This is a genomic window from Winogradskyella thalassocola (assembly GCF_900099995.1).
Taxonomy (GTDB): Bacteria; Bacteroidota; Bacteroidia; order Flavobacteriales; family Flavobacteriaceae; genus Winogradskyella; species Winogradskyella thalassocola.
Genome location: NZ_FNCZ01000007.1, coordinates 1 through 221,042, shown reverse-complemented (window position 1 = coordinate 221,042; position 221,042 = coordinate 1). Strand labels below are relative to the sequence as shown.

Here is a 221,042-nt window from a genome sequence, read left to right as displayed (position 1 = left end):
GTGTAAGCTAGTGGATTAGCTATAGGGTTGTTGTCTGCTTCTGCATTCGCTTCACTCTCGTAGTAGCTAACGATGTACTGTAACGGATCTTGACCGTTTAGTAATTCTGCGGCTTTGGTTGTTAAATCAAAAGTAGCAAATCCATCTGCTGAGATATCATCACATTCCTCTAGTGCTGTTGGTTCTAGTAACTGTGGTGTTGGCTCTACGATTAACTTTAACACGACAATAGTCGCACAGTCTGTCGCTATCGTTGGACTTTCTATTCGGGCATATAAGATTTGTTCACCTTGTACTATGTTGTTATAGTTCACTGTGGTGTCTATAGCATTAACTCCATTTTCTGCATTAGTTTCTGTCTCATGATAGGTCACTTCTAGTCCTGATGCTCCTCCCGTGATCTCATTATCGACATCGGTAAGCGTGAAGACTCCAAAACCATCATTGTCTGGATCACAATATCTCAGTGGTTGTGGTGTAAAGGCTATTGGTGCTTGTTGTACTATTAATTCTAAATTAGTAGTATCATAACAGCCTGTGTTGATATTTTCTACACGTACAAAAATGATTTGTCCATTACTGGTATTGGTATATAAGGTTGGTAATGGATTCATTTCTGTTTCTGCGTCTGCCAAAGTCTCATAGTAACTTACAGAATAGGCTGGATTGTTTCCTGTGATTTCTGTGTTCTTTAGACTTAAATCCATTTCTGTTAGACCATCTGGTGTACCATCATCACAAACCTCTAAAGCTGTTGGTACAACCAAAGCTGGTAATGGGTTTACAACTAAATCAAATGTAAGGTCTGAAGTACATCCTGTTAGTGTATTAGTCAGTACGGCTATTATTGATTGCGGGTTGCTCGTATTGGTATAACCTCCTATTATTGGGTTGGTTCCGGTACTTGCATCTGCTGCATTAGCATAATAACTTACCGTGATATTTACCTGACCATTTAAAATCTCTGCAGTCTTTGTTGTTAAATCAAAGGCTTCTTCGTCGTCTCCTGGTGTCGTCTCATCACACAATTCATAGTTCGTTACTGCTATAATTGTTGGCTTTGGATTTACAATCAGTAGAAGTGGCGTGGTATCATAACAGCCTGTTGTTCCATTTTCGATACGTGCTATAATCTCTTGGGATCCTGCTTGGGTGTTTGTGTACGTGGTTGGTAATGGACTCCCTCCTGCTTCTGCATCGGCTTGATTGGCATAATAGCGAACTGTCATGCCTGCTTGTGCTCCTACAATTTCTGTATCTTTTATACTCAAATCAAATACAGCTATGCCATCGGCATTATCATCACAAACTTCTAATGGTGTGGTTGTGTTCGCTATTGGGTTTTCTAAAACCTCGAGCGCAAGGCTCATAATATTGTAACAGTTTGTTGTTGTATTTTCTAAGCGTACAAATATAATTTGGTTGGTCATCGTGGTATTGATATAACCATCAAATACTTCTGCACTATCCGTTTCTGCTCCGACTAGGTTTTCATGAAAAGAAACCTCTACTCCGGTTTGTCCATTTAATAAATCAGCCACTTTTGTGCTTAATGGAAAGCCTACAAATCCATCTTCATCGTCATCACAAACTTGTAAGGGCGTTACCGCTGTGACCGCTGGCAATGCATTTACAATTAAATCAAAACTTGTGGTGCTATAACAATCTGGATATAAAGGGTCTTCTACTCTAACATAGATTGTCTCTAAATTTGCGGTGTTATTAGTGTAACTGGTTGGTAAAGCTCCAGTATTAGTGTTTGCATTATCTTGGCTCGTATGAAACGATACATCATAAACCGTAGCGTCTTGTCCTCCTAGAATAATAGCGTCTTGACTGCTTAAATCGAAGGTCGCAAAGCCGTCGTTAGTCACATCATCACAGACTTCCATATCCTCTGGTGCTGTTGCTAAAGCTCTGGTATTAACCACCAAATTGAAAAGTGGCGTCGCTGAGGCATTATAACAACTAGAATCTCCTGAACTCGCTACTCTTACGAAGATTGGCTGTGTATTTTCTGTGTTGGTAAAATCTGAAGGTAAGGCATTTTCTCCTAAATCGGCATCTTCGAAACTTAAATGGTAAGTGACCGTGAAATCTGTGGCCGATTGTGTTCCTAAAATCGCTAAGGTTTGTGAGCTTAAATCGAAAGTCGCAAAACCATCATTGCTCTCATCATCACATAACTCTAAATCTGAAACTGGGTTGATAGTGGGTTGACCTGATACATTTAAAGTAAAAGGAAATACTTCATAACATCCAGAATCTAAATATTCTATTCTAACAAATATCGTTTCACCATCGGTACCAGTATAATTTCCTGAGTCTGCTATCGCTGACAAATCTCCTTCTGCATCAATAAGTGAGTTATGATATGTAACTACTATATCGGAAGCATTTGTAGCACTCGCAAGAACTACAGCTGTATTAGATTCTAAATTAAAAATATAAGGAGGAATACCAGTATCACAAACATATAAATTATTTGGATTCTCAGTAATAAACTCAGGCAATACATCGATACAAACTTCTTCTGTATATTCACATCCAAAATCATCTGTAACTTTATATGTATAACAAAATATCCCTGCAGTCGGAGGCTGAACTGTAATAACGTTTCCTGCTGTATTTGTGATCGTAGGATCTGCATCCCAATCCGCAGAAGTAATTATAGGTGTAAATGAAAGCTCTGGCGGTTGAAGGTTAGGATCAAACTCAATACCCCAAGAAAAAACGTGACCATTATCTAGACCAAGGTTATCAACAACTCTAATCGTCCAATCTCCATTTAAAGGAGAGCCAATAAGTCCATTTAAAGATTCCTGAGAACTATAACTCCCAGCAGGCACAAATGAATCGGTATAAGTTGCAGGGCCATCTCCATTTAAAAATACACCACCTGTCTGTATACCGCCAACTAAAGTTGGAAAACCACCATCAGGCACAAAGCAATATTGACTTCCTCTTCCTGGTATTGTATTTGAACTACCTCCACCTCCATCAACGGAACCTGTAGCCCAAGGCACACCTAAATTAGCAGCCCCTCCTCCTGGATAATCTTTAAGAGTTACAACTTGTCCATTAGGCGAAATAATCTGTATTTCTAAATCCCCTAAATAAGAATGCTCCATGGTTAAACAAATACTAACTAATTGACTAACATCAGTTATAGTTTGATCTGAATCATAACAATCTACAGTGATAGATGTCTCATAGGTAACTCCATTTCCATCTGGTAAAAACGTTACACCACTCACAGGAGGAGTACAATCATTAATATATTCCACTGCTTGTACGACACCAGTTATATCTGTACTTTCTCCAAAACAAAGTATTGTATCAGCTGCTTCTGTACCCGTAAAATCTGGTTCGGTAGCAACTTGTATTACTTGGTTAATTAAATTATTGTTCTTACATCCTAAAGGATCAATTGACATGTTAGCATCACGGATATTTAAATTCACGATATAAACACCAGGATCTGGATATGAAAATGTTGCAGTTTGACCAGCAACCGTATTACCATCACCTAAATCCCATTCATAGGTCGCTCCAGTTCCATCTATAGAAAAATCACCACTACCAGTCAGTGTAATCTCTTCATTTGGACAAACCCTAATATAGTTATCTGCATTTGGTGTTGGACTCGCTGAATCCAATTGAGAATTAATGGTTTGACAAGGTGTTAAACACGATATATTTGCGACCCAACCATCAGTATTTCCTGCATCATTAGAAACAAACTGAATTGTAATACAGCCTGAAGCATTATCTTCAGTAGCTTGAACTAAACCAGGACCTGCAGTTCCAGAAAAAGAACCAAAAGGAGGTGCAGCAACACTATCACCATTAAAAATATCCATTGTATCTGGAGTTGCTCCTAATTGCGTTGCAAATGCTATAAAATCTATTTGTATTTTTTGACCTGCAGTTTCAGGACAAATCGTTAATACAAAATCTTCGTCATTGTCATAGTTACCAAATTCTCCACCAGAATCATAAAATATACCACCACATTGATTTACTGTTGCGGTTTGCATATTAACATCTTGAGCTAATAAAAACGATGAAAATAATAGAGGGATTATAGTAATTAAATATTTCATGGGATTAATTTTATTGTTTTTAAGGGACGTATGCTATTCTCATTTCATAATTCATCCCAATAATATAGTTGTAATACGATTGTTTTAAGCGTATACTTTTATTGATATTGAGACTTAATGATTATATAGTAATTAGTATTATCTACTTGATACATACCTGCAGATCTTGAATAAAAATCAAAATTATATTTCAACGGATTAAAATTATCAGGATTAAATGTTTCAATTACTTTAGAGTCTAAATCATCAGAATTAGTAACATCAGATAATAGAGGACATGGTTTCTTTTGACCTTCGTCAGTAATCAACTTAATCACTACCCTATTTCTAAGAATATGTTTAATACTTTTAAGTCGATGCGGATTGCTAAAAACAAGTTTATCTGCAGATTCTCCATAAACCTCAATAATCTGAGCACGCTCTATAGCCGTTAATGGTAACTTAACGTTATCGTTATATTTTGCCAATGGCAAAGGATTTTTATGGTTCGATTCTTGACTAAATACACATAAAGGCATAAGTATCAATGACAAAATAAATAGTAGTTTTTTCATAGGTAATTCAGAATATTAGAATTTCGAAAATTAAGAAAATTTTAGCAAACCAATTGTTAATTCATCAAGGATAATGGTGTTTTAACGGTTTTACTTATATAACAGCCATAATTATAAAACCCCTACCTTATTGAAACTATTTTTATTGTTTATCTTTGCATCTTGTTTTTAAAAACTGATAACAAATTATTTTATAATGAAAATTGAAAGTGATTTTAATGATATTGATGCTCTTGGTGAAGACCACATAAGCTCATCTAGTGAAACTCCTTTGAGAGCTGATGCTTTCAAATTATCTAGCAACGAAAAAATAAATATCATTAAAGATGATGTAAAACACATTCTGGAAACCTTAGGTTTAGACCTAAATGACGACAGCCTAAAAGGCACTCCTAACCGCGTTGCAAAAATGTTTGTTAATGAGATTTTTGGAGGTTTAGACCCTGATAAAAAACCAAGCGCTTCTACTTTTGACAACAAATACAAGTATGGAGAAATGCTAGTGGAAAAGAACATTACGGTTTATTCTACATGCGAGCACCACTTATTACCTATTGTAGGAAGAGCACATATTGCTTATATTTCTAACGGAACGGTAGTTGGTCTCTCTAAAATGAATAGAATCGTCGATTATTATGCGAAACGACCACAAGTACAAGAACGTTTAACAATTCAAATTGTAAAAGAACTTCAAGCAGTTTTAAATACTGAAGATGTTGCTTGTGTCATAGACGCAAAACATTTGTGTGTAAACTCTCGTGGAATTAGAGATATCGAAAGCAGTACAGTTACTTCTGAATTCGGTGGAAAATTCAAAGAAAACGAAACACGAAGAGAACTTTTGGACTACATAAAACTAGATACACAATTTTAAGTCGTATTCACTAAATTATACGACACCTTATATTGATTCATTTTTCAAAAATCGCATCATGTCATTATACAATACACAGCACATAAAATTATACAATACACTTACTGGTGAAAAGGAAATTTTTCAACCCATAACTGATGGCTATGTTGGAATGTATGTTTGTGGACCTACAGTTTACAGCAATGTACATTTAGGTAATGTGAGAACGTTTATGTCTTTTGATATGATTTTTCGTTACCTGAAACACTTAGGTTATAAAGTGCGGTATGTGAGAAACATTACAGATGCTGGACATTTAGAAAATGATGCTGATGTTGGAGAAGATAAAATCACAAAAAAAGCACGACTAGAAGCTATTGAACCTATGGAAATTGTTCAGCGTTATACCGTTGATTTCCATAATGTACTCAACACTTTTAATTTTTTACCACCAAGTATCGAGCCTACCGCAACAGGTCATATTATAGAACAAATTGAATTAATTCAATCTATAATAGATAATGGCTTTGCATATACTGTAAATGGCTCTGTTTATTTTGATGTTCATAAATACAATGAATCTAACGAATACGGTATTTTAAGCAAACGTAAGCTTGAAGATTTAATTCATAACACACGTGCACTAGACGGACAAAGCGATAAGAAAAATCCTCAGGATTTTGCCCTTTGGAAGAAAGCTGAACCCACTCATATTATGCGTTGGCCTTCTCCTTGGAGTGATGGTTTCCCCGGATGGCATTTAGAATGTACTGCAATGAGTACTAAATATCTGGGTGATTATTTTGATATTCATGGCGGTGGAATGGATTTAAAATTCCCACATCACGAATGTGAAATTGCACAAAACCAAGCTTCAAAAGGTCAGGCTCCTGTAAAGTATTGGATGCATGCCAATATGTTAGAGCTTAATGGTGCTCGTATGAGTAAATCCACAGGGAATTATATCAACCCGGCAGAATTACTTTCTGGCGACAACGATATTATGTCTAAAGCCTATAACCCAAGTGTCATTCGCTTTTTTATGATGCAAGCCTCTTATCGAAGTGTTTTAGATTTAACTGATGACGGCTTATCAGCTGCCGAAAAGGGATTCCATAGACTTATGGATGCTATTGGTATAATTGATAATTTAAAGACAAGTTCTTCATCGTCATTCATCATTACAGATTGGAAGCAGAAATGCTACGATGCGATGAATGATGATTTTAATACTCCAATTTTAATTGCGTCGCTTTTTGAAGCTGTAAAATTCATCAACCAAATAAAGGATGGAAGTGCTACTGTTACACCTGAAGATTTAGCACTTTTAAAAGAAACGATTGAAACTTTTGTCTTTGATGTTCTTGGTTTGGTAAATATTTCAAAAGAAAGTACTGGAGGTAATAAACTAACTGGCGCTGTTGAAATCTTAATCAATCTTAGAAAGGAAGCCCGATTAAATAAAGATTTTGCATTGTCTGATAAAATTAGGGATGAATTGGCTGAAGCTGGAATTCAACTAAATGACAGTAGAGAAGGTACTACGTTTACGACAAACTAATCGTGAAGAAACTCTTAACATATCCGTTTTTATTACTGATTAAAATCTATCAAACGTTTATTTCTCCAATGACACCTGCAACTTGCAGGTACCAACCCACCTGTTCACATTATGCTAAAGAAGCTTTAGAAGTTCATGGTTTTTTTAAAGGAGGCTGGTTAGCTGTGAAGCGGATTTTTAGCTGTCATCCCTGGGGAGGTAGTGGTTTCGACCCTGTTCCTAAAAAGGATGACAACTAAAAATTTTGCCAACGAACCAGCTCGCCCATTCTCCAAAAATGTACTCCGTACATTTTCTTTACGTTCCGTCGCCCTAGGGAGGTAGTGGTTTTGACCCGGTTCCTCCTAAAGAGAATTAATATTACGTTAATCTCATTTTCAATCGCTATCAAAATATTATATTTACAGCATAAAGAGAATAACTATGTTTTTATTACAGATTGATTGGGATCCTATTAAGTTTATCGATTTAGGATTATTTAAACTTCATTTTTACAGCTTAATGTGGATTGTTGCCTTTATTTTAGGCTTTTACATCACCAAGCGTATTTACAAAAATGAGGGATTATCTGATGAATCATTAGATTCTTTATTTATTTATTCTGTTTTAGGTATTATGCTTGGCGCAAGATTGGGCCATGTTATTTTTTATCAACCAGAATTGATTTCGGAAGATTTTTTCAGCATCTTTTTGCCTTTTAAATTTAAAGGAGGTTTTGAATTTACAGGCTTTCAAGGCTTAGCAAGTCATGGTGCTGCTATTGCCATGATCATTTCAATGTATATCTACAATAAAAAAGTACTACACAAAACGGTCCTTTGGATTTTAGATCGTGTGGTGATTCCTGTAGCTTTAGGTGCTGTATTTGTTAGGATCGGAAACTTTATCAATTCAGAAATCATTGGAAAATATACAGGTAGTGATTTTGGTGTTGTGTTTAAACAATTGGGCGAAACCGCTCCAAGACATCCTGCACAATTATACGAAGCGTTTTCTTATGTCTTTGTCTTTTTAATTCTCTTTTACTTCTATTGGAAAACAAATAAATCTGAACAACAAGGTTTCTTATTCGGTCTATTTTTAGTATTACTTTGGTCTGTAAGATTCTTTGTAGAGTTTGTTAAAGAAGCTCAAAATATTGAACGCGCTGATTGGGTTTTAAATACGGGACAGTGGTTAAGTATTCCTTTTATTATTATAGGTCTTTACTTTATGTTTATCTATAAACCCAAAACAAAACTGAGCTAAATGCGTATTCAACTGTTTTTAAAATCTATAGTTATTGTTTCAGGACTTGCACTTCTTTCATCTTGCAAAGAAGAAAAGAAAACAATAACAGAAGATAAAGTTGTCGTTAACTTTAAAAAAGAAGGTACGCTTACGCTGAAAAAAGCAGATTCTGATTCTATAATAAAGACTATAGATATAGAAATTGCTGATGACGAATACACTACTCAAACGGGTTTAATGTATAGAACAAAACTTGAAGCCAATCAAGGGATGTTATTTATATTTCCTAATATAGAAATGCGAAGTTTCTATATGAAAAACACCAAGATTCCTTTAGACATTATTTATATTGATGAAGACAAAACCATAGTCAGCTTTAAAAAGAATGCTAAGCCTATGGATGAAACTTCTCTTCCGTCTGAAGCACCCGCTAAATATGTTTTAGAGATTTACGGCGGACTTTCTGATGCTTGGCAACTTGCTGTTGGAGATAAGATTAGTTTCAAACAAACCACCGATGACTAAACCGATAGGTTTAGATATCACTACTCCTTTAGGACATCGCGTAGGTGTTTCGGTTTTTAAACCAAATACCACAAATAACAAAAGTATTGTCATCTCTTCAGCGACAGGTGTTTTACAGCATTTCTATTATAAATTCGCTACTTATTTTTCAGAATTAGGTTATACCGTTTACACCTTCGATTATTCTGGTATAGGAAAATCTAATTTGAATATTTCAGATTTAAAACAAAATACAATTGATTTAAAATCTTGGGGAGACAATGACCAAGCTTCTATTATTAGTTATGCCAAATCTCAAAACCCAACTCACAAAATTATTGTTATAACTCATAGTATTGGTGGCCAAATTTTAGCTTTTAACAAAAGGATCGCTCAAGTTGATGCTATAATTACTATCGCTTCACAAAGTGGCTATTGGAAACATTGGAATGGTTTTGAACGTTTTAGAATGTTCACATTTTGGTATGTACTGATTCCGACATTAACTCCTTTCTTCGGATACTTTCCTGCTAAAAAAATAAAACTCTTCGAAAATTTACCCAAGCACATGGCTTACCAATGGCGACATTGGGGAACTCATAAAGATTATATGCTGAGTGAGTTTAATTTTGAGGACCTTCAATTTAAAAACTTCAATAAGAACTTATTAGCTTTAAGCTTTACAAAAGATAAGTTTGCATCAAAGGCTTCTGTAGATTGGTTAGCTAAGCAATTCACCAAAGCAAAAATAGACAGACAACATATCATCCCTGAAGATTTTGGGATTGCAAATATTGGTCATTTTGGATTCTTCAGAAGTACATTTAAAGATTCACTTTGGAAAATGACCCATGATTGGATAGACAAACATGCATAAGAATTAAATTTCTAGGTATAATCTCTATTGTTCTTTCATATTGAAAATCTTCAAATAAAAAAATGCCTTCCAATTAAGAAAGGCATTTTAAGGCTTAAACAACCTAAATCTATAATTTAATTAATTTTTTTACAACTTTAAAACCGACTTCTTTATTAGACACTTCCAAGAAATAAGTTGCTCTACCTAATACATCAAGATTATTAATAACAATCTCATTACTTAAACTTGTCTGTGAGTTTTTAAATACCAAACGTCCTTTTAAGTCATAAATATTAATATTTAACTGACTTCCTACTAAAATGGTTGGCACATTAATTACAACACTACTCTTAAATGGATTTGGAAATATTTTTATATCGTTAGCAGCAATTTCAGCTATTCCAAGCAAATAACCATCAACACCATCACAGTTTTCATCTGTACCATTACCTTCTTCATCAGTAGCATCTGGATTAATATTATCATCTGCATCATTACAATCTAAATTATTTAATACATAACCTGCTGGGCGACCAACATTATCGTTACAGTTAACCGTTATACTGCTATTTGCATCACCATAACCATCACCATCTGTATCTTCATAATAAGTTATAGCTGTAGTACCTTCATCTGCTACATTAATACAAACTGTTTTGGAATATTCACATCCAAATTCATCTACTGTTCTAAAAGTATAACAAAAATCACCAGCTGCATCTGGAGCTACTGTAATTGTATTTCCATTTATTTCAGTAATATTAGCATCAGAATCCCACGACTGAGATACTATTGATGGTATATAATCAAAATCTTGTAGTTGTAAATTGGGATCAAAATTAAGTTCCCAAGAAAACATATATCCATTATCCAAAGCAAGATTATCTACAACGCGAATCGTCCAATTCCCATTTAAAGGAGACCCTATTAAACCATCCAATGCTTCTACTGCACTATAATTTCCTGCGGGAACAAAACTATCTGTATAAGTCCCTGTGCCATCTTCTACAGGAAAAGCTCCTCCTGTTTGAATACCTGAAGCTAATGTCGGAAATCCATTATTTGGAACAAAACAATAATCTAACCCCTCTCCTGGTGTTATAATATTACTGTTTCCATCGACAGCATTTGTAGCCCATGGTATTCCTAAATTAGCAGATCCACCACCCTGATTATGAAGCCTTACCACTTGTCCGTTTGGAGAAATAATATCAATATCTAAATCCCCTAAATATGAATGTTCTATATTTAAACATATACTTTCAATCTGACTAATGTCTGTTAAGGTTTGCGCATCGTCAAAACATGTAACGTTTATAGACGTACTATAAGCCGAACCATTACCATCTGGTAAAAAAGTGACTTCACTTTCCGGAGGAGGACAATTGTAAACAATAGCTAAAGGACTCACTACACCTGCAATCGTTGTCGTTCCACCAAAACATAAAACGTCTGTTGCAGCTTGGGTCCCTGTAAAATCTGGCTCGCTTGAAACACGAATTACTAAATTTATTGAATTCGTATTTGTACAGCCTTGTATTATATCGTCTGTGTTTGTATCTCTAATATCTAAGTTCACTAAATATACGCCTGGTGTATTATATGATACATTAACTGTTTGACCCGAAGCAATGTTTCCATCACCTAAATCCCATGTATAATTTGCACCTGCCCCATCAGTTTCAAAAATCCCACTACCACTCAAATTTATGTTATCTCCAACACAGACCTCAATAATACCTTCTGCATTAGCTACAGGTAACGTTGATTCTAATTGTGCCGTAATATCTTGGCATGGAGTTGTACATGATATTGCTGCCGCCCAACCTGTAGTATGTCCAATATTATCAGATATAAACTGAACCGTTAAGCAACCCGTTGGATTATCGAAAGTAGCAATTACGGAACCTGGTGAATCAACTCCTGAATATACTCCAAGAAATGGCGCAGATACATCATTGCCATCGTAGATTGTAAGACTATCTGCATTGAGTTGTACAGAAAACTCTTGAAAATTCAATCGCGTACGTTGCCCTATTTCCTCCGGACATATCGTTACAGTGAAACTCTCATTGTTAGCGTAATTAGAAAACTCACCTCCAGAATCATAAAGTATTCCAGAACATGTTGTAAACGTTCCATTTTGCATTAGTATATCTTGCCCATAACTTAGATAAGAGATAATAAAAAAGAATAAAATTAGATTTTTTTTCATGAAGACTGATTTTATTAGTGATAGTTAGATATACATATTTCCTTAAATATACATAAACCATAAAAAGATTGGTTAAAAAGTTTTAGAAAACAAAAAATGCCCTTCAATTAAGAAGGGCATCTTTAACTCTGAATTAATTCAGAATAGAATTTATTAAAAAGACTTAAGCTTCTTCAGCTTCTTCTTTTACTTTATTCTTAAGTGCTTCTGCGACATTACTCTTTTTAGCAGTATCGTACATTATTGGTGTTGCAATAAATACTGAAGAGTATGTACCAACTATTACACCGACAATTAAAGCGAATAATAAATCTTTAAGTGAATCTGCACCAAATAAGAACATTGCCAATAACACCACTAAAGTTGTTAACGACGTATTTAATGTTCTACTAATCGTACTGTTTATAGATTTGTTAATTGTAGTATTTAATTTCCAACCTAAGTTTTCATTGAAGTACTCTCTAATTCTATCGAATACAACAACCGTATCATTCAGTGAGTAACCAATAACGGTTAAGATTGCCGCAATAAATGTTTGATCAATTTCCATACTAAATGGCATAAATCTCCATGTTAATGAATAGATACCTAATACGATTAAAACATCATGGAAAACAGCAGCTACAGCTCCAAGAGAGAATTGCCATTTCTTAAATCTAAATAAGATATATAAGAAAACCACTACTAGCGATCCTAAGATTGCCCAAATAGATGATTTTTTAATATCATCTGCAATGGTTGGACTTACCTTACTAGATAGCATTTTACCAATTGCCTTATCACCAGAACCATCTAAAAACTCGGCATAAGTCATCCCTTCTGGAAGATACTTTCTAAGTGTTTCAAATAATAAAGATTCTACCTTTTCATCTGCTTCAGTAGAACTGTCCTCTACTAAATACTTCGTAGAAATTTTTAATTGATTTGGACCACCAATCGTTTTTACCTCAGCACTTTCAAACACAGCATGAAGATCATTTTTTACTTCTTCAACACTCATGTCTTGATCAAAACGTACTTGGTACGTTCTACCTCCAACGAAGTCAATACCTTCATCTAAACCTGTGGTAAAAAGCGATCCTAAACTTGCTAAAATTAATGCTCCTGAAAAAGCATAAGCAATCTTACGTTTCTTTAAGAAATCGATATTTACATTGGTAAATAAGTTTTTAGTTAAACTTGTAGAGAAATCTAATTTACCTCCTCTGTTTACATACCAATCTACTAATAAACGCGTAATGAAAATCGCAGTAAATAAAGATGTTAAAATACCAATGATTAATGTTGTTGCAAAACCTTTAATTGGTCCTGTTCCAAATACAAATAAGATTAAAGCTGTTAAACCTGTTGTAATGTTTGCATCTAAGATTGAAGATAATGCGTTAGAGAAACCATCTTTTACAGATTCCTTCTGTGATTTTCCTTTAGCTAGCTCCTCCTTAATCCTCTCAAAGATCAGTACGTTCGCATCGACCGAAATACCAATCGTTAACACAATACCAGCAATACCAGGCAAGGTTAATACCGCTCCTAAACTTGCTAAAACACCAAAGATTAATAAGATGTTTAACATTAATGCGATATCTGCAAATCCACCAGCTTTTCCGTAATAAAAAATCATCCAAAGTAATACAAACGCTAAAGCGATCATAAATGATTTCATTCCACTATCAATAGCTTCTTGTCCTAATGACGGTCCAACTATATCTGATTGAACAATCTCCGCAGAAGCAGGTAATTTACCAGCTCTTAAAACGTTTGCTAAATCGACAGCTTCAGTTAATGAAAATGATCCAGAAATTTGAGATCTACCACCAGCAATAGGACCAGATGATACACTTGGTGCAGAATACACTGTATTATCTAACACAATAGCAATATTACCTTGAGTTTCGTACGCCTTCTTGGTCATTTCTTCCCAAATCTTAGCTCCTTTAGAGTTCATTTGCATACTTACTGCAGGTCTACTTAGTGGATCGTAATCTTGATCTGCACCAGTAATTACATCTCCACTTAATAATGGCTCACCATCTCTGTTACCTTTAATAGCATAAAGCTCTGAAAACTCAGATTCTTCATTTTGTAATCCCCAAACAAACTTTACATAGCGCATTTCTGCTGGTAAAGAAGCTCTGTTTTTTGATGAATTTAAATGCTCCATCACTTTTTCTTTATCCTTAGATAAGAACATACCTACTACAGAACCACCATTTCCGTAACCTTGAATCCCTAACGGATTTACCTCTGCTACATTTGTAGAATCTGTTTCTATCTGACCTGTAAGTTCATCAATAGCATCAGAAGCAGCTTCTTCTTGATCATCCGCTACGTCAGCAACTTCTTCTTTTTCTTTTTTACTTTTATTAGCTTCAACCAAATTTTGATTAACCTCTAATAAATAAGGTACAACTTCTTGAGTCTTGTATGTTTCCCAAAATTGTAATTGCGCTGTTTTAGTTACTAAATCCGTAACACGCTCAATATCTTTTGCACCAGGTAATTCTAAAAGAATACGACCAGAGTTTCCTAAACGTTGAATGTTAGGTGATGTTACACCAAACTTATCAATACGTTTACGCAATACTTCGAAAGCTGAAACAATTGACTCATCAATTTTTGTTTCAATGATACTTTTAACTTCGTTATCTGACATGTCGAATTTAATCTCGTCACTTAGCGTACGATTTGCAAAAATATCTGGAGATGCTAATTTTGTATCTCCTTTAATAGCATCAAACGCCGTAAAGAAAGATTGTAAATAAGAATCTTGTGAATCTTTTTGTAATTCATCTGCATCATCTAAAGCTTTATTAAAAACTGGGTCTTTACTTTTGTTTGCTAAACCTTTTAAGATGTCTTTTACTGAAATTTGAAGAATTACATTAATACCACCTCTAAGGTCTAAACCTAAATTCATGGCATTATTTTCAACGTCAGCATAAGTATATTGTGCAACACCTAAATTGTAAACTTCGATAGGCTCAAAGTTGTCACCTACTTTAATTTTTGAGGTTTTTAACGAATCTAAATAGCGAGCTTCTTCAATATTTCTTTTCGTTTGGTAATCCTCTTCCGTATCAGCATATTTTACAATTGCTGCTTGTTCTGCATTAGCTTCTATTTGATTCGCTTTGAAAGTAAATGATAATTGGTAGATACTTACCAAACCAAATAAAAGCGCAAAAAGCTTAATTATTCCTTTGTTTTGCATTGTGATTTTTGTTTAATGTCGATTTTTTTGAACGCGCAAATATAGAGCTTACACTATAATTCGACAATATTTTTTTATAAATTGATTTTTAGCCTTTTGATTGATAAAAGCTATATTACGTGAAGTGGAATTTATTTCAGATTATATAATTCCATTTATGCAATCGGACCTGCTCTAACTTCAGGAATGATATAAGAAATATTATCTATTGCTGTCGTAGCATTGTTACTAATAAAAACAGCAACTTTAATGTTGAAATGATTTTCAATATTATAATAGTGATTACCAAAACTATTGGTCTTTGAATATAAAAAACGATCTGTTTTCTGGTTAACCTCTACAACTTGAGTCCGTTCAAAATCCCAATTAACATCATTACTCGCCTTAATTTCAGAAATATTAAGTTCGTAATCTTTAAGGTTTTTATGGTCCGGAAAATTATCAGATTCGTTTTGGTTTGAATCGTAGGCTATATTTATATCTTCAAGATTAAAAAGCGCATTCTGAATATATTCTACATCGGTATTACTATGATAAATTATTCTAAGTTGACCTTCGTTCTTTTGACCGATTTGAATATGTGTAACACCAATGCTTTGCAGTTTATTTTGAATAGCTTCAATAGCATTCTCTGAGTCTTCCGTAGAAATATCAGTATCTGAAAACTGAATCACAATCTGTTGATTGGGTAGCGCATTTTGCTCCAAATACGTTCCTAAAAACGCTAAGAGTATAATTAACAGCCCAAAATGCAGTTTGGTTTTCATGCGCCAAATATAGACAAAAAATAAAGACTGTATTTCTACAGTCTTATCTTAAATAATATCCGAATATGGTATTTTATTACATCCCCTCCATTTTGGTATAACCTTCTGGTGGAGTTAAGCTTAATTTATCTGCTGAAACAGACTCTTGCTTAATCTCTGTTACTTCTGATGTCACTTCAATATTTGCTCCCATTTGCTTCAAGGTCATTATAAAATACAGTGGATAACCTTCAATTTTATCTCCCATTGCTGTCGTATTATGACTGAATGCAGAAATCTTATTAGTTGTAAACATTTGCATTTCTACATCTTGTCCGTTTTGTTTCATTTTAACAAAATATTGCTGACATTCATATCCCATTACAGTTTTTGTTTCATCACCTTTTTCTACACTTACACTTTTTAAGTCCTCTTCACTAGGCACAATAGATTGTAACATAAATTTCTTTCCCATTCCTGGCTGATCTACTAGCATTAACATTTGCTTTTCTGCACCATCAACAATAATGACCATATCGCCAGTCATTGGGCTACTTGTTTCGCTACGCGATTTCGCTCCTTTAAAATAGGTTATAGCTTGCGAGTCTCCCATAGCTTTGAGCTGTGCATTCATCTGCTCATTATCGCTAGCCAAGGTTTGTTTAGCAATTAGAACTCCTTCGGTAATTGCATCTTGTGCAGTCGCAACCACACTTAACATTAACCCAAAACTAAATAATAGTATTTTTTTCATAATTTTATTTTTAATTAATTGGTATTATACAAAAACCTTACCAACAAAATATGTCAGTAAGGTTTTTAAAAATTACATGTGTTATTATAGTTTATAATTCTAATAAACCATTCGTTTTCTTAACACCTTCAGCACTTGCCTTCATGTGTTCTTTTTCAGCATCACTTAAAGATACATCAACGATTTTCTCTATTCCGTTTCTACCCAAAATAACTGGCACACCGATACAAAGATCAGATAAACCATATTCTCCTTCTAGTAATGTAGAACAAGGATAAATTTTCTTTTGGTCGCAAGCAATTGCTTGAACTAAACCACTTACTGCAGCACCTGGTGCATACCAAGCCGAAGTTCCTAATAATTTAGTTAACGTCGCTCCACCTACTTTAGTATCTTCTGCAACTTGATTTAAGCGCTCTTCTGATAAAAACTCAGATACCTTAATACTGTTTCTTGTCGCATGAGATATTAATGGCACCATACCTGTATCGCTATGACCACCAATTACCATTCCGTCTACATCACTAATTGGCGCTTCTAAAGCCTCTGCCAATCTGTATTTAAAACGTGCAGAATCTAATGCTCCACCCATACCAATTATTCTATGCTTTGGTAAACCTGTAGTTTTATGTACTAAATAGGTCATTGTATCCATTGGATTACTCACAACGATAATAATTGTGTTTGGAGAATGTTCTACTAAGCTAGATGATACTGTTTTTACAATACCTGCATTAATTCCAATTAACTCTTCACGAGTCATTCCTGGCTTACGAGGAATACCTGAAGTAATTACACAAATATCACTATTTGCTGTTTTAGAATAATCGTTTGTACTTCCTGTAATTTTGGTGTCAAAACCATTTAAAGATGCACACTGCATTAAGTCCATTGCTTTACCTTCCGCATAACCTTCTTTAATATCTAAGATCACAACTTCAGAAGCAAAATTTTTAATCGCAATATACTCTGCACAACTTGCGCCTACTGCACCAGCGCCAACTACGGTAATTTTCATTTGTTTTTTATTTAAATTAATGTCGAATGGAATGCGCTTAAAACTATTATTTAAATATAAATAGTATGTAAGTTCATTTCATAATTATGTGTTTTATCAATATCAACTAAGCGTTAAAACGCTCGTAAATTTACGAAGAAATACTGTAAACCAAGAAAGCACAAGAGTAAATCTTATGCTTTAAATGATATTAGAATTAATTTTATGGTATTAATTTATAATCACATTTTTTGGGCCAACCCATTCTGTTTTAGAACCATCTAGACAAACTGCTCTTATATAAAAGTCATAAGGCGTATTTTGTGTTAAACCTTGACTATATAATGGCCAACCACTACCGTCTGATGTATTTACACTAGTAGAATTATCTGGATTGTAACCATCAGAAATTAAAACATGCTCAAATGAAGATTCTCCATTAGAGTCCCACTGAAATACCACTCCAACAGGTTCTCCAAAGAAATTATATTCAATTTGATGCAATACATTTGAAGGTGCATTACATACGTTATAATCCTGATCTGCATAAGCTGATATTGGACCTGACCAACTGCTATACCCTAAATTATCTTCGCAATACGCTCTAACATAAAAGTCATATGTATTCCCTTCGGCCATAACAGTGTCAGAGGTATATGTATTATTAGTTACAATCTGAGTACCGGACCCTAAATTAAAACCTTGCACTCCGTATTCCACTTGATAATAAGATGCTGTTGTTTGGTTATTATCATAACTCCAGTACACAGTTGAGCCTGACACCCCAATATTAGAAGGTTGTTCACAGTAATCTTCTACCTGCAACACAATCGGGCCTTGCCAAGAGGTAAGTTCTCCATTACTACATTGTGCTCTTATATAAAAACTAAGTGTAGTATTGTACTCAGAAAACCCATATAAATCATCGTCAATAATACTCGTAGATCCTACATCTGTAGTTGTAAATCCATAATTAAAATAAAGATCACTATTACTTCCTCCGCTTACGCTCGTACTTTGATCATAGCCTATCTCATAATAATTAAACGTGTCTTGAGATTGATAATCAAACATTAAAGTATTTCCATTTTGAGATACATTAATTAAACTAACAACTCCGCATTCTCCCGCTTCTTCAGAATCTTTTGAACAGCCGAGAAACAAAATAAATACACAAATACATAGTAATCCTTTTTTCATAGTAAATTGGGTTTAGAAATGAGAAGACAAAACTAACATTTTTAACAAACTATACTAGAACAAAAAAAGCACTCATTTCTGAGTGCTTTTTATCTAAAATTTATAAACTAATTATTACGCATCAATATTAGCGTAAATAGCATTCTTCTCTATAAACTCTCTACGTGGTGGAACTTCATCCCCCATAAGCATTGAGAATACACGATCTGCTTCTACTCCATTATCAATCTGAATTTGACGTAATGTTCTAAACTCAGGATTCATTGTCGTATCCCAAAGTTGTTCTGCATTCATCTCCCCAAGACCTTTATAACGTTGAATTTTTGCACCATCACCATATCGCTCCATTAAAGCTAAACGCTCTTCATCATTCCATGCGTATTCCTTTTTAGCTCCTTTCTTCACTAAGAATAAAGGTGGAGTTGCAATATAAATATGTCCATTTTCAATTAGCTCCTTCATGTAACGGAAGAAGAAGGTTAAAATCAAAGTTTCAATATGCGAACCATCGATATCGGCATCACACATAATAACTATCTTATGGTATCTTAATTTTGAAAGGTTAAGTGCTTTACTATCTTCTTCTGTTCCGATAGTAACCCCTAAAGCGGTAAAGATATTTTTGATTTCTTCGTTTTCAAAAACCTTGTGTGTCATGGCTTTTTCCACATTAAGAATCTTACCCCTTAATGGCAGAATAGCTTGAAACATTCTATCTCTACCTTGTTTTGCTGTTCCACCTGCCGAATCTCCCTCGACTAGATAAACTTCACATTTTGCAGGATCTTGTTCCGAACAATCTGATAATTTACCAGGTAAACCACCAATACTCATCACGGTTTTACGTTGCACCATTTCACGCGCTTTTTGAGCAGCATGACGTGCTTGTGCAGCCAAAATTACTTTCTGAACAATAGTCTTTGCATCATCTGGATTTTCTTCCAAATAATCCGTTAGCATTTCAGAAACAGACTGACTTACAGCAGCTGAAACTTCACGGTTTCCTAACTTCGTTTTTGTTTGCCCTTCAAATTGTGGCTCTTGTACTTTTACCGAAATAATAGCGGTTAAACCTTCACGGAAATCATCACCAGCAATATCAAACTTCAACTTGTCTAACATTCCAGATTCGTCTGCATACTTTTTAAGGGTATGTGTTAAACCTCTACGGAATCCTGATAAGTGTGTTCCTCCTTCATGTGTATTAATGTTATTTACATAAGAATGTAAGTTTTCTGCGTATGAGGTATTATAGATCATAGCAACCTCAACTGGTACGCCATTCTTTTCACCTTCAAAAGCAATAACTTCTTTTATTAAAGGCTCACGATTACCATCTAAAAACTTGATAAATTCCTTAAGACCTTCTTTAGAATGAAATGTTTCGCCCTCAAACTCACCATCATCTTTTTTATGACGTCTATCAATCAAATGAATCGTAATTCCTTTATTAAGGTAAGCTAATTCACGTAAACGACTTGCTAAGGTATCATAGTTATATTCTAAAGTTTGAGTAAAGATTGTTGCATCTGGCTTAAAAGTAACAATAGTTCCTCTTTTCTCAGTTATACCAACCTTTTTAACAGGATACATGGCTTTACCTTTCTCGTATTCTTGTTCCCAGATTTCACCTTTTCTATAAACTGTTGCCTTTAAGTTATCTGATAATGCGTTAACACAACTTACACCAACACCATGCAATCCACCAGAAACTTTATACGAGTCTTTATCGAATTTACCACCTGCACCAATTTTAGTCATTACAACCTCTAATGCAGAAACACCTTCTTTTTTATGTAAATCTACAGGAATACCACGACCATCATCTTCAGTGGTTATAGAATTATCTTCATTAATAATTACCGTAATATTATCGCAATGACCAGCTAAAGCTTCATCAATTGAGTTATCTACTACCTCATATACTAAATGGTGCAAACCTCTTACTCCTGTATCACCAATATACATGGAAGGACGCATACGTACATGCTCCATCCCTTCTAAGGCCTGAATACTATCTGCAGAATAATTATCCTTGTTAAACTCTTCTCTTTTTTCGCTCATAAATTTTAATTTATTAACTCTGTTTTTTTTAATTAATATTTAAAAATCCCGTTTTTCTACGAAATCTATTCAGCCTACTAAATTCTCGGGGACTTTGTCTTTAAAATTTAGAGCTTTATTGACATAAAAAAAGTGACACTATTGTATCACTTTTGAATACTAACAAATATAAGAAATTAAAGAGCTTTTTAAAAGCTTTTTATCAATTCAATTCAATAATTATCAACATTTGTTAATTACTCAATAATGCCTTAAAACGACTAAAAAGCATCTTAAATTTGATTTAACTAATTTGAAAGTCAACTCACAATCGCCAAAATCCAAAAACGCTTTACAAGTCGAATTTTGAAGTTTGAATGCGCGTCAAAATTAATAGATTTCGTCGTTTTTAAGTGCACCATTTTGACAAATTTGTCGTGTAAAAGCATAAAAAGTCAATTTTAAAACTTACTTTCTATAAATCAATTTATTTAAAATGAATTAGGCTTCTACCTCATCTATTAAGGTTTCCATGTTTTTGTCTGGCACTAACCAAATTAAAGCTACAATCGCATAACAAACAATAGCAAGCCATGTGTTTACAAAGGCCAAAGGAATAGCCCCAATATAAAACGTCGAAGAGACATAATCTTTTACTTTATTCGCAGTTAAAAGAGCCAATAAATAATTTTCATCGTGATTTTTAATTAATGTACGTTCTAAAATAAAGTAAGCAATAGCACTCATCAATAACACAAAACCGTAAGTCGCTACCGGCAACGCTTCATCATAATGTTCATTTTCTCCCAACCAACTTGTAGTAAACGGAATTAAGGACAACCAAAATAACAAATGTAAGTTTGCCCAAAGGACGGTTCCACTCACCTTATGAGAAATCTGAAATAAATGATGATGGTTATTCCAATAAATTCCGATATAAATAAAGCTTAACACATAACTTATAAATACTGGTGCCACAGATAATAAACTTTGAAAAGTGGTGTCTTCTGGGGCTTTCAGTTCTAAAACCATAATAGTAATTACAATAGCCAAAACACCATCGCTAAACGCTTCTAATCTTCCTGTTCTCATAACTTAATTTTAATCAATTTGATTCTACTAAATTCTAAATTAACCACCAAAGCGTTTTGGTGCTGGTAATGGAATACGTACAGTCTCATTAACCACTTTTGGGAACTTATCCGCTTTCCAATCTTCTTTTGCTTTTTCGATAAGAGCTTTATCAGTTGCCACAAAATTCCATTCTATAAACCGCTCTTCCTCAAAAGATTCACCTCCAAAAATGTAAAGTGTAGAATTCGCTTCGATTTCAAAAGCACATAAACTACTATCCTTAGCGACTAATATTTGCTTAGGACCATAAGTGTGTCCATCACTCGTAATACTACCTTCAAGAATATACAAAGCACTTTCACCAAACAAATGGTCACCAATAGAAATCGTTTTAGTGTCCGAAGATGTAATTTGAATAAAATACAACGCACTATATACTGGTACGGGTGATTGCTTCCCAAAGGCTTTTCCTGCAATTAATTTAAATTGTACATTGTTCTCCTTCCATGTAGGGATTTCCGCAGCTGCAACATGTGTAAACGACGGTTCGCATTGCTCATCTTCTTTTGGTAATGCCACCCAAATTTGTAACCCATGAAGCATTTTTTTAGAATGACGTAAATACTCTGGTGTACGTTCTGTATGTACAACACCTTTACCTGCTGTCATCCAATTGACTGCTCCTGGTTTTATTTCTACTTCTGTTCCTAAACTATCGCGATGCATAATGGCTCCTTCGAACAAATAGGTGAGTGTAGATAAACCAATATGTGGATGCATGGCAATATCTAAATTCTCCTTACTGCTTAAACTAGCAGGTCCCATGTGATCGATAAATATAAATGGCCCAACCATTCGTTTTTGTCGAAACGGCAATAAACGTCCTACCATAAAATTGCCAATATTGGCAGCGCGTTCCTCTATTATTAATTTTGTATTTGACATATTTATAATTTATCGTAACCGTTAAAACTTGGATCAACTAAAGATTTATACTCAGGGTGCTTCTTTAAATATGCGAAAACATAAGGACAAAATGGTAATAGTTTTTTGCCTTGATTTTCAATATAATTTAACGTTTTCTCAACTACAGCACCTGCAGCTCCTTTACCATTTAAAGCAGAATGAACTTCCGTATGAATTAATGCTATTTGATCGGCCATCTCCTTATATCGGATAAAAGCAAAACTACCGTCGATTTCTATTTCGAAACACTTTTTATCTTCGTTTTTACGAAGTGGAATATTTTTAAACTCGTCCCTCATGTCTTAAAGATATAAAAAAAATAGTTCAAAAAAATGAACTACTTTTTATAATCACTAATCCTCTAAATAACCGAATTTTCCGGTATTAAAATCCTGAAATGCTTCAATGAGCTCCTCTTGTGTATTCATTACAAAAGGTCCATGTGCAGCAATCGGCTCGTTAATCGGCTCACCACTCAACACTAAAACTACAGCATCGTTTAATGCTTCAACTATAAACGACTCTCCATCGTTGCTAAACATCACAAAGTGATCTTGCGGTGCATTTGTACTGCCGTTTACTTTAGCATCACCCTCAACCATTAAAAGCGCAGTTGTATAGTTTGCCGGAAATGACAATTGCGTTTTCGCTCCTTTTTTTATTTTCAAATTAAACATATTCACTGGTGAAAATGTAGATGCAGCACCTTTATAACCTTGATAATCTCCTGCGATTACTTCTACTTCTCCGGCATTATCAGCTAAAGTGATTTTTGTGATTTCAGAATTTACAATCGCTTGATATTTTGGTGGACTCATTTTATCCTTTGCAGGTAAATTTACCCAAAGTTGTACCATTTGAAACTCACCTCCTGTTTTACTCCATTCTGTTTCGTGGAACTCTTTGTGTAAAACACCTGAAGCAGCTGTCATCCATTGCACATCTCCTTCACCGATTATACCTCCACCACCAGAACTATCATCGTGTTCTACACGACCTTTATAAGCAATGGTCACGGTTTCAAAACCTCTATGAGGATGCACACCAACACCTTTAGGTTTATCGGTTGCGGGGAAATTATATTTAGAATTGTAATCTAACATTATAAACGGATCCATACGTTGCATGGTTGATGTTCCCGGAATAAAATTGTGTACTCTAAATCCATCACCTACAAAATGAGGTGTTCCAGGTTGGGTTACTTTTTCTATGCTTCTTTCGTTATTAGTTTTCATGTTTTTTATATTTATTGTTTTTTATCGGTCGCATGGTAAATCTATATAACCATGCCTTTGGGTATCAAAACTTAGTTATGAATGTTTCATAGTTTTAGTCTTTTAAATTGATACTATTTGCCAATTTTATTTCGAACGAATTGTCTAAGTAATTGTTTTGATTTTTTGGCTTGTTTGCCCTCCAATAGGCGGCTTTAACTGTTTCGGCTAAAGTTTTATCGTCATCATACTCGACTAAAATGGCTTCGTCGTATAAAATCGATATGATCTGACTTAACCTAGCTTTATCTTCAATATTAAATTTGTTTGAAATAGCAACGACATTATAAGGTCGCTGTTGCATTTTTTCGATAGCAATTTCTATAGTATATACTGTAGAAATTTTCCAATTTAAAATTCTTGAAACTGTAGTGTCTTTACTGACGACTAATACTTCTAAATGTCTCATAATCCATATCCTTTCTTTTATTTACTGTAAAATTACAGGAACAAAAAGAAGTGTGCATTGACATTTGATAAGAAGTGAAAATCTAGAAATTAATAGGATTAAAAAATCACTGAGGCTTAAAGTTTTCTTTTGCTAATGCTTTTCGCACTCTACTCAAACTTTCTGGAGTAATCCCTAAGTAGGAAGCAATCATCCATTGCGGAACGCGCAGCATAATATCTGGATACATACTAACAAATTCTAAGTATCTAACCTTTGCCGAAGCTCCAATTAATAAGCTGATGCGTTTGTATAAATGGCGAATATGATTTTGTAATAATTTTTCGTTTTGTGTTCTAAATCTTGAATTAATGTTAACGACGTTAGTCACAAATTCTTCATCTAACAATACTGTTAATGTATCTTCAATGGCGTCTATATAATAGGTTGAAGGTTCTTGAAAAAAGACACTTCCGCGATCGCTAACAATCCAATTTTCGGTAGCAAACTGAAGGATGTTTTCTTTTCCTTCTTCATTTAATGCATAAAATCGAAGCACACCTTGTTCAACAAAAAAAGAATGCGAACAGACCTCCCCTGATTTTAATAAAAACTCATTATTAGGAATTTTTTTTGTTCTTATGAAAGGAGTTATTTGAACAAATTCCTTTTCAGATAATCCGCCTTTTTCAATAAGAAATTTTTTAAAATTAGGTAATTGCATAACTCTATTTAAGATAATAAAGTTACGATAATACTAGATATAAAAAAACGACTATAAAAGCGCTTTTGAATTCTATTCTTTGATTCCTTTAGTCTTAAAAAAATAATCCCATTTCCAAATTATAGAAGTGACCAACAGAAACACTCCATTAAAAATAAGAATAAAACCCATAAACGCAGACCAAGTATCAAATGATGCATTATTGGTTATATAAAGAAAACTATTTCCTGTATTACTATCTGTTATTAAATGCTGTGTCGCCCAATTATTCCCTAAATGAAGTCCTATTGGAAAAAACAGCGTTTTCGATTTTAATAAGGCTGTTGCAAATAATAAATGTCCAACAGGAATACTTATGATTAAGAAAATCATCATTCCTTTATTATTCATCGTATTTTCATCTAAAACATGAATTAACATAAAGAGAATAGAAAAAATAATATTAGCGATGATTACATTACTTTTTTCAATAGTTTTCTTAAATAAATAACCCCTAAATAAGAATTCTTCGACCGCAACTGTCGGTAGAATAACATACAGTCCATACAAAATAGCTGAGTAATTTATAGTTTCTGTTATATTGAACGATTCACCTGTATATAAAGCTCTTGCATATTTAGCAGCTAAAAAAGTTATAGCTCCTATTAATACTCCAAGTGGTAAAAAAGAGCTATTTCTTAAACTAAAATTTAAGCCAATTTCACGCAATGATTTTTTTTCAGTCTTATACAATAACCAAGTTGCAATGCCTAATAAAATAGCTGATGCATATGGGAAATACGCTTTTAAATCACCTTTATTAATTAAGCCACTTAAAAATAATGCTAATGCGAAAAGAACGGTTGCTAAAACAAATCGGAATAGTGTTGGATATTTAGATATTATTTTTTTCATAATACAAGACATTAAATTGTTTAGCCAAGTATATAATTGGAAATTAAACAGGTTCTAAATTGAAATTAATTAAATCTTAGGTTTTAAGAATGGGATAGAAAGTGGATAATAACATGTCCCTGAATCTAACGCAGACATCGTGTTTTTTATACTAAAAATTATACCAAAAAGAAACACAGCTCCTGTTCCAAAAAAATTAAAACCCGGAAAAGGAAAAAATAACAGCAAGGATATTATTAACATTAAGTTTATAGTGCAATGAAAGTTAACAACCTTACGACCGTGTTCATCATAAATCATATTATCTTCTGCCTTACTCATCCATGTGAACAATGGAAATAGTACATTGGCAAATGGAATGATTAAACCAAAAAAGGGTGATGCGTGCAACAAAAGCATCCATTTACGCTTTATGGTCTCCTCTTTAGGGTTTTCAAGCACAATTAAATCATTAACCTCAACACCCAAACCCACAGCTAATAATTTTACGGTTTGTAAATGAGGTTGTACTTCACCTTTTTCAATACGTTGAATTGTGCGTACACCAACAGTAGTTTTATCAGCCAATTCTTCTTGTGTAAAACCTTTTAACTTACGTTGATATAATAAATTATCTTTTAATGTTTGCTGTTTCATTTTATATCCTTTTTACTGGTACAAATCTATGACGTTATGTTGGTTTTTAAAACGCCATTTAAATGTCACCTAACTGACTCCTTCAGTCTTTATAAGGATTTTAAGGCCTAAGTTACATCAGCGTACAAGTTAATAAAAAAAAGGAAAGACCAATCTAGCGATTGGTCTTTCCTAAAAATATAAATTTATATTCAAAAATTAATAAGCTTTATCATGCACATTAGCAATCGCTCTACCAGAAGGATCGTTCATGTTTTTAAATGCTTCGTCCCACTCTAAAGCCGTTGCAGTACTACAAGCCACACTAGCTTCTTGAGGCACACTTAATGCTGCGGCATCACTCGGGAAATGACCTTCAAAAATACTTCTGTAATAATATTCTTCTTTGTTTAGAGGTGTGTTAATTGGAAAACGGAATGCTGCATTTTGTATTTGCTCATCTGTTACTTCACTTGCTACAAGCTCTTTTAAGGTATCAATCCAACTATAACCTACTCCATCCGAAAATTGTTCTTTTTGTCTCCATGCTACGCTTTCTGGTATTATGTCTTCAAATGCTTTACGAACCACCCATTTTTCCATGCGCTCTCCGTTAATCATTTTATCTTTTGGGTTGATGCGCATGGCGACATCCATAAATTCTTTATCTAAGAATGGCACACGACCTTCAATCCCCCAAGCCGCTAAACTTTTGTTGGCTCTTAAGCAATCGTACATGTGTAACTTATCTAATTTACGAACCGTTTCTTCATGAAATTCTTGTGCGCTTGGCGCTTTATGAAAGTATAAATACCCACCAAATAACTCATCGGCTCCTTCTCCAGATAATACCATTTTAATTCCCATGGATTTAATTACTCTTGCCATTAAATACATTGGAGTCGATGAACGAATCGTTGTAATATCATAAGTTTCGATGTTGTAAATAACATCTTTAATAGCGTCTAAACCTTCTTGAATAGTGAATTTAATTTCATGATGCACCGTACCGATATGATCAGCAACCTTTTTTGCTGCTGCCAAATCCGGAGAACCTTCTAGTCCAACTGAAAACGAGTGTAACTGCGGATACCATGCTTTTTCCTTGTCATCTGCCTCAATACGTCTTTCAGAGTATTTTTTAGCAATGGCAGAGGTTACTGAAGAATCTAAACCTCCTGATAATAATACACCATAAGGCACATCACTCATTAACTGTCTATGCACGGCATCTTCTAAGGCTTGCTTTACTTCTGCGATACTTGTTTCGTTATCTTTTACAGCATCATACTCTGACCAATCGCGTTTGTACCATTTTACAAATTCACCATCTTTGCTAGACATGTAATGTCCTGGAGGAAATAATTCAATTTTAGTACAAATACCTTCTAGTGCTTTTAATTCTGAAGCAACATAGAATGTTCCATTTTTATCCCACCCTATATATAAAGGAATAATTCCCATATGATCTCTAGCAATAAAATATTCATCTTTTTCAGCATCGTAAATAGCGAATCCGAAAATACCGTTCATATCATCTACAAAATCCACACCTTTTTCTTGGTATAATGCTAGAATGACTTCACAATCACTTTGTGTTTGAAAATCGTACTTACCCTCAAATTGTTTTCTTAAATCTCTATGGTTATAAATTTCACCGTTGGCAGCTAAGATTAATTTTTTATCTGGACTCAACAAAGGTTGTTTTCCTGAAGCTGGATCTACAATCGCTAAACGCTCATGCGCCATAATTACTTTATCATCACTATAAATTCCGCTCCAGTCTGGTCCACGATGACGAATGGTTTTTGCCATGTCTAAAACCTGAGGTCTTAAATCTTCAACTTTTTGCTTTATATCGAACGCACATACAATTCCGCACATAACTTTTATCTTTTTTGAATTTGGCTTTAACTATTTTCAGCCGTATATTATTAATTACAGAACAAATATGAACTTAAACTTTCATATTAAAAACACAAATAGCAATAACAGTTTCAATATGAAACTTAAAAACATAAATATATAATAAAACAAAACTAAGATGACATTAAATAAACGGTTTACCTATTAATCTGTAAATTTTAATTATTATTTACGACTTAGCCCCTATATTACATTCTAATCTAATCAAACAAAAACTTAATTCAATTTATGAAAACCTCAAAATTACTTACCTCTATTAGCTTAACGTTTATAATGCTCATATCATTAAATGTTAATGCTCAGGAATTTGAAAAAATGGACAAGAGTATAATGGATCGTGCTTATTATCCTGCAAACGCACCAAAACGAACATTTGAAAAAACTGACGAAGCCAAGAAACTAGCAGAACCACAAATTAGAGTGACTTACTCTAGACCAGCTAAAAAGGGCAGAGAAGTTTTTGGCAAGCTTTTAAAATTTGGAAAAGCATGGCGCGTTGGCGCTAATGAGTCTACAGAAATATTATTTGTAAATGATGTTACTTTTGGTGGTAAAGACATTAAAGCAGGTCGTTATAGTATTATCATTATTCCTACGGAAAACGAATGGACTTTAAAATTAAACACTGAGCTTGACGGTTGGGGAAATTACGGCTATGATGAAACTAAAGACATTGCAAGCGTATCGGTACCTGTAACAAAAAGTAAAAAAGAGATTGAAAACTTATCTATAGCACTATATAAAACTTCTGATAACACTGTGAATTTAAAGATAGGATGGGATACGACCATTGCTGAATTTCCAATTACTCTTAAATAAGATAAAAACTTTAACATCTAGTTTAAATATTTAATATAAAATTAAGACAGACGAGTTTTATCTTTATCGCATTCACAAAAAATTAAAAAACAAATTATGAAAACATCAAGACTATTAACAACCATTTCTTTTGCATTTATGATGCTTATTTCATTTAATGCCGAAGCACAAAAATTCTCTGGTTTAGACAAAAGTCCTTTAGACGCAGCTTCATTTGGAAGAGGTAGCGATCAATTGATAAAAGTGTATTATGGAAGACCACAACTTAAAGGTAGAACAGTAAAAGAATTAACTCAAAAAGATAAAGTATGGAGAACAGGTGCAAATGAAGCAACTGAACTGATACTTTTTAAAGATATGAAACTTGGAGGAACAATGGTTAAAGCTGGCACATATTCATTATTTACAGTTCCTGGAGATAAAGAATGGACTGTTATTCTAAGTTCTGATGTAAATAATTGGGGATCTTCTGGATACAAAGATGATAACACTGTAGCAAGTATTACTGTTCCTGTAACAGAAGGAAAAGAATCTTTAGAAGCTTTTTCTATTGCTTTTGATAAAGCAGATAAAAGTGTCGTAATGCATATCGGCTGGGGAACAACTAGAGTTGCTGTACCTTTTACTATATAGCTGTTAGCTGTTAGCTGTTAGCTGTTAGCTGTTAGCCGAAAAACAAAAAAGTTCCGAGAAGTGTAAATCTTCTCGGAACTTTTTATTTTATATGATTTCTTAATTTTAAAAGCAGTAAACCCAAAATTAAAAGGCTAAAGGCTCGACTAAGGAATATTCAAATATTTATGTGTTTGTAATGACACTTTCCATCTCGGATTAGCCATTACATAATCAACGATTTTTGGAATTACTTTATCGCGCTTACTCCATTCGGGCTGTAAGTACAAAATACAATTGTCATTAACTTTCTCAGCTTGTTCTTCGGCAAACTTAAAATCGTCATTATTATAAATTATACATTTAAGTTCATGGGCTTTTTCGTAAACTTCTTCTGTAGGTAATTTCATTTTCTTTGGAGATAGACAAATCCAATCCCATTGTCCTGTCAATTTATAAGCACCAGACGTTTCAATATGTGTTTGTACACCTTTCGCTTTTAATTGTGCCGTTAAAGGCCCCATATCCCAAGTTAGAGGCTCTCCTCCTGTAACAATGATCGTGTCGCTATATTTTATAGCATTTTCAACAATTTTTTCTGTTTCTGTCGGAGGATGTAATTCTGCTAACCAGCTTTCTTTAACATCACACCAGTGGCAGCCTACATCGCAACCACCGATTCGCACAAAATATGCAGCTGTTCCTTTATGAAAACCTTCACCTTGAATGGTGTAAAATTCTTCCATTAAAGGTAACAATAATCCTTTATCTATTAACTCTTGTCGTTCTCTTCTTGTCATAAGGGTGCAAAGATAGTTATTTAGTTTTCAGTCTCAGTCTCAGTTTACAGTAATTTTAGTGATTAGAAGTTCGCCTATTAAAATCTTTTTTAACTCACCAAGACCCAAAGTTGAAAACTTAAAATATAAACCTGAATACTGAAACAGCAACTACAAACTATGACTGAAGATTACGACTGAATACTATCACTGCTAACTGATACTAAAAACTATTTCATACTTGATTAAAATTACATTATTTTTATAGAAATTTTCTGATCAATGAATAAGACTGAAGCTTTCGTAAAAGAGATTAACGAAGGAAACACTTGTAAAGGCGACTATATTACTCTAGGTTCTGCCATGTTAGACGGCAAAACTATTACCAATACGTTTGTAAATGTTCCATTAAAAACCATGAATAGACATGGTCTTATTGCTGGCGCAACAGGTACTGGAAAAACAAAAACATTGCAAGTTTTAGCTGAAAATTTATCTGAAAAAGGCGTTCCGGTTTTACTGATGGACATCAAAGGGGATTTAAGTGGATTAGCAAAACCAAGTCCTGGACATGCAAAAATTGATGAACGTCATGCGCAAATTGGACTACCGTTTGAACCTAAAGCATTTCCTGTAGAAATAATGACCTTATCTGAACAAGATGGAGTGCGTCTAAGAGCTACAATAAGTGAATTCGGTCCTGTTTTAATTTCGAGAATATTAGATGTTACAGAAACCCAAGCTGGAATAATTTCTGTGATTTTTAAATACTGTGATGATAACCATTTACCATTATTAGATCTTAAAGATTTTAAGAAAATTCTACAATACGCGACTAATGAAGGGAAGGAAGAATTTGAAGAAGCTTATGGCCGAATTTCAACCGCTTCAACAGGGGCAATTCTAAGAAAACTCGTAGAAATTGAACAACAAGGTGGTGATGTTTTCTTTGGTGAAACCTCATTTGACACGCAGGATTTATTACGTATTGACGAAAATGGTCGTGGTTATATTAATATCATTAGACTGACAGATATTCAAGATAAGCCTAAATTATTTTCAACGTTTATGTTGAGTTTATTGGCGGAGATCTACTCTACATTTCCTGAACAAGGAGATAGTGGCCGACCAGAACTGATTATGTTTATTGATGAGGCACATTTAATTTTTAATGAAGCTTCTAGTGCTTTATTAAATCAGATTGAAAGTATTGTAAAACTCATTCGTAGTAAAGGAGTTGGACTTTATTTTGTAACTCAAAACCCAACGGATGTCCCAGAAGCCGTTTTGGGACAGTTAGGTTTAAAAGTACAACATGCATTAAGAGCCTTTACTGCAAAAGACAGAAAAGCTATAAAATTAACGGCTCAGAATTATCCTGATACCGATTATTACGACACAGCCGAAGTATTAACGTCCTTAGGAATTGGAGAAGCCTTAGTTTCGGCATTAGATGAAAAAGGGAAACCGACACCATTGGCTGCCACAATGTTGCGTGCTCCAATGAGCAGAATGGATATTTTAACCGAATCTGAATTAGGAGGTTTATTAGCGGAATCAAAATTGGCTAAAAAGTACAATCAAGAAATTGACAGAGAAAGTGCTTACGAAATGCTGAATAAAAAGATTGAGGAAGCTGAAGCAGAAGAAGCTATACAAAAAGCGAAAGAAGAAAAAGAGGCCTTAAAACGCGCAGAAAGTAAAAGAAAAACAAGCTCAACGAGAAGACAAAGCACACGAATGAATCCTATTCTTAAGGTTTTAACGAGCGCAACCGTGATACGAGGAGTCTTAGGCATATTAAGTAAAATGATTAAATAAATAATACCTAAATCTAAAATGAAAAACACCTTATTTGCACTAATCTGTGCTTTTATAATAACCAGTTGTGGTAAAGACAAATCACAAAACCCGTTTGAAGTTGCTAAAACTCATATTGGTTCATTAACAGATTCTACTCAGGTAAAACAATTAGACTCTATTTTTAGCAATGACTCTATTGTAAGATACATTTCTGGAGATGAATTTATAGGTTCAGTAAACACTATTGAAATTTTTGAAAAAGGCGGTAAAAAACTGTTAGATTTATCTCCTAGAGAAGCTTTAGATTCGACTTCAGTAATCTCTGGTATTAACATCATTGATTCACGTTACAACACCAATAAGAACATATCTAATTTAAGCACTTATAAAGATATAAGTGAAGCTTATAAAATTTCAAAAGTTGATAATCTTATTAATGTTATTGTGGTTTCTGTAAATGAAATTAATGCCTCTTTTACTATTGATAAGAAAGAATTACCTGCTAGTATGCGTTTTGATATGGATATGACCATTGATCCGATTCAAATCCCAGGAAAAGCAAAGATTAAATATTTTATGGTTCATTGGTAGATTAGTAAATAGATATGCAGAAAAAACAAAAATACACAATCCAAAATAGCCCATTTGTAGTTCCTACAGAAGATGGTAAGATTATAAAAGAGCATTTTGGAAATGCTACAGATGGCAACTCAGAAATAAGCATGGCCCATATGGTTGCCCCGGCTTTTTGGTCAGAACCTTTTCAGACTCCAAAATTTGATGAATATACGTTTATCATTAAAGGAAAAAAACAATTTATTATAGACGATGAAATTATCGTACTAGAAGCAGGACAATCTATTAAAGTGGAGAAAAATACGCGTTTACAATATTCTAATCCGTTCACAGAACCTTGTGAGTATTTAGCTATTTGTTTACCTGCATTTTCAATTGATGCCGTTAATAGAGAAGAGCAATAAGGTATGAGTAGTTTTGTTATTAAATCTATTGGTAGCGCACTTAATGCGACGAGCTTAATTTCATCTAAATATGCCGCTAAAAAAGCTATAAACCTATTTGCTTCACCTAGAAAGGGACGTTATAACGACGAGCAAAAACGTATTATTGATTCGGCTTTTTACGAAGAAATAAGTTACGACAATTTGGATATCGCAACCTATCGTTGGGTAGGAAAAGGTAAAACGGTTTTACTTGCTCATGGTTGGGAGAGTAATGCATCGCGCTGGGAGTACATATTAAAAGACTTAAGATCTCAAGATTACAACATTATTGCGCTGGATGCTCCTGCTCATGGACGATCTGATGGCAAACAGTTCAATGCGATTTTATATTCTGAATTTATAAATATAGTCGCTAAAAAATTTCAACCAGACGTTTTAATTGGTCACTCCGTTGGTGGTATGTCTTGTGTTTTTTATATGCATAAATACCAATTACCATCTATAAAAAAGATGGTTCTATTAGGAGCACCTGCACATTTTACTGGTGTATTTGACCGATACAAATCTATGATGGGCTTTAATAATAAAGTTTCAAATGGATTAGATAATATAATTATTGAACGTTTTGGGCAGCCAGTCGCTTACTTTTCTGCTGCAAACTTCACAGAATCCATTACCGCAAAAGGTTTAATTATTCACGATAAAAAAGACCGTATAATTCCTTATGAGGATGCTCAATTAATTGCAAATCGCTATAAAAATGCTGAATTAATTTCGACTACAGGATTTGGGCATGGCTTAAAGGATGTTTCTTTAACTCCTCAGATTATTGAATTCATTAATGATTAATCTTTATTGTATTTTTGCACCATGTCAGAAGATTTAAAACGCCTAAACAAATACCTCAGCGAAGCTGGATATTGCTCTCGTAGAGCAGCAGATCGATTAATTGAAGCAGGACGAGTAACCATTAACGATGTTGTACCAGAAATGGGAACTAAAGTTTCATCTGAAGATGTGGTTAAAGTAGATGGTGAAATAATTGGAGAACGCAAACAAGACTTTGTATATTTAGCTTTTAACAAACCTGTCGGTATTGTTTGTACTACAGACACACGCGTTGAAAAAGACAATATCATTGATTACATTAACTACCCTAAACGTATTTTTCCTGTTGGAAGATTAGACAAACCAAGTGAAGGTTTAATTCTACTCACTGACGATGGAGATATTGTAAACAAGATTTTAAGAGCGAGTAATAATCACGAAAAAGAATACATCGTCACCGTAGACCAACCAATTTCTCAGACCTTTATTGAGCGTATGGCAGGCGGCATTTATTTAGAAGATTTAGATAAACACACTAATAAGTGTGAAGTTAAAAAGATTGATAAATTCACATTCAGTATTATATTAACTCAAGGCTTAAATAGACAAATCCGAAGAATGTGTGAGTATTGTAATTATGAAGTACAAGCTTTAAAGCGAGTTCGAATAATGAATATAAAGCTCGATGTGTCTTCTGGTCAATATAGAGAATTAACAAAAGAAGAATTTAAAAACTTGAATGCATTAATAGCTGATTCCACCAAGACTTACGAAGCAAACAAGGCGAATACCGCAAGACATACCAGACGTTAATTATGGCTTTAGCACCTTTTCATCTCGCGATTCCTGTTCATAATTTAGAATTATGTAGAAATTTCTATACTAATTTATTAAACCTTGAAGAAGGAAGAAGTAGTGACCACTGGGTTGATTATAACTTTTTTGGACACCAATTGGTTATTCATTTTAAAGCAAAACAAACAGAAGAAGACACCACTAATGAAGTAGATGGTAAAGCTGTACCTGTTCCGCATTTTGGTGTGGTTTTAGAATGGGAAGCATTTCAAGAGTTTGCAGAATTATTAAAGTCGAAAGACTTAAAATTTATCATTGAACCTTATATTAGATTTGAAGGATTAGTAGGAGAACAAGCCACGATGTTTTTTAAAGACCCGTCAGGAAATGCTTTAGAGTTTAAAGCGTTTAAAGATATGAGTCAGTTATTTGCTAAGTAATTTTTGTCGTTGACTTGAAAAATAAAAAGGCAAATAAATCAGTACAAACAAAGGAATTATTATCAACTGACCAACTAAGATATAATAAGGCCATTCCCCAAAGTAATCTAATACAGAAGCCGATTTAGGTTTTTCGTTTAAGTAAAAATAATTCGCATCTAATAGATAATTCAGAATCATCATAAGTGCAACATATCCTTGAAGTGCCAAAATGGATTTGAAAACACTTTTAAATGTTGGTTTCATTTTTAATTCAAATATGAAATAGAAAATGATGGATAGCAATCCTAAATGCACTACCCAATACCTAAAATAATCAAAACTCGGGAATCCTTGGGTTATATCTGGTGTAATGACCGCTTGTAAAGTACCACCAATAATCCAAAATACTAAAATCTCGAACATCCAATATTTACGATAATATGTAAAAACCGGGATCAATAAAGCCATTAAACTACAGAGATAAAGCGGTAAATCCGTCTTAAAATTGTAGTTATCGTAAAGCATTCGATATACATGAAACCCTATAAGTGTAAGAGACACAAACCATCCTAAGTAGTGTACGGCTTTCTGCTTCTGAAATTCATTGAAATTCTTACTAGAATAGTTTACCAGAAAAACAGTCCATATAGTTGCAAATAGAATCGGAATTATATGTTGAAAACTACCTATCGTGACGTTTAAAAGAACGATAAATAGCGTCAATAAACCCATCTAAAAATTATCTATGATTTTTTCTGTGTTGTTCTCTTGCCAATAACGTATTTTTCAATAACATCGCAATAGTCATTGGTCCTACTCCACCTGGAACCGGTGTAATAAAGCTCGCTTTTTTACTGACGTGTTCAAAATCTACATCACCTGTAATGTGATATCCTTTTTCAGATTCGTCTTCAACACGTGTAATGCCGACATCAATAATAACCACATCATCTTTTACCATTTCAGCTTTTAAGAAATTAGGAATTCCTAATGCTGAAATTATAATATCCGCTTGCGAAGTAATCTGTGTAATATTTTTGGTATGACTATGAGTTAAAGTAACCGTAGAATTCCCAGGAAAACCTTTTCGGCCCATTAAAATACTCATCGGGCGACCTACAATATGAGAACGACCAATAATTACTGTGTGCTTACCATCTGTATCTACTTCGTAACGCTCTAACAATTCTAAAATTCCAAAAGGTGTCGCAGGAATAAATGTTGACATATCTAATGCCATTTTTCCAAAATTCATAGGGTGAAAACCATCTACATCTTTATTAGGATCAACAGCCATTAATACTTTTTGAGTATTAATTTGAGGAGGCAATGGCAACTGAATAATAAAACCGTCTATATCGTCATTATTATTTAATTCTTCAATTTTGTCTAACAACTCAATTTCACTTGTTGTATTAGACAAACGCACCATTGTAGATTCAAAACCAACACGCTCACAAGCTCTAACTTTACTACCAACATACGTTAAACTCGCACCATCGTTACCGACAATTACAGCTGCCAAATGCGGAACTTTTTCATCATTAGCTTTCATCTTATCGACTTCGGCTTTGATTTCATTTTTAATGTCGTTACTTACTTTTTTTCCGTCTAAAATTGTCATGCTTTTGGTTATTGTTTTCTTGCAAAGACGCTATGGCGCGAAGCTTTAATTAATTTATTATTTTTTAAAAGCCAACTGAAGACTGCGTACTAAAACTGCCTACCGAAGACTGAACACTGCAAACTTATTTAGGCATATTCTGCATCATCTGCATCATACGCTTTCCGCCTCCACCTTGCATCATTTTCATCATCTTACTCATTTGCGTAAATTGCTTTAAGAGTTGATTTACTTCTTGTACAGATGTACCAGAACCTTTACCAATTCGTTTTTTACGACTTGCATTTATAACAGATGGATTAGAACGCTCTTCAGGAGTCATTGAATGAATAATCGCTTCAATACCTTTAAAAGCATCATCGTCAATATCAATATCTTTCATCATTTTTCCTGCACCAGGAATCATGCCTACTAAATCCTTCATGTTACCCATTTTCTTGATTTGCTGAATCTGTTTTAAGAAATCATCAAACCCAAACTGGTTTTTAGCAATCTTCTTCTGTAATTTTCTTGCTTCTTCTTCATCAAACTGCTCTTGAGCACGTTCCACTAAAGAAACGACATCTCCCATTCCTAAAATACGATCTGCCATACGTGATGGATAGAAAACATCAATCGCTTCCATCTTCTCACCCGTACCAATAAATTTAATTGGTTTGTTAACTACAGATTTAATCGAAATTGCTGCTCCACCTCGTGTATCACCATCTAATTTGGTAAGGATAACACCATCAAAATTTAAAATATCATTGAAGGCTTTTGCTGTATTTACCGCATCTTGACCTGTCATAGAATCAACTACAAACAAGGTTTCTTGTGGCTGAATGGCTTTATGAATGTTAGAGATTTCATCCATCATCGCTTTATCCACAGCTAAACGACCAGCGGTATCAATAATCACCACATTATGACCATTTGCTTTGGCATGAGCGATACCTGCTTTAGAAATCGCAACAGGATCTGTATTTCCTCTATCACTAAAAACCTCAACACCTATCTGATCTCCTACAACATGTAACTGATCGATTGCAGCCGGACGATAGACATCACAGGCTACTAATAATGGTTTCTTAGTTTTTTTGTTTTTTAAATAATTGGCTAGTTTACCAGAAAAGGTTGTTTTACCTGACCCTTGTAAACCAGACATTAAAATCACACTAGGATTACCTGAAAGATTAATACCTTCTACGTCGCCACCCATCAGTTCAGTTAATTCGTCTTTAACGATTTTAACCATTAACTGACCTGGTTGTAATGTTGTTAATACATCTTGACCAAGTGCTTTTTCTTTTACACGAACGGTAAATTCTTTTGCAATTTTAAAGTTAACATCGGCATCTAAAAGCGCTCGTCTTACTTCTTTAAGTGTCTCAGCAACATTTACTTCTGTAATGCTACCATGACCTTTTAATACGTGTAACGCTTTATCTAACTTATCACTTAAATTATTGAACATGTTTTTTAGTCTTCAGTTTGCAGACTACAATTGTAATCTACAATATTTTAATAAGCTGCAAATTTAAGAATTTATGAGAGAATTATGAATGGGTTTAGAAATTACTTTTTAGTTAATAAAATATGAAATAAAATCGTACAATGCTCAATGAAAAAATACACAGAGGTTCACAAAAAACACAATCTCACTTCTTTAGTCTCATCTTTCAAGTCTAACGACTATAAGCATCCAACTTTCAAGTGATATCAAACAAAAAGAGCCACTCATGGCGAATGACTCTTTTTAACAACTTAACTAACTTACTAAAATTACTAACCTCTAGCTTCTTTATTCACAAGTTCTATCTAGAACAATTTCTATACTGCTATCATTAACATTATGCAACACCAATTGGTTTTCTGTGCATTCTACAACCAACCAACTACCATTTATCGCTTGAATATTCGGGCCTGTTACATTTGAAAAATCAATTACAACACCATCACTTGCTTGCGATGTTGACCACGTCGCATCAATTGTGATGGTATCAGTATATATCACGACAATACCTGAGTTTTGTTCGAAATGAAAATTATAATTACTTAAATTATCGCTTCCATTATAGCTGGCCACGTTCCAAAGACACTCAGTTAAAATACCATTAATATCTCCTTCTGTGCAATTACCTACATTACAGGTTACAACGGTTAATTGAATTGGAAATATCTCAAACTGATTTTGAATTTCAACTCTGACATAAACTATAGAGGAAACATCAGAAGCACTGTAAGCTGATGGATTCGCAATTAGATTTTGATCCGAATTCGCATCCGCGAGAGTTTCATAATAAGTGATGTCATCTGCACTTGGAGTACAATTTGCAAATGCTATTGGAAGGTTAAATTCATATGGACCATCAGAACCGTCATCACAAACTTCTATTACAGCATCAAAACTTTCGAAGCATTCAAAATAATTACAATCCTCCACAATTAAATCGATAGTAAAAATATGCTCTATAATATTGCTATAAACATTTAGTACGGCAGCGTATATTACAGTTGGGTTATACAAATTAGTATAACTTTCCGGAGGGTTAATAGGATTCACATTGTTTTGTAAATCACTTTCAGATCCGTAATAATAAATTCCATAAATCGCTAAATCGGGTCCACATTCTTGATTGGCTTCAGTTAAATTAAATGTGGCAAAACCATCGATACCGCATGCCGTAATTTGGGTGTTTATAAAACAATCAAAATTAGCACAACTTTCTGAATTGAGATATACATTAAAGACTTCATAATCCCCATTACTAGCTTCAATTCTCAAATAAACCTGTGCCACTAATGAACCGTAAGTTTCAGTAATTTCAATTGGATTTGTGTTGTTCTCTGCGTCATTTAAAGTTTCATGAAACGATGGAACGAAAGATTCTGTACAAATTACAAGTCCAATGGTATTGGCGCTTAAATTAAAAACAGGAACATTGTTGGTTTGTGTACATTCTACAATTTCGAAATCTCCAAAACAGCTAAAAAGATCACCATTACAGTTTTGTTCTAAGACTAAAGTTTGATCACCTTTATGTAATACAATCCGATCTGTATCGCATTCAACAATTAACCAATCTCCTTCTAAACTTTCTTGAAAAGCCGTTAAATCTGAAAAGGTTAATAGGATTCCTTCGTCTGAAACAGATAAATTCCAACCTCCACCAATTGCTGAAGTTGCCATCCCTTCCGAAATTTGCACGTCGCCATTAGCATTAAAAATCATTTTATCATTCTCAAAATTGCCTGTTCCATCACTAAAATCCCAAGGACATTGTTGTAAAATACTACTAATATCAGTGAGCGAACAATTTAAATCATCTTCGCAGACCTGATTAATAACCATAGTTTGTTCACCTTTTGTAAATTGTATGGTATTATCATCACATTCTACAATTTTCCAGTCTCCTCCTAAATCTTCAAACTCTGTTTCTAAGTAAAGATATGTTTCACCATCTGTTGAAATTACAGACCAATTACTCACAACATTAAAAGAACTACCATCTTGAAAAATAGCAAATGTATCATTTGAATAAAAAACCAAATCAATTCCCACAAACTCAGGAAAACTTGAATAGGTCATTATTTTCCACTGACATTCTTTTAAATTTAATTTTACAGATTCTGCAGTACAATCATCTTCATCACAATCATCGCTGGCCAATTCAATGGCTTCAGCTAAATCTTGATTCGTATTAACCTCAACAGTATCACCATTAGCATATTCTAGAGTCACCGGAAAGTTTAAACTAACAACCACTGCATTCTCATCCTCCTCTAAGCCATTTAAAAACCCATATAAAGCTTCGTCACTTTCAATTATGACGGTATCAATAAGATTAAATCCAGCATTAAATACAGAAAAAGAAATAGGATAAACGAAATCTACACATTCAATAGCATCGTTTTCTTCACTTCCACATTCGCTCACAAACCCTTGAAGTTCGTCTTCATTTTCAATCACAATTTGACTGTAATCATTAAAAATAATAGAAATTGGAAATACAAAATCTAAAAAATCATCATTAATAGATGACTCATTGTATAGACTCTCTAATTGTTGTAAATCGGATTGTGTTTCAATAACTATAGTAATATCACTAATCACAATTGTAACAGGCAATTCAACAGAAAAACAACTTGCACTGTCTAAAATATCGTCAGCAGCACCAAAGTTTGCTGTTGTTCTGCTCATTAGGTTTGCCAAAGTAGAATTTGAAACTATGGTTTCTTGATCGTTTGGATTTTCAATTTGAGTAATCTCGTCCTGACAAGATGTAAAGCAAAAAAGGACAAAAAGGAAATTAATAAATAGATATTTAGATTTGATTTTCATGGCATTAATGCTTTTCTATTTATTATAAAACAGTTAGCCTTCTATATTTCCTACCCAATAATCTAAAATATTATTTATAATTTGTGGGCCTATTCAAAACCATGAACAAACCCTTACAAGATAATATCTGCGAATCGCTCTTATTTGAGCGCCTTTATAAAAAGCATGCTAAAAACCTGCATGATTTTTTATACTACAAGTTTGGAGATCAATTGAATCCGGAAGATAAAGTTCAGGAAGCTTTTATAAAACTTTGGCAAAATTGTAGCAAAGTTGCACCAAACAAAGCGAAGAGTTATTTGTTTACAACCGCTAATAATTTAATGCTCAATGCCTATGCACATCAAAAAGTAGTACTAAAATATGGTCAGAAACCTCAAAAAAGTTCCACTAACGAAACCCCACAATTTGTACTCGAAGAAAAGGAGTACCATCAAAAAATCCAAACAGCACTAAGTAAACTAACAGAAGCCCAGCGTGTTGCGTTTTTAATGAATAGAGTTGAAGGCAAACGGTTTAAAGAAATTGCAGAGCTATTAGATATTTCTGTAAAAGGAGTTGAAAAACGCATTTATGGAGCGTTGAAAAAATTAAGAGAGGACATTGATGAACTTTGAAACTTTGAAACTTTGAAACTAAAAATAAGTAGGAGTTTTTAAACCTAAGCTGTTATATACTTGAAATCATATTATGAAGCGAGAAGAACTTATAAAAAAATGGTTAGATCATAATCTAAATACTCAAGAGCAGAATGCTTTTGAGCAGTTAGAGGATTATAATGAATTGATTAAGCTGGATGCCGCTTTAAAAGATTTTAAAGCCCCAGAATTTTCTAGCGACCAAACCTACAAAACTCTTAAACCTGAGAAAACAAATTCAAAACAATGGTTAAAACCTTTGCTTAGAATTGCGGCTATTTTAGCCATCGGATTTAGCATTTATTATTATACTACAACTTTAGATACTACAGTTGTCACAGATATAGCTCAACAAACGTCAATAGAATTACCAGACCACTCTACAGTTGATCTTAATGCTAATTCCACAGTATCATTTAATGAAAGTCATTGGGGTGAAACTAGAGAAGTAAAACTACAAGGAGAAGCATTTTTTAAAGTTGCTAAAGGTCAAAAATTCGATGTCATTACTGCGGATGGTATTGTTAGCGTTTTAGGGACACAATTTAATGTAAAACAACGCGACTCGTATTTTGAAGTGACGTGTTACGAAGGTCTAGTTGCTGTAACTCACAATAATAAAACAACAAAATTAAAACCAGGACATACTTTCGTAATTATAGATGGGAAACTACTTGCAAATGAAAAAGAAAACGCTGTGCAACCACAATGGTTGCATGGTGAAAGTAGCTTTACAAGTGTGCCACTTAAACATGTTATTGCGGAGTTTGAAAGTCAATACAACCAAACGATAATTACTGAGAACATTGATCTTTCTCGTTTATTCACAGGAAGTTTTACACACAATAATTTAGATTTAGCATTGAAGTCTGTTACAATACCATTAAATTTAAGCTACAGCAAATCAGAAAAATCTATTTTACTAAAGCGTGAATAAAAAATTACTTTGCTTAATTTTCTACTTTATATCGATCACCTTTTGTAACCTCACATATAGTCAGGAACAAGAGGTCGAAAAACCGCTTGTTCAAATTCTTCAAGAATTAGAAAAAAAATACGACGTTATATTTTCATTTGAAACCAAAACAATTGAAGGTATTTCAATGCGCTCATTATCTCATGAGCTTTCCATAAAACAAGCATTAAACCAATTACATCGTATTACGGATCTTAATTTTGAAATGTTGAGTCATCGGTTTATTGTCATTACACCAAAAGATACGGAAGAACTGCAAAGTCAAACTCAGCATTTAGAAGAGGTTATAATTATAAATTATCTTACCAAAGGTATTTCTAAAACAAATAATGGAACTATTAAAGCCAACACAAAAGCATTTGATATTTTACCTGGATTAATTGAGCCAGATGTGCTACAAATAGTACAAAATCTGCCAGGCATAATGAGTGTTGATGAACGCATTTCAAACATCAACGTTAGAGGAGGTACTAATGACCAAAACCTCATTTTATATGAAGGGATAAGAATGTACCAGTCGGGACATTTTTTTGGTTTAATATCTGCTTTTAATCCATATTTATCCGAAAACATTACGATTTCTAAAAATGGAACTAGTTCCAAATTTGGCAATGCTGTTTCTAGCACTATTGCTATAAAAAATGCAGATGAATTAGATGAAAAAATCAATGTCGGCATTGGTGGAAATATGCTAAGTGTAGATGGTTTTGCAAAAATACCATTATCGAAAAAAACAGAATTACAACTATCAGCAAGACGTTCATATACTGACATTCTGGTTTCTAAAACTTACGATGCTTATTTTGATCGTATTTTCAACGATTCTGAACTCAATGCTTCCACTAATATGAATACGCTTTTAGCACAAGACGAACGTTTTCTGTTTTACGACTTTAATGCTAAATTTTTATATGATATAAACAACACTTCTAAGTTGCGAATTAATGTGATGAATATGTCTAATAATTTGAATTTTAATCAGGTTTTCACCACAATAGATAATAATTTTCAAGAGACTAAAAGTGAATTGAATCAGACGAGTTATGGAGCTAGCGCAACCTATTCTAAAGTGATTAACAACGGCACCAATTTGTCTGCTCAGCTCTATTATTCTAATTACGATTTAGATGCAAAGAACAACAATGTCACTAATAATCAATTATTAACTCAAGAAAATAAAGTTGAAGATTTCGGTCTTCGATTAGACGTTTCAAAAACAGTTAGCAAAGACATTAAATTTAATGGTGGCTATCAATTTAATGAGGTTGGAGTCACCAACTTTGAAGATGTCATCAATCCAAATTACACCAGTTTAGTCAAAGAAATTATAAGAACACATGCCCTATTTGGAGAAGTTGAATGGTACTCAACATCTCGCGATACTTATATACGATTGGGCTCTAGAATCAGTTATTTTGGCAAATTATCAGAATTTTTAATAGAACCTCGATTTACGGTAAATTATAAATTTCTAGATTATTTTAGACTAGAAGCTTTAGGCGAATTAAAAAGCCAATCCATTACCCAGATTATTGATTTACAACAAGATTTTTTTGGGATCGAAAAACGAAGATGGCAACTCGCCAATGGTAATGACGTTCCATTAATTACAAGTGAGCAAGCCTCCATTGGTCTCAGTTATAACCAAAATAATTTACTGGTCTCTATTGAAGGCTATTACAAAGGAGTCCATAATATTACGGCACGTAGCCAAGGATTTCAAAATCAGTTTCAATTTACCAACGATATTGGGCACTATACGGTTAAAGGTATTGACTTCCTTATTAATAAGCGCTTTAGTGATTTTAGCACGTGGCTGAGCTATACCTACAGTAAAAATGATTACAATTTTAATGAGATTAATAACAGTAACTCATTTTCTAACACGATTGATTTAAGACATGTCGTTAATACATCTTTTACTTATAATCGTGCTAATTTTAAAATCGCCATTGGCTTTAATTGGCATTCGGGCAGACCTTTTACGTCTCCCTTAGATCTTCAAGACAATAGTAATTCTACAATAGAATATAACACTCCAAACAGTTCTCGTTTGGGTGATTACTTTAGAACAGATATTTCCGCGATATATAAATTTAAACCTTCAAAAGGCATCAATGCCGAAGTTGGTGCTTCTGTTTGGAATATTTTCAATCAAACGAATATCATTAACCGCTACTACACCTTTAATACTGACAATGCTATAGTAGAGATTAATAACAAGTCCTTAAAATTTACACCAAATTTAAGTTTTAGAGTCAATTTTTAAACTGACTCATAAAAAAACCCTAAACTAAATTCAGGGTTTTACTATTTTATAAAAACTTACAATTAACCATTAGCAGTTTTTTCTCTTTCTTTCTGCTTTTCTATGTTTTTCTTTATTTTATCTATGGCAGACTCAATAGATTTATCTGGTTCTATTAAATTATACTCACCCCAAAAGTTAGGATCTGAAAATCCGGAAATAGCATCTGTAATAATCACCGAAGGTCTAAGTTTATCTTTGTTCTTAATTTTCTTATCCGCACTGTTGACCTCCCAATCTGTTACTGCCATTTCACTAGACAATGTATAGACTTTATTAAAGAGTTGACGTTTTTTATTCACCTTAAACGTTAAGCTTAAGTTAGAATAACTGTAATACCATTTATTGCCTTTTTCTTTATAATCTACTTTATAAATAGCTTCTAAAGGATAAACTTCAATATCGCTAGGCTTTCTTTTAACTAAGAGATTTTTAGTCTTGTCCATATTACTCACATCTAAAAAATAATTAGCACTTACTAAGGCGAGCGATTGCACATCGATAAAAAGTTTTCCACTATAGTTGACTTGAAGTTGATTATTCTTCGGATTAAAATCAACAACAAAAACAGTTCTATTATTTATAGTTGAAGGATTATTAAACGTAAAATTATACCCACTAATACTTTCGTCTGTAAAAATATACTCAGGATACTTCATAATATCCAAATACATAGTTGAAAATGGCCCACCTTGCAACTTTACAGAAACGGTATCTAGTCGTTTGTAATCTGTGCTCTTTCTTGCTTTTCCAAGTTGAATAGCATCGCGTTGTTTAGATGAATTTGGCTGCTTCAAAATATTAACCACAGCTTCTGTTAAGGATACATTTCTATTTCTACGTTTAATGGTTTCCCTGTAAAAGGCTGTCATATAAACAGATTCACCACCGACGTTCTTACTTTTATCATCAAATACTTTTCTTACTAAGCTTTCGGCATCTTTAAAAGCCGCGATGTTAACCGTAGATAACTCGGTTACAGCCTCATATAATTCTATAACATATTTGTTATTGAGTAGTTCGGACAATGGAACAACGTAAGTATTATAGCCTAAAAGAGAAACCACCACTTTTGAATCTAAATAGTTGTTTGGTACTTTGAGCGTGAATTGACCTTCAGAATTCGTAATCGTACTAATATTGGTATTATTAATACTGAGACTAGCAGCTTCTAATGTTTTATTAGTTCTACCATCGATAACTTTACCTTGATACTCCTTAAAATCTGTCTGAGCATTCAAAGAAAATAGTACAAATACCATACATAGTAATGTACTCGTGTAGCGTTTTAAAGTGTGAGATTTTTCCATAACAATAAGATTTAATGAACATTATAACCTTACCTAAGATACAAAAAAGGGTAGAATACTCTTCTATTCAATATGTTAAATTCTAAATATCAGCTATTAGGTCGCGTTTTCAATTCTTAAAATTGATAGCAAAACCGGCTAAAAAAAGTAACACTGTTAATAGCAAAAACTACATACGCTCAGGAACTTCAATCCCTAAAACCTGAAATGCATTTTTTATCGTCTGACTAACCAATTTAGACAAGGCCACTCTAAAACTCTTTTCTTCATCTGAATCCGCACCAAGAATAGACACATTTTGGTAGAACGAATTAAAATCTTTTACCAAATCATAAGTGTAATTTGCAATTAATGCAGGACTATGTTGTTCTGCTGCATTTTGAATAACTTCTGGAAACAACTCTAATTGTTTGATAAGTTGTTTTTCTTTATCGTGAAGTGACACGTCAGCTGCACTCAGGGTGACATTCCCATCCACATTAGCCTTTCTTAAAATAGACTGAATTCTGGCATAGGTATATTGAATAAAAGGTCCAGTATTTCCTTGAAAATCGATAGATTCCTTTGGATCGAATAAAATTCGTTTTTTAGGGTCTACTTTTAAGATGTAATATTTTAGAGCCCCCAAACCAATAGTTTTGTAAAGGGCTTGTTTTTCGTCTTCCGAATAGTCTTCAAGCTTTCCTAATTCTTTAGAAATCTCTTCAGCAGTATCCGCCATTTCTTGAATTAAATCGTCGGCATCGACAACGGTTCCTTCTCTACTCTTCATTTTTCCGCTTGGTAAATCTACCATACCATAACTTAAATGAAATAAATTTTTAGCCCAGTCGAAACCTAGTTTCTTCAAGATTAAAAATAAAACTTTAAAATGATAATCTTGCTCGTTACCAACGGTATAAACCATACCGCCAACATCTGGATAATCTTTTATACGTTGGATCGCTGTTCCGATATCTTGTGTCATATACACAGCAGTACCATCTGCTCTAAGCACAATTTTTCTATCCAAACCATCTTCGGTTAAATCGCACCAAACAGAACCATCTGCATCTTGCTCAAAAACACCTGTTTTTAAACCTTCGGCAACGAATTCTTTTCCTAATAAATAGGTATTGCTTTCGTAATAATACGTATCAAAATCGACTCCTATGTTTTTATAAGTGACTTCGAAACCATCATAAACCCATTGGTTCATTTTTTTCCAAAGTGCTACGACGTCGTTATCTCCTGCTTCCCATTTAATAAGCATCTCTTGTGCTTCTAATAATAAAGGAGCATTCTTCTTTGCTTCTTCTTCAGATTGTCCTTGAGCAATTAATTCTGAAATTTCTGATTTGTATTCTTGGTCGAATTTCACATAATAATTTCCGACTAACTTATCTCCTTTTAAATCTTCAGTTGGAGTCTCACCTTCACCAAATTTTTGATAAGCTAACATACTCTTACAAATATGAATACCTCTATCGTTAATAATTTGAGTTTTGTAAACATTCTTTCCTGAGGCTTTTAAAATTTCAGCAACACTATAGCCTAAGAGCACATTCCGAACATGTCCTAAATGTAATGGCTTGTTGGTATTTGGCGAAGAATACTCTACCATAACAGCTTTGTCATCCTTTTGTTCCACAAAACCGTAATTCATTTGATCTTTTACAGATTGAAAGAAATTGAAATAATAAGAATCATTAATTTCAATATTTAAAAAGCCTTTAACCACGTTAAATCCTTTTACCAAATCAACATTATCTAGTAAATACTGACCAACTTGCTCACCAATTACGACTGGATTTCCTTTAACAACACGTAACATTGGAAACACAACAACCGTAACATCTCCTGCAAACTCTTTACGAGTCGCTTGAAATTCTACTGATTCTAATTCCGATTGAAACAACGCTTTAATTGCTGCTTTTACATGTAATTCTAAAGTCTCTTGAAGGGTCATAATTCTGCTTTATTTTGGTGTTTTAAAACGTTGGCAAAGATAGAAGTTTTATTGTTTTATTAGGATTCTAAGGAGACATAATTGTTTAACTTTATGGGCTGTTGGAAAAAATGTAAAGTGTGTCGCATGAAATAAACCCTAATCTTAAAATGAAATTAATTAAATACTTCTTTTCGATTTTTATCATAATTACAACATCGTGTTCTAAAAACGAAAACTCAGATGATGACGTTGATGGTCCTGATGAAGAAATTTTCTATAGAGGCATGGATTTGTCGTTTCAAAGTGAATTAGAAAACTATAATGTAGATTACAAAGACGCTGATGGCAATTCCGTAGAACTTCTAGACTTTGTAAAATCTAAAGGCACAAATCTGGTGCGTTTAAAACTTTGGCACACGCCTCAAGATGGACAAAACGGAATAGACGACGTTAAGGCTTATGCGCAACGGATCAAAGCTAAGGACATGGAGTTCCTTCTTAATTTTCACTATAGTGATTTTTGGGCCGACCCAGGAAAACAAACACCACCTGTAGCTTGGCAAAACCTTTCTTTATTAGATTTAAAAGCTGCGGTTTACAATTACACAAAAAGTGTTGTTCAACAATTAAAAGCACAAAACACCCTACCTAATATAATTCAAATTGGTAATGAAACCGATAGTGGCTTTCTATGGGATTACGGAAAGGTTTGGAATGAGTTTAATGATAACTGGGTAAATTACGCTGGTTTAGTTTCGGAGGCTGTAAGAGCGATACGAGAATTGGATACCGAAAATAAGATTAAAATAATGCTACATCACTCTAACGTAGAGCATTCTATTTACTTCTTTAATGAACTTGAAGCTTATAATCTCGATTTTGATATCATAGGACTTTCTTATTATCCCCAATTTCAAACTAAAGATTTAGATTTAATTACCTCAAAATTAAACACTTTAGCAGAAACCTTCGATAAAGAAATTTTAATGGTAGAGGTTGCTTATCCTTTTACGTTGCAATGGAATGACAACTTGTCGAACTATGTTGGAAGCTTGAATCAAATCATTCCAGAATTTGCGCCGACACCTCAAGGGCAAAAATCATATATGGAATGGTTGATTACTACAATTAAAAACATCCCAAATAAAAAAGGTATCGGATTTTGTTATTGGGCTCCAGACTGGGTGGCTTTTAATGGCAATGAAAATACCTCCACAAATGGGACGTCTTGGGAGAACCAATGTGTCTTCGATTTTAACTTAAAAGCATTACCTGTTTTAGATTCGTTTAATTATAACTAACTAACAATCAGTAATTTAAATCAAGTGTGCATTTCATCGATAAAAGCGTATTACTACCGTTAAATTTACCTTTAATCGATAAGTGGTTTTTAAAAAATATTATATTTGTCAGTTCAACTAATATATTGGTATTAAATCCTAAATATTAGCATATTTGTTTACATAATAGCACTTTTGAAAGGCTATTAATCAATGTCCCAAACATTAATGAGGCTTAATAATCAAACATTAACCCCTTTGTTTTTGTTTTGTGTTAACTTACTTTTTTCGTCCCTCCCTAAAAGTTTTTCAATCCAAAACAGCGCAATTCGTTTTAACGCTATTTTAAGATGAAACAGTTACTTATACTAGCTGTCTGTCTTATATCGTTTTCCATTTTTTCGCAAAATGAAAAAATAGATAAACTTACGGTACAAATAGCCTATCTAAACGCAGACTCTACAAAAGTGGATATGTCTCTTATGCTTATAAATGAACTTTATGAAAATAAAGATTTTAGCAAGGCCCTACTTTATATCAATGAAACCTCTAAACTTTCTGAAGATCTTAATTACATAAAAGGACAAGCAGAGAGCAGTTACTACAGAGCATTAATTTTCACCGAACGCAACGATTATTTTAATGCCATTGATAACTACAATAAATCTAGAAATTTATATTTAAAAATAAGTGATACTCTTGGCGTGGCCAAAGTGAGCAATAGTATTGGTCTAATTGAAATTAAAAGAGGTAATTACAAGGTTGGTTTACAAAACTCATTATCTGCAATAGATATTTTTGAAAAACAATACCTAAGAGATGAGCTAAGCTCGGCATACAACAACCTTGCTGAGGCTTATCATAAAACCAATCAAACTGATAAAGCCATAGAATATAATTTTAAAGCTTTAGAAGTCCGCAAACAGATTAATGATAAAGAGGGCGTAAAAATATCTACTAAAAACATAGCAAGTCTTTACTCAGAATTAAAAGAGCATCGTAAGGCTATTGAGTATTATGAAAAAGCTCTGGATATTTTAAATCCAAAAACAGATCAAGATTTACGAGGTGAAATACTTCCTAAATTAGGTAGCGAATATTTACGTTTTAATGAATACGATAAGGCTTCAGAATACCTAGTAGAAGGTTTAAAGTACAATAGAGAACAAAACAATAAAGAAGGTCTTTTAAGAGCTTTAAATGCTATTGGACACTTAAATCTTCAAAAGAAAAAGGTTAAACTCGCAGAAAAGCAATTGAACGAAGCTTATAAGATTGCACAGAAAATAGATAACAAAACTGAACTTTTAGAAAACTACAAACTTCACATTGCTTTAGATTCTACTCGCGGGTATTATCAAAATGCGTTTTTCTGGCAAAATAAATTCTATAATTTAAAAGACTCGCTGTCTAAAATTGACCAGCCTGTTTTTCCAACAGATTTAGAACCTATAGATTTTATTGAGAATAACTCTATAAATAAAGATAGTTCAGTAAACGGAGAACAGAAGTTTAATGTGACATCAACTACGGTTACCAACCCTTATGTTTTATATGGCGCGATAGCTGCATTTGCACTGTTATTTGGACTTCTTATTTATAGCCTTTTAAAAACTAAAGCTCATAAAGAAGCCTTAGAAAAACAAAAAAATATATTAGCAGAAGAACACATAAGAACAGAAGCTATTTTAGAGCAAACACATCACTTAGAAGAGGTTAACCAAGTTAAGGATAAACTTTTTTCTATTGTTTCTCACGACTTAAAAGATTCAATTTCTTCAATAAAAGCATTTTTAGATTTATTGAAAGAAGACAGTATTTCTAAAGATGAATTTTATGAGTTAATTCCAGAATTAAGTGAAAATGCCAATAATGCATCTTCACTATTATTTAATTTATTGAATTGGTCTAAGTCGCAAATGCAAAATTTAGAACCAAAACCAGAACGTTTTAATATTCAAGATGTCTTCCATTCTAAAATAGCCTTAGTAGAACAAAAGGTTGAAGACAAACGAATTGTTTTAATTGACGAATCTCAGAATGATTTCATATATGCAGATCGTAGCATGGTAGAAATTGTAATTCAGAATTTAATTACAAATGCTGTTAAGTTTAGCAGAACTGGAGATGTCATTACCATTTCAAATCAAGATGTCAATGGAAAATCCTTAATCTGTATAGAAGATACAGGTGTTGGTATTTCTAAAGGCAACATTGACAAGTTATTTGCTGCACACAAAAACTTTACAACGGCTGGTACTAAGAATGAAAAAGGAACTGGTTTAGGATTGTCAATTGCTAAAGATTTAGTAGAATTGAATAACGGTAGAATCTGGGTAGAAAGCACAGAGAATGTCGGCAGTAAATTCTTTGTTGAGCTACCTAAAAGAGCTCCGATGCCATAATTTAATTTATATTTGATTTCAAATATAAATTTATGAAACGTCTACTTCCATTTGTAATCCTTTTAATTTCAGTTTTCAGTTGTAAAAACGAAACAAAACCAGAAATCCAAGAAGACACAGAACTTAAAGAACTATTTAGCCTTATGCAAGGATCTTTTAATTCCGAGATACAAGCACAAATAGATTCGTCTTACTATAATATTTCTCTACATATGTATCCGATTTGGGAAGATAAAGGAAACTTTCTCTATGTAGAACAAGCTTTAACTAGCACGCCTGAAAAGCCCTATCGTCAACGTATTTATGAAGTTAACAGAGAATCTGACAGTACTTTTAGTTCTGCCATCTACAAATTAGATGTAGATTCTATTTGGGTAGGCAAATGGAAAACCCCAAAAGCATTCGACTCTATCGCTTTAAAAAATATTTCGTTAAAAGAAGGTTGCGACGTTATTCTTAAACGTATCAGACCCAATCATTTTATGGGAAAAACAGGTGATAATACGTGCTCTAGTACTATGAGAGGAGCTTCGTTTGCACGCAGCGAAGTAGAAATCTTAGAAGATAAAGTTATTTCTTGGGATCGCGGTTTTGATGCCGATGGAAACTATGTTTGGGGAGCTGAGAAAAGTGGTTATATCTTTAATAAAATAGATTAAAATTTAGAAACGATTGACCTTAACGCACCCATTAAATAATTCGCTATTTAAACTCTTGGAAGAAATACCTCAGCCATCATACAACGTGCACTTCCACCACCACAAGTTTCAATAGTCTCTAAAGAACTCGAAATAATAGGACAATACTTTTCTATAGTTGCAACTTGGTTTGGAGTTAAAATCTTATGCGCAGCCTCACTCATTATTAAATAAAGCTGTTCATTGTCTCCTCGCAATTGCAACATGTTTCCCGCAAAATGATGCATCTGTTTTTCGGTAATTGAAATAATTTCTTTACCATCACTTTTGAGATGCTTTACGACACTTTTACGCTCTTTCTTATCATCAATACTATCTAAACAAATCACTGCAAAATTCTCAGCAATACACATCATAACATTGGTATGATATATTGGCAAGCGTTTACCCTCTACAGTTTGAAACGCTGTAAAAATCACAGGGCTATATTCAAAATCTTCGCAAAATTCTATAAATAAATCCTCGTCTGCTCTTGGAGATAAAGCGCAATACGCCTTTCTATTAACACGATCTAATATGATGCTTCCTGTACCTTCCAAAAAGACACCTTCATGTTCGGCTGACGTATAATCAACGATATTTTCAATCTTAAAACCTTCGTCTTCGAGTCTAATAAAAATTTCATCTCTACGCTCACGTCTTCTATTTTCTGCAAACATTGGATATTTTGCGATGTCTCCATTAGCATGAAAACTCACCCAATTATTTGGAAAAATAGAATCTGGAGTGTCATTTATTCTATCGTCTTCTTCAACAATAACATTAATACCAACGGCTTTCAATTTTTGCACAAAAGCATCAAATTCCTCTTGTGCTTTTGCATTGATTTCTGCATTTTTTAAATCTAAATCTTCCTGAAAATAATTATTGACAGCTGTTTGCTCGTTCATCCTAAAGTTTATAGGGCGAATCATTAAAATGGTATCGGTAGTTTGTTGCATTTAATTACGAATAGAATGGTAAAATGAAATGCAAAGTTATTATTTTTTTATGGCAAAACAGCTATAAAATCAGTCCTGATTTTCTAACCACTCTAAGGCTTCTTCGCGACTCTTAAACATCTCTATATTCCAACCATTATCACGATTCATATTTATTAAAACATCGGTAGCCAATTTAGAAACATAAGCATGCGTTACAACAGCCATATTTTTCACGATATCTTTATTTACAATAGATTTTTGTGCCTCAAAGGTGTAAGTGTAAGAATACTTTTTATTAATTAATAAGGACATCGGAATTTCTAATTTTTCAATAAGAAAAGTATGGTATTGCTCTACCATTTTCATATCCATAACTACACCTTCATCTATAATAACCTCAGCAAGATTAGCTTTCAGTAGGGTTATAACACCAAAGCTAAGTTTATATGTTTTCATGTTAATAAATATAAGTAAATTTAGCTAAATTTCTAAACTATGAAAAAACTATTAGTACTAGCCTTATTATTAGTGGCTTGTGGTAACAATACCGAAAAACAAAATTCTAAAATCAAGAATGTCGAAATAGATTTCACTACTGTTTTCGAAAAAAGTGAAGGTTTTGAAACTGCTACTTACCATGAAACCATAAAATACTATAAAGACCTAGCTGATAGTTATCCTGAGATTTCAATTCAAGAAATTGGCTCTACAGATTCTGGAAAACCACTTCATATAGTCACTTTAAACATGAAAGGTTCTGGTGATAATTTTGAGACCCTTCGACAAACCAACAGAATAATATTAATAAATAATGGTATTCATCCTGGGGAATCTGATGGTATTGATGCGACCATGATGCTTTATAGAGATTTGGCTCAAAGAAAAATGAACGCACCAGAAAACACCGTTTTAGTGACCGTACCTATTTATAATGTAGGTGGCAGTCTGAATAGAAACACAACAACTAGAACTAATCAAAATGGTCCAAAAGAATATGGCTTTAGGGGCAATGCAAGAAATTATGACTTGAATAGGGATTTCATAAAAGCCGACACCAAAAATGCGAAAGCTTTTACTCAAATATTTCATTTAGTGCAGCCTGATGTCTTTATTGATAACCATGTGAGTAATGGAGCGGATTATCAATACACCTTGACACATTTATTTACACAGCACAATAAATTAGGAGGTCGTCTTGGTGAATTTATACATACCGAAATGATGCCCACTTTAGAACAAAAACTAGAGGCAAAATCTTGGGACATTACTCCTTATGTTAATGTATTTAATCGCACACCAGATTCTGGATTTACACAATTTTTAGACACACCAAGATATTCCACAGGGTATACAACCTTGTTTAACACCTTGGGTATGATGATTGAAACACACATGCTAAAGCCATACAAACAGCGCGTAGAAGGCACCTACGAATTAATGAAAAGCATAATAGAAATCACCGAAGAACAAGGTAAAAAAATTACTCAACTTAGAAATGCACAAGCCAAATTATGGACAGCAGGCGACACCTATCCATTAACTTGGGCTGTAGATACAAGCCTAACCTCTACCCTAAAATTTAAAGGTTATGAAGGTGAAATGATTCCGAGTGAATTTACAGGTGCCAAACGTTTAAAATACGATCGTTCAAAACCATTTACTAAAGACATTATATATCAAAATTATTTTAAAGCAACGGATTCAATCACCATTCCGAAAGCTTACATTATCCCACAAGGTTGGTACACTGTTATTAATTTATTAAAGTTGAATAATGTAGAATTTACACAATTTAAAAACGATACCACACTTACCGTTGAATCTTATAAAATTGGAAGCTACGAAACTCGAAAATCACCTTACGAAGGTCATTATGCACATTACAAAACAAGCGTCAACAGATCAATAGACAAAGTCTCTTTTAGAAAAGGAGATTATCTAATTTCTACGAATCAAAAATCAATTCGTTATCTATTAGAGACCTTAGAACCTTCAGCTCCTGATTCATTTTTTAATTGGAATTTCTTTGACACGATCCTACAACAAAAAGAAGGATTCTCACCTTATGTATGGGAAGATAAAGCTGAACAGCTTTTAAAGAACAACCCAAAACTTCAAATAGAATATAATATAAAAATTAGCTACGATGAAGATTTTGCTAATAATTGGTATAAACAATTAGACTGGTTACATAAGCAGAGTAAAAATTACGAAAAGGCGCATATGCAGTATCCTGTTTATAGAGCAAAATAGACTTGAATTTATAAACATTTTAAATTAACTTCGTTCAAAATCTGTAATAAGTCATATCAATTAGAACCTTAAACTTTTAAGCAATTACACCTCTTATTAAAACATTAGGTGCCCTAGAATTATTACAGTTAAAAAACAATTATTTATTATGAGAACATTAATTTTAATATTAACCTTTTTAATGGTATTTCCTTTTGTGTCTTGTACATCAAATGATAGCACGAATTTTTCAACTAGAATTAAAGAAGCCGAAACTGCCGCCATTCTACCTGCATTTCGAGGTCTTTATGCTACATCTAACAAGTCCTTAGATGAGTTCAATAATAAAATTAATGAAGCGAAACGATCAATACTTATTCCTATAGTCTATGGACATTATGCCGCTTCAAACAAGTCTTTAGAAGAATTTTCTAGTAGAATTAACGAAGCAAAAGATGCATCGATTGAACCAATGTATAGAGGTATTTACGCTATTTCTGACAAATCAATACAAGACTTTAATACAAGACTCAAAGAAGCAGAAGTAGCTCTCATTTTACCACTATTTAGAGGCCATTACGCTGCTTCTGACAAATCTATTCAAGAATTTATTCTAAAAATCAAAGAAGCTAAAGCCGCTGGAATTTCGACTGCGTATTGTGGTGAGTATGCAGCCTCAGATTATACGCTTAATTAGCACACTAATTTTAAGCAATTCGTCCAAATATGAGACTGCTAGATACAACAAAATCAGTATGAGATATTTTATTTAACTAGTCACATCCTTAAATGTCTATGTAAAGCACGATTCTTGCTGACCTATCTCATTTAAAAATGAAGCCAAATCAATAAATAAAAATATAAAAAACATTTTTTCAACAGCTGTAAAACCAATCAAAAAATAATATACATTTGTTTAAAATTATAATAGCGTAACGCGCTCTAAATGAACAAATATATTGTTGTAAATCAGCCTGAAAAATGGAACTTTTCAATTGATAATATAACCGTAATTTCCTCTCAAGATTACCTTACAAATCCTAAGTATTCCTTATTAAAAAATGCACGAATTTTTAATTTATGCAAGGATTACTCGTACCAATCCAAAGGCTATTACGTATCACTTTTGGCAGAAGCCAGAGGTCACTTACCGATTCCAACTACAAAAAACATTGTAGATCTTAAAGCTTTAAAATTAGTTAGAATCGTTTCTGACGAGTTTGATGATGTTATTCAGCAAAGCCTAAAAAATATAAAGTCGCAAGATTTTACGTTGAGTATCTATTTTGGGCAAAACGTAGCACAGAAGTACAAAAACTTAAGTGCCCTTTTTTACAAGCATTTTCAAGTCCCATTTCTACGTGTGAATTTTAATCATACCACAAAATGGAATATACAAAGTATAAAGGCGATTTCTGAAGCCGAAATTCCAGTAGAACACATATCTAGCGTCCGCGAATTTGCGAATCAATATTTCGCAAAAAAGCGTTACGATACCGCAAAAGTTACTAATTACGACTTCGACTTAGCCATATTAGTTAACCCAAGCGACCCTGCACCTCCAAGTAACTCTAAAGCCTTAAAAAAGTTTATAGAAATTGCGGAAAAGATGAATATCTACGCCGAAATTATTGAGCCTAAAGACTTGTCTCGCTTATCGTCTTTTGATGCGTTGTTTTTAAGACAAAGCACAGAAGTTAATAATGAAGCTTACACCTTTGCTCGAAAAGCACAGCAAGAAGGTATTGCAATAATTGATTATCCGGATGCTATATTAAAATGCTGTAATAAAGTGTATATGGCAGAAGCCATGAACAATGCTAATATCAGCACACCAAAAACAGTTATTGTACATAGCAATAACCGAAATGCGGTCTTAGAACAAACAGGATTACCTTGTGTTTTAAAAGCACCTGACTCTACGTTTTCATTTGGAGTAAAAAAAGCAAAAACGAAAGACGAATACAATGCTTTAGTTACCGAAATGCTAAAGGAGTCTGATTTGATTATTGCGCAAGAATTTTGTCCATCAGATTATGATTGGCGCATAGGCATTATTGACAATAAACCCTTTTATGCCTGTAAATATTATATGGCAAAAGGCCATTGGCAGATTTATAACTGGAAAGCAACGGACAAAAATGAACAAGACGGAGATGCCGATTGTTTACCTATCGAAGATGTACCGAAAAACGTGATTGATATCGCTTTAAAATCTGCAAAACTGATGGGATTAGGACTTTACGGCATTGACATTAAAGTTGTAGACGGCAAACTGATGGTTATAGAAATTAATGATAACCCAAATATAGATTTTGGAGTAGAAGATGCACATTATGGAGATTTGGTTTACACTGAAATCCTTTCAGCATTAAAAAAACGATTAGAATAACACACAGAAGCATCATGTTATGAGTTTCGATTGATCCGAAAAACGATTAATAACCAATAGCATGTGACTATTAAAACACAATATTAAATACATGAAAAAAAAATATCATTTATTCGAAGTTTACGGTATTGAACTCGAATATATGCTTGTTAAAAATGATAGTTTTAAAGTGGCACCACAAGTAGATGAACTTTTAACCCTAAAAGCAGGAGAATTAAAAGCGGACATTGAAAATGGAGACATTGCATGGAGTAACGAATTGGTCGCTCATGTCATTGAACTAAAAACAAACGGACCTACAAAAAACACGGATGATTTAGCAGAGAAATTCCACAAGAATATTCTAGAAATCGATGCACTTTTAAATCCGCTGAACTTACAACTTTTAGGTTCTGCTTCACACCCATTAATGAATCCAAACACCGACACACAACTTTGGAAACATAGCTATAGTGAAGTCTATGCACTTTACAATACTATTTTTAATTGTAAAGGTCATGGTTGGAGCAATGTACAAAGTACACATATTAATTTACCGTTTTATGACGATAAAGAATTTGAAAAACTACACGCAGCCATAAGAATAATTTTACCATTATTACCGGGGCTTTGTGCGAGCTCGCCAATATTAGAAGGCAACATTACAGGTTTTAAGGACACGCGATTAGAATTTTACAAAACCAATCAGAAGGAAATTCCGGAGTTGACAGGTTTGGTTATTCCAGAACGTGTATTTTCAAAATTAGATTATCATGCTACCATTTTTGAACCGATAAAACGTGCGATACGCCCTTATGATAAAAACAAGATTCTAGACCAACACTTTTTAAACTCTCGTGGAGCTATTGCGCGTTTTGACCGCAACGCTATTGAAATTCGTTTAATGGATATTCAAGAATGTCCTAAGGCAGATATTGCTATTTGTGCTTTGGTTATTGAAGTTTTAAAAGCTTTAATCAATAAAAAATTCGGTTCATTAAAAGATCAAAAAGTTTGGACTAAGGATCAGTTGTTTCCTTTTTTAAACGATGCGATAAAACAAGGCGAAGAATCTTTAATTGAAGATGAAGATTATTTAAAATTATTCAATTTGAAGTCATCTACATCCGTAAAAGACGTCTGGAATCATTTGTACCAAACCGTAAAACCGAAAGTACATACATCACATCACCAAGCCATTGAATTGATTTTGGAACAAGGCACATTAGCAACACGATTATTAAAAGCCGTTGGGAATGATACGTCTGAAGCCCATATTATTTCGGTTTATCGTGATATGCAAATGTGTTTAAAAACAAATGAATTATTTCAATCGTGAAACTTCCACAACTAGATTTTTTTTTCGAGAGTATGATTATAAGGACGAACCATGTGACCTAAAAAAACGACACGATTAAACACATGAAACTGATTTTAACATGCGAACATGCAGGAAATGAAATTCCTGAGACTTACGCAAAACACTTCAATAATAAAGCAATTTTAGAATCCCATCGTGGTTATGATTTGGGAGCATTAGATCTGTTTCAATATTTAAAACCGCTGTCGGACGCATCTTATTTTAGTACTACGAGTCGTTTGTTGGTAGAGTTGAATCGGTCATTATTTAGCAAACAGCTTTTTTCAGAATTTAGTAACGGCTTATCTAAAAGTGAGAAATCAGAAATTCTTGAAACATATTATTTTCCTCATAGAACGGAAATTGAATATAAAATAGCAGAATACGTTAAAAACAAACAGCAAGTTCTACATCTCTCTATCCATAGCTTCACCCCAAATCTAAATGGAGAGGAACGTAAAGGCGACATCGGATTACTTTATGATTCACGTCAAAAAAACGAACAAGAGTTTTCCAAACAACTTAAAGCAAAACTTTTACAAGAAAACCCAAATTTAAACGTGCGATTTAATTATCCATATCTTGGAAAAGCGGATGGCTTCACTACTTTTTTAAGAAAGCAATTTCCAAGGAATTATTTAGGGATTGAGATTGAGGTTAATCAGAAGTTAGTCTTTAAAAACAGATTGAATTCAGAATTGAAACAAACCATATTCAAATCACTGAATTGCAGCATCTAAAATCTTTAGTTTTTAAAAATTTCTAACTACCTTACTTTAATTTCAGATTTAAAATATTAAAACGCCAGTATATCTGTTAGCCATAATACATAAAAAAAACAGATCCTGATTTCAATAAATTAATATATAATCAATTATGAAATATTTAATAATTATAATATTCTTAATTTCATTAATCAAGGTTGATGCTCAAAATGAAATTGTAGATGCTAATATTTTCATTCGAGTTTACAATTTAAAAGGTAAAAAAAATTAATAAAGGGAAGATAACGTCTATATCTGAGTCATCAATAGAATTGTACTTAAAAGGAAAAATAATTTCAGTTCCTTTAAGTAACATAGGAAAAATAAAAACCAAACACTCCGCAGGTAATAATATTGTAATAGGGGCGTTAATTGGTGGTGGGTCACTTGCTGTGATAGGATTATTAAGTGGTGATGACAATTCTGGGATCCTTTCTCTTTCAGCAAATGAAAAAGTGTCATTAGGTTTAGTTGGTGGTGGTTTTTTCGGTGCTATTATCGGAGCCATTACGGCTATTTTCAAAAAATCAAAACTTTATATCATATATGGAAGTAAAATGAAATTGAAAGATTTTAAAGAAAAAATAAGCGGTTTTAAACTAAAACACAACATTTCTAAAGCTGCTGAAATAGAATAGTAATTTCCAACAAACCATTTAGGAATTGAGATTGAGGTTAATCAGAAGTTTACTATAAAAAACACGAAGAGTTTAAATTTTCTTAATTTCATAAAGACTTTAAAATCATTATAACATGGCTTTTAGACACTTGAGTTTTTAAAATTTAAAGTTTAAATTCGTTTTAAACTTGATTATAATAAACAATGTCTATAGCCGAACTCTTAAGCAATATATTCTTACCATTATCTTTAGCTATTATTATGTTAGGAATGGGAATGACCTTAACTCCTATAGACTTTACTAGGCTCGTAAAATACCCTAAAGCCGTTTTAATTGGCCTTATTAATCAACTAGTATTACTGCCTCTTATTGGTTTTTCATTAGCGATTGCGTTTAATTTAAGTCCAATAATGGCTGTGGGATTAATAATATTGGCAACCTGTCCTGGTGGCCCAACAAGTAATTTAATCACACAGGTTTGTAAAGGGAATATTGCGTTATCCGTTACCTTAACCGCTATTACTAGTTTTGTAAGTATTGTAACCATACCCTTTATTTTAGCATTTGCATTAAACTATTTTGGCACAGACGAAGCGACTACAATAAAATTACCCATTTTTGATACCATAATTCAAATAATGGGCATAACTGTTATTCCTATTTCTATAGGCATGCTTATTCGTAAATACAAAATAGAATTTGCTTTACGAATGAAAAAACCTATGCGCATTGCATCTACTGTAATTTTCATTTTAGTGTTTATAGCTGTAATTCTTGCAAATTTCGATATCCTAACTACAGCAATGAGAGAAGTGGGTTTAGTGACATTACTATTAAATATAATAACCATGGGACTAGGTTACCTAACTGCTAGATTGTTTAAGTTGAAATTAAAAAACATTATTTCAATTACAGTTGAGAGCGGCATACAAAATGGAACATTAGCTTTTGTAATTGCGACATCATTATTACATAATGTAGAAATGGGCATTCCGACAGGTGCCTATGCCATATGGATGTTTATAACTGGTGGAATATTAATGTGGCAACTTGGAAAAAGACCAGAAGTCGATTCTGAATAAAAAAGGTTTAACAAAAAACACTTACAAAACTATAAAAGACACTTAAACCAAAATTCGAATGTTAGCATAACTATTCTCCAAAGCCTTTTGAGATGCTTTAGCATCTAACCATTCTACTTTAGTAATGCCTTCATTTTCTTGAGGAAATAATTCACCTTCAAAATCAGTAATCATCTCAAACCAATACGTAACCTTTATTCGATGCTTTCCGTTACGTTTAAAAATGTGATACGTTGTTGGTAATGGTTTGGTAATTTTCAACCCTTCAACACCCGTCTCCTCTTCGACTTCTCTTATAGCAGTTTCTTCAATCGTTTCTTTACGTTCGGCCTTTCCTTTGGGTAAGTCCCACTTATCATTTCTATAAATAAAAAGAATCTCGTTTTTAGAATTATAGGCTTTTCCGCCACCTGCAACCACATTGGGTAAAAGCTTCAAAAACTTGCTTAGCAGCTTATCTTCATTCTTATGAATTAAGTGTACAGCTTTTAAATCTGTGTTGTTTAAGGTCTTTATAACCTTACCAATATTTACCGACTTCAAAAGAAAGGATTTAAAATCAGTTTCTTTCTCAGTTTCAGTAGTTAAAATAATAGGTTTATCACCTACATATATTGTGTACATCGTTTAGGTATGTTTCAACTTTCCTTTTGTAAAAATATTATTTTTTATGAGAAACTATTTGAAATGAAATTTATTTTCGATTAAAATTTTCTAACCTTGAAAAATCATTATTTTTGTATCATGATTTTTAACAAAGATACCGCCAAAAAAACAGCCGAAGTTTTATTGCAAATTAATGCTATAAAATTACAACCTAACGATCCTTTTACGTGGGCATCTGGCTGGAAATCTCCAATATATTGCGATAACAGAATTGTACTATCATTTCCGCCTATTAGAAATTATATTAGAGCCACAATTGCCAAAAACATTGAAGACCTATATGGAAAACCAGATGTTATTGCTGGTGTTGCAACCGGAGCTATAGGTATTGGGGCTTTAGTAGCAGAATATTTGAATTTACCTTTTGTTTATGTAAGACCAGAAGCGAAAAAGCATGGTCGCCAAAACCAAATTGAAGGCTATATTGAAAAAGGACAAACTGTTGTTGTGGTCGAAGATTTAATTAGTACAGGGATGAGTAGCCTTAATGCTGTGAAAGCTCTAAAAGAAGCAGAAGCGAATGTAAAAGGTATGGTCGCCATTTTCTCTTATGGATTTGATGTTGCTTCAAAGAATTTTAAAGATGCCAATGTAGAATTACATACACTTGGCAATTACGAAAACCTGTTAGAACAAGCTCTTGAAACCTTCTATATCACCAAAGAGCAACAAGACATTTTAGCACAATGGAACGCCAATCCTAGTGAATGGAACGCTAATTGATATATTTATAGTAGAGTTGTAAAGCTGATACCGTCGTTTTTAGGATTAAATCTTAACGAAACGGAATAACTTAACGACTATACAACAAACATCTTAACACAATACACATGAAATTAGAATCACCTAAAGTAACCTTAGATAAATCCGCAGAAGAAACTTTCAACTTTTTATCTGATGTTAAAAATTTTGAAAGTTTAATGCCTGAAAACATTAGTAAATTTGAAGTTTTAGAAAACGACAAATTTCTATTCGCATTAAAAGGCATGCCAGAGATTATATTAAAGAAAAAGGAAGCCGTTCCTAATACCAAGATTGTTTTAGGTGCTGCAGGCGGAAAGTTAGACTTTGCTTTAGTTGCAGATATCACAGAAACGGAACCGAACAAAACTGAGGTTAAATTAAATTTTGAAGGCGAATTTAACGCTATGATGGCTATGATGATAAAAGGCCCAATCAGTAAATTTATTGAGACTTTAGTTACCAATATGAAAACTGAAGTTTAGTCACAACAAGAAGAAATCAAGATTAACTTAATACAGTAACTTAATCTCTTTAAGGTCGAAGGTTTTAATAATACCATCTTCTGTCCAAACTTGTAATTGACCGTTTTCGGTAACACCTTGGATAATTCCAGAAAAGCTATCATTTTTAGAAGTTCTAAAAGTTGATGGCTTATTTTTTCTAAAAAGGAGGTCTTCGTATTCCGATTTAATTTCAAGAAATTGCTTAGATTCTAATAGATCGAAATGAACCTTAAGTTGTTTTAAAACTTCTGAAAGTACTTCATCCTTATTAAAAATTACCCCCGTTACTAAACTCATAGAAGAGGCTTGAGGCAAATTGTCGAAGAATTTTTGGTTCACATTGAGTCCAAATCCTATTATAGAGCCTTGCAGATTATTGTTTTTTATGACATTTTCAATTAAAATACCACATAATTTGGTGTCTGCTGACAAAATGTCGTTAGGCCATTTTATACGTAATTGAGGTATTTTAAAGCTCCTTAATGCTTTTATAATTGCCAAAGAAACAGCCATACTTATATAAAACTGATCCGTAACATTAAAAAAAGAGAGCCTTTTAAACACACTCGCTGTAAGGTTCTTACCACTTTCTGCTCTCCATTTCGCTCCCATTTGTCCTCGCCCTTTAGTCTGTAATTCGGCGATTACAACAGTATAATCCATAGGTAATGTCGCGGTTGACATATCCTTTAGATACGTATTTGTAGAGTCAATGGCATTAAGTTTGATTATGTACATTTAATAGGCAATTTTATTTTATAGTTTTCTTATGACATTAAGCGCATACAAGAACTAAAAAAATAATAACTTTGCACAAAATTAATACAATTTAATGACGAAAGATAAAATCCCTACAGACCAACTCATTACATCAATTATTGGAGGTATTGAAGATGTTAAAGGAAAAGAGATAACAATATTAGATTTACGAGAAATTGAAAATACTGTTTGTGACTATTTTATAATCTGCGAAGGTTCTTCAAACACGCAAGTAAACGCAATCGTCGGTTCCATACAAAAACAAGTTAGTAAAACACTTAAAGACAAACCTTGGCACGTTGAGGGTACTGAAAATGCCGAATGGGTCTTAATGGATTATGTTAATGTTGTTGTACATGTGTTTCAAAAACACATAAGAGAATACTACGATATTGAAGAACTTTGGGGAGATGCAAAAATAACCAAAATAGAAACAAGTTACTAAAACGAGAAACGCTACGAATGGCTAAAGACAATAAAAATTTAAACAAAAAACCGAAATTAAATCCCTATTGGATCTACGGAATTATCATTGCTATATTCTTATCTATCCAGATTTTTTCTGGTGGATTTGGTGATTCTACAGGCACTCAAACAACTCCTGCTCAATTCTTAGATTATCTAAGTCAAGGAGAAGTTTCAAAAATTGAAATTGTAAATAAAAGAGAAGCTAGGGTTTACTTAACAAAAGAAGCCAAAGAACAATCTAAACATAAAAAAACAGAAACTAATTCTATATTTCCATCTGTTACACCTGTCCCAAACTATAAGTTTGAATTTGGTGATCTTCAGAATTTTGAAAAAGAGGTAAACGAAGTTATTAAAACTAATAGTCTCGAAACAGAACTAGTATATGAAACTGAACATAATGTTTGGGGAGATTTTCTATTAACATTATTACCATTTGTCCTAATTATTGGAGTATGGATTTTTATAATGCGTCGTATGTCGGGTGGCGGTGGCGGCGGAGCTGGTGGTCAGATTTTCAATATCGGAAAATCTAAAGCGAAACTCTTTGATGAAAAAATAGATACGAAGACATCTTTTAAAGATGTTGCAGGTTTAGAAGGCGCCAAAGAAGAAGTACAAGAAATTGTAGACTTCTTAAAGTTCCCTGAAAAATATACAGCTTTAGGTGGTAAAATACCTAAAGGAGCTTTACTTGTAGGACCTCCTGGAACGGGTAAAACATTACTAGCAAAGGCTGTAGCTGGTGAAGCACAAGTGCCTTTCTTTTCACTCTCTGGATCAGACTTTGTGGAAATGTTCGTTGGTGTTGGTGCCTCTAGAGTTAGAGATTTATTTAAGCAAGCGAAGGAAAAATCTCCTTCAATTATTTTTATTGATGAGATCGATGCGATTGGTAGAGCAAGAGGAAAAAATAACATGTCTGGTTCTAACGATGAACGCGAAAATACCCTAAACCAACTTTTAACGGAAATGGATGGTTTTGGTACTAATACTAACGTTATTGTATTAGCAGCAACAAACCGTGCAGACGTTTTGGATAGCGCATTAATGAGAGCAGGTCGTTTTGACCGTCAGATTTATGTAGACCTTCCAGATGTTAGAGAGCGTAAAGAAATTTTTGAAGTGCATTTACGTCCACTTAAAAAAGAAGAGACCTTAGATATTGATTTCTTAGCAAAACAAACTCCTGGTTTCTCTGGGGCAGATATCGCAAATGTTTGTAATGAAGCTGCATTAATTGCCGCTAGAAAAGGAAAGAAATCAGTAAACAAACAAGATTTCTTAGATGCGGTTGATAGAATTATCGGTGGTTTAGAGAAGAAAAATAAAATCATCACTCCAGCAGAAAAGAGAGCGGTTGCTTTCCACGAAGCTGGTCATGCAACGGTGAGTTGGATGCTAGAGCATGCTGCTCCATTAGTAAAAGTAACTATTGTTCCTAGAGGACGATCTTTAGGTGCTGCTTGGTATTTACCCGAAGAGCGCTTAATTGTACACCCAGAACAAATGCTAGACGAAATGTGTGCTGCCTTAGGTGGTAGAGCTGCAGAAAAAGTAATTTTCGATAAAATATCTACTGGTGCTTTAAGTGACTTAGAAAAAGTAACGAAACAAGCTAGAGCTATGGTAACCGTTTACGGACTTAGTGATAAAGTAGGTAACTTAACTTATTATGATTCTTCTGGACAATCAGAGTACGGTTTTACAAAGCCTTATAGTGAAAAAACGGCAGAACTTATAGATCAAGAAATTTCTGATATTATTGAAGAACAATATCGACGTGCTATAGAATTATTAGAGAACAATAAGGATAAGCTAACAGAGTTGGCAGAAGTCTTATTAGACAAAGAAGTTATTTTTAAAGATAATCTTGAAAAAATCTTTGGAAAGCGTGCCTTTGAAAATCCTGCTATTATAAAGGAGGAGATTAAGGAAGCGATTGACGATGTCAAAGAAGAAATTAAGAAGGAGGAGGAGTAAAAACGTCCTCATCATACAATCACATAAAAAACTTAAATTAACCCCATGTTAATTTAAGTTTTTTTATATTTGGGAATCACACCAATTATAAGGATTAATAGCAATTATTGAATGAGCTTATTTCGTAAATTCTTCGGAAAAAAGTCTGAACAGACTGAAGAACACATACCAAATCATGAGCGTGGCAAGTATATGCCTGAAGTAAAGCTACCTGTAGATGAACGATTTACAATCAACTTCAAAGGGAATGGTGGTAAATTTTTGTACTGTGAAAATTTTGAAGAAATTAAAGAAAGTTTTAATGCTATCCTTGATGAAAACAATTGGCACGATGATAAAGTTTTTCTAATTGACCAACGTTTAACTGAATTATTCAAAGATTTCAACCTTAACAGTACAACAAAACTCTCAGAAAGTGCCTATTTTTTATCTACCTGTGAGTATTTAATCTCAGATGATGGTTCATTATTAATTTCTTCTAATCAAATTGCAGAAAAAAAGTTAATAGAATTACCAGATAATTTTATAATCTATGCCACAACGAGTCAGTTTGTAGAAACCATTGGAGAAGGTCTAAAAGGTATAAAAGCAAAGAGCAAAAAGAAAATACCAACCAACATTACTACTATAAAACATTTTAAAACAGCTGACGATAAAGACTTTCTAACTTACGGCAGTAGCTCCAAAAATCTATACCTACTTTTACTAGAAGATTTATAATGAAAGAATTAGCAACAAGAGCCATTTCTGGTGCTATCTATGTATTACTTCTAATAGGTTCTCTTTACTCAGAAGTTACATCCGTTATTTTAATTGGAGTATTTGGGTTTATTTGCCTAACAGAGTTTAGTCGTCTTATAAAACTAAAATCTTATATACAATATATTATTTTTCTTATTTTATATGGAGGGTTTTGGTATTTGAGCGTACAGAGTTCTACAAACTTAATAGGTGACGAAGTCACTCAAATCCTATTAGTAATTACCATATTTGTCAATCTTATTTTAATTAAAGACTTATTTGCTTCTAAACGGATTCCTCTTTTTGAATCCAAACGTTTTATCGTAGCAGCTTTTTATTTAGCTAGTGGTTTTGTGTTCATGCTACTCATCTCTAATTATCTTAATGAATTTACTCCACTGTTGTTACTAGGCTCATTTATTCTTATTTGGGTTAACGATAGTGCAGCTTATATGGTTGGAAAGAATTTTGGGAAACAAAAATTATTCCCAAGTATATCACCAAAGAAAACGGTTGAAGGTTTCCTTGGCGGTTTATTTTTTGCCTGTATATCGAGTTATTTTATAGCATTATATACCGAAACACTTAACTTTACACCCTGGTTAATCTTAGCTATTATCGTTAGCGTGTTTGGTACATTTGGAGATTTAATAGAATCAAAGTTTAAGCGCCAAGCCGGAGTTAAAGATAGTGGTGCTATTATGCCAGGACATGGAGGCCTTTTAGATCGACTAGATAGTATTATCTTTGCCGCTCCATTTATATATTTATTTTTAAGAATTATTCACTTTTAAGAGATTTAAACTATGTTTCATAAAGAAGGTCACAAAATTATTTTCATAACACTCGTTATTGTTGTGGGTTCATTTTTTTTAATTGATGAATTTGTTGTTAATGAATGGTTAAGAAAAGGACTAATGTTAGCCATTTTAGCATTCTTCATTCTCATTTTACAGTTTTTTAGAAACCCTAAAAGAAATACGCATTCTAACGAAAAACAAGCTTTATCTCCTGTAGATGGCAAAGTTGTAGTTATAGAGGAAGTTGAAGAAAATGAGGTTTTTAAAGACAAACGTATTCAAGTTTCAGTATTTATGTCTCCTATCAATGTACATGTTACACGTTACCCAATTTCTGGAAATGTGACATTTAGCAAGTACCATCCTGGAAAATTCTTAGTCGCTTGGCATCCAAAAGCAAGTGAAGAGAATGAGCGTACTACCGTAGTGGTTGAAAACGAACATTTTGGTAAAGTGTTATACCGACAAATCGCTGGTGCATTAGCGAAACGTATCGTTAACTACGCTAAGGTCGATACTAGAATCGAACAAGGCACTGATTCTGGATTTATAAAATTTGGCTCGCGTGTTGATTTATTCTTACCTTTAGATGCAGATATCAAAGTAGAACTGAATCAAAAAGTTCGTGGTGGTGAAAGTATCATCGCAGAAATGAAATAAATGACTTCCGAAGAATTAGACATAGAATTTAAAGATGCTGTAGATCGTGTAAACGACCATACGGAACCTTTTCCTGCTGATTTTTTACTTCGTCTCTATGCCTACTTTAAAAAAGCAACGAATAATTATGATCGACCAAGCAGTCGTAAACCCATAATTAATGCATTTAAGGCCAATGCTTTATTTCAAATAAAAGACATTACTAAAGATGAAGCCAAACAAGAGTATATTAATCTTGTAAATAATTACTTTTTGTACCGAACGTAATACAATTATACCTAGCATAATTCTAAAATAATGTGTACGTGCCAAAAAATGATATTGTATTTTTTGCATTAATATTAACGTGTGATCCAAGACGCATATTTTTTTCAAAATAATAATTTACTCCAAGTGCAAACTTATCATAGTTTAAACCAACACCTATATAAGCATTAAAATTCTTTGTATTGCTTGCTAATTTTCCTTCAAAATTATTACTTGCACCTTCTAACTCTTGAGAATAATCTGAAGAAACAATAACATTATTTGAATATGCTAGGTGTGTAAAAATCTTTGTTTTTTCATTAATGTTCATATAATATCGTACTCCTAAGGGTAACTCAATAAATGAAACTGAAGATACATCTACCACATAATTAAAACTATAATAATCAATTCTTTTACTTCCAGATAAATTAGACATACTTTGGTAATTAGGCGAGGTAAATACACTCCATTTATTCCTATTTAAACCTAAAAACACCTCTATCTCAGCGCCAATAGAATAATTGGTCTGTTGACCGAATTCAATGGTCGTACCGCTATTTGTAACATCCACAGTTCCACTTCCACCACTTGGCGGTAAATTGTATCCAAAATCATAAGCATATGTGTTAGATACTGATGAGTGTAAGTTTATTCCTCCAAAAACTTTAAACTTTAAATAAGCTTTATATCTATTGTCATAAATATTATCGGAATTACTTCCTTTACAACTATTATAGTCCAAGAAAAGCTTCGTCAAATCACTTCTACTATACTTTAAATTATTATATGTGCTTACAGTAAAAGTTTCACAGTCTAAATTTTTATAAAGCTCTTTTCTAAATAGATTCGATGCTTTGACATTCTTAGATTTATCCTTTTTTGTAGGTACTGATAAATACATTAAACGATTATCATTAAGCTGATAAAAGAAATAACTAGATTTATTAACGTATTCTAATAGTGAACCATCTCCCTTTATTAATACTTTTAAAAACACTAGTTTATCAACTATAGGTGTATTTAAATCCTCTGATAACTGATGCCTCACATAGTATATATCCGTATTTAAAATAGCAAATTCTATGACATCACTAATGGTTGACGTTTTTACTTCATCGGATTGAGTTAATTTATACCGAAAGTTTACCGGAGATTTTATCCAATCCTCATTTTTTATCAAACAGCTAATTTTTTTATTATCTTCTGTGATAAAATAGCCTTCTTGGTAATTAATTTGAGCAATAACCGACGTTGTAATAAATAAAAAAACGAATAGTATAGGTTTCATAAAAAGTAAGATTGGAGTTATATAATAAAAATAATTTGCTACTAATATAGCTTTTTAACGTTAGTAAATAAAAACACACACATATTTATTATTAGAAGCTCATTAATCCCTTATTAAAGGCATCGTAGAGCATCGTAATAAGCCTTCTTGTTTTGCGATTTCAGCATAAGGAACTTCTTCTACTGTAAAGCCATTCTCTCGCAACCAAGTGTTCAAGCGTGTGAAGTTCTGTTCAGAAATAATAACATCTTCCGAAATCGAAAACACATTACTATTCATACTATACATTTCCTCTTTTGTAATTTCGAATACATTTTCTTTCCCGAAGAAATTCAGCAACCATTCATATTCCCTTTCAATTAAGAATCCATTTTTATGAAGTATCGCTTTATCTTTTCCTATAGGTTGAAAACAACAATCTAAGTGAAGTGCATTTTCTTTAGGATCCGTATTTGACTTGCGAAGTTCAAATGCTTTCACAGTTTTATGTGGAAATAATTCTTGAATAGCAATTACAGCATCCATATTAGTCCTCGCTGTAATATAATCTGAATAGTCTTCACCTGAATAGGTGCCTATAAACACAAAATCATTCCAAGGCATCACATCACCTCCTTCAACATGGCATTCCTCTGGTAGAATAATAATGTTCTCTTCCCCTATTTCCTCAATCACATGATGAATCGCTTCGTACTCTCTCTCTCTATCTGGTAATATATTAGCTTTTATCAATTTATCTTCGATAACAAAAGCTATATCTCTAGAAAATATTTGGTTATAATCTTTAATCACTTCTGGTCTATACACTTTAATATAATATTTTTCAAACACCTTAGCCACAGCATCCATTTCCTTTTGCATATCGCTTTCTTTCGGATACGTGCCTGACTTTATGTGTTGTATAGATTTAGGATCGTAAGCCTCATCAATTGATGGAATAGCACCAATACTTTCGGCTGTACCTAGAATAACAGCTCTTAGACGTGAAGTTTCGTTTTGTATATTAAGTTTCATATGTTACTTTTTATGCTTTTCATCAATCATTTGTTATTGCCTAAACATAATTTAGTCAGTGTACTCAATTAGTTTTCATCGCTATTTTCAAATGACTAAAAACAGAAAAAGCTCCATAAATATCTATGAAGCTTTTATTTATTAATTCAAAGAATTATCTCTTCTCAATAGACTTAAAGTCTCTATGAGTTTCTCCTATGTATAATTGTCTTGGACGACCAATAGGCTCGTTACGCGTGCGCATTTCTTTCCATTGTGCAATCCAACCTGGTAAACGCCCCATAGCAAACATTACAGTAAACATTTCTACCGGAATTCCCATAGCTCTATAAATAATACCAGAATAGAAATCTACATTTGGATATAGTTTTCTTTCTACGAAGTATGGATCTTCTAAAGCTTCTTTAGCTAAACCTTTTGCGATATCTAAGATAGGATCTTCAATACCTAAATCTGCTAATACTTCATCAGCTGCCTTCTTAATAATAAGAGCTCTAGGATCAAAGTTTTTATACACTCTGTGACCAAAACCCATTAAACGGAAAGGATCATTCTTATCCTTAGCTTTCGCCATATACTTCTTTGTATCTCCTCCATCAGCTCTTATAGCTTCAAGCATTTCTAAAACAGCTTGGTTAGCACCACCATGAAGCGGACCCCAAAGCGCAGAAATACCAGAGGCAAGCGATACAAACAAACCTGCATGAGAAGAACCAGCGATTCTTACTGTTGACGTAGAACAATTCTGTTCGTGATCTGCATGTAAAATTAAGAGTTTATCTAAAGCATTTACTAAAATTGGATTTTGTTCGTAATCACCACTTGGGCTCTTAAACATCATCTTTAATAAATTCTCAACATACCCTAATTTATTGTCTCCGTAATCTAAAGGAAGACCATTCTTCTTACGCAATGTCCAAGCTACTAAAACAGGGAATTTAGCTAATATTCTAACAATAGCTTTATACATTTCCTCTTCAGAACTAACATCTACCGTAGATGGGTAAAATGCAGTAAGCGCACTAGTTAAAGAAGATAGCACTCCCATTGGATGTGCAGATTTTGGAAATGCATCTAAAATCTTTTTAATATCATCATCAACAACCGAATGTGCTTTAATATCAGAATCAAATTTTGACAATTGTTCTTGCGTTGGTAATTCACCGAAAATTAGAAGGAAAACAACTTCTAAAAAACTAGCTTTCTCAGCTAATTCTTCGATAGAATACCCTCTATATCTTAAAATGCCTTTTTCACCATCTAGAAACGTAATAGCACTTTCACAACTTCCTGTATTTTTATAGCCTGGATCTAAGGTAATAACACCACCAGTTGAACCTCTTAAACTTTTAATATCAATAGCAACTTCGTTTTCTGTTCCATTTATAATAGGGAATTCATACTTTTCGCCATTAATTTCTAATGTAGCTTTATCTGACATATTTTCTTTTCGGATTTTAATAAATTATAAGGATTGTAAATTTACGAAATATCAAACGATTTCGAAAGGAGATTTATAACGGTTTTAACAATTTCAGAGAGTTGAATTAAATTGCTATTATTTTAGAAATTTGAAAGACAAAAAATGGTGTTATTTTTACTCATAATTTGAAATATGAAACAGTTTATCTTACCTCTTTTTTTCTTAATATTTAGCTTTAATTATGTGTCTGCGCAAATTGTAAATGTAGAATCCTTAAGACGTGTTTCTGATACATCGAAATGGTCAGGGTCTGCAAGTTTGGATATTGGACTCATAAAAAACACACAGTCCATTTTTAAAATCACCAACAATTTGAGGCTTCAATATAATTTTGAAAAGAATCTTTATCTTTTTATAAATGATTTAAAGCTTGAGCAAATAGAAAACAATTCTTTTGTAAACAAAGGCATTCAGCATTTTAGATATAACAGAAAAATCACAGAACGTTTAAAGCTTGAAGTTTTTGCTCAAAGTCAATACGATGCCATTTCTGATATAAAATTTAGAGGATTATTAGGTGTGGGTCCAAGATTTAAACTCTCTAAAAATGACAATTACAGGTTTTATTTAGGTACACTTTTAATGTTTGAACACGAAGAATCATCAGACCAAAGTATAGAAATCCTAAAAGATTTTAGAAGTAGCGTCTATTTTTCTTGTAGTTTATATCCTTTAGAAAATATATCTATAGTGAGCACTACATATTACCAACCGCTATTGAAACAATTCTCTGATTTTAGAATTTCTAATCAAACGTCTCTCGGTATTAAAGTCTTAAAGAATCTACTCTTTAAAACCTCATTCACCTATAATTTTGATGCAAGCCCTATTCTTGGCATACCTAAAACACAATATGAGTTGACTAATGGTATTGTTTATTCGTTTGATTAGAACGCATAAAAAAACCATCTAAAATTTAATCTTTTAGATGGTTTCGTATTTATAATAAGTTTGAAAATTTATGCTTTCACCTTAAAAGCATTCGCTCCAGGAAAATAAGCAACACTTCCTAATTCTTCTTCAATACGTAATAACTGATTGTACTTAGCCATACGATCACTACGAGACGCGGAACCTGTTTTAATTTGTCCACAGTTTAATGCTACGGCTAAATCGGCTATAGTATTATCTTCTGTTTCACCAGATCTATGAGACATTACTGATGTATAACCAGCGTTATGTGCCATGTTTACTGCTGCAATCGTTTCAGTTAATGTACCAATTTGATTCACTTTAATTAAAATAGAGTTAGCAATACCTTCTTTAATACCTCTTTCTAAACGCTCTACATTAGTTACAAACAAATCATCACCAACTAATTGTACTTTATCTCCAATTAATTCAGTTAAATATTTAAATCCTTCCCAATCGTTTTCATCCATACCATCTTCAATAGAAATAATAGGATATTTACCAGCTAATTCAGCTAAATATTCAGCCTGTTCTTTACTTGTTCTGATCACACCAGAATCACCTTCAAATTTCTTATAATCGTACTTGCCATCAACAAAGAATTCTGCTGCTGCACAATCTAAAGCGATTTTTACTTCGTCACCAAATTTATATCCAGCATTTTCTACTGCTTTTGCTATAGTATCTAATGCATCTTCAGTTCCACCTGGTAAGTTAGGTGCAAAACCACCTTCATCACCAACTGCTGTACTTAAATCTCTATCGTGTAATACTTTTTTAAGATTATGGAAAATCTCAGTTCCCATTTGCATCGCATGTGTAAAGTTCTTCGCTTTTACAGGCATAATCATAAATTCTTGAAAAGCAATAGGAGCATCACTATGAGAACCACCATTAATAATGTTCATCATTGGTAATGGTAGCGTATTTGCTGAAACTCCACCAACATATCTGTATAATGGCATACCTAATTCATTTGCTGCAGCTTTAGCAACCGCTAAAGACACACCTAAAATAGCATTAGCACCTAATTTTGATTTGTTTGGAGTACCATCTAATTCAATCATCATTTGATCGATAGTATTTTGTTCGAAAACAGAAACTCCTAATAATTCTTGAGCTATTGTAGAATTTACATTTTCAACTGCTTTTAAAACTCCCTTACCCATGTAAGTATCTCCACCATCTCTTAACTCAACAGCTTCATGCTCTCCTGTAGATGCACCAGATGGCACAGCTGCTCTTCCCATAATACCATTTTCTGTGGTCACATCAACTTCTACTGTTGGATTTCCTCTGGAATCAAAAATTTGTCTTGCGTGTACATTGATAATAATGCTCATTATTTCTTAATTTAAGTTATCTATAATTTTAAAGCTTACAAGGTTATTACACCTCATAAGGTACCCAAATTTACGAAAATCTATGGCGCAAAACTTGACAAAAATCATATTTATGATTAATGATTACGATAATGATTTCGTAACTAAAAAAACGCAATAAAATGGGTGTTTTATTGCGTTTTTGGTATTATTTGTTTTTTATATTCTCTATAAACTGGTCAAATAGATATAGCGAATCATTTGGTCCGGGACTTGCTTCTGGATGATACTGTACTGAAAAACAGTTTTTGTCTTTTATCTTTATTCCTGCAACCGTATGGTCATTTAAATGCACATGCGTAATTTCTACATTATCATTGGCTTCGGTTTCTTCTCTATTAATAGCGAAACCATGATTTTGCGATGTGATTTCACCTTTACCTGTTAGTAAATTTTTCACCGGATGATTGATCCCTCTGTGACCATTATGCATTTTGTAAGTTGAAATTCCATTTGCCAAAGCAATCACTTGATGTCCTAAACAAATTCCGAATAAGGGTTTGTTATTCGCTATGATTTCTTTAGCTAAATTGATCGCATCAGTTAACGGTTCTGGATCACCAGGACCATTAGACAAGAAATAGCCATCTGGATTAAAACCTTCTAAGTCTTCAAATTTTGCATTATATGGAAATACTTTAATGTAAGCATTTCGCTTAGCCAGGTTTCTAAGAATATTCTTTTTAATACCGATATCTAAAGCTGCAATCTTATATGTTGCGTTTTCATCACCAACGAAATAAGGTTCTTTAGTTGACACCTTTGATGCCAATTCTAAACCTTTCATTGAAGGGAATTCTGCTAGTTGCTTTTTAAGCGTCTCAATATTATCAACCTCAGTTGTAATCACAGCATTCATAGCGCCATTATCTCTAATGTAGCTTACCAATGCTCTGGTATCGACGTCTGCAATGGCTAAGGTATTATGCTTTTCAAAGAATTCTTCTAAAGAGGCATCTGCTGCAGGTCTGGAATAATTAAAACTAAAGTTTTTACATATTAATCCCGCAATTTTAACATCATCAGATTCTGATTCATCTTCCTTGGTTCCGTAATTACCAATATGCGCATTAGTAGTGACCATTAATTGACCATAATACGAAGGGTCTGTAAAGATTTCTTGATAACCAGTTGTACCTGTATTAAAACAGACTTCACCAAAAGCAGAACCTTCTTTTCCTATAGACTTGCCATGAAAAATTGTTCCATCTGCTAATAAGATTAGCGCCTTTTTTCTTTGTATGTACTTCATTGGTGCGTTAGTTGTTTGTTGTTATGTTGTTTATTATTGAGCTATTTTGAACCTTAAAGGTTTTTCGATACCTATAAAATCTTTTCTGCGTTAAGGATTGAAGCATTGTTGAAACTCCTAAAAGAGAGCGACTACCGAAAGCCTGACTCTACGTAGCTTTTTCACGAAGTAGAGTAACGCCCATATGACCAATCAATAATTTTACAAAAGTCCAAAAAAAAGGATAAACTGAAACAGTCTATCCTTTTTATTTATTAATGCTTATTAACACTCGATAATCGAGATTTGTATAATACGAAAGCCAGTGTAAATTTTTTATTCACATTGAATTGAAAATCTTCTCGAACTCTCGTTAGCATATTTACTATTCTTCTTCTTCGTTTGAAGCTTTAGTTTCAGTAGCTGGTGCCGCAGCAGCTTTACTACCACCTCTTCTACTTCTACGAGTCGTTTTCTTAGGTGCTTTATCAGCGTTGTAGATTTCGTTGTAATCAACTAATTCTATCATTGCCATATCAGCGTTATCACCAAGTCTGTTTCCTAATTTGATGATTCTTGTATATCCACCTGGACGATCACCTATTTTTGGTGCTACATCTCTAAACAATTCTGCAACTGCATCCGTTTGTCTTAGCTTAGCCATAACAATACGTCTGTTATGCGTCGTATCTGTCTTAGATTTTGTAATCATAGGCTCTACAAACTGCTTTAAAGCTTTCGCTTTAGCAACAGTAGTGTTAATACGCTTGTGCTCTATTAAAGAACAAGCCATATTCGCTAACATTGACTTTCTGTGTGCTGTTTGTCTACCTAAGTGGTTGAATTTTTTACCGTGTCTCATGACTTTTGTTTTCTCATCTTGCTACTAAACTCTTTATTGAGGAGCAAAATATGATTATTAATAATTGTTTAAAATATGAATGCCATTCCCATAAAAATAGAAATGGCAAACTATATTTAGTCTTTATCTAATTTATATTTGCTTAAGTCCATTCCGAAGTTTAAACCTTTTACATTCACTAGTTCTTCTAGCTCAGTTAAAGACTTCTTACCGAAGTTTCTGAATTTCATTAAATCGTTTTTATTGAATGATACTAAGTCTCCTAAAGTATCTACTTCTGCTGCTTTTAAACAATTAAGAGCACGTACAGAAAGATCCATATCAACTAATTTAGTTTTCAATAGTTGTCTCATGTGAAGTGACTCTTCATCATAAGTTTCAGTCTGTGCAATTTCATCAGCTTCTAAAGTGATACGCTCATCAGAGAATAACATGAAGTGGTGAATTAATATTTTAGCAGCCTCTGTTAAAGCATCTTTAGGATTGATAGAGCCATCAGTTCTGATTTCAAAAACTAATTTTTCGTAATCCGTTTTTTGCTCAACACGGAAGTTTTCGATAGCATATTTTACATTCTGAATTGGTGTAAAAATTGAATCTGTAAAGATAGTACCAATTGCTGCTGAAGCTTTCTTATTTTCTTCTGCAGGAACATAACCTCTTCCTTTTTCAATAGTCAATTCCATATTGATGTTTACTTTAGGATCTAAGTTACAGATAACTAAATCTGTATTTAATACTTGGAAACCAGAGATAAACTTCTGAAAATCACCAGCCGTAATTTGATTTTGTCCTGAGATAGAAATTGTAACAGTTTCGTTATCAACTTCATCAATTTGACGCTTAAAGTTAACTTGCTTTAAGTTCAAAATCATTTCAGTCACATCTTCTACTACACCTGCAATTGTAGAAAACTCATGATCTACACCTTCTATTCTCACAGAAGTAATTGCAAAACCTTCTAAAGAAGATAATAATACTCTTCTTAAAGCATTACCAACAGTTAATCCGTATCCTGGTTCTAAAGGTCTAAATTCAAATTTACCTTCGAAATCAGTAGAATCAATCATGATTACTTTATCTGGTTTCTGAAAATTTAATATTGCCATACTATTCTTCGTTTTAATTGTTATTTAGTTGCGCGATTTATAAGTATGAAGAAGACTATAAATCCTTTGGCCAAATACCAATATGATTAATTTATTATTTAGAGTAAAGTTCAACGATCAATTGCTCGTTGATTTGTTCTGGAATTTGAATTCTAGCAGGAACAGCAACATAAGTACCTTCCATTGTGCTTGTATTCCAAGTAATCCATTCAAAAACATTACTAGAACTAGATAATGAATTTTGAATGGCCTCTAATGATTTAGACTTTTCTCTAACACCTACAACATCACCAGCTTTTAATTGGTAAGAAGGAATGTTTACCTTTTCACCGTTAACTGTAATATGTCTGTGAGAGACTAATTGTCTTGCACCACTTCTAGAAGGAGAGATTCCCATTCTATAAACAACATTGTCTAAACGAGACTCACATGATTGAAGTAAAACTTCACCAGTAATTCCTTTAGCAGATGTTGCTCTTTTGAACATATTTCTGAATTGCTTTTCTAATATACCGTAAGTATATTTAGCTTTTTGCTTTTCCATTAACTGAATAGAGTATTCAGATTTTTTCCCACGACGTCTAGCGTTTCCGTGTTGTCCTGGAGGATAATTTCTTTTTTCGAAGGCTTTGTCGTCTCCGAAGATAGCTTGTCCAAATTTACGAGCTATTTTAGTTTTAGGACCAGTATATCTTGCCATTTTAAATTGTTTTTTAAGAGTGATAAATGAATTAAGGTCTTAATCTTATCCTTCAAAAATCGTTGATCTCTTGTTGATACTTGTTAGTATTTTTCAGTTTGCAAATTTATACAAAATAAACTAATATCAGCACATAAATGTGAGATATTAGTTTATTCATAAATTTGAGTAAGTATTTCTAACTGTTATAATTAGAAAACTAAATAGAATTCAAATTAAACTCTACGTCTTTTTGGTGGACGACAACCATTATGTGGTAATGGAGTTACATCAATAATTTCTGAAACTTCAATACCTGCATTGTGTATAGATCTTATTGCAGATTCTCTACCGTTACCAGGTCCTTTAACGTATACTTTTACTTTCTTTAAACCAGCTTCTTTAGCTACTGCCGAAGCATCTTCTGCAGCTAACTGAGCAGCGTATGGAGTATTCTTTTTAGAACCTCTAAAGCCCATTTTACCAGCTGATGACCAAGAAATAACGTCACCTTTTTTGTTTGTTAAAGAAATAATGATGTTGTTAAAAGATGCAGTGATATGTGCTTCTCCTATTGCATCAACTATAACTTTACGTTTTTTAGTACTTGCTTTTGCCATTTTATTTTAGCTTTTAGTATTAGTTTATAGTCGCTAGAATCCTAAACCGTTAAATTTCAAACAGATTCTTTCCAACGTCTAATAGACTAAAGACTATTATTACTTAGTTACTTTCTTCTTGTTAGCAACTGTTTTACGTCTTCCTTTTCTTGTACGTGAGTTATTCTTAGTACGTTGACCTCTTAATGGAAGACCAACTCTATGACGAATACCTCTGTAACATCCAATATCCATTAATCGCTTAATGTTCATTTGTGTTTCAGAACGTAATTCACCTTCGATTTTAAAAGTTCCAACAGCTTCACGGATTGCTCCAATTTCGTCGTCAGTCCAATCTTGTACTTTTGTGTTCTCGTCAACTTTAGCAGCTGCTAAAATTTCTTGAGATCTACTTCTACCTACTCCGTAGATATAAGTTAAAGAGATAACTCCTCTTTTCTGTTTTGGTATGTCTACACCTGCAATTCTTGCCATAATTACCCTTGTCTTTGTTTGAATCTAGGATTCTTTTTGTTAATGACGTAAAGTCTACCTTTTCTGCGCACCAACTTACAGTCTGCGCTTCTTTTCTTTACTGATGCTCTAACTTTCATCGTATTAGTATCTATATGTTATGCGAGCCTTCGTTAAATCGTAAGGACTCATTTCTAATTTCACTTTATCTCCCGGTAATAACTTAATATAATGCATACGCATCTTACCAGAGATATGTGCAGTCACTATATGACCATTTTCTAATTCAACACGAAACATAGCATTAGATAATGCTTCTATAATTGTTCCGTCTTGTTCTATTGCTGCTTGTTTTGCCATAATTATATCTTATTGCGCCACCGCTTTTCTATTCTTTCCTGTTTTCATCAAGCCATCATAATGCTTATTCAATAAATAAGAATTAATCTGTTGCATAGTATCAATAGCCACACCAACCATAATTAATAGTGATGTACCACCAAAGAATAATGCCCAACCTGCTTGCACGCTCATTAATTTCATAACGAATGCTGGAAAAACAGCAACTAAAGCTAGAAATATAGAACCTGGTAAGGTTATCTGTGACATAATTTTGTCTAAATACTCAGAGGTTTCTGATCCTGGACGTATACCTGGAATAAATCCACCACTACGTTTTAGATCATCTGCCATCTTGTTTGTTGGTACCGTAATTGCCGTATAAAAATAGGTAAATACTATAATTAATAAAGCAAATATTAGATTGTACCAAAAACCAAACATGTCTTGAAAATTAGTCTGCATCCAAACTCCCGTGCTAGTGTCTTTTAACCAAGCAGAACCACCTATTAAACTAGGAACAAACATAATTGCTTGTGCAAAGATAATTGGCATTACACCCGAAGCATTAAGCTTTAAAGGTAAAAACTGACGTGAACCAAATACATTCTTTTCATAACCACCAGAAGCAGTTCTTCTTGCATACTGTACAGCTATCTTTCTAACTGCCATTACTAAGAATATAGATGCTAATATAATTAAGAACCATATTACCATTTCTATTAATATCATCATAAATCCACCATTACCTTCTAATCTAGAAGCGGCATTTTGAATAAATGATTGCGGCATAGTAGCGATAATACCAACCATAATTAATAATGAAATACCATTACCAATTCCTTTATCTGTAATTTTTTCACCTAACCACATTGCGAATACACAACCTGTTACTAAAATAACTACTGAAGAAAAATAGAATATATTTTCACTAAAACCAGGAACCAACATAGCTCCCATTGAAGAGGAACCAGATAATCCTGGAATACTAGCTAAATAACCAGGTGCTTGTACCAAACAAATACCGATGGTTAACCAACGTGTAATTTGAGTGATTTTCTTCTGACCACTAGCTCCTTCTTTCTGAAGTTTCTGTAAATAAGGAATCGCAATACCCATTAATTGAACAACAATGGAAGCAGAAATGTAAGGCATAATACCCAAAGCAAATACTGAGGCATTAGCAAAAGCTCCACCTGTAAATGCATTTAACAATCCTAATATACCACCATCCATACCTGCTTGTAAACCACCCAAGGCATCAATATTAATACCAGGTAATACTACCTGAGCACCAAAACGATACACTAATAACAAACCTAAGGTTAAGATAATTCTATCCTTAAGCTCTGTGATCTTCCAAACGTTTTTTAATGTTTCTATTATTTTCATCCTATAATCCTATAAAGTTACAGCTTCACCACCAGCAGCTTCAATAGCAGCTTTTGCCGTAGCAGTAAATTTATGAGCAGTTACTGTTAATTTTGTTTTTAACTCACCTCTACCTAAGATTTTTACACGCTCGTTTTTACCAGCTAATCCTAGAGTTAATAAAGTTTCAAAATCAACACTATCCTTAATTACTTTTTCATCTACTAACTTCTGTAATGTATCTAAGTTAACTCCTTGATACTCTATTCTGTTAATATTTGTAAATCCAAATTTAGGAACACGTCTTTGTAATGGCATTTGACCACCTTCGAATCCTAATTTCTTAGAATAACCTGAACGAGACTTTGCTCCTTTGTGACCACGAGTTGCAGTACCACCTTTACCAGAACCTTGTCCACGTCCAATACGCTTTCCTTGATTTTTTACTGAACCTTCTGCAGGTTTTAAATTACTTAAATCCATTTTTAAGTTATATTATTAAGCTTCTTCAACAGAAACTAAGTGTTCAACTTTTCTAACCATACCAAGAATACTTGATGTAGCTTCGTGCTCTTTTACTTGTCCAATCTTATTTAAACCTAAAGCTTCTAATGTTAGCTTTTGTCTTTTAGTACGATTGATTGCACTTTTTACTTTAGTTACTTTAATCTTTGCCATCTTGTCCTGATTATCCGTTAAATACTTTTTCAAGTGAAATTCCACGTTCCTTAGCTACAGATTTAGCATCTCTCAATTGTAATAAAGCATCAAAAGTTGCTTTTACTACGTTATGAGGGTTAGAAGATCCTTGAGACTTAGATAATACATCGTGTATACCTACTGCTTCAAGAACAACTCTTACCGCACCACCTGCAATAACTCCTGTACCAGGTGCAGCTGGGATGATGTTAACTCTAGCACCACCATACTTACCTTTTTGTTCATGTGGAATTGTACCCTTAAGAATAGGAATTCTTACTAAGTTTTTCTTAGCATCTTCTATAGCTTTTGCAATTGCAGTAGCTACATCTTTAGATTTACCTAAACCTTGTCCTACAACATTTGTTTCGTCACCTACAACAACAATTGCAGAAAAACCAAATGCTCTACCACCTTTTGTTACTTTAGTTACACGCTGAACGCCAACTAAGCGATCTTTTAATTCTAATCCGCTTGGTTTAACAAGCTCTGCGTTTTTATATTTTTGATACATAATGTCTTAAAATTTAAGTCCTGCTTCTCTAGCACCTTCTGCTAATGATTTTACTCTTCCATGATATAAGTAACCACCTCTATCAAAAGAAATAGTTTCAACACCAGCCTTCTTAGCTTTTTCGCCAACAGACTTACCGACTAATGCAGCAACTTCTGTTTTGTTTCCTTTAGACTTTACAATGTCCTTATCTCTTGAAGATGCAGCAGCTAAAGTTTTACCAGTTACATCATCTACGATCTGAGCATAAATTTCTTTATTACTTCTAAAAACAGCTAATCTTGGTCTTGTTCCAGTACCAGATACTACCTTACGGATTCTGCTTTTTATTCTTATTCTTCTTTCGTTCTTTGTCAATGCCATAACTTAATTATTAAGCTGATTTACCTGCTTTTCTTCTAATTTCTTCACCAACAAACTTGATACCTTTTCCTTTGTAAGGTTCTGGTCTTCTAAAACCACGGATCTTTGCAGCAACTTGGCCAACTAATTGTTTGTCAAAAGACGTTAATTTTACTCTTGGATTTTTACCTTTTTCTGAGATTGTCTCTACTGCTACTTCTGGAGCGACGTCCAAAACAATATTATGAGAAAATCCTACGGCTAAATCTAATTTTTGTCCTTGATTTGATGCTCTGTAACCTACTCCAACTAATTCTAGTTCTTTGGTCCAGCCTTTTGATACACCTTCTATCATATTAGCAATTAATGCTCTATAAAGACCATGTTTTGCTCTTAAATCTTTCTTATCAGAAGCACGCTCTAAAGTAATAGTTCCGTCTTCTAATGTAATTTCAATCTCTGAATACTCTTGAGTTAATTCTCCAAGTTTACCTTTAGCGGTAATCATGTTGTCTTTAATCTCAACTGTTACACCTTCAGGAACTGTTATTGGGTTTTTACCTATTCTTGACATAATTTCCTGTTTTTAGTATACGTAACATAAAACTTCACCACCAACATTTTCTCTTTGCGCTTGTTTTCCTGTCATCACTCCGTGAGACGTAGAAACAATTGCAATACCTAATCCGTTAAGGATTCTTGGCATTTCGTTAGAAGAAGCATATTTACGTAAACCTGGTTTACTGATTCTTTGAATTTTTTTGATAACTGACTCTTTAGTGTCTTTGCTGTACTTCAAAGCAATTTTGATAGTACCTTGTACTGAAGAATCATCAAATTTATAACTTAAGATAAATCCTTGATCGAATAAAATCTTAGTTATTTCTTTTTTTAAGTTAGATGCAGGAATCTCAACCACTCTGTGATTTGCCTTTACTGCGTTTCTAACTCGCGTTAAATAATCCGCTATTGGATCTGTGTTCATATGTATTAATTTGCGGTAGCGGTTTTCGACACTTTTGTCAAACCTGAAACCAATTTATAATTTTACCAACTTGCTTTTCTAACTCCAGGGATTAAACCTTGGTTAGCCATTTCTCTAAACATTACACGAGAGATACCAAATTGTCTCATATAACCTTTAGGTCTTCCTGTAAGTTTGCAACGGTTGTGCTGACGTATAGGTGAAGCATTTTTAGGTAACTTTTGTAATGCTTCGTAATCGCCAGCTTCTTTTAAAGCTTTACGTTTCTCTGCATATTTAGCTACCGTTTTAGAACGCTTAACCTCACGGGCTTTCATTGATTCTTTAGCCATAATTTAATTCTTTTTAAAAGGTAATCCTAGTTCTGTTAATAAAGACTTCGCTTCCTTATCTGTTTCAGCAGAAGTCACAAATGTGATATCCATTCCTGAAATTTTATTGACTTTATCAATATCTATTTCTGGGAATATAATTTGTTCTGTAACACCTAAGTTATAATTTCCACGTCCATCAAAACCTGTAGCTTTAATACCGTTAAAATCTCTAACACGTGGTAAAGCTGAAGTTACCAAACGATCTAAGAATTCATACATTTGTTCTCCTCTTAAAGTTACCTTGGCACCAATTGGCATCCCTTTACGTAACTTAAAAGAAGCAACATCCTTCTTAGACATTGTGTGTATAGCTTTCTGTCCAGATATTTTTGTAAGTTCTTCTACTGCGTGATCGATTAATTTCTTATCCGCAACAGCAGCACCAACACCTTTAGATATTACTATCTTAGTAAGTTTAGGTACTTGCATTACATTTTTATATCCAAATTCTTCCGTAAGAGCAGAAACAATTTTGTCCTTATACTCTTGTTTTAATCTTGCAACGTAAGCCATAATTAAATTACTTCATTAGATTTTTTAGAAAATCTCACTTTATTATCTCCATCCATTTTATAACCAACTCTAGTTGTTTCTCCTTTTGAAGTTAACAACGATAAGTTTGAAATATGAATAGATGCTTCTTTCTCTACAATTCCACCTTGAGGGCTTTGTGCACTTGGTTTAGTATGTTTCTTAACCATGTTCACACCTTCTACGATGGCTTTGTTCTTATCTATTAATACTTTAAGCACTTTACCTTCTGATCCTTTGTGATCACCAGCAATAACTTTTACTGTATCTCCTGATTTTATTTTAAGCTTTGTCATTTTATTTATCAATTAAAGCACTTCTGGTGCTAATGATACTATTTTCATGAATTGTTTATCACGAAGTTCTCTTGCTACAGGACCAAAAACACGAGTTCCTCTCATCTCCCCTTGAGGATTTAAAAGTACACAAGCGTTATCGTCAAATCTAATGTAAGAACCGTCTGGACGTCTTACTTCTTTAGCTGTACGTACAACAACTGCTGTAGAAACAGCACCCTTCTTAATGCTACCGTTAGGTGTTGCATCTTTAACAGATACCACAATTTTATCCCCTACAGAAGCATATCTTCTTTTAGTTCCACCTAATACACGGATAGTTAAAACCTCCTTTGCACCAGTGTTATCAGCTACTTTTAATCTTGATTCTTGTTGTAACATAATTACTTCGCTCTTTCAATTATTTCTACTAATCTCCAACATTTAGATTTACTTAAAGGTCGTGTTTCCATGATCTTTACTGTATCTCCTTCGTTGCAGTCGTTTGTCTCATCGTGTGCGACATATTTCTTAGTCTTTAACACGAATTTTCCATACATAGGGTGTTTTACCTTCTTAACTTCAGCAACTACAATAGATTTCTCCATTTTGTTACTCGTTACGATCCCTATACGTTCTTTTCTTAAGTTTCTTTTTTCCATCTTTCAGCAGAATACGATTATTGTACGTCTCTTTTAGTTAATTCTGTTGCCACTCTAGCTACTGTGCGACGCGCAACTCGTAACTGAATTGGGTTATCTAAAGGAGAAATAGTATGAGCCATTTTTAGGTCCGTATAACTCTTTTTAGATTCACTAAGTTTCTCTTGTAACTCAGCTATTGAAAGCTGTTTAATTTCTGATTGCTTCATAATATCTTTCTATTAAGCTTCGTAATCTCTAGCTATGATAAACTTAGTTTTTACAGGAAGTTTTTGAGCTGCTAATCGAAGCGCTTCTTGAGCTGTTTCTAATGGCACTCCACTTATTTCAAATAACATACGTCCTGGTTTTACAACTGCTGCCCAATATTCAACGGCACCTTTACCTTTACCCATACGTACTTCAAGAGGTTTCTTTGTAATAGGCTTGTCTGGAAAAATTTTAATCCATAACGATCCTTCTCTTTTCATAAATCGAGTAGCGGCAATACGCGCTGCTTCTATTTGGCGTGCAGTAATAAACGACGAGTCTAATGATTTAATACCGAAAGTCCCATTTGATAACAAATGACCTCTTCCCGCATTTCCTTTCATACGTCCTTTTTGCTGCTTACGAAATTTTGTTCTTTTAGGCTGTAACATTTTGTCTTTTCTTTAAAAAATTACTTTCTACGACGAGATTGGTTCTTGTTTCCACCACGTCCACCTTTACCTTTTTGTTGTTTAGATAAACCGACTAATGGAGAAAGCTCTCTTTTCCCATATACTTCGCCTTTCATTATCCAAACTTTGATGCCCAATCTACCATAAGTAGTATGTGCTTCTACTAAAGCATAATCAATATCTGCTCTAAAAGTAGACAAAGGAATACGTCCTTCTTTATAGTGTTCTGATCGTGCCATTTCAGCACCATTTAAACGACCACTAATCTGAATTTTAATTCCTTCAGCATTCATACGGATGGCAGCGGCAATAGCCATTTTTATTGCACGTCTGTATGAAATTCGGCTTTCAATTTGACGAGCAACACTTGCTGCTACTAAAAATGCATCTAGTTCAGGTCTCTTAATTTCAAAGATGTTCAATTGAACTTCTTTGCCAGTAATTTTCTTAAGCTCTTCTTTTAACTTATCTACTTCTTGGCCACCTTTTCCGATAATAATACCAGGTCTAGCAGTAGTTATAGTAACGGTTACAAGTTTAAGCGTACGCTCAATAATTACTCTACTTACACTAGCTTTAGATAGACGAGCATGAATATACTTTCTAATCTTATCGTCTTCGGCAAGTTTATCACCATAATCGTTTCCTCCGTACCAGTTAGATTCCCATCCTCTGATAATTCCTAAGCGATTTCCGATTGGATTTGTCTTTTGTCCCATATCTCTATCTTAGCTTTGTGTTTTATTGATTGCATCTACAACCACAGTTACGTGATTAGATCTTTTTCTAATTCTGTGTGCTCTACCTTGAGGTGCTGGACGCAATCTCTTTAACATAGAACCACCATCTACTCTAATTTCCTTGATAAACAATTTAGCCTCTTCTACATCAGCATCTTCGTTCTTAGCTTGCCAGTTTGCAATTGCAGACATTACAAGTTTTTCTAAACGACGAGACGCTTCCTTTTGACTAAATCTAAGAATCTGAAGAGCTTTCTCTGCCTTCTCACCTCTAACCAAATCCGCTACTAAACGCATTTTTCTTGGAGATGTAGGACAGTTATTTAGCTTTGCAAAAGCAACCTGCTTTTTCTCGGCTTTAATAGCTTCCGCCATTTGTTTTTTACGACTTCCCATGATTCTTATTTTTTACCTTTATTCTTAGCACCTGCATGACCTCTAAAAGATCTTGTTGGTGAAAATTCTCCTAATTTATGACCTACCATATTTTCAGTAACAAATACTGGAACAAATTGACGACCATTGTGAACTGCTATAGTTTGTCCAACGAAATCCGGAGAAATCATTGAAGCCCTAGACCAAGTTTTGATCACCGTCTTTTTGTTTGAAGCTACATTTTCTGCAACTTTCTTATCTAATTTATAGTGGATATAAGGTCCTTTTTTTAATGAACGTGCCATACTATCTTAATTATTTCTTTCTACGTTCTACAATATACTTATTACTCGCCTTTGTCTTAGAACGTGTTCTAAATCCTTTAGCAGGAACACCGTTTCTATTTCTTGGATGACCACCTGAAGATTTACCTTCACCACCACCCATTGGGTGATCGACTGGGTTCATCACTACTGGTCTTACTCTTGGACGTCTTCCTAACCATCTACTTCTACCTGCTTTACCAGATACTAATAATTGATGATCTGAATTTGAAATCGCTCCAATTGTAGCCATACATGTTACTAGAATCATTCTAGTTTCACCAGACGGTAATTTTACTGTAGCAAATTTATCACCTCTTGCCATTAACTGAGCAAAAGCACCAGCACTACGCGCCATTACAGCACCTTGACCAGGACGTAACTCAATACAAGAAATAATTGTTCCTAATGGTATTTCACTTAAAGGCATTGCGTTTCCAATTTCTGGAGCGATACCTGTTTCACCAGACACTATATTTTGCCCTACTTGCAAACCATTCTGAGCGATAACATAACGTTTCTCACCATCTTGGTAGTTTAATAGCGCAATAAATGCTGTTCTGTTTGGATCATATTCGATTGACTTAACTTCACCAGGAACACCAGCTTTGTTACGTTTGAAATCGATAATACGATACCTTTTCTTATGACCTCCACCTACTTGGCGTATCGTCATTTTTCCTCGATTGTTTCTACCACCAGATCTCTTTTTCGGAGCAAGCAAGCTTTTCTCCGGCTTATCAGTAGTAATGGCATCGAATCCATTTACTACTCTAAATCGCTGACCTGATGTGATCGGTTTTAATTTTCTTACTGACATTAATGTCTAAAATTACATGTTAGTGTATAAATCTATTGTTTCACCTTCCGCCAGTTGTACAATTGCTTTTTTAATAGCATTTGTTTTACCATGTTGAACACCAGTTTTTGTAAACTTGGTCTTACGATCTGGACGGACATTTATTGTACGAACTTTTTCAACAGAAACTCCATAAGCAGCTTCCACCGCTTTTTTGATTTCTACCTTGTTCGCCTTTGGATTCACTTCAAATGCAAAAGCATTTAACGACTCACTTTGCATGGTCGCCTTTTCTGTGATTATAGGTTTTCTTAAGATACTCATCTGTTCTATTTACTTAAATTCGATTCAATTCCTTCTAATGCACTTTCAATTAGAATTACTTTATTAGCATTCATAATTTTATAAGTACTTAACTCTGAGGCAGTTATTACTTCAGAACCTTTAAAATTGCGTGAGGACAAATATACATTATTATTTGTACCACCCAACACAATAAGAGATTTTTTGTTTTCAACCTCTAAAGCCTTTAAAACATTAAGGAAATTTTTAGTCTTTGGAGCTTCAAAATTGAAATCTTCCAATACTAAAATTGACTTATCAGTTGCTTTAATACTTAATGCCGATTTACGTGCTAATCGTTTTACGTTTTTATTTAATTTAAAACCGTAATTTCTTGGTCTAGGACCAAACATACGACCACCACCTCTAAATACACCAGACTTAATACTACCTGCTCTCGCAGTACCAGTACCTTTCTGTTTCTTAATCTTACGTGTACTACCAGAGATATCTGCTCTTTCTTTTGCCTTATGCGTTCCCTGTCTTTGATTTGCTAAGTATTGCTTAACATCTAAATAGACAGCGTGATTATTAGGCTCTATAGCGAATACGTCTTTAGAAAGCTCTGCTTTTCTACCCGTATCTTTTCCGTTTATATCTAAAACTGCTATCTTCATTATTTCTCAATGATTACATAAGAATTCTTGTGACCAGGAACACATCCTTTTACCACTAGCAAGTTCTTTTCTGGAACTACTTTGTAAACTCTTAAATTTTGAACTTTAACTGTGTCACCACCCATTCTTCCTGCCATCTTCATTCCTTTGAATACTCTCGCAGGATAAGAAGCCGCACCAATAGAACCTGGAGCTCTTAAACGGTTATGTTGACCATGCGTTGCTTGACCTACACCACCAAATCCGTGACGTTTAACTACACCTTGAAAACCTTTACCTTTAGAAGTACCTGCGATATCCACAAATTCCCCTTCAATAAATTGATCAACAGTGATTGCATCACCTAATTTGTACTCCGAATCAAAACCTTTGAATTCAACAACTTTGCGTTTTACAGAAGTACCCGCTTTTTTAGCATGACCTAAGTCAGCTTTAGTAGCGCTTTTTTCTGTCGCGTCATCGAAACCTAATTGAAGGGCTGAATAACCATCCACTTCTTCAGTTCTGACTTGGGTAACGATACATGGTCCAGCTTCGATTACTGTACAAGGAATGTTCTTCCCATTTTCATCGAAAATGCTGGTCATACCGATTTTTTTTCCAATTAACCCAGACATAATTTTTAGTTTTTATTATGACAATTCGCGACTTGCCATTTTTTGTTTGTTTTTTTGGGACAACTCGCAAATTGTCCATACGTATATAAAATACAAGGCCGAAAATACGTTTCAGCCTTGAATTGTATTTTTACCGTTTTTCCTTCGCTCGCAGCTTAGGACATGTTATTGTGTAATTACACTTTGATCTCAACTTCTACTCCACTTGGTAATTCAAGTTTCATTAAAGCGTCAATTGTTTTAGAAGATGAAGAGTAAATATCTAATAAACGCTTGTAAGAGCTTAATTGAAATTGTTCTCTAGACTTCTTATTTACGTGTGGTGAACGTAATACAGTGAAAATCTTTTTGTGTGTTGGTAATGGAATTGGTCCTGTTACTACTGCACCTGTACTTTTTACTGTTTTTACAATCTTATCAGCAGACTTGTCCACTAAATTGTGATCGTAAGATTTTAATTTTATTCTGATTTTTTGACTCATTTTATTAAGATTTACGATTCAAGTCCTTTAGCTGCTTTAATTACTTCTTCTGATACATTAGAAGGAGTTTCAGCATAATGTGAAAATTCCATTGTTGATGTAGCTCTACCCGAAGACAATGTTCTTAATGTAGTTACATAACCAAACATTTCTGATAATGGTACAGTAGCTTTTACAGTTTTTGCACCTGCTCTATCTCCCATACTACTCATTTGTCCTCTTCTTCTATTTAAGTCACCTACAATATCACCCATGTTTTCTTCTGGTGTAATCACCTCAAGTTTCATGATTGGTTCCATTATAACCGCTTTAGCTGCTCTTGCAGAATTTTTAAATCCTAATTTTGCTGCTAATTCGAATGATAACTGATCAGAATCGACATCATGATAAGATCCATCTCTCAATGTCACTTTCATAGCGTCTACTTCAAAACCAGCTAATGGTCCATTTTGCATTGCCATTTTAAATCCTTTTTCAATTGAAGGTATAAATTCCTTAGGAACGTTACCACCTTTAATTACAGATTCAAATTGAAGACCTACAACACCTTCATCTGCTGGTTCAATCGTAAATACGATATCAGCAAATTTACCACGACCACCAGATTGTTTCTTATAAACCTCTCTATGATCAGCAGATTGTGTAATAGCTTCTTTATATTCAACTTGTGGTTGACCTTGGTTAACCTCAACTTTAAATTCTCTCTTTAAACGATCTACAATAATATCTAAGTGTAGCTCACCCATTCCAGAAATAATTGTCTGTCCTGAAGCTTCGTCAGTTCTAACTGTAAATGTAGGATCTTCTTCAGCTAATTTAGCTAATCCCATACCTAATTTATCAACATCTGCTTTAGTCTTAGGCTCTACTGCGATACCGATTACCGGATCTGGAAAGTCCATTGATTCTAAAACAATAGGATGTTTTTCATCAGAAAGTGTATCTCCTGTCTTAATAGATTTAAATCCAACAGCAGCGCCAATATCTCCAGCTTCTATATAATCAATTGCATTTTGCTTATTAGCGTGCATTTGATAGATACGAGAAATACGTTCTTTTTTACCTGAACGGTTATTTAAAACATAAGAACCTGCATCTAAACGACCAGAATATGCTCTAAAAAATGCTAAACGACCAACAAAAGGATCTGTAGCAATTTTAAATGCTAAAGCTGCAAATGGTTCATTTACACTAGGCTTACGTCTTTCTTCCTTATCAGTATCAGGGTTAACACCTATAACACCTTCCTTATCCATTGGAGAAGGTAAGTAACGACAAACAGCATCTAATAAGAACTGAACACCCTTATTTTTAAATGAAGAACCACAAACCATAGGAATAATAGCCATATCCATTACAGCAGCTCTAAGCGCAGTGTGCACCTCGTCTTCTGTTATAGAATCTTCATCTTCCATGAATTTCTCTAATAAGTTCTCATCATAACCTGCAACTTCTTCAATTAATAAAGCACGATACTTACGTACTTCATCTTTCATTGAATCAGGAATTGGCACTACATCAAATGTAGATCCGAAGTTATCATCATGCCATACAATAGCTCTGTTTTTAACTAAGTCAACAATACCTTTAAAATCATCTTCATCACCAATGTTTAAAACAATTGGCACTGCGTTAGACTTCAACATGTCTTTTACCTGCTGACAAACTCCTAAAAAGTCTGAGCCTTGACGGTCCATTTTATTAACGAAACCGATTCTTGGCACTTTATAGTTATCGGCTAGTCTCCAGTTAGTTTCAGATTGTGGCTCAACACCATCAACTGCACTAAATAAGAATACTAAACCATCTAATACACGTAACGAACGGTTAACTTCTACCGTAAAATCTACGTGACCAGGTGTATCAATAATATTAAAATGGTAATCTTGAGCTTCTGCTGTTGGTTCACCATTTTCTTTTGGGAATGTCCAATCACAAGTTGTTGCAGCAGACGTAATTGTAATACCTCTTTCTGCTTCTTGCTCCATCCAGTCCATTGTAGAAGCACCATCATGTACTTCACCAATTTTGTGTGAAACTCCCGTATAAAAAAGGATACGCTCTGTTGTTGTTGTTTTACCAGCATCAATGTGAGCAGCAATCCCTATATTTCTTGTAAGTTTTAAATCTCTTGCCATTTCTTAAAATCTAAAGTGTGAGAATGCTTTATTTGCTTCTGCCATCTTATGCGTATCAGTTCTTTTCTTAACTGCCGCCCCTTCTTCTTTAGCTGCTGCTAAAACTTCTGCCGCTAAACGTTGCGCCATAGATTTTTCGTTTCTTTTACGTGAAAAGCTAATTAACCATTTCATCGCAGTCGAAACCTTACGATCTGGACGAATCTGCATTGGAATCTGGAATGTAGCACCACCAACACGACGACTACGTACTTCTACGTGAGGCATTACGTTAGATAAAGCTTCTTTCCAAACTTCTAAAGCTGTTTTTTCGTCATCATTTTTTTTCTCTTCAACAATATCAATTGCATCATAGAATACTTTAAAAGCGATAGACTTCTTACCATCCCACATCATCATGTTAACAAAACGTGTCACTAACTGATCGTTAAATCTTGGATCTGGTAAAAGCGGTCTCTTTTTTGCTGCTCTTTTTCTCATGTCTTCTTTTTGAGTTTTTTAGTCTATAGTTGCTTACTATTAATTGCTTGTATATTACACACTCACAACTCCTAATTCACAACTCTCAACTTGTTTTTACTTCTTAGGGCGTTTTGCACCATACTTAGATCTACGTTGTGTTCTTCCTGATACACCTGCTGTATCTAAAGCACCACGAACGATGTGATATCTAACTCCTGGCAAATCTTTTACCCTTCCACCTCTAACCAATACTATCGAGTGCTCTTGTAAATTGTGACCTTCTCCACCAATGTATGCATTTACTTCGTTTCCGTTTGTTAAACGAACCCTTGCTACCTTACGCATTGCTGAGTTAGGTTTTTTAGGTGTCGTTGTATAAACACGAGTACATACACCACGTCTTTGAGGACACGAATCTAAAGCAGCCGATTTACTCTTCTTGGTTATTTTGGCTCTTCCTTTTCGTACTAATTGTGAAATTGTTGGCATATATTTCTATATAAAAATTTATTAATCCTCACTTTTGAGGGGTGCAAATGTACTAATTTATATCTATAATTCAAATACTTGAGAATTAATTTTTAAAAGAATTATAAAGTTTAATTTCATCACTATATAATATCACTTATTTTTACGTTACTATAAGACATCTTTTATATCGCTTACATGCCGTTTTACAGCCGAATTATTTTCATTATTCTCCTTATGATTTTTTCAAATCAAGGCATTTCACAATCTATTAATTTAAAAATTATTGGAGAAAATGAAACTTCAACCAAAACTATTGATTCTATAGGTTACACAAAAACGTTTACTAATTACATTGGCTTACAAACAGAAACTAATCTATTAAAAGAAAAATTAACCAAGCAAGGTTTTATTGATACCAATATTGAAAAGCTTACCAAACAAAATGACACGCTTTTTGAAGCACAACTTATATTAGGGAAAAGAATAGATAAAATAAAAATCTATTATGATTCAGCTTTTAATATTGAATTACTGAAATCTATAAATTATAATTCGGATGACAGTTTCTTCGAACTATATATAACAGAATTAGAAACCTACCTAAAAAGCTTAAACTCTAGAATAGCTGAGCAAGGTGATCCGTTTTCGACATTACAACTTATTAATATCTCTAAATTGAATTCTGAATTAATGTCGGCAGATTTAAAAGTTGTTTCTAATCAAAAACGGCGCATCGATAAGATCATTATTAAAGGTTACGAGAAGTTTCCGAAGTCTTACGTAAAACATTTTATGAAGTTAAAAACCGGAAAATCTTTCAACCTAAATGCCATAAAAGAAAAAATAGAATTATTAAACGAATTACGTTTTGCATCTAAGATAAAAGACCCCGAAGTATTATTTACGCAAGACTCAACTTCACTATATCTATATGTAGAAAAAACTAGAACTAATAATTTTGATGGTTTTTTAGGTTTTGGCACTAACGAAAACACTAATAAAATTGAATTTGATGGCTATTTAGATTTACGCTTAATAAACAATCTTAATTATGGTGAAACCTTAAATCTGTTTTATAAAAGTGACGAAATAGATCAACAAACGTTTAAAGTCGACGCTGATTTACCGTATCTATTTAGCTCCCCTATTGGATTACAATTTGGTTTAAATCTTTTTAAAAAAGATTCTACATTTTTGAATGCGAAGCAATATGCTAAGATTAATTATCAAGTTAATGCACAACATAAAGTTGGTGTTGGGATTACCTCAACCACATCCACCAACTTATTAGAAAATGATACTGACATATTAAACGATTACAAATCGAGCTACTATACACTTCATTATAATTATACTAAACCACAGTTTTACGACCCATTATTCCCAGTGAATTTTTGGTTTGATTTTTCTTCTGGTTTTGGCAGCAGAACCAATAACATTGGTAAACAAAAGCAAAATGTATTTACTTTAGATACCTATAAAATTTTCAACCTTAATAATATGAACAGCATTTACACACGATTAAATGGTGCTACACTCACTTCTGATAATTATTTAGATAATGAGTTGTTTCGTTTTGGAGGTATCAATTCTATCCGCGGATTTGAAGAAAACAGTTTAGTTGCTAATTTATACGGAGTGCTGAGCACAGAATATCGCTACCGCTTAAGCTCTACTATATATATCCATTCCGTTTTAGATGCGGCTTATTTTGAAAATAAACTTACAGATAATAAAGAAAAACTCTTCGGTTTTGGTTTTGGACTCGGCCTACTTACCAATGCCGGCCTTTTCCGTTTAAATTACTCTAGCGGAAAAACAGAAAATCGACAATTTAAATTATCAGATTCAAAAGTTCATCTTAGTTTAACAGCTACTTTTTAAGTATTACAGTTTTATACAGTAGGCTTGTTAGGCCCATAAAAAATTAATTATTACGGTTAATAAATTGCTACATGCATTATAAACTTTAATCAGAAACTAAACACTGTCCGCACAAAGACAATACCAAGACATAGTTTATGACAGCTTTACATTATTTAAAGTAGCTACAGAAACTTATCGTTCTAATACTTGTTATGAATTAATTAGTGATTTTCATCTAAGGAATACAGTGTATTTACGTTTTCAAAGAAACTATACAGACACATTTAGGATTTTACTTATATGCACCAATCCCAAATCCAAAAACTCCTCTATTTTTAAATAAAAAATACCCATTTAAAATCAGAAGTTATATTTCTATAATCAATGACTAATACAAATAGCATATTATAGTTAACAATATAGCAGTATTCCCATTTGCATAACTTTCTAGAAAACAGTATTGCCGTATTAGCGATAAAAGCTTTCTACAATAAAAATCGTAAAACTTATCCTCATCAACATAATTCATTATTTATTAACAAAATATAGGATATTTAACAAATAATTAGCATTTTTGATAATAACAACAACTAATCCATAAAAATATGAAATCAAACTACAAAGGAATTTTAACACTTTTATTAGTGTTTCTTGTTCAACTTACGTTTGCGCAAGAAAAAACAATCTCGGGAGTGGTGTCCGATGAATCTGGGCTTCCCTTGCCTGGAGTTAATGTAATTATCAAAGGAACCACGACTGGTACACAGACAGATTTTGACGGTAAATTTAAGCTAACAGCTAGTGTAGGTAACATTATAGTAATTAGCTATATAGGCCTTAAAACTGAAGAAGTTAAAGTAGGTAGTTCAAATACTATTAATGTAACATTACAAGAAGATTCATCTTCTTTAGACGAGGTGGTGGTTATTGCTTACGGTACCACAAGTCTAGAGGCTTTTACAGGTTCAGCTAGTGTAATTAGTGAAAAAGATTTAGCGCTTAGATCTGTAACATCGCCTATTGCGGCCATTGAAGGTAGAGCAACTGGTGTACAATTTACATCACCATCTGGCCAACCAGGATCTTCACCAAATATAGTTATACGTGGTGTAGGAACACTTAATGGATCTGCAGACCCTCTTTTTATAGTAGATGGTATTCAGTATGAAGGGGCATTAAGTACTATCAACCAAGAAGATATTGCTTCTTTCACTATACTTAAAGATGCAGCTTCCACATCGTTATACGGTTCTAGAGCTGCGAATGGTGTTGTAATAATTACAACAAAAAGTGGGACTAAAGGGGGGCTTAAAACAAACCTTTCTATTCAAACGGGATTTGTATCAAATGCAATTCCTGAATATGACTATTTAGGCCCAGGAAAATATTATGAATCTATGTGGGAGGCGCTTAAAAATTCAAGTGCTGGTGGTGGAGACGCAGCTTTTGCTTCTGCAAATATTTACAATCAATTAGGTTATAATCCTTTTAATGTCCCTAATGATCAAATTGTAGGAGTCGATGGAAAACTTAATCCTGATGCTAAAGTAATTTATCAGTCTTTAGATTGGTACGATGTATTACGTAGAACAGGTATAAGAACAAACTATAATGTTAATGTAGCTGGCGGTGGGGAAAATCATAAAGTATTCTTTTCTGCTTCTTATTTAGATGAAGAAGGCTACGTCATCACATCAGATTACGATCGTTTAACAACACGTTTAAATGGAGACTTCAATGTTAGCGAATGGTTAACAATGGGTGGTAGTGCTAATATATCTATATCAGAGTCTAATGGTCCGGATTCTGGTGGAGAATCTAGCATTGTTAACCCGTTTAGTTTTGCTAAAAATATTGGATCCATCTACCCTGTATATGTAAATGATTTAAATGGAAACATTGTTAGAGATGCTGCTGGAAGACGCGTATTCGATAATGGATCTGGATACCCAGAATACAACATTGGTTCGAGACCAACCAATCAAAATCGACATGCCTTACAAGAACTTCTGTTAAATGACGAAACGAATAGAAATAACACTTATGGCTTTAGATATTATGCAGAAGCTAAAATATTTGATGGATTAAGTTTTAGAGTAAATTACGGTAGAGATATTAACGAAGGCATCAATAAAAGCTATGAAAATAACATCATTGGTGACGCAGAACCAACAGGTAGATATGGAGAAACTAGATATAGAAGAGAGTTTGAGACTTTTAATCAACTTTTTACTTATACCAAAACTTTAGGCGATGTCCATAATTTAGATTTTACTGCGGGTCATGAGAGTAGTGCTAGAAAATACTCGAGTAACAATGGTACTGCAATCACTCAAGTTGTAGAAGGAATTTATGAATTTGATAATTTCTCTGAGCCTGTAACCTTAGGAGGGTCTACAACTAATAAAAGACTCGAAGGTTATTTATTTCGTGCCAATTATAATTACGACAATAAGTATTATATAAGTGGTTCAATTAGACGAGATGCTACTTCGGTATTTGATTCACAATCTAGATGGGGAACTTTTTACTCTGTAGGTGCATCTTGGCGTATTGACCAAGAAGATTTCATGGAAAATGTTTCTTTTATTGATCGTTTAAAACTTAGAGGATCTTATGGAGAAGTTGGAAATGATAATTTATTAGACTTTTTCTTATCACAGCCTAGATATGGTTTAACTTCAAATGCAGCTGATCCGGCACTTGTATGGCAGGAAATTGGTAATGCAGATTTACAATGGGAAACTTCTGTAAGTTTCGATATTGCTTTAGAATTTGCTTTATTCAATAATTTCTTAGAAGGTTCTTTTGAGTATTATAAGAAAAACTCTACTGACCTTCTTTACAACCTACCAATTGCATTGAGTAATGGTTTAAATGAGTTTCCTACCAATATAGGTGACATGTATAACTCTGGTTTTGAAATTGGATTAACTGCACACCTCGTAAATAATCAAAATTTAAAATGGGATATGACTTTACAAGGGTCAACATTCAAAAACGAGATTACAGATCTTCCAGATCCTTTTGTAAACGGATCTAAGAGATGGGAAACAGGGCGTTCTAGATATGATTTCTACTTACTTCCAACTGCAGGTGTAGATCCAGATAATGGAGATCAATTATTCTACCTTTATGAATTAGATGACAATGGTAATAGTGTTGCCGTACGAGATGGTGATGGAAATATAGAAACTACTAATGACTGGGAAGAAACAGAAAGAGTTTATTCAGGAGATAGTTCAATTCCAGATTTCTTGGGTTCTATATCAAACAGCTTAAGCTATAAAGGATTTTCATTAGATTTTTTAATTACTTATGGTATCGGAGGAAAAGTCTTAGACAACGGGTATTCGTCTATGATGCTAACTAGCAGTTACGGACGTTCTCTTCACCCAGACATTTTAAATGCATGGCGTGAACCAGGTGACATCACTGATGTGCCTAGATTAGAAAACGGAAACACTGATTTGGTATTAACACAGTCAACACGATTTTTAACAGATGCTTCGTTTTGGTCTCTGAAAAATGTAAACCTCGGTTACACATTTGACAGTAGTATTACTGATGCACTTAATATGGATAGCTTAAGAATTTATGTGTCGGGAGAAAATCTTTATCTTAAAAGTAAGAGAACTGGTTTAGATCCTCAATATAATTTAGGCGGAACAGGTTCTGGTATTGACTATAGCCCAGCACGAATATTCTCTGTTGGCTTAAATGTATCATTTTAATTAAAACAATTTAAAAACATATAATTATGTTACGAAAAATAAAAATAACGCTATTGGTAGGTCTAGCACTTACAATAGCCTCGTGTGAAGACGAATATTTAGAAACCAAACCAACGGATGCTATTTCTTCTGCAGATGCTTTAGCTACTGCTGAAAACATGGCGTTAATACTTAATGGCCTACATCGTTTACAATACGCACAACCACAAACATTAATTTCTGGTGGTGATAGTAATAGATCTGGTAACCAATATTGGGTACCGTTAGGTGATAATATACCTGGAGGATTAATTCATTCAGCTTCAGCTAATAATTTAGGATGGCAAGATGAGGCTAGATGGACTTCTCACAATTTAGAAACATCACTCACAACTGAACAATTATGGTATCAGCGTTACCATGTTATTGCTAGCGTCAATGCCATTATAAAGAAAGGTACTGATGGTAGTATTCCTGATAGTGAAAGATTAAATGAAATCATTGGACAAGCTTACGCTTATAGAGCATTCGCTTACCATGATTTAGTTACTCATTATGCTAAAGGTTATTTAATTGGTAACCCTTCAACCGATCCTGGTGTGCCATTATTATTTGCTTCTGAAGCTCCTTATGAAAGTGAAGGAAGATCTACAGTACAAGAGATTTACGACCAATGCCAGATGGATATTAACACTGCTATTGAATACTTTGAAAATGCTACTTCGAGACCAACAGGCGACCCAAAGCATAAGTCACAAATAAATATAGATGTTGCATATGGTCTTAAAGCACGTATAGCTTTAAACAAAGGAGATTGGGCAATTGCAGCAGCATCAGCTGCACAAGCACGTCAAAATTATCCACTAATGAACGAAGAAGATTATAAATCTGGATTTAACACCAATAGTTTATCTGAAGTAATTTGGGGTAGTAACGTAATTGGTACGGAAACCACATTCTTCCGTTCATATTTCTATTTAGCTAGTAATACGTTTAACGGAAGTCAGGTTAGAAACAATCCTAAACTGATAGATAAAAGATTATACAACCAAGTTCCTGATACGGATTACAGAAAAGATTTATTCTTAGCTGACGCACCTAATACCAATACATCTGCTGCAAATGGCGAAGGTGGATTTGGAAATGACCCTAATTACACAGATGAAGATGCTTTTGAAGATAGAAGAGATGAAATTCGCTCTCTATATGGCTTATCTTCTAGTTTTAACCTACACCCTTATATGCATGTTAAACTTAGAAATGCTAATCCAGGCAGTACAGATCCAGATGATATCATTTATATGCGTACATCAGAAATGTATTTAATTGAAGCAGAAGCAAAAGCCATGTTAACAGACATTCCTGGTGCTCAAGCAGCACTAACTCCACTAGGAAGCGCTAGAGATAGTGCTTACGATGCGACTATCTACAATACACAAGCAACCTTAATGGAGCATATTAGATTTCAACGTGGTATCGAATTATGGGGAGAAGGTTTTCTATATTCAGATATGATCCGTTGGGACTTAGGTGTTGATCATGGTGCTAACGGTGGATCAGGAGCATCTGCTACATTATACCAAGACGGATTTACACAAGCAAAACCATCTGTTAATAGCGATTGGCTTTTCAAAATCCCTCAAGCAGAAATTGATGCTAATCCTAATTTAACGTCGTCAGATCAGAATTAAATTATAACATATATAGTTCAAAACTATTAAATCTAAAATCTCCAACGGTACAATTTATCGTTGGGGATTTTTATTTTAAAAAGAGTAATCTTAAATTATATATATTTTATTTATTAAAGAATACTTTACATAACTTTGCAGCATGAAAAACGAAACTACCATTTTTGGAACCAGAGCAATTATTGAAGCTATAAAATCGGGAGAGACTATAGATAAAGTTTTTATGCAAAAAGGGCTACATGGCGAATTGTTTCAAGAATTGGAGCAAGCCATACGTTCTGCAGGCATTAATTCATCATACGTTCCTGTTGAAAAATTGAATCGTTTAACACGTGGAAATCATCAAGGAGCTGTGGCTCAAATATCACCAATTGAATTTCATGATATTGACGAGTTAGTAATGAGCGTTCTTGAATCTGGAAAAACTCCGTTATTCCTTTTATTAGATCAATTAAGCGATGTAAGAAATTTTGGCGCTATTGTTAGAACAGCAGAATGCACCGGCGTTAATGGTATAATTATTCAGAAAAAAGGTGGTGCTCCAATTAATGGCGACACTATAAAAACGAGTGCTGGCGCTATCTTTAAAATGCCTATTTGCAAAGTAGATCATATCAAAGATGCTGTATTTCATATGCAATCTTCAGGTATAAAAGTTATTGCCGCAACAGAAAAAGCAGAGCACTTTTTATATGACGTATCGTTTAAAGAACCCTGTGCCATCATTATGGGTTCTGAAGGCAGAGGAATTAATCCTTCAGTTTTAAAAGTGGTCGACGACCAAGCCAAACTTCCAATATTAGGAGAGATTGAATCTCTAAATGTTTCTGTTGCTTGTGGTGCGTTTTTATATGAAGCCGTTAGACAACGTTCTTAAGTTTTCTGTCGCAGTCACAGTAGGTCAGTTTATAAGTTCTAAAAGTTAATCTTCGTTTTTCTTAAAGATGTAATTGATGGTTTGAGCTTGATTTATTTCAGGTTCAATTTCGAGTTCTGATTCATTTTCGATTTCGACTTCAGGTTCCAACTCAATAAAGTTTCCGTTTTCATCAAAGTGTTTCATAAACGGATCATCATCTTCGTTATAATCGGGTTGTTCCCATTTGTAACGGTCTGGTTTTGCTACTTGTTTTCTAAATATCAAAGCGAATACCAACCCGGTAATTAAGCCGCTCAAATGACCTTCCCAAGACATTCCACTTTTTATCGGAAATACATACCAAATCATACTTCCATAAAGGAAAATAACAACTAACGATAATGCTATAAGTCGATAATGTTTGGCGAATATGCCCTTAAAGAATATAAAACTAACTAAGACATAAACCAATCCACTTGCTCCTATGTGATTCCCTGAACTCGCGATAAGCCAAGTCATAAATCCAGAAAGCACAACACCAAAGCCAATGACTTTCCATGCTATTTTGCTATAGAAGTAAAATAAAGCAACTGTGAGTACAAAAAGTGGAATTGAATTATTGTAAATATGATTAATATCTCCATGTAAAAACGGACTTGTAACAATTCCTATGAGACCTTCTAATTTTTGCGGCCTAATACCAAAAGCTTTTATACCACTATCAATCCTTATTTGATACCAAAACACTAACCAATTAACAAACAGAATCATCAATGGATAGATGACAATGTTGTTAGAGTATTTAAAGTGTTGTGGTTTGCTCATATTCAAATTTAAATAAAGTCTTTCAAATTTGTAGCCAAAATTGAATTGTCTGAAATAATGGCAGAACTATAAAGTTTTTATCTGTTGATTTTTTTAACATGAATTTCATAGATTTCGTTAATCCATCACAAAAGCATTTTGTAATTTTGAATTATGAATATTCCATTAGCAGAACGACTACGACCAAGCACCCTAAACGACTACTTAAGTCAGCAACATTTAGTGGGCAAAGATGGTGTGCTCTATCAGCAAATTAAAAACGGTGTGATTCCTTCTCTTATACTTTGGGGACCTCCTGGGATAGGAAAAACAACACTTGCCAATATCATTGCTAACGAATCTGACCGTCCTTTCTTTAAGTTAAGTGCTATAAATTCTGGAGTTAAGGATATTAGAGAAGTTATAGATAAAGCCAAGAAAAGTGGTGGTATGTTCACTACAAAAAATCCGATATTGTTTATTGACGAGATTCATCGTTTTAGCAAATCGCAGCAAGATTCACTCTTAGAAGCCGTAGAAAAAGGATGGGTAACGCTAATTGGTGCAACCACAGAAAACCCTAGCTTTGAAGTTATTTCTGCATTATTATCGCGTTGCCAAGTTTATACTTTAAATGCTTTTAACAAAGCTGATTTAGAAGCCTTACTACAACGTGCACTTAAGGAAGACACAACGCTTTCTAAATTAAATATTGAATTAAAAGAAACCGAAGCTTTACTCCGATTATCTGGAGGTGATGCTCGGAAACTGCTTAATATTTTTGAATTATTAGTGACTTCCTTTGAAGGTGATCAAATTATAATCACTAATGATTTAGTAACTAAACAGGTTCAGAACCAAGCGGCTCGTTACGACAAAGCTGGCGAGCAACATTATGATATTATTTCGGCATTTATAAAAGCGATTCGTGGTAGCGACCCAAATGCAGCAGTGTATTATTTAGCACGAATGATTGAAGGTGGTGAAGACGTTAAGTTTATTGCTAGACGATTATTAATATTATCTAGTGAAGATATTGGTAATGCTAATCCTACTGCTTTAGTCATTGCTAATAACACGTTTCAAGCTGTATCCGTTATTGGCAACCCTGAATCTAGAATTATACTAAGTCAGTGTGCCACCTATTTAGCAAGTTCCCCAAAAAGTAATGCGGCTTATGAAGCTATTGGTAGAGCACAACAATTGGTAAGGGATACTGGTGATTTATCGGTTCCGATTGCAATGCGAAATGCTCCAACGAAGCTTATGAAAGAACTCGGTTATGGTGACACCTACAAATATTCGCACAGTTACGAAAACAATTTTGCAGCACAAGAATTTCTACCTAAAGAAATAGCTAATACTAAACTATACAATCCAGGAAATAACGCTCGTGAGCAAGCCCAACGTAATCACTTAAAGATGCTGTGGAAAGATAAGTATGGGTATTAGTTGTTGATTGTTGGTTCTTGGTTCTTGGTTCTTGGTTCTTGAAAGTATTAAAATTTAATATTCAAAACTTTCTCTGAGGTTGACGTTCCATTATTTTCAGAATACATCCACTGCCCTTCTTTCTTATAGACGATGGCATTTTTATCTTTAACGATAAAAACGTCTTTAGCTGACGAATTCAACAAAATCATAACAACTCTTGGCTCTGAATTTACCAACTGAAATCCATTTGTTATGGACTGCGCATAATACAATTCTGATTTTAACTCTGTAGATGTTGGCTTTTTAGTGTCTGCAACCGCTTCGTTTAGCTTAGCTTCAGGCTGTGCTTTAGTCTCTGTTATTTTACTTTTCTCTTTAACTTCAATATGTTCAACTACAGGCTGTTTTTCTGCTTTAGGTTTGGCTTCAACATGTTCTTTAGGGGCATACTTATAATCCAAATTTTTAAACGTTTCAAACGCTTCTCTGATGGCTTCATTATAAGCCTTATCAAATTCTTTTAATCGCGACTCGCCTATTTTAGATTTTATAATCTCTACGTTATAACAATCTGTCAATATAAACTCTACCTTAGTTTTAAATAAACCGCTTTCTTCATTAGACGCATTAGCTGTTAATGCCAAACAACGATCTTTGGTTGGATCATCTGAAAACTCATCAATAAAATAAGCTTCATAACCGTATTTATTAAATAAGAACTTAGTAAGTGAATTTAATTGGTACTGATCATCACCTTTAGAAAATTCAAATGCCTTTGGGATAATTATATATTTATAATCATTCAGGCTTTTTTGTGCATTTCCATAAAAACTTATGATGACAAATAAAACGGTAAAACATATTTTCTTAAACATTATATTATTTTTTAAAGGTGATTTACAAGCATTTTTAAATTCGTAATTCGCTTAAAATCATGGTTATTATCAGAATCTTTATAATCAAAATGAATGGTATCCATCCCTATATTATGAGCTCCTTCAATATCGGCCTCAATATTATCTCCAATCATTAAACTCTCATCTGCTTTTGTTTTAGCTAACTCTAACGCAAAGTTAAATATTTTAGGATTTGGTTTTTTAACGCCAACCATTTCCGAATTGGTAACGGTTTGAAAATACGATCGGATATTAGAGGTTGTCATCTTTTTCTCTTGTGCTTCTTCAAAACCATTGGTTATAATATGTAATTCATATTTACCTTTTAAGTAATCTAGAATTTCAAATGTCCCCTCAAACAAATGGTTGAATGTTGTTAACTCATCGATATAAGCATCAGATAGAAGTTGAATCATATCATCCTCGACATGAACTCCGACTCCATCAAAAGCCTCCTTTAATCTTCCATACCGCAATGCCGATTTTGTAACTTTTTCTTCTCTGTAAAGTTTCCAATATTGAAAATTTATAGGTTCGTAAACCCGTAAAAAATCATTGAGATCAATGTCTATCTTGTTGCCATTAAAAATCTTCTCAAACGTTAATCCTGAGTTTTTATCAAAATCCCAAAGCGTATGATCCAAATCGAAAAAAACATGCTTTATTTGGTTTTTCATTCTGTAGATTCTAATATTAAATTAAATAGAGATCTAAACCCTTTCCAACGGTCTAAATCACTAAAGGTATAGTTATGAAATACAGGAGTAAAAGTACCATTTACAGCTTTTACTTCCTTAATTATTTTTTGTAAATGTTCTGTTTTATCTAATTGCGAGTTATATTTTAACAAGCCAAAATCCAAACAATGGTATGGGTTAATTTGCAATGGAGTTTGTACTTCGTAATCTAAGTCGTAAAACTGAAAAGGAGTACAAGTCCCTGCTCTAAAACCCAACGTATTAATATACCCCATGGTAAAATCTTGATGAATTTCTAATTCAACCAAATTACGATAGGATGTTGGTAAATTCAACTTCGAAAATGAATGCCGTACCGCTTTTAAATCGGTGTGTGTAATGGATTCCATTTTGAGCTTTTCCTTTTTAAGAATAGAAATATCATTCAAAGAAAAATAGGATGCTTTTAAGCCAACATCACAATAATCGGCAACGGATTTAATAAGCGAAACAAAGTCTTTTTTATTCGTGTTTATATTTTTATCATAGGTTGAATAATCCCCGATTAAAAACAGTACCATAAATTTAAAATTATGCTGTTTCTGTTTTCTAATAATCCACTTAAATGTATCATAAGGATCGCGTTTAAAACCAAAAAGTACTAAATAACGAGAATACAACTGTTTTATACGCAAACGTCTCAAATCATTTAATGTACCTCCTATGGTTCTTAAAAAACCTTTGTACTTAAAGTAATATGCCATTGGCACATCAATTACAGGTTGCACTCTATATGTCCGTATAGGAAACTCATAATCTGGAAAGCGCACTTTTAAAACCTCCTTAAGTTTATACGCCCAAATATCAACAACGGGCTGATGTAAAAACCGGTTTTCAAACGCTAAACTTTCAGAAGCCAAAAACCGACCATAATCATCATTTACATGCGGCAGATACTCTTCATACCGACTTAATAAATAAAAGGATGCTGCAAAAATGTCGAAAGGCAAATCACTTCGTTCTCCAGTCGGAAAAAATCCTTTTGTATTGTCCCATTGCTGTACATTAATATCGATGTCTGATAGTCCAGTTTCAAATAACAAATCGTTACTTCTTATAAATAACTCATTACTCAATGGCTGTTTTGTATAAGACATCTTAAGACTATCGTGAGCAATAAAATCTTCAACTTTAGACGTAAAAAGAACATCTATACCCAAAATACGTTTACATATATGCTTAAACGTATACGTAACGCGTGGTGTTATTTTATGAGTATAGACTAATAGCATAGGTGTCGTAAATTGCAAAGGTTAAAAGTAACAAATTCTATGTGTTGCGCAGTCAATATAAGTTTTGTTATTTATTATTTAACCCATTTGATTTTCATCAGCAAAACTATAATAGGCATTTTCTGTAATAATGAGATGATCTAAAACCGAAATATCTAAACTCTGAGCTGCAAGCTTCAACTTTTTAGTAATGTTTATATCGGCTTGACTGGGTTTTAACGTACCCGAAGGATGGTTATGACACAATATTAAAGCTATAGCTCCAACTTCCAAAGCATTTTTTAGCACCAAGCGAACATCAACCAATGTGCCAGTGATACCGCCTTTACTTAATTGATTTTTATGAAGGACTTTATTAGAATTATTAAGATATAGTATCCAAAATTCTTCATGTGGTAAATCACCAATTATGGGTTGCATCACATCAAAAACAGAACGGCTCGATGTAATTTTATCTAACCGCATGGCATCTTCTAGCCGACGACGACGTCCTAACTCTAAGGCCGCCACTATAGCTATCGCTTTTGCTTCACCAATCCCCTTAAATTCCATTAATTGTGAAATAGACAGTTTTCCTAATGCATTTAAGTTGTTATCAACACTCGCAAAAATACGCTTACATAGTGCAACAGCACTCTCGTCTCTATTTCCTGATCCAATTAAAATAGCAATCAATTCCGCATCACTAAGTACCGTTTTACCTTTGTCTCTTAGTTTTTCTCGCGGCTGATCGTCTTGCGACCAATTTTTAATTGAAAATGAAGTTGGTTTCCCTGACATGCACTAAAGATAAAAAATTGTAAATTTCGAATGTCATTAAATTAGTATAAATTTTAAAACAGGGATTTAAAACCTATTTAGGCAGATAAAATATGAATTATCCTCCGCAGCACCATCAAGACAACGACAACAATCATATGGTTGAAGTCATAAAAACGTATCCTTTAGCGACTGTAATTTCTGTACATAACAATCAGCCTTTAATTACACATTTGCCATTAATGTATGACGATGGAAAATTAATTGGTCATATAGACATTAATAATCCGCAAGCTCAATTATTAAAAGAAGGCAATGATGTTACGCTTATTTTTAGCGGTCCAGAATGCTATATTTCTCCAAGTATTTATTCTACAACACAACTCCCAACTTGGAATTATATTAAAGTTCACCTTAAAGGAAAAGTTGATACGAATCCGGATAAAATGGCATTAAAACAATCTTTAATTACTATGACTGAATTTTTAGAAGCGCCAGAACACAGGTATATATTAAATCCCAAAAATCCGCGTTTAGATAAAAATCTTGATTATATTGTAATGTTCGAAATTGCCATTACCCATTGGGAAGGTAAATTTAAACTGTCGCAAGACAAGAAGCCGACTGATATTGCCGCTGCTCGTGAAGAGTTAGTGCGATCAAATCAAGAAAGTATTAAACAATTTTTAAACAATATATTTTAAACCCAAAGACCATGAAGTATCTATTTACATTTTTTATTATTCCGGTATTACTACTGAGCACTACAACCCAAAAAGAAGTTTTTGTTGGCAAATGGATTGGTGAAGACCAAAACGAAATTGGTTATTTAGTTTTTGATAATGAAGGCTACGCTGCTTTTGAAATCAACGGACAAGTCATGGGAGGCAAAGAATTTTACATGAAAGGTAAAAAGGGAAAAATGACTTATTCTATTAATTACGATACGACTCCTATTGAAGTCGATTTTACGTTGACTAAGATTGAAAGTGGAGAATCTAAAAAAATTCTTGGTATCGCAGAATTCACGGATAAGAATACCTTAAATTTTAATATGAGTTTTGACACCGATAGACCTACTGAATTTGGCGAAGACACTATGGTGTTAAAACGCGTGCAATAACGTAAGTAATCTAACGTCTATATTATAAAATACCATCACTATTTTAATTAAAAGGCAACATCATGAGCGACTTAAAAAAAGAAGATATCAAACAAGAAGTTTTCGATTTATACGATGACTATGCCCACAACAAACTTAACAGAAGACAGTTCGTAGAAAAACTTGGAGTCTATGCTGTTGGTGGTATCACATTGTCGTCTTTAATGAGTTTTATGTCGCCAGATTATATCACCAATTTAATGGTAAAACCAGATGACCCAACACTAGATTCTGATTTTATCACTTATGAATCTCCAAAAGGAGGTGGCACCATAAAAGGTTTACTGTCCCAACCAAAGAATAACAAAACCAAACTACCGGGTGTTATTGTAGTACATGAAAATAGAGGCCTAAATCCATATATTGAAGATGTTGGTAGACGCACCGCAAAAGAAGGTTTTATTTCTTTAGCGCCAGATGCTTTAAGTCCACTTGGTGGTTATCCAGGAAATGATGATGACGGTAGAACAATGCAAAAAGAGCGTAACCAACAGGAAATGCTCGAAGATTTTATTGCAGCTTATCATTATCTTAAAAATCATGATAATTGTGATGGCAACGTCGGAGTTGTAGGGTTTTGTTTTGGCGGTTGGATTGCTAATATGATGGCAGTTCGCTTACCAGACTTAGGAGCAGCAGTACCTTATTATGGCAGACAACCAGAAGCTGAAGATGCTGTAAAAATTAAAGCTCCGCTTCTACTCCAATACGGAGAATTAGACACCAGAGTCAATGCGGGTTGGCCAGCGTTTGAAAAAATATTAAAAGCCAAAAACATAGAATATACAGCATATATCTATCCTGAAGTGAATCATGGCTTTCATAATAACACCACACCAAGATATGATAAACCAGCGGCAACTTTATCTTGGGAACGCACTATTATTTTTTTTAAGAAACGTCTTAAGTGATAATTTTAATTTAAGTTGCCGATGGAAATGTTAATTCTTTATATCGGATTTTTACTTGCAGCCTATGCAGTAATTGGTAATGATGTAATACAGACCTTAGGCACATTTCTCACGTCTAATGACAAAACGCATTGGCTTATACTATGGGCTTTTGCATCCACAATTTTAACTGTAACTTTATTCTATGGTTGGTATTTCTACAATGGAGATGTCTCATACAATAGACTAGATAAAATTCCGCTTCCTGAAACATTGAGATGGTGGCATTTATTAGCACCACTTACACTATTAATAATAACGCGATTGGGAATCCCCGTCAGTACGACATTTATGATTCTAAGTGTTTTTTCGAGCCAGCAGATCATCGAAAAAATGATAATAAAATCTGTTTATGGATATGGTCTTTCTGTTATCTCTGCCTTTCTGCTTTATATTATAATTGCGAAAAGATTCGAATCTAAAAAATCTATTGCTAAAGTAAATGAAGCCAAACAAAAAAAGTACTGGATCTTTGCACAATGGGTTTCTACTGCTTTTTTATGGTCGCAATGGTTAATACAAGATTTTGCTAATATCTTTGTCTTTTTGCCGCGAAGACTGTCCATCTATGAGTTCATTGGATCGCTCTTAACGATATTAGCCATAATGGCATATTTGTTTAAAAACCGTGGAGGAAAAATTCAAGAAATTGTTAACCAAAAGGTAAATACTAGAAATATTCGTTCTGCCACAATTATTGATTTTTGTTATGGCATGATTCTCTTTTTATACGGAAACTATAATGCCATCCCGATGAGCACTACTTGGACATTTATTGGTATCCTTGCTGGACGTGAAATTGCAATAAACTACATGCTCAATAAGAAACAACTAAAAAATTCCTATAAACTTATAGCTAAAGATTTTGCAAAAGTAAATATTGGTTTGGCTGTTAGTATTTTTGTCGTCTATATTATTCAAATTATTAAAGAGTTTTAGTACGTAAATTCACTCTTTTTTTTAAGATGCTATAATTTGAATATTATTTTTTTTTATAGCATATCCTCATTTTATTTGACAGTCCCAAAAAAATAAACCACCTTCGTTTTATAAGACTAATAAAACACAATTCTAAATGCCATTAACGTTATTATCTTCACCTTTACAAGGGTTTACAGACTTCCGATTTCGGAATGCCTTTAACCACTATTTTGGTGGCATCGATACGTTTTATGCTCCTTACATTCGTTTTAATAATAAGTTAATTATTAAAAACTCTTATAAACTCGATTTACAACTCGAAAACAATACAGAACTCGAAGTCATTCCACAAATCATGACCAATAGTGCTGATGAGTTTCTATTCGTGGTCGATTATATTCAGGAATTAGGGTATAAAGAGTTGAACTGGAATTTAGGTTGCCCCTATCCAATGGTAACAAATCGCGGTATGGGTTCTGGACTCATTTGCGACCCTGAAAAAATCAATCATATTTTAGAGCGTGTACATAAAGAAACAGACATTGTGGTCTCTATGAAAATGCGAATGGGTTACGAAAACCCTGAAGAAATTTTAGACACTTTCCCTATTCTAGACGCTTACCCTCTTAAGAATATTGCCATTCATGCACGTATTGGCAAACAACTTTATAAAGGAGGAGTGAATCTTGAAGCGTTTGAAAAGTGTATAGAAAGCACCAAACACAAATTGTATTACAATGGTGACATTACCTCTGTTACTAAGCTAAAAGACATGCAAGCCCGTTTTCCAAGTATCGATCATTTTATGATTGGCAGAGGATTAATCGCTGATCCGTTTTTACCAAGCATGATTAAAAACGACACGACTGAATATCCAGAAAACCGATGGGATATTTTTAGAAAATTTCATGATACCATATATCAGCAATACGATGCTGCATTGTCCGGACCAACTCCAATTAAAATGAAAATGCAAGGGTTTTGGGAATACTTCGCCCAGTCGTTTTCTAATCCACAGAAAGCATTTAAGAAAATTAAAAAAGCGAATAATCCGAGAGCATACCAACAAGCTGTTAGTGAGATTTTGAAGAATGGGTAACTATTTTGTCATTCTGAGCAAAGCGAAGAATCTCTAAAAAAATAATTATTAATTAAAAGATTCTTCACTTCGTACCTTGTTCAGAATGACAAACCGAACTGTCATTCTGAGGGAAGCATGACCGAAGAATCTCAAAAAACCAATCATTTTACAACTATATTTGCAATCATCAATTTCAAATTCATTTTCAGTTTCAACTTCAATTTCAACAAGTGAAAGACCTCTTACTCATATCACCTCCATTTACCCAATTAAACACTCCGTATCCTGGCACAGCCTACCTCAAAGGGTTTCTGAACACCAAAGGGATTGGCGCGTTTCAAATGGATTTGGGTATTGAAGTGATTTTAGAGTTGTTCAAAAAAGAAACTTTTGAAGAGATTTTTAAGCTTGCTTTTGAAAATGATCGTATTCAATCCGAAAATTGCGAACGCATTTATGCTTTAAAAGACCATTATTTAAAGTCTTTAGATGATATTATCTTATTTCTACAAGGCAAAAATCAAACGTTTGCCAGACAGATTTGCACCACCAATTTTCTTCCACAAGCCTCGCGTTTTGCACAGCTAGACGATATGGATTATGCGTTTGGTGCGATGGGCATGCAAGACAAAGCCAAACATTTGGCAACCCTATATATTGAAGATTTATCCGATTTTATTGTAGAATGTATTGATCCCGATTTTGGATTCAGTCGTTACGCAGAACGTTTAGGACAAAGTGCCAATGCCTTTGATGAGCTTTATGCGCAGCTGCAAGATGATGAAACGTACATCGATCAAATTACATTAGAATTATTAGAGACTCGGATTAAAGACACACAACCCAAACTCATTTGCTTTTCGGTACCGTTTCCGGGGAATTTATACAGTGCCTTTCGCTGTGCACAATTTATAAAAGCGAATTATCCTGAGATAAAAATTGCGATGGGAGGCGGATTTCCAAATACCGAATTACGGTCTGTAACAGACATTCGCGTATTTGAATTTTTCGATTTTATAACCTTAGATGATGGCGAATTGCCAATTGAGTTACTCTATGAAAACGTTTGTCATTCTGAGCCAAAGCGAAGAATCTCAGAAATGGAATACAAACGCACCTTTATCCTCGAAAACGGAACCATCGTTTATAAAAACAACAGCACCTCACCAGATTACAAACAGGCAGATGTTGGTACACCTGATTATTCCGATTTACCGTTAGATCGTTATATCTCTGTTATAGAAATTGCCAACCCCATGCACAGTTTATGGAGCGATGGCAGATGGAACAAACTCACCATGGCACACGGTTGTTATTGGGGAAAATGTACCTTTTGCGATATCTCTTTAGACTATATAAAAATTTACGAACCTGTTGCTGCCTCGCTTTTAGTAGACCGAATGGAAACGCTGATTGCCCAAACTGGCGAAACCGGATTTCACTATGTAGATGAAGCGGCTCCTCCATCGTTGATGAAAGCTTTAGCGCTCGAAATCCTAAAACGCAACCTCAGCGTCACCTGGTGGACCAACATTAGATTCGAAAAAAACTTTACACAAGATCTTTGTATTTTATTGAAAGCCTCTGGTTGTATTGCCGTTTCTGGTGGACTGGAAGTCGCCTCAGATCGTTTGTTAAAACTCATTGACAAAGGTGTAACCGTTGAGCAAGTCGCGCAAGTAACTCGCAATTTTACTGAAGCGAATATTATGGTGCATTCGTACTTAATGTACGGCTACCCAACGCAAACGGTTCAAGAAACGGTAGATAGTTTAGAAATGGTGCGTCAGTTGTTTGAAGTTGGTGTATTACAATCTGGTTTTTGGCATCAATTTGCTTTAACAGCGCATAGTCCTGTGGGTTTACATCCCGAAGAGTATGGCATTACTCCAAATTATAAAAACATCAGTTTTGCGAATAATGATGTCGGTTTCACCGATTCTACAGGTATCGATCATACGCAGTTTAGTTTCGGGTTGAAGAAATCACTCTTTAATTTTATGCATGGTATTGGATTTGACATTCCTTTGCAAGATTGGTTCGACTTCGACATTCCAGAAACCGATATCGATCCCGATTTTATTTATAATTCCTTAGCACAAGAACCGGTTTTCAACATTAAACCAACCGCAAAAATTGTGTGGTTAGGCAGCATGCCTTTAGTGTCTGAATTTTCAAAAACGAAAAAAGGAACCACTAAAGACTTCTTAGAATTCACGTTTCATGATACGGCAGACAGCTTTCAAATTACACTAGAAAAAGAGAAAGGCCTTTGGCTTTTAGATATTTTAGAAGCCATCACACCTCAACATAAGCCACAATCGTTTAAGCAGTTAAAAACCAGTTTTGAAACCCAATTTGAAGATTTCGAATTGTTTTGGTATGCTAAACCTATAAATGTTCTGCGTGATTCTGGCTTATTGGTGTTATAACGGTTAAACTCTAAATTTCCACCCTACAATTTGCCTCTTAAAAATTTTCTTAGACCTTTGCATCTTCTAATACAGTATTGGCCTAATTAGCCCTAAAACAAAACATCTAAAATTTCTTAATGAGGAAACATAAAGCCATTCGATTTTTAATGGTCGCTACTGTTTTATTTACACAGGTTACATTTTTAACCATGATTGTAAACGCGCATTATGAAACCAACGCAGCTATAATTATAGCAGCACTTGTTATTATACTCACCATCGTGTTTGGATACCGCTACTTAGATTTACACCACGAAGATTACGCTTACGAAAAAATATCAGTCGTTATTTGGGTGCCCATTGGTGCGGTATTGTGTTACCTCTTAAATATCCATGGTGGCTTAGGAAGTATTTTAGCTATGGGTATTGTGGGTACTTTGGCATCATTTATACCATCGCTTAATAAAAAATCGAACTACTTACAACAACTACCAGCAAGTATCTATTGTGGTGCTTTTGTTGGGATGTCTAGTGTAGCAACCACTCCATCCATTGGTTTTGTTCTTGCTGCAGGCACTTTGGCAGGTTTGTTTTTTATGATTTCTAAAAACTTATTTCTCGGTGTTGGCGGAAAATTAGGCACCATGGCATTTGCTGGTGTCATCACAGCAACTCTAATTTATTCGTTAATGGTATGAATACATTTATCCTCATCATCACCGGAATTTTAGGCGCCACACTCACCTACTTTGTTAGCGAACACTTACGCCTTGGCGCTGTAAAAGCTTCTGCTTTACTCTCGCTCATTGTAGGTTTGTTTTTTTATGCCTTCCCTAACCTACTCAATGGCTATTTAACAGAACATCTACCTATTGTATTTGTTGGCACCTCGTTTATAGGCATGGTATCTTCTAAAACCTTGAAACGTTATACTTTGCTTGCCATAGCAGGAGCAATATTCACTGCTATTTACATTACGAAAAACCATGTCTTTGATGGTTATGGCGGTGCACTTGGAGCACTTGCTTTTATTGCTCTACTTACCACTATGGGTTTTGCCTTTGTAGTCTCAAACTCTACTAAAATTAAGCGTAAGGTTGTTGTGGTGTGGCAGAGGGTTTTTGATTCTGGGGAATAGGTTTTGAATCTCTGTTTATTAAAATTTTACATTAGTTGTTGTAAGATTTGACATTCTGAAAAATTTAAGCGCACTTCGTTTTACCATAGATATAAATCACTTATATTTAGATAATTAAATTATTTTTAATTAATATAAATGAGAAATCTAAAAGAAACATCCATTGAATGGGCATTAAAACATGTGAGGAAGTTTTACGACTCTGATTTCTATCCGAAACTATTTGAATTTGAAGCTATTGAACACAATTGGATAAAAGTTAAGGAAGAGTTATTGAACATTGATTTGGATGAATATGCCCCTCAAACTCCATTTATATGTTTAGCACCAAAAAAGAATTTCACATATCGTGTTGTTCATCAACTTGACCCAATTGATACTTTACTCTACACTGCTATTCTTTATGAATTTTCTGAGAAAATCGAGAATTACCGTATTCCTAATGAAAAAAGTATAGCTTGTTCATATAGAATTGAGCCTGATATTCATGGCTCATTTTTTGGGACTGACTTAGATGGTTATGCAAGATTTAAATCAAAATCATTAGAACTAGCAAGGGAAAACAAAAATGGCTTTGTACTTGTATGCGACATTACTGATTTTTATAATCAAATTTATCTTCACAGAGTGACAAATGTATTGGAAGAAGCCGGAGTCGAATCACCTAAAATTTTAGAAAATTTTCTATCTGCTCTTAATTCAAATATTTCAAGAGGAGTTCCTGTAGGTCCTGCTGCTAGCATATTAGTTTCAGAAGCTATTATGGCTGATATTGATAAGAAAATTATATCTAATACAACGTCATTCACTCGATATGTTGATGATATGCATGTGTATTTTGACACTTTTGAAGAAGCTAGTTTTTTCCTTCATGAATTGACTAAATATTTATATTCTAACCATAGACTTGTTCTTTCAACCGAAAAAACTTTCATTGATAATAATAAAAATTTTATAGAAAATTATTTCGAAGATGAAGAAAGTATTGAACAAGAGGCTATTCATCAAAATCTAGCGGATACAACAGAATCTAGATATTATGACCCATATGGTTTTTACATACCTGAAATACCTGAATTTGAAGATTTAGAATCTAGTGCACAGTTTTCTGTACGTTCTGAAACTTATAGAGAAATTTTTGAAAGAGCTCTCCAATTTGAACAAATTGATTTAGGTATAATGCGGCATTTATTAAGAAAAGCAGGAAAATATAAAGTTCGTAGCATATTGCCATTAGTGTTTTCAAATTTTAGAACTTTACTACCAATAATCAGAGAAATAGTTGTGTACTTAGAAAGAGTGCTAAATGAAAAATCAGTCAAAACGTATAAAGAGAGTTTCCAAGCAATGTTGGATGATCAGCTAGTACAATTACCTTTTGTTAATATTTGGATTTATACTTTACTACAAAATCCGGTTTTCAATTTTATTGAATTACAATTAGACTATTCAAAAATTTTAAGGGTTAGAGAAAAAGCTCTTATTGCAAAGAGATTAAATGATACAACATGGATTAAAGATCATAAAGATGGGTTAGATGTTTTAGGTCCATGGGATAAAAGAGCAATACTACACTCTGCTATAATTTTGTCAAGTGATGAAATAAGACATTGGGCAGGATTAGTATCATCAAGAGGAAACATTTTAGATAAATCTATAGCTTCTTTTGTTATTGCGAAGAAAAAAAGAAAATAACGGCACACAATACAACCTATAATTAATAATTCTGTTCTAAACCTCATATCAAAACGTCATGTTAAACCTTCTTCATCCATTTAATTAATCCATATTTTTGCATATTGAAAATTGAGAATTATGCAAGACAATAACACCCTAAATTACATAAAAGACGTTCTAAGCAACATGCCAACTGACTGGTTAGGTCTAACTACACATCGTTTAGATATTTACAACGAGAAATTAGCTAAAACACAGTTTTTAGATGAGTTTGAGTTGTTATTTAATGCCAATAGCACTGAGCCATCGGCATTAAGCGAATTACCAACCGCTTACGATTATATTCGGTTAGGACATCCTTTATCTTGTATTTTAGAATGGGCCATTGCCAACTTACATGGACTACAACCAGAGCAAGTGATTAGTTTTTCGTCACAAACGGTTCCTGTGTTGTCTATTTTGAGAACTAACTTATTAGAAAACAAAAAGACCCAAATTGTATATACAGGCGAACTTCCAGAATTTTTTGATGCTGATATCATCAAGCAAGTTTATGGTTATAATTTTGATGTCATAAAAGTGGATAGTGCAGACGCTATTCTAGAGTTTAAAGGCAGTACGGTTTTCATTTCAGAACAACATGAATTCTCTACAACTGAGCTCAACCCAAATATTGACTTTTATATTAATAATCATGCCCATTTAGGAAGTGTATTAATAGTTAATGGCGAGCAAAACCATGGTTATATTTCAGACATTCAGCATGTGAGACGTCGCGAAACGATTGCTATTACTCCTGCGAATTGTTTAGTGGCTTTAAAAGCGTTAACCGAACACACTCCGATTACCAATGAAGACAGTGACTTTGAAGCAAATAAAGCAAGTGTTTTAAACTCTATAAAGGAGATTAATGGGACAACGTCTCAGCCTTTAGTTGGCTCTAGCGGATTGTCGGTGCAATATGCCATTATGATGGGCTTGGTGGACTATTCCTTAGAACACCATAAAGGCAAAGCGATTAAATTTGTAGTACCACCAAATTGTTATGGAGGCACCAATGACCAAGCCAGACGTGTTGCGGCCTGTTTAGATAATGTGGAAGTGGTTGATTTACCTGTAGATGGTGATAATGATATGGTGCAAAGTATCCATACCGTTTTAGATAAAATTGCCCACGACGATGCCATTCCTTATATCATTACTGAAATCCCAACCAACCCGCGTGTTGAAGTTCCGGATTTACAAAAATTAAAAGAAGCCTTAAGCAAAGAACGTAAAACGGCTTCTGGAGACATCGCGATAGATCCTGTATTTATATTAGATCAAACCTTTTGTCCTAATGTGCACTTTTTAGGTGAAGGTGAAATATTATCTACAGTGCGTACGATTTCTTATGCGAGTGGTTCTAAATTTCCAAGTGGTGGGAAATGTACAGCGGGTTATATTGTAGGAAATGCAAAAGCAGATGCTTTAATGGATAAAATTGCATTGCATTTGACGCTTTGCGATAATGAGGCGACTGCGCTTCAATATGAGATTTTGGCTAAGCAATTACCATCCATGAATCAGCGTATTGCAGATGCCTATAAAAATACACGTGAGTTTGTGAATTTTATTCATGACACTTTACCAGAAGCGAAAATCAATTTTGTGTCGGAAGAATTGGCAGCACAAGGATTTACTCCTTCAGTGTTTTCATTAGACCTTCCTACAAAAGGAAATACTCCTGAAGAAAAAGAAACCTACAAACGTGCTTTAAATCATAGATTAATCAATTTAATGATAACCGAAATCCCTAACGAAAGCAAATATTGCGTGAGTTACGGACAGTTAAAAGGCTGTTATTGGACGATTCCTGCAACCTCAACACAAGGTACCACAAAAGAAGGTGACAAAGATTATATTGCACGTGTGTCCTTATCTCCAGATTTAGATTTGGAAAAGCACAAAGCGGTGTTTTTGGAATTTGTTTCTAAGATTTAAAATTTTAATAATTTACCAGTTGTCATTCTGAGGGAAGCATGACCGAAGAATCTATATGTATTCTAAATACTTTAGATAACTGAGATTCTTCTCATTGAGATTCTTCGCTGCACTCAGAATGACATCATATAATACGATAACACAAATGGAAATTTTAGACTGGATACAAAATTGGCTTAAAGAGAATGCTGATGGCGAATGGGAAAAAGGCGATGCCGTTCAAATTACCACTATAGACAGTCCGTTAGGTTGGGATGTTGAAATTGATATTTCAAAAACATCTATTGCAAATCTTGAGATCAAATGGATTCTTAACGAAAACGGAAAACAAGATTGGTATGGAGTTAAAATTCAAAACCAACGATTTAGGGCAGCTGGTGACGCTAGCAAACTGACTTTTCTATTGAATCTTTTTAGAGAGATGATTGAAAAAATTGAAAACGAAGATTAGCACTTTCTTGACTAAACCTAACGTTTTTAGGAAAATAGATGACTCTCAAAACCGGAAAAATCGCTTCAAAACTATAAATAAACGTTAAATACTATTTTATATCTAACCGATTGTTTAGTTTTGTACCGTAGTTAGAAATAATGGCAAGAAAAAAACAATATAACGAAGACGACGTCGTAGAAAAAGCCATGAACCTTTTTTGGAAAAATGGTTATGAAGCGACATCAATGCAAATGCTCGAAAAAGAAATGGGCATTAATAAGTTTTCGATATATTCTAGTTTTGGTAACAAACACGGTTTGTTTCTTGAAAGTTTAAAACACTATAAAACGAAAGTGAGTGCGACGTTATTAAAATTTAAAAATGGCACGAATGGAGTTGAAGACATTAAACAGTTTTTTTACGACTCTATAAGTTCTAATTTTAAAGTTGGCAATCAAAAAGGTTGTTTGGTGACTAATACGTACAACGAATTTTCTGAGAACGAAGACCAACTTATAAAAGACGAAATGACATCTTTTATGGGGAATTTAAAAGCTCTTATTATAGAAAAACTACAGATGGATGCTTCAAAAGATGAAGACACCGTTATAAAACAAGCAAATTACTTACTCTTAGCAAAACACGGCTTAGCAGCTGCAGCAAGAGTGAACACAGCACAAGAAATTGAAGATTATATTGAAATGACATTCAAAAATTTATAATCCTTTTTTTTGACAAATAACTAAACGAACGTTTAGATAAATTTAACATTTACAACTAATAAAAAAGAAAAATTATGACAACTTTAAAAATTCACAATATCGAAAGTGCACCAGAAGAAAGTAAAGCATTATTAGAGAACTCTCAAAAAGCTTACGGAATGATTCCTGGTTTACATGGCGTTTTAGCTGGAGCACCAAAAATATTAGAGGCTTATCAAGCTTTACACCAATTATTTGTTGACTCTTCATTTAACGAAGAAGAATTAACAGTGGTGTGGCAAACCATCAACGTAGAACACGCTTGTCATTATTGTGTTCCTGCACATACAGGTATCGCAAAAATGATGAAAGTAGATGATGCTATCACAGAAGCCTTACGTAACGAAACACCACTTGAAAGTTCAAAATTAGAAGCTTTACGTACCTTAACATTAACTATTGTTAGAAATCGTGGTTATGTTACCCAAGACGATTTAGATGCATTTTATGCTGCTGGTTATGGTGAAGCACAAGTCTTAGAGATCATCTTAGGATTATCTCAAAAAACAATAAGTAACTATGTAAATCATATTGCAAATACACCAGTAGATGCCGGATTTAAAGCATTTACATGGTCTAAAGAGAATGTGGCTAAATAATCCCTATAAACTAAGCCACAGGTTGATTAATAGCAATAAGCCTTCCGTTAATTCGGAAGGTTTATAATCTTTAAAAATTACAATTATGATAAAAGTTTCTGTAATGTACCCTAACCGTAAAGACGTACAATTTGATACGGACTACTACCAAAATAAGCATTTACCAATGATTGCAGAACGTGTTGGTAACGCCTTAAAAGGATTAGAGTTAGATTTGGGTATCGCAAGTAGAGTTCCAGGAGAACTAGCTCCTTATGTTGCTATTGCACATTTAGTATTTGATGATGTAGCGTCTTTTCAAGAGGCTTTTGGCCCTCATGCAGCGACCTTTGCTGCTGATGTGAAAAATTATAGTAATGTACAGGCAGAACTTCAAATTAGTGACTTAATACAATTTTAATATGAAAGAGAAATTAAAAATAGATATCGTTTCAGATGTGGTGTGTCCTTGGTGTACCATTGGTTACAAACGTCTCGAAAAAGCGATTTCAGAATTAGGAATAGAAGACCAAATAGACATAGAATGGCAACCGTTTGAGTTGAATCCGAATATGCCGGCCGAAGGTCAGAATGTAATAGAACACATTACTGAAAAATACGGTTCGACTTTAGATCAACAAAGAGCATCTCAACAACATATGGCAGATGCTGGTGAAGAATTAGGTTTTAAATTCGATTATTTTGATGAGATGCGTATGGTTAACACCTTTGATGCTCATATTTTATTAGAATATGCTAAAGACTTCGGAAAACAAACCGAATTAAAAATGGCATTCACTAAAGCGTTTTTTAGCGACAGAAAAGATGTGTCTAAAAAAGATGTCTTAAAAGAGACACTTTTAAGTGTTGGTTTAAACGCAGAGGACGCCTTAGCAAAATTGGATAGCGAAGACGCTCGTTTGGAAATAAGAACCAAACAGAATTATTGGAAAGAATTAGGAGTCAACTCTGTGCCAACAATTGTGTTTAACAGAAAAAGTGCTGTTACCGGTGCGCAACCTGTAGATACCTTTAAACAAGTGTTATTTGAATTAATTGCTGAACAGAAATCCATCTAACGCAGCAGTTGGGTATATTCAAATTATTTATATAAAAACCGAAAGCATAATAATGAAAAACAACAGGAGAAATTTTATTAAAAACTTAGGTGTTATGGGCACAACCGGACTATTGATGCCAAACATAGTTTTAGGAAACACACAAGAAAATAAAAACATTATGACAAACACAACACGACCTAAAGTATTATTTTTTGATGTTAACGAAACGCTTTTAGATCTCACCCAAATGAAAAAGCAAGTTGGTGAAGCGCTTAATGGTAGAGAGGATTTATTATCACTTTGGTTTACGACGATGTTACAGTATTCATTAGTAACAACCGCAAGTGGTCAATACGAACACTTTGGTAATATTGGCGCTGCAGCCTTACAAATGGTTGCAGCAAATAATGGTATTACAATTTCTGAAAAAGAAGCCAGAACCGTCATTGTAAATTCTTTGAGAGGCTTACCTGCGCATCCTGATGTAAAAGCCGCATTGGCTCAACTAAAAAAAGACGGTTATAAATTGGTATCGTTTACCAACTCATCTAATGAAGGTGTAAAAAAACAATTTGAAAGTGCTGGATTAACCGATTATTTTGATGAACGACTAAGTGTAGAAGATATTGGAAAATTTAAACCATCTTCAGATACTTATGCTTGGGCAGCGCGTAAAATGGGTGTAAAACCTGAAGAATGTATGCTTATTGCAGCGCATGGTTGGGATGTTGCCGGAGCCGTTTGGGCTGGTTGGCGAGCTGCATTTATCAGCAGACCTGGTCAACAATTATTTCCATTAGCACCAAAAACTGAAATAGTAGAATCAGATTTACAAAAGGTAGCTGATGTTTTGGTGACTTATAAATAAAGCGTTTATTGAAAAAGAGAAATATATACTAAATAACAAAGGAGCTTTAATTAAAGCTCCTTTGTTGCTTTAAAATTTTAACCTTTCTAATTACACGAAATTATTCGAAGCGCTCGGTAATACGAAAAGGATACTTGCTTATAATTCGATTTTTTTCTGCAGAAAGTTTCTTATCACGACTGAATATATTTCTACGAATTACTGAATCTATCTTATCAAAATTTTCAGTTGCTCTCAATTCCCAAGCTGCTATTTTATGAGCAGACAACACATCAATATAATCTTGATAGGTTACATTATCTCCATAAATATATTCAATTATAGATGATTCATTAATATGACTTTTGAGCTTTTCAGGAAGCATATTTAGTGGAATCTCTCGATTATCAATTTTAATCCCTTCTGAAATATAAACGCTTAATGTATCTTGAAACTTCTGATCTTTATAAAAATCCCAACCTGGAACTCTAGGTGGTTTTCCGATTCTTGTAAAAGCTTCTTGTAAGGAAGGTGAAATACGTTTGTCCAATTCATTATTATAATAGCTTGCCGTCAATTCATCATTATTAGCTACTTCATAGACCAATCTCCATTGATTCATTTCCAAAAGTTGAACTTCAAATTCTTTAATATACTTAATAGGTATATTTCTATTTGCCCGTAATCGTACTAGCGTTCGACTAGAATAATACTGGTCCTCATTAAAATCTAATATTAATCTATATAAATCAGACCATTCTATTTGTTCATTTGCTTCATTAAATAAGCAAACGCGATGCTTCGAATCAAAATCCATTTTAATGACTAAATTATCATAATAATATCTACGATAGTTATCATTTAGGTATACACTAGACGGCACATCCACTGTTGGGCTTGAAGCTATCATAGACGCGTCCAATGATTTATAATCTATAAAATTAACACGACTAAGCATAAAAGTAAGCACTACAAAAACTATCAAATGAATACTTTGAATTTTCCAACGGTTCTTTTTAATAATGGTTATGAGCGTTTTCCATGAATCTAAATAAAGTACAATAACCAATAATATTGAAGGCCATAAAAAGTTATCGATAAATTTCGAGCCCATAAACTGAGAAGCAAAAACGCAAAATAAAAACCAAATTTTTGTAAACCAATGAAGAAAAGTTGGTCCTAAAAAAGCTTGGTCATTAAGAACTCTATTGCGCTTATTGTTTCTTCTTGAAAATGATTTTTGAGGCCTAGAAAACAAATAGCTAATACCAATAGAATTACCTATAACCATAGAAATTGCAGCGAAGAATAAATTGTATAATTGTCTTTCAGATTCAGGAATTATAATGGGTCTATTCTCAAAATTAAGAAATAGCATCCTATCCGTTTCTCGCAAAACATCATAAAAACTGTAGAGTATAATCGCAGATAATAATCCAATAATAAATGACAAAACAATTCTCTTCTTAGAAATTGATTTGAAGGTTACATGTGAATCATAGAAAATACGATTAAATTTCATAAGTGATAAGTTCTAACATATCAGTCTTACAAAAAGAATAATTGTTACGTCCTACGATTTAAAAATCAAATGATTATGAAATTCTGAAAAAGGATAAGAATGACAAATCTATTTAATCAAATTCTTCACCTCATCAAAATCCAAACCACCATAATTACCAGAACTCATTAACAACAAACTCTTGTTATCAAACTTCTGAGAGAACAAGAAGTTTTTAAAATCTTCTGGATTGGTGTAAATGATTAAATCATCGCGCCCAAAAGCATTCGCGATTTGCGTTTCTGTAACTTCTTCTAGTTTTTTTATTTCAACAGCATGTGGCGAATAGAATACGACCGCTACATCTGCGGCATCTAAAGCACCTTTATACTCTTTAAGGAATTCGGCATTTAAGCTACTGTAGGTATGTAATTCTAAACAGGCCACTAAAGTTCGGTTGCTGTATTGTTCTTTTACAGCTTTTGTCGTCGCCTCTACTTTACTTGGTGAGTGTGCAAAATCTTTATAAGCTACGCTTGTCTTAGATTCTGCAATTTTCTCTAAACGCTTGCTTGCACCTTTAAACGTAGAAATGGCTTCGTAGAAATCATCTTCATCAATGCCCATATGTTGGCAAATCCATTTGGCACCTGCTAAGTTATTTAAGTTGTGTGCACCAAAAACTTCAATTGGCATTGGACCTTCTGGAGTTTCTAATAATGTTTCGCCATCTTCAACGGTGTATTCTGGAGTTTTATATGCTATTTTTCGAATCTGATTTTCTGAAGCTTCCACGACACGCTTTACTTCAGAATCTTCTTCGTTATAATTAATACTTCCACCTGTCACAATAGAATCAACAAAAATACTGAACTGATCTACGTAATTCTCATACGTTGGAAACACATTAATATGATCCCAAGCAATACCACTCAACAAGGCAATATTAGGCTTATACAAATGGAATTTTGGTCGTAAGTCAATTGGTGAGCTTAAATATTCATCACCTTCTAAAACGATAAAATCATTGTCTTCTGTAAGTTTTACCATCACATCAAAACCGTCCAATTGTGCACCAACCATATAATCCACATCACGATCGTGATAATGCATGACGTGTAAAATCATAGAGGTAATAGTTGTTTTTCCATGACTTCCTCCGATAACAACTCGTGTTTTATTTTTGGCTTGTTCGTATAAAAATTCAGGATAACTGTAGATTTTTAAACCAAGTTCTTGGGCTTTTAACAATTCCGGATTATCCGCTTTAGCATGCATTCCTAAAACGATAGCCTCTAAATCTGAAGTAATCTTTTCAGGATACCAACCAAAAGCCCCAGGCAATAAACCTTTAGCTTCTAATCTCGATTTTGAAGGCTCGAAAATGGTATCGTCGCTTCCTGTAACTTTATAACCTTTATTGTGAAGTGCTAAGGCCAAATTGTGCATTGCTGCACCACCAATAGCGATAAAATGTACGTTCATAGTATCCTTAAATGTATACCGTAAAAATACTATTTATAATTCAGGATTTACAGCCAAACTATTAAAAAGCTTCGCTTTAGTACTAAAAAACTTATTCTGAATTTCTATAGCTTTTAGCTGCCCATCAATCAATTTAGACTCACGAGAATTCACCAAAAACAATGAACTTTCACCTAGTTGAAATTTACGTTCTTCCGCTAGTAGCATACGCTGATAATCCGAAACCATCTCTGTGGTGATTTCATTTTGAATGACGTAAGATTCTAATTCTTGCTGTAATGCAGTAATCTTATTTTCTAGGTTAACACGTGTGGCATTTATTTCGAATTCCGCATCTTGCATTTTAAGTTTTGCCAGTTTTAAATCACCACGTTCTTTCCGAAGAAATAATGGAAAACTCACATTTAATCCACCTTTATATTCGGCAGTATTAAAGCCTCTGGCAACTTCAGGCGCTTCAGACAAGAAATTATATTCTGCATTTATCTTTGGCAATAGCTTGTTCGTTTTTAGTCGTTTATCGACTTCCAAACCTTCTAATTTGTAACCTAAAGACATCATTTTAGGGTGCTCATCTAACAGCATATCCTTATCTTGAAGTTGGTTCATATTAAACGTCGCATCCACAATCGATTCGGTATTAACATCTGGAATAATATTAGGTTGTAACTCTACAGGAATATTATTCTCTAACCATAAAAAATTTGACAATTCTAAAGACGCTTTGATTAGTTTCACCTTAGATTGTTCTAAACCCAACTTTCTATTATTAACCGCGATACGCGCTTCTGTAGCATCAATTTCGGCATTTTCACCTAATTCAACTCCTTTCGCAACACCTCTGTAACGTAACTCTGCATTAACTAAAATAGTTTCGAATAATGCTAACTCGTTGTATGCTTTCAACCATTCAAAATACACCAAAGATGCCTCAAATAAGATGTTATTGACATAGATATCGCGATCTGCTTTGGCTTGTTCTCTAAATAGCTTTGCTTGTTTTAAAGCTGCCATTCTGTTATTAATCAATAAATCTTGAGCTAAGGAAACCGAAACTCCTGCACTGTATAAGCCATCATCGGGAACGAAAGCTTCAGGGTTTAAATACTGACCAGTGTTGTCATCGAAAGTGGCTTTCAACTCCACTCCATACCAAGTTGGTATTTTGAACGTACCATTTAGCCTTTTATAATACTCCGTGTTTTTAAACTCCTTGCGATTATAATCCACTTCAATTTTGGGATCGAAAGCTCCTCGGGATTTTAAAAGTTTTGCTTGACTTTCGTCTATGACCAGTTCGGCCTGCTTTACAATGGGATGAAATTTCTTTACAAATCCTAAATACTCATCAAATTGAAGAACATTAGATAAATCTCCTGTCTGTGAAAAACCAATAACACTGAAACCAATAAGAACAACTGTTAATATGTATCTCATCTGTTATTTATTTTTTGTATTTGCTTCACTTTCTGGCTTATAATAATTAGGAGGAAAACCGTTGAGCTGTCTCCATAGCTCATACCAAATAGGCACATCTTCTAATAATGCCATGGTGAATGCTCCAGAACCTGCTCTAATTTCTTTTGGCCATGCTTCTTCATTTTCATCTGGTGCTAATAGCACTCTAAATTTACCATTAGTGCTAATAAAATTCTCAATAGCTACGACTTTTGCACCATAGGTACCATAAGACACATTGGGCCACCCACTAAATATAATGGCAGGCCAACCATCGAACTGAACACGGACTTTAGCACCGACATAAAGAAGTGGCAAATCAATTGGTTTTACATAAGTCTCAACGGCTAAATCTATCATTGCTGGCATAATACCCACCAAAGCTTCACCTTCTTTGAAAGTCTGACCAACACCTCCTCGTATAGCTCTATTGATGTAGCCATCGTAAGGGGCTGTAACAAATTGTAAACTGTTTCGCATTTGATAATTTGAATATTGATTATCTAATTTACTCACTTGCGCTTCCGTATCGAACTGGCTGGACTGTGCCGTAAACTTGTCGCTTTGCGCTTTGGAAATCTTATCTGTATAGGTTGCATTAACTCTTGAAATTTCGAATTGTGCATTAAGAATTTCATTCTTGCTTGCCAATAATTTATTTTCTTGAGAGATAAGCTTGGCTTCTGTTTCTTGAAGTTTTAAACGTTTGTCTTCAACATCTTTAGTGGCTTTAAACCCTTCTTCTTGCAAGGTTACTGTTCTATCAAACTGACGTTGGGCAATTTCCTTGTTCGTTTTAGCGGCTTCAAAGTCTATACTATCACTTTGCACTTTTAACTTAGATTGCAATAATTTATTCTTCGCTTGCTCTAGTTTTAATCCACGATCACTTCCAAGCGCACCAATTTGCCGATTTAAAGCTTTTACTTTTTCTTCATAAGAACCTACAGATTGTGCTTTTGCATCACGCTGTTGACCTGTACGTGCTACCAAATTAGGATCGAAATACTCACTTTTAATTTCAGAGATTTTCATAATAGTATCTCCCTTCGCTACAAAGTCACCTTCGCGTACAAACCATTGCTCAATTCTACCTGGAATGGGAGATTGAATTGTTTGTGGTCTTTGATCTGGTGTTAATGTGGTGACATTACCCTTGCCTGTAATATTTTGCGTCCACGGCAGAAGTAAAATGATGAAGCCAACTATAGCAAATGCCGCTAAAAACCGATTAAAATATTTGTAATACCTACCGTGAAATACACGCTTACCTGATTTAGAATCAGTAATGTCCACAGATTTATGTAATTGATTATGAGATATATTTAACATGCTCTGTTTCTTTAGATTATTTCACCTTTTTTCAGCGTAATTACTTGCGTACAGCTTGCTGACCAATCATTGTTTCTACTTACAACGACTAATGCCCATGGATTAGCTTCGTCTGTTAAAAATTCAGTAATACGTTTAACTTCAGTCGGTTCAAATTGATCTAATGGATCTTCTAAAACAAGAACCTTTGGCTTATCAACTATAGCTCTTGCGAGTACTATTTTCTTCGCTATAGTGTATGAAATCTGTCTACCTTCGGGATAAATAATCGTATTTAAACCTTTAGGGCTTTCTTTTATGAATTGGTACAATCCTACATTCTCAATTGCCCACATTAATTGTTCATCTGAAATTTCGGGATTTCCAAAAGTGATGTTTTCTCTTATAGTGCCTTCAAATGGTGTTTCGTCTGCTAATGATAAACCTAGATGCGATCTATAATGGTTGAGATTGATATTACTTAGCATGTATTTATCTAAATAAATTTTACCACTAGTTGGTTCTAGAACACCAACAATTAATCGTAATAAACTTGATTTACCTGCACCACTTTCCCCTTTAATGAGTAATCTGCTTTTTGGTTTAATTCTTAAGGACACATTTTTAAGAATATGATCCTCTTTATTTGGCACTTTAAAAGAGACATTGTCGAGTTCTATATCAAAATCGTCTTTAAATTCTGGCCTATCCCCATCTTGAATTTCTAACTCTTTATCTACAATCTGTCCTACCTTTTCCAATGACGTAAGCACATCATAAAACGATTCTAAGCGAAGAATAAGTTTTTCTACAGAGGCAATAACTAAAAGAATTATGATCTCGGCGGCTACAAATTGACCAATATTCATTTCTTGATTAAGAACTAATAAGCCTCCGATTAGTAATAGACCCGCTGTAACGACAACTTTAAAACCTATCATTTGAATAAATTGAATGACCAAAATCCTAAAGTGGCTTTCTCTGGCAATTAAATAATCATTAACTAAATCATCATTTTTATTTAGGGCTAAACTCGTTTTTCCTGATAATTTAAAACTTACGACAGCTCTTGCGACTTCTTGAATCCAATGCGCCACTTTATATTTAGATTTTGATTCCATAAGGCTTGTTTCCATTCCTTTTTTAGCTGTAAACTTAAATACGATATAGATTAAAATGAGTAACAAAAACCCGAAAGCAATAAAAAATGGGTGATAAAATGACAATAGAATTAATGCAAAAACAATTTGTAAAATTGCAGATGGAATATCTACTAAAATCTTAGCTAATCCTTTTTGAATATTCAAAGTATCAAAAAAACGATTTGCTAGTTCTGGCGGATAATTATCACGTAATTCATTCATTTTAAATTTAGGGAAACGGTAGGTAAACTCAAATGATGCTCTAGTAAAAATACGTTGTTGAATCGTTTCAATAATACGCATTTGCATCAATTGTAAGATTCCTACAAATGCAACACCTACAGTTACAAGAATAACTAAAACAATCCAAGATGTACTCACTTGAGCTCCTTGTATTAAATTGATAATGGCTTGAATACCCAAGGGCAATGTTAATGCCAAAACCCCAGAGAAAATGGCATAATAAATCACTTGCCTAACGTCTCTTTTTTCAAGTTTCAAAAGACCAATTAGTCTTTCCCACGGAGACATCACTTCTTTAACATTCTTCATAACTTACTTCCTTATGGCGTTAATTGTGAGTTCTTTAAAAAAGTCTGCTGGAGTCACATCGTTATTGCAATCTGTAATTGATGTAAAATGCGTTTTTAAAAAATGTTGATGTAGTGCGCCTTCAACAATAGTACTTGCTAAGCTAGAGGCGAATTTATATTCGGGATTGATATTGAGAATCATATCTCGTAAGCGTTTAATCATTCGCTTATAAATAACAAAATAGCCTTCCTTGTTTTCGCTGTCAACCTCTTTCGTTAAGTACGATTTTGAATACTCATTAATAATAATTCTATTTAAAACAATCTCGTTTATATGTGAAAACATCACATCTTCTTCAATGGTTTTTGTGACAACATCAATGGCCTTGAAAAGTTGTTGCTTAGCATCTGGCATATTAAACGTTTCAAATACCATTTGGTATTCTATCCAAGCCCAATACCAAGAGGTTAAATAAAGAAGTAGCTTATGCTTACTTTCAAAATACCGATAGATTGAACTTTCATTAGATCCAATTACCACACCCAATTTCTTAAAGGTAAAGCTGTCAAAACCAATTTCATCTATTAAAAGAATACAATGTTCTATGATTTTCTTACCTAATTTTGAAGATTCCGGATCTTTAATATAGATTTTATCTGGAACTGAAATTTTTAAATTTGAAAGTAAACTCTTCATAATTACATTATTTAATTGCAAATATAATAGTATTACTATTAATTTTAAATAATTAACAAGAATTTATTAGTTCAAAAATTTTAGTATAATAAGATTAAGCAAAATTAGAACAGATTGTTAGAGGCTATTTATCAAGGCTTTCTCCTCTATAAACACATCAATATCTGGCAAACCAGAAATTGCTTTATTGATCCAAATCAAGGCTTCTACCTTATTGTTTTTATGCTTATAAATTTGCGCCAAACGATAATAAGCCCATTCTTTTGGAACTCCATCTTGAGCAGAATGATTCGCGAGATAAACTTTCAACATGTCTTCGCCTTTATCTAACTGAATATTATAATCGGCACAAACTTTTCCGATCTGATAATGCATTGCATTACGTTGGTGTTTATCCTTAGCTTCTTCTAGATTCCCGATGGCTTTTTCTGGTTGCTTTTGACCTTCGTAGAAATTGGTCAATTTTTCATAACAGGTTACAGAGCCACCAATTTTTATAGCTAGTCTGTAATATTTTTCGGCCAGTTCTGGTTCGTCATCGTACTCGTAAACATAGCCTTTTGCTAAATAACCATCGACTTTAGATAATTGCTCTAGCTGCTCGGCATATCTTAAGGCTTTAGAGAAACTACCCCCTACAATGCCTGGCAAGGATACGTACAACTCTACCAAAGCCCAACGTGTTTCAATATGATTCGGATCGAGTTCCGCAGCCTTTAAAAATGCCTCTTTAACATCACCAATAATACCTAATGCTTTTAGCTTACTTATACTTAGCGCTTTCATGCCTAACGCACCACCAAATTTATAGTGGTAATTTGCATTGTTCGGTTGTCTTTGGGTTAAGGTTTTATATTGCTCAATAGCGTCATCCCATTTTTTTTGATACCCATAAGCATCACCCAAAAGCTCAATAGCATCGTTATCACCAGAATTCGTTTTTAAAAACAAAAGCATCTCGCTTTGCGCTTTTTTATACGCTTTATTTGCAATAAAAGCTTCAGCCTTTTCCTTTGAAGTCTGAGAAAAACACATTGAAGTCAGTAATAAAATCCAGAAGAAACGATACATAGAAATACGGTTATTAAGCAAAAGTACAATTTAAGACTTAGTCGTAAAATCTTAATTTAATAACGTTTCCTTTCACTTACAAATTGTTTAACTTCACTCATTGAAATAAGACGTTCACTACTTAGTCCTTTTTTTGGAATACATTTTGAATGTATTTTGTAGAAACTAACAGAATCTGTTTGTATCCAAGTTAACATAAACAGATTCGATAAAAGATTACCGCTTTTGCGGCAAGTACTATGAAAAACTATATACCTATGCTCCTGATAATTTGCTTTGCTTCCTTTTCTAATGCTCAAAATGATTTTGAAAATCAATGGAAAGAGGTGGACAAACTCCAATATGATGGCCTTACCAAAAGTGCTGCCGATTTGGTTGAAACTATTTATAAAAATGCCGTTAAAGCTGACAATACCCAACAGCGCATCAAAGCATTATTACATATCAGTAAGTATATGCTAATATTAGAAGAGGATGCACAGCTCTCTATTGTAAATAGGTATAAAGCCGAAATCGATACAACTAACAGCAGCGTTACCAAAAGCATTTTAGAGAATTTGTTAGCGACGATGTATTGGCAATATTATGAACAGAATCGTTTTCAATTCTACTACAGAACTACAACATCTGAAAAAGTAAGTGAAGATCTAAAAACTTGGGATTTAAAAACGTTATTTAGTGAAATTCAAACCTACTATCAGCGTTCACTTGAAAATGCGGATTTACTTCAACACCAATCATTAAACGACTATGCTGTACTTTTAAATGAATCCAAAAATTCTAAAGACTATCGCCCAACACTATTTGATTTATTAAGCCATAATGCACTCAAATTCTATAAAACTGATGAAAACAGTATTACACAACCCGCTTACAAATTTAGTATTGATAACAATCACTTTATTGCTGATAGTGAAATTTTCACAAGTATAGATTTAACCTCTAAAGACACTTTATCGCTTCAACGCAATGCGTTAAAAATTTATCAAGATTTATTGAAATTTCATCGTAAAGACAAAACTTCAAAAGCCTTTGTAGATGTAGATATTGAACGCTTAAATTTTGTAGCGCAGCATGGCACGTTTTCAAATTTAGAAGATCAGCTTCTGAATACATTACAATCGAAATCAAAGAAATTAAAAGCTTCAGAATTATCGACGTTATATGATTATGAAATTGCTAAGCTGTATGAAAAACAAGGTAATTTATTCAATCATACACTAGGAGAAAATGAAATCAACAGCAAAAACCAATGGAAATTAAAAGAAGCGATCGCAGTTTGTAATGCGGCAATTTCTAAATTCCCAACTAGCATTGGAGCTCAAAAATGTGAGTTTTTAATAGCGCAAATTGGTAAGCCCAGCTTAGAGCTTCAAGCCGAAGAATTTATTGGCATTAATTCTCCTTCTAAATTATTAGTGACATATAAGAATTTAGAAGACTTAGACTTTAAAGTTTATAAAGTTTCACAAAACCAATTAAAGCTTTATAGCCGCACGTATAGTGATGATAAAAAGATGGCGTTCTTCAAAAAGCTAGATCCAGTTAAAACGTTTTCGAGCACATTAAAATCCGAAGGCGATTACCAAAATCATAGTACTGAAATTGTATTACCAAATCTAAATAATGGTTTATACATCATTAAAGCAGACACCAATACAGACACTTATACAAATGTTTTTGCTACAGCGCATATTCAAATCACAAATTTAGCGTTGGTAGAAAGTTCTCAAAATGACGTTCAGTTTTACCAAGTTATTAATAGACATAATGGTAAACCCCAAGCTAACATCAAAGCGAAACTATCCGATCCAAATAACAAGAAATTTACGAAATCACTCACTTCTGATCGTTTTGGGAAATTTCATTTCACAAAAGACAATACGTATTACAATAGCATTCAAATAGAAGTTAACTCTAAAGACGATACGGCTTATTTTGGCAACTATTACATCAACCGAACCTACAACCAAGATGAAAGCAGCGATACACGATACCGTAACTTCTTATTCACAGATCGAAGCATTTATAGACCAGGACAAACTGTTTATTTTAAAGGCATTGCTATAAAGTCTAAAGACGGAAAAACAACGGTTTCAGCTGGTGCTACCGCAAGAGTCAAATTAATGAATGTTAATGGCGAGGTCGTCAGTGAAATAAATTTATTAACTAATGAATTCGGTTCGCTACATGGAGAATTTATAATACCAAATGATGGATTAACGGGTAATTATACTATTAATATGTATAGCAATAGTAATGGTTATACCAATATTTCTGTGGAAGAATACAAGCGACCAAAGTTTAAACCAGAATTTCAACCTATAACAGAATCTTACAAAGTAAACGATAGCATTACGGTAAACGGAACGGCAATCGCTTTTGCGGGGAGTACTATTACAGATGCTAAAGTGGTGTATCGTGTAAAACGAAATGTAAAATTTCCGAGCTGGTATTATTGGAGACGTCCATATTTTAATGTGGAAGCCCAAGAAATCACTTTTGGTGAGACTAAAACAAATGCTAAAGGAGAGTTTGAAATTATGTTTAAAGCGCTTCCGGATGCAAGTGTTTCTAAAGATAATCTTCCTGTTTTTAATTATGAAATCACAGCAGATGTTACGGATATTAATGGGGAAACACGTTCAACGACTACCATTGTTAATGTTGGTTATCATGCTATGACACTCAATATTATTGCTCCTCAGAAAATTGATAAAACGCAAAAAGAAATAGAACTCACTTTAGCGTCGCAAAATCTTAATGGTGAATTCGCACCAGCAAAAGGACAATTAATAATTTATAAATTAAAGGCGCCAGATCGTGTTTTAAGAACACGGTCTTGGCAAGCACCAGATTACCAAACGCTTTCTGAAACTGAATTTAAAACACTATTTCCTCATGACCCTTATAACAATGAAGGTCAATTAACCAATTGGACAAAAGGCAAAGCGGTTTTTAATACTGAATTTGATACCGAAAAAGATAAAACGATCATTCTAAAACGTCTTCACAAATGGGATTCTGGTCAGTATATTATTGTTGTAGAAAGCAAAGATAAATTTGGACAACCGGTAAAAGACCAAGTGTTTACATCTCTTTTTAGTGATAAGGACAAAACGGTTGCAGACCACCAATTGTACGAAGCGCAATTAGACAAAAAAACTTACGAGATCAATTCTATGGCAAAATTAACTTTAGGTTCTGCCGCAGAACATATAACCATTACTCTCGAAATTGAAAAAGACGATAAAATTATAATGACACAATTAGTGGAACTTCATAATTCAAAAGAAACACTTAGTATTCCTATTTTAGAAAGTGATTTAGGTGGTTTTACTGTTCATACCTCATTTGCAGCATTCAATGAATTTCAATATCAAAGCTTTGACATTAACGTCCCTTATCCCACAACGGATTTAGAAATTGAGACGACTACATTCAGAGACAAACTACAACCAGGACAAGATGAAACCTGGAGTTTCAAAATTAAAGGACCAAAAGGTGACAAAATATCTGCTGAATTATTAGCAAGCATGTATGATGCCTCTTTAGATGAATTTAGATATCATGACTGGAGTTTTAAACCTATTTATAATCGGGATTATGTTAACTCCATTTACAAAAATTCTAATCAAAGTTTTAGGAACACTAGTTTTGGAATATTCAATAATTTTTATACCAATGTCAAAGCCCCATATCAAGGTTATGATGAATTGAATTGGTTTGGATTTTACTTTGGGAATGATTATAGGTACTTAAGAAAAAACAAACGAGTTTCTTCTCCAGAAGCGGTGGCAATGGTTTCTGATTCTGCAGAACTTGAAGAAGTTGTAGTTGTTGGCTACGGAACAAAAACCAAAGAAGCTTATACTGGGTCTGCAACAAAAATTGAAAGTGACGAGAAATGGAATACAAGAAATTCAGATTCAGCATACAGCATTCTTAAAGGTAATTTCACAAAAGATGTAGAATTAAATACTGACAACATCCAAATAAGAAAAAACTTAAACGAAACCGCCTTCTTCTTTCCGCAATTACAAACCGACAAGGAAGGTAATGTGAGTTTCAATTTTACGGCACCAGAAGCCTTAACCAAATGGAAGTTACAATTATTGGCACACACCAAAACTTTAGAAAGTGCTGTAACCCAATTAGAAACAGTGACGCAAAAAGAATTGATGGTGATACCAAATGCTCCCCGTTTTTTAAGAGAAGGAGATCAAATTACAATTAGCACTAAAATTGCAAATCTTACAGACAATGAATTATCTGGAGTGGCTCAATTGATGTTGACTGATGCTGTGACAGGAAAGTCTATTGATACAGAACTTTCAAATTCTAGTAACACCTCTCCTTTTATGGTTGATGCGAAAGGCAATACGCAAGTGTCTTGGAGTTTGAATATTCCAAAAAACATTGAAGCGGTACAATATAAAGTGATTGCAAAAGCAGGAGACTTTAGCGATGGCGAGCAAAACGCTTTGCCTGTTTTATCTAACAGAATGCTAGTTACAGAAACGCTACCAATGTGGGTTCGTTCTAACCAAACCAAAACGTTTACTTTAGATAAGTTGAAGAATGATACCTCCACGACGCTCAGTCACCATAAGTTGACCTTAGAAATGACATCGAATCCGGCGTGGTATGCTGTGCAAGCCTTACCTTATTTAATGGAATATCCTTATGAGTGTAACGAGCAAACATTTTCAAGATATTATGCGAATGCCTTAGCACAACATATTGTAAAATCGAATCCAAGAATTGAAGCTGTTTTTAACCAATGGAAATCCACTGACGCTTTATTGTCTAACTTAGAAAAGAACCAAGAATTAAAATCATTATTGATTGAAGAAACACCTTGGTTACGCGATGCAGAATCGGAAACAGAACAGAAAAAACGTATTGCCTTATTATTCGACCTTAATAAAATGAACAACGAATTACAATCTGCTGTTCGTAAATTAAAGAACAATCAACATGGTTCTGGAGCTTGGCCTTGGTTTAACGGCGGGCGTGATAATCGATTTATCACCCAACATATTATTGCTGGTTTTGGACATTTAAAACAACTAAATGTCAGCCTGAGCGCAGTCGAAGGTTCTATGATCGAAAACGGCATAGACTATTTAGATGCCGAATTTGTTAAAGAATATAAAGACATTAGAAAGTACAACAAAGATACTGATTTGAGCAAAGATCATTTGTCACATACCCAATTGCATTATTTATATACACGAAGTTTTCACCCTGAAATGACACCTTCGAAAGAAGTTCAAAACATTATGGATTATTACCAAGGTCAGATTCAGAAATATTGGTTAAGTCGTTCATTATACGCGAAAGGTTTAATGGCGTTAACCATGCATAGAACAGACGACTCAAAAACGGCTGGTAAAATTGTAAAATCATTAAAAGAAAACAGTATTACTTCAAAGGAATTAGGCATGTACTGGAAAACCAATACCAACTCATGGCACTGGTACCAAGCACCAGTTGAAACACAAGCCTTAATGGTGGAGGTGTTTTCTGAAATTGGTACAAGTATACAAAGTGAAGCAAAGAATCTCGAAGTTGTAGACAATCTAAAAATATGGTTACTTAAAAACAAGCAAACCAACAGTTGGAAAACGACTAAAGCCACCACAGAAGCTGTATATGCGCTATTGTTACAAGGCAGCGATTGGCTAAGTGTTACAGAACAAGTAGACGTTAAAGTAGGTAGTGAAACGATTTCACCTTCAACATTACAAAATGTAAAAGTAGAAGCTGGCACAGGGTATTATAAAACCTCTTGGAATGGTTCTGAAATTAAACCAGAACAAGCCGATGTTACCATTACTAAAAAAGGTGAAGGTATTGCTTGGGGAGCTTTATACTGGCAATATTTTGAAGATTTAGACAAAATAACTTCAGCTGAGACACCATTAAAATTGAGTAAGAAATTGTTCTTAAAATCAAATACTGACAAAGGTGAAGAAATTACCGAAATCACCTCAACAAGCAAATTAAAAGTAGGAGATTTAATTAGAGTTAGGATTGAATTGAGAACCGACCGCACTATGGAATTTGTACATCTTAAAGATATGCGTGCTGCTGGTTTAGAACCTGTAAACGTATTATCACATTACAAATGGCAAGATGGTTTAGGTTATTATGAAAGCACAAAAGATGCAGCCACCAATTTCTTTATGGACTATTTACCAAAAGGTGTTTATGTATTTGAATACGATTTAAGAGTGAATAACGCTGGCGATATGAGTAATGGCATTAGCACCATTCAGAGTATGTATGCACCAGAATTTTCTAGTCACAGCGAAGGTGTTAGGATTACGGTGGACTAAAAACTTAATTGATCTTTAAATATATAGGATTGTCTTCTGGAGATTTCAATTTCTTCTCCAGAATTCATTTCTATTTTTAGTTTCCCGTTAAACCATGAGACGACTTTCTTAACATGGTTGATATTAATGATCTGCTGACGGTTGGCTCTAAAAAACACATCTGAAGGCAATTTTTCTTCAATTTGAGCGAGTGATTTATAAATTAGGGGAGTATTCGAATCAAAAAAGACACGTGTATAATTACCTACAATTTCAAACAACGAAATATCCTGAATTTTAACCAGCCAACACTGTTCACCGTCTTTAATAAATATCTGCTTATCTAAACGCAGACCTTCTTCTTTTTCAGCTGTGGTAGTTGATGTCGCATTAATTTTTTCAAGAACTTTAGTGATAGAACTCGAAAAACGTTTTTGACTAATAGGCTTCAATAAATAATCGAATGCGTTGTACTCAAAAGATTTAATAGCATAATCATCAAAAGCCGTTGTAAAAATTGTTACAGGGACGTCATCTAACATCTCGAGAAGTTCAAAACCATCTTTTTCTGGCATATTAATATCCAAGAAAAGTAAATCGGGATTTGTATTAGTAATCAGCTCAAAACCTTCATCTACATTTTCGGCTTCACCAATAAGTTCTATGTCTTGGTGAGCTTTTAATAGTTCTTTTAACTCATTACGAGCCAAACGCGAATCTTCTACAATAACAGCTTTTAAAATTTTCATACGATTGGCATTTTTATAGTGGCAACCACTTTATTTTCAATTTCTTTTAAGGTAAAGGTCGCATTTTGACCATAAAGTAATTCTAAACGTTTCTTTATATTCTTTAAACCTAACTGCGTAGAATTTTCGCTTTTTTGTAGTTTCCCAGAATTGGTAACTTCAATTTGTAATTGATGATCCGTTACAAGCGTTGATAAGGTCACTTCACCTCCACTTTTTATATTTGAAATGCCGTGTTTAAGCGAATTTTCAACCAACATTTGAATAATCATTGGTGGAATTTGTTTGTTTAAAGACGCTTCATCAATATGGGTTTCAAATTGTAAACGGTCTTCAAACTGAATTTTAGAAATTTCAACATAGTTTTCTACCATTTCTAATTCATCTTCTAAAGAAATAGAATTCAATTCACTTTTTGTAAGCGAATACCGCAGTGTTTCAGATAAATTAGTCAACATGTTTCTAGCCACATCGGCATCTTCAAGCATGAGCCCACGAATGTTATTCAAACTATTAAACATAAAATGTGGATTAATCTGCCCTTTTAAAGTATTGAGTTGCGCTTCTTTTAAATTCGCCTCTAACGCCAGTTGTTTTACTTTAATGGTGTTAATGTAATACACTAACTTCAATGTTAAAACAACAAACAACCAAACCACAAAATAGGCTAAAAAATGAGGCACGTTTGTTAACTTTTGAAGTAAAGTTAATTCGATATCTACATTTAAAAAATAATTGGCAGGAATATTTAACATAGGCCAAAGTACACTATGATAAATAATTTGAGTTCCTATGACTAAGGCTATAAGTTTGTAAACATCACTTTTAGAATAATCACCGATATTAAAGTAATTTTCGATAAAGTATAGAATAATAAACGATAATATAAAACCTAATAAGCCACACAAGACACCTTCGGTTAATAAGTAATAAACTCTATTAACTGATTCTTCACCTCCACCTCCATAGGATATCTTGTCTATAGTGAGCATAAAAAGCGCGAATAAAATCCACCCAAAAAAATTAATAATCCAGTATTTATAGTTTGTTAAAAGCTTCATTTATTCTTCTATAATTAAATGCAAGATATGAGATAATAGGTGTTTATTGCAACTGTAGTTCATATTCCATTGTGCTTTCTAATAATGCAATTTCTTTGTCTGTCTTTTTGTAAGCTAAATATCCAAAAACACTTACAAAAGTGATATAAGCTAACATACCCAAAATGCCTAAAATATTAGAGTCAAAATATAATGATGCTGAGGGAATTAAGGTTAACATCCAAAATCCCATAAAATACATTTCGTATTTTTTACGATTAACCATGTAGGTTTTAAATTTAGAGATACTTGAAACTAAAGAGGTTTGTGTATATGATTTTTGCTTAATATCTTTTAGGGATAAAAATTTATCTATAAAAAATACTATGGCTAAAATACCCATAAGTAATAGCATAACATAAAGGTTATTATCTCTAAAGCGAATGGCAAGTCCTATTGATACTCCAATTAGGATGAACGATGAAAGCTTAGCCATCTTTGCTCCTATTAATAATTTCTCAAATGTTTTCAATTGCTTTTGAAAAGTGTCTTGTTTTGTTTGGTTTGAATTTTTCATAATTTGATTGTTTGATTGTTTGATTGTTTGATTGATTGTTTGATTGTTTGATTGATTGATTGATTAACTAAATACGATTACAATAATAAATTCGGTAACTACTTTAACTAAATGGATCATAATACTGTTGTTTTTTGATTGATGATTACTATTCGATTTTTAATTGATAGTCTAAATATATAACCACATTAGTCGTTTAAAATTGAAAATATGATGAGTGGTCATTAGAATATGCTAAACGGAAATTTGAATTACCAATCGCAATTATAGAAGTAAAAGACCTGAAAAAAATTCTTTAAAAACCTAGATTAGATACAAACACCTATAAATCTCGTCTTCCCTATATCGTCGGAAAAATCATAAACAAAAAAAAAGGTTTCATAAATGAAACCTTTCTTTAACTAAGTACTTGTTTTATTTACTCGGAGGAGTTGTGGGCCTCACTTCTATTTTACTTGGTAAAGTTCTAGGATTCATCTTTAATAAATCGATCACCAACTCTCCTATATCTTCACTCTGAATTTTCCAAGCTTGTTCGTCGCTCGGTTCATTTCCATTAAAATGTGTGGATACAGAGCCTGGCATGATCGTACTTACTTTAATTCCATGTTGTCTTAAATCTAGCATTACCGCTTGTGTAAACCCTGTGACTCCAAATTTACTGGCATTATACGCAGATCCTCCTGCAAAAAAATTAGCACCAGCCAAACTCGAAATCGTGATATAATAGCCTTTCGATTTTTTTAATTCTGCGACACTCGCCTTTATAGAATTAAAGGCACCTGTAAGATTTGTATCTATGGTATCTTTCCATTGTTGCTCTGTTAAATCTTCAATACTCGCAAAATGTCCTAATCCTGCATTTGCAATTACAATATCTAACGCACCAAATGTAGCTATCGCTTTTTGTACGGCTGCTTCCTGACTCTTTAAATCTCTTACATCTGCTTCGACGCCGATTATAGCATCTAAGGCATTTGTTTTTGATGCTAATTCTTTAGCTGAATTTTCTGCTGCACTTTTAGCTCTGCTCGTTATCACAACTTTCACTCCTTTATTAAGTAATGCTTCTGCAATACCATAACCTATTCCTTTTGTTCCACCTGTAATTAAGGCGACTTTTCCTTTTAAATTTTCCATATGTGTTGTTTTTACCAAATTTACAAAACAAGACTAAAAACTCAACTTTTAGAATGTTAGGATTATGATAAAACCACGAACAAATATTAACAGATAGAATTTTACTCACCTATAATATTTATTTTACCACGACCTTTTTTATAACTAACTTTAACATTCTAAAAAACATTTAATTTCGCGAATGAAAATTTCAAAAACCATAAGAATTACTTACCTATTAACACTTTTAATAGCTTTACTTTCTTGCGCTAGTAAACAACACATCGTAACTGAAGAAGAACCTATAATAACACAACCTAAACTACTTTTCTTAAATTTTGAAATTACAAAATTAAACGACATAAAAAGTGTTTCGTTAATCAATCAAATTAAAACCGATGGTAAATTAAAAGGACATACGAGCGAAGAATCTAAAGGAGACATTGGAGACTTAGAATATTTGATTTTGGATAAAGACCTCAACCAATTAGAAAAACATTATATAAAAAATCCTTTAAAAAAAGTTATAGAATTTATAAACGACTCAGGAAATTTTGAAAAAAAATTGTTAGATTTAGACCGTTCCGAATTTTCATTAAGATTACAACTAAAGTCTAAAGCTGAATACATTGTAATCAACGAAATCACTTCAGAAGGTATTACAAAACTGAACACCACAAAAATAGAATAAACATGAAAAAACTATTACTCTTAGCACTTATTTCCCTTACTGTTCAACTTGTTTTTTCTCAAACTTTTGATGTTCAGGCTATCAAAAATTCTGGTGATGATGTAAAACGAATTAACCTCGTCATTTTAAGTGAAGGGTATCAAGCTAGTGAAATGTCTCAATTTGAAACAGATGCTACTAATTTTATGAATGATATGTTTTCTCAAGTACCTTTCGTTAATTATGAAAATTACTTCAATGTTCACATTATAAAAGTACCATCTAATGAAAGTGGCGCTACACATCCTGGAACAGCATCAGATGAACCTAATCCTATAGTTCCTACATTGACTGTTGACAATTATTTTGGAACTGCATACGACAGTTATGATATTCACAGATTATTATACACGGAAAATGCGGCTTTGATTAGCACCGTTTTGGCGAATAACTTTCCACTATACGACCAAGCGCTTATTTTAGTAAACTCACCATATTATGGCGGCAGCGGAGGCCAATTTCCTATTACTTCCACAGGTGAAGATGCAAGCGAAATTGCTATTCATGAGTTAGGGCATTCCTTTGTCGATTTAAAAGATGAATACTATCCCGGAGATATTCTTGCTGAAGAAGGTATTAATATGACCCAAGAAACAGATCCAACTTTAGTTAAATGGAAAAACTGGATTGGCAGTAATAGTGTTAGTATTTTCCCTTACGCAACGTCGGGTACCGCTTCAACCTGGAACAGACCGCATCAAAGTTGTAAAATGCGCTATTTGGGTTATGATTTTTGCGCGGTTTGTAAGGAAGGAATTATTGAAAGAATTCACGATTTAATTTCCCCAATAGATTCCTATATGCCAACGGAGGCTACAATTACGGAACCTAACTTTCCACTAAACTTTCAATTAAACACCATACAAACACTTCCTACGAACACCTTAGAAAGCACATGGACACTTAATGGTAACGACATTGCAACCAACGAGGAAACTGTTGCAATTGAAGAAAGTGATTTAACTACTGACACAAATAATTTAACCGTTGTGGTGAGAGACGCAACGTCTTTAATTGATATTGATAACCATGAAACGATTCATGTTGCAACCGTTACTTGGACTATAGATAATACTTTAGGAGTGCAACAGGTTAGTGCCAATGATTTTAGTCTAACTATGTTTCCAAATCCGGCAAATTCAATAGTAAATATTAAACTTGAAAACGTATTAAATGAAAATGTCGTAGTTGAGATTATTAGTTTAGATGGAAAAAAAATAAAATCAGCTCAGATATATAATGATCAAAATACATCAATTGACATTAGCACATTAAGTAATGGATTATACATTACTAACTTTTATGCAAAGGGTATTTTAATTGCTAGTAAAAAGCTTATTAAGAATTAGGTTAAAAGACCACTATTCGGATTTTGGTGGATATGTTGAGAACACTTTTTCTATTACTGTTTTAAACCTGTCTTCGCGTTTTTCGGGAGTATCATTTGGGTTATAACTGCTTTCGCTAATCGCTTGCCAAAACATACCGGTTTTAGTATCGTCAACGAACTCAATTACCAATTCTCTTGTGTTTTTATTTGCTCCAATTGGTAAGCCTAAAGAAATGCCTCCACCAATATTGCCACCACCTCCACCAACTCCAATACCTACATTCTTATTGTTGCGGTTTTGAACATCTTGACTTTGAATATCAATATAAAAATCAGGATTATCGGATCGTATTAAACCCATGGTTTTGAGCTTCGCATCCATTGTTGAAATTAAACGTTTGGTATCTAATTCAGACAAGCCTGTTTTCATTCCGTCAAAATAATTGTAGCTTTTGTATTCGTTAAAATTGGTAGTCTTTTCGTAATCGTAGTTGACTTTGGTGCCGCACGAGGTTATGATAAGTGTTATTAATAAGAATTTTAAATTTTTCATCTTTTTTTATTTAAAGATATTAAAAATTTAAGATGCCATCCCTATTTTAACTTGTCTTCTTTTTCCTCGTCATGAGGTTCAACGGCCTTGGTTAAAGAAGATGATATAATACCTGTTGGTATTGCTACAATTCCCAATCCGATTAAGAGCATAAAAAAAGTAAAAACGCGACCACCGACCGTAATTGGGTAGACATCGCCATATCCCACAGTTGTTAAGGTAACTATGGACCACCAAAGGCTTGAAAACACAGAAGAAAAATGTTCTGGTTGCGCTTCGTTTTCAAAATAATAGATTCCTACTGCTGTAAAATAAATGAGCATTAAAGTTATGATCATAAAAAGAACAATTTGCTCTTTAGCCGATTTCATAGCATTTGCAAAATGACGCATCGCTTTATTATAACGAACGAGTTTAAACAATCTAAATAATCGGAACATACGCAATAGACGTAACGAGCGTAAATCGATTCCGAATGAGAGATAAAAAGGTAGAATGGCTAAAAAATCTACAATTCCGAAAAAACTAAAAATGAATTTAGGTTTACTATCTGCAACATAAATACGTGCTACATATTCAAAAGTAAAAACAACAACACAGAATGCCTCAATAGCATTTAAAACGACTCTTGTTTGAGGTTTTAAATCTGGTAAGGTTTCTATTGAAAATGTAATTACCGAAAAAATAATTAAAAACTGAATGAAATATGCAAATCGTCTACTCTGTTTTGATTCGTTTATTTCGACTAAGTTTTTAAGATAGGTTTTCATGAGAATGTTTAAACATTAATCATTCAACAACTTCCAAAGTTTATCTTTTAACTCTGTTAGCCCTTGATGCGCAACCGAAGAGATAAACATATATTCTGCCTTTAAGTCTTTATCTAAAATCATAGATATTTCAGATTTTAATTCGTCATCTAGCATATCTGATTTTGAAACTACAACTAGGCGCTCCTTATCTAACATTTCAGGATTGTAACGTCTTAATTCATCTTCTAGAATTTCGTACTGCTCTACAATATCTTTAGCATCTGCAGGGATTAAAAACAATAGAATAGAGTTACGTTCAATATGTCTTAAAAAGTAATACCCTAAACCTTTTCCTTCTGCTGCACCTTCTATAATACCAGGAATATCTGCCATTACAAACGACTGAAAATCGCGATATTCTACAATACCTAAATTTGGTTTTAAAGTTGTAAACTCATAATCTGCAATTTTAGGTTTTGCAGAGGTTAATACAGAAAGTAAGGTTGATTTTCCTGCATTAGGAAACCCAACTAATCCAACATCTGCTAAAACTTTAAGTTCTAAAGTGATGTCTAATTCTTCAAGTGGAATTCCAGGTTGTGCATAACGCGGTGTTTGATTCACTGAATTTTTAAAATGCCAGTTACCACGACCTCCCATTCCACCTTCAACTACTATTCTTTCCTCACCTTCTTCGGTAATTTCAAACATAATAGTATCGGTTTCAGAATCACGAACTACAGTACCTAATGGCACATCAATGTAAATATCTTCACCATCGGCTCCTGTACTTCTTCCTGAGCTACCATGAGATCCATGACCAGCTTTAAAATGTCTTTTAAACTTTAAGTGAATAAGTGTCCAAAGATTAGAGTTTCCACGCAAAATAACATGACCTCCACGACCACCATCTCCTCCATCTGGGCCACCTTTTTGTATATATTTTTCGCGATGTAAATGCGCAGAACCTTTTCCTCCGTTACCAGAAGAGACGTGCATTTTTACGTAGTCAACAAAATTTCCTTCAGTCATTAGATAGATTTAAAAGTTTAATTGTTTATGTGTTTAATTGATATTTCTTAAGAGCATTAATCTGATTAGAAATTTTTAAAACTTTCTCTCTCAATATTGAATACTCGTTATTATTTATAAAACCTAATCTTTGGCATAAAATTATTTGACAAAGCAACTCCATTGTTGAACTAAATGCTATCGTCGAAAAACGAGCTTTATCCTTATTACTTGTCCTAGAAGTTCCTTCTGCTAAATTTGAAGAAATTGAAACTGAACACCTTTTCATCTGACTCGAAATACCAAATTTCTCATCATCCGGAAATGTTTTCACTGTATTATAAATTAACTCAACTAAATCAATTGAATCTTGCCAAACGTTTAATTTCTCAAATGAATGTTGATACATAATAATTTAGTTTCAATTAAACGAATAAACAATTAAACAGTTTAACCTATCTACAGCTTATCAATCACAGTACTTAAACGCACTGTAATATCTTCAACACTACCAACACCATCAACACCAAAATATTTATTTTGATCGGTATAGTAATCTTTTAAAATAGCAGTTTTCGTATAGTATTGTTTTATTCGGTTTCTTATGATACTCTCATCAGCATCATCAGTTCTTCCACTAGTTTCTCCACGTTTAAGTAAACGCTGTACCAAAACCTCATCGTCAACCTCTAAGGCAACCATAGCATCGATTTGCGAATCCTTCCCTTCCATTAATTTATCTAATGCTTTAGCTTGTTCGTTGGTTCTTGGAAAACCATCAAAAATAAAACCGTTAGCACCAGCATTTTTTTCAACCTCTTTATTCAACATATCAATAGTTACCTGATCTGGCACCAACTCCCCTTTGTCCATAAATGACTTAGCTAACATTCCTAAAGCCGTTTCGTTTTTAATATTAAATCTAAAAACGTCACCTGTAGAGATGTGTATTAAATCGTATTTCTCTTTTAGAAAATTAGCTTGTGTTCCTTTACCTGCACCTGGAGGGCCAAATAGCACTATGTTTGTCATGTGTTGTGTGGTTTTTAATTGATATACATCTGGTAAATCTCTTCCTAATCCGTTATAATCAAGTCCATAACCAACGATGAACTTATTAGGAATTTCCATACCTACGTAATGAAGTTTAAAATCTTTGTTATAAGCTTCAGGCTTGTAAAACAAGGTTGCAATAATCAATTGTTTTACATTTTCGTTTTCAAAAATGCGATGCACTTCTTCCAAAGTGTTTCCTGAATCTATAATGTCTTCTAAAATAACAACCGTTCTTCCTGTTAAATCTTGGGTTAAACCAATTAAGCGCTGAATATCTTCGGTAGACTTCACCCCTTCGTAAGAGGCTAATTTTATAAAAGTGACTTCACAAGGTTTCGGATACTTTTTTACAAAGTCGCTTACTAACATAAACGAACCATTTAAAATTCCAATAAACACAGGTACTTCGTCGCCTAAATCGTCTGCAATACCATCTACCATCTTTTGGACAGCAGCATCTATTTCTTGTTCAGAGATAAAAGGTTTAAAGTATAAATCGTGAAGCTTAATCACTTTCTTTTTATTTTAGAATTGCAAAGATACATATTTGATTGCTGTTTGAGGGATTTTTGATTTACGAATTTACAAGTATGTCTCATTTTTAGCGTATTTTTGCTATTGAAAAGCAGATATTTAATCCTAAAAAGTTTCCCATGAACTTGGGAACAATGTAAAAGTTGATGAACTATTTTTCTTCCAATTTTAAACTCGGTATTCTTGGTGGTGGCCAACTTGGCAAAATGATGTTGTACGATACACGTAAATTTGATATTTATACTTGTGTCTTAGATCCTAGTGCTGATGCACCATCACGATTGGCATGCGATGAATTTACCATAGGCGATTTATTAGATTACGACACCGTAATTAACTTCGGAAAACAGGTTGATGTATTAACTTTTGAAATAGAAAATGTTAATGTAGATGCTTTAGAAACACTTGAAAAACAAGGTGTAAAAGTGTTTCCTTCGTCTAAAACATTACGAACCATTCAGAATAAAGCGACACAGAAATTATTTTATCGCGATCATAATATTCCGACAGCAGATTTCTCAAGATTTGCATATACTTCTGAAATTGATGAAGCTATAGATCATGGAGGCTTAAGCTATCCTTTTGTATGGAAAAGCGCTCGATTTGGTTACGATGGTACAGGTGTTAAAGTGGTTAGAAATCTTTCTGACTTAACGGATTTACCAAATGTGGAATGTATTACTGAAAAATTGATTCCATTTAAAAATGAATTAGCGGTTATTGTTGCAAGAAACGCCCAAGGAGATGTTAAGACCTACCCTGTTGTTGAAATGGAATTTCATCCTGAAGCTAACCAAGTTGAATATGTAATTTGCCCGGCTAGAATTCCTGATGCTATTGCAAAAAAAGCAGAATCAGTTGCGTTAAAAGTAGCAGCAGAATTTAAACATGTTGGTTTATTAGCCGTTGAAATGTTTCAGACTGAAACTGATGACATCTTAGTTAATGAAGTCGCACCAAGACCACACAATTCTGGTCATTATAGTATTGAAGCCAGCTACACCTCACAATTTGAACAGCAGATTAGATGTATTTTAGGTTTACCATTAGGCAATACCGAAAGTAAAGTTGCAGGAGTGATGGTGAATCTTGTTGGTGCAGAAAATCATACTGGTAATGTGGTTTATAAAAATATTGAAAACATCCTTGCAATGGATGGAGTGACACCACACATTTACGGCAAAAAACAAACCAGACCTTTCCGAAAAATGGGTCATGTGACCATAGTTAATAAGGATATCGCTGTAGCTCGTGAAATTGCAGAACAAGTAAAACGTACAATCGAAGTAATTAGTGAATAAAAAATGAGTAAAGTAGCCATAATAATGGGAAGCAAAAGCGACATGCCAGTAATGCAAGACGCTATAGATATATTAAACAGTTTTGATATTGAAATTGAAGTTGATATCGTTTCGGCACATAGAACACCTGAAAAGTTATATGAATTTAGTAAAAACGCTCACAACAGAGGCATCAAAGTAATTATTGCTGGTGCTGGTGGAGCTGCACATTTACCAGGAATGGTGGCGTCAATGTCTCCATTACCGGTTATTGGAGTGCCTGTAAAAAGTAGTAATTCTATAGATGGTTGGGATTCTGTATTATCCATTTTGCAAATGCCTGGTGGTGTCCCTGTAGCTACAGTTGCGCTTAATGGAGCAAAAAACGCTGGTATTTTAGCAGCTCAGATTTTAGGTTGCTCAGACCAATGTGTTTTAGATAAGATTATGGTCTATAAGGAAGGCTTGAAAGCAAAGGTTATTGACTCTGCAAAAGACCTATAAAAAAGCCTCAACTCTCGTTAAGGCTTTTCAGCTATTAATCAATTCTACTTTAACATTATTTATAATGTAAAATAATACTGCAAAGGTACAAAACATCGCATTACAGATTATCATAACTAAAAGTTAAAATTCAGATAATCAAACATTTAATACAAATTCACTACATATGACAATTCTTAATAAATCGTTCAACACCTTATATAATACAGCTCCTTTTTCACAACTTAGATCAGAGGACTTTTTACCTGCGATTAAAGAAGGTATTGAAAAAGCAAAAGCTGAGATTGATGCCATTACAGCAAATACAGAAACTCCTAGTTTTGCAAACACCATTGAGGCCTTAGATTTTTCTGGAGAAGAGCTCGATCGTATTTCTAGTATTTTCTTCAATTTGAATTCTGCTGAAACTAATGACAAAATTCAGAAAATTGCACAAGAGGTTTCACCTTTACTTTCAGATTTCAGCAATGATATCACATTGAATGAAGCCTTATTTAAACGCGTAAAAGCAGTTTACGATGCTAAATCTAGTTTAGATTTAACTACAGAGCAAGACACGCTTCTCGATAAAAAATATAAAGGATTTTCTCGTAATGGAGCTAATTTACCTGAAGATAAAAAAGAAAAACTTCGTGCCATTGACAAAGAATTAAGTCAATTAAAATTAAAATTCGGAGAACATATTTTAGCGGAAACAAATAAATTTGAAATGCACCTTACGGACGAGTCTGATCTTTCAGGCTTACCACAAGGAGCCAAAGAAGCCGCTAAACAATTAGCAGAAAGCAAAGACAAAGACGGTTGGTTAATCACCTTAGATTATCCAAGTTATATTCCGTTTATGACCTATGCAGACAACAGAGCATTAAGAGAAGAATTATCTAAAGCTTTTGGCAGAAAAGGATTTCAAAACGATGAACTAGACAATCAAAACATTGTTCTCAAAATAGCACAATTGCGTTTTAAGCGTTCTCAACTTTTAGGTTACAAAACACATGCACACTTTGTGTTGGAGGAGCGCATGGCAGAAACACCAGAAAAAGTAACGTCATTTTTAAATGAACTATTAGAAAAAGCGAAACCAGCCGCTAAGGATGAATTTGAAGAATTAGAAAGTTTTGCAAAAGAATTAGATAGTATTGACCAATTACAAAAATGGGATTCTGGTTATTATGCTGAAAAGTTGAAGCAAAAATTATTCGACTTAAATGATGAACAATTGAAACCTTATTTCAAATTAGAAAATGTTATCAATGGTGCTTTTACGGTTGCTGAAAAATTATTCGGACTACAATTTGAAGAAATTAATACCATCGATAAATATCACGACGACGTTTTAACCTACAAAGTTACAGATAGCGAGGGAGAATTAGTTTCCATCTTCTATGCTGACTTTTTCCCAAGAGCCGGAAAACGAAATGGTGCTTGGATGACGTCTTTTAAACCACAGATGATAAAAGATGGTAAAAATGAAAGACCACATGTATCTATCGTATGTAACTTTACAAAACCAACAAAAAGTAAACCTTCATTATTAACCTTTAATGAAGTCACAACGTTGTTTCATGAATTTGGTCACGCCTTACACGGTATGTTAGCCAATACAACCTATCCAAGTATCTCTGGTACAAGTGTGTATTGGGATTTTGTTGAATTACCAAGTCAGGTATTAGAAAACTGGTGTTACGAAAAAGAAGCTTTAGAGTTATTTGCAACACATTACGAAACAGGCGAAGTCATCCCAATGGAGCTGGTTGAAAAAATAAAAGCTTCAGCAACGTTTCACGAAGGCATGCAAACCTTACGTCAATTGAGTTTTGGGTTGTTAGATATGTCGTGGCATGGTATTGATCCTTCAAATATTACAAATGTAAAGTCTCATGAAGTTGAAGCCTTTGGAGATACAAGTCTGTATCCTGATGTAGCAGAAAATTGTATGAGCACGTCGTTTTCGCATATTTTTCAAGGAGGCTATTCTTCTGGCTATTACAGTTACAAATGGGCAGAAGTTTTAGATGCAGATGCCTTTGAATATTTTAAAGAAGAAGGCATTTTTAATAAAACCGTGGCAGATAAGTTTAAAACCTTTGTGTTATCGCAAGGAGGTACCGACAACCCAATGACTTTGTATAAAAAGTTTAGAGGACAAGAACCAAAACCTGAAGCCTTATTAAAACGTGCAGGCTTGTTGAAATAAAACTTAAAGTTTATGCGTTCACTGTTTATGAGGTTATTAAAACTTATTGGACATATCGCAATCATTTTAATTTTAACAATAATCACGCAAATTGGAGGTATTATTTGGCTTCTTACTATTATTATTTCTTATAAAATCAAAAAGGGAAAACGTATTGTTTTCCCTTTACTTTACTTGCTATTTAACCTTGTTATCATTCCGCCAATTGCTACTCATTTTGGAAGAGAAAAATTACCATGGTTTGATAAGCATTTAAAACCTCGAAATTGGTTTTACCCCTTAGCTTTTAGGAATTATGTGAATTCCAATTTGAAAAGCGAATTAGAAAACTCAGCTCACGTTTTATCTTCTTCAGGTATTGCAATTACCTATTTAGATGCTAATTTCCCTTTTATTGATGGCTTTCCCTTATTGCCGCATTTAAGTCATAATGACGGTAAAAAGATAGATTTATCTTTTATGTATTTAGATCACAATGGCATTTCAACATCTAACAAACCTTCAATCTCTGGTTATGGTGTTTATGCTAATACCGATAAAAATTACACCTCTAAATCTTGTATAGATAAAGGCAATTGGCAATATGATTTTACAAAGTATCTCACACTTGGAACGATTCATAAACTAAAACTAGATAAACCTAAAACAGCGCTTATAATTAAACAATTGCTTTCTGCGCCTTCAACTCAAAAGCTATTTATTGAGCCACACTTGAAACAATCACTCGGTTTAGGTCATGAATCTAAAATTCGATTTCACGGTTGTAAAGCGGTACGACACGATGACCATATCCATTATCAAATCAAATAAACTTTCAAAGATTATTGAAAGTTTAAAAATTATTATATATTTGTATTATGGAATATCAAGAAGCAAAAGAAAAATTTATTAGCACTTGGGGAAGTTTAGGCTCACTTTGGGGCATCAATAAAGCGATGGCGCAGATACAAGCCTTACTTTTTATTTCCACGCAGCCTTTGTCTATGGAAGACATTATGGAAGATCTTAAAATTTCACGTGGTAATACCAGTATGAATTTAAGACAATTGATGGATTGGGGCATTGTAACCAAAGTATTAGTTTCTGGTGAACGTAAAGAGTTTTTTACCACGGAAAAAGACGTACAAGAATTAGCCCGCATCGTCGCCAAAGAACGCAGCCGAAGAGAAATTAGACCTGTGATTAAAGTTCTTGAAGAGGTCTCTACAATAAAAGATGATGGCACTGAAAAAACAAAAGAGCTTATTAAACAAACCAAAGCTTTAAATCAATTAACGCAAGATTTAGATACTTTAATGAATAAGATGGTGAATCAAAAGCAAAATTGGTTAACAAAGTCGGTTTTAAAACTGATGAAGTAGCCGTATATTTTTTTAATATAAACTTTCAATTTTTTCTGAAAGTTTAAAAACAAAAGAAACATGAAATATTTTAACGCTATTAACAAATCGCTAATCATTACAATGCCATTTCCCCTATTACATTTTTGTATCACTTATAAAATTAAATTATCATGAATAATAAACTCAAAACAAACGTCGGCAAGATTACTTTTTCATGGAAAAAATGCATTTGGTTATATTTAATGATACTACCAACATTTTTTATAGAATTCTCTAAAATAACTATCGAAGATATTGGACTTAACATTATATTATTATTTCTAACGGTTGGAATAGGTCATTCTGTTGGCTTGCATAGAGGTATTATTCATAAATCTTATAAGACTTCTAAATTTTTCAAAAACCTAAGTCTTTACCTATTTGTTTTAACTGGACTCGGCAGTCCCATAAGTTGGCTAAAACAACACTATTACAGGGACTACTGGCAAAACAGAAAAGATTGTCCAAAATACTTTCAGTACAACCATTCATTATCTACAGATTACTGGTGGAATCTTCATTTATCATTTGAACCAAACAACATCAACAGATATCATATTCCTAAAGTAGATTTAAATGATCCGATGATGAGGTGGTTAAATAAAACATGGTATTTGCACTACATAATCTTCATGCTAATACTTTCCATTTTTATTGGAATAAATAGTATGCTAATAGCAACATGTTTAAGAACATCAATAATTATTTTAGGGCATTGGTATATTGGTTATGCTTCGCACAAATACGGCTATTCAAGATATACAATTCAAAATGCCGACGAAAGCGGATTTAATGATGTGATCTTAGGATTAATTTCTTTTGGAGAAGGGTTTCACAATAATCATCACTCTCACCCCACTTCTGCGAAATTTTCAATGAAATGGTATGAAATAGATTTTGGCTGGTCGATTATATGGCTATTATCTAAAGCCAAAATAATAACAGAGGTAAAAAGTCAAAGAGGGAACCTGAAGTCAACTGCCATACTTCACAAAACCTTAAACTGGAAACTACCTAGAATTTAATTTCATAATCTCAACTATCATGAACACACAAGCACTACCTATAAACAGCTATTCTGAAAAAAACAAAATAGAAATGATAGATTTCTATAACGAAGCCTCAGAAGATTACGAATTTTGGAGTCAAGATTTTAACATGCATTTCGGTTATTATGCACCGTTTAAAACTAATCCTTTTAAACGCGACAGCATGCTTAACCAAATGAACGCTCAGGTTATAAAAAGACTTCAAATAAAAGATGAAAAACATAGACTCATTGATTTAGGTTGTGGTATGGGCGGCACAATGCGCTATGCCTTAAAGCAACATCAAAATTTAATCACTTATGGAGTCACACTTTCTGATTTTCAAGTGAAACATGGCAATGATTTATTACAAGGAAAAAATGGTATTATTCTAAAAGAAAACTATAACCACACCTCTTTTCAATCTCATTCCTTTGATTCGGCTGTAGCCATAGAAAGCTTTTGCCATTCCGGACATGGTGTAAAATCATTAAAAGAAGCTTATCGAATTTTAAAACCCGGTGGCACATTAGTCATCGCTGATGCCTTCTTAAAAAAAGAACAATCAGAACTTTGCAAAGGAGCCCATTACGCATATAATCGTTTATGCAACCATTGGAGCCTCGAAAAACTAGAAACTCATACTTTTATAAAACAAAAGTTACACGACTTAGGGTTCATAAATATTAAAATTGAAGACACCTCACATAGCGTCGCCCCTTCTGTATTACATGTTCCATTTGCGATTACAGGATTTATTCTAAAAAAATTACTAAGTTTTAAATCTATAAAAAGAGAAAGCCTGCATAATTTGAAGGGTTCATTCTTCGCATTATTAACAGGATTGCACATTAAAAGTTTTGGGTATTATATAATTAGTGCAACAAAAAATGAAGGCTAATATAAATCTCACGCTAATAAGGTTTAACGTTTATAACTAAATTATATCTCGAATTTTTAACCTATTTTTGAACCAGCAATGAAATTGAACGATGCCTAAGCATACAATAGACCCAAATAATTGGGTGAAATTATATTCAGATTACCTCTTCAATTATACGATTACTCGTGTTAATGATAGAGAAATCGCACAAGATTTAATATCTGAAACTTTTTTAGCCGGTCTTAAATCCATGAAAAACTTTAAGGGTGAAGCTAGCGAACGAACTTGGCTAATTTCAATATTAAAGCGAAAAATCATAGATCATTACCGTAAAATAAATTCTAATAAAGGTAAAGCCGAAGTTAGAATGACTTACAACAATGATACAGATACTGAAGGAGATTGGCTAGAAGAACGCGTGGCAGACTCTACTGTTAAAACTGCTGAAGACGCTTTGGTAAATTCAGAATTAGGCGATGCTATCTACGATTGTTTAGGAAAATTACCAGAAAAACAAGCTGACGTTTTTAAAATGAAAACCATTTTAGGTTATGATACAGAAACCATTTGTAATGATTTGGATATTACTGCGTCTAACCTATGGGTTATTATACACAGAGCACGAACTGCATTAGCAGAATGTATGCAAGATAATTGGTATAAATAATATTCCGTTTACAAGGACATTTAAGATGAAAAAAAGTTTTTTATTTATAAGCTGTGATGAAGCAAAACATATTTGTGATAAAGTACAATATGATGAGGCTTCTGCTTGGGAACAATTCAAATTAAGATTACGTCTTGTGTATTGCCACATTACAAAGAAGTATTCTAAAAATAACACCAAACTATCTCAAACGATTGAAGAATCAAAAGTTCAGTGTCTTAAAACTGAAGAACTCAGTAAGCTTCAATCAGAATTTGATAAAGAATTAGCCAAGCAACAACAAGATTAATAGCCAAACAATAGGCAAACTTTCTACCCAAAACGCACTATAATATTTTGATTGATTTTTGTTTGAAAAGAGCAGAAATAACAGCGTGATAAACGTAATTGTTAGTGTTGCAATTATAGATTCTTCTATTAATTCATCTTTAAAAAATTCTAATATCAAAAAAACAACTAGAAGTATAACACCAATAATTTTAGTTTTTACAACACCTATTTTCTGAGGAATCGTAGCCAATTTTAGACTATCAAAATTTAGATCCCTAATTTCAAATGGTAGCATTAATACAAGTACATAACTAAATCGTTGAATACTTGTAATCATCATATCTGAATTAATTAAAACATTGTGATTCACTATTGGTAAAATCACAGTTGTAAACATCCAAATCAGAGCAATAAGATATATTTTCAACCCACTGACTTGGCGTAAATTCTTATGGTCATCAAATAAATAACGTTTTGGAACCATAATAGGAATGGCATAAAAAAATGTAATAATACCAAGAATTAGAATGAGTATTAACGTTTCTGTTTCAAGCTTCAACACATAATAGCACATAGCTAAAAAAGCTATAAAAGAAAATACTTGTATGGCCTTTAACCAACTTGCCAAACTGCGATGATGAAACTTAACGACTCCAAAATATTTCACAAAATTATACCCCGTTATTGATGCAAAAAACACAAAACATAGTAGGTATTTATCATAATCTAAATTGAGCTCAATTAATGTTACCCATACCAAGGAATAAGCGGCAATGGCGACATGAATACTACTATTCAAATAAAAGTTAAAGATGCGTTTTAAAACTTCCATAACGCAAAAGTAAGGATTGTGTTAATAACCTCTGATATCGGTTAAAAACTTTAGTTTTCATTAACTAAAAAATTAGGCTAAATCCGTACTTTTGCAGAACTAAATAAATTATTTTTCTTAATGGATACAACTTCTTTTGCACTCAGACATATTGGCCCAAATTCAGACGAACAACAAGCCATGTTAGACACTATAGGTGTTAAAAATATTGAACAATTAATAACGGAAACCATTCCAGATAACATTCGCCTAGAAAAAGATTTAAATCTTGATGCTGCGCTGAGTGAGCAAGAATACCTTACTCATATCAACCAACTATCGCAACATAACAAAATATACAAAACCTATATCGGCTTAGGCTATTACCCAACTAATTTACCAGCTGTTATTCAACGTAATGTATTAGAAAATCCAGGTTGGTACACAGCCTACACACCTTATCAAGCTGAAATTGCACAAGGTCGATTAGAAGCTTTGTTAAATTTCCAAACCATGATTATTGATTTAACGGGTATGGAAATCGCTAATGCCTCTCTTTTAGACGAAAGTACGGCTGCTGCTGAAGCTATGGGATTATTGTTTGCCATTAGAGATCGTGGGCAAAAGAAAGCAAATGTCAATAAATTCTTTGTTTCAGATTTAGTATTACCACAAACTATAGACTTACTTGAAACTAGAGCAAACCCTATCGGAATTGAATTAATCATAGGAAACGAAGCAGACTATAACCTGTCTAATGAATACTTTGGTGCCTTACTTCAATACCCTGGTAAAAATGGACAGATTACAGATATTAAATCATTTATTGAAAAAGCAAATGCTGAAAATATCAAAGTCGCTGTTGCTGCAGATATTTTAAGTTTAGTGAAACTTGAAGCTCCTGGTGAATTTGGAGCTGATGTTGTTGTTGGTACTACACAACGTTTCGGAATTCCGATGGGTTATGGTGGTCCTCATGCGGCTTATTTCGCAACAAAAGACGCTTATAAACGTGATATCCCTGGTCGTATAATAGGGGTTACAAAAGACTCTAATGGTAATAGAGCTTTGCGAATGGCATTGCAAACCAGAGAACAACATATTAAACGCGATAAAGCAACCTCAAATATTTGTACAGCGCAAGTTCTATTAGCTGTTATGGCAGGTATGTACGCGGTATATCACGGTCCAAAAGGCCTAACTTTTATCGCAGACAAAGTTAAAAACTCTACCTCTACCCTAGCTCTTGCTTTAGAGAAGTTAGGATTAGAACAAGTAAACTCACATTACTTTGACACTATTCAAATAAAAGCGGATGCTGTTAAAGTAAAATATGAAGCTGAGAAAAATGAAGTTAATTTTCATTATCCAGATACCAATACGGTAACTATTTCTATAAATGAAACTACTAACGTTTCAGACATTAATGAAATTATTTCAATTTTTGAAACTGTTACAGGAAAGACTACAGATAAAATTGAGGCTGTTTCACATTTAAAAACCATTCCAGATCACTTAAAACGTCAATCAGAGTTCTTAACATTTGATGTTTTTAATACCTATCATTCTGAAACGGAATTAATGCGTTATATAAAACGTTTAGAACGAAAAGATTTAGCATTAAACCATTCTATGATTTCGTTAGGATCTTGTACCATGAAATTAAATGCAGCAGCAGAAATGTTACCATTAAGTTGGCCAAATTGGGGAAGCATGCATCCGTTTGTACCAACTGAGCAAGCTACGGGTTACAAATTAATGCTTAAAGAATTAGAAAATCAGTTATCAGAAATTACTGGTTTCGCAGCGACATCGCTTCAGCCAAATTCTGGTGCTCAAGGAGAATTTGCCGGATTGATGGTTATTAAAGCGTATCACGAATCTCGTGGAGATCATCATAGAAATATTTGTTTAATACCTTCGTCGGCACACGGTACAAATCCTGCGAGTGCTGTTATGGCTGGCATGAAAGTGGTTGTCACTAAAGCATCAGAAAACGGAAACATCGATGTCGAGGATTTAAGAGAAAAAGCAGAATTACATAAAGATAATCTTTCTGCTATAATGGTTACTTACCCATCAACCCATGGTGTTTATGAAGCTTCTATAAAAGAAATCACAAAGATCATTCACGATAACGGTGGCCAAGTTTATATGGATGGCGCCAACATGAATGCGCAAGTTGGATTAACCAATCCAGGAAATATCGGAGCCGATGTTTGCCACTTAAATTTACACAAAACCTTTGCGATTCCTCATGGAGGTGGTGGACCAGGAGTTGGGCCAATTTGTGTTGCCAAACAATTAGTACCATTTTTACCAGGAAACCCAATTATAAAAACTGGAGGTCATCAAGCTATTACGGCTATTTCAGGAGCACCTTTTGGATCTGCATTAGTATGTCTTATTTCTTATGGTTATATAAAAATGTTAGGCTATAGAGGTTTGAAAAAAGCAACCGAAATTGCCATTCTAAATGCCAACTATATTAAGGAGCGTTTAAGCGGATCTTACCCAACCTTATACTCTGGTGAAATGGGAAGAGCTGCACATGAAATGATTATTGATTGTCGTGATTTTAAAGCCAATGGTATAGAAGTAACCGACATTGCAAAGCGTTTAATGGATTATGGTTTTCATGCACCTACTGTGTCATTCCCTGTTGCAGGAACCATGATGATTGAACCTACTGAAAGCGAAAGTAAAGCGGAAATGGATCGTTTTTGTGATGCTATGATTTCAATTCGAAAAGAAATTGATGCCTCTTCAAAAGACGAATCTAATAACATGTTGAAAAATGCACCTCATACCTTAGGTATGCTTACCGCTGATGAATGGTCATTACCATATAGCAGAGAGGCTGCAGCATTTCCATTAGATTTTGTGAGAGACAATAAATTTTGGCCAAGTGTGAGGCGTGTCGATGATGCCTATGGAGACCGTAATTTAATATGTAGTTGCGCTCCAATTGAAGCTTATATGGATGCTTAGTTTTAATCGATAACTATTTAAAAAAAAGTATTCAATTTGAATACTTTTTTTTGGTTTTTATAAATTATAGATGACTATAATTATGAATTCTTTAAAAATTATTGCTTTAGAACTGTAAATTATAAAAATGTATATATTATTAGTTAGTTTCGTAACTATGAAAACAATTAGCGATGGCAATTAAAATAACAGGTACAGGGAGTTATATCCCTAATACTATCGAAAAAAATGAAGATTTTTATAATCATCAGTTTTTAAATGCTGATGGTTCTTCTATCAATAGCCCAAATGAAATTATTGTAGAAAAATTTAAAGCTATTACAGGTATACAAGAACGACGTTATATTGAAGATAATCTCTTAAATTCTGATATTGCATTTTTTGCTGCTCAAAAAGCTATAGAAAGTGCAAAAATAGACAAAGAGAGTATCGACTATATCATTGTAGCTCATAATTACGGTGATGTTAAGTACAATGCCGAACAAAGCGATACTGTACCGAGTATTGCGTCTCGTGTAAAGCATTTATTGCAAATTAAAAATCCAAAATGTGTCGGGTACGATTTATTATTCGGATGTCCAGGTTGGATAGAAGGTGTTATACAAGCCAATGCATTTATAGCTTCTGGCATTGCTAAGCGCTGTTTGGTTATTGGCTCAGAAACCTTATCTAGAGTTATAGATAAGTACGATAGGGATTCTATGATTTATAGTGATGGAGCTGGCGCCGTAATCGTTGAGGAAACACATGAAGAAGGCGGTATTTTAGCACATGAATCTGCAACCTACGCTTTGGACGAAGCGCATTTTATTTACTTCGGAGAAACCAATAACCCTGAAATTACAGATAAGCGTCGGTACATTAAAATGTATGGCCGTAAGATTTATGAATTTGCATTGTCTAACGTTCCAAAAGCATTAAAAGCTTGTCTTGATAAAAGCGGAGTTTCGATTACAGATGTCAAAAAAATATTGATTCATCAGGCCAATGAAAAAATGGATGAGGCTATTATAAAACGGTTTTACAAACTTCATCAAATGGAAATGCCTGAAGGTATTATGCCGATGACGATTAATAGGCTTGGTAATTCTAGTGTAGCAACGGTACCGACTTTATTCGATATGATTTTAAAAGGTCAAGTAAAAGACCAAGAAATAAACAAAGGGGATATTATTATGTTTGCCAGTGTTGGCGCTGGTATGAATATAAATGCTATTGTATATAAATATTGATTTGAAACCCATTTATGTACGAAAAAACATATCCAAATAAACGGTTTAAACTCACGCTTCAGTTTTTACAAAAACACATCAACACATCAGAATCCATTTTGGATTTAGGGGTTAAAAATCCCTTTTCTGAAATTATGATTTCTGAAGGATTTTCTGTTGAAAATACAACTGGAGAAGATTTGGATGAAAATCAATCGGCAATTGAAACGTCTTCTGCAGAAGTTGTAACGGCTTTTGAAATTTTCGAACATTTATTTTCACCTTATGAAATTTTAAAATCTATTAAAGCCAATAAACTAGTAATAAGTGTGCCTTTAAAATTATGGTTTGCTCCTGCATATCGGAGTAAAACTGATATGCGCGATAGACATTATCATGAGTTTGAAGATTGGCAACTCGATTGGCTATTAGAAAAAACAGGTTGGACCATTAAAGACAGACAACAATGGACTAATCCTGTGAATAAATTAGGCATTAGACCTATTTTAAGACGGTTTACGCCGCGTTACTACATTGTATATGCAGAAAGAGTTTAACTTTGAAAAAACAGCTTTCAATTTTGAACTTTTATATTATCATTCCGGCTCACAACGAAGAAGATTACATTGGTAAAACTTTAGGCTCTTTAGTACAACAAAAAGTGCTGCCTAAAGCTTTAGTTGTTGTAAATGATAATTCAACCGACGCTACTCAAAACATTGTTGAAGATTACGTTTCAAAACATCCTTGGATCTCCTTATTAAATTCAAAATCATCAGATAAACATTTACCTGGTTCTAAAATTATTAATGCTTTTAATAAGGGCTTAGCCTCACTTGACGATGATTACGACATTATCTGTAAGTTTGATGCTGATTTAATTTTTCCTAAAAATTATTTAGAACAGTTAGCCTATCATTTCAATTCGAATAAAAACTTAGGTATGGCTTCTGGTTTCTGTTATATTGAAAAGCAAAACGAATGGATTCTCGAAAACCTAACGAATAAAGATCATATTAGAGGCGCTTTAAAAGCGTATAAAAAAGATTGCTTTAAACAAATAGGACAACTCAAACCTTCTATGGGATGGGATACGGTAGATGAATTATTAGCGAAATATAATGGTTGGCAAATTCTTACTGATGAAACACTTCATGTAAAACACTTAAAACCCACAGGACTATCTTACAATAAAGCCTCTAAGTATTTACAAGGTGAAGCTATGTATAAAATGCGCTATGGCTTTTGGATCACCTTAATCTCTGCTTTAAAATTAGCATCGAAAAAAGGAAGTTTTAAATTATTTAAAGATTATATGTCTGGCTATTTTAAAGCTAAATCTAATAAATTAGAATTTTTAGTTTCTAATGAAGAAGGTCAATTCATTAGAGACTTACGCTGGGATGGAATAAAGCGGAAATTTCTAAAATAAAAATCCCAATTTTACCAATAAGTTATTGCTTTTTGAATTAGAGATTCCTGCCTTCGCAGGAATTGGTTAAAAACTCCAGCTTTTATAACTGCTTGATGCTTCTAATTTATTTTCGATACTATCTTCTAATTCAGGAAAAAAGTCAATTCCTGTTAAAGCTTCAACCTCATCAACTGAAACCACAAACTTATACAATGGTAAATCGGAATCTTCGTGATTCACTATAAACGCAAGTACTTTTATTTTTCCGTTTGTGTTGTCTAAAATAATTTTGTAAAATTGATTTGGAACGGAGACATCTTCATCACCAATAGTTTTTAATCCATTTTTAAGAACACCACCAGTCACCACAAAAATACCATCGTTCTTTTTAGCCCAATAGCGCACTTTCTGTTCTAAACGATTCCAAACACCTGCATTAAATTTATGCTCTTGTGGACTAATATTACTTGTTAAGAAGGTTTCATCATGTGCCTCTTGCGTAAATCGTCTATCACCAGCAGGACACAAATGCCCTTTGTCGTAACCCGACTTTTTATAATTACGCCAATGTGCTGCACCTGTTTTTACGGCATTATCAATTTCAAAATAAGGTCGTTTATGGTTTATAGAACTTATATGTGATGCCTTCAATTCATATGCCACCCACTCTGCTTGTTCATGAGGCTCACTATACGATAAAGAATAGTTTTTATGATGTATGATTTGATTAGTAGTGCTAGTCGGTAAAAAATACTCGTTAGTATTTTCTTTTAAAGTCGCACCTTCATTTACAATCTCGGTTTTCGCGTTAGACTCTAAAAAATAATCATAGCTGTATATACCAATCACTATAATTACTGCAATGATTGTAAAAATTGGTTTTCTTTTCAAAATATTAAATTAATCAATCACAAATCCTAAAGGTTGACCTGTTGCTCCATTAGGAAAACTAATACCTAATAAAGCTGAAATTGTAGGTGCAATATCTGGAATCACCGTTTTGTTAAACGTTTGACCATGCTTAATACCTTTTCCAAAAAATAATAATGGCACATGTGTGTCATAGTTTAAACCACTACCGTGTGTTGATCCTGTTTTACCATAAGAAATAAAAGAGGTATCATTTACCAATATCACATCACCTGAACGTTTTTGATTAAAGCCGTTTTGCAACAAATCTTCTATTCCTCCGAAAAAACCTGTTGAACCCATTGTTGTTGCCGTATACACTTTAGAAACATTAAGGTAGCTTAATTGCTCCATAGCAATAGCATCTTGCACATCGCTAAGCTTTAACCCTAATTCCTTAACCTTATTTCTGTCTAAAAATATTTGATTGTTACTAATATTCTCTACAATAGATTCAGAACCATAAGTCGCTTTTAAAAAGGTATTAAATTTCTCTTTTCTATCCTTATTATTTACATATCCTGCAGGCACTTTTAACGACCCTAAATATGACGGCACGTCTATTGCGCCATGATCTGCTGTTAAAAAGACTGTGTATTCTCCTTTTCCCACTGTTGTATCTAAATAATCAAATAAACGTTCCAAATCTTTATCTAAACGCAAATAGGTGTCTTGAACTTCCTTTGAGTTGACTCCGAAGTTATGCCCCACATAATCCGTCGCTGAAAAGCTTACCGCTAAAACATCCGTAATTTGATCTTGTCCTAAACCTTCCGCTTCAATTGCAGCCATTGCAAAATCTGCTGTTAAGCTATTCCCATAAGGCGTTGCTTTTAAAATATCGTAACCTCTGTTATCTTTACTTAATGCTTTTAAATCATAAGGAAATGTCGCTTTTTCTTTTCCTTTAAAACCACCTTCAAAGGTGTTTTCATCAACTCCACTTTCTGTGTATGTCGAAATATCATATAATGTATTCCATTCTTTCAAATAAGATTCCGCATGTGTTGATGCATTAAAATTCAATACCCATTGTGGTAACTCAGTCATGTAATGAGAACTTGAAATCCAACGCCCTTCATCTCTTCCATGAAACCAATACGCTGCGTTTGCCGTATGACCTGCTGGCAGAATTGCTCCTCTATCTTTTAACGAAATACCAATTGTTTTCCCTTGGCCTTGCGTAAATAACCTATTCTCATCAGCAAAAGTTGTGGTCTGCATTCTATGCGGTGACATTTTGCCTGCATCATCTTCAGTTCCTACAGATTGTGCATCGTCATCTCCAGCGCAGTACACCATTTCCTTTGTTTCTTTATCGTACCAATTATTTCCAATTATACCATGAATTTTCGGTGTGGTTCCTGTATAAACAGAAGCATGACCAGGACCTGTATAAGTTGGCACATAATTAAAATGATTATTTTTACAATTGAAGCCTTCGTTTATCATACGGTTGAATCCACCATCTCCAAATTTAGATTCAAATCGGGTTAAGTAATCGTAACGCATTTGATCTACGACGATTCCAACAACAAGCTTTGGTCTTTCAGTAGTTTCTAAAACCGAAATTTCCTTTTTTATATCAGTAGTTGTATTTTGTGCACCACAAGAGGAGAACATAAATAAAACAACAATTAAAGAGAAGATATTTTTCATTTGAATTTGATGTTATTATGAGTCTCAAAAATACAATTTTTAAATTATCTTAGTTTAAATTAACATTAATAACTAATCATTTTTTATACTTTAGCATTAATGAAAACACCCATAACTTATCTACATAATATAGGCACCTATTTTATAATGATTAAGGATATTTTTCGCAGGCCAACGAAATGGTCCGTGATGAGACCTTTAATTTTAAAAGATATTGATGATCTTATTATTGGTTCACTCGGCATTGTTGCCTTTATTTCGTTTTTTGTCGGAGGAGTTGTAGCTATACAAACCTCATTGAATATGACGAGCCCTTTAATGCCAAAATACTTGGTAGGCTTTGCAACGCGTCAATCTATAATTTTAGAATTCGCGCCGACTTTTATTTCCATAATTATGGCTGGTAAAGTGGGGTCATTCATTACATCGAGTATTGGAACTATGCGTGTTACTGAGCAAATTGATGCTTTGGAAGTAATGGGAATCAATGCCATTAACTATTTAGTATTTCCTAAATTTATTGCTTTAACCCTATACCCATTTGTAATCTCTATTGCTATGTTTTTAGGCATATTAGGTGGACTTATGGCTTGTGTTTATGGTGGTTATGGTACTATGGAAGATTATGTAGAAGGAGTCCAATTAGATTTTATTCCTTTTCATTTTATATACGCTTTTATAAAAACCTTTGTGTTTGCTTTTTTATTAGCAACTATACCATCATATTATGGCTACTTTATGAAAGGTGGTGCATTAGAAGTTGGAAAAGCAAGTACAACCTCTTTTGTTTGGACTAGTGTATTGATAATACTTGTCAACTTTTTACTAACCAGTATATTACTCGGCTAATTATGATAGAAGTTAAAGACTTAAAGAAATCATTTGGTGATACCCAAATTTTAAAAGGTATAACGACATCTTTTGAAAAAGGAAAAACGAATTTAGTTATTGGTCAAAGTGGTTCGGGTAAAACGGTATTCTTAAAATGTCTGCTAGGATTGTTTGAATATGAAAGTGGCTCTATTTCTTATGAAGGCAAAAATTTCAGCAAATTATCACGAGATGAAAAAACCAATTTACGTTCAGAAATGGGAATGGTTTTTCAAGGTAGTGCCTTGTTTGACTCTATGACTATCGCAGAAAATGTAATGTTTCCGTTACGTATGTTTACAAAACAAAGTAAAAGTGAAATGGAAGATCGGGTTGATGAAGTTTTAAAACGTGTCAATCTAGATGATGCTCACAAAAAAATGCCAAGCGAAGCTTCTGGTGGTATGCAAAAACGTGTGGCTATCGCTAGAGCCATCGTTAACAGACCAAAATATCTATTTTGTGATGAACCAAATTCTGGTCTAGACCCTAGAACAGCAATAATTATTGATAATCTAATTCAAGAAATTACCGAAGAGTTCAATATCACAACAGTGGTCAACACACATGATATGAACTCTGTTATGGAAATAGGCGAAAAAATCGTTTTTCTAAAAAACGGTTTATTAGAATGGGAAGGTTCTAGTGAAACAATATTTAGAACCGACAACGAAGCTGTAACCAACTTTGTCTATTCTTCTGAGTTATTTAGAAAAGTACGTAAAATGTATCTTGAAGAAAGTGACTAATTCTTAGTTACGCTTAATAAATACGGTATCTACTTTCAATTCATTTTTCAACCACTTTTGCAAATTACGTTCTTTTACGTAAACCATGCTATCTGGTAATTGAACTTTCCATCTTACATTTGCTACCGTTATAGTATCGATATTTATAAAATCCTTTGATTCTAACATTTTAGCATATCCGAAATACTCTAAATCACTAAATTTAATCTTAGCGTTACGAGAGAGCGAACTAAACGATATAGCATTCTGATCGGTGCTTTTAGACTCTATAACTTTATTTAAATTAGAGATATTAGCTTGTAGTTCCTCTATTTGTTTTTGCAAGCCATCAATAACATTATCTTTTCTATCTAGATCGGCATAAGCCCTATCTAATGATTCCATTAAACGGTCTGCGCTTCTGGTTTTATTGGCATTTATTATTAATTCAAAATCTTTAATGCTTTCGTATTTAAGTATATCGTTTTGTAAAGCGGAAACCATTTCATCACTTACATCTCCATTAAAATGCAAACGAATTATTTTATTATCTGAATCTAAATCATCATCCTTTCGCTGTAGCCAAAGGTTGTCATTATTTTCAATATCACTTTTAACAAAACTCTCAAAATCTCTTTTATACTTACTTTCTTGCAGCACTGTTAAAAACGTCCAAATTGCAGGAAGCATAACTACCACAGCAACTAGCATTGCAAACCTAGAAGTTCGTTTTCGCTTAGCCGAATTGGCATATTTAAGCATTGGAAAACGCAACAACTTTAATACTAAAAATGTCGCTAAGGCAATAAAAATGGTATTTATCGTAAATAAATACATGGCTCCTCCAAAATACTCCCAATTCCCTATAGCAAGTCCATAACCAGCAGTACACAACGGAGGCATTAAGGCTGTTGCAATAGCAACACCAAATATAACTGAGGCAATAGTTCCTTTTTTAGTTCGCGCAATGATTAAAGCCAAACCTCCAAAAAACGCAATAAGCACATCACGAATATCAGGACGTGTTCTACCCAATAGTTCCGATGTATCCGCACTTAATGGAAACAACCAGAAGAATAAAAATGCGGTTAATAAACTTAGCACAATCATAATGGCTAAATTAATAAGCGATTTTCTTAAGGTATCAATATCATTAATCGCGATTGAAAGACCAACACCTAAAATCGGTCCCATTAATGGCGAAATTAACATGGCACCAATCACAACAGCTGTAGAGTTAGCATTAAGACCAATAGAAGCCACAAAAATAGAACAGACCAAAATCCAAGCCGTTGCTCCTTTAAAGGGAATATCGGCTTTTATGGCTGTAATCGTAGCATCTCTATCCGTATCATCTCTAAAATCGAGCAGCTCGCTTAAAAATGTCTTTATACTAGCAAATAAACCTTGAGCATCTTTTTTTACAGCTGCTTTTTTTTCTTCAACTGCAGCTTCCTTATTCATCTCATTGGTAATTTGCTGCTGCTCTTCCTCAGAAAAGTTAAATTTATTTTCGTCACTCATAGTTTACCCGTATTCTTCCCCAAAAGTGGCTTTCACATTTTGAAGTACTTTTTTAATATCTTGTTCTTTTGCCTTAGGAAAGATAAGTAAAACTTCGTCTTTATCAACAATTATGTAATCTTTTAGTCCATCGACAACAACAATTTTATTCGCCTTAGAACGAATCATATTCCCATGAGCATCTTCTAATAACGTTTTGGCATTAACTACCGCATTATCATTGTCATCTTTATCTAACTTATCATATAAACTTCCCCATGTCCCTAGGTCATTCCAATCGAAGGTTGCAGGAATCACATAGACATTATCACTCTTTTCCATAAGGGCATAATCTACAGATATGTTTTCTGCCTTCTCGTAATTATCACGAATGAAATCGTCTTCAAATTCTGTATTGTAAACGCTGTAACCACTTTCAAATAATTGATACAATTTAGGTTGGTTATTTTTGAATGCCGAAATAACGGATTTAGCACTCCACATAAAAATTCCAGCATTCCATAAGAAGTTTCCTTGACTTATAAAAGACTTTGCTGTTTCATAATTTGGCTTCTCTCTAAATTGGTTGACTTGCTTAATTTCAGTCGTTGCCGATTTATCATATTCAATATACCCATAACCTGTATTAGGAAATGTTGGCGTAATTCCCAAAGTCATTAAAGCATCGTTAGATTCGCAATAATCAAAAGCCGTTTTTACATTATTAGAAAAAGCCTCTTCATCTTCAATCCAATGATCACTTGGTGCTACAATCATTACTGCATCTTCATTTTCTTTCTGAATTTTTAAGGCTGCATATAAGATACAAGGAGCTGTATTACGCATGGCTGGTTCTAAAACCACTTGACGTTTGGTAACGTTTGGTAATTGTTCAAAAACAAGATCATTATAACTCTCGTTAGTTAATATAAAAATATTCTCTTCTGGAATTAACTGCGCTAAGCGATGAAATGTTTTTTGTATTAAAGTATCACCAGTACCAAGCATATCGTGAAACTGCTTTGGAAAATCTTGTGTACTTACAGGCCAAAATCTTGATCCAACTCCTCCTGCCATTAAAATGGCGTAATAATTTTTATTCTTCATTCTTCTAATAATTCAACTTCTGCATTGGGATTAAACAAATATAATTTACCCGAATTAATTTCTACACATTCGTAGCGCTTTCTTCTTTTATTTCCTTTTTTAAACACTCTACCGTTATAAAGCTTAAAGGTTGTATTCAAAGGTACTTCAAAAACATAGGTCTTATCGTTACTTTCGTCAAATTGCTTTAAGGCATAGGCGAGCTGCGTATCTGTATCGCTAGACGCTTTTGGATTTTTAAAATGATTAGCTAATAATGGCAATAATTCTAAGGGAAAAATTTCCGGCCTTAAAAACGGCAACATTAAATGCTGAAAGGTATGCTTCCACTCTTTTCCATGCGGCTTAATAAATCTTCCGTATGTTTTATAGGCTTCAAAATGTGCTATTTCGTGAATTAATGTTATTAAAAACCGATATACATTTAAATTAGAATTTATCGTAATCTGATGTTTCCCATTTGGTAATTCTCTATAATCTCCGTGTCGCGTTTTACGCTCATTTTTCACTTTTACGACCAAATGATCAATAGCTAAAAGCTCTGTAATCATTGGTTGCGCCGCAGTAGGAATAAAATTTAAAAGCTTTATTTGCATTACTGCAAAAATAAGCGTTAAATTATTACTTTTTAAGTCTTTTTCTAATCAAAATGAACGCTACAATTCCTATTATTATAAATGGCCAAACATACACTATACCAATAAAAAACAATTTCAAAATATCCCAACCTGAAGTAAACCCGTCTTTAATTTCTGATAAAAACGTTTTTTTATAATGCTCTGGTTCTTCTTTATATTCTACCGTTTCATATAAATCAATCTGAATTGTACTGAAGGCCACTTTATTGGTTAAATATTTTAATTGCCCTTGACGCGATTCAATTTCCTCTTGAATACGTTGTAATTTTTCTTCAACACCTAATAAGTCTTCAACACTTTTTGCTTTTGTTCTAAGAATAGATTCGTAGCGCTCCTTAACCTCTAATTTTGTTTTCAATCTAGCTTCCACATCTATAAATTCGGAAGTCACATCTTTAGTGGTTATATTTTCATATTCAATAAATTCGGCAACACTGCTTATAGAATCCATAATAACGTCAAAATCTTTAGAAGGTACTTTTAAAGTGAATCGGTTTTCTTTCTTATAAAGATTATTCTCGAAGCGTAAATCTGAGATATAAGAATTGTATGCTTCAGTAATACGTTTGACGCGTTCTGTGGCTATTTTTACATCTTTAACTTTGTACCTAACATTTGCAGATTTAATGATTTTTAAATGTTTTAATTCTAATTTAGGGGTCTCAGTAGTTATGTCATCGGTTTCAACGGCTTCGAATTCGGTGACAACATCAACACTTTTTAAAGCAAAATTATCAGACGATTCTGAATGATTACATGCCACTAATAATACCGCTAGCACACATAAGTTTAATACTCTTTTTAATGATTTACGTTTCATAATTCTTTATTTTTAAGATTTAAAACCAAATCTATATTGAAACACTGATCAGCAATTGTAAAGCCGTTGTAAAACACTTGTAAAGGGTGTACAATATTGAAAAAGAAGCACTAAAGCAAATTAACTATTGATTTCTAACGACTTAGAATTATTTATTTATCTTAAAGAATTGGTTATAAAAACCTTTCTGAAACGACATAATGCTTCTAAGTCTGTAAAAGATTGGAGTGGAAATGACATTGTAGTGTTTCAAGAAGATTTATTTGAACGTGTAAAAACACGTGTCAGCGAAAAATGGTTTTATACCTATTTTAAAAACGATGCTGATAAACTACCTAGGGTAGATATGCTTAATTTACTGAGCACTTATGTTGGATTTAAAAACTGGTCTGATTTTAAAACTGCAAACAGCAAAGTCACCAAACAAAAATCTAAAGCCTTACAATTTTATCTATTACCGATTGTACTATTTACAATTTTAGTAGCTTTTTGGTTCACCAATAGAAGTCATACCTATACCATCTGTTTTATCGATGACATTAAAGGGCAACCGATAAATTCAATTCGTTTGGATATTAAAATTCTGAATATTGAAGAAACTCCAATCTATATAAAATCTGATGACAACGGTTGTTTTACGTATACGACAGATGCTGACTATATAACGTTTGTTGTACAATCTCCTTATCATAAAACGGATACCATTGTTAAATCGATAAAAAATATAGACAATGGCAAAGTCAAACTAAATACAGATGATTATGCTTTAATGCTTGATTATTACTCTAGCAAAAACCTTGTTGACTGGAAAGCACATAAAGCAAATCTCGAAAAGATCTTTTCTAATGATGCTTTAATTTATCAAATTTTCCCAAATAATATAGGTATCGAATTATACACAAAACATGAATTCATTTCTAAACTCACAACACCAACGCAAAGTTTAAAACAAATGAAGATTCTTAGCAAAACCTACACTGATGGTAAAATTGTGAAACTTAAATTTATTGTAGAATGAAACGCTATTTAACCATTTTGGTTTTAATCTTATGTAGTTGCAATAATAGCAATGAAAAATCTATTGAGCATTCTGAAATGGAACGTCTAGAACTCGATGACGCCATGACATTAGCTATAGAAAAACCTTACTTCACTGAACTGTCGATTATTGAAGAAAAACTACAAGACAGTTATGACTTGGTTTACTTATCCGAAAAAAATAAAGATTTTCAAACAGCTCTACAATCAAGCTCTTTAATTATTCAGAATTTAATTCTAGATAGCTTAAACAGTCAAAATTCTCCAACTATAACTGATGTAAATCGAATAGGACACATAGAAACTATAAATGATTCTACAGAACATATTAATTTTAGTTATACTTTAAAACAGCATAATTCTGTAAAAATAGATTCGTTAAAAGCCATCATAAAAAAACATAATCTTACAATTGAAGGGCAAACCAAGACCGCAATAAAAATTGAATTTACAAGCTACAAGGATTAATTATTAACTACAATCATTTTAGAATTTGCATTTACCTTCAATAAATACAAACCTGTCTCTGCAGAAGTTAACTTTATAGTTGTTGTATTTGTAAGCGCATCATATCGCCTGTTTTGTATTTCAATTTTTCGACCTCTCATATCATATACAGCAATAACATCATTAGTATTTGTATTTGAGATATTTAGCTCTCTATTTGTTGTTGGATTAGGGTACACGCCTATTTTTGCAGCCACCTCATCGACATGTAATATCTCTCCTTCAAAATAAGGCACTGCAAAACTAAATGTGTCTTCAGCTACAACTTGACCAATAAATCGTCCAGGAATATCATCTGCCGGAGGATGGATTCCACCCCAAATACGACTTAAACTCGTTTGATCTGAAGCATCTCTATAGGTTGCCCATTGTAAAACAACATCTTGTGATGGTCCTTCTTCAAATACTAAAAACTCATTCTTTTTTGCTACAAATTCACCTATACCTCCAGGGAAGTATTCATCACCAGTAATCATGGTTATTAGTTCTGCTGCCGCTCTAGAATACGTAGAATGACCAGATACAAAGCCTGCAAATGGGGGTGTTACAAATGTTGGTCTTTGATAGGGATACCAATTTTCGGCTAATATCCACCCAACTCCTGCTTGGTCAGTTTCTGTATTACTAATATAGTCATGACCTTTCCATGTATACACCTTTATTTTCCCAACATCTAGGTTTAAAAAACCAGCTAAGGGATCCTCTTCATCAACGACTTCAATATAACCGTCAATTAACTCTATTCCAGAAACACTATAATTAATTAAGGATGGATCTGTGCTTTGTCCCTGTTCTGCCATATATCGAAGTGCAGATATAGGTCTAATATAATCATACCATCCTTTGATGCTCCATGCAGAAATCGCTGCATCGTGCATACCTCCGCCTAGTATGAAATAAGATTTAACATCCCATTCTAATGGGTCTAGAATTTCGCCCTCACCTTTAAAACGCTTTTCAAATGCTTGATGGTCACTAACATAATTTAAGAGTGAAAACCAATGACCTGGTGGAGTTTCCGAATCTGGACCATCTGCCCAAAACTCTGCTAAAACCCTAGTATAATCACCACGAGGCACAATATTTGCCTCGTAAGGATTACCTGTATACGGATTTATAGCATGGCCATTACTATTTGACCCTCCCTCTGTAAAATTGTAAAAATCTGGATAGTCATCATAACTTGTTGGAAATGTGCTAATATCTACATTACCTATTGAACTTGGTGAAATATCCCACATAACATTATCGCTAGGATCTAAATGCGATTGCCAAACAGATACCATTGAAAAACCCCATTTATAGGCTTCACTTTCTGAAGTGTTTTCTGTCGTACTAATATAAGGCGGATTTGAAGGATCATGATACACATTAAATAGATTCCCATCTCTTTCATAAGTCGTCCTATCTTCATCTGTTAATGCAAAAGAAGATACATTTCCCCATTCTGGGCTTAAAAACGGAGGCACACTACCATCTATAAGATTTCCACTCTGGTCAATATAGGTTTCTAAACTTAGTGGCTCCCACCTATTAGGATCGTTAATTGGAGGGTGATAAAATAAATCTAAAGCATAAGGTGCATTTACAGGCTCATAATAACCATTGTTATACCCTGTAGCCTCTCTTGACCCATCTTGTAGTCCATAATCTATTAACGTTTGTCCAACAAAATTACCTAAAGCTGCTGCTCTTCCATTCTCATATAACAAGGATGTATAGGTTGTATTATAGCCCAATTTGTCCATTATTAAATCGAATCTAGCTTGAGTAACTTCAATATTTGGAGAGTTTTGAAAACGATGCGTTAGCAAACGATACATAGCAAAACTAATCGCTTCTTTCTCGGAATCCTCTATACTCGCAGATGGACTAAAATCTTCCAACGTACTACTAAACCCATGCACGGTATTACCAATTAAATAAGGAGCAGCGACGTCATCATAAATTGCCCAAATATCATACATAGCCACACTTGAATGAAACAAATTTCTTGCATGAATAGTTGGCCTTGCATAATCGCGCCTAATAGCTTCTAGCAATGCCTCATTCCATAAACGCGCTATGGAGATGTCTTCGGGAAGGTTATCAATTCCTAAACTAACTTGAACCGATGTTGGTAAACTATTACATTGCTCACTAATTTCTATAACTGATATTGAACCAGATTCTTCTAAATGCCATTTTACCGTAATTGTATTTGTACCTTGACCACTTAATATTTCACCTCCAACAACCTGCCAATTTGCTATGGATTCGTTTCCAATATTACAAGTATAGACTTCAGTCTGTAAAAAAGATGACGATAAATTACCAATAATAGCATTGGATTCTAAATATGTACAAGAGTTATCTGGTAATGTAGCATCTGGATTATAACTACACGACAACGGATCTATACACCCATAAATCTTCTGACTTGGGATAATATTCAACACTTCATAGCCTTGCCCTTCAGTAGCTTTGATTGTCGTATCGGCATTTAAATCATTAAAGGTTTCAATTAAACCTGACGGCCATTTTATTTCTAAAGAGATAATATCAGTAACGTCACCTAAACCAAAATGAACAGCTTGCGAACTCTGGCTTAATACACCAACACCCGAATTATATCGTTTTAAACTTCCATTTTCAGTTGTTAGTGTGAGTGTTGTACCAATGGCATCTCGATTAGAAATTGTTCCTTCCAATTTAATTTTAAAGAAATGTACTTCAGTGTTTGTAATATCAAAACTTAATGTTTTGTTTTCGTATAAGTATGATGGTCTATCACTATTAGTCACAAATAAATCAATATCACCATCATTGTCATAATCCCAATCAATAACCTCAACGCTGGTAGCTACTTCATTTAATCCTAATTGAGATGACACATCCTCAAATTTGTCCTCACCTTGGACAAAACTACTTCTATAGTAGAAATTCGGTTCTGCATCTCTATTACCAAAATCAAAGCCATTAACTATAAATAAATCTTCATCACCATCTAAATCAAAATCCGAAAATTTAGCTCCCCAAGACCATCCCGTATTAAAAAAGTCAAAATCACTTACCCTTTCGGTAAACGTATTATCACCATTATTATGAAGAAAGAAATTTTGATCAATTGTTGTTATAAATATATCAAAATTACCATCGCTATTATAATCACTTATGGTAATTCCCATATCATCACCCATAGTATTAGCACCATAAGCTAAAGCACTATCTGTAAAGGTAGTACCATTATTATTTATATAAAGGTAATTAGCCTTACTTAAGTCATTTGTAACCAATAGATCCATAAATCCATCGTCATTAAAATCGAATGGTAATGCCGTGTAACTCGGTCTTCCAATACTAGTAAACAATCCCGTTAATACAGTAACATCTGTAAATGTATCATCACCATTATTTTTATAGAGTTGATTACTACCACACCCATTCCAATCATTAATATAAATATCTAAAAAACCATCGTTATTATAATCAAACCAAGTTGCACCCGTATATCGACATAGGTTTGTAGGCTGAAATCCTGCACTTGTGGTTATATTGGAAAACGTGCCGTTACCCATATTTTTCCACAATTGCACTTTTAGTGAATTGGTTAAAAATAAATCAGGATAGCCATCATTATTGAAATCTCCCCAAAATGCGCCACTTTTATTACCATCTAATCCAAAATACCCACTACCTCCTTCATCTTGAGACAATAAATTAATAAAACCAGCTACTTCTGTAACATCGGTAAAGGAGCCATCATTATTATTTTGGAATAAGCGACTTAAAGTTTTAGGACGACTTGGATCGTCCTTTGCCTTTGCTACAACAAAAATATCTAAATCATTATCACCGTCATAATCTGCTACTGCTACTCCATTATTCTCTTGAAGCACGCTTAATCCTACGGTGTTTTCTACATGATTAAAGACTTGAGCATAACCATTTTGAATTATAAAAATCACTATAAAACCAAGAATAACGGAAAGTTGTTTATTGTGTAGTTTTTTAATCATGTTAAAAATTTTTTATAAATATAAAAATAAGCATTAACATTCTATTAACTTTTACAACAATAACATATTACAGCATACTTTAAAACCTTAAAGTCGTTGATTAAAACGCTTATTAGGACTTATTTCTTAACAATACAAATCTTGAAATAACTAAAAAAACAAGCATAACGAAAAGACCATTAAACGTTGGCGCGAAAGTATTATCCAGATTTAAACTTCAACGATAAAGACGCTGAAATACCATTTAAAAAAGTTAATAAAGCTAACAAAATATCGAGAAACTAATAAAATCCAAAAAATACGATAAACATAAATAAAATTGACAACATGCAGAAACTTACCACCAAGCCCACAAATAACAGTAGTGTCTGTATCAACAATACCTCCTACGTTCTTCCGACTCACAATACTGTGAAGATGGTAAATATTCGTTTTTTTTTGACTCTATGTTTGTAAATGCATTAGATAATAAGGGTAGTAATGCCCAATTTAGAGGTCAAGATTTTGAGACAAATATTCGTTTCTTATGATAAGATATATTTCCTAAAATAGAAATAATTAAATGATCAAATAATGTTATATGTATTCATTGACAAGAGACTCAAGCTAAAAATTTAATTTTAAGGAGTAGAATTAGAAACCTGCAATACTTTTCCGTTATAATATTTATTCCCAGTTAAAGCAAAATCTTGGATATATCGTGCCATTTCTATAGCTGTAGTCGGTGCTTTGTACCCTGGAAAGGCTTCTTCCAACATTTCGGTTTGTACAGCTCCCAATGCCAACACGTTAAATTGTGGGCCTGATTCTTTATATTCTTCCGCTAATAATTCAGTCATAGTAATAACAGCCGCTTTACTAGAACTGTAAGCAGATAAGCCCGGAAATTTCATACTCCCTTGAATACCTCCCATAGAACTGATTGTTACCACATGGCCGTCACTTTTCATAAAAGGAAGCACCGTTCTAGTTAATTCTGAGACGCCAAATACGTTGGTTCGGTAAACTTTTTCAAAGTCCTTAAATGTTGTTTCTGCAAAAGGTTTATTTAATATCGCTCCCGCATTATTGATTAGAACATCCACGTGGTTCCATTCGCTTTTAACGAAATCTACAACTTTTTGGTAATCGTCTTCATTACATAAATCAAATGAAAATGACGAAATATTATCAAAATGAAGATTAGAAATTGGTTTTGCATTTCGAGATAGGGCTAACACGTTGTGACCTTGATCCGCTAATAAATGAACCAATTCAAAACCTATTCCTCTACTTGTTCCTGTAATAATTATGTTCTTACTCATCGTTTAAAATCACTTCTTTTGTTGGTGCATTCATCATGCCTTCTAAAGCAGGAATCATTTTATTCATGAAATTCGCCATGTGTAAATAATCCATTTTATCGGCTTCGTCATCGACATGGTGATAGTAATCAAAATTTGTAAAGTCGAAGGTTGAAATGGCATGCGCAGGCATATTTAACTCTTTAAAGAAAGGAAAGTTATCTGATCTCATAAATAAACTCATCTTTTTTGCGCCTTCAAAAAAACCAACAACTTCCTCCCCTGCATATCTATTTAAAGTTTCTGCAAAATTAGAGCGCTCGTAACCACTCATATAAGCCAACGCTTCGGTTGAAGCTCTAGGTACACCAATCATTTCAAAATTAATCATTGTGTAAGCATTTATGCCTTCATTTTTTAAACGTGCTGCTAAATGCGCAGATCCTTTTAATCCCCTTTCTTCAGCATCATATAAGGTAATTAAAATACTACGCTTATTGGATTTTGTTTTAGCAAAATAAGCTCCAAACTCCATAGCGGCAATAGTACCTGAAGCATCGTCATTAGCACCATTTGCAATTGAATCTCCTTCTACAACTTTCCCTTGTCCTATGTGATCGTAATGCCCACCAAGAATAACATATTCATTTTTAAGTTTAGGATCATTCCCTTCCACGACACCCACAATATTATAGGCGTCTATATCTTTTAACTTAAAGGAATCGCGATAAGTTTTAAAGTACGGTTTAATTCCATTAGACGTTAAATACTCTTCAATAAACACGGCTGCTTTTTCAAGCCCTTCACTTCCTGTTTCTCTTCCGCCTAATTCGTCTGAAGCTAAGTAGTTCATACTTGCTTTAATGGATTCTTGTGTAATTATAGGCTTAGCATTTTCACCCTCTTTTCCAGGGGTTCCATCTGGCGCATTTACATTAAAAGCGCAAGAACAAAACAAGGCGATTGAGACTATTGAAAGTATTTTTTTCATCATTAAGATATATTTGTGTTTAAAGATAAAAAAAATCCTGTATCAATCCAGATAACAATCGGGAGATACAGGATTCATTGTATAAAGTTCAATCTATTAAAGACTGTTTAACTCGGCCAATTTATCTAGTATAAGACTTCTGTATGTTTGAACATAATCTGGAGATTGTCCGTTTCTAATCTTCCATATTTTGGTTTCACCGTTTACATCATATTCTACATATAAACCACCTACATCTTCTGTACAGTTAACACAACCTAAATAGCCATTGGGTTCACTAAAAATATCACTAGGCAATTGATTTATTAAAGCAACATAATCTTGGAAATTTGCATTTTCCATTTCCTGAAAGTTACCCTGAAAAGGCATATCAGATATATCCGCATAATCTATATCTCTATAGACTTTATTATCCTCTAGCTTGTATATTGAAGTACAGTCACCACTACATAAACCATCTCCAAACCAGCCAAATATTATAGTTTGATTTTGCCTTAAGTTATTCTCAGAATCATCATCACTACACGAGTAACAGATACATATTAGTAATAATATAGAGGTTATTTTTAGTCTAAACGCCATTATTTATATCACCAAATTACACTACCATCGTCACAGGATTTTCAATATAACCTTTCAAAGTTTGAAGAAATTGAGCACCTGTAGCTCCATCAACCGTTCTATGGTCGCAAGCTAAACAAAGTTGCATGGTGTTACCAACTACAATTTGTCCGTCTTTAACTACTGGTTTTTCAACAATATTTCCAACAGATAAGATTGCCGAATTAGGCTGATTGATAATTGATGTAAAACTATCAATACCGAACATTCCTAAGTTAGAAATTGTAAAAGTACTACCTTCCATTTCGTCTAGTCCTAACTTTTTATTTCTAGCTTTACCTGCTAATTCTTTAACAGCTCCACCAATTTGAGTTAAACTTTGCTCATTCGCAAATTTAACAACTGGTACTAATAAACCGTCTGGCACTGCAACTGCGACACCAATGTGAACGTGGTTATTTAATTGCATTCTATCATCAAACCACTGTGAATTTACTTGAGGATGCTGCTTTAATGCTAAAGCACATGCCTTTACAATCATATCGTTGTATGAAATCTTAGTATCTGGGATAGAATTATATTGCTTTCTAAATGCAATGGCGTTTTCCATATCAAACTCCACATTTAAATAATAATGCGGTGCCGTAAATTTAGATTTTGCTAAGTTTTTAGCAATCGCTTTACGCATGTTTGAATTTGGTATTTCATCAAAATCTTCTTGACCAGTGGCAACAAATTTACCGACAGATGCTCCCTGTGCAGCAGGTGTAAAGTTTTCAATATCTTTCTTTACAATTCTACCGTTTTCACCAGACCCTTTAACTTGATTTAAATCAACACCTTTTTCCTCAGCCATTTTTTTAGCTAATGGAGACACAAAAATACGGCCAGAAGTTGACGCTGACGCTTTTGGCGCTTCTTTCTTTTCTTCAGCTTTTGGCGCTTCTACTTTTTTAGTTTCAGCTTTTGGCGCTTCCTTTTTAACTTCAGCCTTAGGGGCTTCTTTCTTTGCTTCTGAGCCTTCAGTTTTAAAATTTTTAGCAATCCCAGAAACATCAGTTCCTTTAGGACCTATTATCGCTAATAATGAATCTACTTTAGCAGACTCACCTTCTTCTAAACCAATATGTAATAAATTTCCAGATTGGAACGATTCAAATTCCATTGTTGCCTTATCTGTTTCAATTTCCGCAAGAATGTCACCTTCTTCAACGTCATCACCAACTTTCTTTAACCAAGTCGCCACAGTTCCTTCTTCCATGGTATCACTTAAACGTGGCATGGTAACAACGATAACTCCTTCTGGTAATTCTTGCGCCTCACTAGAATCAGAACTTTCAGTTTCGGTTTCAGTTTCTTTTTCTTCAGAGTCAGAATTTACGTCTTCTTCAGAGTCATCTGATGTTGAATCTCCACTTAAATAACTAGAAATATCTTCACCTTCTTCACCTATAATAGCTAAAAGGGTATCAACTTTAGCAGTTTCACCTTCTTGAATACCAATATGCAATAGCGTTCCTTCGTTAAAAGATTCGAACTCCATCGTTGCTTTATCTGTTTCGATTTCAGCTAAAATATCGCCTTCTTCAACTTTGTCACCAACTTTTTTTAACCAAGAGGCAACAGTTCCTTCTTCCATGGTGTCGCTCAAACGCGGCATATTTATTACTTCTGCCATAGTTTACTTAATTTTGTGGTCTATAAATGGGTAATCTTCTTGTTCATATACAACATCGTACATCACATTCTTTTCTGGATATGGAGATTCATCTGCGAATTTCTCACACTCTGCAACGCGTTTCTTAACATCTTTGTCAATCGCTTTTAAATCTGCTTCGGTCGCATATTTATTTTCAAGAATGATATCTTTTACTTGTGTAATTGGGTCAATTTTCTTGTACTCAGCCACCTCATCTTTTGTTCTATAATGCTGTGCATCAGACATTGAATGCCCTCTATAACGGTATGTTTTCACTTCTAAAAATGAAGGTCCACCACCTTTTCTAGCACGTTGAATTGCTTCATCAAAAGCTTCAGCAACTTTAATAGGATTCATCCCATCTACTGGTCCAGAAGGCATATCATAACCAAGACCTAGTTTCCAAATATCTGTATGGTTTGCAGTACGTGCTACTGAAGTTCCCATCGCATAACCGTTGTTTTCACAAACGAATACAACTGGTAAATTCCAAAGCATTGCTAAATTAAACGTTTCGTGTAACGATCCTTGTCTCGCAGCACCATCACCAAAACAGCAAATAGTAACAGCATCTTTATCGTGATATTTATCACCAAATGCAATACCAGCTCCTAAAGGAATCTGACCACCTACAATACCGTGACCTCCATAAAAACGAAATTCTTTAGAGAAAATATGCATAGATCCACCAAGCCCCATTGATGTACCTGTTGCTTTTCCAAACAACTCTGCCATAACACGTTTCGGATCTACACCCATGCCTATTGGCTGAACGTGATTACGGTATGCTGTAATCATTTTGTCTTTGGTTAAATCCATAGCATGTAAAGCTCCTGCTAATACAGCCTCTTGACCATTATACAAGTGAAGGAATCCTCTAACTTTTTGTTGAATGTAAACTGCGGCAAGTTTGTCTTCAAACTTACGCCAGAATAACATGTCCTCGTACCACTTTAGGTAAACTTCTTTAGTTATTTTTTGCATTTCTTGATGAGTTCTTTAAATAGAATAACAAAAATAACACTTTAGACAATAATGAAGAAGTAGTATATCGTAAAAAAAAGGAAGATTACTGATTTTTTTGCAACGAAAACCTTATAATACTGAACTTTCAAAAAGAAGTGGCAATAAATTAGCCAATGAATTTGATTTTACCACCTTGCCTTGCGCTCCCATGAAGTAAATTTCGATGGGTTGATCTTGTTTTATTTCGTATTCTGCTATAGATTGCCTACACGCTCCACATGGTGGAATAGGTTTATCCGTGACTTGATTTTGAGATGAAGCCGTTATTGCCATTTTTAAAATCTTGGCTTTTGGATACTTTGCTCCAGCATAATATATTGCTGTGCGTTCTGCGCATAGACCCGAAGGAAAACATGCATTTTCTTGATTACTTCCAATGACCACAATACTATTATCGAGTAAAATAGCAGCTCCTACATTAAATTTTGAATAAGGTGCGTACGCATTCTCTCTCGCTTCTATGGCTGTATTCATTAAGTTTTGAATAGCCTTAGGAAGCTCATTAATATCATCATAGACTTGTAATGTGGTTTCTATTTTGACTTCCTTCATAGTTTGCTATTTATTTTAGACAAAAAAACTATTGCTTTAATAAACAATAGTTTTTAATATCTCAATTTAGTTATAAATTTTAATATTCATCGTATTCACCATCACCAAAATTAAAGGTTAGTGAAAAACGCAAGGTATTTTCTAAAGGACTTTGGATCTTAGACGCTGAGAATAAGTATGATAAATCTACATTTATAGTGGTATATTTAAATCCTGCTCCAAGCGCAAAAAACTTACGCGCCCCTTTATCATCGGCTTCATTAAAATAACCAGTTCTAAAAGAAAAATTCTCTTGATATGTATATTCTGCACTTAATGCCCAAGTAAACTCTCTTAGCTCTTCACTAAAACCTCCTGGCGCATCACCAAACGATTGAAACACTCCATTTAAAAAACTAACATCAGGATCTTGACCATCTATGATAATATCTCTAGTAATTGGATTACCATACTCTTCTCCTTCATCATACTGGCCATTTCCATTATCGTCTTCATAGTTATATTCATTACCATAAATAGGAGGTGTCGGCACTAAATATTTAGAAACCTCTCCGGTAACAGCTAGTTTACTATATTGATCGAAGATAAAATCGAAACCAGCTCCTAATCTTAAATTTGTAGGTTGAAAAACATCATTACCAGCATCATCATACTTAAATTTTGGTCCTAAGTTTTGAATTGCAAAACCTGCTCTCCATCGTCCATTAAAATCATTATAAGCTTCTTCTTCACTTTGATAATAACCAGTAATATCAGCACCAAAAGTACTGCCAGGTTGTGCATTAGAATCTACTTGCCCTATTCTTAATGCCGATCTCATATAACGTAAAGCTACAGCCATAGAAAACTGATTACTTAATCGTAAGGTGTATGCTCCATCGATAGCATATTCGTTAGGCTTAACGGCAGTACCAGGATCATTAGCATCTTGAGTTAAAACAATTTCACCAAGTGAAAAATACTTAAGACCTACAGAAAATGCACTGACATCATTTATTCTATTAAAATACGTTACATAACTCAAGGAAATGTCATTTACCAATCGCGTTAAATAAGGAGTATAACTTATACTAACCCCTTGCTTGGTTTCTGAAAACACATATTTTGCAGGATTGTATTGTTGTGAAAACCCATCTACTGAGGTTGCGACACCCATATCTCCTAAAGAAGCAGATCTAGCATCTGGTGCAATTAACATAAAAGGTAAGCCTGTAGTGATAACTCTACTATCAAAACTATCTGGTAAAACTACTGTTGTCTGAGCATTTGTAGTTCCAATTGTTAAAAGTGCGATAAGGGTTATAAAATGTTTCTTCATGTTCAATTTTTGAAATATTAATACCTCTTCAATAGTATTAATTCGTTAGCAAATATAAATTATTATTATAGTATGACAAGTTTTTGAATTTTTTCAACCTGTTTATTTAAACGGTTAGATTTCACTTTTAGTTTATAGACATACACTCCTTTTCCTATTTTATCACCAAAATCGTCTCGTCCATCCCAAATAATATCTTTAGACAAAGAACTCACAGCTTTGCTTCCACCTGTGGTTTGACCGTTTAAAGTTCGTACCAATTTACCTGAAACTGTAAATATTTGTACAGATATATCTAAAGGCTCTACGCTATTGTGATTAAACCAAAACTCGGTATAACTTACAAATGGATTAGGATAGTTTAGAACATTATTTATGACTAATTCTTCATCTTTATCAAAAACTATAAATTGAATTTCTGCCGTAGAAGAATTATTATAAACATCCCAAGCTTTTAATGTTAGTGTATGCAAACCAGGTTCTAAATCTCTAAATGGATAGGATACTGTACCATTTGTATAATCATCTACATCGGCTTGATAATAATTATTTAATACTATTGGATTGGTTTCATCACCATCAATAATAGCTGTGATATCATGCCCTATACCACTTGCTGTATTAATTCCGTTTTCATCTTGAAGCTTTGCTAATAAAATTGGAGACTCGTTTGTAATACCTCCTGAGACAAAGTTTTCGTCATTCATATATAAATTAATGACAGGTCCGATATTATCTTCTGGCGCATCTTCATTGATACCTCCAATTTGAATATCAAAATTGGCTCCTGCTTGATCTGAAAGTGAATTGGTTGTTTGTGCATAAAAACTCACTTTTCCATTACCAACAGGAATTCCAATATCTTTTGGCACAATAAAATCGAACTCGAACAATCCATTAACAACACTTGCTTGACCTTTAAAAATGACTTCACCTAAAGTTGTAAAATCCATTATAATAAGTTCTCCACTCGTATCTGTAACACCATCGTTGGCCAATGTTTGACGCGCGATTTCTTTATCGAAAACTGTAGCTGTTAATGTACCATTATAATTAGAAAGTAAATTACCGTTTGTATCAACTACCTCACCAGCTAGCTTTGTATAACTTAAAGCTTTTAAAACATCGATTGGTTGAGTGATCTCAACATCATTTACTTTTGTTAATCTAATATCTGGTTGCGCGAAGGCTAATTTCATAGCAGGATCTCCAATAAAAAATACTAATCGTTTTTGACTAGAACCTGAAATATTATTATTTGTTTTAGTTAACCGCAATGCTTCTGCCATAGACACATAATCGCTAGAGCCAAATGCAAATAGGTAATCATCCAAAACGTTATTAAGCGATTCACCAACTGAAACGATTATTTGTCGTGTGGTCGTAATTAAAGCAACGGCACCACCATTTGTGTTCCAAAATGTATATTCACCAGCAGTTTCTCTGTTTGGGTCATCAAATTTAGTGTACTCACAAGTAACGGTAATGAACAAATTATACTTACATATATTATTAATGTCTTGCGAATCTATTTTATCAAAAATCCTTTCTTTGGCAATTCCATCTTCACCTCCATGACCAAAATAATTAACCACTAAGGCCCCAACTTCAATAGCATCTTTAATAGCATCATTAACTTTAGGATATCTATTTCCTGCCGCTGAAGACTCTTGTTCAAACGCATCTGAATGTATTTTTATAACATTTAAAAATGGTTTTTCTTCATCTAAGGTTGTTCCTAAATCATCTGTTGTCTCTTGTAATCTTTTTTCCCAAGCTTCATCAACATCATCAGAAATCAGCAGTATATTATTTCTCCAACTACCATATGCTTCTGGTTGATAATAGGCATATATTTTATCTACCATTTCTTTAGCACGCTGCACATCTTCTGCTAAAATTCTACCCACGGCTATGTCCATTCGGTCAATAGCATTTATCATGCCTCCCTCATTGTCGTCTAACATGGCATAAAAATCATCTGAAACAAATGAACTTGTTAAACTAAAACTCGTATTTGTGTACCATGAAGGCACTAAATTAGTGTTATTACGTATTCTATTTTTATAATCATACGACCCATCCCCAAACAAACAAAGGTATTTTAAACGTTTACTTGGAGTACTTGCATTATCATAAACATACTTAATAAAATTACGTAATGCCGCGATATCTTGGCTACCAGTGCTGAACTCATTGTAAACACTCTGAAGGTCAACCACCTTTACATTCAGATTATATTGATTCCTATTAATTTGTGCCAAACGTTCGGCTTGCGCTAAAAATTCAGAAGGAGATAAAATGATATAATCAATATCTTCAAATTGTCCTTGAGCATTGTTAAAAATTGTCCCTTTTAAATTTTGATTCGCAACTGTAGTCCTAGAATCTGTTTTAGGAATAAAAACGTTAGCGTTAGAAAATGCGAGATACGTTCTTTCCTCACCAGACTGTGCTTTAAAGGACAACGTACTTGCATTGCCCGAATTGACAATCGTACTCACATTAAAACGATTGGTTATATCCCAAATCTCCTTAACATTGGTGGTGTTAGTAATATTATACTTAGCAATTCCTGGTGTGGTAATTACATCCTTATTTTTAAAAACTAACTGATCACCTTCATATCTTAAACTCCGAGTGGCTTCAATATTAATATAATCTAGAAATGCATTAGCAGATGGATTTCCACTATTGTTATAATCAAAAGCTACTGTAATAGCATCAGAAGTTATATTCTGTTGTTGATTGTAAGCTGCAGCGGTTGCCAAAACTGAACCTGGGCTTATGGCTCCCAATCCTAAAGTCGTCACCTGATTACCATTAATTGTAACCTTCATAGTTGTTGCTACTTCTGAAACAGAACCAACTGCTATTCTAAAATCTACAGGAATGCTAGTGACTAAGTTCGGAAATTCAAATTCATAAGACCTTTGGTTTTCAATATCAAAATCATCACCAAACCAACGACGACCTAGCTTTGCAAGGTTATACTCATCAACTTCATAAAACTGATAATCTTGAAACGTATTAATTTCAATATTTGCAGAAGCATCAATCGTAGGCATTTCTTGAATACGCTTTCCGTTCCCTGAACTAATATTTACGTAATAATAGGTCTTATCTGTATATAAATTTAAGTTGGTTTCACTTTCTTCACTATACGTTTTAGGTCCCTCACCATAAAAAAGAATGTAATCCGCATTATCAAAACTACCATCTTCTTCACCTACAAATCTCACTGCATTTTCTACAACATCAAATGGATAGTTCTCAGAATTTAGCAATGGCAACATACGCCCACCATTGCCATAAATCTTTATCGTTCTCGGATCAACAGAATTTGTATTCACTCCTAAACCACTCAAAAAACTCTTAGATAATTTGAATACTCCTGAGTCTTCAATATAAAATCGAAACCATTGTCCTGAACTTAATACTGAGTTGGTAACTTCAGTGACACCCATAACACTATTTGTAAAGCGACTAGAACGTGCGTTATAGTTTACAGTAAAAGCTGTAATTCTCTTAAAAATGCCTCGATCTTTAATAATAGGACTTAATTCAAAATAAACACTATACTGTCCTCTAGCATTCGTATTATATAACTTATACTTTGGAGCGGTTGGCACAAGCTCTGGGTTTACCCCTTTTAATTCATTTGAAGAAATGGTCTCATAAGCAATATTGGTAACTACAACTGAATTCTCATCAATTTGTCCTCCATTACTTTCCCATTGTGCAAAAAAGGTTAGACCCTTACTATCGTCATAATCAAAATTATTTTCATCAAAAGCAGGAACTTCAATTTTACTATAACCTGTTTCTAAAACTTTAGAACCATTCCAGGTAATGTTGAATTGTTTTTGCTGCCCAAAACAATGCATTGTAAATAAGAGAAGAGAGATTAAATAGCAATTTTTCATTGATTCATTTTCGTTTTTAGTCTCAATTAGAATTACAAGACATACCTATATAGTAATAAAGTCTTATATTTCCCTATAGAATAACGATGATTAAAGACCGTTATTATGACTACACAATTTTTATTTCAAAAATACAACAATAAATCATTTCTAGGCTCGTTATTAAAGGGCAAAATACATCGGCAAATTGAAAAATATCCGTTGTTATGCTCAAAAAAAAGGATGAAATGCACATTTTTTTACATTTAGACGTAAAAAAAAGTTGTCAGTTTACCTTTAATTGTTATATTGCGACTCTAAAATTAAACGAGCTTACTTAAACGTATGGATATGAAACATGTCTCAAACCTAAAATTTTTAATAGCAGTAACGCTTTGCGCTTCAATTGTAAGTTGCAACCGTTCTTCTAATTCTGGCAACGTAGATAGTGCCACAGGCTGGAAAATCAACGATAAAAAAGGTGGTTTTCAGTACAACACACAATTTAAAGAACAGGAAACTCCTCCTGGAACTGCTTTCGTTGAAGGTGGAACCTTTACAATGGGTAAAGTACAAGATGACCCAATGCACGATTGGAATAATACTCCAACACAACAGCACATACAGTCATTCTATATGGATGAAACAGAAGTTACCAATGTTAACTACTTGTTTTATTTAGATTATTTAAAAAATGTATATCCACCAGACGATCCTAATTATACTTTAATATACAAAGGAGCACTTCCAGACACATTAGTATGGAGAAATCGTTTAGGTTATAACGAAATGATGACTGAAAACTATTTACGTCATCCTGGATATGCAGATTATCCTGTTGTTGGTGTTAGTTGGATCCAAGCAGTTGAATATGCTAATTGGAGAACTGACCGTGTTGCAGAATTATCGCTACAAGAAGCTGGATACATTAAAAGAGATGCACAATACACAGATGTAAGTGCTGAAAGTACATTTAGTACGGATACTTATATTAATGCTCCATCACAAACATATGGTGGTAATGCAGAAGTATTAGAAGGAGGACAACGTAGACAACAAACGGATGCAGAAGGAAACCCTATTAATATTTATGCTGATAGAGAATCTGGATTAATTCCTGTAAAATACAGACTTCCTACCGAAGCTGAGTGGGAATATGCTGCTTTAGGTATGAGTGAATTACGTCAGTACAATGTTTATAGAGGTCGTAAAAAATACCCTTGGGATGGTCAGTATACAAGATCTGGTAAGCGTGTAAATCGTGGAGATCAATTGGCCAACTTTAAGCAAGGAAAAGGTGATTACGGTGGAATCTCAGGCTGGTCTGATGATGGTGCTGATATTACAGCAGAAGTTAGAACTTACGAGCCTAACGATTACGGTTTATATGATATGGCAGGAAACGTTGCCGAATGGGTAGCTGATGTTTACAGACCTATCGTAGATGATGAATTCAATGATTTTAACTACTATAGAGGTAATGTATATTCTAAAAATGCAATCAACGAAGATGGTACAGTAAAAATTGTAACAGTTGACGAAATTGTTTACGATACTTTATCTAATGGTAAAATTATTGCTAGAGATTTACCAGGTGAGATTGCAAGAATTCCAATAGACGAAGAAGAAACGTACTTAAGAACTAACTTTAGTCAAAGTGATAATAGAAACTTTAGAGATGGAGACAAGCGTTCATCACGTTATTACAGAGAAAGTTTTGACGAGTCTGAAGGTGATAAAAGTACAACTAGTAAAATGTACAATTCTCCAAAGCATAAAGTAGAAATGGATTCTACTGATGGCAAGATGATTAGAGAGTATGACCAATCAAATAGTAGAACATCATTGATTAACGATGAAGTAAGAGTTTATAAAGGTGGTTCTTGGAGAGATAGAGCGTACTGGATTGATCCAGCACAACGTCGCTATTTCCCACAAGATATGGCAACCGATTATATTGGTTTTAGATGTGCTGTTTCTAGAGTTGGATCTAAAAGTGAAGACGGAGGAAAAAGACGTAATTAAAAAACGTTAAATAATATTTTTAAAAGTCCTGATATATTTATCAGGACTTTTTTATTTTTAAGCCTATGTAATGGGCATGCTAAAAGAGCAATCATAAAAGAATAAGAGTTCTAGGTAAGAAGCTGGTAACAGCTTAAGTACACAAATACACACACATGAAAATAGACGATCTACATCAAAAATTTAAGACCTGTTCGATCATTTCAACAGACACTAGAAAACTTCAGAAAGATTGCATGTACTTTGCTTTGAAAGGGGAACATTTTGACGGTAACAAATTTGTATTAAAAGCGTTTGAAGGAGGTGCCAAATATTGTGTTGTAAATGATATTGACGCTTTAATAAATGATAGATGTATATATGCCGATGATGTACTAATCGCATTGCAAGATCTCGCTACATATCATAGGAAAGCGATTAAGATTCCTATTATTTCCTTAACCGGTAGTAATGGAAAAACGACTACAAAAGAACTAATCAACGCTGTATTAGCCACCACTTACAAGGTAAAAGCGACCATTGGAAACCTAAACAATCATATTGGTGTTCCGTTAACCTTATTAAGTTTTTCTGATACGTTAGACTTCGGAATTGTAGAAATGGGAGCTAATCACCAAAAGGAAATCGAATTTTTATGCGGGATTGCACAACCAGACTATGGCCTAATCACTAATTTCGGTAAAGCTCATCTCGAAGGATTTGGTAGTATAGAAGGAGTTATTAAAGCGAAATCAGAATTGTATGACTACTTAAAGCTAAACGAAAAAACCGCGTTCATAAATGAAGATGATGAGGAGCAAGTGAAACAAACCGGAGATTATTCTGAACTCATCACTTTTGGCAGTAGTTCAGAAAACGACTGCACTATCTCTTTTAAAAGCGCTAATCCTTGTGTCACCTTATCATACGATGGCATTACAATAGAAAGTCAACTTATAGGCGATTATAATTATGGAAACATAGCAGTTGCAGTTGCTGTCGGAAAACATTTTAATGTCACTACAGATAACATTAAAAAATCTATTGAAGGTTATCAGCCGGACAATAACAGATCTGAGATTATTGAAAAAGGGACGACAAAGATTATTCTCGATGCCTACAATGCGAATCCGACAAGCATGCTAGCCGCACTTAAAAACATAAAACAACTACGCGCTGAAAACAAATATCTGTTTCTTGGTGACATGTTTGAATTAGGCGCAGAAGCTGAAAAAGAGCATCAGTTTATCGTAGATTATGTTGAGTCTAATTTCGAAAAGAACGTTTATTTTATTGGAAAGAATTTCTATAAAACCACGACAAAAGATTCTACTCATAAATTCTCGAGTTTCGAAGACTTAAAATTACAGTTAAAAAACCTTCAACTTAATAACGCTACGGTTTTAATTAAAGGTTCTCGCGGCATGGCTTTAGAGCGAATTTTAGAACATTTATAAAGTAATTTATTCTTAATAAAACAACCCTTTTGAAAGAGATTTCAAAAGGGTTGTTTGTTAATCTTATTAATAAAATAATCTTATTGATTATGATTCACCATCCAACCAATTCCGAATTTATCAGTACAGCGACCAAAATACCCCCACTCTCTTTCACGATAATTGTGATGTACCTGCCCACCTTCCGATAAGGCGTTAAAAAGACGTTTCCCTTCGGCATTATCGGATGCTTCAATACTCATCTGACATTGATTTCCGCTATTGAGCGGTGTATCTGGTGAGGCATCATAAGCCATAAAATAAACATTCTTCCCTTTCAATTCAGCATGCTGAAGTTTATCTCTGTAAGACGATGGGACATCAATTTTTTTTGCTTCGTACGTTTGACGGTTAATAATTTCAGCATCAAATAAATCACTGTAGAATTTTAATGCTTCTTGACAATTTCCTTTAAAGGATAAATATGCTTGTACTTTCATACTTTGAGATTTTTAAGTTTAACAAATTGTGAATTTCAATTTATTTAAATTCATCATAACCGTTTAGCTTATTTCATAGTTTTAATTGCTCATTCACTTTCTAAAAAAACAAACTGATATCATTGGCATTATTCTAACAGAACATTACGATGGCTCTAAACATAAATGGCTGCTGTAGCCTTTTCTTCAAAAGCACGAAAAGAATACCTGTTTTTAAAAAACGTGTAGTATAAATATATTCACAAGAATTAAGTATACATTTGGGTGAATTAAGCAATACTAAGTCAGTGACTTATTATTTATAAACTAGTATCCAATTAGCGCACCCTAACAACAAGAATACAATCCCGAATAATTATATTTAAACAAAAAACATATGTATCATCAAAACATAGCAAAACAGTTCACTTATTTTTCACTTATTCTATTACTTGTCTCAACAGTTTATAGCTGTAAAAACGTAGAAGACAAAAAATCACCAGAGCCCAAAGCTGAAACTAAAGCGGAACCAATTTCAAAACCCGACACACCTGAAGGTATGGTTTGGGTAGAGAAGAAAACTTTTTTACAAGGGGCTAAAGACACCGATAATTATGCCATGCCAAGAGAAAAGCCTGCACATTGGGTTACTGTTGATGGTTTTTTTATGGATATCACAGAAGTTACTAATAAGCAGTTTAAGGCCTTTGTGGCAGCTACTAACTATATAACTATAGCAGAACGCGAGATTGATTGGGAAGAAATGAAAAAAGAATTACCTCCAAACACACCAAAACCTCATGATTCTATTCTACAACCTGGAAGTTTAATTTTTAACAAAGATGTGAATGCTGTTGTAAACATGGAAAACTACGGACAATGGTGGACATGGAAAACAGGAGCCGATTGGAAACATCCTGACGGTCCAGAAACTACTATTGAAGGTAAAGATGATTACCCGGTAGTACATGTGGCTTACCAAGATGCTTTAGCCTATTGCGAATGGGCAAACAGACGTTTACCAACTGAAGCAGAATGGGAATCTGCTGCGCAAGGAAAAAATACAAACACGATATTTACTTGGGGGAATGATGCTGCAAAATTAGATGCAAATGCTAATACTTGGCAAGGTATATTTCCTACGAGTAATGATTCTGAAGACGGGTTTGAATTTATTTCACCTGTAAAATCATATCCTTCAAATAGTATTGGGTTATTCGACATGGCTGGAAATGTATGGGAAATTACTAGTGATTTCTTTAGTGTAAAATATTACAGTGAATTAGAAAGGTCTAAGCCGATTGTAAATCCTAAAGGAGCAGCTACACATTTTAACCCTAATAATTCGCACCAAGTAGAACACGTTATGAAAGGTGGGTCTTTTTTGTGCCATGCCTCTTACTGTGCTAGTTTTAGAATATCGGCTAAAATGGGTGTTTCTGTAGATTCTGGGTCCGATCATATGGGCTTTAGGACAGTAGCAACACCAGATATGTTAGCCTCTAAAGAATAACTTATAAAAACAGAATTAAAACAAGTGATGGAACAACTATGTTGTGAACGCGTTGAAGATTTACCGAAGCATTTACTTATCAAGTAATCTAATGCCGTTAACAGCAATAAATTCCTGAATTAATTCAGAAGAATCAAGTTACAAAAGAGCAGGAAACTGCTCTTTTGTATTTTAAACATAGAACAAACAAAGCCTTTCAATTTCTTGAAAGGCTTTTGTTATTTAAGTGGGTCATACTGGATTCGAACCAGTGACTTCCACGTTGTCGACGTGACACTCTGAACCAACTGAGTTAATGACCCCTATTTTTGTTTTCAAAAACCATTTCGAGCCTTCTGTAAATTAAAATAGGATTACATATCCCTTTACGAAACCACTTCTTCAAATATAATCCCGAATCGCTTAAGCGATTCTAGGAATTTTAACTCCAAAAAAGCAACTCAAGCCGTGGACTTAGTATTTTTTTGGAGCTAAAATCCCGATTTACAAAAGTAAATCGGGATTTTTTTTTGATGTGGGCGACAAGGGATTCGAACCCCTGACCCCTTGGGTGTAAACCAAGTGCTCTGAACCAACTGAGCTAGTCGCCCTAATAAATGAAGTAACGTATAAAAAAAGTTCACATTTCTGTGAACTTTGTGGGCGACAAGGGATTCGAACCCCTGACCCCTTGGGTGTAAACCAAGTGCTCTGAACCAACTGAGCTAGTCGCCCTATTTATTAGGACTGCAAATATACTCTAGTTTTTAATATCTCAAAACATTTTTTTTAAAAATAATCAAATAATTTCTGCAACTACAAAAGTACTACCCCCAACATAAATCAAATCTGTTACTTTAGCGTTTGATTTTGCGACACTTAAAGCAAATTCAACACTATTGTAAACCTCCCCTTTTAAACCATTATCCTCGAAATTTTTTTTCAAAACTTTAGCATCTAGCCCTCTTTGCACATTTGGTTTGCAAAAATAGTAGGTAGCCTGCTTAGGTAATAAAGGAATTATAGGCCCTAAATCTTTATCATTAACCACCCCAAAGACAATATGAAGATGATTAAATGACTCCGCTTCTAATTGTTTCATCACAGAGGTTAAGCCTTCTTTATTATGAGCTGTATCACAAATAATCTTCGGTTCAGTCCCTAAAATTTGCCAACGACCTTGCAAACCCGTATTTGCAGTGACGTTTAAAAGCCCTTTTTCAAGGTCCTTTTTAGAAATATTAAAGCCCATATCCTTTAAGACCTTTACCGACTGTAGAACCGTTTTTATGTTATGAATTTGATACGCTCCTTTTAAATCACTTTCTAAAATTGTAACAATTAATTGATCCGCAAAATAAATCTTGGAATGCTTTTCTTCTGATTTCGTTATAAAAACAGTTTCTGTCTCAGAATGTGTTTCACCAATAACCACAGGAATATTTTGTTTAATGATTCCTGCTTTTTCACCAGCAATCTCCTTAAGGGTATTTCCTAACATTTGGGTATGATCGTAACCAATATTAGTAATTACGGATAATTCTGGTGTAATAATATTTGTAGAATCTAAGCGTCCACCTAACCCAACCTCAATAATAGCAATATCCACTTCCTGGTCGGCAAAATACTCGAATGCCATACCAACGGTCATTTCAAAAAAAGACAACTGATTTGCCTCTAGAAATGCTTTATTTCGTTTAATAAAACCAATAACGGATTGTTCTGTAATTACCTTACCATTGATACGAATGCGTTCTCTAAAGTCCTTTAAGTGCGGAGACGTATAAAGACCTACTTTATAACCTGCTTCTTGTAAAATTGAAGCGAGCATATGCGTTGTAGACCCTTTTCCATTTGTACCACCAACGTGAATAGATCTAAAACGATCTTCAGGATGGTTTAAATGCTTTGCTAAATTAATAGTGTTTGTTAAATCCTTTTTAAAAGCTGAGTTGCCTTTATTTTGATACATTGGAAGTTGTTGAAACATCCAATTCACAGTATCTTGATAATTCATTCTATTGACCTACATCAAAGTTAATACTTACGAATCCAACTTGAGTAGTTGGTGCATCAGCATCTGCCGGCCACTTATGTGACATGGCTATTTTTTTAGCTGGCTCTAACAAACAAGGATGCGTATTGGTTGTTCCTCTAATACCTGGTTCAGCTTTAATCACCTTTCCTTGTTGATTAACTTCAATTCTAACAACTACTAAACCGTATTCATTACAATCTTGCTTGAATATTTGTTTAGATGGTCTTCCTCTACCACCTAATCCGTAGCCAATGCCTCCTTTTCCTGGCCCAGAACCACCAAAGTAACTAGCGGCGTATGGATCTCCATCTAACTGCCCTTTATTTCCACCTTGATTATCTGGTCCTTCACCTCCATCGGTATTACCTGAAGCGTTTTTAACTCCACCAATAAGATTGTCGAGCTGTTTCTTTTTCTCTGCTTCTTCTGCACGTTTCTTTTCTTCTGCTTCACGTTTCTCACGTTCCACTTTTTCAGCAGCAGCTTTGGCCTCTGCTTTCGCTTTCGCTTCTGCCGCCTTTACTTTTGCTTCAGCTTCTTTTTGCTTTTTAATAGCAATCGCTTCGGCATTATCTTGTGTCATTACCTCTTCAGCTTTTGTCGCTGCTTCTGCCGGTGCGACTTGTGCTTCTTCTGGCTGAACTTCTTCAACAACCTCTTCTTCAACAACTTTATCTTCTATAGCCTTCTTAGGTTCACTTAAGGGCTTATTTCCACTACCAAAATCCGTAGTTCCAAAATTTACTGCCACACCATACTCTTCTGGCGGATCCATATATTGAGGTCCAACAACAAACAATAACAAAAGCAGTATCAAAGTTATAAGTACTGTGATTTTTGCAGAATTACGTTCGTGTTTGGTCTCTAAATATTTCATTTGTTTTTATATAAACCTATAAGGCTGAATAATTTTTTTTTCAAAAATGATGCCGCTTAATTCGGTTGCACAGCTAATATCACTTTAAATTTGTTTCGGTTTGCGATATCCATAACCTTCACCACATTTTCTACAGGAACAGATTTTTCTGCTCTTAAGACAATTGTTGGCGCGTCTTGTGATCCTAATATGGATATTAATTGTGTTTCTAAGACACTTTCGCCTACACGTTTCTGATCGATATAATAGGTCAAATCTTTTTTGATACTTACTGCTGTTGATTTTTTATTCTCAGTCTTACCACTTGCTTTAGGCAACACAATATCAATAGCATTAGTACTTACCAATGTTGACGCTATCATAAAAAAGATTAATAACAGAAATACAATATCGGTCATAGACGCGAAATTGAATTCCGGTGTAACTTTATTTTGTCCTCTAATGTTCATATTAGATAGGTTCGTTTAAGTGATCTAAAAATTCAACAGAATTAGCTTCCATTTGGTACACAACTTTGTTGGTTTTAACGACAATATGATTATAAGCTACATAAGCAATAATACCCACAATTAACCCACCAACCGTTGTTGTCATAGCGGTGTATAATCCACTCGCCAATACATCCATTTGAATGGTTCCACCAGCATTTGCCAATTCGAAAATTGAAATAATCATACCTACTACAGTTCCTAAAAACCCAATCATTGGTGCAACACCTGAAATGGTTGCTAAGACACTAACATTTTTCTCTAAGCTGTAGACTTCTAATTTTCCTGCATTTTCTATTGCCGAATTTATATCTTCCAAAGGCTTACCAATTCTCGTAATTCCTTTCGCAATTAATCTTGATACTGGCGTATTTTGCTGTGCACATAACATTTGAGCAGAATCAAATTTACCATGACTCACATGATCTTTAATTTGATTCATAAAATTTGAATCGACTTTAGACGCTGCCTTTATGGCGAAAATACGCTCGAAATAAATAAATGTGGCTACAATTAAAAGCAGGAACAAAATGAAAATAATCACCATTCCTGATGTTCCACCACTTGAAATTAACTCTATTATTGATAAAGTCTTTTCTACTGATTCTCCATCAGCTAAAACGGCTACTTCATCTTGAATAGTACTGAATGCTATCATATTCTAAAAATTGAAATTATTTTAACTAGTTGTATAACGTCTATATTTTAACTTAAGTATGTGCATTAAAATATAGTTCTGGTAAACATAAAGACCACAGCTCCTGCTAAAAATCCTATTAATGCTAACCATGATATTTTTTTAAGATACCAAAAGAAATCTATTTTTTCCATTCCCATAGCAACTACTCCCGCTGCAGAACCAATGATTAACATACTTCCCCCTGTACCAGCAGAATAGGCTATAAAATGCCATAGCTCATTATCAATTGGCTCAGTGAACATCCCTAAACTTGCCGCAACAAGTGGCACATTATCAATAACAGCAGAACCAACTCCTAATAATAAAACCACTAAATCTGAAACACCTCCATGATGTAATTCAGTTCCTAACATTGGCATAGTGTCTTGAAGTGTCCCTGCAAAACCAAATAAAATACCTAAAGATTCTAGAGCGGCTACTGCCATTAAGATTCCTAAGAAGAATAATATACTTGGTAATTCAATTTTTGATAAAGAATAATGTACAGGACTATGATGCGCATGTGCATCACTTTCTACTGAATCATGACTAGACATACTAAACTTAGTATTACTATATATTTCTGCAAAAATAGCGACAACTCCTAGTGCTAACATCATACCAACATAAGGAGGTAAATGAGTCACTGTTTTAAAAATTGGAACAGATACGATTCCACCAAGACCCAAATACAACATTATAGCACTGTATTTGCTTTTTGGTTTATCATCTTGCTTATCATCTGATTCAATCTTCCCTTTAAAGGCTGGCAATAACGAGGCTATAAAGGTTGGTACCAACATACAAACTAATGATGGTAAAAATAAATACACAAATAAATGGCCAGTAGTCACTTTCTTACCGATCCAAAGCATCGTAGTTGTAACATCCCCAATAGGAGACCATGCACCACCTGCATTGGCAGCAATAATAATTAAACCTGCATACCAAATACGAACATCTCTATCATTTATTAGTTTTTGTAAGATTGATATTAATACAATAGTTGCCGTAAGGTTATCAATTATAGCAGAAAGAAAGAATGCTAAGAACCCAAAAATCCAAAGAATTTTCTTCTTACTTTTTGTTTTTATAAAGCCTTTAATTGTTGAAAATCCATCGAAATAATCAATAATTTCTACAATGGTCATGGCACCTAGTAAGAATACTAGTATCTCGGATGTTTTCCCTAAATGATGAAGTAAAGTTTCTTCCATCATATGCATTTTTTCTTCATGCGGAAGTAAACCAAAATTATCCATTAAATTGTGCTTGGCTGAATCAAACCATTGTGTAAAATCATCAATACCAAGTGATATTAATGCCCAACTAATAGCCATCATCACTAAAGCAGGGATTAATTTATCTATTTTAATATTGTGTTCTAAGGTTATCGCTAAATAGCCAAGGACGAATACAAGTATTATTACTGTTTCCATAGTGTTAATTATAATTGTCGTTAATTATATTAATTGCCTAAGAGCAATCTCAAAAGCAGTTTCGCTAATACCTGTTTTTGTCGGATTATTTTTATGTACTTCTTTTAATGCTTTTCTTATAACGTTAGAAGTGTCTTTAAAAATAGCTTCATCAGTCATTTGCACTTTACGCTCCATAAAGTAAGCAAACACTCTAGCCATACCACAGTTTGAAATAAAATCTGGTATTAAACTTATCTTTTGATCTGTATATTCCATTATTGATCCAAAGAATATTTCTTTATCAGCAAAAGGAACATTTGCACCACAGGTTATAACTTCTAAACCTGTATTTATCATTTGATCTATTTGATCTTGAGTCACTAAACGTGAAGCTGCACAAGGGGCGAAAACCTCAGCTTGTAACGACCAAATTTGTTCATTGATGTCTGCAAACGGAATTAGATTATCAGCAATAAGTGTATTACCATTTTTTGCAAGGTATAAATCGGTTACTTCTTTAAATGAAAAACCTTCCTTATTAATTACCCCACCATCTCTATCAATAATACCTACGATTTTGGCGCCCATTTGAGCGAAATAAAACGCCGCTGCTGCTCCTACATTTCCAAAACCTTGTACTATGACGCGTTTTCCTTTAATAGAATCTCCATTAATATCATAAAAATGCTCTGCAGCGGTAGCTACTCCATAGCCCGTAATCATATCGGCAACCGTGTATTTTCTGTCAACACTAGGAGAATAACTAGGGTTTTCAATCACCTTAATAACGCCATGTCTTAACTGACCTATTCTATTAATCTTATCTGCTATTGTCGGTTTAAAGTGACCTTCAAAAACACCTTCTTGAGGATGCCAAACACCACTTTGTTCGGTAATTGGAATGACTTCATGAATTTCGTCAACATTTAAATCACCACCTGTACCATAATAACTTTTAAGTAACGGTGAAACTGCTGCATACCAACGTTGTAAAACCCCTTTTTTTCTTGGATCTTGAGGATCGAAGTTAATTCCAGATTTTGCGCCTCCAATTGCTGGACCAGAAACAGTGAATTTCACCTCCATGGTTTTTGCAAGTGACAACACTTCGTTTTTATCTAACCCTTTACGCATTCGGGTTCCACCTCCTGCTGCTCCGCCTCGTAATGAGTTAATTACAGTCCAACCCTCTGCTTCCGTTTCTGCATCGTTCCAGTGAAACACGATTTCGGGTTCCTTATTTTCGTATTTCTGAAGTAAATCTTTTATCAATTTTGGTTCATTTATTATCCAATAACAAATATAAAAAACAATCCAAGCGAAAGCTTAATTTAATTTACTTTTTCGGGATTAATATTTTTCCTGAAGAATGATTTCGTTTTGCCCCTGTCACGCTTTTTAAACAATTAACCTCGTTCCTTTCTTTTAGCACTCCAAGTAAACCAAAAATTAACGCTTCTTTAAATTCAACAATTTCATTTTCTGGAATGATTATTTCAGATTTTGAAAACCATTGAGTTTTATAAATTAAAAAATCATTAAAAACACCGCCTCCGGTTATCAAAACTTTAGAATCTTCTTGTTGTAAGACTTTTGAAATTTGAATAGCAATGTGCTCTACATAGGTACTTAAAATGTCATGTGTTAAAAGTTTAAATTTATCAATTAATGGAAACACATTATTGTTAACCCATTCTAAGCCTAAAGATTTAGGCGGTTTTTCTTTATAATACTGAAGTGCATTGAGTTGAAATAATAAATCTTGATTAATGTTTCCGGTGGAAGCTATTTCACCTTTATCATCATAATCGAAACCTAATTTTGAAACATAATGATTCAAAACTATATTTACCGGACAAATATCATAAGCAATTCTTTCATTTTTAGATTCGAAAGAAATATTAGCAAAGCCGCCTAAATTTAGGCAATAATCAAAATTATTAAACAATAACCGATCACCAATTGGCACTAAAGGTGCTCCTTGCCCTCCTAGTTCTACATCTTCAACCCTAAAATCACAAATTACTTTTTCATTTAAAACATCTGATAATATTTGCTGATTACCAATTTGATATGTCACCCCTTTCTTTGGCTGGTGTAAAGCGGTGTGTCCATGAGATGCAATAAAGTCTATGTCTTCAATTTTATATTTCGCTATAAAAGCTGAAATCACAGTAGCTAAATACTCAGAATACTCCGTGTCAATAGCCTGTAAATGGTCCATTGACTGATTTACCAATCCACTCAATACTATTTGCCACTGTGGTGAATACTTAATCGTTTCGGCATTGTGAATTTTAAAATCCCAATTCTCATTTACATTATAAGTCGCATAAATAAGATCTATACCATCTAACGAAGTTCCGGACATTACTCCTATAATTTTATAAGTATATTTTGTCATATAAGTAAAAATAATATTCCTTATTGAAAATACCACAATAAAAAATTATCTTTGCATCAAATTTTTAAGAAATCAATAATATTATAGTTTATGGACTTTAACTTAACAGAAGAACATTTAATGATTCGTGATGCAGCACGAGATTTTGCACAAACAGAATTACTTCCTGGTGTTATAGAACGCGATAATGCACAAACTTTTCCTGAGAGCTTAGTTCGCAAGATGGGAGAATTAGGGTTTTTAGGCATTATGGTAGATCCGAAATATGGAGGAAGTGGTATGGATGCGATTTCTTATGTGCTCATAATGGAGGAATTATCTAAAGTAGATGCTTCTGCTTCTGTTATGGTTTCTGTAAACAATTCTTTGGTTTGTTATGGATTAGAGTCTTATGGAAATGAAGCTCAAAAGGAAAAATATCTAACAAAATTAGCAACAGGAGAATGTATTGGTGCATTTTGTTTAAGTGAACCTGAAGCAGGTAGTGATGCCACATCACAAAAAACAACTGCAATCGATAAAGGTGATCATTATATTTTAAACGGTACAAAAAACTGGATTACCAATGGAGGACGTGCAGAGGTGTATTTAGTCATTGCACAAACTGACAAGCACAAAGGGTCTCATGGTATTAATGCATTTATTCTTGAAAAAGGAATGCCTGGTTTTGATATTGGACCTAAAGAAGATAAATTAGGAATTAGGGGAAGTGATACTCATACATTACAGTTTAATGATGTAAAAGTTCCTAAAGAAAATAGAATTGGCGACGATGGTTTTGGATTTAGATTTGCTATGAAAACACTTTCTGGCGGACGAATTGGAATTGCGGCACAAGCTTTAGGTATCGCAGCAGGTGCTTATGAATTAGCTTTAAAATATTCTAAAGAGCGTAAAGCTTTTGGTACTGAAATTTGCAATCACCAAGCTATCGCGTTTAAATTAGCAGATATGCATACTGAAATTGAAGCTGCTAGAATGCTAGTGATGAGAGCTGCTTGGGATAAAGACCAAGGTAATAATTACGACATGTCTAGCGCCATGGCGAAACTTTATGCAAGTAAAGTAGCTATGGAGCATACGGTTGAAGCAGTACAAATCCATGGTGGTAATGGTTTTGTGAAAGAATACCATGTAGAGCGTTTAATGCGTGATGCTAAGATTACACAGATTTATGAAGGAACTTCTGAAATTCAGAAGATTGTAATTTCTAGAGGAATTATAAAAACTTAAACTTACATATTCAATTTACAACTTATAACCCATCAAAAATTTGATGGGTTTTTTATTCCAATTTCTATATTCTATTATAACTAATTAAATTTCACTATTTTAGTAAAAGCATTTGTAAACCCTCCCCTTTTAAATAAATCTAGAATCTATAAATTAGTTTATGGCTTCATCATATTACAAAATAGTTAGTTACACACTTTTTATTTGTTTAACATTCTCTTCTGTGTTTTTACTAAAAGCACAAGAGTCTGTAAACGAAAAGCCATTTTCATTTAATAGCCTTACCATCAATGATGGCTTATCTCAAAGTAGTGTTATTAGTATTGTACAAGACAGTATTGGTTATTTATGGCTTGCAACACAAGATGGGCTAAACAAATATAATGGCCGAAGTTTTAAGCACTACGATAAACATTTTGAAGACATCACCAGACCAACATTTAGCAGACTCGGTAAAATTTATAATGACAACCAAAATCGGTTATGGATTATTACTAATTCTGGAAAATTAGAACTTTACAACTCAAAAACAGATGATTTTAGGTACATCTCAACCTTCAAGAATGTTAGTTCAATATTTCAAGACAAAAAGTTAAACACTTATGTTGGCACATATGGAGAAGGCTTATTTAAAATTGATGCGATAACAAAAGACACGCTTCAAATTTTAAATAAAGAAGATACAGAAAGAACTATTTATGATTTTATTGAAACTAATAATTCCTTAATTGTTTCAGCATCTGGTTCAGTATTTGAATTTAAACAGAACACATCTTATAAGGAAATCCTAATAGATTCTCACAATAACGCAAACTTTAGCACATTAGCAAAAGATAAAAGCGGCAACATCTGGTTGGGAACTTTTGGTCAAGGTTTATATTACAGAGAAAAAAACACAGATTCGTTTGTAAAATATCGGCATAAAGAACTTCCAGAAGACTTAAATATTGAAGACCTTCTTATTGATAAAGAAAACAGATTATGGATTGCGACTTATGGAAATGGCGCTTATAAACTTGACCTAACAAACCAGAATCTCACCAACTTTAAAGCCAACAAGGACAACCCATTTGCTATTCAATATAATGACATCTTATGTTTATATGAAGACGTAACAAATATCATATGGTTGGGTACCGATGGATCTGGTGCTAATTATTACGATACACATCTTATAAAATTTAATGTTTTAACCAATAACCAAGTCCCTAAAACAGTAAATGTTGATGTTGTAAGAAGTATTAGCACTGATAAAGATGATAATATATGGATTGGCACCTCCGGAAAAGGCCTAACCTACATTAACTTTAAGACTAAAGAACATAAAACATTCACTGCCAATAATTCTCCTTTAGCTAGCGATAGAATTATTAGCTTACTCAACAATAACAATAATTTATGGATTGGACATCAAGGGTTTGGTCTAAATATTAGAGATATTAAAGGAAACTATAAGTCGTTTCCAGAATTAGCCAATTATACCATTTGGCAAATTGTTAGAGCAAACAATGAACAAAGTTGGCTTTGTACTGAACGGAACGGTCTAATTTTATTTGATATAAGAAAAGGAATTATTAAGCAATTCAACACAAGTAACTCCTTATTAACAACCAATGATATAAAGACCGTAACCAATGGCGACAATGATGAATTATGGATAGGAAGTGACGATAATGGTCTGTACAGGTTACATACAAACTTAGATCGTATAACCAATATTAAAACTATAAATAGTAAGATAAAGTCTTTGCATTACCTCAATGGAATCCTTTGGATAGGAACCAATGGTAAAGGTCTTAAAAAGTATCATATTGAAAACGATACTTTTGAAACGTTTACAACAACAGATGGTTTACCTAACAATGTTATTTATGGAATTTTACCAGATAACAATGGGAATTTATGGTTAAGTACAAATAATGGCATTAGTAAATTTACCAATCAAACTAAAAATAAATTTGAAAATTATAGTAATTACGATGGGTTACAAGCTTTAGAATTTAACACGGGTGCCTACTATAAAGACAAAAACGGTAATCTTTATTTTGGTGGATTAGAAGGTCTCAATTGGTTTAACCCAAACCAATTAACATTTAATACCATAAAACCTAAAACTATTATTACAAAGTTTGAAGTTTATTCAGTAGACCAACCCTTACAACAAAATGCAGCATTTAAATTCAATAAAAACACTATAACTTTTACGTTTTCGAGCCTGCATTTTTCGCAACCTGAGCGTAATTCCTATAAATATCAGTTAGTCAATTACGATGAAGAATGGATAAATGCCGGCAATAGTAACACAGCTCATTACACCAATCTTCCTTCTAACAATTACACCTTTAAAGTTATCTCTAGTAATTACGATGGTGTTTGGAACGACACACCTGCAACATATTCATTTACCATTAACAAACCTTGGTATGGTACTAATCTGGCAAAAATTATTTATGTAATCTTAGGACTGTTATCTGCATTTGCATTTTACTATTATTTAAAATGGCGTTGGCAAATGAAAATGCAACTACAGTTTGAACACGAAGAAACTAAACGACTTAAAAAGTTAGACGAATTTAAAACCAAATTATACACTAATATTTCGCACGAATTTAGAACACCACTAACCCTTATTTCTGGACCAATAGAAAATCAACTATCTAAACCAGAACTTTCTAAAAGCGATAAAAAAGAGCTACAACTAGTAAAGCAAAATACGGACAGATTAGTATTGTTGGTAGATCAGATGCTAGATCTTTCAATGCTAGATTCAGGGCAAATAAAATTAAGAGTCTCTAAGGGCAACATAACCGTATTGTTAAAACAAATAGTTAGTGCTTTTCAGTATAAAGCCAATCAGAAAAATATTAAGATAAAAAGCAATATTCAAGATATAAAACAAGTGTGGTTTGATAAAGATGTTATTGAAAAGGTAACATCAAACTTATTATCGAATGCTGTAAAATATGCCCCAAAAGAAAGTGAAATTATATTCGATGTCAATCTTCAAGATGATGTATTGGTGTTATCTATAGTAAATTCTAGCGATCGCGTTGGCAGAAAAGACTTGAGTAAGCTGTTTCAGCGATTCTACCAAGACAACAAACTATCTGATGGTGTTGGTGTTGGCTTGGCATTGGTTAGAGATTTAGTCAACTTGTCTAAAGGGAGCATTATTGCGAATAATATTGATGACAATAAAATTCAATTTACAGTAACACTTCCCATTAAGAAAGAAGCCTTTAGTAATGATGAAATCATTGAGAATACTAAAGAGATTCATAATGATGCAGAACAAAAGGCTTCTGAAATTTTAGTCACCGATAAACCTACAATTTTAGTTGTAGAAGATGAACCAGACATACGTGCTTTTATCGTTTCTAATTTCAAAAAAAATTACTACTTAATTGAGGCGACCAATGGTGAATCTGGTATAGAAAAAGCACGCAAACACATGCCCGATCTTATTATAAGCGACATTATGATGCCAAAGAAAGATGGTATTGAACTCTGTAATGCATTAAAATATGATGAAATTACAAGTCATATTCCAATCATCTTATTAACGGCAAAAGTAGGTAACGCTAATGAAATTACGGGCTTAAAAACAGGAGCTGATGCCTACGTTACTAAACCTTTTAATAGCATAAAATTAAAGTTGACAGTCGATAATTTAATCGAAACCAGACGACAATTACAAAAACACTTCAGTAAAAATTTTAGCATTACACCAGAATTTGCCATTACCTCTACCGAAAACGATTTTCTTCAAAAAATAAAAGACGTCTTAGACGAATACCTAACGGATCCAAACCTTACTAGTGAAAAGTTTAGTGAAAAACTACAAATGAGCAGAACGCAACTCCATAGAAAGATGAAAGCAATCTTTGGTTTATCTACCACTGAATTTATTCGTTCACAACGCTTAAAACTATCGCTCGAATTATTGAAAAATTCGGATGCTACAGTATCTGAAATTGCGTATCAAATTGGTTTTAATTCTCCTTCCTATTTTATAAAATGTTTCAAGGACACGTACAAGACAACTCCTAAAGAATACACTCCTTAAGCACTATATCGCAATTAATCAGTCAATTACAAACATCTTTCAACACAATGAAACACCTGTTATATGTTTTGAAACATAATTGATATGATGTATTCAAGCTTCACTATAATTTTACACCTACACTAATTAAGTAGAATTTTTTGAGATGGAAAATCCCATTAAGGACAAACCAAAAGATGATAAAATATATCTCAATATAGACCATTTAAAAAAGGGAAACTATCAGCTTGAAATTCTACTAAATAATAAGGTCATCAAATCTATCAAGATTACTAAATAATATTTAAGACGCTATTAATCAGTTGTGAAAAGGGGAATAATTCGGAGTAATGTAGAGTTAGTCTTTATTTCCCTTTTCTTTTTATTAAAAGACAAGATCTAATAATGAATGAGATTTTTCAAAACACAGATGCTATAAAGGCTATTATAACAACATTCCTATTTCAAGGTGCATTTGTATTTATTGGCTTATATATGTTATTAGTTTATATCCAAGTAAAGAAAAAAGACTATTTACTATATGGAATTTATTCTCTTCTATTTGCTGGCTATTTTTTTATAAAAATAGATTTAATGCTAGAGCTAAGATTATTTACAGATAATGTAGACCTAGAATTTAGCTTCTTATTACCCTTATTGTTTTTGCTAACAGGTCTGTATGTGAAATTTATTAATGTTTTTGCAGAAATAAAATCTTACCATGCAAGATTTTCTAAGGAAGTAGACATCTTTACGGTACTCATGTATGTGCTAGCAACAGTGACTTTTTTGTATTTGCTTATAACCAAAGACTCAGAAAACGTTGTTAAATACCAATCTTACATTTTTATACCGCTTCATCTATATTCCGTATATGCTGTAATTAGAGCTTTTATTGTCATTAAATCAAAACTAAGGTATTACATCTTGGTAAGTAATATATGCCTTATTTCTCTAACTATTTTAGGCATGTACTCTGCTTCAACAGCTGTTTATATCCAAGGTGTACATGCCAATAATTTATTTGGTTTCTATAATTTTAATGCATCGCAGCTAGGGGTTTTCTTAGAAATGCTTTGTTTTTCTTTAGGTTTAGGATATAAGTTTAATTTAATTGAAATTGAAAAAGACAAAATCAAAAAATTAGATGAGTTTAAAACTAAACTTTACAATAATATCTCACACGAATTTAAAACCCCATTAACGCTAATTTCTGGTCCTGTTGAAAATCAATTAGCGAAACCAAATATTTCCGAAGATGATAAAGAGCAATTGAACCTTATTAAAAGAAACTCAAAACGCTTATTAAATTTAGTCAACCAATTATTAGACCTTTCAAAATTAGAATCTGGAAATTTAAAGCTCAATGTATCGCAAGGTAATATTACAGTATTATTAAAACAGTTAGTTAAATCTTTTGAGTATAGCGCTCAAGAAAAACAAATCAAATTCACTTACAATATTGACACGATGGATGATGTTTGGTTTGATCCTGATGTTATTGAGAAAATCGTTACCAACTTACTTTCTAATGCGATAAAATACACCCCTATTAATGGTAAAATTACGTTTGATGCTAACTTAAATGAAAACTTTATAACAATTGCTGTAGTGAATAATGGGAATAAATTAAAAGACGATGAACTTCCAAAATTATTTCAACGCTATTACCAAAATAATAAGCTAAACGAAGGGGTTGGTATTGGACTGTCCTTAGTAAAAGAGTTAGCTGTTTTATCTCATGGTAATATTATAGCACATACTATGAATTCTGATGATATTCAGTTCACAGTAACTTTGCCTTTAGCGCTCTCCTATTTTGGTGCTACAGAAATTTCTCAGCAACCAATTCTAGATCTAACACATGAAGAACTTAAATATTCAGAAAAACACATAAATTCTGCACATATAGAACATAATCAAAAACCTATTTTATTAATCGTTGAAGATGATAACGACATCAGAACTTTTATTCACTCTATTTTTAAAGAAGACTATAAACTTTATGAAGCTTGTAATGGTAAGGAAGGTATAGAAAAAGCTATAAAACTTGTACCAGATATTATCATTAGCGATATAATGATGCCTATTAAAAATGGGATCGATATGTGCAACACCTTAAAAGAAGATATAAAAACAAGCCACATACCTATTATTCTACTAACGGCAAAATCTGGTGACAAAAATGAAATACAAGGTTTAAAATCTGGCGCTGACGCATACGTCACAAAACCTTTTAATGTTGAAAAACTTAAAATACGAGTACAACAAATTGTTGCTAACAGAAATATACTCCACAAATATTACAGTAAAAATAATGCTCTAGACTTCCATGGTATAAATGTTTCTCACACAGAAGATCATTTTTTTCAAAAACTACAAGAAGCTGTAAAAGAAAATGTACTACAACCCGATTTTACATCAAAGCAATTAAGTGATTTAATGCTAATGAGTAGAATGCAACTACACAGAAAACTGAAATCGCTTACAGGTTTATCTACTACAGAATTTATTAAAAAAGAACGTATGAAAGTCGCGGTTAGTTTATTAGAACAATCGGATAGTACAATTTCAGAAATTGCTTACCAAACGGGTTTCAATACATCTTCCTATTTTATAAAATCTTTTAAGTCAATTTACAATTGCACCCCTACCGAATTCGCTTCAAACACCTTAAAACAAGCAACTTAATCACACTGTTACATAAGTACAACACTTTGTTACATAAGTGCAATCCCGTTATCAGTTAACGATCTAATTTTAGAGTATTAAAGTTATTAAATAATCGATTTGTCTATTTGAAAAAGTACAAAATGATAACAAAAGGAAATACGCTTAATAAAAAAGCAGAAAACATATATATCAATTTAGATCACTTAAAAAGCGGAGACTATTTTATAAAGATTGTGCTTAATAGCAATGTTGTTAAATCTATAAAAATCAAGAAATCATGAATACTATTTTAAAGCGATTCTATTATTTGTTACTTCCATTACTGTTGCTCTGTTACGGGTGCAAAACAGATAAAAAACCAGTTATAGAAATTACAACCAATAACATGGAAATACAAACTGTTGATTCTATTCCTTCTGGTTGGAATACATTCAGCTATAAAAATCAATCTCAGGAAACACACTTTATAGTATTTGAAAAATATCCTGATGGCATAAGTGCTGCCGACACAAAAGCAGACGTATTTCCTGTATTTGATAAAGGCATGACCTTGATTAATGAAGGAAAAACAGAAGAAGGTCTCGCCGCCTTTGGTAATTTACCTCCTTGGTTTTTTAACGTTGTTTTTACTGGAGGTATTGGTTTAACCTCGCCCAATACAACCTCAGAGTCTACTATATATTTAGAACCAGGAAACTACTTAATGGAATGTTATGTAAAAATGCCTAATGGTAAGTTTCATTCTGTGATGGGTATGTTTAAAGAAATACGTGTTACAAATCATAAGAGCGCGATAGAAAAACCACGACCAACCATAGATCTCAATATATCTAGTGCCAATGGTATCACAGCAAATACGTCTTACACTAAAGGACAACACACTATTGCCGTAACATTTACAGATCAAAAAGCACATGAACACTTTTTAGGGCATGATATTCATTTAGTCAAATTAAGTAACGAAGCCAACTTAGAAGAATTAAATCGTTGGATGAATTGGACCAACCCAAAAGGTTTTATATCACCTTCTCCTAAAGGAGTCACTTTTTTAGGAGGTATTCAAGAAATGCCAACAGGCAACACCGGTTATTTTTCAACAAATCTGACGCCAGGTAACTATGCGTTTATTGCCGAAGTACCTAGCCCAAAACAAAAAAATATGCTAAAGCTATTTACGGTAAAACAATAAAGACTTTAAGACATGAAACCTCAATTAAAATTTATACTAACAATAAGCCTCTTTTGCTTAATCATAGCTTGTAACAACAATAATTCTCAAACAAATAGTATTGCTTACAGTACTAATGATTCAAATGTTGCAATTCAAGTCACCATGGAAGGCAAATCATTTAAAATAAAGCAAAATCAATTAATACCACAAATAAAAACCAAGTTTAAAAACGATTCGATTCTCCTTGTTTTTCGGGATGATGATACTCCACTACAACTCAATTTCAATGTTTTTAATACCGATATTTTAAGTAAGCAATCTGCTATTTATACTATACCTGATACAAATGCAGTAAAACAAAAAGTAGATCTTAATTTTTTCAACAACGATAGAGATGTTAAACGAATGAATAAACGTATCATTTTTAGAAAAGGAACGATAAACATTTCAAAACTTACCGATAAAGTTCTTCAAATGACCTTTGAAGGAGAAGGTAGTGGCATTACGGAACATAAAAAGACTTTTCCTATTTCTGGAAAGGTCAATGTAATATTTTAAAAACAGAAAATTTATGGAAACTACAGAAACAAAAACGTCAACTTCCGAAGGCAAATCAATAGCCATCATAGCCTACATTACCATTGTAGGTCTCATCATTGCCTTCGTTATGAACAACGACAAAAAGAATCAATTCGCAAAATACCATATCACCCAATCATTGGGTCTAGCGCTCTCAGGACTTACTTTGGGTGTCATTGGGTTAGTACCCGTTTTAGGTTGGCTCATTAACATCATTGGCGTATTTGTTTTACTCTACATGTGGATAATGGGACTCATTAATGCTATCAATGAAATTGAAAAACCTTTACCGTTCTTGGGTACACATTATATAAAATGGTTTAACAACCTTTAATTCAAATTTATTATGAAAACGAAACACATATTATTAGTCATTATCGGTCTTTTAATAGGAGGTAATGCTGAAGCACAAATTTTAAAAAAATTAAAAAAGAGAGCTGAACAAGCTGCAGAACGTACCATTTTAAGGAAAACAGACGAAATAGTTTCGAAAAAAACAGAAAAAACAATAGATGATGCTACTACTTCTAACGACAGGTCTAACACAAAAAGTGATGGAAGTGCAGATGATCAAATAGATTCTGAATCTACAAACTCTGCTTTAACAATGAACACTGCATATAAAAAAGAGTTTTATAAAGAAGATGCTATTATTAAAACTTATGAAAATGGAAACCTCAATCAGACGCAATATTTTGATGCTGACCAAGTCGCTGTTAGAATGGAATCTGATGCAATTCCTAAACCTGGTTATTTAGATAGTGAAGCCTATATGTATAGTTATAATGATAACGAGCAAGCCTATAATAAATCTGCAATACTTGCTTCAGGAGGTCAAGGAATGATGGTACCTAATATGATGTTAGAAATACTAAAGCTACCTCCAGAACCAGCTTTAGCAAATACACAAAAACAGATGGATAAAGGTATTACCCCAAACCCCTTTAATGGTTTTGTTGAGTTTGCTTTTATCTATGGACCAGAACAATTTAGATACGAAGATTTTAAAGAAGTTAAACAAAATTTACGAGGAAAAAGTTACACAAAATTCGAGTTTTTAAACGAACCTGGTTATGAAGGTAGTTATGTGATTTTTGATGACGAAGATCGTCTCATAGAAATATATACTAATAAAGCAGATACTGGACAATCTATGGATGCTTTTGATATGAGTATGATGCCACCAGGAGAAAGTCTAATTGTTTACGAATACAAACCTGTAGAAGTCAATTTACCCCCAGCAAAAGAAGTAAGAACTCGAGGGCAGGATATGATGGGATTGGTAATGGGATCTTTCAAAAAAGACAAAGATCCAGAAGATATTGATGAGGATGATTATGATACTTCTGACTCTAAAGGAATGACAAAATCTGTAAAAAAATCATTAAAAAATCACAAGGTAAAAGCAGCCGACTTACCAAAATCTTATGATTTCGATTACTTATACAAAACTACAATGGTTTCTAATTCTAAGAAGAAAGGAACAGACATGGATATTATTTTTTTAATTAATTCTAAAAATGGGAGTTTTAGTGGTTCTGAATATATAGTCAAAGACTTGAAAGATAAAGGAACCATGACGATGGTTTTTGATTCAAATCTTAACATCATGGCGATGTTTATAAAAGGACAAGCTAATCAAAATATGCTTCAAATAACCCCAATCCCTGATGTGAGAAATGAAGCCAAGATAAACTATGAAATAAAAGAATTACCTCCTAAAACTATTCTGGGATATACCTGTTCAGGACTTCAACTTGAAGATGATAAATATATTATGACGGTTTACCACGCAAAAGATGCTCCTATATCATTGATTAATTTTTTCGGAGGTGGAGGCTCAAACGCTACAAAAAATATAGAACTTCCAGATATGGACCCTAGAGTCTTAGAGCAATTTGAAAATGGTTTAGTTATGGAAATGCAATACGAAGACAAAAAGAAAAGCAAGAATAACTTTACCGTTACAGCAATCTCTTTAGAAAAAGTATCAACCGAAATTAAAATAGAGGACTATCGGTTTTTGGATATGTTTTCTGGCACAAGCATGTTTAAAAATTAATAAGAATCAAAAAACACAATTATAAACATTAAATAAAAACACAATGAAAAATATTTTAAAACTTAGAAACATTTTCGCATTAGTCTTATGTATTACCCTATTCGCATGTAGTGATGATGATAGCAATGATGGTGGCCCAGGTGATGGTGCAATATCGTATGCAGAATTTAATATTTCAGGTCCTACTACTAACGGAAATTATTCTTTTAGAGATGAAGGTAATGACGATGAGTTTAATACCCTCGGTTACTTTTATAGTACAAATGATGATCCCGAAATTTCTGATGATCAAATTCAACTATATGTTGGCAAATCGTTTACAGATTCAAACTTTTTGTTAGTAGCTCCCCCTGAAATTGGTACACACTATTTAGATGATCAAAATAACGCTAGTGATTTTGAAATTGGCATAGTGTTATCAATTCTTGAAACTTATAGTTATAAAGCCATTAATATATCCATTACTGAACTAGAAATCGATGGAAATTTTGTAAGGCATTGTAAAGGCACATTTTCAGGGGCATTCTATAGAAATAATTCAGATGTTTCAGACGTACATCAAATCAGTGGTGAGTTCGATATTAATAACTAACATTCTTTCAAATATTATAATTATAAAAACAATTAAAACGTATAAATCATGAAAAAAATCAATTTAATAATTGCCACAACTCTATTTTCTATCACATTTTCTATTGGGGCATTTGCTCAAACAGAAACTAAAATTGGTGCCTTAATTGGATATGGAACCGAAATTGAAAATATAGGAATTGGTGCCAATGCAGAGTTTCCAATAATGGAAAAATTAACCATTTCACCATCGTTTATTTATTATTTACCTAAAGATGAAAGCGGTATAAAAATAAACTGGTTTGAAGTTAATGCCAATGCCAACTATTACTTTCTAGATGAAGAAAACATTGATGTTTACGGTATTGCAGGTCTTAACTACTCTAGTATTAAAGTAAAATACGAAAACAGCTTTGGATTAGGAGGTGATTTCTCTAGTAGTGATGGTCGTATCGGTCTCAACTTAGGCGCAGGTGCCAATTTCAACATCGGAAGTAGCATCACCCCTTTTGCAGAATTAAAATACGTCATTATAGATGGTGGTCAACTCGTTGTTGCTGCAGGTGTGAAATTTAATTTGTAATTCTAAGCTTATGAAGCCTAAAATAATATCTATACTATATCTATTATTAACAATTATGTCTTGTAGTAAAAACAATGATAATTCAGATGATGATATTCAACAAAGTATTTATATCAATTATAGTGTCACAGGCAACCAAGTAAACAATACGTTCAATATTGTGACTGATATTTTCAGTAACCCAAGCGTAATTGCTGTAGCCAATATTTTTCCTGAGAGCAATTCTCAAACCTTAAAGAAGGCCGTAATCGTTTATAACGATATCAATCAATCTATTAATGCATCATTAAGTATTCCTGCAAGAACAGGTTTGACTGAAGTATTAGATGGCCATACAGATTTCGATTTACTTTTTGGATTTAGTGATTTAGAATTAGGTCTAGAAGCGAAATCTATTTCTGTAGAAGTTCTGCAAATTGAACATAATGATATTTATGCTACTAGTATAAAGGGATCTTTCCAGGGAATTGCTGTTGATAAAGTCAATATTAATGGCGATGAAATTGAAGAAACTTACATTGTAGATGGAGAGTTTGAATATAATGTATACAGCAACAATTGACACCTTTTAAAAACAAATACATTACTAAAAAGACACTTTTAGCCCGACTTAAAAAAAACATTTTACACATTTATTAATTAAAAAAATACATATTATGAAAACTTTAAAACTTACAATTTTATGCACCTTAATGAGTGGTCTGTTAAGTTTTTCGCAAACAGTACACACCGTTGATAACCGAGATCAATCTGGTGCTCAATTTACAGAATTACAAACCGCAGTTGATGCAGCAAATGCAGGAGATATAATTCAAGTGCATCCCTCTTCAGACAGTTACGGAAACATTACTGTTGGGAAAATGCTTACTATAATGGGTCTTGGGCACAATCCTGCCAATACCAATGGTGTAGTTGCCACACTAGGAAATATCACATTTATTAATAATTCGGCAGGGTCGGAAATAAAAGGGGTTGAATTACACAGAATTTCTTGTGGTAATTCTACAACAAGTCCTAACCAAAATAATATTCATATAATTAATAATCGGATAAATAATACCATAACTGGGTCTAGTACTGACGATTTAAGCAATGGTTGGATTATAGAAGGTAACTACTTTACATATAATTCTACTAATATAAACCCCCAGAGTGGTACTAATGATTGGCAGGTGAAAAATAACTTTTTGCGAGGTTCACTATATAATCTGAACAACACTTCTATTGTTACAAATAATATTTTTCTAAGTACAGCCAATTCCCAAACATTTTTCGGAAGCTGTACTAGCCCATTAGTAAACAACAATATCTTTTTAGCCACTGGTACATTAACTGAAATTGGATTATCCAGCTCCACTATCACCTTTGTAAGTAATATTACGTATAGTTATTATGGTGCTACTATAGCCCCGCTTTCTGGTAGTAATAATCTAGATAATACTAACCCTATGTTTGAAAACGTACCTTTTGGATCGGTTACTGAGTTTTATAATAACGATTTCAATTTATCTAATGGTTCGCCAGGAATTAATACAGGTAGTGATGGAACTGACATAGGTCTTTTTGGAAATAATTTTGTTTTCGACCCTAATGGAAGACCTAATCTTACACCATACCCAGAAAGTATCACAATTACCAATAGTGTTGTTGCTCCAGGACAAACACTAAATGTGGACTTTATAGCTATTCAAAAACAATAAGGATGAGACGTATTTTAATTTTACTTATTATAAGTATAGGCATGGCCGCTAATGGTTGGAGCCAAATTACGGAAGCCGAATACTTTATAGACACTGATCCTGGAATTAGCAATGCTACAAACTTAACAATTACAAGTGGTAATACCATAAATAGTAGTTTTAGTATTCCAACCCTAGGGTTAAGCAACGGCTTACATGTTCTTCATATTCGGGTTAAAGGCACAAACGATGTTTGGAGTTTGTATTATCGCGACTATTTTTACATTCACACTATAGAGATACCTTCAGCAGGTTCTAATCTGAGTACGGCTGAATATTTTATAGATACTGATCCTGGTGTTGGCAATGGTACAACTTTGTCAATCGCATCTGGGCAAATGTTAACCGATACATTTAGTATTTCTACTGCAGGACTTGATAATGGCTTACACGTACTCCATATTCGAGTAAAAGATTTAGATGATACTTGGAGTCTATTTTATAGAGATTACTTTTATATCCATACTATAGATAATGTGGTTTCAACACCTATAACGGCTGCAGAATATTTTTTTGACACCGACCCAGGGGTTGGCAATGGTTTTTCAATTCCTATAACTGAAGGTTTTACGGTTGACGAGACTTTGGCCATACCTGTCCCAATGGATATGACAGATGGTAATCACTATTTGTACCTACGTGTAAAGAATATGGATGATATTTGGTCAACCTACATATTTGCGCTTTTTAATGTAGATAGCAGTTTATCAGTAGAGGAAATTGACTATAATTTTTTTAAGGTTTTTCCTAATCCAACTAACACCTTATTGAATATTCAAACTTATACGGATTTAGACTACTCGTTACAGTTATTCGATGTTAATGGTAAAAAGTTAATTGATAATAAAACCAATAGTACAATTCACACACTTAATTTTTCTAACTATCCTAAAGGGGTTTATTTACTTCATATAACAGAGGAAAATACCAATAAACAAAGTGTTGTTAAAATAATTAAGTCATAATTTGAATTAGTTATGTAATTATTGATAGAGCCTCATTTTTGAGGTTCTATTTTTTTATAAGATATTTTAAAAGCATGAATATTAAATTTAAATCTCTTGCATTTCTTGAAGTACCAATTTAATTTCACCGTAAGAATATTTATCATCAATTTGATGCTTTAAATCTGAAAGGTTTTCGAAGGTCTTCGTTGGAATAATTTTTTTTAATTCTGAATACTTCTTCTCAGACATTAAATCTGTAACTTTTACTTCGCCCGAAGTAATAAAACTAGCCAAGTGTCCAAAAATGGTATTTTCATTTAATTCCCGTTCTAAAGCAATTTGATCAATAGATTTTCCTTCTTTAAATAAATCTAATGATATTCTTTTAGTATCTCCTTTCTTCTTTTTAGGCTCTAATTCTTCAAAAACCGAAATATCATTAGAAAATTCAATATCGTTTTCATCACAATACGCTTTAATAACTTCTAATATTTGATCACCATACTTTTCAACTCTAGTTTTTCCCATGCCATGTATTTCTAATAGCTCTTTGTTATTGACAGGTAAAGTTTCACACATCGCATAAAGTGACTTTTGACTAAAAACTTGATAATGAATTAAATCTTCATTATTTGCAATTGTGTTTCTCAGCTCTCTTAGAAATTCAAATAATTCAACATTGGTGGTACCATCTACAATAGATTTACGAGTCTTTTTAGGTTTAGCCTTTGCTAAGAACACAGACTTTGCACGTAACGATAAAAACTCTTGAGTTTCGAATCCATCGTTGAATCCTTCAAAATAGGAAAGTTTAGTTGCCAACAATTCCTCTAACGTGTCCAATTGTTTGTCTATATCCTTTTGAACAGCCTTATTATCAGTAGTGAAGTTCAATTCTTTTAACGCAATTTCAATCGTAGATTTAGTTTGCTCTCTAAAATAGTCTAAGGCTTTTGTAAAACGTACCTGAACAACTGAACTAAGCTCCGGAATTTCATTGAGCCCCACTAAGGTTTTTAATTGTGATTTAAATCCATTACTTATTTTAAGTAAATTGGTAACACTATCTTTAATCGTAATTAATGGAACTTCTACCGTTCCTTCGATACTTCCCCTATTTTTGTAATAAATGTCTAATATGCGATTAGCGGGATATATAAATTTGTAAAAATTAAAAATCTCAGAAATTAAATCTAATTGAAAATTGCGCTTTGACTCTAATAAAATAGAATCATTTGGCTGATTTGCTTCTGCTTTCTTATTAAACTCTATAACATTGTGATCGCTAATTATTTGATTAGCCTCAATTTTACTTTTTAGAATTAGACCTTCTAAAGATTTACAACGACTCAGTGCTACATAAGTTTGACCGTGTGCAAAAGCACCTTGGGCATCGATGATGGCCTTTTCAAAGGTTAATCCTTGACTTTTATGTATCGTAATAGACCAAGCCAAGCGTAATGGAATTTGAGAATAGCTTCCTATCTTATCTTCGGATATAGCTTTTGTATCGGTATCAACAGTATATTTTATATTTTCCCAAGTCTCTATTTTAGTATTGATATTAAAATCATCATCGGGACAATTAACAACAACTTCATCCTTATCTAATAAAATCACTTTACCTATTTTCCCATTAAAATACCGTTTTTCAGGCGAACTGTCATTTTTAATAAACATCACTTGAGCACCTACTTTAAGGTCTAAGGTTTCTTTGTTAGGAAAAGAATGTTCAGGAAAATTACCTTCTACAATAGCCTTGTAAGACGTTACTTTTCCTTTCAATTTATCTAATTCTAATAAATTAGTTTGTCTTGCCTTATTGTTATGTGTGGTTAGCGATATAAAACCCTCGTCTTCTTTAGGCTCAAAATCAGGTAAGAATCTCTTATTTAATTCATCTGCAGAATTAGTACTTAAGTTATTATTTCTAATTTCATTCAGAATATTAATAAACAAAGGGTTTTCTTGTCTATAAATATGTTTTAATTCTATAGTAAGAGGGTTGCAATTTTGATACGATAAACTACTAAAGAAGAAGGCATTTTTATAAAATGGCTGCAATAGCCTCCACTCATGATCCTTTATTACAGGAGATAATTGCTGCAAATCACCAATCATTAATAATTGCACACCACCAAATACCTCGTTTCTATTCTTATATCGTCGAAGTGTTTTATCAATCCCATCAAGTAAATCAGCCCTAACCATACTAATCTCGTCAATGACCACTAAATCTAGAGACTTAATTATGTCAATCTTAGTTTTACTAAATTTTCGTTTAAACCCTGAAGTACTTAGATCGTCGTCTGGTAAAATAGGACCAAAAGGCATTTGAAAAAAAGAATGAATAGTAACACCTTTTGCATTAATCGCAGCGACACCAGTCGGTGCAACGATGACCATGCGTTTATTAGTTTGAAGTTTTAATTTATGTAAGAACGTTGTTTTACCAGTACCAGCTTTCCCTGTTAGAAAAATATTTCTATTGGTTTTAGTAACAAAGTTCCAAGCTAATTCTAATTCTTTATTTTCATTCATAATATAACTACAAGTAAAGATTGAAGATAGTAAAAAAACAAATTGATTAGAACCATCCTGAAACAAAAAAACCCTCACTAGATAACTAGTAAGGGTTTAATACATATCGATTTATCATCGATAAAAAAAGGCGGCGACCTACTCTTCCACAGTAAAGCAGTACCATCGGCGCAAACGGGCTTAACTACTCTGTTCGGAATGGTTAGAGGTGAGCCCCGTCGCTATAACCACCTTAAATTTTTATTCTGATAGATATCAGAACTTGGGTTGTTATAAATAATCAACACTAATATTGTTGACATATTGAAAAAATGACATGAATATGTATCGTAATGTATACTTTATAAAAAAACTGACTCGCTCGTTAACCATTGCTGGTTGTCGAGCGAAGTCGAAGTGACAATAAGCCTATGGGTTATTAGTACTACTCGGCTATGACATTACTGCCTTTACACCTATAGCCTATCAACGTGGTAATCTTCCACGACCCTTTAAAGAAATCTCATCTTGTGGTGGGTTTCGCGCTTATATGCTTTCAGCGCTTATCCCTTCCGAACGTAGCTACCCTGCAATGCTC

The 221,042-nt window shown here is 33.5% G+C and carries 204 protein-coding genes, 3 tRNA genes and 2 rRNA genes; 92 read left to right on the top strand and 117 right to left on the bottom strand.

Annotated features, from left to right (window positions below; genetic code table 11):
* Together BLT80_RS15635 and BLT80_RS15630 are read right to left on the bottom strand one after the other, a co-directional pair.
* Positions 1–4,106 (bottom strand): PKD domain-containing protein (locus tag BLT80_RS15635; protein ID WP_092469679.1); only part of this gene is annotated, 4,106 nt, incomplete at its 3' end.
* 98 nt (positions 4,107–4,204) lie between these two features.
* A complete protein-coding gene (locus BLT80_RS15630; RefSeq protein ID WP_092469667.1) occupies positions 4,205–4,660 on the bottom strand; it encodes a hypothetical protein in 456 nt (151 codons plus the stop codon).
* A 196-nt stretch (positions 4,661–4,856) separates the two neighbouring features.
* Here BLT80_RS15630 and folE point away from each other — a divergent pair, with 196 nt between their 5' ends.
* From folE to BLT80_RS15600, 6 genes are all read left to right on the top strand, one after another.
* A complete protein-coding gene (gene folE / locus BLT80_RS15625; RefSeq protein WP_092469665.1) occupies positions 4,857–5,534 on the top strand; it encodes a GTP cyclohydrolase I FolE in 678 nt (225 codons plus the stop codon).
* Positions 5,535–5,592: 58 nt separating this feature from the next.
* The gene (gene cysS, locus BLT80_RS15620; protein WP_092469663.1) at positions 5,593–7,074 is read left to right on the top strand and encodes a cysteine--tRNA ligase; all 1,482 of its coding nucleotides are present in this window, start codon (positions 5,593–5,595) and stop codon (positions 7,072–7,074) included.
* Between the two features lie 2 nt (positions 7,075–7,076).
* Positions 7,077–7,313: a membrane protein insertion efficiency factor YidD gene (gene yidD, locus BLT80_RS15615; protein WP_092469661.1), complete on the top strand. Its 237-nt coding sequence runs from the start codon at positions 7,077–7,079 to the stop codon at positions 7,311–7,313.
* Between the two features lie 184 nt (positions 7,314–7,497).
* Entirely contained in the window at positions 7,498–8,322 is an 825-nt protein-coding gene (gene lgt / locus BLT80_RS15610) for a prolipoprotein diacylglyceryl transferase (RefSeq protein ID WP_092469658.1), read from the top strand.
* Complete coding sequence (locus tag BLT80_RS15605) at positions 8,323–8,829, top strand: DUF192 domain-containing protein (RefSeq protein ID WP_092469656.1); 507 nt, start codon at positions 8,323–8,325, stop codon at positions 8,827–8,829.
* Positions 8,822–9,685 carry an alpha/beta hydrolase family protein gene (locus BLT80_RS15600; protein ID WP_092469654.1) on the top strand — a complete coding sequence of 288 codons (864 nt, stop codon included), beginning with the start codon at positions 8,822–8,824 and terminating at the stop codon, positions 9,683–9,685. The genes BLT80_RS15605 and BLT80_RS15600 overlap by 8 nt, the downstream gene beginning before the upstream one ends.
* Before the next feature lie 109 nt (positions 9,686–9,794).
* On the opposite strand, the gene BLT80_RS15595 is transcribed toward BLT80_RS15600, so the two are convergent.
* The 16 genes from BLT80_RS15595 to asnB all read right to left on the bottom strand — a co-directional run bounded on the left by BLT80_RS15595 (position 9,795) and on the right by asnB (position 28,652).
* Entirely contained in the window at positions 9,795–11,882 is a 2,088-nt protein-coding gene (locus BLT80_RS15595; protein ID WP_092469652.1) for a PKD domain-containing protein, read from the bottom strand.
* A gap of 163 nt (positions 11,883–12,045) precedes the next feature.
* The gene (gene secDF, locus BLT80_RS15590) at positions 12,046–15,093 is read right to left on the bottom strand and encodes a protein translocase subunit SecDF (RefSeq protein ID WP_092469649.1); all 3,048 of its coding nucleotides are present in this window, start codon (positions 15,091–15,093) and stop codon (positions 12,046–12,048) included.
* A gap of 155 nt (positions 15,094–15,248) precedes the next feature.
* Complete coding sequence (locus BLT80_RS15585) at positions 15,249–15,860, bottom strand: hypothetical protein (RefSeq protein ID WP_092469647.1); 612 nt, start codon at positions 15,858–15,860, stop codon at positions 15,249–15,251.
* 76 nt (positions 15,861–15,936) lie between these two features.
* Entirely contained in the window at positions 15,937–16,593 is a 657-nt protein-coding gene (locus BLT80_RS15580) for a DUF4412 domain-containing protein (protein ID WP_092469645.1), read from the bottom strand.
* A gap of 91 nt (positions 16,594–16,684) precedes the next feature.
* Entirely contained in the window at positions 16,685–17,611 is a 927-nt protein-coding gene (gene mdh / locus BLT80_RS15575; protein ID WP_092469643.1) for a malate dehydrogenase, read from the bottom strand.
* Positions 17,612–17,821: 210 nt separating this feature from the next.
* Entirely contained in the window at positions 17,822–18,790 is a 969-nt protein-coding gene (locus tag BLT80_RS15570; protein WP_092469641.1) for a hypothetical protein, read from the bottom strand.
* Between the two features lie 114 nt (positions 18,791–18,904).
* Positions 18,905–20,854 carry a DNA topoisomerase (ATP-hydrolyzing) subunit B gene (gene gyrB / locus BLT80_RS15565; protein WP_092469639.1) on the bottom strand — a complete coding sequence of 650 codons (1,950 nt, stop codon included), beginning with the start codon at positions 20,852–20,854 and terminating at the stop codon, positions 18,905–18,907.
* 480 nt (positions 20,855–21,334) lie between these two features.
* Entirely contained in the window at positions 21,335–21,925 is a 591-nt protein-coding gene (locus BLT80_RS15560) for a TMEM175 family protein (RefSeq protein ID WP_092469637.1), read from the bottom strand.
* 39 nt (positions 21,926–21,964) lie between these two features.
* Entirely contained in the window at positions 21,965–22,852 is an 888-nt protein-coding gene (locus tag BLT80_RS15555; RefSeq protein ID WP_092469634.1) for a pirin family protein, read from the bottom strand.
* 2 nt (positions 22,853–22,854) lie between these two features.
* Positions 22,855–23,172, bottom strand: coding sequence for a GNAT family N-acetyltransferase (locus BLT80_RS15550; protein WP_092469632.1), 318 nt, complete (start codon positions 23,170–23,172; stop codon positions 22,855–22,857).
* A 54-nt stretch (positions 23,173–23,226) separates the two neighbouring features.
* Positions 23,227–24,108, bottom strand: coding sequence for a pirin family protein (locus BLT80_RS15545; protein WP_092469630.1), 882 nt, complete (start codon positions 24,106–24,108; stop codon positions 23,227–23,229).
* A 94-nt stretch (positions 24,109–24,202) separates the two neighbouring features.
* On the bottom strand, positions 24,203–24,556 hold the full coding sequence (locus BLT80_RS15540; RefSeq protein ID WP_092469628.1) for a hypothetical protein: 354 nt from the start codon (positions 24,554–24,556) through the stop codon (positions 24,203–24,205).
* A gap of 106 nt (positions 24,557–24,662) precedes the next feature.
* Positions 24,663–25,259 (bottom strand): Crp/Fnr family transcriptional regulator, encoded by a 597-nt coding sequence (locus tag BLT80_RS15535; protein ID WP_092469626.1) that lies wholly within the window; start codon positions 25,257–25,259, stop codon positions 24,663–24,665.
* 72 nt (positions 25,260–25,331) lie between these two features.
* Positions 25,332–26,153 (bottom strand): CPBP family intramembrane glutamic endopeptidase, encoded by an 822-nt coding sequence (locus BLT80_RS15530; RefSeq protein WP_175455627.1) that lies wholly within the window; start codon positions 26,151–26,153, stop codon positions 25,332–25,334.
* A 69-nt stretch (positions 26,154–26,222) separates the two neighbouring features.
* A complete protein-coding gene (locus BLT80_RS15525) occupies positions 26,223–26,789 on the bottom strand; it encodes a helix-turn-helix domain-containing protein (protein WP_092469623.1) in 567 nt (188 codons plus the stop codon).
* 198 nt (positions 26,790–26,987) lie between these two features.
* Complete coding sequence (gene asnB / locus BLT80_RS15520; protein WP_092469621.1) at positions 26,988–28,652, bottom strand: asparagine synthase B; 1,665 nt, start codon at positions 28,650–28,652, stop codon at positions 26,988–26,990.
* 270 nt (positions 28,653–28,922) lie between these two features.
* Between asnB and BLT80_RS15515 the strand changes: the two genes are divergently transcribed.
* Entirely contained in the window at positions 28,923–29,513 is a 591-nt protein-coding gene (locus BLT80_RS15515; RefSeq protein WP_092469619.1) for a DUF2911 domain-containing protein, read from the top strand.
* Positions 29,514–29,609: 96 nt separating this feature from the next.
* Positions 29,610–30,146 carry a DUF2911 domain-containing protein gene (locus tag BLT80_RS15510; protein WP_092469617.1) on the top strand — a complete coding sequence of 179 codons (537 nt, stop codon included), beginning with the start codon at positions 29,610–29,612 and terminating at the stop codon, positions 30,144–30,146.
* A gap of 146 nt (positions 30,147–30,292) precedes the next feature.
* Here BLT80_RS15510 and BLT80_RS15505 read toward each other — a convergent pair whose 3' ends face one another.
* The gene (locus BLT80_RS15505; RefSeq protein WP_092469615.1) at positions 30,293–30,925 is read right to left on the bottom strand and encodes a 7-carboxy-7-deazaguanine synthase QueE; all 633 of its coding nucleotides are present in this window, start codon (positions 30,923–30,925) and stop codon (positions 30,293–30,295) included.
* Positions 30,926–31,186: 261 nt separating this feature from the next.
* Here BLT80_RS15505 and BLT80_RS15500 point away from each other — a divergent pair, with 261 nt between their 5' ends.
* The 6 genes from BLT80_RS15500 to BLT80_RS15475 are packed head-to-tail and all read left to right on the top strand — an operon-like array spanning position 31,187 to position 35,732.
* On the top strand, positions 31,187–32,725 hold the full coding sequence (locus BLT80_RS15500; RefSeq protein ID WP_092469613.1) for a helicase HerA-like domain-containing protein: 1,539 nt from the start codon (positions 31,187–31,189) through the stop codon (positions 32,723–32,725).
* A gap of 18 nt (positions 32,726–32,743) precedes the next feature.
* Positions 32,744–33,298, top strand: a complete 555-nt coding sequence (locus tag BLT80_RS15495; protein ID WP_092469611.1) for a hypothetical protein — start codon at positions 32,744–32,746, stop codon at positions 33,296–33,298.
* A gap of 14 nt (positions 33,299–33,312) precedes the next feature.
* Positions 33,313–33,687: a cupin domain-containing protein gene (locus BLT80_RS15490; protein WP_092469609.1), complete on the top strand. Its 375-nt coding sequence runs from the start codon at positions 33,313–33,315 to the stop codon at positions 33,685–33,687.
* Between the two features lie 3 nt (positions 33,688–33,690).
* A complete protein-coding gene (locus BLT80_RS15485) occupies positions 33,691–34,518 on the top strand; it encodes an alpha/beta hydrolase (protein ID WP_092469607.1) in 828 nt (275 codons plus the stop codon).
* A gap of 21 nt (positions 34,519–34,539) precedes the next feature.
* Positions 34,540–35,310 (top strand): pseudouridine synthase, encoded by a 771-nt coding sequence (locus tag BLT80_RS15480; RefSeq protein WP_092469605.1) that lies wholly within the window; start codon positions 34,540–34,542, stop codon positions 35,308–35,310.
* A gap of 2 nt (positions 35,311–35,312) precedes the next feature.
* A complete protein-coding gene (locus BLT80_RS15475; RefSeq protein WP_394331393.1) occupies positions 35,313–35,732 on the top strand; it encodes a VOC family protein in 420 nt (139 codons plus the stop codon).
* Here BLT80_RS15475 and BLT80_RS15470 read toward each other — a convergent pair.
* From BLT80_RS15470 to BLT80_RS15455, 4 genes are all read right to left on the bottom strand, one after another.
* A complete protein-coding gene (locus BLT80_RS15470; RefSeq protein ID WP_092469601.1) occupies positions 35,718–36,446 on the bottom strand; it encodes a YwaF family protein in 729 nt (242 codons plus the stop codon). The genes BLT80_RS15475 and BLT80_RS15470 overlap by 15 nt on opposite strands.
* Before the next feature lie 7 nt (positions 36,447–36,453).
* A complete protein-coding gene (locus BLT80_RS15465; protein WP_092469599.1) occupies positions 36,454–37,338 on the bottom strand; it encodes a bifunctional 5,10-methylenetetrahydrofolate dehydrogenase/5,10-methenyltetrahydrofolate cyclohydrolase in 885 nt (294 codons plus the stop codon).
* Between the two features lie 124 nt (positions 37,339–37,462).
* On the bottom strand, positions 37,463–38,794 hold the full coding sequence (gene ffh, locus BLT80_RS15460; protein WP_092469596.1) for a signal recognition particle protein: 1,332 nt from the start codon (positions 38,792–38,794) through the stop codon (positions 37,463–37,465).
* Positions 38,795–39,121: 327 nt separating this feature from the next.
* Positions 39,122–41,662 carry a hypothetical protein gene (locus BLT80_RS15455; protein WP_092469593.1) on the bottom strand — a complete coding sequence of 847 codons (2,541 nt, stop codon included), beginning with the start codon at positions 41,660–41,662 and terminating at the stop codon, positions 39,122–39,124.
* A 101-nt stretch (positions 41,663–41,763) separates the two neighbouring features.
* Between BLT80_RS15455 and BLT80_RS15450 the strand changes: the two genes are divergently transcribed.
* The 3 genes from BLT80_RS15450 to BLT80_RS15440 all read left to right on the top strand — a co-directional run bounded on the left by BLT80_RS15450 (position 41,764) and on the right by BLT80_RS15440 (position 45,545).
* The gene (locus tag BLT80_RS15450) at positions 41,764–42,279 is read left to right on the top strand and encodes an RNA polymerase sigma factor (protein ID WP_092469590.1); all 516 of its coding nucleotides are present in this window, start codon (positions 41,764–41,766) and stop codon (positions 42,277–42,279) included.
* 73 nt (positions 42,280–42,352) lie between these two features.
* On the top strand, positions 42,353–43,237 hold the full coding sequence (locus BLT80_RS15445; protein WP_175455626.1) for a FecR family protein: 885 nt from the start codon (positions 42,353–42,355) through the stop codon (positions 43,235–43,237).
* A complete protein-coding gene (locus BLT80_RS15440; protein WP_092469586.1) occupies positions 43,230–45,545 on the top strand; it encodes a TonB-dependent receptor domain-containing protein in 2,316 nt (771 codons plus the stop codon). Before BLT80_RS15445 ends, BLT80_RS15440 begins: the two co-directional genes overlap by 8 nt.
* Before the next feature lie 62 nt (positions 45,546–45,607).
* Here the strand turns inward: BLT80_RS15440 and BLT80_RS15435 are convergent, their stop codons facing one another.
* A complete protein-coding gene (locus BLT80_RS15435) occupies positions 45,608–46,894 on the bottom strand; it encodes a carboxypeptidase-like regulatory domain-containing protein (protein ID WP_092469584.1) in 1,287 nt (428 codons plus the stop codon).
* Positions 46,895–47,063: 169 nt separating this feature from the next.
* A complete protein-coding gene (argS, locus tag BLT80_RS15430; protein ID WP_092469582.1) occupies positions 47,064–48,842 on the bottom strand; it encodes an arginine--tRNA ligase in 1,779 nt (592 codons plus the stop codon).
* Between the two features lie 149 nt (positions 48,843–48,991).
* Here argS and BLT80_RS15425 point away from each other — a divergent pair, with 149 nt between their 5' ends.
* From BLT80_RS15425 to BLT80_RS15415, 3 genes are all read left to right on the top strand, one after another.
* Positions 48,992–50,125, top strand: coding sequence for a glycoside hydrolase family 53 protein (locus BLT80_RS15425; RefSeq protein ID WP_092469580.1), 1,134 nt, complete (start codon positions 48,992–48,994; stop codon positions 50,123–50,125).
* A 329-nt stretch (positions 50,126–50,454) separates the two neighbouring features.
* On the top strand, positions 50,455–52,509 hold the full coding sequence (locus BLT80_RS15420; RefSeq protein WP_092469578.1) for a tetratricopeptide repeat-containing sensor histidine kinase: 2,055 nt from the start codon (positions 50,455–50,457) through the stop codon (positions 52,507–52,509).
* Positions 52,510–52,541: 32 nt separating this feature from the next.
* Positions 52,542–53,168 carry a chromophore lyase CpcT/CpeT gene (locus tag BLT80_RS15415; RefSeq protein WP_092469575.1) on the top strand — a complete coding sequence of 209 codons (627 nt, stop codon included), beginning with the start codon at positions 52,542–52,544 and terminating at the stop codon, positions 53,166–53,168.
* 47 nt (positions 53,169–53,215) lie between these two features.
* On the opposite strand, the gene ctlX is transcribed toward BLT80_RS15415, so the two are convergent.
* Both ctlX and BLT80_RS15405 read right to left on the bottom strand, forming a co-directional pair.
* Positions 53,216–54,148: a citrulline utilization hydrolase CtlX gene (ctlX, locus tag BLT80_RS15410; protein ID WP_092469573.1), complete on the bottom strand. Its 933-nt coding sequence runs from the start codon at positions 54,146–54,148 to the stop codon at positions 53,216–53,218.
* Positions 54,149–54,217: 69 nt separating this feature from the next.
* On the bottom strand, positions 54,218–54,586 hold the full coding sequence (locus BLT80_RS15405) for a DUF7793 family protein (protein ID WP_092469571.1): 369 nt from the start codon (positions 54,584–54,586) through the stop codon (positions 54,218–54,220).
* Between the two features lie 39 nt (positions 54,587–54,625).
* Here BLT80_RS15405 and BLT80_RS15400 point away from each other — a divergent pair, with 39 nt between their 5' ends.
* The 7 genes from BLT80_RS15400 (at position 54,626) to BLT80_RS15370 (ending at position 62,559) form a co-directional block, all read left to right on the top strand.
* Positions 54,626–56,383, top strand: a complete 1,758-nt coding sequence (locus BLT80_RS15400) for a M14 family metallopeptidase (protein WP_092469569.1) — start codon at positions 54,626–54,628, stop codon at positions 56,381–56,383.
* Positions 56,384–56,531: 148 nt separating this feature from the next.
* Entirely contained in the window at positions 56,532–57,059 is a 528-nt protein-coding gene (locus tag BLT80_RS15395; protein WP_092469567.1) for a hypothetical protein, read from the top strand.
* Positions 57,060–57,308: 249 nt separating this feature from the next.
* Positions 57,309–58,754, top strand: coding sequence for a RimK family protein (locus BLT80_RS15390; RefSeq protein ID WP_092469565.1), 1,446 nt, complete (start codon positions 57,309–57,311; stop codon positions 58,752–58,754).
* Positions 58,755–58,845: 91 nt separating this feature from the next.
* Positions 58,846–60,072: a glutamate-cysteine ligase family protein gene (locus tag BLT80_RS15385; RefSeq protein WP_092469563.1), complete on the top strand. Its 1,227-nt coding sequence runs from the start codon at positions 58,846–58,848 to the stop codon at positions 60,070–60,072.
* Between the two features lie 83 nt (positions 60,073–60,155).
* Positions 60,156–60,833 (top strand): N-formylglutamate amidohydrolase, encoded by a 678-nt coding sequence (locus BLT80_RS15380; RefSeq protein ID WP_092469561.1) that lies wholly within the window; start codon positions 60,156–60,158, stop codon positions 60,831–60,833.
* Positions 60,834–61,129: 296 nt separating this feature from the next.
* Complete coding sequence (locus BLT80_RS15375; protein ID WP_092469559.1) at positions 61,130–61,495, top strand: hypothetical protein; 366 nt, start codon at positions 61,130–61,132, stop codon at positions 61,493–61,495.
* A 185-nt stretch (positions 61,496–61,680) separates the two neighbouring features.
* A complete protein-coding gene (locus BLT80_RS15370; RefSeq protein WP_092469557.1) occupies positions 61,681–62,559 on the top strand; it encodes a bile acid:sodium symporter family protein in 879 nt (292 codons plus the stop codon).
* 42 nt (positions 62,560–62,601) lie between these two features.
* On the opposite strand, the gene BLT80_RS15365 is transcribed toward BLT80_RS15370, so the two are convergent.
* Positions 62,602–63,183, bottom strand: coding sequence for an NUDIX hydrolase (locus BLT80_RS15365; RefSeq protein WP_092469555.1), 582 nt, complete (start codon positions 63,181–63,183; stop codon positions 62,602–62,604).
* A gap of 120 nt (positions 63,184–63,303) precedes the next feature.
* On the opposite strand from BLT80_RS15365, the gene pyrE reads away from it, so the two are divergent.
* Positions 63,304–63,948, top strand: a complete 645-nt coding sequence (pyrE, locus tag BLT80_RS15360; protein ID WP_092469553.1) for an orotate phosphoribosyltransferase — start codon at positions 63,304–63,306, stop codon at positions 63,946–63,948.
* A gap of 107 nt (positions 63,949–64,055) precedes the next feature.
* Positions 64,056–64,451, top strand: a complete 396-nt coding sequence (locus BLT80_RS15355) for an SRPBCC family protein (protein ID WP_092469551.1) — start codon at positions 64,056–64,058, stop codon at positions 64,449–64,451.
* Between the two features lie 27 nt (positions 64,452–64,478).
* Here BLT80_RS15355 and BLT80_RS15350 read toward each other — a convergent pair whose 3' ends face one another.
* On the bottom strand, positions 64,479–65,210 hold the full coding sequence (locus BLT80_RS15350) for a biotin--[acetyl-CoA-carboxylase] ligase (protein WP_092469549.1): 732 nt from the start codon (positions 65,208–65,210) through the stop codon (positions 64,479–64,481).
* Between the two features lie 94 nt (positions 65,211–65,304).
* Here BLT80_RS15350 and rsfS point away from each other — a divergent pair, with 94 nt between their 5' ends.
* The 6 genes from rsfS to BLT80_RS15320 all read left to right on the top strand — a co-directional run bounded on the left by rsfS (position 65,305) and on the right by BLT80_RS15320 (position 70,150).
* Positions 65,305–65,676, top strand: a complete 372-nt coding sequence (rsfS, locus tag BLT80_RS15345) for a ribosome silencing factor (RefSeq protein WP_092469547.1) — start codon at positions 65,305–65,307, stop codon at positions 65,674–65,676.
* Positions 65,677–65,693: 17 nt separating this feature from the next.
* Positions 65,694–67,682 (top strand): ATP-dependent zinc metalloprotease FtsH, encoded by a 1,989-nt coding sequence (ftsH, locus tag BLT80_RS15340; protein ID WP_092469545.1) that lies wholly within the window; start codon positions 65,694–65,696, stop codon positions 67,680–67,682.
* 111 nt (positions 67,683–67,793) lie between these two features.
* Entirely contained in the window at positions 67,794–68,402 is a 609-nt protein-coding gene (locus BLT80_RS15335; RefSeq protein ID WP_092469543.1) for an LUD domain-containing protein, read from the top strand.
* Positions 68,402–69,217, top strand: a complete 816-nt coding sequence (locus tag BLT80_RS15330) for a phosphatidate cytidylyltransferase (RefSeq protein WP_092469541.1) — start codon at positions 68,402–68,404, stop codon at positions 69,215–69,217. Before BLT80_RS15335 ends, BLT80_RS15330 begins: the two co-directional genes overlap by 1 nt.
* Positions 69,218–69,229: 12 nt before the next feature.
* Positions 69,230–69,883 carry a phosphatidylserine decarboxylase family protein gene (locus BLT80_RS15325; RefSeq protein WP_092469539.1) on the top strand — a complete coding sequence of 218 codons (654 nt, stop codon included), beginning with the start codon at positions 69,230–69,232 and terminating at the stop codon, positions 69,881–69,883.
* Positions 69,884–70,150, top strand: a complete 267-nt coding sequence (locus BLT80_RS15320; protein WP_092469538.1) for an acyl-CoA-binding protein — start codon at positions 69,884–69,886, stop codon at positions 70,148–70,150.
* A gap of 22 nt (positions 70,151–70,172) precedes the next feature.
* Here the strand turns inward: BLT80_RS15320 and BLT80_RS15315 are convergent, their stop codons facing one another.
* The 3 genes from BLT80_RS15315 to BLT80_RS15305 all read right to left on the bottom strand — a co-directional run bounded on the left by BLT80_RS15315 (position 70,173) and on the right by BLT80_RS15305 (position 73,875).
* A complete protein-coding gene (locus BLT80_RS15315) occupies positions 70,173–71,420 on the bottom strand; it encodes a hypothetical protein (RefSeq protein WP_092469536.1) in 1,248 nt (415 codons plus the stop codon).
* A 102-nt stretch (positions 71,421–71,522) separates the two neighbouring features.
* A complete protein-coding gene (locus BLT80_RS15310; protein ID WP_092469534.1) occupies positions 71,523–72,434 on the bottom strand; it encodes a dimethylarginine dimethylaminohydrolase family protein in 912 nt (303 codons plus the stop codon).
* 154 nt (positions 72,435–72,588) lie between these two features.
* Complete coding sequence (locus BLT80_RS15305) at positions 72,589–73,875, bottom strand: citrate synthase (protein ID WP_092469533.1); 1,287 nt, start codon at positions 73,873–73,875, stop codon at positions 72,589–72,591.
* Positions 73,876–74,049: 174 nt separating this feature from the next.
* On the opposite strand from BLT80_RS15305, the gene BLT80_RS15300 reads away from it, so the two are divergent.
* A complete protein-coding gene (locus tag BLT80_RS15300) occupies positions 74,050–74,808 on the top strand; it encodes a DUF481 domain-containing protein (RefSeq protein WP_092469531.1) in 759 nt (252 codons plus the stop codon).
* Positions 74,809–74,876: 68 nt separating this feature from the next.
* Here the strand turns inward: BLT80_RS15300 and eno are convergent, their stop codons facing one another.
* The 34 genes from eno to rpsL form a co-directional block, all read right to left on the bottom strand.
* A complete protein-coding gene (gene eno, locus BLT80_RS15295) occupies positions 74,877–76,172 on the bottom strand; it encodes a phosphopyruvate hydratase (protein WP_092469529.1) in 1,296 nt (431 codons plus the stop codon).
* 187 nt (positions 76,173–76,359) lie between these two features.
* Positions 76,360–77,463: a glutamine-hydrolyzing carbamoyl-phosphate synthase small subunit gene (gene carA, locus BLT80_RS15290; protein ID WP_092469527.1), complete on the bottom strand. Its 1,104-nt coding sequence runs from the start codon at positions 77,461–77,463 to the stop codon at positions 76,360–76,362.
* Between the two features lie 364 nt (positions 77,464–77,827).
* Positions 77,828–78,304: a 50S ribosomal protein L17 gene (gene rplQ, locus BLT80_RS15285; RefSeq protein WP_092469525.1), complete on the bottom strand. Its 477-nt coding sequence runs from the start codon at positions 78,302–78,304 to the stop codon at positions 77,828–77,830.
* Between the two features lie 116 nt (positions 78,305–78,420).
* Positions 78,421–79,413 (bottom strand): DNA-directed RNA polymerase subunit alpha, encoded by a 993-nt coding sequence (locus BLT80_RS15280; protein WP_020897632.1) that lies wholly within the window; start codon positions 79,411–79,413, stop codon positions 78,421–78,423.
* A gap of 94 nt (positions 79,414–79,507) precedes the next feature.
* Positions 79,508–80,113, bottom strand: coding sequence for a 30S ribosomal protein S4 (gene rpsD / locus BLT80_RS15275; protein ID WP_092469523.1), 606 nt, complete (start codon positions 80,111–80,113; stop codon positions 79,508–79,510).
* A gap of 215 nt (positions 80,114–80,328) precedes the next feature.
* A complete protein-coding gene (gene rpsK, locus BLT80_RS15270; protein ID WP_020897634.1) occupies positions 80,329–80,712 on the bottom strand; it encodes a 30S ribosomal protein S11 in 384 nt (127 codons plus the stop codon).
* 99 nt (positions 80,713–80,811) lie between these two features.
* On the bottom strand, positions 80,812–81,186 hold the full coding sequence (gene rpsM / locus BLT80_RS15265) for a 30S ribosomal protein S13 (RefSeq protein WP_020897635.1): 375 nt from the start codon (positions 81,184–81,186) through the stop codon (positions 80,812–80,814).
* A 2-nt stretch (positions 81,187–81,188) separates the two neighbouring features.
* The gene (ykgO, locus tag BLT80_RS15260) at positions 81,189–81,305 is read right to left on the bottom strand and encodes a type B 50S ribosomal protein L36 (RefSeq protein WP_008269159.1); all 117 of its coding nucleotides are present in this window, start codon (positions 81,303–81,305) and stop codon (positions 81,189–81,191) included.
* A gap of 4 nt (positions 81,306–81,309) precedes the next feature.
* Complete coding sequence (gene infA / locus BLT80_RS15255) at positions 81,310–81,525, bottom strand: translation initiation factor IF-1 (protein ID WP_007094967.1); 216 nt, start codon at positions 81,523–81,525, stop codon at positions 81,310–81,312.
* 9 nt (positions 81,526–81,534) lie between these two features.
* Positions 81,535–82,896: a preprotein translocase subunit SecY gene (gene secY, locus BLT80_RS15250; RefSeq protein ID WP_092469521.1), complete on the bottom strand. Its 1,362-nt coding sequence runs from the start codon at positions 82,894–82,896 to the stop codon at positions 81,535–81,537.
* Between the two features lie 9 nt (positions 82,897–82,905).
* Positions 82,906–83,358: a 50S ribosomal protein L15 gene (gene rplO, locus BLT80_RS15245; RefSeq protein WP_092469519.1), complete on the bottom strand. Its 453-nt coding sequence runs from the start codon at positions 83,356–83,358 to the stop codon at positions 82,906–82,908.
* Positions 83,359–83,373: 15 nt separating this feature from the next.
* Positions 83,374–83,553 (bottom strand): 50S ribosomal protein L30, encoded by a 180-nt coding sequence (gene rpmD / locus BLT80_RS15240; protein ID WP_092469517.1) that lies wholly within the window; start codon positions 83,551–83,553, stop codon positions 83,374–83,376.
* 10 nt (positions 83,554–83,563) lie between these two features.
* A complete protein-coding gene (gene rpsE / locus BLT80_RS15235) occupies positions 83,564–84,088 on the bottom strand; it encodes a 30S ribosomal protein S5 (protein WP_092469515.1) in 525 nt (174 codons plus the stop codon).
* 6 nt (positions 84,089–84,094) lie between these two features.
* The gene (rplR, locus tag BLT80_RS15230) at positions 84,095–84,451 is read right to left on the bottom strand and encodes a 50S ribosomal protein L18 (protein ID WP_092469513.1); all 357 of its coding nucleotides are present in this window, start codon (positions 84,449–84,451) and stop codon (positions 84,095–84,097) included.
* A 10-nt stretch (positions 84,452–84,461) separates the two neighbouring features.
* Positions 84,462–85,004: a 50S ribosomal protein L6 gene (gene rplF / locus BLT80_RS15225; protein ID WP_092469511.1), complete on the bottom strand. Its 543-nt coding sequence runs from the start codon at positions 85,002–85,004 to the stop codon at positions 84,462–84,464.
* Between the two features lie 12 nt (positions 85,005–85,016).
* The gene (rpsH, locus tag BLT80_RS15220) at positions 85,017–85,415 is read right to left on the bottom strand and encodes a 30S ribosomal protein S8 (RefSeq protein WP_092469509.1); all 399 of its coding nucleotides are present in this window, start codon (positions 85,413–85,415) and stop codon (positions 85,017–85,019) included.
* A gap of 62 nt (positions 85,416–85,477) precedes the next feature.
* Entirely contained in the window at positions 85,478–85,747 is a 270-nt protein-coding gene (gene rpsN, locus BLT80_RS15215) for a 30S ribosomal protein S14 (protein WP_020897643.1), read from the bottom strand.
* A 3-nt stretch (positions 85,748–85,750) separates the two neighbouring features.
* Positions 85,751–86,302 (bottom strand): 50S ribosomal protein L5, encoded by a 552-nt coding sequence (gene rplE, locus BLT80_RS15210; RefSeq protein ID WP_092469507.1) that lies wholly within the window; start codon positions 86,300–86,302, stop codon positions 85,751–85,753.
* A gap of 2 nt (positions 86,303–86,304) precedes the next feature.
* Positions 86,305–86,616, bottom strand: a complete 312-nt coding sequence (gene rplX, locus BLT80_RS15205) for a 50S ribosomal protein L24 (protein WP_092469505.1) — start codon at positions 86,614–86,616, stop codon at positions 86,305–86,307.
* A 12-nt stretch (positions 86,617–86,628) separates the two neighbouring features.
* Positions 86,629–86,997 (bottom strand): 50S ribosomal protein L14, encoded by a 369-nt coding sequence (rplN, locus tag BLT80_RS15200; protein ID WP_092469503.1) that lies wholly within the window; start codon positions 86,995–86,997, stop codon positions 86,629–86,631.
* Between the two features lie 2 nt (positions 86,998–86,999).
* Positions 87,000–87,257 (bottom strand): 30S ribosomal protein S17, encoded by a 258-nt coding sequence (gene rpsQ / locus BLT80_RS15195; RefSeq protein ID WP_092469501.1) that lies wholly within the window; start codon positions 87,255–87,257, stop codon positions 87,000–87,002.
* 17 nt (positions 87,258–87,274) lie between these two features.
* Positions 87,275–87,466 carry a 50S ribosomal protein L29 gene (rpmC, locus tag BLT80_RS15190; protein WP_092469499.1) on the bottom strand — a complete coding sequence of 64 codons (192 nt, stop codon included), beginning with the start codon at positions 87,464–87,466 and terminating at the stop codon, positions 87,275–87,277.
* Positions 87,467–87,478: 12 nt separating this feature from the next.
* Positions 87,479–87,898 (bottom strand): 50S ribosomal protein L16, encoded by a 420-nt coding sequence (gene rplP / locus BLT80_RS15185; protein ID WP_092469498.1) that lies wholly within the window; start codon positions 87,896–87,898, stop codon positions 87,479–87,481.
* Positions 87,899–87,918: 20 nt separating this feature from the next.
* Entirely contained in the window at positions 87,919–88,638 is a 720-nt protein-coding gene (rpsC, locus tag BLT80_RS15180) for a 30S ribosomal protein S3 (protein ID WP_092469496.1), read from the bottom strand.
* Between the two features lie 9 nt (positions 88,639–88,647).
* Positions 88,648–89,055: a 50S ribosomal protein L22 gene (gene rplV / locus BLT80_RS15175; protein ID WP_092446804.1), complete on the bottom strand. Its 408-nt coding sequence runs from the start codon at positions 89,053–89,055 to the stop codon at positions 88,648–88,650.
* Positions 89,056–89,060: 5 nt separating this feature from the next.
* Positions 89,061–89,339 (bottom strand): 30S ribosomal protein S19, encoded by a 279-nt coding sequence (rpsS, locus tag BLT80_RS15170; protein WP_020897652.1) that lies wholly within the window; start codon positions 89,337–89,339, stop codon positions 89,061–89,063.
* Positions 89,340–89,349: 10 nt separating this feature from the next.
* Positions 89,350–90,177 carry a 50S ribosomal protein L2 gene (rplB, locus tag BLT80_RS15165; protein WP_092469494.1) on the bottom strand — a complete coding sequence of 276 codons (828 nt, stop codon included), beginning with the start codon at positions 90,175–90,177 and terminating at the stop codon, positions 89,350–89,352.
* 12 nt (positions 90,178–90,189) lie between these two features.
* On the bottom strand, positions 90,190–90,480 hold the full coding sequence (gene rplW / locus BLT80_RS15160; protein ID WP_092469492.1) for a 50S ribosomal protein L23: 291 nt from the start codon (positions 90,478–90,480) through the stop codon (positions 90,190–90,192).
* Positions 90,481–90,485: 5 nt separating this feature from the next.
* A complete protein-coding gene (rplD, locus tag BLT80_RS15155) occupies positions 90,486–91,115 on the bottom strand; it encodes a 50S ribosomal protein L4 (protein ID WP_092469490.1) in 630 nt (209 codons plus the stop codon).
* A complete protein-coding gene (rplC, locus tag BLT80_RS15150) occupies positions 91,115–91,732 on the bottom strand; it encodes a 50S ribosomal protein L3 (RefSeq protein WP_092469488.1) in 618 nt (205 codons plus the stop codon). Before rplC ends, rplD begins: the two co-directional genes overlap by 1 nt.
* A gap of 176 nt (positions 91,733–91,908) precedes the next feature.
* Positions 91,909–92,214 (bottom strand): 30S ribosomal protein S10, encoded by a 306-nt coding sequence (rpsJ, locus tag BLT80_RS15145; RefSeq protein ID WP_007650482.1) that lies wholly within the window; start codon positions 92,212–92,214, stop codon positions 91,909–91,911.
* An 11-nt stretch (positions 92,215–92,225) separates the two neighbouring features.
* A complete protein-coding gene (fusA, locus tag BLT80_RS15140; RefSeq protein WP_092469486.1) occupies positions 92,226–94,352 on the bottom strand; it encodes an elongation factor G in 2,127 nt (708 codons plus the stop codon).
* Between the two features lie 3 nt (positions 94,353–94,355).
* Entirely contained in the window at positions 94,356–94,832 is a 477-nt protein-coding gene (rpsG, locus tag BLT80_RS15135; protein ID WP_092469484.1) for a 30S ribosomal protein S7, read from the bottom strand.
* 96 nt (positions 94,833–94,928) lie between these two features.
* Entirely contained in the window at positions 94,929–95,303 is a 375-nt protein-coding gene (gene rpsL, locus BLT80_RS15130; RefSeq protein ID WP_019386263.1) for a 30S ribosomal protein S12, read from the bottom strand.
* Positions 95,304–95,519: 216 nt separating this feature from the next.
* Between rpsL and BLT80_RS15125 the strand changes: the two genes are divergently transcribed.
* The 4 genes from BLT80_RS15125 (at position 95,520) to rlmB (ending at position 103,432) form a co-directional block, all read left to right on the top strand.
* Complete coding sequence (locus tag BLT80_RS15125) at positions 95,520–97,169, top strand: POTRA domain-containing protein (protein ID WP_245710279.1); 1,650 nt, start codon at positions 95,520–95,522, stop codon at positions 97,167–97,169.
* A gap of 587 nt (positions 97,170–97,756) precedes the next feature.
* A complete protein-coding gene (locus BLT80_RS15120) occupies positions 97,757–100,885 on the top strand; it encodes a SusC/RagA family TonB-linked outer membrane protein (RefSeq protein WP_092469482.1) in 3,129 nt (1,042 codons plus the stop codon).
* 26 nt (positions 100,886–100,911) lie between these two features.
* Positions 100,912–102,555, top strand: coding sequence for a RagB/SusD family nutrient uptake outer membrane protein (locus tag BLT80_RS15115; RefSeq protein ID WP_092469480.1), 1,644 nt, complete (start codon positions 100,912–100,914; stop codon positions 102,553–102,555).
* Positions 102,556–102,697: 142 nt separating this feature from the next.
* A complete protein-coding gene (gene rlmB / locus BLT80_RS15110; protein WP_092469478.1) occupies positions 102,698–103,432 on the top strand; it encodes a 23S rRNA (guanosine(2251)-2'-O)-methyltransferase RlmB in 735 nt (244 codons plus the stop codon).
* A gap of 45 nt (positions 103,433–103,477) precedes the next feature.
* Here rlmB and BLT80_RS15105 read toward each other — a convergent pair whose 3' ends face one another.
* On the bottom strand, positions 103,478–104,239 hold the full coding sequence (locus BLT80_RS15105; RefSeq protein WP_092469477.1) for a rhomboid family intramembrane serine protease: 762 nt from the start codon (positions 104,237–104,239) through the stop codon (positions 103,478–103,480).
* 153 nt (positions 104,240–104,392) lie between these two features.
* Here BLT80_RS15105 and BLT80_RS15100 point away from each other — a divergent pair, with 153 nt between their 5' ends.
* Positions 104,393–105,670: a replication-associated recombination protein A gene (locus BLT80_RS15100; RefSeq protein ID WP_092469475.1), complete on the top strand. Its 1,278-nt coding sequence runs from the start codon at positions 104,393–104,395 to the stop codon at positions 105,668–105,670.
* 47 nt (positions 105,671–105,717) lie between these two features.
* On the opposite strand, the gene BLT80_RS15095 is transcribed toward BLT80_RS15100, so the two are convergent.
* The 4 genes from BLT80_RS15095 to radC all read right to left on the bottom strand — a co-directional run bounded on the left by BLT80_RS15095 (position 105,718) and on the right by radC (position 109,297).
* A complete protein-coding gene (locus tag BLT80_RS15095; RefSeq protein WP_092469473.1) occupies positions 105,718–106,527 on the bottom strand; it encodes a hypothetical protein in 810 nt (269 codons plus the stop codon).
* Positions 106,528–106,538: 11 nt separating this feature from the next.
* Complete coding sequence (locus BLT80_RS15090) at positions 106,539–107,225, bottom strand: YjjG family noncanonical pyrimidine nucleotidase (RefSeq protein WP_092469471.1); 687 nt, start codon at positions 107,223–107,225, stop codon at positions 106,539–106,541.
* The gene (locus BLT80_RS15085) at positions 107,222–108,517 is read right to left on the bottom strand and encodes a polysaccharide deacetylase family protein (RefSeq protein WP_092469470.1); all 1,296 of its coding nucleotides are present in this window, start codon (positions 108,515–108,517) and stop codon (positions 107,222–107,224) included. The genes BLT80_RS15090 and BLT80_RS15085 overlap by 4 nt, the downstream gene beginning before the upstream one ends.
* 78 nt (positions 108,518–108,595) lie before the next feature.
* Positions 108,596–109,297 carry a RadC family protein gene (gene radC, locus BLT80_RS15080; RefSeq protein WP_092469468.1) on the bottom strand — a complete coding sequence of 234 codons (702 nt, stop codon included), beginning with the start codon at positions 109,295–109,297 and terminating at the stop codon, positions 108,596–108,598.
* A gap of 92 nt (positions 109,298–109,389) precedes the next feature.
* Here radC and BLT80_RS15075 point away from each other — a divergent pair, with 92 nt between their 5' ends.
* From BLT80_RS15075 to BLT80_RS15000, 16 genes are all read left to right on the top strand, one after another.
* Complete coding sequence (locus BLT80_RS15075) at positions 109,390–109,980, top strand: FMN-binding negative transcriptional regulator (protein WP_092469466.1); 591 nt, start codon at positions 109,390–109,392, stop codon at positions 109,978–109,980.
* Between the two features lie 11 nt (positions 109,981–109,991).
* On the top strand, positions 109,992–110,399 hold the full coding sequence (locus BLT80_RS15070) for a hypothetical protein (RefSeq protein ID WP_092469464.1): 408 nt from the start codon (positions 109,992–109,994) through the stop codon (positions 110,397–110,399).
* Positions 110,400–110,461: 62 nt separating this feature from the next.
* Positions 110,462–111,349: a dienelactone hydrolase family protein gene (locus BLT80_RS15065; RefSeq protein ID WP_092469462.1), complete on the top strand. Its 888-nt coding sequence runs from the start codon at positions 110,462–110,464 to the stop codon at positions 111,347–111,349.
* Positions 111,350–111,370: 21 nt separating this feature from the next.
* On the top strand, positions 111,371–112,327 hold the full coding sequence (locus BLT80_RS15060) for a hypothetical protein (RefSeq protein ID WP_092469460.1): 957 nt from the start codon (positions 111,371–111,373) through the stop codon (positions 112,325–112,327).
* A gap of 136 nt (positions 112,328–112,463) precedes the next feature.
* Entirely contained in the window at positions 112,464–113,408 is a 945-nt protein-coding gene (locus tag BLT80_RS15055) for a tRNA dihydrouridine synthase (RefSeq protein ID WP_092469458.1), read from the top strand.
* 212 nt (positions 113,409–113,620) lie between these two features.
* Positions 113,621–115,822: a B12-binding domain-containing radical SAM protein gene (locus BLT80_RS15050; RefSeq protein ID WP_092469456.1), complete on the top strand. Its 2,202-nt coding sequence runs from the start codon at positions 113,621–113,623 to the stop codon at positions 115,820–115,822.
* Between the two features lie 119 nt (positions 115,823–115,941).
* A complete protein-coding gene (locus BLT80_RS15045; protein WP_092469454.1) occupies positions 115,942–116,502 on the top strand; it encodes a hypothetical protein in 561 nt (186 codons plus the stop codon).
* Positions 116,499–116,942 (top strand): hypothetical protein, encoded by a 444-nt coding sequence (locus tag BLT80_RS15040; protein WP_092469452.1) that lies wholly within the window; start codon positions 116,499–116,501, stop codon positions 116,940–116,942. Before BLT80_RS15045 ends, BLT80_RS15040 begins: the two co-directional genes overlap by 4 nt.
* Before the next feature lie 138 nt (positions 116,943–117,080).
* Positions 117,081–118,637: an RNA-directed DNA polymerase gene (locus BLT80_RS15035; RefSeq protein WP_092469450.1), complete on the top strand. Its 1,557-nt coding sequence runs from the start codon at positions 117,081–117,083 to the stop codon at positions 118,635–118,637.
* Between the two features lie 120 nt (positions 118,638–118,757).
* A complete protein-coding gene (locus BLT80_RS15030) occupies positions 118,758–120,602 on the top strand; it encodes a PLP-dependent aminotransferase family protein (protein ID WP_092469448.1) in 1,845 nt (614 codons plus the stop codon).
* Between the two features lie 145 nt (positions 120,603–120,747).
* A complete protein-coding gene (locus tag BLT80_RS15025; protein WP_092469675.1) occupies positions 120,748–121,053 on the top strand; it encodes an immunity 53 family protein in 306 nt (101 codons plus the stop codon).
* 140 nt (positions 121,054–121,193) lie between these two features.
* Positions 121,194–121,757: a TetR/AcrR family transcriptional regulator gene (locus BLT80_RS15020; RefSeq protein WP_092469445.1), complete on the top strand. Its 564-nt coding sequence runs from the start codon at positions 121,194–121,196 to the stop codon at positions 121,755–121,757.
* A gap of 74 nt (positions 121,758–121,831) precedes the next feature.
* Positions 121,832–122,395: a carboxymuconolactone decarboxylase family protein gene (locus tag BLT80_RS15015; protein ID WP_092469443.1), complete on the top strand. Its 564-nt coding sequence runs from the start codon at positions 121,832–121,834 to the stop codon at positions 122,393–122,395.
* 85 nt (positions 122,396–122,480) lie between these two features.
* Complete coding sequence (locus tag BLT80_RS15010) at positions 122,481–122,795, top strand: EthD family reductase (protein ID WP_092469441.1); 315 nt, start codon at positions 122,481–122,483, stop codon at positions 122,793–122,795.
* A 1-nt stretch (position 122,796) separates the two neighbouring features.
* On the top strand, positions 122,797–123,453 hold the full coding sequence (locus BLT80_RS15005) for a DsbA family oxidoreductase (RefSeq protein ID WP_092469439.1): 657 nt from the start codon (positions 122,797–122,799) through the stop codon (positions 123,451–123,453).
* Between the two features lie 52 nt (positions 123,454–123,505).
* The gene (locus BLT80_RS15000; RefSeq protein WP_175455625.1) at positions 123,506–124,303 is read left to right on the top strand and encodes a haloacid dehalogenase type II; all 798 of its coding nucleotides are present in this window, start codon (positions 123,506–123,508) and stop codon (positions 124,301–124,303) included.
* 100 nt (positions 124,304–124,403) lie between these two features.
* Here the strand turns inward: BLT80_RS15000 and BLT80_RS14995 are convergent, their stop codons facing one another.
* From BLT80_RS14995 to BLT80_RS14965, 7 genes are all read right to left on the bottom strand, one after another.
* Positions 124,404–125,804 carry a hypothetical protein gene (locus BLT80_RS14995; RefSeq protein ID WP_092469437.1) on the bottom strand — a complete coding sequence of 467 codons (1,401 nt, stop codon included), beginning with the start codon at positions 125,802–125,804 and terminating at the stop codon, positions 124,404–124,406.
* A 108-nt stretch (positions 125,805–125,912) separates the two neighbouring features.
* Positions 125,913–127,268 carry a UDP-N-acetylmuramate--L-alanine ligase gene (locus BLT80_RS14990; RefSeq protein ID WP_092469434.1) on the bottom strand — a complete coding sequence of 452 codons (1,356 nt, stop codon included), beginning with the start codon at positions 127,266–127,268 and terminating at the stop codon, positions 125,913–125,915.
* A gap of 33 nt (positions 127,269–127,301) precedes the next feature.
* The gene (locus tag BLT80_RS14985) at positions 127,302–128,705 is read right to left on the bottom strand and encodes a TolC family protein (RefSeq protein ID WP_092469432.1); all 1,404 of its coding nucleotides are present in this window, start codon (positions 128,703–128,705) and stop codon (positions 127,302–127,304) included.
* Positions 128,706–128,708: 3 nt separating this feature from the next.
* Complete coding sequence (locus BLT80_RS14980; RefSeq protein WP_092469430.1) at positions 128,709–130,058, bottom strand: HlyD family secretion protein; 1,350 nt, start codon at positions 130,056–130,058, stop codon at positions 128,709–128,711.
* Between the two features lie 11 nt (positions 130,059–130,069).
* Positions 130,070–131,731, bottom strand: coding sequence for a peptidase domain-containing ABC transporter (locus BLT80_RS14975; RefSeq protein WP_092469428.1), 1,662 nt, complete (start codon positions 131,729–131,731; stop codon positions 130,070–130,072).
* A gap of 3 nt (positions 131,732–131,734) precedes the next feature.
* Entirely contained in the window at positions 131,735–132,409 is a 675-nt protein-coding gene (locus tag BLT80_RS14970) for a TetR/AcrR family transcriptional regulator (protein ID WP_092469426.1), read from the bottom strand.
* 117 nt (positions 132,410–132,526) lie between these two features.
* Complete coding sequence (locus tag BLT80_RS14965; protein WP_092469424.1) at positions 132,527–133,480, bottom strand: tetratricopeptide repeat protein; 954 nt, start codon at positions 133,478–133,480, stop codon at positions 132,527–132,529.
* 239 nt (positions 133,481–133,719) lie between these two features.
* On the opposite strand from BLT80_RS14965, the gene BLT80_RS14960 reads away from it, so the two are divergent.
* A complete protein-coding gene (locus BLT80_RS14960) occupies positions 133,720–139,824 on the top strand; it encodes an alpha-2-macroglobulin family protein (RefSeq protein WP_092469422.1) in 6,105 nt (2,034 codons plus the stop codon).
* On the opposite strand, the gene BLT80_RS14955 is transcribed toward BLT80_RS14960, so the two are convergent.
* The 4 genes from BLT80_RS14955 to BLT80_RS14940 form a co-directional block, all read right to left on the bottom strand.
* Positions 139,821–140,552 carry a LytR/AlgR family response regulator transcription factor gene (locus BLT80_RS14955; protein WP_092469420.1) on the bottom strand — a complete coding sequence of 244 codons (732 nt, stop codon included), beginning with the start codon at positions 140,550–140,552 and terminating at the stop codon, positions 139,821–139,823. The genes BLT80_RS14960 and BLT80_RS14955 overlap by 4 nt on opposite strands.
* Complete coding sequence (locus tag BLT80_RS14950) at positions 140,549–141,544, bottom strand: sensor histidine kinase (protein WP_245710277.1); 996 nt, start codon at positions 141,542–141,544, stop codon at positions 140,549–140,551. Before BLT80_RS14950 ends, BLT80_RS14955 begins: the two co-directional genes overlap by 4 nt.
* A gap of 112 nt (positions 141,545–141,656) precedes the next feature.
* Positions 141,657–142,169: a hypothetical protein gene (locus BLT80_RS14945; protein WP_092469416.1), complete on the bottom strand. Its 513-nt coding sequence runs from the start codon at positions 142,167–142,169 to the stop codon at positions 141,657–141,659.
* Positions 142,170–142,583: 414 nt separating this feature from the next.
* Complete coding sequence (locus tag BLT80_RS14940) at positions 142,584–143,309, bottom strand: SDR family oxidoreductase (RefSeq protein WP_092469414.1); 726 nt, start codon at positions 143,307–143,309, stop codon at positions 142,584–142,586.
* Positions 143,310–143,490: 181 nt separating this feature from the next.
* Here BLT80_RS14940 and BLT80_RS14935 point away from each other — a divergent pair, with 181 nt between their 5' ends.
* Together BLT80_RS14935 and BLT80_RS14930 are read left to right on the top strand one after the other, a co-directional pair.
* Complete coding sequence (locus BLT80_RS14935) at positions 143,491–143,979, top strand: hypothetical protein (RefSeq protein ID WP_092469412.1); 489 nt, start codon at positions 143,491–143,493, stop codon at positions 143,977–143,979.
* 2 nt (positions 143,980–143,981) lie between these two features.
* On the top strand, positions 143,982–145,367 hold the full coding sequence (locus BLT80_RS14930; protein ID WP_092469410.1) for a T9SS type A sorting domain-containing protein: 1,386 nt from the start codon (positions 143,982–143,984) through the stop codon (positions 145,365–145,367).
* 12 nt (positions 145,368–145,379) lie between these two features.
* On the opposite strand, the gene BLT80_RS14925 is transcribed toward BLT80_RS14930, so the two are convergent.
* Genes BLT80_RS14925 through BLT80_RS14905 form a run of 5 tightly spaced genes read right to left on the bottom strand, consistent with a single transcriptional unit; the run spans position 145,380 to position 149,233 of the window.
* Entirely contained in the window at positions 145,380–145,901 is a 522-nt protein-coding gene (locus BLT80_RS14925; protein ID WP_092469408.1) for a DUF4136 domain-containing protein, read from the bottom strand.
* Positions 145,902–145,942: 41 nt separating this feature from the next.
* The gene (locus tag BLT80_RS14920) at positions 145,943–146,671 is read right to left on the bottom strand and encodes an ion transporter (RefSeq protein ID WP_092469406.1); all 729 of its coding nucleotides are present in this window, start codon (positions 146,669–146,671) and stop codon (positions 145,943–145,945) included.
* A 15-nt stretch (positions 146,672–146,686) separates the two neighbouring features.
* Positions 146,687–147,685, bottom strand: coding sequence for a GTPase ObgE (gene obgE / locus BLT80_RS14915; RefSeq protein ID WP_092469404.1), 999 nt, complete (start codon positions 147,683–147,685; stop codon positions 146,687–146,689).
* 25 nt (positions 147,686–147,710) lie between these two features.
* On the bottom strand, positions 147,711–148,073 hold the full coding sequence (locus BLT80_RS14910) for a four helix bundle protein (RefSeq protein WP_092469402.1): 363 nt from the start codon (positions 148,071–148,073) through the stop codon (positions 147,711–147,713).
* 50 nt (positions 148,074–148,123) lie between these two features.
* The gene (locus tag BLT80_RS14905; RefSeq protein WP_092469400.1) at positions 148,124–149,233 is read right to left on the bottom strand and encodes an adenylate kinase; all 1,110 of its coding nucleotides are present in this window, start codon (positions 149,231–149,233) and stop codon (positions 148,124–148,126) included.
* A 167-nt stretch (positions 149,234–149,400) separates the two neighbouring features.
* On the opposite strand from BLT80_RS14905, the gene BLT80_RS14900 reads away from it, so the two are divergent.
* The 9 genes from BLT80_RS14900 to BLT80_RS14860 all read left to right on the top strand — a co-directional run bounded on the left by BLT80_RS14900 (position 149,401) and on the right by BLT80_RS14860 (position 157,484).
* The gene (locus BLT80_RS14900; protein WP_092469398.1) at positions 149,401–150,555 is read left to right on the top strand and encodes a 5-(carboxyamino)imidazole ribonucleotide synthase; all 1,155 of its coding nucleotides are present in this window, start codon (positions 149,401–149,403) and stop codon (positions 150,553–150,555) included.
* Between the two features lie 3 nt (positions 150,556–150,558).
* Positions 150,559–151,038, top strand: coding sequence for a 5-(carboxyamino)imidazole ribonucleotide mutase (purE, locus tag BLT80_RS14895; protein WP_092469396.1), 480 nt, complete (start codon positions 150,559–150,561; stop codon positions 151,036–151,038).
* Between the two features lie 166 nt (positions 151,039–151,204).
* Positions 151,205–153,235 (top strand): M3 family metallopeptidase, encoded by a 2,031-nt coding sequence (locus BLT80_RS14890; protein ID WP_092469394.1) that lies wholly within the window; start codon positions 151,205–151,207, stop codon positions 153,233–153,235.
* 12 nt (positions 153,236–153,247) lie between these two features.
* The gene (locus tag BLT80_RS14885; protein ID WP_245710276.1) at positions 153,248–154,045 is read left to right on the top strand and encodes a hypothetical protein; all 798 of its coding nucleotides are present in this window, start codon (positions 153,248–153,250) and stop codon (positions 154,043–154,045) included.
* Positions 154,046–154,092: 47 nt separating this feature from the next.
* Positions 154,093–154,596: a GbsR/MarR family transcriptional regulator gene (locus BLT80_RS14880; protein ID WP_092469390.1), complete on the top strand. Its 504-nt coding sequence runs from the start codon at positions 154,093–154,095 to the stop codon at positions 154,594–154,596.
* Positions 154,597–154,748: 152 nt separating this feature from the next.
* On the top strand, positions 154,749–155,642 hold the full coding sequence (locus BLT80_RS14875; protein ID WP_092469387.1) for a fatty acid desaturase: 894 nt from the start codon (positions 154,749–154,751) through the stop codon (positions 155,640–155,642).
* Positions 155,643–155,661: 19 nt separating this feature from the next.
* On the top strand, positions 155,662–156,546 hold the full coding sequence (locus BLT80_RS14870) for a methyltransferase domain-containing protein (protein ID WP_092469385.1): 885 nt from the start codon (positions 155,662–155,664) through the stop codon (positions 156,544–156,546).
* A 91-nt stretch (positions 156,547–156,637) separates the two neighbouring features.
* A complete protein-coding gene (locus BLT80_RS14865; protein ID WP_092469383.1) occupies positions 156,638–157,195 on the top strand; it encodes a sigma-70 family RNA polymerase sigma factor in 558 nt (185 codons plus the stop codon).
* 25 nt (positions 157,196–157,220) lie between these two features.
* A complete protein-coding gene (locus BLT80_RS14860; protein ID WP_092469381.1) occupies positions 157,221–157,484 on the top strand; it encodes a hypothetical protein in 264 nt (87 codons plus the stop codon).
* Here BLT80_RS14860 and BLT80_RS14855 read toward each other — a convergent pair.
* Positions 157,461–158,297, bottom strand: a complete 837-nt coding sequence (locus tag BLT80_RS14855; protein ID WP_092469379.1) for a UbiA prenyltransferase family protein — start codon at positions 158,295–158,297, stop codon at positions 157,461–157,463. The two genes, BLT80_RS14860 and BLT80_RS14855, sit on opposite strands and share 24 nt — an antisense overlap.
* Positions 158,298–158,417: 120 nt before the next feature.
* Here BLT80_RS14855 and gcvP point away from each other — a divergent pair, with 120 nt between their 5' ends.
* The 4 genes from gcvP to BLT80_RS14835 all read left to right on the top strand — a co-directional run bounded on the left by gcvP (position 158,418) and on the right by BLT80_RS14835 (position 163,910).
* The gene (gcvP, locus tag BLT80_RS14850; RefSeq protein ID WP_092469377.1) at positions 158,418–161,267 is read left to right on the top strand and encodes an aminomethyl-transferring glycine dehydrogenase; all 2,850 of its coding nucleotides are present in this window, start codon (positions 158,418–158,420) and stop codon (positions 161,265–161,267) included.
* A gap of 173 nt (positions 161,268–161,440) precedes the next feature.
* A complete protein-coding gene (locus BLT80_RS14845) occupies positions 161,441–162,499 on the top strand; it encodes a 3-oxoacyl-ACP synthase III family protein (RefSeq protein WP_092469375.1) in 1,059 nt (352 codons plus the stop codon).
* A gap of 14 nt (positions 162,500–162,513) precedes the next feature.
* Positions 162,514–163,035 (top strand): class I SAM-dependent methyltransferase, encoded by a 522-nt coding sequence (locus tag BLT80_RS14840; RefSeq protein WP_092469372.1) that lies wholly within the window; start codon positions 162,514–162,516, stop codon positions 163,033–163,035.
* Between the two features lie 23 nt (positions 163,036–163,058).
* A complete protein-coding gene (locus BLT80_RS14835; protein ID WP_092469671.1) occupies positions 163,059–163,910 on the top strand; it encodes a glycosyltransferase family 2 protein in 852 nt (283 codons plus the stop codon).
* 66 nt (positions 163,911–163,976) lie between these two features.
* Here BLT80_RS14835 and BLT80_RS14830 read toward each other — a convergent pair whose 3' ends face one another.
* Positions 163,977–164,783, bottom strand: coding sequence for a DNA/RNA non-specific endonuclease (locus tag BLT80_RS14830; RefSeq protein ID WP_092469370.1), 807 nt, complete (start codon positions 164,781–164,783; stop codon positions 163,977–163,979).
* A gap of 9 nt (positions 164,784–164,792) precedes the next feature.
* Positions 164,793–166,460 (bottom strand): alkaline phosphatase PafA, encoded by a 1,668-nt coding sequence (gene pafA / locus BLT80_RS14825; protein ID WP_092469367.1) that lies wholly within the window; start codon positions 166,458–166,460, stop codon positions 164,793–164,795.
* Between the two features lie 99 nt (positions 166,461–166,559).
* Between pafA and BLT80_RS14820 the strand changes: the two genes are divergently transcribed.
* Positions 166,560–167,309, top strand: coding sequence for an MlaE family ABC transporter permease (locus tag BLT80_RS14820; RefSeq protein ID WP_092469364.1), 750 nt, complete (start codon positions 166,560–166,562; stop codon positions 167,307–167,309).
* A gap of 2 nt (positions 167,310–167,311) precedes the next feature.
* Positions 167,312–168,079, top strand: coding sequence for an ABC transporter ATP-binding protein (locus BLT80_RS14815; RefSeq protein ID WP_092469361.1), 768 nt, complete (start codon positions 167,312–167,314; stop codon positions 168,077–168,079).
* A gap of 3 nt (positions 168,080–168,082) precedes the next feature.
* Here BLT80_RS14815 and BLT80_RS14810 read toward each other — a convergent pair whose 3' ends face one another.
* The 4 genes from BLT80_RS14810 to BLT80_RS14795 are packed head-to-tail and all read right to left on the bottom strand — an operon-like array spanning position 168,083 to position 172,126.
* On the bottom strand, positions 168,083–169,582 hold the full coding sequence (locus BLT80_RS14810; RefSeq protein WP_092469359.1) for a DUF389 domain-containing protein: 1,500 nt from the start codon (positions 169,580–169,582) through the stop codon (positions 168,083–168,085).
* 3 nt (positions 169,583–169,585) lie between these two features.
* A complete protein-coding gene (locus BLT80_RS14805; protein ID WP_092469357.1) occupies positions 169,586–170,668 on the bottom strand; it encodes a mannose-1-phosphate guanylyltransferase in 1,083 nt (360 codons plus the stop codon).
* Positions 170,665–171,264: a SprT-like domain-containing protein gene (locus BLT80_RS14800; RefSeq protein WP_092469355.1), complete on the bottom strand. Its 600-nt coding sequence runs from the start codon at positions 171,262–171,264 to the stop codon at positions 170,665–170,667. The genes BLT80_RS14805 and BLT80_RS14800 overlap by 4 nt, the downstream gene beginning before the upstream one ends.
* Before the next feature lie 25 nt (positions 171,265–171,289).
* Entirely contained in the window at positions 171,290–172,126 is an 837-nt protein-coding gene (locus BLT80_RS14795; protein WP_092469353.1) for a DUF4349 domain-containing protein, read from the bottom strand.
* 127 nt (positions 172,127–172,253) lie between these two features.
* Here BLT80_RS14795 and BLT80_RS14790 point away from each other — a divergent pair, with 127 nt between their 5' ends.
* Together BLT80_RS14790 and BLT80_RS14785 are read left to right on the top strand one after the other, a co-directional pair.
* On the top strand, positions 172,254–173,144 hold the full coding sequence (locus BLT80_RS14790) for a hypothetical protein (protein ID WP_092469351.1): 891 nt from the start codon (positions 172,254–172,256) through the stop codon (positions 173,142–173,144).
* Complete coding sequence (locus tag BLT80_RS14785; protein WP_092469349.1) at positions 173,141–173,632, top strand: hypothetical protein; 492 nt, start codon at positions 173,141–173,143, stop codon at positions 173,630–173,632. Before BLT80_RS14790 ends, BLT80_RS14785 begins: the two co-directional genes overlap by 4 nt.
* Here BLT80_RS14785 and BLT80_RS14780 read toward each other — a convergent pair.
* The 9 genes from BLT80_RS14780 to porU form a co-directional block, all read right to left on the bottom strand.
* A complete protein-coding gene (locus BLT80_RS14780; RefSeq protein WP_092469347.1) occupies positions 173,629–177,669 on the bottom strand; it encodes an FG-GAP-like repeat-containing protein in 4,041 nt (1,346 codons plus the stop codon). The genes BLT80_RS14785 and BLT80_RS14780 overlap by 4 nt on opposite strands.
* Before the next feature lie 620 nt (positions 177,670–178,289).
* Positions 178,290–178,973: an SDR family NAD(P)-dependent oxidoreductase gene (locus BLT80_RS14775; RefSeq protein ID WP_092469345.1), complete on the bottom strand. Its 684-nt coding sequence runs from the start codon at positions 178,971–178,973 to the stop codon at positions 178,290–178,292.
* Positions 178,966–179,946 carry a M28 family peptidase gene (locus tag BLT80_RS14770; RefSeq protein WP_317041777.1) on the bottom strand — a complete coding sequence of 327 codons (981 nt, stop codon included), beginning with the start codon at positions 179,944–179,946 and terminating at the stop codon, positions 178,966–178,968. The genes BLT80_RS14775 and BLT80_RS14770 overlap by 8 nt, the downstream gene beginning before the upstream one ends.
* A gap of 93 nt (positions 179,947–180,039) precedes the next feature.
* Positions 180,040–180,525, bottom strand: coding sequence for a hypothetical protein (locus BLT80_RS14765; protein WP_092469341.1), 486 nt, complete (start codon positions 180,523–180,525; stop codon positions 180,040–180,042).
* A gap of 16 nt (positions 180,526–180,541) precedes the next feature.
* Positions 180,542–182,182 carry a pyruvate dehydrogenase complex dihydrolipoamide acetyltransferase gene (locus BLT80_RS14760; protein WP_092469339.1) on the bottom strand — a complete coding sequence of 547 codons (1,641 nt, stop codon included), beginning with the start codon at positions 182,180–182,182 and terminating at the stop codon, positions 180,542–180,544.
* Positions 182,183–182,185: 3 nt separating this feature from the next.
* Positions 182,186–183,187 (bottom strand): pyruvate dehydrogenase (acetyl-transferring) E1 component subunit alpha, encoded by a 1,002-nt coding sequence (gene pdhA, locus BLT80_RS14755; protein WP_092469337.1) that lies wholly within the window; start codon positions 183,185–183,187, stop codon positions 182,186–182,188.
* Between the two features lie 111 nt (positions 183,188–183,298).
* A complete protein-coding gene (gene cdd, locus BLT80_RS14750; protein ID WP_092469335.1) occupies positions 183,299–183,781 on the bottom strand; it encodes a cytidine deaminase in 483 nt (160 codons plus the stop codon).
* 79 nt (positions 183,782–183,860) lie between these two features.
* Entirely contained in the window at positions 183,861–185,099 is a 1,239-nt protein-coding gene (gene porV, locus BLT80_RS14745; RefSeq protein ID WP_092469333.1) for a type IX secretion system outer membrane channel protein PorV, read from the bottom strand.
* A 65-nt stretch (positions 185,100–185,164) separates the two neighbouring features.
* Complete coding sequence (porU, locus tag BLT80_RS14740; RefSeq protein WP_092469329.1) at positions 185,165–189,025, bottom strand: type IX secretion system sortase PorU; 3,861 nt, start codon at positions 189,023–189,025, stop codon at positions 185,165–185,167.
* A gap of 324 nt (positions 189,026–189,349) precedes the next feature.
* On the opposite strand from porU, the gene gldJ reads away from it, so the two are divergent.
* A complete protein-coding gene (gene gldJ / locus BLT80_RS14735) occupies positions 189,350–191,029 on the top strand; it encodes a gliding motility lipoprotein GldJ (protein WP_092469327.1) in 1,680 nt (559 codons plus the stop codon).
* A gap of 155 nt (positions 191,030–191,184) precedes the next feature.
* Positions 191,185–192,465 carry a UDP-N-acetylmuramoyl-tripeptide--D-alanyl-D-alanine ligase gene (locus BLT80_RS14730; RefSeq protein WP_092469325.1) on the top strand — a complete coding sequence of 427 codons (1,281 nt, stop codon included), beginning with the start codon at positions 191,185–191,187 and terminating at the stop codon, positions 192,463–192,465.
* Between the two features lie 80 nt (positions 192,466–192,545).
* Here the strand turns inward: BLT80_RS14730 and BLT80_RS14725 are convergent, their stop codons facing one another.
* Positions 192,546–192,944, bottom strand: a complete 399-nt coding sequence (locus BLT80_RS14725; protein WP_092469322.1) for a VOC family protein — start codon at positions 192,942–192,944, stop codon at positions 192,546–192,548.
* Between the two features lie 376 nt (positions 192,945–193,320).
* On the opposite strand from BLT80_RS14725, the gene BLT80_RS14720 reads away from it, so the two are divergent.
* Positions 193,321–194,436, top strand: coding sequence for a formylglycine-generating enzyme family protein (locus BLT80_RS14720; protein ID WP_092469320.1), 1,116 nt, complete (start codon positions 193,321–193,323; stop codon positions 194,434–194,436).
* 227 nt (positions 194,437–194,663) lie between these two features.
* Here the strand turns inward: BLT80_RS14720 and BLT80_RS14715 are convergent.
* From BLT80_RS14715 to BLT80_RS14670, 10 genes are all read right to left on the bottom strand, one after another.
* Positions 194,664–194,738: transfer RNA gene (locus BLT80_RS14715), tRNA-Val, on the bottom strand.
* Between the two features lie 213 nt (positions 194,739–194,951).
* Positions 194,952–195,026, bottom strand: a tRNA-Val gene (locus tag BLT80_RS14710).
* 49 nt (positions 195,027–195,075) lie between these two features.
* Positions 195,076–195,150, bottom strand: a tRNA-Val gene (locus tag BLT80_RS14705).
* A 64-nt stretch (positions 195,151–195,214) separates the two neighbouring features.
* Positions 195,215–196,432, bottom strand: coding sequence for a bifunctional folylpolyglutamate synthase/dihydrofolate synthase (locus BLT80_RS14700; RefSeq protein ID WP_092469318.1), 1,218 nt, complete (start codon positions 196,430–196,432; stop codon positions 195,215–195,217).
* A gap of 1 nt (position 196,433) precedes the next feature.
* Positions 196,434–197,330 carry an energy transducer TonB gene (locus BLT80_RS14695; RefSeq protein WP_092469316.1) on the bottom strand — a complete coding sequence of 299 codons (897 nt, stop codon included), beginning with the start codon at positions 197,328–197,330 and terminating at the stop codon, positions 196,434–196,436.
* A 56-nt stretch (positions 197,331–197,386) separates the two neighbouring features.
* Complete coding sequence (locus tag BLT80_RS14690) at positions 197,387–197,779, bottom strand: ExbD/TolR family protein (RefSeq protein ID WP_092469314.1); 393 nt, start codon at positions 197,777–197,779, stop codon at positions 197,387–197,389.
* Between the two features lies 1 nt (position 197,780).
* Positions 197,781–198,476 (bottom strand): MotA/TolQ/ExbB proton channel family protein, encoded by a 696-nt coding sequence (locus tag BLT80_RS14685; protein ID WP_092469312.1) that lies wholly within the window; start codon positions 198,474–198,476, stop codon positions 197,781–197,783.
* Between the two features lie 65 nt (positions 198,477–198,541).
* Complete coding sequence (gene nhaD / locus BLT80_RS14680) at positions 198,542–199,936, bottom strand: sodium:proton antiporter NhaD (protein WP_092469310.1); 1,395 nt, start codon at positions 199,934–199,936, stop codon at positions 198,542–198,544.
* A gap of 24 nt (positions 199,937–199,960) precedes the next feature.
* Positions 199,961–201,187, bottom strand: coding sequence for a Glu/Leu/Phe/Val dehydrogenase dimerization domain-containing protein (locus BLT80_RS14675; protein ID WP_092469669.1), 1,227 nt, complete (start codon positions 201,185–201,187; stop codon positions 199,961–199,963).
* Between the two features lie 67 nt (positions 201,188–201,254).
* The gene (locus BLT80_RS14670) at positions 201,255–202,322 is read right to left on the bottom strand and encodes an anhydro-N-acetylmuramic acid kinase (RefSeq protein ID WP_092469308.1); all 1,068 of its coding nucleotides are present in this window, start codon (positions 202,320–202,322) and stop codon (positions 201,255–201,257) included.
* A gap of 90 nt (positions 202,323–202,412) precedes the next feature.
* On the opposite strand from BLT80_RS14670, the gene BLT80_RS14665 reads away from it, so the two are divergent.
* From BLT80_RS14665 to BLT80_RS14610, 12 genes are all read left to right on the top strand, one after another.
* Entirely contained in the window at positions 202,413–203,555 is a 1,143-nt protein-coding gene (locus BLT80_RS14665; protein WP_092469306.1) for an acyl-CoA dehydrogenase, read from the top strand.
* Between the two features lie 160 nt (positions 203,556–203,715).
* Complete coding sequence (locus tag BLT80_RS14660) at positions 203,716–207,621, top strand: hybrid sensor histidine kinase/response regulator transcription factor (RefSeq protein WP_092469304.1); 3,906 nt, start codon at positions 203,716–203,718, stop codon at positions 207,619–207,621.
* A 384-nt stretch (positions 207,622–208,005) separates the two neighbouring features.
* Entirely contained in the window at positions 208,006–210,291 is a 2,286-nt protein-coding gene (locus tag BLT80_RS14655; RefSeq protein WP_092469302.1) for a response regulator, read from the top strand.
* Positions 210,292–210,550: 259 nt separating this feature from the next.
* Positions 210,551–211,462, top strand: a complete 912-nt coding sequence (locus tag BLT80_RS14650; protein ID WP_092469300.1) for a hypothetical protein — start codon at positions 210,551–210,553, stop codon at positions 211,460–211,462.
* Between the two features lie 12 nt (positions 211,463–211,474).
* The gene (locus BLT80_RS14645) at positions 211,475–212,002 is read left to right on the top strand and encodes a hypothetical protein (protein WP_092469298.1); all 528 of its coding nucleotides are present in this window, start codon (positions 211,475–211,477) and stop codon (positions 212,000–212,002) included.
* Between the two features lie 13 nt (positions 212,003–212,015).
* On the top strand, positions 212,016–212,357 hold the full coding sequence (locus tag BLT80_RS14640; protein WP_092469296.1) for a DUF4870 domain-containing protein: 342 nt from the start codon (positions 212,016–212,018) through the stop codon (positions 212,355–212,357).
* 12 nt (positions 212,358–212,369) lie between these two features.
* Positions 212,370–214,085, top strand: a complete 1,716-nt coding sequence (locus BLT80_RS14635) for a hypothetical protein (RefSeq protein WP_092469294.1) — start codon at positions 212,370–212,372, stop codon at positions 214,083–214,085.
* A 43-nt stretch (positions 214,086–214,128) separates the two neighbouring features.
* Positions 214,129–214,677, top strand: a complete 549-nt coding sequence (locus BLT80_RS14630; protein WP_092469292.1) for a hypothetical protein — start codon at positions 214,129–214,131, stop codon at positions 214,675–214,677.
* A 48-nt stretch (positions 214,678–214,725) separates the two neighbouring features.
* Positions 214,726–215,238 carry an outer membrane protein gene (locus tag BLT80_RS14625; protein WP_092469290.1) on the top strand — a complete coding sequence of 171 codons (513 nt, stop codon included), beginning with the start codon at positions 214,726–214,728 and terminating at the stop codon, positions 215,236–215,238.
* A 10-nt stretch (positions 215,239–215,248) separates the two neighbouring features.
* Complete coding sequence (locus BLT80_RS14620; RefSeq protein ID WP_092469288.1) at positions 215,249–215,800, top strand: hypothetical protein; 552 nt, start codon at positions 215,249–215,251, stop codon at positions 215,798–215,800.
* A 94-nt stretch (positions 215,801–215,894) separates the two neighbouring features.
* Positions 215,895–216,938: a hypothetical protein gene (locus BLT80_RS14615; RefSeq protein ID WP_092469286.1), complete on the top strand. Its 1,044-nt coding sequence runs from the start codon at positions 215,895–215,897 to the stop codon at positions 216,936–216,938.
* A 2-nt stretch (positions 216,939–216,940) separates the two neighbouring features.
* The gene (locus BLT80_RS14610) at positions 216,941–217,942 is read left to right on the top strand and encodes a T9SS type A sorting domain-containing protein (RefSeq protein ID WP_092469284.1); all 1,002 of its coding nucleotides are present in this window, start codon (positions 216,941–216,943) and stop codon (positions 217,940–217,942) included.
* An 87-nt stretch (positions 217,943–218,029) separates the two neighbouring features.
* Here the strand turns inward: BLT80_RS14610 and BLT80_RS14605 are convergent, their stop codons facing one another.
* From BLT80_RS14605 to BLT80_RS14595, 3 genes are all read right to left on the bottom strand, one after another.
* Complete coding sequence (locus tag BLT80_RS14605) at positions 218,030–220,465, bottom strand: helix-turn-helix domain-containing protein (RefSeq protein WP_092469282.1); 2,436 nt, start codon at positions 220,463–220,465, stop codon at positions 218,030–218,032.
* Between the two features lie 125 nt (positions 220,466–220,590).
* Positions 220,591–220,700 (bottom strand): 5S ribosomal RNA (gene rrf, locus BLT80_RS14600).
* A 163-nt stretch (positions 220,701–220,863) separates the two neighbouring features.
* Positions 220,864–221,042, bottom strand: a 23S ribosomal RNA gene (locus BLT80_RS14595); the annotation flags it as partial.

What these genes read in the sequence shown, in the direction of transcription:
- BLT80_RS15335 (WP_092469543.1), top strand. Translation starts at nt 67,794, where the DNA reads ATGAGCTTATTTCGTAAATTCTTCGGAAAAAAGTCTGAACAGACTGAA.
- nhaD (WP_092469310.1), bottom strand. Translation starts at nt 199,936, where the DNA reads ATGGAAACAGTAATAATACTTGTATTCGTCCTTGGCTATTTAGCGATA.
- BLT80_RS14785 (WP_092469349.1), top strand. Translation starts at nt 173,141, where the DNA reads ATGAAACGCTATTTAACCATTTTGGTTTTAATCTTATGTAGTTGCAAT.
- BLT80_RS14635 (WP_092469294.1), top strand. Translation starts at nt 212,370, where the DNA reads ATGAAAACGAAACACATATTATTAGTCATTATCGGTCTTTTAATAGGA.
- cysS (WP_092469663.1), top strand. Translation starts at nt 5,593, where the DNA reads ATGTCATTATACAATACACAGCACATAAAATTATACAATACACTTACT.
- carA (WP_092469527.1), bottom strand. Translation starts at nt 77,463, where the DNA reads ATGAAGTACATACAAAGAAAAAAGGCGCTAATCTTATTAGCAGATGGA.
- BLT80_RS15100 (WP_092469475.1), top strand. Translation starts at nt 104,393, where the DNA reads ATGAATATTCCATTAGCAGAACGACTACGACCAAGCACCCTAAACGAC.
- BLT80_RS14630 (WP_092469292.1), top strand. Translation starts at nt 214,129, where the DNA reads ATGAAAAATATTTTAAAACTTAGAAACATTTTCGCATTAGTCTTATGT.
- BLT80_RS15065 (WP_092469462.1), top strand. Translation starts at nt 110,462, where the DNA reads ATGAGCGACTTAAAAAAAGAAGATATCAAACAAGAAGTTTTCGATTTA.
- BLT80_RS14840 (WP_092469372.1), top strand. Translation starts at nt 162,514, where the DNA reads ATGTACGAAAAAACATATCCAAATAAACGGTTTAAACTCACGCTTCAG.
- BLT80_RS15545 (WP_092469630.1), bottom strand. Translation starts at nt 24,108, where the DNA reads ATGAAAACTAATAACGAAAGAAGCATAGAAAAAGTAACCCAACCTGGA.
- BLT80_RS14965 (WP_092469424.1), bottom strand. Translation starts at nt 133,480, where the DNA reads ATGTATCGTTTCTTCTGGATTTTATTACTGACTTCAATGTGTTTTTCT.
- BLT80_RS15390 (WP_092469565.1), top strand. Translation starts at nt 57,309, where the DNA reads ATGAACAAATATATTGTTGTAAATCAGCCTGAAAAATGGAACTTTTCA.
- BLT80_RS15095 (WP_092469473.1), bottom strand. Translation starts at nt 106,527, where the DNA reads ATGTTTAAGAAAATATGTTTTACCGTTTTATTTGTCATCATAAGTTTT.
- BLT80_RS15445 (WP_175455626.1), top strand. Translation starts at nt 42,353, where the DNA reads ATGAAGCGAGAAGAACTTATAAAAAAATGGTTAGATCATAATCTAAAT.
- pyrE (WP_092469553.1), top strand. Translation starts at nt 63,304, where the DNA reads ATGATTTTTAACAAAGATACCGCCAAAAAAACAGCCGAAGTTTTATTG.
- BLT80_RS14665 (WP_092469306.1), top strand. Translation starts at nt 202,413, where the DNA reads ATGGACTTTAACTTAACAGAAGAACATTTAATGATTCGTGATGCAGCA.
- ykgO (WP_008269159.1), bottom strand. Translation starts at nt 81,305, where the DNA reads ATGAAAGTTAGAGCATCAGTAAAGAAAAGAAGCGCAGACTGTAAGTTG.
- BLT80_RS15325 (WP_092469539.1), top strand. Translation starts at nt 69,230, where the DNA reads ATGTTTCATAAAGAAGGTCACAAAATTATTTTCATAACACTCGTTATT.
- BLT80_RS14650 (WP_092469300.1), top strand. Translation starts at nt 210,551, where the DNA reads ATGAATACTATTTTAAAGCGATTCTATTATTTGTTACTTCCATTACTG.
- BLT80_RS14855 (WP_092469379.1), bottom strand. Translation starts at nt 158,297, where the DNA reads ATGGAAGTTTTAAAACGCATCTTTAACTTTTATTTGAATAGTAGTATT.
- BLT80_RS15510 (WP_092469617.1), top strand. Translation starts at nt 29,610, where the DNA reads ATGAAAACATCAAGACTATTAACAACCATTTCTTTTGCATTTATGATG.
- purE (WP_092469396.1), top strand. Translation starts at nt 150,559, where the DNA reads ATGAGTAAAGTAGCCATAATAATGGGAAGCAAAAGCGACATGCCAGTA.
- BLT80_RS15405 (WP_092469571.1), bottom strand. Translation starts at nt 54,586, where the DNA reads ATGAAAACATATAAACTTAGCTTTGGTGTTATAACCCTACTGAAAGCT.
- rplO (WP_092469519.1), bottom strand. Translation starts at nt 83,358, where the DNA reads ATGGATTTAAGTAATTTAAAACCTGCAGAAGGTTCAGTAAAAAATCAA.
- BLT80_RS15070 (WP_092469464.1), top strand. Translation starts at nt 109,992, where the DNA reads ATGAAGTATCTATTTACATTTTTTATTATTCCGGTATTACTACTGAGC.
- BLT80_RS14940 (WP_092469414.1), bottom strand. Translation starts at nt 143,309, where the DNA reads ATGGAAAATTTAAAAGGAAAAGTCGCCTTAATTACAGGTGGAACAAAA.
- BLT80_RS15395 (WP_092469567.1), top strand. Translation starts at nt 56,532, where the DNA reads ATGAGAACATTAATTTTAATATTAACCTTTTTAATGGTATTTCCTTTT.
- rsfS (WP_092469547.1), top strand. Translation starts at nt 65,305, where the DNA reads ATGACGAAAGATAAAATCCCTACAGACCAACTCATTACATCAATTATT.
- BLT80_RS15090 (WP_092469471.1), bottom strand. Translation starts at nt 107,225, where the DNA reads ATGAAAAACCAAATAAAGCATGTTTTTTTCGATTTGGATCATACGCTT.
- BLT80_RS14620 (WP_092469288.1), top strand. Translation starts at nt 215,249, where the DNA reads ATGAAGCCTAAAATAATATCTATACTATATCTATTATTAACAATTATG.
- BLT80_RS14795 (WP_092469353.1), bottom strand. Translation starts at nt 172,126, where the DNA reads ATGAAACGTAAATCATTAAAAAGAGTATTAAACTTATGTGTGCTAGCG.
- BLT80_RS14995 (WP_092469437.1), bottom strand. Translation starts at nt 125,804, where the DNA reads ATGAAATTTAATCGTATTTTCTATGATTCACATGTAACCTTCAAATCA.
- BLT80_RS15500 (WP_092469613.1), top strand. Translation starts at nt 31,187, where the DNA reads ATGAATAAGACTGAAGCTTTCGTAAAAGAGATTAACGAAGGAAACACT.
- rplP (WP_092469498.1), bottom strand. Translation starts at nt 87,898, where the DNA reads ATGTTACAGCCTAAAAGAACAAAATTTCGTAAGCAGCAAAAAGGACGT.
- BLT80_RS15015 (WP_092469443.1), top strand. Translation starts at nt 121,832, where the DNA reads ATGACAACTTTAAAAATTCACAATATCGAAAGTGCACCAGAAGAAAGT.
- BLT80_RS15630 (WP_092469667.1), bottom strand. Translation starts at nt 4,660, where the DNA reads ATGAAAAAACTACTATTTATTTTGTCATTGATACTTATGCCTTTATGT.
- BLT80_RS14865 (WP_092469383.1), top strand. Translation starts at nt 156,638, where the DNA reads ATGCCTAAGCATACAATAGACCCAAATAATTGGGTGAAATTATATTCA.
- BLT80_RS15330 (WP_092469541.1), top strand. Translation starts at nt 68,402, where the DNA reads ATGAAAGAATTAGCAACAAGAGCCATTTCTGGTGCTATCTATGTATTA.
- BLT80_RS15085 (WP_092469470.1), bottom strand. Translation starts at nt 108,517, where the DNA reads ATGCTATTAGTCTATACTCATAAAATAACACCACGCGTTACGTATACG.
- secY (WP_092469521.1), bottom strand. Translation starts at nt 82,896, where the DNA reads ATGAAAATAATAGAAACATTAAAAAACGTTTGGAAGATCACAGAGCTT.
- BLT80_RS14800 (WP_092469355.1), bottom strand. Translation starts at nt 171,264, where the DNA reads ATGCAAATAAAGCTTTTAAATTTTATTCCTACTGCGGCGCAACCAATG.
- rpsH (WP_092469509.1), bottom strand. Translation starts at nt 85,415, where the DNA reads ATGAACACAGATCCAATAGCGGATTATTTAACGCGAGTTAGAAACGCA.
- BLT80_RS14930 (WP_092469410.1), top strand. Translation starts at nt 143,982, where the DNA reads ATGAAAAAACTATTACTCTTAGCACTTATTTCCCTTACTGTTCAACTT.
- BLT80_RS15495 (WP_092469611.1), top strand. Translation starts at nt 32,744, where the DNA reads ATGAAAAACACCTTATTTGCACTAATCTGTGCTTTTATAATAACCAGT.
- BLT80_RS15105 (WP_092469477.1), bottom strand. Translation starts at nt 104,239, where the DNA reads ATGAGCAAACCACAACACTTTAAATACTCTAACAACATTGTCATCTAT.
- BLT80_RS15035 (WP_092469450.1), top strand. Translation starts at nt 117,081, where the DNA reads ATGAGAAATCTAAAAGAAACATCCATTGAATGGGCATTAAAACATGTG.
- mdh (WP_092469643.1), bottom strand. Translation starts at nt 17,611, where the DNA reads ATGAAAATTACCGTAGTTGGCGCTGGTGCAGTAGGCGCAAGTTGTGCA.
- ctlX (WP_092469573.1), bottom strand. Translation starts at nt 54,148, where the DNA reads ATGCAACAAACTACCGATACCATTTTAATGATTCGCCCTATAAACTTT.
- BLT80_RS15055 (WP_092469458.1), top strand. Translation starts at nt 112,464, where the DNA reads ATGCCATTAACGTTATTATCTTCACCTTTACAAGGGTTTACAGACTTC.
- rplQ (WP_092469525.1), bottom strand. Translation starts at nt 78,304, where the DNA reads ATGAGACACGGTAAAAAATTCAACCACTTAGGTAGACAAACAGCACAC.
- BLT80_RS15550 (WP_092469632.1), bottom strand. Translation starts at nt 23,172, where the DNA reads ATGAGGGACGAGTTTAAAAATATTCCACTTCGTAAAAACGAAGATAAA.
- BLT80_RS14815 (WP_092469361.1), top strand. Translation starts at nt 167,312, where the DNA reads ATGATAGAAGTTAAAGACTTAAAGAAATCATTTGGTGATACCCAAATT.
- BLT80_RS15115 (WP_092469480.1), top strand. Translation starts at nt 100,912, where the DNA reads ATGTTACGAAAAATAAAAATAACGCTATTGGTAGGTCTAGCACTTACA.
- BLT80_RS14810 (WP_092469359.1), bottom strand. Translation starts at nt 169,582, where the DNA reads ATGAGTGACGAAAATAAATTTAACTTTTCTGAGGAAGAGCAGCAGCAA.
- BLT80_RS15380 (WP_092469561.1), top strand. Translation starts at nt 60,156, where the DNA reads ATGAAACTGATTTTAACATGCGAACATGCAGGAAATGAAATTCCTGAG.
- rpsK (WP_020897634.1), bottom strand. Translation starts at nt 80,712, where the DNA reads ATGGCAAAAGCAAGTACTAAAAAACGTAAAGTTATAGTTGATGCAATA.
- BLT80_RS15315 (WP_092469536.1), bottom strand. Translation starts at nt 71,420, where the DNA reads ATGAAACCTATACTATTCGTTTTTTTATTTATTACAACGTCGGTTATT.
- BLT80_RS15420 (WP_092469578.1), top strand. Translation starts at nt 50,455, where the DNA reads ATGAAACAGTTACTTATACTAGCTGTCTGTCTTATATCGTTTTCCATT.
- BLT80_RS15425 (WP_092469580.1), top strand. Translation starts at nt 48,992, where the DNA reads ATGAAATTAATTAAATACTTCTTTTCGATTTTTATCATAATTACAACA.
- rpsC (WP_092469496.1), bottom strand. Translation starts at nt 88,638, where the DNA reads ATGGGACAAAAGACAAATCCAATCGGAAATCGCTTAGGAATTATCAGA.
- ffh (WP_092469596.1), bottom strand. Translation starts at nt 38,794, where the DNA reads ATGTTCAATAATTTAAGTGATAAGTTAGATAAAGCGTTACACGTATTA.
- BLT80_RS15125 (WP_245710279.1), top strand. Translation starts at nt 95,520, where the DNA reads ATGATTTTTTCAAATCAAGGCATTTCACAATCTATTAATTTAAAAATT.
- BLT80_RS14720 (WP_092469320.1), top strand. Translation starts at nt 193,321, where the DNA reads ATGTATCATCAAAACATAGCAAAACAGTTCACTTATTTTTCACTTATT.
- BLT80_RS15075 (WP_092469466.1), top strand. Translation starts at nt 109,390, where the DNA reads ATGAATTATCCTCCGCAGCACCATCAAGACAACGACAACAATCATATG.
- BLT80_RS14955 (WP_092469420.1), bottom strand. Translation starts at nt 140,552, where the DNA reads ATGAAAATTTTAAAAGCTGTTATTGTAGAAGATTCGCGTTTGGCTCGT.
- BLT80_RS15000 (WP_175455625.1), top strand. Translation starts at nt 123,506, where the DNA reads ATGAAAAACAACAGGAGAAATTTTATTAAAAACTTAGGTGTTATGGGC.
- BLT80_RS15585 (WP_092469647.1), bottom strand. Translation starts at nt 15,860, where the DNA reads ATGAAAACCAAACTGCATTTTGGGCTGTTAATTATACTCTTAGCGTTT.
- gyrB (WP_092469639.1), bottom strand. Translation starts at nt 20,854, where the DNA reads ATGAGCGAAAAAAGAGAAGAGTTTAACAAGGATAATTATTCTGCAGAT.
- BLT80_RS14980 (WP_092469430.1), bottom strand. Translation starts at nt 130,058, where the DNA reads ATGTTAAATATATCTCATAATCAATTACATAAATCTGTGGACATTACT.
- BLT80_RS15025 (WP_092469675.1), top strand. Translation starts at nt 120,748, where the DNA reads ATGGAAATTTTAGACTGGATACAAAATTGGCTTAAAGAGAATGCTGAT.
- BLT80_RS14640 (WP_092469296.1), top strand. Translation starts at nt 212,016, where the DNA reads ATGGAAACTACAGAAACAAAAACGTCAACTTCCGAAGGCAAATCAATA.
- BLT80_RS14890 (WP_092469394.1), top strand. Translation starts at nt 151,205, where the DNA reads ATGACAATTCTTAATAAATCGTTCAACACCTTATATAATACAGCTCCT.
- BLT80_RS15580 (WP_092469645.1), bottom strand. Translation starts at nt 16,593, where the DNA reads ATGAAAAAAATACTATTATTTAGTTTTGGGTTAATGTTAAGTGTGGTT.
- pdhA (WP_092469337.1), bottom strand. Translation starts at nt 183,187, where the DNA reads ATGCAAAAAATAACTAAAGAAGTTTACCTAAAGTGGTACGAGGACATG.
- BLT80_RS15350 (WP_092469549.1), bottom strand. Translation starts at nt 65,210, where the DNA reads ATGTACATAATCAAACTTAATGCCATTGACTCTACAAATACGTATCTA.
- BLT80_RS14695 (WP_092469316.1), bottom strand. Translation starts at nt 197,330, where the DNA reads ATGAAATATTTAGAGACCAAACACGAACGTAATTCTGCAAAAATCACA.
- rplR (WP_092469513.1), bottom strand. Translation starts at nt 84,451, where the DNA reads ATGGCATTGACAAAGAACGAAAGAAGAATAAGAATAAAAAGCAGAATC.
- rplB (WP_092469494.1), bottom strand. Translation starts at nt 90,177, where the DNA reads ATGTCAGTAAGAAAATTAAAACCGATCACATCAGGTCAGCGATTTAGA.
- rplN (WP_092469503.1), bottom strand. Translation starts at nt 86,997, where the DNA reads ATGTTACAACAAGAATCAAGATTAAAAGTAGCTGATAACACTGGTGCA.
- BLT80_RS15040 (WP_092469452.1), top strand. Translation starts at nt 116,499, where the DNA reads ATGAATACATTTATCCTCATCATCACCGGAATTTTAGGCGCCACACTC.
- BLT80_RS14730 (WP_092469325.1), top strand. Translation starts at nt 191,185, where the DNA reads ATGAAAATAGACGATCTACATCAAAAATTTAAGACCTGTTCGATCATT.
- rplC (WP_092469488.1), bottom strand. Translation starts at nt 91,732, where the DNA reads ATGTCTGGGTTAATTGGAAAAAAAATCGGTATGACCAGCATTTTCGAT.
- folE (WP_092469665.1), top strand. Translation starts at nt 4,857, where the DNA reads ATGAAAATTGAAAGTGATTTTAATGATATTGATGCTCTTGGTGAAGAC.
- BLT80_RS15600 (WP_092469654.1), top strand. Translation starts at nt 8,822, where the DNA reads ATGACTAAACCGATAGGTTTAGATATCACTACTCCTTTAGGACATCGC.
- rlmB (WP_092469478.1), top strand. Translation starts at nt 102,698, where the DNA reads ATGAAAAACGAAACTACCATTTTTGGAACCAGAGCAATTATTGAAGCT.
- BLT80_RS15490 (WP_092469609.1), top strand. Translation starts at nt 33,313, where the DNA reads ATGCAGAAAAAACAAAAATACACAATCCAAAATAGCCCATTTGTAGTT.
- BLT80_RS15370 (WP_092469557.1), top strand. Translation starts at nt 61,681, where the DNA reads ATGTCTATAGCCGAACTCTTAAGCAATATATTCTTACCATTATCTTTA.
- BLT80_RS14920 (WP_092469406.1), bottom strand. Translation starts at nt 146,671, where the DNA reads ATGAAAACCTATCTTAAAAACTTAGTCGAAATAAACGAATCAAAACAG.
- BLT80_RS14615 (WP_092469286.1), top strand. Translation starts at nt 215,895, where the DNA reads ATGAAAACTTTAAAACTTACAATTTTATGCACCTTAATGAGTGGTCTG.
- argS (WP_092469582.1), bottom strand. Translation starts at nt 48,842, where the DNA reads ATGACCCTTCAAGAGACTTTAGAATTACATGTAAAAGCAGCAATTAAA.
- BLT80_RS14725 (WP_092469322.1), bottom strand. Translation starts at nt 192,944, where the DNA reads ATGAAAGTACAAGCATATTTATCCTTTAAAGGAAATTGTCAAGAAGCA.
- BLT80_RS14985 (WP_092469432.1), bottom strand. Translation starts at nt 128,705, where the DNA reads ATGAGATACATATTAACAGTTGTTCTTATTGGTTTCAGTGTTATTGGT.
- BLT80_RS15030 (WP_092469448.1), top strand. Translation starts at nt 118,758, where the DNA reads ATGCAAGACAATAACACCCTAAATTACATAAAAGACGTTCTAAGCAAC.
- BLT80_RS14625 (WP_092469290.1), top strand. Translation starts at nt 214,726, where the DNA reads ATGAAAAAAATCAATTTAATAATTGCCACAACTCTATTTTCTATCACA.
- ftsH (WP_092469545.1), top strand. Translation starts at nt 65,694, where the DNA reads ATGGCTAAAGACAATAAAAATTTAAACAAAAAACCGAAATTAAATCCC.
- rpsE (WP_092469515.1), bottom strand. Translation starts at nt 84,088, where the DNA reads ATGTATCAAAAATATAAAAACGCAGAGCTTGTTAAACCAAGCGGATTA.
- rplE (WP_092469507.1), bottom strand. Translation starts at nt 86,302, where the DNA reads ATGGCTTACGTTGCAAGATTAAAACAAGAGTATAAGGACAAAATTGTT.
- BLT80_RS14960 (WP_092469422.1), top strand. Translation starts at nt 133,720, where the DNA reads ATGAAAAACTATATACCTATGCTCCTGATAATTTGCTTTGCTTCCTTT.
- BLT80_RS15280 (WP_020897632.1), bottom strand. Translation starts at nt 79,413, where the DNA reads ATGGCAATATTAAATTTTCAGAAACCAGATAAAGTAATCATGATTGAT.
- BLT80_RS15540 (WP_092469628.1), bottom strand. Translation starts at nt 24,556, where the DNA reads ATGAGACATTTAGAAGTATTAGTCGTCAGTAAAGACACTACAGTTTCA.
- BLT80_RS15010 (WP_092469441.1), top strand. Translation starts at nt 122,481, where the DNA reads ATGATAAAAGTTTCTGTAATGTACCCTAACCGTAAAGACGTACAATTT.
- rpsJ (WP_007650482.1), bottom strand. Translation starts at nt 92,214, where the DNA reads ATGAGTCAAAAAATCAGAATAAAATTAAAATCTTACGATCACAATTTA.
- BLT80_RS14805 (WP_092469357.1), bottom strand. Translation starts at nt 170,668, where the DNA reads ATGAAGAATAAAAATTATTACGCCATTTTAATGGCAGGAGGAGTTGGA.
- BLT80_RS14970 (WP_092469426.1), bottom strand. Translation starts at nt 132,409, where the DNA reads ATGAAGAGTTTACTTTCAAATTTAAAAATTTCAGTTCCAGATAAAATC.
- BLT80_RS15605 (WP_092469656.1), top strand. Translation starts at nt 8,323, where the DNA reads ATGCGTATTCAACTGTTTTTAAAATCTATAGTTATTGTTTCAGGACTT.
- eno (WP_092469529.1), bottom strand. Translation starts at nt 76,172, where the DNA reads ATGAGCATTATTATCAATGTACACGCAAGACAAATTTTTGATTCCAGA.
- rpsM (WP_020897635.1), bottom strand. Translation starts at nt 81,186, where the DNA reads ATGGCAAGAATTGCAGGTGTAGACATACCAAAACAGAAAAGAGGAGTT.
- BLT80_RS14765 (WP_092469341.1), bottom strand. Translation starts at nt 180,525, where the DNA reads ATGGCGTTTAGACTAAAAATAACCTCTATATTATTACTAATATGTATC.
- cdd (WP_092469335.1), bottom strand. Translation starts at nt 183,781, where the DNA reads ATGAAGGAAGTCAAAATAGAAACCACATTACAAGTCTATGATGATATT.
- BLT80_RS15525 (WP_092469623.1), bottom strand. Translation starts at nt 26,789, where the DNA reads ATGAAACAGCAAACATTAAAAGATAATTTATTATATCAACGTAAGTTA.
- BLT80_RS14870 (WP_092469385.1), top strand. Translation starts at nt 155,662, where the DNA reads ATGAACACACAAGCACTACCTATAAACAGCTATTCTGAAAAAAACAAA.
- BLT80_RS15480 (WP_092469605.1), top strand. Translation starts at nt 34,540, where the DNA reads ATGTCAGAAGATTTAAAACGCCTAAACAAATACCTCAGCGAAGCTGGA.
- BLT80_RS14760 (WP_092469339.1), bottom strand. Translation starts at nt 182,182, where the DNA reads ATGGCAGAAGTAATAAATATGCCGCGTTTGAGCGACACCATGGAAGAA.
- BLT80_RS14645 (WP_092469298.1), top strand. Translation starts at nt 211,475, where the DNA reads ATGAAACCTCAATTAAAATTTATACTAACAATAAGCCTCTTTTGCTTA.
- BLT80_RS14605 (WP_092469282.1), bottom strand. Translation starts at nt 220,465, where the DNA reads ATGAATGAAAATAAAGAATTAGAATTAGCTTGGAACTTTGTTACTAAA.
- BLT80_RS14770 (WP_317041777.1), bottom strand. Translation starts at nt 179,946, where the DNA reads ATGATGAAAAAAATACTTTCAATAGTCTCAATCGCCTTGTTTTGTTCT.
- BLT80_RS15355 (WP_092469551.1), top strand. Translation starts at nt 64,056, where the DNA reads ATGAAATTAGAATCACCTAAAGTAACCTTAGATAAATCCGCAGAAGAA.
- BLT80_RS14660 (WP_092469304.1), top strand. Translation starts at nt 203,716, where the DNA reads ATGGCTTCATCATATTACAAAATAGTTAGTTACACACTTTTTATTTGT.
- BLT80_RS15595 (WP_092469652.1), bottom strand. Translation starts at nt 11,882, where the DNA reads ATGAAAAAAAATCTAATTTTATTCTTTTTTATTATCTCTTATCTAAGT.
- BLT80_RS14935 (WP_092469412.1), top strand. Translation starts at nt 143,491, where the DNA reads ATGAAAATTTCAAAAACCATAAGAATTACTTACCTATTAACACTTTTA.
- rplV (WP_092446804.1), bottom strand. Translation starts at nt 89,055, where the DNA reads ATGGGAAGTCGTAAAAAACAAATGGCGGAAGCTATTAAAGCCGAGAAA.
- BLT80_RS15450 (WP_092469590.1), top strand. Translation starts at nt 41,764, where the DNA reads ATGAACAAACCCTTACAAGATAATATCTGCGAATCGCTCTTATTTGAG.
- rpsN (WP_020897643.1), bottom strand. Translation starts at nt 85,747, where the DNA reads ATGGCTAAAGAATCAATGAAAGCCCGTGAGGTTAAGCGTTCTAAAACG.
- BLT80_RS15505 (WP_092469615.1), bottom strand. Translation starts at nt 30,925, where the DNA reads ATGACAAGAAGAGAACGACAAGAGTTAATAGATAAAGGATTATTGTTA.
- BLT80_RS15120 (WP_092469482.1), top strand. Translation starts at nt 97,757, where the DNA reads ATGAAATCAAACTACAAAGGAATTTTAACACTTTTATTAGTGTTTCTT.
- BLT80_RS15320 (WP_092469538.1), top strand. Translation starts at nt 69,884, where the DNA reads ATGACTTCCGAAGAATTAGACATAGAATTTAAAGATGCTGTAGATCGT.
- BLT80_RS15485 (WP_092469607.1), top strand. Translation starts at nt 33,691, where the DNA reads ATGAGTAGTTTTGTTATTAAATCTATTGGTAGCGCACTTAATGCGACG.
- BLT80_RS15530 (WP_175455627.1), bottom strand. Translation starts at nt 26,153, where the DNA reads ATGAAAAAAATAATATCTAAATATCCAACACTATTCCGATTTGTTTTA.
- BLT80_RS14670 (WP_092469308.1), bottom strand. Translation starts at nt 202,322, where the DNA reads ATGACAAAATATACTTATAAAATTATAGGAGTAATGTCCGGAACTTCG.
- lgt (WP_092469658.1), top strand. Translation starts at nt 7,498, where the DNA reads ATGTTTTTATTACAGATTGATTGGGATCCTATTAAGTTTATCGATTTA.
- BLT80_RS15435 (WP_092469584.1), bottom strand. Translation starts at nt 46,894, where the DNA reads ATGGAAAAATCTCACACTTTAAAACGCTACACGAGTACATTACTATGT.
- BLT80_RS15535 (WP_092469626.1), bottom strand. Translation starts at nt 25,259, where the DNA reads ATGCAATTACCTAATTTTAAAAAATTTCTTATTGAAAAAGGCGGATTA.
- BLT80_RS15020 (WP_092469445.1), top strand. Translation starts at nt 121,194, where the DNA reads ATGGCAAGAAAAAAACAATATAACGAAGACGACGTCGTAGAAAAAGCC.
- BLT80_RS14885 (WP_245710276.1), top strand. Translation starts at nt 153,248, where the DNA reads ATGCGTTCACTGTTTATGAGGTTATTAAAACTTATTGGACATATCGCA.
- rpsS (WP_020897652.1), bottom strand. Translation starts at nt 89,339, where the DNA reads ATGGCACGTTCATTAAAAAAAGGACCTTATATCCACTATAAATTAGAT.
- infA (WP_007094967.1), bottom strand. Translation starts at nt 81,525, where the DNA reads ATGGCAAAACAAGCAGCAATAGAACAAGACGGAACAATTATAGAAGCA.
- rplD (WP_092469490.1), bottom strand. Translation starts at nt 91,115, where the DNA reads ATGAAGATAGCAGTTTTAGATATAAACGGAAAAGATACGGGTAGAAAA.
- rpsL (WP_019386263.1), bottom strand. Translation starts at nt 95,303, where the DNA reads ATGCCAACAATTTCACAATTAGTACGAAAAGGAAGAGCCAAAATAACC.
- BLT80_RS15060 (WP_092469460.1), top strand. Translation starts at nt 111,371, where the DNA reads ATGGAAATGTTAATTCTTTATATCGGATTTTTACTTGCAGCCTATGCA.
- BLT80_RS14990 (WP_092469434.1), bottom strand. Translation starts at nt 127,268, where the DNA reads ATGAACGTACATTTTATCGCTATTGGTGGTGCAGCAATGCACAATTTG.
- BLT80_RS14690 (WP_092469314.1), bottom strand. Translation starts at nt 197,779, where the DNA reads ATGAACATTAGAGGACAAAATAAAGTTACACCGGAATTCAATTTCGCG.
- BLT80_RS14685 (WP_092469312.1), bottom strand. Translation starts at nt 198,476, where the DNA reads ATGATAGCATTCAGTACTATTCAAGATGAAGTAGCCGTTTTAGCTGAT.
- BLT80_RS15470 (WP_092469601.1), bottom strand. Translation starts at nt 36,446, where the DNA reads ATGGGTTTATTGACGCTATTTATCGTTCTTTTAAACGTCACGATAGGT.
- rplW (WP_092469492.1), bottom strand. Translation starts at nt 90,480, where the DNA reads ATGAGTATCTTAAGAAAACCTATAATCACAGAAAAGGCGACCATGCAA.
- BLT80_RS14900 (WP_092469398.1), top strand. Translation starts at nt 149,401, where the DNA reads ATGAACTATTTTTCTTCCAATTTTAAACTCGGTATTCTTGGTGGTGGC.
- BLT80_RS15465 (WP_092469599.1), bottom strand. Translation starts at nt 37,338, where the DNA reads ATGACAATTTTAGACGGAAAAAAAGTAAGTAACGACATTAAAAATGAA.
- rplF (WP_092469511.1), bottom strand. Translation starts at nt 85,004, where the DNA reads ATGTCAAGAATAGGTAAAAACCCAATAACAGTTCCTGAAGGTGTAACA.
- rpmC (WP_092469499.1), bottom strand. Translation starts at nt 87,466, where the DNA reads ATGAAGCAATCAGAAATTAAACAGCTTTCAATAGCTGAGTTACAAGAG.
- BLT80_RS14945 (WP_092469416.1), bottom strand. Translation starts at nt 142,169, where the DNA reads ATGAAAAATTCAAACCAAACAAAACAAGACACTTTTCAAAAGCAATTG.
- secDF (WP_092469649.1), bottom strand. Translation starts at nt 15,093, where the DNA reads ATGCAAAACAAAGGAATAATTAAGCTTTTTGCGCTTTTATTTGGTTTG.
- porV (WP_092469333.1), bottom strand. Translation starts at nt 185,099, where the DNA reads ATGAAGAAACATTTTATAACCCTTATCGCACTTTTAACAATTGGAACT.
- BLT80_RS15455 (WP_092469593.1), bottom strand. Translation starts at nt 41,662, where the DNA reads ATGAAAATCAAATCTAAATATCTATTTATTAATTTCCTTTTTGTCCTT.
- rpsG (WP_092469484.1), bottom strand. Translation starts at nt 94,832, where the DNA reads ATGAGAAAAAGAGCAGCAAAAAAGAGACCGCTTTTACCAGATCCAAGA.
- gldJ (WP_092469327.1), top strand. Translation starts at nt 189,350, where the DNA reads ATGGATATGAAACATGTCTCAAACCTAAAATTTTTAATAGCAGTAACG.
- BLT80_RS14775 (WP_092469345.1), bottom strand. Translation starts at nt 178,973, where the DNA reads ATGAGTAAGAACATAATTATTACAGGAACAAGTAGAGGAATAGGTTTT.
- BLT80_RS15400 (WP_092469569.1), top strand. Translation starts at nt 54,626, where the DNA reads ATGAAAAAACTATTAGTACTAGCCTTATTATTAGTGGCTTGTGGTAAC.
- BLT80_RS14845 (WP_092469375.1), top strand. Translation starts at nt 161,441, where the DNA reads ATGGCAATTAAAATAACAGGTACAGGGAGTTATATCCCTAATACTATC.
- BLT80_RS14820 (WP_092469364.1), top strand. Translation starts at nt 166,560, where the DNA reads ATGAAAACACCCATAACTTATCTACATAATATAGGCACCTATTTTATA.
- BLT80_RS14780 (WP_092469347.1), bottom strand. Translation starts at nt 177,669, where the DNA reads ATGATTAAAAAACTACACAATAAACAACTTTCCGTTATTCTTGGTTTT.
- BLT80_RS15515 (WP_092469619.1), top strand. Translation starts at nt 28,923, where the DNA reads ATGAAAACCTCAAAATTACTTACCTCTATTAGCTTAACGTTTATAATG.
- BLT80_RS15005 (WP_092469439.1), top strand. Translation starts at nt 122,797, where the DNA reads ATGAAAGAGAAATTAAAAATAGATATCGTTTCAGATGTGGTGTGTCCT.
- rpsQ (WP_092469501.1), bottom strand. Translation starts at nt 87,257, where the DNA reads ATGGAAAAAAGAAACTTAAGAAAAGAACGTATAGGGATCGTAACGAGT.
- BLT80_RS14875 (WP_092469387.1), top strand. Translation starts at nt 154,749, where the DNA reads ATGAATAATAAACTCAAAACAAACGTCGGCAAGATTACTTTTTCATGG.
- BLT80_RS14880 (WP_092469390.1), top strand. Translation starts at nt 154,093, where the DNA reads ATGGAATATCAAGAAGCAAAAGAAAAATTTATTAGCACTTGGGGAAGT.
- BLT80_RS14610 (WP_092469284.1), top strand. Translation starts at nt 216,941, where the DNA reads ATGAGACGTATTTTAATTTTACTTATTATAAGTATAGGCATGGCCGCT.
- radC (WP_092469468.1), bottom strand. Translation starts at nt 109,297, where the DNA reads ATGTCAGGGAAACCAACTTCATTTTCAATTAAAAATTGGTCGCAAGAC.
- BLT80_RS15305 (WP_092469533.1), bottom strand. Translation starts at nt 73,875, where the DNA reads ATGTCAGATAAAGCTACATTAGAAATTAATGGCGAAAAGTATGAATTC.
- BLT80_RS15385 (WP_092469563.1), top strand. Translation starts at nt 58,846, where the DNA reads ATGAAAAAAAAATATCATTTATTCGAAGTTTACGGTATTGAACTCGAA.
- rpmD (WP_092469517.1), bottom strand. Translation starts at nt 83,553, where the DNA reads ATGGCAAAGATTAAAGTAACTAAAGTAAAAAGTGCAATCAATCGTACT.
- BLT80_RS14655 (WP_092469302.1), top strand. Translation starts at nt 208,006, where the DNA reads ATGAATGAGATTTTTCAAAACACAGATGCTATAAAGGCTATTATAACA.
- rpsD (WP_092469523.1), bottom strand. Translation starts at nt 80,113, where the DNA reads ATGGCAAGATATACTGGTCCTAAAACTAAAATAGCTCGTAAATTTGGA.
- BLT80_RS15560 (WP_092469637.1), bottom strand. Translation starts at nt 21,925, where the DNA reads ATGAGAACAGGAAGATTAGAAGCGTTTAGCGATGGTGTTTTGGCTATT.
- pafA (WP_092469367.1), bottom strand. Translation starts at nt 166,460, where the DNA reads ATGAAAAATATCTTCTCTTTAATTGTTGTTTTATTTATGTTCTCCTCT.
- gcvP (WP_092469377.1), top strand. Translation starts at nt 158,418, where the DNA reads ATGGATACAACTTCTTTTGCACTCAGACATATTGGCCCAAATTCAGAC.
- BLT80_RS15475 (WP_394331393.1), top strand. Translation starts at nt 35,313, where the DNA reads ATGGCTTTAGCACCTTTTCATCTCGCGATTCCTGTTCATAATTTAGAA.
- rplX (WP_092469505.1), bottom strand. Translation starts at nt 86,616, where the DNA reads ATGACAAAGCTTAAAATAAAATCAGGAGATACAGTAAAAGTTATTGCT.
- BLT80_RS15310 (WP_092469534.1), bottom strand. Translation starts at nt 72,434, where the DNA reads ATGAAACTTAATATACAAAACGAAACTTCACGTCTAAGAGCTGTTATT.
- BLT80_RS15365 (WP_092469555.1), bottom strand. Translation starts at nt 63,183, where the DNA reads ATGTACACAATATATGTAGGTGATAAACCTATTATTTTAACTACTGAA.
- BLT80_RS14925 (WP_092469408.1), bottom strand. Translation starts at nt 145,901, where the DNA reads ATGAAAAATTTAAAATTCTTATTAATAACACTTATCATAACCTCGTGC.
- BLT80_RS15415 (WP_092469575.1), top strand. Translation starts at nt 52,542, where the DNA reads ATGAAACGTCTACTTCCATTTGTAATCCTTTTAATTTCAGTTTTCAGT.
- BLT80_RS14975 (WP_092469428.1), bottom strand. Translation starts at nt 131,731, where the DNA reads ATGAAGAATGTTAAAGAAGTGATGTCTCCGTGGGAAAGACTAATTGGT.
- obgE (WP_092469404.1), bottom strand. Translation starts at nt 147,685, where the DNA reads ATGACTGAAGGAAATTTTGTTGACTACGTAAAAATGCACGTCTCTTCT.
- BLT80_RS15570 (WP_092469641.1), bottom strand. Translation starts at nt 18,790, where the DNA reads ATGAAAAAAGGATTACTATGTATTTGTGTATTTATTTTGTTTCTCGGC.
- BLT80_RS15300 (WP_092469531.1), top strand. Translation starts at nt 74,050, where the DNA reads ATGAAACAGTTTATCTTACCTCTTTTTTTCTTAATATTTAGCTTTAAT.
- porU (WP_092469329.1), bottom strand. Translation starts at nt 189,025, where the DNA reads ATGAAAAATTGCTATTTAATCTCTCTTCTCTTATTTACAATGCATTGT.
- fusA (WP_092469486.1), bottom strand. Translation starts at nt 94,352, where the DNA reads ATGGCAAGAGATTTAAAACTTACAAGAAATATAGGGATTGCTGCTCAC.
- BLT80_RS14910 (WP_092469402.1), bottom strand. Translation starts at nt 148,073, where the DNA reads ATGTATCAACATTCATTTGAGAAATTAAACGTTTGGCAAGATTCAATT.
- BLT80_RS15045 (WP_092469454.1), top strand. Translation starts at nt 115,942, where the DNA reads ATGAGGAAACATAAAGCCATTCGATTTTTAATGGTCGCTACTGTTTTA.
- BLT80_RS14950 (WP_245710277.1), bottom strand. Translation starts at nt 141,544, where the DNA reads ATGCTCACTATAGACAAGATATCCTATGGAGGTGGAGGTGAAGAATCA.
- BLT80_RS15555 (WP_092469634.1), bottom strand. Translation starts at nt 22,852, where the DNA reads ATGTCAAATACAAAATTAATAATAGAGGAACGCGCTGCCAATATTGGC.
- BLT80_RS14860 (WP_092469381.1), top strand. Translation starts at nt 157,221, where the DNA reads ATGAAAAAAAGTTTTTTATTTATAAGCTGTGATGAAGCAAAACATATT.
- asnB (WP_092469621.1), bottom strand. Translation starts at nt 28,652, where the DNA reads ATGTGCGGAATTGTATGTGCGTTCGATATAAAGCAAAAAGTTGAAGAT.
- BLT80_RS14700 (WP_092469318.1), bottom strand. Translation starts at nt 196,432, where the DNA reads ATGAATTATCAAGATACTGTGAATTGGATGTTTCAACAACTTCCAATG.